Below are 230686 nucleotides of genomic sequence, written 5' to 3'. Positions count from 1 at the left end.
ACATGCATTTAGCATAAGTACAAAATAAAGTAATGGAAGACGTAAATATAAAAATCACAGATAGAGACGGAGTAACTCACGATATAGTTGCCCCAACCGATATGGCCATGAATCTTATGGAGGTTGTAAGGTCTTACGAGCTTGCTCCCGAAGGCACCATTGGTGTTTGCGGTGGTATGGCTATGTGCGCGTCTTGTCAATGCTACGTGTTAAGCGATACCGAATTACCAGAAATGGGCGACGATGAAGAGGCCATGTTATCGGAAGCCTTCGATGTTAAGGATAACAGTCGTTTAGGCTGCCAAATCCAAATTACTCCAGAAATGGAAGGTTTAGAGGTCGAGTTGGCACCAGAAAGCTAAAATTCCTGCGTAGGCAGGAATCTTATAATGTAATTTCTAGCGTTAATTTTTTTGGCGTTACCACAAGGGTCGGGCTTTCCCCTATATCTTTTTTTGCCATTTATGGCAGCAAAAAAAGGATGCCGCTGCAATCCCTAACGCGGGCGTATTTGCTAAAGTTATACCTTTAAGTAAAGTCAATAATCACCACCAAACCAAAAACAGTTTTTTCAGTTCACCTGTTTTAAACTTTACCCAGCACAACGTAGAAAATTGCTCGTCAAAATAATTTTTAGTATTTATTTTAAAAGTATCAAAACTTAACCAATTTACATAAGTGTGTGGTTCAAGCAACCAATCTTTTTTATTAGGAATAAAGAATTTGCAATCTTCAAACCGCTCCAAATCATTTTGGTTAATGTAAAAGCCAACAACACAATTTGGGTTCAAGGTTTTTAACGCTGTATCTTGTTTAGCAAAAGGTACAAATAACTGCGCCTTAAAATACACTTCTTGGGTAATATCTTTAGCCTTTAAATCAAATTTATCTAAATATGGTTTGCAAGCATCAGTATAAAGTAAAGGAAGTTGTTTCTCTCGTAATTTTGTAAGCTTTTCAATTAAAGAATCCTTTCTGTTCGGGCCAATAAAATGTTCAATTTCCGTATCGCCAACAGATTTGTCGTATAAATAGAACTTGTAAATAACCTCCAAATGGATAGGCTTTCCATTTCTTTTAAGTAAACAATCTATTTCACCTAAAGTAGTTTTGCCATCTTGTATCTGTATGTTTTCAGCTAAAACAGAAATATCTGGCTGTTGCTCAATTTCAAACGACACAAAGCGCTCAACATATTTTCCAAGACGTAAATTGTCGTCAATTTCAACATCAATTTGCTCAGATATATAATCAATTTTAAATTGTTGTAAACCATAAACATCATCTTCCTTCCATAAACAAGGTGTTTTTAAAAAGCCTTCATATCTTTTTTGGAGCATTTAGTTTTTTGCTGTTTTATAATCCGCCAATTTCCTTGGGCCTTCAAGCAAAACTCTAACAATTTGCAGGACGCCATCATCGTTAGTATCTATTTGCCATTTAATAAGTGATATTTTGCCGTTTTCAATTTCAATACCCGTTATGCTTCTTGGGTGCACACAACTACCATCATTAAAAAAGGCAATGTCTCCAGGCTCCGGAAAGCGAGGTCTGTGTGTATGCCCAACAATAGTCATTACATTATTGTTTTCGGTAATCCAGCGCTTCGTGCGGCGCTCAACCTTTATTAGTTCGGTGTAGTTTTTTGCAGGACTTGTTGGGTCTGCAATACCCATTACATTTAGTGGTTTCCAAAGTACTCGAACCATAAAACGGCTCCATTTCCAAAATAAGAAATTCCACCAATCGGCTTGGTGACCATGGGTTAAAAACAATTCTTGTCCAGTCATGCAATGCTTTAAAACTATACCTTCGTGGTACTTTAAATTTTTAAAAAGCTCCACATCTTCGCCTACTTTTGGGTCAAAATAGGTGGATAGGTGTTTTTCAACATATTTAGGGTCTCTATACACCATATCATGATTGCCCCATATCATGTGTAAACGCTCTTTTTTATGAAATTCTTTCATAAGCATATACACGTTTTTGTGCGCATTAAGTATGGCACTAAACGATAGGTTTTCCCAAAGCTCATCGCCATCTCCAAGTTCGCAATATTGAAACCCTTCGGTATAATAATGCTTTAAGGCATGAAAGTATATGTTTCGGTTATTGGCAAAATCGTCGGCAAAACTATTATCGCCTCGGTGACAATCACTAAACAGAATAAACTTGCTATCATCATCAAAATCGATGATTTTAGCATTCTTATAGGCATTATCTAATCTTTTCTTGGATGAAAACATACAGTAAATGTAAACAAAATGCCTTTCTATTGAAACTGTTTTTTAGAGATTATTCCAATTTTAATTTTTCGATGGCAACAGGAAGTAATCGCTCTACAAACATGGAATAGGCGAGTTCCGATGGGTGTAAACCATCGTTAGCCACTAAATTTGGATTTTCCAACCCTTGTCTAGTTATATCTGTAATGTTAACATAGCTAATGTTGTTGCTGTCGCAATAATTTTTAGCAAATGTATTGTACCGGTCTAAGCTAGCAGATATGTTGGTGTTGCCTCGTCCAAAAGGCGTGTAAGCGTAGTCTGGGATGGATATTACAATAACATGCTCTTTATTGCCTTTAGCTTTGGCAATGGCAGTATTTACTAATTTTGGAAATTCCGACTCATAAACACTAAAAGCCATATTTTGATACTGGTTATTTACCCCAATTAAAAGGCTAACCACATCGAAGTCTGTTTTTGGATTTTGGTTTGCAATGGCGTTTATTAGGTTATTGGTTGTCCATCCTGTGGTTGCAATAACAGATAACTCGAAGGTAGAAACAGAATCGAGATTTTTTAAAATTTCACGTTTTAAAATCTCAGGATACCTACAAGTTTCGCAAACACTTTGGCCTATGGTATAGCTATCTCCTAAAGCTAAATATTTTATAGTTTCTGGTCCTACAGGATTGTTTGTTTCTTCAACTTCTGTGGTTTCTACAGGCGTTAAAACTTTTGGTGGTGTTTGTTCTTGCGAATTTACAGGTTCGCTAGAGCAGCTTAAACAAGTGGTAATTAAAAAGGTTAGAAAATATACTTGAAGTTTCATAGTCGCTTTTTTACTAAATATACGAAACTATGTTTTACTTGGTTTTATCTCATGGTTGCTGTGAATGAATTACTACTTTCTATTTAAAGGCATTTAATCCAGTTACATCAAGTCCAGTAATTAGCAAATGAATATCGTGAGTACCCTCGTAAGTTACTACGCTTTCTAGATTCATCATATGTCGCATAATAGAATATTCGCCACTAATACCCATGCCACCAAGCATTTGTCTGGCATCGCGAGCAATTTTTAAAGCCATATCCACATTATTGCGTTTCGCCATAGATATTTGTGCCGAGGTTGCTGTACCATTTTCGCGCATTACACCAAGTCTCCAAGCTAAGAGTTGGGCTTTGGTAATTTCGGTAATCATTTCGGCTAGCTTTTTTTGTTGCAATTGAAATTGACCAATAGGTTTACCAAACTGCATACGCTCTTTGCTGTAACGCAAAGCAGTGTCATAGCAATCCATAGCCGCACCAATAGCGCCCCAGGCGATACCAAAACGTGCGGAATCTAGACAACCAAGCGGTGCGCCTAAACCAGATTTGTTAGGTAATACATTCGCTTTAGGTACTTTTACATTATCAAAAATAAGCTCGCCAGTAGACGATGCTCGTAGCGACCATTTGTTGTGTGTTTCTGGCGTTGTAAAACCTTCCATTCCACGTTCTACAATAAGACCATGAATGCGTCCGCTTTCGTCTTTAGCCCATACCACAGCAACTTGTGCAAATGGCGCATTGCTAATCCACATTTTGGCACCATTAAGCAAGTAGTGGTCGCCTTTATCTTTAAAATTGGTAACCATACCTCCAGGGTTACTGCCGTGATCTGGTTCGGTTAACCCAAAACAACCCATCCATTCGCCACTAGCTAATTTTGGTAAATATTTACTGCGTTGTGCTTCGTTACCATATTTCCAAATAGGATACATAGCTAACGATGATTGTACCGATGCTGTAGAGCGCACCCCAGAATCGCCACGCTCAATTTCTTGCATAATTAAACCATAACTAATTTGGTCTAAACCTGCACCACCATATTCCATTGGTATGTAAGGTCCAAAAGCACCAATATTTGCTAAACCTTCTATAATTTGCTTAGGGAACTCTGCCTTTTGGGCATAGTCTTCAATAATGGGTGAGACGTCGCGTTTTACCCATTCGCGGGCGGCGTCTCTAACCAACTTATGTTCTTCGGTTAATAATTCATCTAAATTATAATAATCAGGAGCTTCAAATAAGTCGGGTTTCATTATGCTAGAGTGTTTAAATGAGAATTATTAGTAAACAGGTTTTATTTTTATCAATAAATCAATATAACAACTCAAATTTAAAGAATCTTTCTAGATGTTGTTACATTTTTAGGTAGAAATCTTTAGTTAAATTGATATAAGCTTCGGTGTATTGGTGTCGGTCGGTTTCAATAATTAAGGACTCTATAGTGGTTTCGCTACTGCGGAACGAAAATTCTATTAAAGCACGTTTAATTTCAGAGGTAGGGTTTCCTTTTACGTGTAAAATTCTATTTGGAAACAAGTTGAACTCTGAAGCTAATTGGATAAAACTTGAGGACTCTTTAAAAGGTATTACAACTGAAAACACACCAATTTCTGAGAGTAATTTTGAGGCGCTCTCCAGTAAGTGATTAAACGGCATAGCATCTTGAAACCTGGCTAAATCTCTTTGGTTATTATCGGTTTTGTAATCTTCAGAATAGAAAGGCGGGTTGCATATAATAATATCGTATTTGTCTTCTTCGGTTTCGAGTTCTTCAGTAAAATCGGCTAATGAGGCATGGTAACAAAATAGGCGGTCGCCCCAAGGCGATTGCTCAAAATTGTCAACACATTGCTCAAAGGCACTATCGTCAATTTCAATAGCATCAATAATTTCGGCATCACTACGTTGGGCAAGCATTAAAGCTAATACGCCAGTTCCAGCTCCAATATCTAAAACTGAAAACGGCCGGTTGTTAAGCGAAGTCCATGCTCCTAATAAAACACCATCGGTACCAATTTTCATGGCACATTGGTCATGATTTACTTGAAATTCCTTAAAAACAAAAGGTTTTAACATGATTGGTTCTTTAAAAATTTTAGGCAATAGTATGAAATAATGTGTTAAAGTGTTATAAATTTTATTAAACTATGTTAAATAAAATACGATTATTGGTTCTTTTAGAGTTAGAGGTAAAAACCTTTATTTAGAAGTTATGATGTACTCAGAAAAATTATTAAAAGGATTAAACGATTTGTTAACCTTAAATTATGAGGTTGAAAAAATTTATACAGAAGCACTAAACGCTGTTACCGATACCGAATTAAAAACCTTTTTTAAAGAACGTGGGCTTGAGCGTAATGAATTTGGCAAAGATTTAATAGTAGAAATTGAAAATATTAATGCCAACATGGAACTTAAGTTTGATGGGAAATTAGAAAACGGGTTTTATGTTACGTGGATGAATTTTAGACGGTTGTTCCTGTTTGAAGATAAAGTTAATTTGTATGTAGAAATATGCAAGTTAAAAGAATTGACAATAGGGAAGTATGATGATTTGTTAGGTATAATGGACTTACCACATTCTACTAGAGTAATATTGGAGGGTCAAAAAGCACAAATTCAAAATGCTTTAAATGCAATTATTGTAGAAAAAAATCTTGTTGCATAGTATTAAGTTTCTATATAATTGATATAAAAAAAAGCAACCCAAAGGGTTGCTTTTTTGCATGTTAAGGGGTGTTTATAAATATAAGTCTATAAGGCCTTCTGGTGTTTCAACTAAAATGGTTTTAGTGTCTCGATCTACTTTAATTATAAACTCATCGTTCATGGGTATTAAAATTTCTGTACCATCACTGTCAATTTCAAAAAGCGATTGTGCCGTAGAGTCGTTAATAGCTTTTATAATTCCTACATCACCAAAGTTTTTATCTGTTACAGTAAAACCAATAACCTCATGGAAATAAAATTTATTTCCTTCAAGTTTTGGAAGTAAATCTAATGGTAGGTATAAACCACTTTTCATAATAGAATCGGCATCTGCTTCGGTATCGACATCTTCAAATTTTATACGCAGTAATTCCGATTTATGTAATTGAGAACTTTCAATAAAAAATGGAACAAGATTATTTCTTAACTCCAAAAATATAGCGTCTAGATTTTCATAAATATCAGGTTGGTCGGTATCTAACTTAGCTAATACTTCGCCTTTAAAACTGTACTTTTTTACAATTTTACCCAAATAAAAACAATCTTCTTTTTTCATAGAAAGTGATTTATTTCATTTCCGCGAGTGCAGAAATGGTTTCAAATTTAATTCTAAAGTTAATGAGATTCCCGCTGTTGCGAGTACTATTTAACAAAAAAAACTCCGATATTGCTATCGGAGTTTAAAAGTATAAAAAATGATTTTTTATTCTTCTTCGTTTGAAGCTTCAGCCTCAGCAGCAGGAGCGTCTTCAGTTGCTTCTTCCTCAACAGGAGCAGGAGCAGCTGCAGCAATTCTTGCTTCGTTAACAGCTTTCTCAGCTGCAAGAGCATCAGCTTTCGCTTTTGCTTCTACATCAGATAAACCGTCAGCTTTCGCTTGAATTTTAGCTTCTTTTTCTTCTAACCAAGCAGTAAATTTAGCTTCTGCTTGCTCTTCAGTTAAAGCGCCTTTTCTAACACCACCAGCTAGGTGATTTTTTAGCATTGCACCTTTGTAAGACAATAAAGTCTTAGCGGTATTAGTTGGTTGTGCACCATTCTGTAACCACGTTACAGCGCCATCAACGTTTAATTCAACAGTTGCTGGGTTTGTGTTTGGATTGTAGATACCTAATTTCTCTAAGTATTTACCGTCTCTTTTTGAACGTGCATCAGCTGCTACGATCCAGTAAAAAGGTTTCCCTTTTTTACCATGTCTTTGTAATCTAATTTTTACTGGCATAATAATTAATTATTTGAGGTTCTCGACCTCGGTTATTAATAAGGGCGCAAAGATAATATAAATATTTAATTACTCGTATTTTATTTTTAATGAATTTTAAAACAATAAGCATACAGGTTCTGGAGCCTTAAAGTCCTGGTTAAATGATAGTTTACCTGTTGTAGGATCTATATTAAAAACAGCAATATTACTGCTTTTTTTGTTAGCTACAAGTAGAAATTTCCCTGTTGGATCTATAGTGAAATTACGCGGCCAATCGCCATGTACGCTACAATTTTGAATTTTGGTTATGGTGCCAGTATTTACATTGCGTTTAAAAACGGCTATCGAGTTTTCGCCACGATTAGAGCCATATAAAAAACGTTCGTCTTTTGATAAATGAATATCGGCGCATTTGTTTGGCCCTTTATAATTTTCATCTAGAGTAGAATCGTGGTCTATCTGCTCGAAACCGCCATCTGTTTTTTTAACCGAAGTTATAGAGCCGCCATACTCGTTTATAATGTATATAAAATTGCCGTCTTTGGTAATAGAAAAATGCCTTGGTCCTGGGTTGCCTTCCATTTTAACTATAGATTCAGACTTTAATGTATAGGTGTTATTGCTTAGTTTGTAATGATACAATCTGTTTCTTCCTAAATCGGAAACAAATAAATCATCATTTCTAAATTGTGCCGAGTGTGCATGAGCTGGTTTTTGGCCCGCTTCATTATGATTAAAAACTTGAGGTGCTTTTTCTATACCACCGTTTTCATTTAAAGAATGAATGGAAACGGTACCACCAACATAATTTGAAACTACAGCTTTATTGCCAGATTCATTAACGTTTACATGGCATGGGCCTTTGCCCTGGCTGTTTTCAGAATTGATAAATGTTAAACTGCCATCGTCATTACGTTTAAAAGCTGTAATAGCACTCGACTGTCCTTCGCCAACTGCATAAATAATTTTTTTATTGGGCGAATATGTAATAAATGATGGGTTTTCTACAGCGACTGCTAATTGCCTATTAGATAGTTTGCCAGTTTCTGTATTAAAATCAAATTTGTAAATCCCTTCGCTGTCACCCGAGGTATAGGTGCCAACATACAGCGGAATGGTGTCTGCTTTACAGTTTAATAAAATGAAGGGGAGTAATAGTAAAACCAAATGTTTAAAGTGCATAGTGTTAAAATTTATGGTTCTAAATTATAATAAATTATGTTAATTCCGGCGGTTTATTGTTAATGATTCTTAAATCCATCACAAAGCCTGTTAAATCGCTTGACATAAGGCGTGTTTAGACGTATATTTGAGTAAACGATGTCACTAATATGCATCTTTAAACAAGGTATTAAATGGTTAATGAAATTATTTATTTGTGTTTAATAATTTTATTAATAACCAAGGAATTTAAGAGTTCTTTGAGAACACTAAAATAAAGCACATGAAATTTAAAATGAAAACGATATTATGAAGTACACAGAAGAAATTTCAAGTAAATTAAATGAATTATTAGTAAAAAATTATGATGCCGAAAAAGGGTATCTAAACGCTGCTGAAAATGTAGAAAGTCCAACTTTAAAAATATTTTTTAAACGTAGGGCTAGCGAGCGAAGCGAATTTGCTAAAAATTTAAGAACCGAAATTCTTAGATACGGTCAAATTCCAGAAGATTCAGGTAGTTTTAAAGGTGCTATGCACAGAAACTGGATGAGTTTAAAATCGCTATTTTCTTCTAACGATGAAGAAGCTATTTTACAAGAAGCCATTAGAGGTGAGGAAGCAAGTTTGGAGGAATACAACGAGATTTTAAAAGAAAAAACATTGCCACCAACCATTGATTCTATGTTGCTAAAACAACGCAACGAAATTCAAGCAGCAATAAATTTAGAAAAAGTACATGAAGAGTTAGTATCATAAAATGATAGTTAGTTTGGTTAGTTAAGAGCGGAATCCATTGGGTTCCGTTTTTTTTGTTTACAACTCTTTATAAAATCACTTTAAGGAAGTTTAAATTCTATGTATTTTTATACACTTCGTTTTTTTGCTCTAAACGAATAGTTACATCAATAAATAAACATGTTTTTATGTATTTAATTTTCGATACCGAAACTACCGGATTACCAAAACGTTGGGATGCACCAATTACAGATACCGATAATTGGCCTAGGTGTATTCAAATTGCATGGCAACTGCACGATGGTATGGGTAACTGTATTGAGAGTCAGGATTATTTAGTAAAGCCAGAAGGTTTTAATATTCCGTATGATGCAGAAAAAATTCATGGTATTTCTACAGAGTTGGCACAAGAGCAAGGGGTTTCTTTAGCAGAGGTTTTAGAGAAATTTAATATCGCTTTAGGAAAAACAAAATTTGTAGTAGGGCAAAATGTAAAGTTCGATTTAAATATTATGGGTGCCGAATTTGTTCGTGGTGCTGTTGATAATCCTTTACAAGAATTACCTGTTTTAGATACCTGTACCGAGCATACAGCCAATTTATGTGAAATTCCTGGTGGACGCTACGGAAAATTTAAACTCCCTACCTTAACAGAGTTGCACGAGTTTTTATTTAACGTACCTTTTTCTGAAGCGCATAACGCCACTGCCGATGTAGAAGCTACAACCCGTTGTTTTTTAGAGTTAATTCGTTTAGGCGAATACACCAAAGAACAGCTAGATGTGGAACCTGAATATTTTGAGGATTTCAAAAAAGAAAATCCCGATACTATTCAGCTTATTGGTTTAAAGCATATCAATCTTAAAAAGGAAAGTGCAAAAATTAATGCACGTTTAAAAAAGGCGCAAGAGGTAGATATATCTTCGGAAGAAATTAGCCAAAATGTTTCCGATTTAGCCGATGTAGATTTTGTGCATTTACACAATCATTCACAGTTTTCGGTATTACAATCTACTATGGGAGTTGCCGATATTGTTGCGGCGGCAGCCAAGTATAACATGCCAGCGGTAGCTTTAACCGATCATGCTAATATGATGGGAGCTTTTCACTTTATAAACGCTGTAAATAAGCATAATAAAGTAGCTGAAGCTAAAATTGCCGAAGCAGAGGAAAATGGTGAGTCTACCCAAGTAAAAACTATAAAGCCAATTATAGGTTGCGAGTTTTTTGTTTGCGAAAATCACTTAGATAAATCTAGAAAAGATAACGGCTATCAAATTGTACTGCTAGCCAAAAATAAAAATGGGTATCATAACCTAGCAAAACTATCGTCGCATGCCTTTGTAGATGGGTTTTACTATTTGCCAAGAATTGATAAAAAGTTGATTCAGCAGTATAAAGAAGACATTATAGTATTAACAGGAAACCTTTACGGCGAGGTACCTAGTAAAGTTTTAAACGTTGGTGAAAACCAAGCGGAAGAGGCGCTTATTTGGTGGAAAGAAGAATTTGGCGATGATTTATACGTGGAGCTTATGCGCCATAATCAAGATGATGAAGATCGTGTAAACCCAACCTTAATAAAACTGGCTAAAAAACATGATGTTAAACTTATAGCATCCAATAATACCTATTACCAAAACCAAGAAGATGCCAATGCTCACGATATTTTATTGTGTGTTAAGGATGGTGAAAAACAGGCCACTCCAATTGGACGCGGACGCGGATATCGCTACGGGTTACCAAACCAAGAGTATTATTTTAAATCGGCCGATGCCATGAAGGAACTGTTTAAGGATGTTCCTGAGGCCATTATAAATGTGCAAGAGGTGGTCGATAAAATTGAGGGCTACCAATTGGCTCGTGATGTTTTATTACCGGCATTTGATATTCCAGAAGAATTTAAACATAAAGAAGATGAGGTAGACGGTGGCAAACGAGGAGAAAATGCCTATTTAAAGCATTTAGTGTACGAAGGCGCTAAAAAACGGTATGGAGAACCTTTATCGGAGGAAGTTACCGAGCGTTTAGATTTCGAGTTAAGTGTTATTGAAAATACAGGATATCCAGGGTATTTCTTAATTGTTGAAGATTTTATTCGGGAAGCCAGAAAAATGGATGTTTCGGTGGGGCCAGGGCGTGGTTCGGCGGCAGGATCGGTAGCTGCTTATTGTTTATGGATTACCAATATAGATCCCTTAAAGTACGATTTGCTTTTTGAGCGTTTCCTAAATCCGGATCGTGTAAGTATGCCCGATATTGATATTGATTTTGATGATGAAGGCCGAAGTCGTGTTATGGATTACGTTATTGATAAGTACGGTAGCAATCAAGTAGCACAGATTATTACTTACGGTACCATGGCGGCAAAATCGTCTATTCGTGATACCGCACGTGTGTTGGATTTGCCTTTGTTTGATGCCGATAGGATTGCAAAATTAATACCGAATATGTCTAAGCTCGGTAAGATTTTTGGGCTTTCGGAAAAGGAATTAGGAAGTAAATTTAGAGCTGAAGATTTAGAGAAAATCAACGAACTATTAAATATTGCCGATGGTAGCGATTTGCAAGCCGAAACTTTAAATCTTGCAAGAACACTAGAAGGCTCGGTAAGAAATACCGGAATTCATGCCTGTGGTGTTATTATAACCCCAGACGATATTACCAAATTCGTTCCGGTGTCTTTAGCTAAAGATTCCGATTTGTATGTTACCCAGTTTGACAACTCGGTAGTGGAAGATGCGGGGTTGCTTAAAATGGATTTCTTAGGGTTAAAAACGCTAACCTTAATTAAAGATACTGTTAAAATTGTAAAAGCGAAGCACGATATTTTACTCGACCCGGAAACCTTTCCGTTGGACGATGAAAAGACGTATGAGCTGTTCCAGAGAGGGGAAACCGTTGGTGTGTTCCAGTATGAATCTCCTGGGATGCAGAAACACCTTCGCGATTTAAAACCTACCGTTTTTGAAGATTTAATTGCCATGAATGCCTTGTATAGACCAGGGCCAATGGAGTATATACCGAGTTTTGTTAGAAGAAAACATGGGGATGAAGATATAGAATACGATTTACCAGCCATGGAGGAATACCTAAAGGAAACTTACGGTATTACGGTTTACCAAGAGCAGGTAATGTTACTGTCGCAAAGTTTAGCAGATTTTACAAAAGGTGAAGCCGATGTACTGCGTAAGGCGATGGGTAAAAAGCAAATTGCCGTACTTGATAAAATGAAACCTAAATTTATCGAGCAGGCTAGTGCCAAAGGTCACGATGCTAAAATTCTGGAGAAAGTTTGGAAAGATTGGGAAGCCTTTGCTAGTTACGCCTTTAATAAATCGCACTCCACATGTTATGCGTGGATTGCTTACCAAACGGCTTATTTAAAAGCGCACTATCCTGCCGAATATATGGCGGCTGTATTATCGAATAACATGAACGATATTAAGCAGGTTACATTTTTTATGGAAGAATGTAAACGTATGAAGCTTGATGTTTTGGGACCAGATGTAAACGAATCGTTTTACAAGTTTTCGGTAAATAAAGATAATGCGGTACGCTTTGGTATGGGTGCTATAAAAGGTGTTGGTCATGGTGCGGTTATAACTATTGTAGAAAATAGAGAAGAGGGCGGACCTTATAAATCTATTTTTGATTTTGCAAAACGAATAGATTTAAGAGCAGCCAATAAAAGAGCTTTTGAAAATTTGGCTTTAGCTGGTGGTTTTGATGGTTTAAGCGATGTGCATCGGGCGCAGTATTTTCATGATGATGGCGATGGTATTACCTTTTTAGAAAAGGCTATAAAATTTGCTCAAAAGTATAAAGAGAACGAGAATTCGGCACAGATAGATATGTTTGGTGAGCAAAGTAATGTGCAATTTGCAGAGCCCGAAGTGCCGCCTTGCGAGGAGTGGGGAACCATGGAGAAACTTAGTAAAGAGCGCGAGGTTGTTGGGGTTTATATTTCTGGACATCCGTTGGACGATTTTAAAACCGAAATGAAAACCTTTTGTAATGCTACCGTAGGTATGTTTAATACGTTAGAGCCTTACGTAAATAGAGAGTTGGTTTTTGGCGGGGTTGTTACCGATGTGCAACACCGTGTAAGTAAACAAGGTAAAGGATGGGCAATGTTTACTATTGAAGATTATACCGATAGCTTTGAGTTTAGAGTGTTTGGTGAGGAGTATTTAAAATTTAGACACTTTTTGTTACAAAACAGTTTTGTATTTGTAAAAGCTTTTATTCGAGAGGGTTGGGTTAATAAAGATACAGGAAAGAAAAGCGACCCCAGGTTGCAGTTTAATAGTTTCCAGTTGCTGCATGATGTTATGGAGAATTATGCCAAAAAGTTATCGATACAGCTGAATATTAAAGATATAGATGAGCAAAAAATAACGGCCTTAAAAGAATTAATAAACATGCACCCAGGTAACCAAGCCTTAAATTTTTTGGTGTATGATATGCGAGAAAAAATAAAGCTTAATATGTCTAGCAGGCGACAAAAAGTAAAGGTTTGCCAGGAACTTATAAGCGAGTTAGAGGCTCAAGATGTGAAGTTTAAGTTAAATTAATGGTTTTTATTAAGTTTTTAAAAACTTCATTTTTATATTACACTAAAATTGTAATTTAAAGCTTTGCACCCGCGCAAGGGATTGAACGGCATGTTTGAGCGCCCGACGTAGGAGGTGCGAGTAGTGAAAGCCCGACCCTTGGGATGCGCCCAATAAAATTAAATAAAGCTAGCCAATAGCGTTATAGGTAAAACAAATTGGTGGTTTGTAAGCTTTCGGTTTTTTTTTGACTAAATTTGTGTTATTAAAACGAATTAAAAACTTATTAAAATATAAATATTATGGCATTAGAAATAACAGATGCGACATTTGAAGAAGAAGTATTAAAGAGTGACAAGCCAGTTTTGGTTGATTTTTGGGCTGCATGGTGTGGACCTTGTAGAATGGTTGGACCTATTATTGAGCAAATTAGCGAGGAATATGAAGGTAAAGCTGTTGTTGGTAAGGTAGATGTTGATGCTAACCAAGAGTTTGCTGCTAAATATGGTGTGCGTAACATACCTACAGTTTTAGTGTTTCAAAACGGTGAGGTTGTTGGTCGTCAAGTTGGTGTTGCTCCTAAAAAAGCCTATACAGATGCCATTGAAGGTCTTTTGTAGTAGATAAATAAAAAGAAACTTAAAAAGGTTTGCCGTAATGGTGAACCTTTTTTTTATTTTAGATGCAAATTAAATAAGAATTATGAGTAAAACGATAAAAGTACAAGATGCTATTGATAGCAAATTGATTGAGGAACGCAAAGTGTTTTTGTGGGGTCAGGTGGACGATAAATCTGCTAAACATGTAATTGATAGGTTGCTTTATTTGGATGCCTTAGAGACTAAGGATATCCAGTTGTACATTAATAGCCCAGGTGGTTATGTAACTTCGGGTTTTGCCATGTACGATTGCATAAAATCTTTAAATAGCGATGTGTCTACAATTTGTACTGGGTTGGCAGCTTCTATGGGGTCTATTTTATTATCGGTTGGTGCTAAAGGAAAACGTTTTATACAGCCGCATGCGCGTGTTATGATTCATCAACCTAGTGGTGGTGCTCGTGGGCAAGCTAGTGATATTGAAATTACGGCTCAAGAAATTATAAAAACTAAAGAATTAAGTGCTAAGATTTTGGCCGAAAATTGCGGACAAGATTACGATAAGGTAATTAAAGATTTTAACCGCGACCATTGGATGGGTGCAGAGGAATCTGTGGCTTACGGTATTGTTGATGGGGTGATATAAGCCCCTAGCCCCCAGATGGGGGAACCCTTACTCTTATGAAAATGAGAGTAATTAATAGATTTTATAATAATAATTTTCCTCATGAGTGTTCCTCCCCGTTTGGGGAGGCTAGGTGGGGCTTCCATATGAACTTACAAAACGAACTTAATAAAGCAGAAGGTTTTAGAAATCTTGAGCTACTTGCAAAACAGGTGGTTGAAGGTTTTATTTCTGGTATGCATAAAAGTCCGTTTCATGGGTTTTCGGCGGAGTTTGCAGAGCATAAAATTTATAATCAAGGTGAAAGTACGCGTCATATAGACTGGAAGTTATTTGCTAAAACAGATAAGTTGTACACGAAACGCTATGATGATGAAACCAATTTACGGTGCCACATTATACTAGATAATAGCAGCTCGATGCATTACCCGAAGTTGGATACGTTTTCTATTAATAGTTTAAACAAGATTAGTTTTTCGGCTTTGGCAGCGGCCTCTTTAATGCAAATTTTAAAAAGGCAACGCGATGCTGTTGGTTTGAGTATTTATAGTGATAAATATGACTATTATGCGCCAGAAAAGGGCAGTGAACGCCACCACCAAATGCTTTTGAGTCATTTAAGTGAGGCAGTAGTGTCTAAGCCGTTAAATAAACAAACCGAAACCTATAAGTATTTGCATGAAATTGCAGAAAAGATGCATAGGCGCTCTTTGGTGTTTTTGTTTACCGATATGTTTCAAACTACCGAAGATGATGCACGATTATTTGAAGCATTAAGGCACTTAAAGTACAATAAGCACGAAGTGGTGCTTTTCCATGTGTTTGATAAGAAAAACGAGCTTAATTTTGATTTCGACAATAAGCCTAAGCGTTTTATAGATGTTGAAACCGGAGCGTATATAAATTTGTATGCCGATTCTATAAAAGAAAGTTATACCAAAGCAGTAAGCGCTTATTTTGAAGCTTTAAAATTAAAATGCGCGCAATACAAAATAAAGTATGTTGAGGCCGATATTAATGAAAATTTTAATAACATCCTCACAACGTACATGGTAGAGCGCCAAAAATTTCGATAACCTATATTTTTAAAAAGGAGAAACTATTTTTTTTAAAATTTTTTTAAAATTTTTTTAAAAAAAGTTTAAAAAAGGTTTGGGGAATTGAAAAAGGCGGTTATCTTTGCACTCGCAATAATGCAACGGTCTGGTAGTTCAGTTGGTTAGAATGTCGCCCTGTCACGGCGAAGGTCGCGGGTTCGAGTCCCGTCCAGACCGCAAAAATTGCAAAAAGAAAGCTCTGAGAAATTAGGGCTTTTTTTGGTAATTATAACGACGTTGTGTTGATCACGCCAAAAGCGTGATGTAGTTATACCAAAGTAATTTGGTATTCCAATGGAAAGCTTTCCTTTTTTCTGTGAAGAAGATGGGGATGCTTTTTTGTTTTAGGAAAGTTTTTAAACCTAAAACATTCTTTCTAGAAGATTAATAATCAATCCGATAAACTAAATGTATTAGCGAAGATATTTTTATTTGAAGATGTGACTTTATAAAAACAGTAGTGTCTAATAAGTGCTATTAATCAAGAAAAAAAAGAGGGTCTTATAAGTATTTAAGGCTCTTTTTTTTGTTTTATACGAGTTTCTACTTACTAAAATTCGCGCTTACCAAATTCACTATCTATAAATTTTGATTTATTTTTTACGGTATTAAATGTGTACGATAGATTTAAAGTAATCATATCAACTTCGTAAACATAATTGGTAGTTGTGTAAAATTGATTAGACCTAGAGGTGGTTATGCGTTGTTCGTTAGTGTTAAGCAATCCCATGTCTATATTTTGCCATTGCAAGGTAGCCGATAAACGGTTGTCCATAAACGTTTTTTTGAACGTTAGGTTGGGTGAGTAAAACCTTGAGTCTTCGCCCATTGCCGTGTTTCTGTCGGATAGATAATTGAAGGTAAACTGTACCGAAGCATTATCCCAAAACGAATAGGTAGAGTTTAAATTAAGAGAGTAAATAGTCGATTTGCTATCTATATTGTAAGTTCTTTCAACGCCATCTCTGTGGTTAAAATTCAAGACTCCATCAATAGCATAATTATAAATGTTTGCACCTATATTATTGGTCCAGTTTTTTGTTGGTTTAAGTGTTGCTCCAAACTCTAATCCAATAGCGTTACTTTTACCTACGTTAGAATATACACGGTTTATAATACTATCAATAACTTCTCCCGAAGCTTCGTAAGCCAAAGTATTTACACGATTTATTACGTTATCAACGTGTCTAAAATAAGCGGTAGCATAAATGGAGTTACCTCCTTTTATTTTTTTAGTAATACCAACTTCGGCTAAATCTATAAATTCTGGTAATAAGGTGTTATCGCCTTGCTCGAAAACTTCGGAGTGTTCGCGCTCTGCGAAGCTATTCATTTTTAATGTGGTTGTGCGCTCTACTCGTTTACTGTAGGCAGCTTTAAGTTTTGTTTTGTCGTTTACAGTATATTGTAAGGAGGCAGAAGGAAATAATTTTACAAAGTCGTATTTGTAAACATTGGGTGTTGTTTCGCTTTTTAAGGCTTCGGTATACGTTCTGTCCATAGACTCTACGCGTACACCAGCGGCATAATCCCATTTGTCTTTTTTAGCGGTTAGTTGTGCATAACCCGAATGTATTTTTCTTTTTAATTCTATATCGCTAGAAAATTCTGGTACTAAAATGCCATCGCGCTCATACACAAACTCACCTGTATGGTCTATATCGCGGTATTGGTAGCCTGTTTCAAGAGTTCCAAAAGTAAAAGGTTTCCATTGGTAATCAAGATTAAAACGTGTGCCATATAACGGATTATCGTTTGTGTTATATTCTTGTTGATATATAATACTGTTATCAGGATGTCCTAAGTTATCATTTTCTGTTGGTCCTCCTAAAAAGGTATATTCATATAAAAAGGACGTTGATAATTTAGAGTCGTTGGTAAATGTATGGGCATAGTCTATACTACCTAAGGCAAAATCACCTTTTCTAACTCTTAAGTTGTGGTTGTAATATTCAAAAGTGTAAAGTCTGTTGTTACTTCCAATAGGTGAAACAGCGTGATTGTCGTAGTATACAATATCGGCAAGACGCTCTTTGGTGTGTTTACCGGCAAATAGGCCAAATGAAAATTCATTGTTTTCGTTAGGCGTAAAATCTAAGTTTAAACGCCCGTTATAGCTAATATCATCAAAACTACGTTCGCCATCCGATGGTAAAAAAGTAGTTTTATTTTCGGGTTGGTTAATAATAAACATTTCGCCTTCTCGACGTCCTGTTTTGTCGTTTCGTTGGTAACTTGCTCCTAAAGAAAAGTTCCATTTGTCTGTACGTTTATTTATGGTAGCATCTATTCCATAACGTTGGGCAGGAACTTTTGTATCATAGTCTTCAATTGAAGGTAAGCCTCCGCGCAGGTTTACTTGGGCAAAAGTACCATTAATGGCGCCTTTTTTTGTTTTTATATTTAAAATACCACCTTTACCTTCTGGATCATATTTGGCAGAAGGTGCCGTAATAAGTTCTATAGTTTCAAGCGCATTTGCTGGTAATTGTGCTAAAATGGCACTGGCATCGCCTTGGGTTGGTTTTCCGTTAACCAATACTGTAAACCCTTTGCTGCCACGAACACTTATTTCGCCTTGGCCATCAACAGTTACCGATGGAAGGTTTTTTATAACATCAACGGCGTTGCCACCTTCGCTATTTTGATAGGTTTTAGTATTGAAAACTTGGCGGTCAATTTTATGCACCACAGCAGATCGTTCGGCTTTTATAAGAACTTCGTTTAATTGACTGCCTAAAGTTAATTTTAGAGTACCTAAATTTATAGTTTCTCCTTTTTTGTTAACCTTTATAGCATCCGTTTTTAATGAGGTATATCCCATAAAAGATGCGTTAATAGTATAAGTTCCAGCTTTTATGTTCTCGAGGTTAAAAATGCCTTCAGTGTTTGTTATTACACCAGTAATTAAATTTCCTTCGGTGTTATATAGTGCTGCCGTGGCATATTCTAAAGGTTCGTTGCTGTCGGCATCGATAATTTTTCCTGTAATTTGAGCTTGTATTAATTGGGTTGTAAAAAAGAAAATTAATAGCAGAGTAAAAATTCTTGTTTGCATCAAGTTTTTGAAATTAATTTAGTGAAATTTGGTTTTGTTTATGTTTGTAATACTTTTGCAAAATTAAGCTAATAATTAGATTTTTAATACAGATATTGAAAAATGTATAGTGCATTATGTGGGTTGTGTTTTAAAAATGAATATATTTAAAACTTATTTTTACTTGAACGGTTTACAAGTACTAATTTTGTAAATTGCTATTTTATCTTAATAAATTATATGGTTACACTAAAACAGCTGGCAAAAGAATTAAATGTATCTATATCAACGGTTTCTAAGGCTTTGAATAATAGCGAGGAAATTGGTGAAGAAACAGTAAGACGCGTTAAGGAATTAGCCAACTTGTATAACTACAGACCAAATAAAGTTGCTTTAAGTTTAAAAAATAATAAAACTAAAACCATTGGTGTTATAATTCCTAATATACTTAATCGTTTTTTGGCCAAAGTGCTTTTTGGTATTGAAAGAGAAGCTTCAAAACACGGTTATAATATTATTACATGCATATCTAACGAGTCGTTAGCCAAAGAAAAAGAAAGTCTGCAGTTTTTGGCTAATGGTAGTGTTGATGGTTTTATATTATCTGTGTCGCAAGAGTCGCAAATGAATAATGAGGTAGAGCATTTTAAAAACACTATTAAACAGGGCTTACCTATTGTTATGTTCGATAGAGTTGCCCATGATGTTATGTGCGATAAAGTAATAGTGGACGATTTTGACGCCACGTACAACGCTACCAAAAGCTTAATAGCAGAGGGTAGAAACAAAATTGTTTTTATAAGCAATATTAATGATATTAGTGTTGGTAAATTAAGAGAACGAGGTTACAATAAGGCTATTTTGGAGACCGGAGTTCTAGAGCCTTTGGTTTTAAAAATTAAGAAAAAAGACGAAACTGCTAAAAAAATAAAATCCTTTTATAAGAAAAATAAAAATATTGAAGGCGTTATAGCTGCCGAGAGTTCTTCTGGAATTATAGCGCTTAATACAGCAGTTAATCTGGGTTTAAAGGTGCCTAAAGATATTTCTGTAATAGCTTTTGCGAGTAAGTCGGATTCTAATCATACAATTCCTCGATTAACGACTATTAGGCAGCATGCAAAAGTGATAGGCGCACAAGCTGCCGAACTCCTTATTAATCGAATGCAAAACAAGGGGTTAGAAGTCGATGTAAAGACAAAAATCATTAAAACTAGCTTAATAAAAAACAGTTCCACGCTGTAAGTAAATACCCATACATCGGATTTTTATGCATTTCGTCGATAAAATTTAATGCATTTCATCGAATATTTCATTTTTTTTCAATAAAAATTAGGCTTAAATGTACTTCATAGCATATTTTCGTCTTCCTTGATAGAGCGACCTAATTTCCCTAAGTTCAATTAAGTAGAATTAATCCATATAGACTTTTTAAGTCAGTTCCCTCAATAAATTTATTTTCAGAATCGTAGTACATCGGTCGTGTTCGGGTGTATTTTAATAAAATTTAGTAAGAATTTTATTATTAACTACTGTTTTTTTAATAAATATCATCTTATAACCTTAAAATTTGAATATATGAAAACCCTAAAAATTACTTTAATTACAGCACTTTTTTTTACATTTTTATCTTCTTGTACTAAACAAGATTTAACAGAAGATGATTTACAAGTTGGTGACAATACAGAACAACCAGTACCTTATACAGGAGGTCAAGGTCAAGATTAAGGCAAGATCAAAATGCATTATCAGCCTCAAATATAATATTTGGGGCTTTTTTATACTTTAATCCTAGTAGTTGAAAATTGAAAAATTATAAATACATTTGAAAATAGACTTAATGAAACTACTTTTAGTTGAAAAATTTAATGCGATATTGCTTGCTACTATGGTGTTTTTTTGGAATACAAGCTCAAACCGTACTTGTAACAAAAAAAATCGATTCTATAAAAAAAATACTATCAGATAATAAATTAACAGATTCTATTTTTGCGGCCAGACAGCATTACAAAATCGGTGAGCTTTACCGAAAGTATTTGTTAAGTGATAGTGCTTATTTTTATTTCTATAAATCCGAACAGATATTTAGAAATTACAATTTTAAATATGAAACAGCAGCAACGCTTCATGGCATTGCAGTATGCCAAACTTATGATAAGGACTATACAGGTAGTGAGTCGACTTCCATTGAGGCCTTAACAATACTAGAAAGTTTAAATGAAACTAATGATGTAAAAAGATATAAGGCATATATTAATAATAATTTAGGTATTGTTTTTAATGAACTCGGACTGTATGAAGAGTCTATAAAATATCATAAAAGGGCCCTAGAATTAAAACGGGATTTAGAAGGCGATTTTGAAAGGAGTATAGGGCTTTCAGAAAATAATATTGCATTTACCTATAAAAATGCAAAGCAATACAAACTAGCGCTAAAGGGCTATCAGAAAATTTTATCGAATAGTAAATTACTAAATAAGCATCCAGATGTACACATTTTAGCTTTAGGAAACTATGCAAATACACTCTACCTGTCTAAAGATTTAAAACAACTTCCGGGATTATATCTAAAAGCTTTAAAGATTTGCGATAGTACTAACGATACTTATAACTCTATAATTATTCTTCAACATTTAGCAGAGTATTACAATGACTTTAATAAAAAAGATTCAGCTAAACATTATGCTTATAGAGCAAAAGGTATTGCCGAGGCCTACAATAACGACGATTTATTAAAGTCTCTTTTATTAATATCAGAAATAGAAACAGGTAATAGATCCATTAAATTCTTAAAAGATTATATAAAACTTAGTGATAGTTTAGCTTTAAGCGAAAGACTAAAACGCGATAAATTTGCCAGGATTAAATACGAAACAAATAAAATAGAACAACAAAATATTCAGATTGCTAAAGAACGGATGTGGCTTTTAATCATATCTATAGTTGTTGTTTTAGCTTCCGTCTTACTTTACATTGCTATAGGTCAAAGAAATAGGAATAGGGAGTTACAGTTTAAACAAAAGCAGCAGGAATCAAATGAGGAAATTTATAATCTTATGCTATCTCAAAATGAAAGTGTAGAGGAAGCTAGAGATTTAGAAAAGAAAAAAATCTCTCAAGAACTTCATGACGGTATTTTAGGACGTTTATTTGGTACTCGTTTAAGTTTAGATAGCCTAAATATGAATACTAGCAAAGAAGCTATGAAAACTAGAGAGGAATATATTAAAGAATTAAAAATAATTGAAGATGATATTAGAAAAGTGTCACATGAATTAAGTACCGATTTTGTGTCTGGCTCTGGTTTTTCAGATATTATTAGGACCTTAGTAGAAACTCAAACTTTAACCTATAATTTGGACTATAAATTAATACTTGATGACGATATTTCATGGGATTTTGTGGGGAATAAAATGAAAATTCATATGTATAGAATAATACAAGAAACACTTCACAATATCTACAAACACGCGAAAGCAAGTGTAGTAATAATTAGCTTTAAATTAAAAAATAATGTAATTTGCTTAACGATTAAGGATAATGGATCTGGTTTTGATATTAACCGCGCAAAATCAGGTATTGGCTTAAAAAACATGAATTCTAGAATTAAAGAATTGAATGGAACTATAAACATAACATCTACAAAAAACACGGGAACTCAAGTAGTTATTGAGGCTCCGATACTCCAAACCTAACTATGACCGAAAAAATTAAAATTTTAATGATTGATGATCACCCGATGATTATCGAAGGGTATCAAAACACATTGCAATTTACTAAAAAAAGCAAACAAGAGTTAACCATTGATATTGCAAATAATTGTGATGAAGCGGTTAAACTTATGGATAAATCTATAAGTTTGCAGCTACCATATAACGTTTTATTTGTTGATATTAGTTTACCTCCCTCTACCGATGGTTCTATGAGCTCTGGTGAGGACTTAGCTGAATATGCTAGAAAGGTGTTGCCTAATGCAAAAATTATTGTTCTAACCATGTTTAATGAGTCTTTTAGGATTCATAATATTATTAAAACAATAGATCCAGAAGGGTTTTTAATTAAAAGCGATTTAACTTCTAGAGAGTTAGCTAGTGCTTTTCAGGCCGTTTTATATAACCCGCCTTTTTATAGCGGCACGGTAAATAGCCATTTAAGAAAAACAATTGCTACAGATATAATAATAGACGATAAGAATCGTAAAATTCTACATTTGCTCTCACAAGGTATAAAAACTAAAAATTTAGTATCTCATTTAGATATTTCTTTGAGCGCCATAGAAAAAAGGAAAAAGCATCTTAGAGAAATTTTTGAAGTTCGAGATGGTCAAGATGAAACCTTGATAGACGAAGCTAGAAAAAAGGGGTTTATTTAACAGTTATTTTAAAGGGAATAAAAAAAAATAAAAAAAAGCAATTTTTTTTTACTCTCGAAACCATTGATATTACTAGGGATTACTAGATGTCCGTAAAATAGTTGCGGGTTTCCCGTAATCCAAACACGATAGTTCTGAGTATATTTGTATATCAACACTTCATAAAATTATATTATACCCTCAATTTTTTGTTGATAATAGCAATTTACATAAACCCTGTGGAGGTGAGAGACCCACAGGGTTTCTTCTTTTTAGACCTGAAATAAGGCATAACGGTAATCCCAAAGAACGCCAATAAATAACCCAAGGTAAATTATAGCCACTACAAACTTTATAAAGGTTGAAGTTAAAAAGCCTATAAAAGATCCAAAGGCTGCTTTTGTTGCTGTTTTACCATCACTTTTATTAATAAGCTCTCCTAGTAGTGCACCTAAAAAAGGACCAATTATAATTCCTCCAGGAATAGGAGCTATTAAGCCAACAATTAAACCAATTGTAGTGCCTATCATACCATATTTAGTACCACCAAAGCGTTTTGTGCCAATAGCAGGAATAATATAATCTAAAATCCAAATAAATACAGCTATGGCAAAGGTTATAATTAAAAAGGTTTTGTCTAGAGGAATAGCCTCGGTAAAGTAAAGTACCAAAAGTCCAATCCAACTAGTTAATGGTCCTGGTAAAATAGGTAAAAAGCTGCCAATAATGCCTAAAAACATAAGTAGCGCAGCAATAATGATTAAAATAATATCCATAAAATGTTTAAGTTATATATTGTTTAGATTAAAAATCGTGCCAAATGTTACATTTTTTAACTAAAAAATTAGTTTGAACTAAATTTTTAGTTAAATTTGTAGAACTAAGAATTTAGTTGAATAAATAAATTAGTACTAATTATGAAACAACTTACTAAGGCAGAAGAGGATATTATGCAAATACTTTGGCAATTAAAAAAGGCCAATGTAAAAGCTATAATAGAAGAATTTCCGGAGCCTAAACCTGCATATAACACAGTATCTACAATAGTTAGAATTCTTGAGAGTAAGGGTTTTGTCGATTATGAAAAAGAAGGGAAAGGCCATGTGTATTTTCCATTGTTGGAGAAGCAAGAGTATAGTAATCAATCTATAAATAAATTGGTTGATAATTATTTTCAAGGTTCTTTTAAAAGTATGGTGTCGTTTTTTGTAAAGAAAAATGATATGAATATTAAAGACTTAGAGTCTGTGCTTAAAGAGATTAATAAAAACGAATCTTAGTTATGTTACACTACATTATACAGGTTGTTGCTTTTCAGTTGTTCTTTTTAATTATTTACGATTTGTTTTTAAAAAAGGAAACCTTTTTTAATTGGAATAGAGCGTATTTGTTAATTACAGCTATAATGCCCTTAATACTTCCGTTTATTAAGGTGCCTAGTTTTAAGAACATCCTTTCTCAAGATTACATCATTAATTTACCAGAAATTTTTATTGGGAGCGCATCGCAACACCCTGTAAATCCAATTCCTTTGGAAGGCATAATATTAAAACAGCAATCGTTTTGGAGTTGGGAACTTCTGTTTTATTTAGGCACAGGAATAGCAACATGTATTTTTATTTTTAAATTAATAAAACTACTAAAATTACTTTTTAAAAACCCTAAGTGTAAATACGGTAATGTGTTTATTGTTAGTGTGTTAAAAAGCGATATGGCCTTTTCTTTTTTTAATTATATTTTTTTAGGAGCACTGCTTAACAAAACTAATAGAGATACGGTTTTAAAGCATGAAATGGTTCATGTAAAACAAAAACATACTCTAGATTTATTGTTTTTTGAGCTGCTACGCATTGCATTTTGGTTTAATCCTTTAACCTATATCTATCAAAATAGAATAATGTCCTTGCATGAATATATTGCCGATGCACAAGTAGTTAAGAATCAAAATAAAAATCAATATTATCAAAATTTATTGTCTCAAGTTTTCGATACCAAAAATATTTCATTCATCAATCCATTTTTTAAACAATCATTAATCAAAAAACGAATCATTATGTTACAAAAATCGAAATCAAAACAGGTCAAGTTATTTAAGTATGCCTTGTTAATACCTATGCTAATAGCCATGTTGGTTTATACGTCGTGTATGGAAACTAATCCCGCTACCACAATAGGTAATACCAGCAATGAGGAGATCCAGCAGAAAACACCATTAATTACTAAAGTAAAAGCCTTAAAGCATCAAATTGAAATACAAGGAGATGTAAACGAAGCAGAAGAAAGAGGACTTAAACTGCTTTTAGATGCAGTTAAAGGCGAAGGCTTTAATCAAGCTTTGGTAAAAGACATTCAAGATTACACCACTAAAGGCTCGCAAACTGATTTAACTAAAAAAATAGCTGAGGTTTTTAAGCAAATTCAAGTACAAGGTGATATCAATGAAAACGAAGACCTAGAAATAAAAAAGTTACTTGTTTTTACAAGTGATAACGGATTTGAAGATCCGTTTTTTGCCGATATTATAAAACATTTAGATGTTCCTTTTGGTATTATAGACCAAGTTCCTGTTTTTCCAGGTTGCGAAGATTTAACAGTAGAGGAACAAAAAAAATGTATGTCGAAAAACATTGCAATGCATATTAATAAAAACTTTAATACTAAGCTAGCCGATAGTCTTAATTTAAAAGGGAAACAGCGTATTAATGTTATTTTTAAAATAAGTGTTGATGGAGATGTTGTTGGTGTGCGTTCTAGATCGGAACATCCCGAGCTAGAAAAAGAAGCTATACGCGTTGTTAAAACGCTACCTAGATTTAAACCAGGTGAACATAAAGGGAAGCAGGTTAATGTGCCTTATTCCTTACCTATTATTTTTCAAGGTAGCGATGTGCAAAACAAAAAAGAAGATACGGTACTACTCAATGAAGTCCCATTAAATAAGGATGTAGCTATAGCACATCTAGATGAAGTGCCAAATTTTGAATCTTGTGATAATGCTTTAAGTAACGAAGAGAAAAAAGCGTGCTTAGATAAGGGTATAACAACGCATGTCTCTAAACATTTTAATACAAAATTAGCACATAAATTAGGGTTAAATGGAAAACAACGTATTCACGTTATTTTTAAAATTGATGAACATGGTCGTGTTATAGATATTCGCTCTAGAGCAGCACATCCAGAGCTAGAGGCAGAGGCTATAAGAGTTGTAAAGTTATTACCTAAAATGATACCAGGAAAGGTTGATGGCAAACAGGTTGTAGTTCCGTATTCGCTTCCTATTATTTTTCAAGTTTAAGGATAAATAATTCGAATTTCAATTATATTTCAAGTAATACTGTTTAAAACCGAAGTTAAGGCTTCGGTTTTTCTTTTTTAGATTACAAAAAACCTAAAAAAATTGTATTTTTCGGTTTCAGATAAAATACATGAGGAAATTATTGGTTTTAATAGTCATTTTATCACTCACATCATGCGAGTATTTTAATGTGAAGAAAACATCTTCTGAAGCGATTCTTAAAGAGGAATTAGAAACGTTTAATTGGAAAGATGTTGATGAATACCCAAGTTTTTCGGTATGCGATTCGTCTAGCTCTAAGGCAGAAAGAACCTTGTGTTTTCAAACAACAATTACACAGCATATTACTAACTACTTGCAAGAGGAGCGTATTGTGGTGACTCAAGATATTAATGATACGCTAATGTTGAATTTTCAGGTGTCTAATACTGGCAATTTAAGCTTGTTAGAGGCTAAAATTGATTCGCTTACTTATTATGAAATTCCGAATATAAAAGAACTATTAAACCAAAGTCTTGATGTTTTGCCTAAAATATTTCCGGCTATTAAACGCGGACAACAGGTTACTACAGAATTTAAATTGCCTATAGTTATACATGTAAATTAGGTTTTGCAACGGCTTTTTTAATTATCACTAATTTTTTGATTTAAAATGGCCTTGGCGGATTGCTGCGTTAGGGATTGAAATGGAAAGCCCACAGCCTGACGGAGGAAGTGCGAGGACTTGCAGTGGAAAGCCCGACCGCTTGCCCTGAGCGCAGACGAAGGGTGTGGTAACGCCCAAATTAAAACTTAATGGCTAGTTTACGCATGAGTCTTAATACTTCCAGATACAGCCAAACTAAGGTTACAAGTAGGCCCCAAGTGGCTAGCCACTCCTTGTATTTTGGCGATCTGTTTTTGTGGCGTTCTATATAATCGAAATCGAGAAGGAGCGAAAGGGACGCGAAAACGGCTGCTAGAATATTGAAAATTATGGCTGGCCAAGAAATGCCCCAAATAAATACTTTAATACCAAAAAAGCCTAATATCCAGGATATTAGATAAATTATAAAAATGCTGGTTACGGCTGTAATAATAACGCTTCGTAGTTTTTTTGTTACTACAATAATGCGGGTTTGATAAAGCAGTAGCATAACGATAAATGTTACCACGGTTATGCCTATGGCTTGGTATGGTAAATTTGGAAATTGTGCATGTGCGTATACCGTTGCGGCACCTAAAAAAAAGCCTTTGGCTATGGCGTAAAGGGGAACTAAAACGTGTGCCCAATGTTGGCGTACCGAAATAACAATGCTTATTACAATGGCTGCAAGCATGCCGCCAATGGAGTACCACTTAATGGATTGACCGTTGCTGTGAAGCTTCCACATACCAATGGAAATAATAACAATTATTGCAATGGATAGCATGGATTTAATAAAAATACCACTAACCGACATGGTTTTGCCAGATGTGTTTTTGGTGCCAAAAAAGTAATTGGTAAATGCCGGATTGGAGGTTTTATTAAAGATGTTCATAGAAACTAAAGCTACTAAATTTATTTTTTAAATTGTCTGCCTTTCCATGTATAGCCAGAAAACATGGAGATACAAGCCACATAAACGCTAAAAAAGGGATAGACTAAAAACCCTAATATATAACTTTTTAAAATAGCTTTTTGCTTGTAAAACGAAGCGGTTATATACAGTAAATAAAAATCGATATTAAACTTAATAAACCCCATGTAAAACAAAGTTTTAAAGTTTATTATAGCTATAATGGCGAGTATTAAGCCCATAAGTATTAAGGCATTTGTTAGTAAAACAACTAAGCCTGTTAGTTTCCCAAACACATTACTATAAGCACTTGTTTTTGCAGCCCAACGCATACGTTGTGCTATTAAAAGTGTCCAGTTGGGTTGTGCATGTGTTTTTACAATGGCCTTTTGGCATTTTAGGTAATGTACTAGGTTGGGCTGTGCTTTTGCTATTTTTTCTAGCAGGAAAATATCGTCGCCACTGGCTATTTTAGTATTGCCATTAAAACCATTTACGGCGTTGAACGTTGCTTTTTTATAAGCAAAATTAGCGCCATTACACATAAACCGTTTTTTTAAGCCAAAACCACCAATGGTAGCGCCTTGTAAACTTAAAATATCTAGCGTTTGGAAGTGGTTTAAAAAGGTACTAGTGCTTGTATATGTTACTGGTGCAGCAATGCAAACTGGGTTATGTTTTAGGATATACGCATTGAAACTATCTAGCCAAAATTTAGGCAGTTGGCAGTCGGCATCGGTGGTAATAATCCAAGGGTGTTTGGCTGTTTTTATGGCTGAAGTAATAGCTGTTTTTTTAGGGGAATTCGATTTTTTAGGATTAGAAATGAGTTGGAAGTGAATCTTAGAGTTTATGGGTGTTTGTTCTGAATTTAGGGTGTTTTGAATGATGGTAACCGAATTGTCGTTAGAGTCGTCATCAACAAAAATAATTTCGAAAAGATGTTTTGGGTAGTGTAATGCGAGTACAGATTGTAATAATTGGGGTAAATGTTCTGCCTCATTTCTAAACGGAATAACTATCGAGAATTTAGTTTTAGCAGGCACGTCCTCTAAAATAAACGTAGATACTTTATTAAACCCAATAATAAAACTACCTATTAAAATCAGGTAACTTAGGGTTACAAAAAGTAGTATTAAAATCATGATTGTACGTTATTTTTAGGAAGGCTAAAACTAAGCACATAGTAACTACCAAACAAACTTGGTATTGCAAAATTTAGCAACCACATGATGGTAATTATGCATAAAACTATCAATTCGTTAACGCCAGCAAACGCAAACAAATAAACCGCAATACTGCCCTTTACTACCACATCGAATATAAATATAGATGGAATACTAGAGGCTATTAAGTACATAGAACTAATAATAATCATGGCATTTAAATAGCTGAGTTCTGTTTTAAAAATATGTAATAAGAAATAGAATTGGAACGAAAAAATAGCATAACGTAGTAGAGATAAAAGTAGACCTACAGCTAATTTGCTTTTAGGAAATTCTAAAATAAACTGCTTAAGCTTTTTTACCGAAAAGCCTTTAATTTTAAACCTACTTTTGGAAATCCCAAAACCTAATAAAATAAGGCTAGACAGTACAATGATTATAAATTTACTCAGTTTAACATAGTTTATATCTGGATTATATTGTAAAATAAACAGGCTAAATCCAATAGCACCAATTAAGGTGGTTGCACACATTTGTAACACATTACTAAAAAGGTTAACCATCATAACACGTTTTCTAAAATGTGCACTGTAATACATGGCTTTTGCGCCGTATTCTCCAATTCTGTTAGGTGTAAGTAAAGATGCTGTTAAAGATCCTAAACTTTGTTTTAGGGCTGTTTTAAAACTGATTTTTTTTATAAAAGTTACTAATGTTTGCCATTTTAAAATTTCGAAAAACCAGTTAAATATGCTTAAAAGAAGTAAAAAAATGATGTTTTTTAAGGAAAACACCTCGTTTTTTGTTGAAAAATCGATAAATTCAGAAAAACTTAATGCCGTATTATGGGTTAGTTTATTGTAAATAAAATAAAAAGTACCAACTACAATGCTTATTTTAATAAGCACAAAAAAGAATTGTTTAGTTTTGTATGGTAACGTACGGATCATTAGCGATGCAAATTAAATTAATATTACCACATGACCTCAAGTTTTAAATTGAATACTAATTTTTGGTTGGCTATAGCATTTTTAATCTACAGCTTTTCTGGCTTTTCACAAGGCGATACAAGTACTTTTAAAGCGCAATTTGCTTTGGGTGTAAATAGTCCGTCTTCAAGTGGGTTTGTAGAAGATTTTGAAAGTAATTCTATAAATTTCCCAACCATTAATTTAGGGCTGCAATACATGTTTAAGCAACGTTTAGGTGTTAAATTAGATTTAGGCTATAATCGCTTTGCAAATGCCGATAATACTCCAGAATTTAAAGTAAACTATACCAGGATTAATGCGCAAGCGGTATACGATGCCTCGGTAATTACCAGTTTTGTAGATAACCTGGGCGCTTTTGTTCATGCCGGACCTGGGTTTACCATGATAAAACCTTTAGGCGATTATGGCAATAATAAAACATCGTATTTAAATGCTATGGCAGGAATCGAGTTGCATTATGGTGTTTCCGATAAGCTGTCAATTTATGTGGATGCCTCATATGTTAAAGGTTTTTCAAAGGATTTTAGTCCTGTTACTAGCGGATTCGGATCGTTTAATGGCGATATTTTAACCCTAACTTTTGGCGCGTCTATTTCGCTAAGTGGTTGTTATTACTGTGGAGATTAATGAAAGAAAGAATTATTTTGGGTATTGACCCTGGCACAACCATTATGGGTTTTGGCATTATAAAGGTAGTGGGTAAAACCATGCATTTTGTGCAGTTAAATGAATTGGATTTAAAAAAATATAGCGATCATTATTTAAAATTAAAACTCATTTTTGAGCGTACTATCGAACTTATTGATACGCATAATCCAGACGAAATAGCTATTGAAGCCCCCTTTTTTGGTAAAAACGTACAGAGTATGTTAAAATTGGGTAGAGCGCAAGGTGTTGCTATGGCTGCCGGTTTAAGTAGAGAAATCCCTATTACCGAATACTTGCCTAAAAAAATTAAAATGGCTATTACCGGAAACGGAAATGCTAGTAAAGAGCAAGTTGCCAAAATGCTTCAAAGTATGTTGGGGTTAAAAACCTTACCCAAAAACTTAGATTCAACTGATGGATTAGCGGCAGCTGTTTGTCATTTTTATAACTCTGGACGAATTGAGTTAGGTAAGAGTTATACGGGTTGGGACGCTTTTGTGAAGCAGAATAGTAAAGGCCCTCAAACCTCCAAAGGAGGAAGAAAAAACAATCCTATTGTCGATCTTCGGAAGAAGACTAAATAGCCATCGTTTCTGCAAGGGAAGCTGTTTGTTTAAAAGAAAATTCAATCCTAATTTCAATACATTTTAATTGGTGAAAAATAAACTTAAAGGTACGAGTACGAATTCCGCCCCTTCGGGGAGGTTAGGAGGGGCTTCGGCTTCAATATACATACACATACCATTTTGCAAGCAAGCTTGTCACTACTGCGATTTTCATTTTTCAACCTCTTTAAAAAAGAAAGAAGCATTAATTCAGTGTTTGGTACAAGAATTAAAGCTTAGAAAAAACGAGCTAGAAAACCAAAACATAGAAACCATTTACTTTGGAGGCGGAACACCAAGTTTATTATCTTGCAATGAATTGGATTTTATAATAGATGCCGCTTACAAATATTATAACATTGTTGAACATCCAGAAATTACTTTGGAAGCCAATCCAGACGATTTATCTGATAGCGTAATACAAGAATTGGCAAAAAGTAGGATAAACCGATTAAGCATTGGTATTCAGTCGTTTTACGAAAGCGATTTAAAACTCATGAACCGCGCGCACAACGTTAAAGAGGCGCTTAAATGTTTAGATGAAGCCACGAAACATTTCGATAATATTTCTGTCGATTTAATTTATGGTATTCCAGGATTAACCAACGCAGCCTGGATTAAAAATATAGAAACCGCATTAGCTTTTAATGTGCCACATATTTCTTGTTATGCCTTAACTGTAGAACCTAAAACAGCCCTAGAAACCTTTATTAAAAAAGGTGTTATTGCAAATGTAGACGATGATTTGGCACAAGAGCAATTTAATATCCTTGTAGATACTTTAGAAGCAGAAGGGTTTGTAAATTACGAGTTGTCTAACTTTGGTAAACCCGAGTATTTTAGTAAAAATAATTCGGCCTATTGGCTTGGTAAACCCTATTTGGGTATTGGTCCTTCGGCGCACTCCTTTAATGGTGACCAGCGTAGTTGGAATGTGTCTAACAATACAAAGTATATAAAATCTATTCAAAACAATACACTACCTAACGAAATAGAAACCCTATCTAAAACCGATAAATTCAACGAATATATCATGACGGGTTTAAGAACCGTTTGGGGTGTTTCATTAGAAAAAATTGAGAATGATTTTGGCGAAACTTATAAAAACTATTTATTAAAACAATCAGAAATTTATATTCAAGAACATTTATTGTATATTGATGGTAATAAATTATTAACCACAAAAAAAGGTAAATTTCTTAGCGATGGTATCGCCTCTAGCCTTTTTAAAATAAACTTATCTTGATTGCAACGATTCAATACAACTCTAGAAAACTTCAAATCGATTTTTCAAAACCTTTGGATATTTCTATACCACTTATTTCATCAGAAAAAAATGTGAATGCATGGTATGTGGACGCGCCAAAAATTGAACCCGTACAAGATGGCGAGTGGACAGCAGCTGTAAGTGAAGGTGCAGATATTAATTTCAATAATATTCAGTTTAACCCACATGCACATGGCACTCATACCGAGTGTGCTGGACATATTACAGAAAAAGTGCACTCTATAAATCAAAATTTAAAAACCTTCTTTTTTCTTGCTGAAGTTGTTACGGTGGCACCCGAAAACGATGGGGAAGATAAAATTATATCAAAAAAGCAATTGCAGTTTGCTCTAGGAAATAAAAAAAGAGATGCTATTGTAATACGAACCATACCAAATACGCGCGAGAAACACTCTAGGCAATACTCCAATACAAATTGGCCGTATCTTGAAGCTGATGCTGTAAAGTTTCTTGTAGAAAAGGGTATAAAGCACTTGCTAATAGATTTACCCAGTATTGATAAAGAAAAAGACGGTGGCGAACTTTTAGGACACCGAGAATTCTGGAATACTAAAGGGAAATTAAGATTAGATGCTACCATTACCGAATTTATTTATGTGTCCAATAAAATAGAAGACGGTGAGTATTTTTTAAATTTGCAAATAGCGCCGTTCGAGAATGACGCTACGCCAAGTAAACCCATATTATACAAAGTTATTAGTTAAATGGAAATTTTTTTAGCCGTTATTATTGCAGTTTTGGTAACACTAGGCGTAGTTACCGTTTTAAAATCTATTAAGAAAAAACAGCTTGTTAATTCGCAATCTACTATCCTTTTAGATAAGATAAAAAAGGTGTGTAAGTTTATAACCGTTGAAGGCGATTTTGCAGAAATTTATCACTACGAAGATGTTAAAGAACGCTTTTTAAAACTCATTACAAGTCGTAAAAAAGCATTAGTAGTAATTAACGCTAAAGCCCATATTGGTTACGATTTATCAAAAATAGATTTACAGGCCGATACCGATAAAAAGAAAATAATACTAAAACATTTTCCGCAGCCAGAAATTCTATCCATAGAAACTAATTTAAATTATTATGATAAGTCCGACGGCTATTTTAATAGGTTTGAGGCAAACGATTTAACCGGATTGCACAACGAGGCCAAACTACATATAAAAGATAAAATTCCAGAAAGCGGACTTATTCAAGCAGCACAAAAAGAAGCCTTAGAAACCATTTTACTAATAGAAACTATTGTTGAAACTATTGGTTGGAAATTAGATTATTCTGCCCTAGAAATTGGAACAGAAGAGACTAAAAAGCTTAAATAAATGAATATCGAACAAATTCGAGATTACTGTTTAGCTAAAAAAGGCACCATCGAAGATTTTCCTTTTGATGAGGACACACTCGTATTTAAGGTGTTAGGAAAAATGTTTGCTTTAGTAAGTTTAAAAAAATGGGAGGCCGGCGAAACCACCATAAATTTAAAGGCAGATCCAGAATATTCGGAAGAATTACGTGCCGATTATAATAGTATTCGCCCGGGGTTTCACATGAGTAAAAAACACTGGAACACCCTGTATCTTCACGAAGGCGAATTGCAACCTAAACTTATTTTAGAGTTAATAGACCATTCCTATGCCATGGTTATAAAAGGCATGACCAAAAAAATGCGCGAAACTTTTCTTAGTTAAATTCTTGATAATCAATAGTTTTTTGCATATATTTACCATCTCTCAATTACATAAGTATTTATTTTTAGCATAATCGCACTCCCAAGAATATTAAAGCGTATTTAATTTCAACAAATTATTAACTTTAATTTTTACAGATTATGAAAAAAGCCAACCCATTATTCTCAGCATTAATTGTTCTTACACTATTACTCGGTCAACTTGTAGTTTCCGCGCAAGACGATACGGAAAAAGAACAAGAGTACATGACGGTAACAATGAACCATTGGAACCCCAATAAAAAAGATTTTAAAATATCCGAATGGAAAGCCTTAGAAAAAGAGTATTTCGAAAAGGTAATCATGAAAAATGAATATATCATGGGGCATTCTGTGTATATGCATAACATGAGCGAAGATAACACCGAGGTAGTGGTGGTAAATAATTTTGCATCATGGAATGATATAGGGAAGTTTGCAAAACGAAGTGCCGAGTTAGAAAAAGAAGCATGGCCAGATGAAGACGAAAGAAAAGCATTTTTTAAAAAAATAAGCTCTTATTACACTAACGAGCATTCCGATGAAATTTATGCGCCAATTTCGGGAGTTAAATACATGACTGAAAAACCAACCAAAGATATGCTGTGTTATGTTAGAAAAAGCCATTTTGCTTTTCCTGAAGAAGGCTCTATGGAGGAGTTTGAAAAGTTAAGGAAAGAAGGCCATGAAAAACTTACCATGAAAAACGAATACATAAAAGCCTATTATCCTAATGTGCATGCTTGGGGCTCAGACAAAACCGAGTTTATGGAAGCCTATTTTCTAGATTCTTTAGCCGATTTGGATAAAATGTTTGATAGAGACGATGAACTTATGGAGGCTGCATTTCCAGATAACGAAGACAATAAAGCAAAAATAAAAGCGTGGCAAAGTTATTTTACGGGTGTTCATGGCGATTATTTATATACCTGGATACACGATATGTCGAAATAATAATTTCTTATACCATTTTAAACCTAATAAAAAGGACGCCTAAGGTGTCCTTTTTTTATTTATAATAATTTGAAGACCACCTTAATATTAGGACTTTAAAAATGTACTAAACTCAAACTTGTACAAGCTACTATTAAGCTGTATTATTGCACTACAAATTTAACATTATGAGTTTAGAAAGAGCATTGTATAAAAGAGCAGATAACAAATGCGAATTGTGCGGAAACGTAGAGCATTTACAAATTCATACATTATTACCACAAAAGGACGAGGCACTAAACAAATCGTTAGTAGCCTGTAAAACCTGTGTCGATCAAATTGAAAATCCAGACACCACCGATGCTAACCATTGGCGTTGTTTAAACGATAGTATGTGGAGCGAGCACGAAGCAGTAAAAGTAGCCGCATGGAGAATGTTATCGCGTTTAAGACTAGAAGGTTGGCCACAAGACCTACTAGATATGATGTATTTGGAAGACGAGGTATTAGAGTTTGCTAAAGCAACAGGCGAGGGCGCACCAGATCCAGAACAGCTTGTTCATAGAGATGTAAACGGTGTAGTATTGCAACACGGCGACTCGGTAGTGCTTATAAAAGATTTAAAAGTTAAAGGGTCTAGCATGGTAGCAAAACAAGGCACGGCCGTACGAAATATTCGTTTAGATCGCGAAAACGAAAAATATATAGAAGGTAAAGTAGGCCCAACACTTACCGTAATAATTACAGATTTTGTAAAGAAATTGTAGTATTTGAAGGCCTGCTTATACGCAGGTCTTTATTTTTTTGTTGTATCTAATCAGGAATGCACTTATAATGTCGATTTATTGATACAAAACATATCTTGGTGGTTTTATTCCCTTTAGTCTCATATAAACAAGCATTTGCCCTCGGTGATGTGTTATATGGTCGGCAAGTAATAACAAAATTTGTCTTTTAGTTCTATCTGCACCAAAATAGTCTATAGGCTAGAACTAGCAATATGTTATATAAGTTGTTGGCGTTAGTTATTATATTTTCTTACCGTTTCGATATTCCATTTTTCTTTCAGTTCCGTCGGCTTTCAGACAATATTCGGTTCCGTTTTTCTTTCCATTAATATACTCACAACGAAAAGTCATTTTTTCTCCTCCATCTTTGTAACCCAATTCAATTCCGTGTTTTTTCTTCCCTAAATATTGGCAACTATAAGACACTTTACCATTTGTAAATTGTTCTCGAAGTATTTTTATTCCGTCATCGTTATAGGTGTGAATTTCAAAAATCTCTTTTTGAAGGTCGTACATAAATTCTTTTAAAAGAACATTCGGTTTTTTTTGGTTGTATATAGTTTTTGTCGAAAGTCTTTTTTCTTTTCCGTTGAAATATAAATAGCTAAATAAAATAACGCCATTTTTAAATTCCTCTTCATAAACTAGATGTCCGTTTTTCCGTTTAACTTGAGCAATTCCAGTAAAAAGTCCGTCATCACTAATTTTATACACTAAATTATTCTCTTCATAAACTTCTTTCATTCCGATTATTTCTTGCGAAATCAGTTCGTTGAAAGAGAATAACATTAATAAAATTAGCAAGTTCTTCATTGGGTTTTAGTTAGTTCCATCGGTTACGTATAATCTTTAGATACTGGTTAATATGGGTTAATTTTCGGTTTAGCACAGTCGTTAGCAATTCCGAGTGGATTCGGACGTAGTCGAATCTGCCTTAATTGCGCTTATACAATGTTGTGCTTTCGTGTTTTTTAACTATTCAATTGGAAATCCTTCATTTTTCAATTCTTTTAACTCTTCTTTGTTAAACTTGTCAATCACTAAATCCATTTTACTTTTATTCTTTCTTTTACCCCAAACCCATTCATAAATATTTCCCATGTATGGTTTTGGCTTAAACCATTTTCCTTCTGGATTAATAGATTTATTATTTCTAAATTTTTTCCATTCTTCTGTATAATCTTTAACTCTTGACTTTTTTATCCAACTTCTATCTTCTTTAAATTTCTGTTTCCACAATTTATTTATTTCATTGATTAAATAATCTGGTATTTTATCTTTTCTATGAATTATTCTTGAATTAAATAAAGTTTGATATTTTGATTTTTTTGGATTTAAATCTTCTTCAAGGTTTGATAGAAATCTTATGGCTGAATTTTTAGGACTTCTACTTTTTTTATTATAGTCAAAACCTGCTTTTTCAATTAAAGCTCTTGTTTCTATATCTTTTTTAGATTCTTGAAGCCAAGTTCCTAAATTTTCTCCTTCAAAAATATAGCTATGAATTTGTGAAATTTCTTCTCCTTGTCTCAATGCTTTTTCCAATAATTTCAGCCATCTTTTTCTTATAAAATCAGTTCTTTCATCTTTTCCGTCTCCAAAATGAAAATCAATTGATTCTAACTTTTCTAAATGTTCTTTTGGCATCTCAAGTTCTGGGTCATTATAAATCAGTTTTTGTTTATAATACCAACCTATTAATGTTTGGTCAGCATGATTTTTACTTACTGTTGTGCGACCAAATTCCTCTTTGTAGGCTTTCATGCGTTTAAACATTCCGTCCCATTTTTCTAAATATTCTTCTGTTATTTTAAATTTATATTTTTTGATTGACGAGCACTTTCAGTTATTTCTATTTTTCCAAGTGTTCCTATTTTTGGATTTTTAAAACGTTTTTTCGTGTTATCATGAGTTTTTAAAAAAGAGTCATCATCTGATTCATATTTCTCAATTGAAATTAGAGATTCTTCAACTAAATAATTAATATATTCTTTGGTTACCTTTTCAAGGTTATCACTTGTAAATTCTAATAAAGGTGAAAAATAGTCTTTAAGTTGATTTAAAACTTTATTTCCGCCTTTATCTTCATTTGTAAAGTCAAGTAATATTGAAGATTCTATATTATAAAATAATCCTGATTTAGTAAGGTTTGATGAGCCAGTAATAATTCGACTTCTAATTTCTCCTTCAAACACATAAACTTTAGGGTGGTAAATAAATTGTTTGGAAGAATAGACATAACTATCAATTCCTAAATCTAAAAGCATTTCGAGAGCCTCTTTTGATGTTATTTTTTCATCTATACCAATAAAGAATGTAAAGTTAGCTCCGTTTTTCTGTGCTTTTTTTATAAAAGGTTTTAATTCTTTAAGTCCTTTTGAACGTAAAAAAGCATTAAAAAATGTTATCTGTTTAAATGTTAAGTTATTTAAAGTTGAGCATACGTGATTTCCGATACTTTCCTCTGTATCGTCAAATAATCCTTGTCCTATAAATTCTGCAATCATTCGTTTAGTTTATGGGTTTTTTGGACATGAAGCACAACCAACGGTCTTGTATATGAAAAGTAGCGGATTTTATACACTAACTTTTCGGATTATAACTGACCTTTAATTTATTCATTTTGTTTTGATTAAGCGATTAAATCGCTATTTTTTATATACGTCTTAAGTTTGTAAATCACTAAATTTAATTAATAATCAGAAAGAACAAAAGAGAGAATTAAGGTTACTATATACGGTGAAGCGTTAGACTTCGACAACATTGATAATCCTCTCTCTTTTACTACTTAAACTTCGTTCAGTTCCCTGCCTGCCGGCAGGTAGGTGTGAGACCTAGATCTCGTTTTCAAGTTGTTGAAATATGAGTAGCGTTGTTCTTTCCAAATTTCAAGTTGTTATGACTAAAGATAGAAAAATTTATGGTATTGACATTAGTAAATCTGTGTTTGATATTTATAATCAAGACACAGGACATGATCAATTAAAGAATGATGAACAGGGTTTTAAAAAACTACTAAAAAGTCTATCAAAAGATGCTTTGGTAGTCATGGAAGCTACAGGGTATTATCATTACAGATTAGCGCAGTTTTTATATAAAAATGGCGTATTAGTATCTGTTGTAAATCCATTGTCAGTAAAGCGTTTTATTCAAATGAAACTAGCAAAAGTAAAGACCGATAAGAGTGATGCTAAATCTATTTGTGAGTATGGTCTTTTTAATGATGTTCCATTATATAATGCTCTAACAGATGTACAGGCAGAATGCTTACAGCTCTTTAGGTTATTGGATAGTTACGTAAAAAAGAGTACAGCTACAAAAAACAAACTTCATGGAGAAGACACCTTAGGAATCCCATCAAAAACGGTTTATCGCTCTTTAAAACGAGACTTAAACCATTTAAAGAACGAGATTTTAATATTAGAGAAACGCTTATTAGAATTAGTAAAACAAGACCAGCAAGAACAACTAACTTTATTGCAAACCATACCAGGAATAGGTTTAAAAACAGCCTTGTTTTTAATCGTTGTTAAAGATGGTTTTAAAAAGTTTGAAAGTGCAGCACAGCTTTGTAGTTATGTTGGAATTACACCAACGATTCGAGAATCTGGAAGCAGTGTAAGAGGGCGGAGTAGAATTAGTAAAGTAGGAAATAAGAAATTAAGAAATCTTGTGTTTTTAGCAGCCTTTTCTGCGTATAAATATAACCGAGCATGCAAAGCCTTATTTGATAGAATTGTAGCTAAAGGAAAGAGTGCTAAGTTAGCATTAATAGCAGTAGCGAATAAGTTGCTTAAACAGGCTTTTGCCATTGCAAAAAGCGGATTGCCTTATGATGAAAACTTTGTTTCAAAATTAGCTTAAAGTTACTTGTTTTTTAACTCAGTTCTTTGTTGGCAGCTGCCTTTATTCTTTTTCTACTACTTCTGGTGTTATAACTTCTTTACTATCTTCTTTAAAAAATTCTGATTCTTGTTTGAAATTCTTGTACTCTTCAGTCTCTCTGAATTCTCTTAAGATGGGAAATTCTTCTATTCTCTCAATATTGGTCTGATTTGTTTCAAGTACTATTGGCAAAATTTTTAAGATTTTATCAGTTTCACCACGCAATGCATATAATCCTAATTGAAAGATTTCTTTTTTATCTGAAAAGTCAGCTTTATTAATTTCTTTTTCGATTGATTTATAATCTCCTATTTCTTTTTTACACAACCAATAGTTAATTTGGGCGATTACTTTGTCAACTGGGTGAGTTTGCACATCTTTAAGTGAAAAATAACATAATCCTTCACAAATGTCCCATCTTGAGTGTCGTAGATTCTCATATACGATATCGCCAAGAATTTCACCTCTAGATTCATCTTCAGGACTTAATTTTTTCCATAGTTCTGCTCCAATTAGAATAAATGCTTTTTGAAGTTTGCAAATGGCATTGTCTAAGTATTCTTTGTTAACGGATAGTTTGTCGTTCAATGAAATCCCTTTTCTTTGGGTCTCATGAACTTTTGAAAGATATATGGAATTTACAGTACCACCATTATGTACAAATAAATTTCTTCTTTGGTAAACTTCAATTAATTCATCCATTATTTCATTGAGATAACCAAGTCCTAGAGATAATTCAGACTTTAATAAACTAACCCAACTTTCAAAGTTTCCTCTTAAAATTTCATCGATTTTAACATCAATTAAATACTTTTCTGCATCTTCAATACTACCAAAATTTTTCAAATCAGCTAGAGTCATTGTTCTTTTTTGAACACCAGCAGATTCGGGATGTTTATCGTAAAAAAAATGAAGTAGTTGAGAGAAAAACCATTCTACTGAACTTAGTGAGGATATCAAAGAGTTTGTGTAAAGTAACTCAATGTGACTTCTGTTTTTAGCAACATTGTCCATATGTTTTGAAACTTCACTATTTGTGTTTGCAATTTTTATAGCATATTTTTTATGCTCACCATCTTCTTCTTTATCAATTTTTACCTCAGGAATTTCAGAATATTTAGCTTCAAGGTCTTTTGTTAATTTTTCTTGAAATTCGGTATATTTTTCCTTATCCTCAGGTTCTATGTCATTGTCGTCATTTAAAAGCTCTTTAATCATTGCAGACATTATTAATGGCTGAAGATGTTGGTCATGTTCTTCAAGCTTTTCATTCAGAAAAGGGTCAATTAATTCAACAAAATCCCTAAGTCCAATAAGGTTTTCGTTAAAATCTATAATATGTTTATTTATCATTCAGTCTTTTTTTTTCAGGTTGCTGCCAACTCGTTATATCATAACTTTTATTATCGATACCCCGTAAATAATTCAGAATATCCCAACTTTTTTGTTATCGTTATCCTGTAAATATAAACTTTTTGAGAGAAATATAGCACTAAATAATTGTCTACCTATAAGTCTTTTTTAAACGTCTCTGCTTTGTTTTTTAAGGTATTTATAAAAGTAGAAACCCGCAAACAGTAGCCCATAACAGTTTCCCTCCTAAAAAGGAGGGATTAAGGGAGGTGTTTCACACACCAATAAAAAGAACAAATAAAAAAATAACCCCTGCACAAATACAAGGGTTAAAGTATAATATAAAAAGCGGTCTAGGTTTTAATTTGTCGCTACTATTTTTTGTAATCAAAAAAAAGCGTGAGCTATTACGTTGAGGTATCGGCTATTATTTTCCATTCGCCATTAATCTTTTTAAAGACTAGCATAAATATACCATCGGCATTACCCATGTCTCGTTTAATGTGGTATTCGCCTAAAACGTAATAAGCACCTTCGCTTATTTTGGTAACGTCGTTAATTTTAAAACTAAGTTTTCCGGTATGCTCTTTTGTTGGGTAAGCTTTTTCATAACGATCAAAAGTGTTTTCCCAACCATAGGTAACACCATTTTTACTATAAAACTTTAATAACTCACTATCCCAATAGCCTGCCATGTAACCTTCTAAATCGTGGTTAGACCATGCTATTCTTTGTTTTTTTAAAACTTTGTTTATTGCCTTAACATCATCTTCATCATTGGTTTGCGAGTAACTATTGCAGAAACATAATATACATAGCAGTACAATAAGTTTTTTCATGGGTTTAAATTTTATTTATAATTAGCGTTTTATGTATTAAGTGTACTTCAATAAATATACCAATATTTTAAAGCATTGGTAAATGTAATAAAATCTTAATTGTGGTTTTAGTTTTTTTTACCAAGATGAAAATCAGGTTGTTCACCGATAAAATTTACAGAAAGTTTTTTTTCATCTAAAGTAAAAAAGGGTTGGTCGAAAAAATTGTGAGAATACTTGTCGTATTATGTACTTTTAAACTGTAATTAAAATTAAGACTCTCCCTCAAGTTTATTTTAACCCTTAAAAATCAATAGATTATGGATTTTAAAATTTCAAACTGCAACAATTTCTTTAAAGTAAAAGGTGTGTTAAACAAACAAAGTTTAAATGTATTTAATGCTACTTTTAAAAACATTTTTGAAAAGGCAAATCATATCACTATTAGCATTCAGGATGTGGAAAGTATGGATAGATATGGTGTAGGTGCTATTTCAAAATTACACGAAGAAGCATTGGCTAAAAACAAACGACTGTCTATAGTTGGTTTTGGATGTAAAGAGCTTTACGATCACTTTAAATCTGAAATAGCCGCATAATTACAATATATTTTTCTGTTTTTTATAGAAGGAATCTGCCTGCAATTGCATTAGCTCTCTCAATTTGTTGCGCTTGTAGGTATAGAGTTCCTCTTCGTTTTCAAGGTCGCTATAAATACGATCGTTAATGGCGTAATCTGTTTTTAACAAAGCATCGCGTTGGTTTTTATTTTGCAACACATGTGTTTTTAATGCGGTTTCCTCGTCCTCTAATTTTAGATCGTATGCGCCCTTAGGAGACAATAACTTTGCTAGTATTGGCGATGTTTCTATGGCTAAAAAAAGCAAGAATATAAAAAATGATGGAAGCCGTGGTAACTTTCCCAGGGCTTCAACGCGTGCCATTAAGCCATCAAAATTATCGATAATAGTTTGAGATGTTGCTACTTGCAAATTGTATTGGCTTTTTAGATTAGCAATGTCGTTTTCAATGCCTATAATTTTAGCTTTATTTTCTGCTTTTAATAGTTGTAATTCGGCTAATAAGGCGTCGTGTTTTTCGCGTTTTTCTTTATAAACAGGGCCTTTTCCTAAAAGGTTAGTGCCTGCTGTTCCTTCGGCTTCGCCAATGTAGGTGTTGTAAAGCGCGTTAACTTCTGCCTCTTTGATACTTACCGTATTGTTTAAATTTTCTATATCGTTTTGTAGTGTTGTAATAGTAGGCAAGAATTGCTCAGCTAGTTGCCTTTTGTTAGCTAAAGTCATTTGGTTTTTCTGTTCTAGTAAAACCTGATTTATCTCTTTTTCGAAAATTTTAAGCTCTAAGGGTTTAGAAATAACAATGGCTATAATTACGGCAAGCACTATTCTGGGCGATGCCTGAATAATTTCCTTAAATAAAGAATCTGTTTTTTTTATAGTTGAAACAATATAGCGGTCTAAATTAAAAATGAGTAAACCCCAAATAAGTCCGAAGAAAATGGAGGTGTACGGATTGTCGAAAACCGTGTAAAGGGCATAACTACCGGCAATAAAAGCCATAATTGCAGTAAATAAAACGGTAGCGCCAATGCCTGCATATTTATTTTGCTCGCCAACCGAACAGGTTTTTAAAATATCTGTGTCTGCCCCAGAGCAGATAATAAAAAATTGCTTTAACATAACTTGATTGATTTTTTGATTGATGATTGTCTATTAGAACGTTAAAGCTGGTGATTTGTTACAAAATTTGATATAAAAATGATGTTGGAAGTGTTATTTCCTAGACCTAACACTCTCAATTACAACCGTACCAATAATTAAAGCGCCTCCAAAAAACGTATTTAAGTTAGGAATTTCATTTAAGAATAGAAATGCCATGATTATACCAAAAATGGGTTGAGCACTTCCAATAATACTGGCGGTGCTCACGGAGAAATACTTGAGACTACTTATAAATAGCGAATGTCCAATGGCTGTGGTAACTAAACCTAATATGAGCAGGTACGGTACTTGAGTTTGGATATTGCTAATATCCATTTTGAACATTATTGGTAATAACAATATACTTACGATTGAAACTTGTTGCATCATGAGTACGGTACCGTCATATTTGTGCACATGCTTCTTTAAAATTAAGTTTCTTATTGAGTAACACACAGCCGAAAAAACACCCATTAGAATGCCTTTTAAGTGCGTGTTTTCAAAATTAAGTTCTGGTGCGAGAATAAATATGCCAATTATTACCATGAGTCCCATTAAAATATGTACTGTGTTTAATTTAGATTTTGTAAAAAGAGGTTCTAAAAAAGCTGTAATTACAGGGAATGTAAACATGGCTAGCATACCTATGGCAACGTTTGATAATTTTAATGCGTAAAAATAAGTTACCCAATGTATGCCTAATAATACAGCGCCCAAAAGAATAGTTGGGACATCTTTTTTTGATTGAATCTTTAGATTTAACTTTTTGTAGCGACAAAAGATAAACAGGAAAAGCGCTCCTAATGCACTTCTGCACCAAATAATAACGGGAGTTGGTAAGTCTATGTGTTTTCCAAGAACACCAGAGGTACTAACCAGTAGGGTGGCGATAACGAGTAATAAAAGGTGATTGTTATGTTGGTTTTTCATGATGTGTTGCTAACTTGTGTTAGGGATTGAAGGATTTGTTGGAGCTCCCCGACGTAGGAGGGAGCGACTCCTGAAAGCCCGACTTTTTGCTTAAACCTACAAGGTTTAAGCAAAAAGTAACGCCATGAAACTTATCTTGATAATTCGGTAAAGTATTTATAAAATAACGGAATGGTTTCTATGCCTTTTAAGTAATTCCAGACGCCAAAATGTTCGTTTGGCGAATGGATAGCGTCGCTGTCTAGACCAAAGCCCATTAAAATAGTTTTACTTTTTAACTCTTGCTCGAATAGGGCAACAATGGGTATACTGCCGCCGCTACGTTGTGGTATTGGGGTTTTCCCGAAGGTGTCTTGGTAGGCTTTACTTGCGGCTTTGTAGCCCACACTATCAATAGGTGTTACGTAGCCTTGGCCGCCGTGGTGCGGAGTTACTTTTACGGTTACGCCTTGTGGGGCGATGTTTTCGAAATGGGTTTTAAATAATTTTGTTATGTTTTGCCAGTCTTGGTTTGGGACTAAACGCATAGAAATTTTGGCGTAGGCTTTACTTGCAATAACAGTTTTGGCGCCTTCGCCGGTGTAACCACCCCAAATACCATTAACGTCTAGTGTTGGGCGTATGGAATTGCGCTCGTTGGTGGTGTATCCGGTTTCCCCGTAAACCGCGTTAATATCTAAGGCTTTTTTATAAGCATCTAAATTGAATGGTGCTTTAGCCATTTCTGCACGTTCTTGTTGTGATAATTCTTCAACGTTATCGTAAAATCCAGGAATGGTTATATGATTGTTTTCGTCGTGAAGCGATGCAATCATTTTGGTTAAAATATTTATTGGATTTGCTACTGCGCCGCCATAGAGACCCGAGTGCAAATCGCGATTTGGACCTGTTACTTCTACCTCGACATAGCTTAAGCCACGTAAACCTGTTGTTATGGATGGGACGTTGTTTGCAATCATTCCGGTGTCAGAAATTAAAATAACGTCGTTTTTAAGTTTTTCGGTGTTGTTTTTTACAAAGGTTGCTAGGTTGGCGCTTCCTACTTCTTCTTCGCCCTCAATCATAAATTTAACGTTGCAAGGCAGCTGGTTGGTAGCCGTCATGAACTCCATAGCTTTTACATGCATGTACATTTGCCCTTTGTCATCGCAGGCACCACGTGCAAAAATAGCGCCATCGGGATGTTTATCTGTTTTTTTAATTACGGGCTCGAAAGGTGGCGAGTCCCATAAATTTATAGGATCTGGCGGTTGTACATCGTAATGGCCATAAACCAAAATAGTGGGTAGGTTTTTATCAATTATTTTTTGGGCATATACAATAGGGTAGCCGTCTGTTTTGCAAATTTCGACAGTATCGCAGCCTACTTTTTCTAGGCTATACTTAATAGTATCGGCCGTTTTTAGAACATCTTTTTTATAAGCTTTATCTGCACTTATTGATGGAATTTTTAGTATATCGATTAATTCTGTTAAGAATCTTTCTTTATGTTCAGCTATGTAAGATTTGATTTGATTCATTGAAAATTTTATGTGGATATAATCAAAAGTATAAAAAAGAAAGTTTTTTGGCCCTATAAAGTTTGCAATTTAAAAATGTTGTTTATATTTGCAGTCCTTTTGCGGGCGTGGTGGAATTGGTAGACACGCTAGACTTAGGATCTAGTGCAGCAATGTGTGGGAGTTCGAGTCTCCCCGCCCGCACAAAAGTCGAAGATTTATCTTCGACTTTTTTCGTTTATAACAGTCCCTTTATTATTGATGCAGATTTTTTATCTATCTTATTTTAGGTGTGTATTTATGCTTTGGGTATTATTTAGTTAACCAAACACCTAAAACCTAAACATACAAGTAAATACACTTTTTACAAACACTTTTTTGTTAATTTAGATGCATTCTTTAAATTTAGCATATATTTGTGTAATCGATTGCATAAATACGTATATTACTAATGCTTTAAGAATTACGATATGATTAAAAATTTTATACACGATAATTTTCTTTTAGAAAATAAGTATGCTAAAGAGCTATATCATAATTACTCAAAACAACAGCCTATTATAGACTACCATAATCATTTATCACCTAAAGCTATACTTGATGATAAAATTTTTAATAATTTAACTCAAGTCTGGATTAACGGAGATCACTATAAATGGAGGGCAATGCGAACTATAGGTGTTAAAGAAAAATATATTACCGGTAATGCTACAGATAAAGAAAAGTTTATGCATTGGGCTAAAACGGTACCTTATACTATGCGTAACCCTTTGTACCATTGGACTCACTTGGAATTAGCACGTTATTTTAATGTCAATGATTTATTGGATAGAAAGTCTGGCGAAAAGATTTATGAAAGTACTGCAGAGCAATTAACTAATTCTACCTATAGTTGTAGAAATCTATTGCGTAAAGTTAATACAGAATTGGTTTGTACAACAGAAGATCCAATAGATAGTTTGGAGTATCACAAAAAATTAGCTAAAAGTAATTTTGAAATAAAAGTAAGTACGGCCTTTAGGCCAGATAAAGTTATTTTAATTGCTAATGATGGTTATAATGACTATTTAAATAAACTTGGAGAATCTGCAGGTATAAACATAAGTACCTATCAAAAATTAAAAGATGCTTTAAGAAGTAGAATTGAGTATTTCAATGCAAATGGCTGTGGAATTTGCGATCATGGTTTAAATCAACTTTCTTTTGTGCCTTTTACGGATAGCGAAATTGATGTAATTTTTAAAAAGAAAAGGCGTGGAGAACGACTTTTAAAAGCGGAGGTTTTAAAATTTGAATCGGCAATTCTTTTGTTTCTCTCAGAAACTTACCATGAATTTGGTTGGGTACAACAATTTCATCTAGGAGCATTGCGTAATAACAACACACGTATGCTTAGTGTTTTAGGTCCGGATACAGGTTGGGACTCTATTGGAGATTACTCTCAAGCCGAAAAATTATCGGCATTTCTAAATACACTAGATAGTAAAAATAAATTGACTAAAACTATTTTGTATAATTTAAACCCGGCAGATAATGAAGTTATGGCAACCATGATTGGAAATTTTAATGATGGAAGCATAAAAGGAAAGGTTCAATTTGGTTCAGGTTGGTGGTTTCTTGATCAAAAAGATGGCATGACAAAGCAGTTAAATGCGATTTCCAATATGGGATTAATAAGTTGTTTTATAGGTATGTTAACAGATTCGCGTAGCTTTTTGTCTTTTCCTAGACATGAGTATTTTAGGCGCATACTCTGTAACCTTTTAGGAGATGAAATTAAAAGAGGTGAGCTACCAAACGATATGGAATGGATAGGGAAAATGGTAGCCGATATAAGTTATAATAACGCAAAAGAGTATTTTAATTTTTAAGATAAAAGCCAAAAAACTACCTAGTTTATAAAAGAGTACAAGGTACAATGAAATTGCTAATTGCAATATTCTCGACAGCATAGTATAGCCGTTGGTTAAATAAATTGTTTGACTTATAATTTAAAGAGTATGCCAAATTTAAAAGAAAATAAAAAGATACTAAATAGAGAAGTTTTAGATTTTAATTATCGAGACCCAATTAAAATTGTTCAGTTCGGAGAGGGCAATTTTCTTAGGGCTTTTGTTGGCTATGCATTTCAAGAATTAAATAAAGTTGTAGGCTTTAAAGCAGGAATAGCAGTAGTGCAACCTATAAATAATGGGTTAGTGAAAATGCTAAATAATCAAGATGGGTTGTATACACTTTTTATGAAAGGTGTTAATAAAGGTAAAGAAATTCAAGACATTGAGCTTATTTCAAATATTGTGAAGGGCGTAGACCCATATGCTAATTTTAGTGAATACTTAAGTTTAGCGCAAGAGGAAAGTTTGGAGTTTGTAATATCCAATACTACCGAGGCAGGTATTGCTTATGTTGAAACTGATACAGCAAATATGCAGCCACCAAATTCTTTTCCTGCTAAACTAACCGTTTTTTTATATGAGCGCTATAGGTTTTTTAAAGGTGACACAACTAAAGGATTAACAATAATACCTTGTGAACTTATAAATTATAATTCTGATAGTTTAAAAGACATTATTTTAAAATATATTTCTAAGTGGAATTTAGGAGATGATTTTAAAACTTGGTTACTACAAAATAGTACGTTCCATAATACATTAGTGGATAGAATTGTTCCAGGATATCCAAAAGTAGAAATAGAAACCTACAATTCGCAACTAGCATATATAGATAACTTAATTGTTACATCTGAAGCGTTTTTTCTTTGGGTAATTGAAGGAGATAACCATTTAAAAGCTAAACTGCCGTTTGATAAAACAAATCTAGACGTAAAGATTGTTAATAATATGCAACCATATCGTACTCGTAAAGTACGTATATTAAATGGTGCACATACAGCAATGGTGCCATTTTCTATTTTATTTGGTAATAATACTGTTAAAGAATCTGTAGATAATTCGTTTACAGGTAGTTTTATAAAAAATACTGTTTTTAACGAAATTATAGAGACACTAAATATGGACAAGCAGGAGTTAAATAGTTTTGCTAACCAAGTTTTTGATAGATTTAAAAACCCATTTATAATACACAATTTATCTAGTATAGCTTTAAATTCTATTTCTAAATTTACGGTAAGAGTACTACCAAGTTTACTAGAATATGTTAAACTTCAAAACAAAGTTCCTACAAATTTAACTTTTGCTTTTGCTTGTTTAATTAGGTTTTATAAAGGCTCGTTTAAGGGTAAAACATTACCTGTACAAGATAGTGAGCAAATTGTTAGTACTCTTGCAAAAATATGGAAATCTAAAGATTTTTATGAGGTGGCATATAGGGTACTAAGTATAGAAGCATATTGGGGTCAAGATTTAACTAAAGTCGATAATCTTACAAAAGCTATAGCTTTAGCTTTAAAAGAAATTGAAAGTAATGGCGTTGAGATAGGTTTTAAAAATTATAGTAAAAACTACTAAAACGTAAGGAAGAGTTATTATGCAAAAGAGAATTATAAAAGTAAATAGAACCGATAATGTCGCCGTGGCGTTAGTAAACTTAAAAGCAGGCGAGGTTGTTTTATTTGAAGGGCAAGACATAAAAATTGTATCTAATACAAAATTAAAACATAAGATAGCTTTACAGCAATTTGAGACTGGAGATAGAATTATTATGTACGGTGTTCTTGTGGGGGTAGCACAAAGTACAATACATAAAGGAGATGTTTTAACTACAGAAAATGTTAAGCATCAAAGCGAAAAAGTTTTTGGTAAAACAGATTCTTACTTATGGTCTGCGCCAAATATTAAAAAATGGAAAGATCGAACTTTTTTAGGTTACCATAGAGAAGATGGGCAAGTAGGAACAGAAAATATTTGGTTGTTTTTTCCTTTGGTGTTTTGTGAAAATAGAAATATTGAAACCCTAAAAGAGGTTTTTGAAAAGGAACTTTTAAAGCAAAAGCAGAACCCGCACCAAATACTGTTAAGATCATTGGTTAGAGGCGTAGAAGAAACCGAAGTTGCCAATAATTCGAGCAATGTATTTAGTAATATTGATGTTAAGTTTGTAACGCATTCAGGAGGTTGTGGAGGAATAAGGCAAGATTCTGAAAGTTTAGCAAAATTATTGGCTGGTTATGTAAATAACCCTAATGTAGCTGGCGCCACGGTACTAAGTTTAGGTTGCCAAAACCTTCAAATAAGTCTTTTTAAAGATGCTCTACATGCTGTTAATCCTAATTTAAATAAACCTGTTTTAATTTACGAACAGCAACAAATGGGAACTGTTGATAATATGTTGTCTGCCATAATTAAAGATTCGTTTGAATCTATTAAAAAAGCTAACAATTTAGAGCGTAAACCAGCACCGTTATCTAAATTAACTATAGGTTTAGAGTGTGGTGGTTCAGATGGCTTTTCAGGTATTACTGCAAATCCAACTTTAGGTGTGGTTTCAGATTTAATAGTGGCCTTAAAAGGTTCTGCTATATTATCAGAATTCCCTGAACTATGTGGAGTAGAACAGGAATTGGTTAACAGGTGTGTTGATGATAAGAACGGAAAAAAGTTTTTAGCCTTAATGAAAGCTTTTGAAAAATCGGTAATAGACGCTGGTTCAGGGTTTGACATGAACCCATCTCCAGGTAATATAAAAGATGGTTTAATTACAGATGCTATGAAGTCTGCTGGGGCAGCAAAAAAAGGTGGAACCTCTCCAATACAAGATGTTTTAGATTATGGAGAGTATATCTCAAAACCAGGATTAAACTTACTTTGTACGCCTGGTAATGATGTTGAAAGTACAACAGGTTTAGTTGGTTCTGGTGCAAACATAGTGTTGTTTACAACGGGTTTAGGAACACCTACAGGTAACCCTATTACTCCCGTTATAAAAGTGTCTTCCAATACAGAAATGGCAGTTAAAATGCCAGATATAATAGATATTGAAACAGGTGCTGTAATTCGAGGTGAAAAAACCATTGATGAAATGGCTCATGATATGCTAGAATTTATTATTAAAGTTGCTAGTGGTAAGGTTCAAACAAAAGCAAAATTACTCAATCAAAACGATTTTATTCCTTGGCGCCGAGGCGTATCACTTTAGTATTTTACTAAAATGCTTAAAGCGTAATCTTGGTGTTTTTTATTACTCATTAGGATGCTTTAAGGACGACTTTCTTATTATTAGTTTAGGAGCTAAAACAACATTTTTCTCAATTTTAGTGTTTTCCGAATTATTTGATTGCTGTAAAAATACGTTTGCAGCTATTTTTCCCATTTCAACAGGAGACTGATCGATTGTAGAAATGGAAAGCTCCATAAATTTTGTAAAAGGTTCGTTGGCAAACCCAACCACTTTAATATCACCAGGGATTTTTATGCCGTTCGCTTTAATTTCTTGGATAGCGCCTAAAGCAGCGTAGTCACTAGATGAGAAAATGCCGTTAGGAGGGTTTCGTAATTTTAATAGTTGTTTAGCTGCATTTTGACCATCTTTAACCGTGCTTCTAATTTTTAAAACGTATGCTTTATTAAACTCAATACCTTCTTCCTCTAAGGCTTTTTTATAGCCTAAAAAGCGATTGTTAAAAATGTCTAATAGAATATTACCAGATAAATGAGCAATTTTTTTACACCCTTGGTTTATTAAGTGTTTTGTTGCCATGTAGCCCGCTTCAAAATCATTAATGGTTACAGAGCTAACATCTTTAATGTTAGCTTTTCTGTCAAAAAATATTAATGGAATTTGCTTTTGTAAAATTCTATTAAAACTGTTTTTAGTATCTAAATTTATACTAGATATAGACATTAGAATACCGTCTACTTGAGCTTTTAATAGCGTGTTAATAATTTCTACTTCAATATTCTGGTTATTTTGGGTTTGACAAATTATAACTCGATATCCATGAGCATACAAGTTTTCTTCAATTCCTTTAATTATAGAAGCGAAAAAGTTGCTGTCTATACGTGGCACTATAACCCCTACGTTATTACTTTTACCACTTTTAAGTGCTAAAGCTAACTTGTTTTGTTGATAATTCATTTTGTTAGCCGTTTCTAAAACAAGGTCTTTTGTTTTTTTACTAATCTTCGGACTGTTGTTTAGCGCTCTTGAAACTGTAGAGGCTGTAGTATTTAGCCTTTTTGCTATGTCGTAGATAGTGGTTTTTTTACCCATTATTAATGCTATAGTACGTATTGTTGGTAAAAGTAAAAGTAAGGCTTTATAAATTAAACCAATAATAATGTGGATAGCAATGGTGTTGGTGGCCGATATAAGATACCTTAGTTGTGCAAGTGATAATACTACTTTATTGGTTTTACTTTTATATTACGTAAACAGATAAATAGGTTTTAAAAATGTTTGCAAGATAAATAGCCACGATGCTAAACCTGTAATGTAACCTATTAAATGAGTAGAATAGAGACAAAGTTTAAAGTTTTAGCTCATAGTGTCTTAATTGTAAACGTAGTTTTTAGTGTTGATGCTTGCAGTTCTATACCAGATATCTCTAACATAGGTTGGTCATAGTTGTTTGCCTGGTTAAGCTAAAATATTATTGCTTATTGCTAATTAAAATAAAGTATTGTTTTTGTTTGTTTTATCGGCTGCTTTCTTTTTAGTTTGTTTATTTTTTTTTATCTAACCAAATTTAAAAACTATTAAAACATAAATATTTAGTAATATATGTAAGTTAATTACTATTTTTATTAATAGTAAGGAGGTTTTGTTTATATCTTCTAAAATAAAATAGCATGAATATTTTTGTAACAATACTTGTTGAGTTTTTTCTTATATCGTCAAGTGTTCTTTTGTTATTTAAGCTTAGATCCAGAATTGGTTTGGCGCCATTATATCTGCTTTTAGGAGCTGTCCAATATTTACAGGCGGACGCAGGAACTTCATTTAGTTTAAATTTATTTGAAGGTTATGTAATATATCCCGGTTCTATAATCCTTTTTAGTCTGTTGTTATTTTCTGTTTTATTAATTTATATAAAAGAAGGGGTTGCAAGTACAAGAGCGCTTATTTTCGGGATTATCGTTTCCAATATTATCATGGCTTTTGTGTTTCAAATTACTTATGTGCAACAATTACTAGGTAGCCAGATAAACAATGGGTCTGTAAATCCTAATTCTGTTTTTATTATAGATTTTAAGTATTTTTCTAGGGGAACAACTATAATGTTTTTAGATTTTATTTTACTTATAATTCTATATCAGTTCTTAATTTCAAGATTTAAAAAACTGCCCTACTTTTTTACGCTTTTTAGTGCACTATTTTTAATTTTAATGTTCGATGCTATAGTTTATAACTTAGCTATGCATTATGGTACAGTCTTGTTTAAGCCTTCGTTGGTATGTCATTTAATTGGTAAGGCTATATCGGCAGTAGTATTTTCAATATTGCTGTATACTTATTTAGAGTTTATTGATAAAGAAGCGGGGAAGGCTTCCTTTATAGCTCATCAAGAACGAGATATCTTTGAGATAATTAATTACAGGAAAAAATACAAAGATCTTATTCTAGAAAAACAAAAGGTAGAGCAAGAGTTGTCGTCTCAATTAGAGGTGACTTTAAATAGTATTTCAGATGGTTTTATTTCTATTAATACAAATTGGTGTTATACGTATGTTAATAAAAAAGCAGGAGAACTTTTGTCTAGAAACCCAAGTGATTTATTAGGGAAGCATATTTGGACAGAGTTCCCGGGTGGAGATGGTTTACCTTTTTATAAAGCCTATAATAAAGCAGTAGAAACGCAACAAGCGCAAATATTTCAAGACTATTATGAACCGTTAGATAAGTGGTTTGAGAGCAAAGTTTATCCTTCACAAGAAGGTATTACTGTTTACTTTACAGATATTACAGAACGTAAGAAATCTGAAGAGTTATTAGAAGAAAGCGAGCGTAATCTAGATAATATTATAAATAATATTGGCGACCCGTTATTTGTTAAAGATGAGCAAAGCCGAATGCTTATTGTAAATGATGCCTTTTGTAAAATGTTTAATGTGTCTAGAAATGAGGTGCTTGGTAAAACAATGGCCGAAGATTTAACACCTAGCGAGAGTGAAAGCTTTTTAAGTATTGATAGAAAAGTTGTTGAATCTGGAGAGGAAAATATAACCGAAGAAAGTTTTACCATAAACGGAAGGGAAAAACAAGTCATATCTACTAAAAAAACTAGATATATAGATGGTAATGGAAAGAAGTTTTTAATAGGAACCATACGTGATATAACCGCAAGTAAAATAGCAGAAGAAAACAATAAAATGTTACTTACTTTAGTAGAAACTAGCGATGAGTTTATTGGATTAGCGACTTTACAAGGTGTTCCTATATACTTAAATAAAATGGGAAGGCAAATGGTGCAATTGGGTGCCAATGAAGCCTTGCCAAGGCATATTACAGATTTTTATCCAGAGCATTTACACGATGCTATTAAAAATGAGCACATGGTAAGTGTTTATAAAACAGATAAGTGGAAAGGTGAATCTGAATTTGTAAATTTTAAAACAGGCAAGTTAATACCCATTGAAATGTCTGGTTTTATAATTAAAGATAGGAACTCTAAGCCAATAGCTTTAGGTATAGTAGCATCTAATATTACAGTTCGAAAAAAGGCAGAGGCCGAGTTAAATAGGCACAAGAATAATTTAGAAGAATTAGTAGCTTCAAGAACTTCAGAATTAGAGAAAGAAAAAATAAAAGCCCAATCTGCAGATTTAATGAAATCTGCATTTTTAGCAACCATGTCGCACGAGTTGCGTACACCCATGAACTCCATTATAGGATTTACAGGTATTTTATTAAAACAAATAGCGGGACCATTAAACCCCGAGCAAATTAAGCAGTTAAAAATGGTTAAAAATAGTGGCGAGCATTTGTTAGGTTTAATTAATGATGTACTCGACATTTCAAAAATAGAAGCCGGTAAGCTAAATGTGTCTTTTTCTCCTTTCGATTATTTAAACATTCTAGAGAGTACCATCGAGTTTGTATCGCCACAAGTTTCTGCTAAAGGTCTTAAAATAATAACCGAGATAACCGAAATGGAAATAACCCTTGTTAGCGACCAAGGACGAGTAGAGCAAATATTGTTAAATTTATTTTCTAACGCTATTAAATTTTCAGAAAAAGGAACCATAGAAATAAAGGTTGATGTTATTGGTGATCATGTGGTTACCCAGGTTATAGATCAAGGAGTTGGAATAGGCGAAAAGGATGTTTTAAAATTGTTTATACCTTTTACGCAACTAAAAGATGATTTAAGTAGAAATCATGAAGGTACTGGTTTAGGCCTATCCATTAGTAAAAGCTTAATTGAAATGCTAGGAGGTACCATTCAAGTGCAAAGCGAAATAGGAAAAGGCAGTAACTTTACTTTTAAGTTACCTTTAAATAATAGAGATGCCGAATAATAATATTAACTTTAAGCATACCGTAAAATATGGTTACTGTTTTAATAATAGAAGATAACGAGCAAAATATGTATATGTTAGCATATTTGCTAGAAAACAGTGGTTATAAAGTTGTTAAAGCATATGATGGTGTAACGGGTTTAAAATTAGCTTATAATAATCAACCAGATATTATTTTAATAGATATTCAATTACCGGATATGGATGGTTACGAAATTTGTGTTAAATTAAGGAATACCGGCTTGCCAACACACACAACCATAATAGCTGTGTCGTCTTATGCCATGGATGCAGATAAAGAAAAAGCTATTGAGGTTGGAGTTGATGCCTACATAGAAAAGCCTATTAACCCAGATACTTTTGTTACGCAAATGAATAGTATCTATAATGCAAAAAACCAAAGTTAATAAGTATGAAAACGATATTGATAGTAGATGATATTTATGAAAACCTTTACTTGTTAAGAGTGATATTAGAAGGAGCAGGTTATCATATTGTTGAGGCCAATGACGGTAAAGAAGCGTTAGAAAAACTACCAGAACAAACTGTACACCTAATTATATCAGATATTTTTATGCCTGTTATGGATGGCTATATGTTTTGTCAAGCTTGTAAAACAGATGAGTATTATAAGCATATTCCTTTTGTTTTTTACACCTCAACGTATACTAAAAAACGTGATGAAGATTTTGCATTAAAATTAGGGGCAGACTATTTTTTAAGAAAACCAACAGATTCTGAAAAAATACTTCAATTGGTTCACGATATTCTTTCAAAAGACAGCAGTCAAAAACAGCCCGAAAAAAAAGAACAGTATACCGATCAAGAAGTTTTAAAACTTTATAGTAAACGTTTAATTAGTAAGTTAGAACAGAAAAATTCAACCTTAGAAAAAGAAATACTTCAGCGCCAAAAAATTGAGCAAAAATTAATCAATGAAAATGCAGTACTAGATTTAATAGCTAATAATATCCCTATTAAAGAGGTGTTTAATCATATAATAGGTAATTACGAATTACTGCATCCAGGATTTTTTGTTTCTATTAGCATGTTGGATGAAGACGGTATTCATTTAAAACTTATTTCGTCGCCAAAAATTCCTCAAGAATACAATAATGCTATTAGGTGGGTAGCTATTGGTAATAAGGTAGGGTCTTGTGGTACAGCTGCTTTTACCAAAAAACCTGTAATTGTTTCAGATATAAGTACAAATAAACTTTGGGAAGATTATAGAGACATAGCTTTAAAACATAGTTTAAAATCGTGTTGGTCCATTCCAATACTTTCTGAAAACAAAACGGTGTTAGGAACGTTTGCAATTTATAGTAATGCCATAAAAACACCCTCTTTAGACGATATTATAGAATTAAACTCTGCTGTTAATTTAGCAAAAATAGCCATTGTAAAATATAATATATTAGAAGAAGTTAAAAAAAGAGATGCCTCGTATAAGTTACTAATTAATCAAGCTAGTGATGCTATACTTACATTTTCATTTGATGGTACAATATATGATTTTAATAAAGCCACACATAATATTTTAGGGTATACCAAAAGCGAATTTTCAAAGTTAAAACTCCAAGATATTTTGGTTGGCGAAATAATTGAAAATCCAGAAAAGTATAATCAAATACTAAACGGCGAGTCTGCCATTTTTGATAAACAATTTATATCTAAAAATGGCGATTTTATAGACGCTGAGATTTCTACAAAATTGCAAGAAGATGGTAAAATACTTGCAATTGCCCGAGATATTACCGAGCGTAAAAAGGCAGAATTAAAACTGCAGGAAAGCGAATACAATTTAAGGCAGTCGCAAATAGTAGCAAACATAGGGTCCTATTCTTTAGATATAAACTCTGGGATATGGAAAAGCTCATTAGTTTTAGATAATATTTTTGGTATAAATGAATCATTTGTAAGAAATGTAGAAAACTGGTTAGATTTAATTCATCCAGATGATAGAGCAGGTATGCAGAATCATTTAGAAACCGATGTTATTAAAAACCATAAGAAATTTAATAGAGAATATAGGCTTATAAAGGGAGATAGTAAAGAAGAAGTGTGGGTGCACGGATTTGGTGAGTTGGTTTTTGGTGATGATGGTAGTCCCTTAAAAATGATTGGTACCATACAGGATATTACAGAGCGTAAAAAAGCCGAAGTAAAAATTTTAGAAAGTGAGTATAATTTAAGATTATCTCAAAAAGTAGCAAATATTGGTACTTATGCTTTAGATCTAAAAACCCAAACCTGGGAAAGCTCTGAAATTTTAAATGACATTCTAGGTATAAGTAAATCTTACGAGAAAACTATTGAGAGCTGGAATCAATTAATCCATCCAGACGATAGAGAGAAAATTATCTCCTATTTCCAAGACGTAGTTTTAAAAGAAGAAAAGTTTACTATTGAGCATAGGTTTGTAAAACACGATAATAAAAAAACAATTTGGATTCATGTAAGAGGCGAGCTTATTCGCGATAAGGATGGTAACCCTATAAAGGTTATTGGTACTAATCAAGATATTACCGAGCGCAAGGCGGCAGAAGCAATGCTTTTAGAAAGTGAATATAATTTGCGCCAATCGCAAATAGTTGGTGATATAGGAACCTTTGCTGTAGACCTTACCAATAATACCTGGAAAAGCTCTGAGGTACTAGATAAAATGTTGGGTGTAAAAAAATCATTTGTTAAAACGATTGATTCATGGGTAGACCTAATATACCCAGACGAAAAAGAAGGAGTGTTAAGTTATTTTGAAGATTGTATAAAAAACAACAAAAAATTTAACAGAGAATATCGCATTTGTAAGTTAAACAATAAAAAAGAAATTTGGACACATGGCGTAGGTGAGGTTATTTTGGATAGCGATGGAAATCCTATTAAAATGATTGGTACCATGCAAGATGTTACCAAGCGTAAGGAAACGGAGTTGAAAATTCAAGAAAGTGAAAAATCATTATTAGAAGCGCAAAAAACGGCTAAAATTGGTAGTTTTAATCTAGACTTAAAAACAGAAATAGCAGAAGCCTCAATTGTTTTTAAAGAAATAATAGGGGTAAGTCAAAAAAGCCAAATAACTTTAGATTTTTGGAATACAAAAATACTACACCCAGAAGATAGATTTGCGTTTACCGAGGCTATGAATAATAGTATTAAAACAGGCAAAAAGCTTGATTTTGAGTATCGCATAATTACGTATAACAAAAAACAAACAAGATGGTTTCATATACTTGGAGATACCATTTTTAATCAGGGAGAGCCAACAAACTTTTTTGGAACCATACAAGATGTTAACGAGCGCAAAGAGGCAGAAATAAAAATAAAGGAAAGTAAAAAATCACTTTTAGAAGCCCAAAAAATCGCCAAATTAGGTAGTTTTAATTTAAATATACAAGAGTTAAAGGCCGAAACCTCAGAAACATTTAATGAAATTCTTGAGGTTGAGCCAGGTGTTAATATCGCATTAGATTTGTGGAAAACAATCGTACACCCCGAGGATAAGTCTTTTTTAAAGGAAAGGGGTTTGCAATATCAAAAAAAGGGAGGAACACTCGATATAGAATATAGAATAATAACAAAAAAGACTAAAGAGGTAAAATGGATTCATAGCTTAGGCGAGTTTGTTGCGGCCAAAGGTGTTTACACACACTTTCAAGGTACAATTCAGGACATTACAGACAGAAAAAAGGCAGAGCTAGAGCTAAAGGCAGCCAAAGCCTTTTCAGATAAGCTTATTATGTCCATGCAAGAAGGATTGTTAATTGTAAATCTCGAAGGTCAAATCATATTGGTTAACGATGCCCTATGTAAGATTTTAGGATATTCTGAAGAGGAGCTTATAGGTTTAAATTTACCATATCCATTTGCAAAAACAGAAGATTTAGAGTTGATGTTAGCAACTAAAGATGAAGTTGCTAAAGGTATGGCGAAGTCTTTCCATCTTGAGTTTGTTAGAAAAAACGGCGAAAAATATTTAGTCTCATTTTTATCTGGTAATATTAAAAATGATGAAGGCGAAGTTATCGCTTTATTTGCAACTTTAAAAGACGTTTCAGAGGAAGAAAAGGCCAAAAGAATATTAGAGGATGTAGCCCGAAAATCTATTCAGAAGAAAAAGATAATAATGGAATTAACTTCACTTGTGGGGTCCGATTTTACAGGTTCTCTAAAAAAAATTATTTCTCTATCTGCAGGGGCATTAAACGTGGCACGTGTAGGTGTATGGAAGTTTAACGAAGATAAAACAATACTTGTTTGCGAGAAATTGTACAATTTAGAAACGGGAACATTTCAAGAAGGGGTAAACTTAACTTATAAAGATAATTCGGGCTATTTTGAAGCTTTAAATGGTAATAGTTTATTAAATATAGAAGATGCTTTTAGTAACAAGATAACACAAGGATTTGCAGGGCATTATTTGATGCCTTTAGGAATAACTTCCATTTTAGATGTTTTTATACAGGGAAATCATGGTATGTATGGAGTTATTTGTTTCGAGCATATAGGAGAAAAAAGAAGGTGGACCCTAGAAGAAGAAGAGTTTGCAACATCCATAGCAAGTATTGTGTCTTTAATGGTAGAAAGTTCAGAACGTAAAATAGCAGAAAAAAACCTTGTACAGGCTAATACAGAACTTTCTAGTGCCAACAAAGAGTTAAATCAATTAAGGGAGCAATTAGAACAGGAAAATGTATATCTAAGAAATGAGTTAGCTTTAGTGTTTAACTATGAAGAAATGGTGTATGGTAGCGAGGCGTTTAGTAAAGTATTAACACAGGTTGAAAAAGTGGCGCCAACCAGTGCTTCTGTGTTATTATTGGGTGAATCAGGAACAGGAAAAGAGCTGCTAGCTAGAGCAATACATAATATAAGTATACGTAATAAAAAGCCTTTAATTAAAATTAATTGTTCTGCTATACCAAGAGAACTTATTGAAAGTGAATTGTTTGGTCATAAAAAAGGATCCTTTACGGGAGCTTTTAGTGATAAAACTGGAAAATTTGAATTAGCAGATGGTGGTACTTTGTTTTTAGACGAAATAGGAGAACTTCCTTTAGATATGCAACCAAAAATCTTAAGATTTTTACAAGAAGGAGAAATTGAGGTTGTAGGAGGTACAGGCTCCAAAAAATTAGATGTAAGGGTTATTGCGGCAACTAATCGTGACCTTAAAGAGGAAATTGAAAAAAAACAATTTAGAGAAGATTTATATTTTAGGCTAAATGTGTTCCCCATTAAAGTACCTCCGTTAAAAGATAGACTAGACGATGTGCCATTACTTGTAGAGCATTTTGTAGATAAATTTAATAAAGCTTACGATAAACATATAAAATATATACCTAGTGATGCTATGGATGATCTTATGTCACATAACTGGCCCGGTAATATAAGAGAGTTAGAGAATTTAGTAGAACGCGCTGTAATCTTATCAGATTCCGAAACCTTAATGTTGTCGCCTGTTAATGAAACTACAGTTTTAAAAGAGCTATCTAAAACCTATTGCAATTTAACGCTAGATGAAGTTCAGCGCAATCATATTGTAAAAACATTAGAAAAGTGCGATTGGAAAATTCATGGCGATGATGGTGCATCAAAACTATTGGATATTAAACCTAGTACCTTAAGAGATAGAATGAAAAAACTAGGTGTTAAAAAACCTTCTAAAAAATAACGGATTACCGCTATTCTTAATTTAGCGATGTTAAAATAACGGTATACCGTGGGATTTGTTTTAGGTGTGCTTTTTGAAATGTTATTTGTAAAGTATTGTAAATCAGCATAATAAAATTTGTTTATTACTCTTTTTCTTGCTTTGGCATGCCAATTGTTATTCTATTTTTAATAGAATAGAGATTAATGGAAAATAATAAAAAATGTAACAAGGCGAAGTTTTGGTTAGATCAAGATATTCTTTTTTGCAAATTTAAAAAAGGACAGTGTACCAAAAAGTTTAGAGAAGAATTTTCGGAAGATTATGTAAAAACTATTTCGTCTCTTTCTGGTGATAGTTATTTTCCTTTACTTGTGGATCTTAGAGCGTTAAAAGCAAAGCAAGCCTTTGCTGTAATTCAAGTTATAGCCAATAATTCAGAGTTAAGGTCGGTAATACTATGTAAATCATTTGTAGTTCGTTCTCTTTATATTAGGTTTGTGCTACTTGCCCTTGGAGGAATATACGACCCTATAATTCCAAATAAAATTTATAAAAATTATAACAAAGCAATTTCATATTCTTTAGAAACTAATCAATTTTTTAATGCTCTCTCTTAATGAACCCTGTTAAAAAAGAAGTTAAACTTAACAAAGCAAAATTTTGGATAGGTACTCAAGGAATTCTTTTTTGCGAATTTTATAACATAGAAACCTATCTCACTCTAGAGCAAGATACTTTAAAAAAGTACGAAGTTGCAGTTTTAGAATTGTTGCAAGGTAGGTCTGCTCCGTTTATAATTGATGTTAGAGATAATCAAGGTAATCTAAGTACATCTGCAGCTAAATTTTTTGCAAATAGTTTAATTTTTAAAAAGGCAAGAATTTATGAGGCATTTGTTGTCAATTCTTTAAAAACAAAATTATTAATTAACTCATATAAAAGAATATACGAGCCCCGTATACCTTATAAAATCTTTAATGATTTCGATGAGGCATTGGCTCATTCTATTAATGCTAAACAAATATACGATGCAAGCAATTAAACATTATATGTGGCGTACAAATCCAGAAATTGCTATTTCTGAATTTATAAAAAGTAATGTAGCCGTTTCGGTATGTGATAATCTAGGAAGAATAGTTTATGCAAACGATCGTTTTTGTGCTATTACAGAAAGTAAAGAAAATGAGCTTTTAGGAGTAGTAAATAGGTTGTTTGTTTCTGATATCCGAAGGGATCCCTTTTATAAAAATTTATGGAAAACTATTGAGAATGGACAAGTTTGGAAAGGAGTTTTGTCCAGCAAAACCAAAACAGGAAAACGGTTTGAATTGGAATCTACAATTGTGCCAACAAAGGATAATGAGGGGAATGTAGAAAGTTTTGTCTCAATGTATGTAGATATTACAAATAAAGCTCCAAACGCGTAATTTACATTGCAAATTAAATGTCTAGTTAAAATAATAACTAATTAGGTAAAAGAGAGTTTTAAGCTAATTTGACGTTTTGCAAAATGGCAAGAATTAAATTTTAAACAAGATTATTTGGTCTTTGATTAATTAATAAATCAAAAAAAAGTGTAATGAAATTAATGAAACAAGAAGTGTGGCGGGATAATCCAGATAGTGTTTTAGAATCGTTTTTAGATAATGATACAAGTATTTCTATTATAGATATTATAGGAAGAATAGTGTATGCCAATCATAAGTTTTCGAAGTTAATTGAAATTCCACCCAATAAAATAGTGGGCGAATTAAATACAATTTTAAAATCTGGAAGACATGCTAATCCAATTTATAAAGATATATGGTCGGAGATTAAAAATGGTAGAATATGGAAAGGAATACTTACAGATTATTCGAGTTCTGGTAAATTATATAGGTTAGATACCATGATAATACCCGGAAGAAACGAAGCGGGAAAAATAGATAAGTTTGTGGCTTTCCATTTTGACGATCAGGTAAATCATGATGCTAAATTAAAAGTTATAAGCAGTGAAATGCCTAATAAAACGTATTATAATTGTATTTCAAACTCGGTACTTTCAATAAATGCCTTTGCCGAAATTATAAATTCTAACCAAGGCTTTGGGAAATTGTGTGAGAAGGAAGTTTTGGGGTGTAATTTATATAGTTTTATAAACCCCATTTTTCATAATAAGGTTAAGCAAATTATTAGAAACGTTTTTGATAATGCTAAGCCAGGTCAATTTCAAACTTATGGTGTTAATTCAGAAGGTGAAGATGTTGTTTTTATCTCGCAAATTGGTCCTGTAATAAATGTTAGAGGTGTTGTGGTTTCTGCTACTATATCTACACAAGAGTTTAGTAAGCTTAGTAAATAACTCACTTCAAGTATAAATTAAAATACTATAGAGTATGAAACCAATAAGGAACATGGTGTTAGTTGATGATAGTCAGAGAGATTTGTTTATAACTAAGCATGTTGTAAAAAAGTTTGACAAAAATATTAGGGTTGTAGATTTTAGTAGCCCAATAACCGCGCTCGAATATTTAAAAATCTCATTGCATAAAAATAATCTTAATTATTTAACACGGCCCAATGTGTTGATTGTAGATTATGATATGCCACAATGTAATGGTTTTGAGTTTTTAGATAAATTAAGAGCGTTGGAGTTTTTAAATATTAAGGATTTAAAAATATATATGCTTACCTCTGCCCTTAATTTGATAGGTATAAATAGGGCAAAAGCAAACTTTTGTTTCTTAGATTATATAAGTAAACCACTAAGTCTAGAGGATCTCCATAGTATTTCTATGGACTATCAAATAGCACTAAAAACAGCTAATTAGTAATAGTGTTAGGTTGTTTTAAATGTTCTTGTAATGGAAATGTAGACAACCTGTATTATATTTTATAACTTCAAATATTCATTAGTTTTTTTAATAGCACGAGGCTTACAAAATATTGTAAGTCCCGTGTTATTTAATTTTTTAAGATTTTATGTTTTAAGATAGATTTATACAATATTTACTACTAAAGTTGCCATGTTTTTTATGTAAATTCACTTTTTAAAAAAAAAGACGAAAAAGTAGAGTAATATGTGCGAATTAGATAAAAAACGTTTTATGCAAGAGGCTGTTAACGCAGCTATTTCTGGAATGAATAATAACGAAGGTGGTCCTTTTGGTTGTATCGTAGTTAAAGACGGTAAAATAGTTGGTCGTGGTAATAATAAAGTAACATCAACAAACGACCCTACGGCACATGCCGAGGTTACTGCAATACGAGATGCTTGTAAAAACTTAAATTCATTTCAATTAGAAGGCTGTGAGATTTATACCTCATGCGAGCCATGTCCTATGTGTTTAGGCGCTATTTATTGGGCAAGACCAGATAAAGTATACTATGGTAGCAACCAAATAGATGCTGCAAATATAGGTTTTGATGATGCCTTTATTTATAAAGAAATCCCTTTGCCTTACGAAAAAAGAAGTATTCCTTTTAAACAACTAGGAAGAGATATTGCTATTGAAGCATTTAAGAAATGGGAAACTAAAATGGATAAAACAGAGTATTAAAAACAATAGGCTGCAAATCAATTTTTAAAGGCGTTAGTAATTAAAAAACATTCAATTTGTTTAGTAGAGAAACTTTAGTAAATCAATTAAAAGAAAATACAGATTGGGATGTAATTGTTATTGGTGGCGGAGCTACCGGTTTAGGTGTTGCTTTAGATAGTGCTTCGCGTGGTTTTAAAACTTTACTTCTAGAGCAAGTAGATTTTGCTAAAGGAACCTCTAGCCGAAGTACAAAATTAGTGCATGGTGGTGTGCGCTATTTAGCACAAGGAAATATCGATTTGGTAAAAGAAGCCCTGTACGAACGCGGATTAATGTTAAAAAATGCCCCGCATTTGGTAGGCGATCAATCATTTATTATTCCTAATTATAGTTGGTGGGATAGTTTCTTTTACACCATAGGCCTTAAAGTGTACGATTTTTTGTCTGGTAAATTAAGTTTTGGGAAATCATCTAGAATTTCAAAAGATGAAACAGAAGCACGTTTAATAACTCTAAAACAGAAGCAGTTAAAAGGCGGTGTCGTTTATCACGACGGACAGTTTGATGATTCTAGACTTGCCATAAATTTGGCGCAAACTTGTATTGAACATGGGGCAACGGTACTTAATCATTTTAAAGTAACCAATTTACTAAAAAATGATGCCGGTAAAATATGTGGTGTTCAGGCCTTAGATTCCGAAACTAAAACCACTTATACCTTAAATAGTCGAGCAGTAATAAATGCTACAGGTGTTTTTACAGACGATGTTTTAAAAATGGACAATGCCCAAACTAAAAATAAAATTCGTCCTAGCCAAGGTGTGCATGTGGTTCTCGATAAATCCTATTTACCCGGAAACGATGCCATCATGATTCCTAAAACTAAAGATGGCAGAGTGTTGTTTTTAGTACCATGGCACAATAGGGTTGTTGTAGGAACTACAGATACGCTTATGGAAAATCATAGTTTGGAGCCAAAAGCACTAAACGAAGAAGTTGAATTTATTCTAGAAACAGCAAATGCATATTTAACTAAACCTGTTGGCAAACAAGATGTGTTGAGCATATTTGCAGGCTTGCGCCCTTTGGCGGCACCAAAAGATAATTCAGAAAAAACTAAAGAAATTTCAAGAAGCCATAAAATTATTAAGTCTAAATCTGGCTTAATTACAATTACGGGAGGGAAATGGACAACCTATCGCCGTATGGCACAGGACACCATAAATAAAGTAATTAAACTAGGTAAATTACCAAACGCCAAGTGTATAACTAAAACCTTATTAATTCATGGGGCAGATGGTGCTTTAGATAAATCGGAACATTTGTATGTTTACGGAAGCGATAAAAAACATATTATCGCGCTTATTAAAAAATCTCCAGAATTAGGCGAGAAATTACACGAACGTTTAGAGTTTACAAAGGCCCAAGTAGTTTGGGCCATCCGAAATGAAATGGCAAGAACTCTAGACGATGTTTTAGCAAGACGTGTAAGAATATTGTTTTTAGATGCTAAAGCAGCCATTGAAGTTGCGCCACTTGTTGCATCAATTTTAGCTACCGAGTTAGGAAAAAACGAAACTTGGGAAAAAGAGCAAATAGCCAGTTTTATAAATATAGCCCGTTATTATATGCCATAAGTAGATTTTTAACAAATTCGTTAATATCCTAAACAACTAACGGTTTTCCAGTCGCTATTTTTAAGTATTCGTATTATCTATGGGCTATTTTAAAGATGTTAACACTTGTTATTAAAAAAATTTACTATTTATTTACCCCTAACGATTTAAAGATTATATATTTGCAATAACCGTGTGTTTTGGTAGCTATTTAGCTTTACAAGCGCCCTGTTTTTAAGCAATTAAATATTAATCATAATTAAAAAAATGAACAAAGACATTAATTTACAAGCAGCAGATAATATAAGAGCATTATGTGTAGCTATGGTAGAAAAGGCAAATTCAGGTCACCCGGGTGGCCCAATGGGAGGGGCAGATTTTATGCATATCCTTTATTCAGAATTTTTTAATTATGATCCATCAGATATGACATGGCCATTTAGAGATCGTTTCTTTATGGATGCAGGTCATTTATCTACGTTAATGTATGCACAGTACTATTTACTAGGAAATTATGCTAAAGACGATGTGGCAAACTTCCGTCAATGGGGTTCTATTACTCCAGGCCATCCAGAAGTAGATGTAGCAAGAGGTATTGAAAACACATCTGGTCCATTAGGGCAAGGTCATACTATGGGTGTGGGAGCTGCTATTGCTGCTAAATTTTTAGAAGCCCGTTTTGGAGATTGGATGAATCATAAAGTATATGGTTTTATTTCAGATGGAGGTATTCAAGAGGAAATATCTCAAGGTGCTGGTAGAATTGCAGGTCATTTAGGATTAAGCAATTTTATTATGTTTTTCGATTCTAACGACATTCAATTATCTACATCTACAGACGAGGTAACTAGTGAAGATACAGCTGCTAAATATGAAGCGTGGGGGTGGAAAGTAGTTACTATTGATGCTCATAATCACGACGAAATTAGAAAGGCATTAACCGATGCCAACAACGAAACCGAAAAACCAACCTTAATTATTGGAAAAACAATAATGGGTAAAGGTTGTGTGGCTGCCGATGGTAGTATGTTTGAAGGGCACTGTGAATTACACGGTCAGCCAATTGGTCATACCGGTGCAGATTACGAAAAAACCTTATTAAATTTAGGGGCTAGTGTTGACAGTCCTTTTGATATATACGAGAACGTAAGTGCGTTATACAAGAATATCATTGAAGAAAAAACAGCACAAGCAGCCAAAAAGAAAGCTGTTATAAATGCTTGGAGAAAAGATAATGATGCTTTAGCTAATAAATTAGATTTCTTCTTATCAGGGAAACTTCCAGAATTAGATTTCGAATCTATTGAGCATAAAGCTGGTTTAGCATCTAGAGCAGCCTCTTCAAATGTGTTAGCGTATTTAGCCGAAAACGTAGAAAACATGATTGTGTCTTCTGCCGATTTATCTAACAGTGATAAAACTGATGGATTCTTAAAAAAATCATCAGCATTACAAAAAGGTGATTTTAGCGGGTCGTTTTTACAAGCAGGTGTTGCCGAATTAACTATGGCTTGTATTGCAAATGGTATTGCATTACACGGTGGAATTATTCCTGTAGTAGCAACATTCTTTGTGTTTTCAGACTACATGAAACCTGCCATCCGTTTAAGTGGTATTCAAGAATTAGGTGTAAAATATGTTTGGACACACGATGCTTTTAGAGTAGGTGAAGATGGACCAACTCACCAACCAGTAGAGCAAGAAGCTCAAATACGTTTATTAGAAAAGCTTAAAAACCATAGTGGTAAAAACAGTTTCTTAGCGATGCGTCCGGCAGATTCAGCTGAAACTAGCGTAGCCTGGAAAATGGCTTTAGAAAACACAGACTCACCATCTGGTTTAATATTATCAAGACAAGGTATTAAAGATCTTCCTGCTAAAGGCGCATCAAGATATCAAGATGCTTTAGCAGCTCAAAAGGGTGGTTATTTGGTAAAAGAAGTTGAAAACCCGGATGTGGTTTTAGTGGCTAACGGATCAGAAGTTGCGACTTTATTTGAAGCGGCTCAAATTCTTGAGGAAAAAGAAAATTTAAAAGTGAGTATTGCTTCTATAATTTCAGAAGGTGTATTCAGAAATCAATCTAAAGCATACCAAACTAGCGTGATTCCTAATAACACACCGTTGTTTGGATTAACTGCGGGATTACCTGTTAATCTAGAAGGTCTTGTTGGTGATAACGGTAAAGTGTTTGGTTTAACGCACTTTGGTTATTCTGCACCAGCAACCGTTCTAGACGATAAGTTTGGGTTTACAGGCGAGAAAGTAAGCAAACAAGTATTAGACTATTTAAACGAAACAGTTTTAACAAAATAAACTAAATAATATGAAATTTTTTATAGATACAGCAAACCTAGATGACATTGCAGAAGCACAAGCATTAGGTGTGTTAGATGGTGTTACAACCAACCCATCTTTAATGGCCAAAGAAGGTATTACAGGTGCCGATAATATTATAGGACATTACAAAAAAATATGTGATATCGTTGAAGGTGATGTAAGTGCCGAAGTGATCTCAACAGATTTTGAAGGCATGGTTAAAGAAGGCGAAGCTCTAGCGGCTTTAAACCCTCAAATCGTAGTTAAATTACCTTTAATTGCTGATGGCATTAAAGCTTGTAAATACTTTTCTGATAAAGGTATTAAAACTAATGTAACTTTGGTGTTTTCTGCGGGTCAAGCACTTTTAGCAGCTAAAGCGGGAGCAACTTATGTGTCTCCTTTTATTGGTAGATTAGATGATATTTCTACAGATGGTTTAAACCTTATTGCAGAAATTAGACAAATTTATGATAACTACGGTTTCGAAACTCAAATCTTAGCAGCATCTGTGCGTCACACAATGCACGTTATTGATTGTGCTAAATTAGGAAGTGATGTAATGACGGGGCCACTATCTTCTATTAAAGGTTTATTAAAACACCCTTTAACAGATATTGGTTTAGCTAAATTTTTAGAAGACTATAAAAAAGGAAATAGCTAGAAATTACTAGTTTGTAAAATTAATATAAAGCTTCTCATGTTCTTAACGGAATGGAGAAGCTTTTTTTATTAAAACAAGCGTATCTTGTAATGTGGTAAAACAAAATTAAATAATTTGTATATGAAAAAATTAGATGTTTTACGTGTAGAACCACCAAACTGGTGGGTTGGTTTTAAAGAAACTTCGTTGCAGCTCTTAGTGCACTATCAAGATATTTCAGAACGAAAACTAGATGTCTTTTATCCAGGAGTTACTATTAAAAATATTCATTATGCAGATAGTCCTAACTATTTGTTTATAGATTTGCACATTTCAAAATCGACTAAAGCAGGTCACTTTAATCTTGTTTTTAAAAAAGAACATACACCAGATTTAGTTTTTAATTACACATTAAAATCAAGGATAACACATTCCAAAGACTATATTGGTTTCAATAGTACTGATGCCATTTATTTAATAACTCCTGATAGATTTTCTAACGGCAATCCTAGTATTGATATTAACGAAGCGCTTAATGAAAAAAATGTAGATCGCAATGATAATTACGCTAGACATGGTGGCGATATTAAAGGTATAATTAATCAATTAGATTATATTAATAATTTGGGGTTTACGGCAATTTGGCTTACGCCGTTACTAACAAATAATATGTACCATGGATCTTATCATGGGTACGCTATAACAGATTTTTATCAAATCGATCCTAGGTTTGGTACCCTTAATGACTACTTAATGTTGTCAATAGAAACTACAAAAAGAGGAATGAAACTTATTATGGATCAAGTAGCTAATCATTGTGGTTTAGAGCACTGGTGGTTAAAAGATTTTCCTTTTAAAAACTGGATAAATCATCAAGACAACTATGTCCGAAATAGAACCAATTGGAATGAAACTAAGAGTATAACTACAACACATAGACGAACTACAAACCAAGATGACTACGCCTCAAATTTCGATAAAAAAGGAATGAGCGAAGGTTGGTTTGTATCTGTAATGCCAGATTTAAATCATCGTAACCCATTTATGGCAAAGTATACTATACAAAATAGTATTTGGTGGATCGAAACAGCCAATTTAAGAGGTATTCGGCAAGATACATATTCCTATCCAGATAAAGGTTTTATGAGTTTATGGGCTGGTGCTATAATGAATGAGTACCCCAACTTTAGTATAGTTGGCGAAGAGTGGACTAATAACCCTTTGTTAATAGCATATTGGCAGCACGGAAACCCTAATAAGGATGGCTATCTTTCTAATTTAAAATCGCCAATGGATTTTGCTATGCAAGAAACTGTTGTAAACAGCTTAAATAATCAAGAAGGATACGATTCGGGATTAATAGAGCTGTATGAGGCCTTGGCTAACGATTTTGCTTATACAAAACCTAGTGATATTATGGTTTTTCCAGACAATCATGATATGAGTAGGATTTTTACTAGGCTTAACGGAGATATAGCTTTTACTAAAATGGCAGTTAGCTTTTTGGCTCTCATACCTCGAGTTTTACAAATATTTTATGGCACGGAAATTTTAATGCAAGATTTTGAAAACCCTGGAGACCATGGCTTAGTACGTTCAGATTTTCCAGGAGGTTGGAAGGGGGATCAAGTAAATGCTTTTACAGGGAAAGGATTAAATGAAAACCAAGTAAACATGCAAGGTTTTGTAAAGAAACTACTAAACTTTAGAAAACATAGTAAGGCCATACATTATGGAAAAACAGTCCATTTTGTTCCAGAAAATGGTGTTTACGTACTGTTTAGAATTTTAGATAATGAAACTGTTATTCATATTATGAATAAAAATCAGGGAGAAACTAAATTGTACTTGGCTAAGTTTAATGAAATAGGATTACAAGGAAGAGCAGTTAAAAATATTATTACAAGTTACACGTTTTTTTGGGGCGATAATATCACTTTACAAGAAAAAGGTTGTTTTATTTTTAGTACAAAATTGTAATTTAATAATAACTAAGAAAGTTAGGTAGAGCTAAAGTTAGCGACTAAACTCAATATTTGTAACTTTGCAAATTAAGTATATTAACAATATGGATATTAACGATAATATCGAATCACCTTTATACCTTCAAGTAAGTTTTAATAAATATTTGAAGCATTACGAAGCATTAGCTAAAAGTAACAATGAGTTGGTTGTAACTAAAGCAAACCAAATTTTAAAGGTGGCATCACGTTACCCAGAATTAAAAGAAGGTTTTAGTGACACTTCTATTTTAAAAACTAGAGCAAAAGAAATACAATTAATTCTACAAGATGCTTTTAGTCCATTATTAACAAACAATGAAATTAAAACGGCTTCAGTACCGTTTCATAATTTAATATTTAATTCTTCAGAGCGGTTTCAAAAAATTATAGAAACAGCTGGAAAAGATTTTACCCTTCAAATAAAAAATATACCAGAAAACGATACCTATATTTTGGCCTGTACTATAATTTTAAATTTTTGTTATGGCTATAACTTAAACTTTAAAAGACCTTTTTATTACGAAATACCAGATGCTCAAGGTATTTTACATTATTATAAAATACTTTATAATGCAGATTTTTGTGAAATTATTCCAAAGAAGCATACCAAACTTATTACCGAGGCAGATTATAAAGAACTATTAGACAATTTTGAAAATATAGACCTTTGGAAAGAAAAGTTTCCTGTAAATAGTTATAGTTTTAAAGGTTTTGTAGTATCTAATATTTTTGATGTTACAGACGATCAGTCTATATCCAATATAAAGTCCAATTTAATAGGTGACGAAAAGAGAAAGAATGAAAGTTTTATGGAGGGTTTTCATGAAATTTTTAGATCACTTTTAAGATTAAAGGATATAAAGGTTGGTTTTTCTACTTATAATAAAGAAGATCAAGTTTTTGAGCGCGTTTATGGTGCTGGAGTAAAAAGTTACTTATTAGGTGATAGAGATAACGAAAAATGTATAGATGCTCTATGTAGTAGATCTTACAATAGATTGTTACTTGAAAATAAGTTTTTCTCCATATCGAACGTTGATAAAATGTTCGAAAAAGAAAAAGGACATGTTCCTCATATTTTAAATTTACATGAACAAGGTATAAAGAGTGCTATTTTTGCACCCATAGCAAATAAAAATGGCCTATTAGGTATTATTGAAATAGTGTCTTTTAAACCAGAGGTTTTAAATAGTATAAATGCTAATAAGTTAGCAGATGTTATGCCTTTTATTATAACCGCCGTAGAGCGTACACAAAACGAAGAAGAAAATTTAATAGAAGCCATTATTCAAAAAGAATGTACTTCAATTCACTCTAGTGTGCATTGGCGATTTAAAAAAGAAGCAAAAAACTTTATAAATGCCGAATTAAAGGGAGAAGAAGCTAGTTTTAAAAAAATAGCATTTACTAATGTGTATCCGCTTTATGGTCAAATCGATATAAAAGGATCTTCGGAAGCTAGAAATACTGCTACTAGTCTAGATTTATCGCTTCAGTTAAATGCGGTTAAAAATATTTTTGTAAGAATTTACAAAACGCAACTATTACCCATTTACCAGCAATTTATTTTTCAGATAGATGAGTATTTAAAGGGTTTAGAAACACATTTTCAGGTAGATAGCGAACAACAAATCTCCGAGTTTTTTAAACAAGATATAGAGCCCTTGTTAAAACATATTTACACTAATGATGACTTTAAGGACGAGATAGATGCGTACTTTAATAGCATTGACGACAAGGTAAACGTGTTGTATAAACATAGAAAAGATTACGATAAAACCATTTCTAAAATTAATAAAGAAATGGCCTCGTTATTAGATAAAAAACAAGTAGAAGCACAACTTATGTATCCGCACTATTTTGAGCGTTTTAAAACGGATGGTGTAGAGCATAACATGTATATAGGCGAGTCTATTACTAAAGAGGATTCATTCAATCATATATACCTTTACAATTTGCGTTTATGGCAATTACAGGTTATGTGCGAAATGGAAAATGCCTACTACCAAATGCAATCTAAATTTCCTGTAGCTTTAGATGTAGCATCAATGATTTTGGTATTTAATCAACCATTATCTATAAGTTTTAGAATGGATGAAAAACAGTTTGATGTAGATGGTACCTATAATGCACGATACGAAATTGTAAAAAAGCGCGTTGATAAGGCGTATATAAAAGGAACCACAGAGCGTGTTACTCAAAAGGGAAAAATAAGCATTGTGTATTCTCAAAAACAAGATGAAATAGAATATTTAAGATATATAAAATTCCTCCAGTCTAAGCATTATTTAGATACGGATATTGAAATAGTAGAACTTGAAGATTTGCAAGCTGTAACAGGCTTAAAAGCCATTCGAGTTAGTGTGCTTTATCATAAAAATGAAGCCGATAAATCATTTTATTCCTATGATGATTTAATGAAAGAAATTAAAGCTTAGTTTTTAAAACTAAGCTTTCCTAATTTAAACAGAAGTTTTAAAGTAAAACAAGCTTTACAAAACAACTCCCGAGTACTTAAATGCTATAGCAAATGCAAGGACACTTACTATAATTCCAATCATAAAAACGGTATAAGTAAGTCTAAGTATTTTGTATTTTTTATCTAAAACTAAGCCTAAAAAATATAAATCTTTTTTCATTGAAGAGTAGAGGTAATCGCGATCTTCCATCATTTCTCCCATGGCCCATTCAAAATCTTGTAAAGACATTTTATGAAAGTTCCCAAAAAATAAAAGGTTTACTTTTTTATTAGCGACATCCTCTTTTGTGAATTGGCCTCGCGTTACGTTTGGGCGTGTTGCTAAAATGGATAAAACCATAGAGATAACAGTAAAAAATACAAAGATTACTGTGGGGATAATTAGGTAATGGTTGGAAATGTTATCCAGTTTAGAAACTAGATTCGACAATACCATCGATATAATAATGGCATTTACAGACAGTAAAATATTAGCCTTAGTATCGGCAATGTTACTTAAAGTAATATGGTTTTTTAGTGTTACTCTAAACATGGTTTCAATACCACGTTCTGGCAATTCAATTTTATTTTTTTTAAACTTTAATTCCTTTTTTTTCTGTGTTAGTTTCTTTTCCTCGTTTACTAATTTTTTTCTTGTATTTATTAGTTTTGCTAGGTTTTTCCCTTTTCGCTTATCCCAAATGCTTGCCGCTTCGGGCGAGTGAAAACGGTGTTTGGTAGATAGAAAATCAATGTTTTCATCTAGCCATTTAATATCGTCAAAGGTCTTGTTGAATAATAATTCCCATTCTTTTCTAAGTAATTCAGAAATATCCATGTAGCTTTTGCTTCCAACGTGAGAGCAATCGGCATCTCTTAATATGCCTTCTAAAACATTATTGGGCGCCACAGTCATTTTAGTAGCCAATATTAAATCGCAAATAACTGTTATGTCTTTTTCTGGGCATTTTTCGCCTTCTAAAAACGCTCTAGCAATTTTAATGCTCTCGTCTTCATGGTTGGTAACGCCTTTTATGTAACCCGTATCATGTAACCAAGCAGCAATTAAGAGCAGGTTTGTATTATCCTCATCAACATTGCAAAGTTCGGCTAGTGTTTTAACATCCTCAACAACGCGTTGTGTATGTGTAATATTATGGTAAGTAAAAGAAGTAGCTAACTTTTCGTTTAAAAGGTTAATTACAAATTTTTCAGTTGCTGTTATTAGCATATTGGAGGATATAAATGTTTATCAAGTAAAAATACTAAACTTTAAGGGAAAGTACAGTAACGTTTTATTTGGTCGTATTATTTTTAAATAGTTTTCAAAAACTATAAATTTTACGGTTATCCAATTACTTTAAATTATCTTTACCTATAAAAAACATATTATTTGCAAAAAAGAAAGATTGTATTATGTTAACTTGGAAAAAAATCATCAATTTCTCTATAAAAGGAAACCCCATACCCGATAAACGTGTAGAAAAAACAGTGGCCGAATGGAAGGCACAACTAACACCAGAACAATTTAGAATTACTAGATTAAAAGGTACGGAGCGTCCGCATAGTGGTGCCCTTTGTAGCATTCATGAAGCAGGTAAATACAACTGCGTGTGTTGCAATACACCATTATTCGATTCTACAATTAAATTTGAGTCTGGTACAGGATGGCCAAGTTTTACACAGCCCATTACAGAAAACGCCATTAAGTACGAGCGCGATACGGCATTTGGGATGGTGCGCGTAGAGGTTATGTGTAATACCTGCGATGCCCATTTAGGACACGTGTTTCCAGATGGTCCAGAACCTAGCGGTTTGCGCTATTGTATAAACTCAGAATCGATGCAATTAGAAAAGGTATTGTAGCCAACAATTTAAGCTTGATATTGCTTTAATGCGCTTTTTACGGCTTAGCCTAATTAGTTATTATGCCAGAGATTAAACTATATGGCGCTAATAGATGCCATAAAACGCAATATTACAAAAGGTATTTAAAGGGCTTAAATGTAAACTATTCGTTTTTGGATGTGGAGTTAAATAACGCTTTCGCGGAAGAATTACTAGCCCTGTATACAAACAGAAAGCTTAATTTTCCAACATTAGGTATTGGACAAAAAAGGTTAAAAAAAACATCTGATACTGAATTAAAAAAGGGGATAAATAAGTTGTAAATCATAATAAATGAAGCTGAATATAAAAGATACATTCAATACAAAATTACCTGGGGATCCTGTGCTGGAAAATACAAGGAGGCAGGTAACTAAAGCGTGTTTTTCTTATGTAACGCCAAAACAAACTGCAGCACCAGAATTGTTGCACGCATCTCCAGAAATGCTTAAAAATTTAGGGTTGTCTGAAGCCGATTCTAAAGGTGAAGCCTTTTTAAAGGTTTTTACCGGAAATAAAGTGTTGCCAAATACTAAACCTTATGCCATGTGTTATGGCGGCTATCAATTTGGTAATTGGGCAGGACAATTAGGCGATGGTCGTGCTATAAATTTATTTGAAGTACAACATAATAACCAAAATTGGCAAGTCCAATTAAAAGGTGCCGGTGAAACACCATATTCTAGAACAGCCGATGGTTTAGCTGTGTTACGCTCTTCGGTTAGAGAGTATTTATGTAGTGAAGCTATGTTCCATTTAGGCGTGCCAACAACTCGAGCCTTGTCCTTGTCCTTATCTGGCGATCAAGTATTACGCGACGTGTTGTATAATGGTAATTCGGCCTACGAGAAAGGCGCCATTGTTTGCAGAACAGCAGAAACTTTTTTGCGTTTTGGAAGCTATCAAATTTTTGCAGCTAGACAAGACAACAAGACGCTTAAAACCTTGGTAGATTATACTGTAAAACAGCATTTTTCACATTTAGGTACACCATCAAAAGACACCTATTTAGCCTTTTTTCAAGAAGTTTCAGAGCGCACTTTAGATATGATTATTCATTGGCAACGCGTTGGTTTTGTTCATGGTGTTATGAATACCGATAATATGTCTATACTTGGTTTAACCATCGATTACGGACCATATGGCTGGTTAGAAGGTTATGATTATGGTTGGACACCCAACACTACCGATAGGCAACATAAGCGTTATCGTTTTGGTAATCAAGCTAATATTGGTTTGTGGAATTTAATTCAGCTGGCAAACGCTATATATCCTTTAATTGATGAAGCCGAACCTTTAGAAGCTATTTTAAATCAGTACAAAATAGATTTTGAAGTGAAGCTGCTTAATATGATGCGCACTAAATTAGGTCTGCAAAAAGAAGATGAAAACGACCAAAAATTAATTTTGGAATTGGAAGATATCTTGCATCAAACAGAAACCGATATGACGATTTTCTTCAGAAATTTAAGTAATTTTAAAAAGGAAAATCCTTTGGAAGGTATTCAAGTTATTACCGAAGCATTTTATAAGCCTGAAGCGATTGAAGGCGATTTAAAAAGCCGATGGCTTAAATGGTTTGAAAGTTATGCAAAACGGTTAGGTCTAGAAACGTTTTCCGACGAAGACAGAAGTAAAAAAATGAACAACGTTAACCCAAAATACGTTTTAAGAAATTATATGGCGCAGTTAGCTATTGATGATGCCGATAAGGGCGATTATACATTAATAGATCAATTGTTTAATATGCTAAAAGAGCCCTATAGTGAGCAGCCAGAATATCAACAATGGTTTGCTAAACGTCCGGAATGGGCACGACATAAAGTAGGCTGTTCCATGTTATCTTGTAGTTCATAATACATTAAAATAAAATAAAAAGTAATGAGTAGTTATAAAAAAGCATACATAGCAGGTGGCTGTTTTTGGGGAATGGAAGATTTATTTAGAACACGCCCAGGAATAAAAGATACCGAAGTTGGATATATTGGTGGAGAAAATGATAATCCTACCTATAAATACCATCCGGGTCATGCCGAAGGTATTGAGTTAACTTACAATCCTAACGAAACCTCTTTTAAAGCAATTTTAGATTATTTTTTTAGAATTCACAATCCTACAACTATCGACAGACAAGGAAATGATAAAGGATCTAGTTACAGGTCGGCCATCTTTTTTCAAAATGAAGAGGAAAAAAAGGAAGCCGAAGAGATGATAAGCATTGTTAATGCGTCTGGTAAATGGGAAGATGATGTGGTTACAACTTTAGAGCCGTATTCAACCTTTTGGCAAGCAGAACCAGAACATCAAGATTATTTGGTTAGAATACCAAATGGCTATACCTGTCATTTTGAAAGGTTTCAGGAGTCTTTTATATAACCAATTTAGTAGGCCTGCGGTATAAATTATTAGTTTGGAAACCTTACAACAAATAGCTTTAGGAGGCGGATGCCATTGGTGTACCGAGGCGGTGTTTCAGTCGTTAAGTGGTGTGTTAAAAGTAGAACAAGGTTTTGTGGCTTCAACAGGAAACAATAATACGTTTTCCGAAGCTGTAATCGTTCATTTTAATCCGGAAATAATTCCGCTTAAAAGTTTAATTGAAATTCATTTGCATACGCACAAAAGTACCTCTAGTCACTCAATGCGAAATAAATACCGTTCGGCAATTTATGTGTTTTCAGAAGAACAAAAAGAAGCGTCGAAACTAATAATAAAAGGGTTTCAAAGTCAATTTGAAAATCAATTAATAACGGAGGTTTTACCTTTTGCATCGTTTAAAGCATCAAGAGCGCAAATTCTAAACTACTATTACAGTAATCCAGAAAAGCCATTTTGTGAAACCTTTATTAATCCGAAGTTAAAAATGCTTTTAAGTAAGTTTTCAAAATACACAAATCAAGAACGATTAAAACATATAAAAAATGAGTAGTAAAAAGCTGAATATAACAAATAAAAAAGGGTATAAGTTACAGGCATTTTTAGAGTTACCTGCCAACCAAAAGCCGCAGCATTACGCTATTTTTGCACATTGTTTTACATGTAGCAGTACACTAAGTGCGGTTAGGAATATAAGTAGGTCGTTAACCGGTCATGGTTTTGGTGTATTGCGTTTCGATTTTACCGGATTAGGCAGAAGTGAAGGCGAATTTGCCGAGAGTCATTTTTCTGCAAATGTAGACGACTTATTAGCGGTTAACGCGTATTTAAAAACAAACTACCAAGCGCCAAGTCTTTTAGTTGGGCATTCTTTAGGAGGTGCAGCAGTAATAGTGGCGGCTTCAAAACTAGACAATATAAAAGCGGTAGCAACTGTTGGTGCGCCAGCAACGGCTAGCCATGTTACCCATTTGTTTTCTCATGATATTGATGAGGTAAAAGAAAAGGGAGAAGTTGAGGTAAATATTGGAGGACGACCATTTAAAATTAACGAAGCCTTTGTAAACGATTTTAGTAAAATTGATTTACCCGAAATAACAAAAAACTTGCGTAAACCAATATTAATCATGCATGCTCCATTTGATAGTATTGTGGGGATTGATAATGCACATAAATTATATCATGATGCCCACCATCCAAAAAGTTTTGTGAGTTTAGATGGCGCAGATCATTTATTATCCAACGCTAAGGATAGTAGGTATGTAGGTAACATAATTGGTACCTGGGTGCAACGCTATTTTGTGCAAGAAGATCATAGTATGTTAGATACCAAAGGCGAGCAATTAGTGGCGCATTTAAACCTAGTTGAGGATAACTTTACAACGTCTATACAAACTAAAAAGCATAGTTTTATTGCCGATGAGCCCGAGCATGTTGGTGGTGACGATTTTGGACCATCGCCTTACGAGTTTTTAAGTGCAGGATTAGCAGCCTGTACCGTAATGACGCTAAAAATGTATGCGCAGCGTAAAAAATGGGATTTGCAGGAGGTGTATGTGTATATTACTTATTCTAAAAAACATAGCGACGATTTAATGCTGGACCTAGATAAGCCAAAACAAATAGATCATTTACAAAAAAGATTAAAATTTGTTGGTAATTTAGACGAAAAACAAAAGGCACGTTTAAAAGAAATAGCGGCAAAATGTCCTGTTCATAAAACATTAACTAGCGATACCGTGATTGAAACCGAAGTTATAGCGTAATGGAACACAGTTTAAAAACAAAAATAGGTTTAGGTTTAGCAGCGTTGGGCAGACCCGAGTATATTAATATTAGGCCAACACGTTTAAACGATAAAACACAAGAAACCTTTAAAAATAATGCCCTTTCGGTTTTAGATGAAGCGTATCATTTAGGTGTGCGTTATTTTGATACGGCACCTTCTTATGGCAACGGCGAAGCTTTTTTAAAGGAATGGGACGCTAATAAAAAGTACCCGGATGCTATTTTAGGAACAAAATGGGGATATACTTATGTGGCTAATTGGGAACTTGGTTACAATGGTAAGCATGAAATTAAAGAACACTCGCTAGAAAAATTAGTGGAGCAATGGCAAGTTTCAAAACACATGATGCCTAATTTAAAATACTATCAAATACATTCGGCAACGTTTGATAGTGGCGTTCTAGAAAATCAAGCTGTTTTAAATAAGTTACATCAAATACAAAAGGAAACAGGCTTAAAAATAGGCATAACAACCAGTGGCGCAAACCAAAAAGAGGTTATTGAGGCGGCTTTAAAAGTTAAGATTAACGATAATTGTTTGTTTGATAGTTTTCAAGTTACTTATAATGTGTTTGAGCAGTCTACGTTTTCAGTTTTAAAAACGGTTTTAAATTTAGATAAAACGGTTATTATAAAGGAGGCTTTAGCAAATGGACGGGTTTTTAAGAATGAAGCATTTCAGCATTATACAACCGCCTATACTATTTTAGAAGCCTTATCTTTAAAATATAACGTAGGGGTTGATGCTATTGCATTGCGTTTTGTTATGGATAATTTACAACCTACTTATGTGTTAAGTGGTGCCTCTAATAAAACGCAGCTAACACAAAATTTAAAAGCTTTAGATTTTAGTTTTACTAAAGCAGAATTGCAAGAACTTCAAGGTTTAACAGGATCTTCTAACAACTATTGGGACGAACGAAGTGCATTGCTTTGGAACTAAATAAAATTATTAAATGAATTTAACTAAAATGAAATTTTCAAAAATAGCTTTACTATTTGTTATCATTACCTTTTTAAATGCGTGTGCTACTTATAAAACCCAGTATAACAATTTGGATACTAGTTTTAGTTTTCCGGACAAGGAAATAGCGCATTCCTTTTATTTAATTGGCGATGGTGGTAATTCGCCAATTGGTTCTGTATCTCAAGGTGTGCAGGCCTTTAAAGCCGAATTGGACAAAGCACATAAAAATAGTACAGCTATTTTTTTAGGTGATAATATCTATCCTAAAGGGCTTCCAGACGAAAAGGATAAGAGACGCGCATTTGCAGAATATCAATTAAAAGTTCAAACCGAGGCTGTAAAAGATTTTAAAGGCGAAACTATTTTTATACCTGGTAATCACGATTGGTATAGCCAAGGTCTTATAGGGTTAAAACGACAAGAAAAATATATTGAAGACGCTTTAGGAAAAAACACATTTTTACCCGAAGATGGTTGCCCTTTAGAAAAAGTTGAAATCTCTGAAGATATTGTTATGATTATTGTTGATACCGAATGGTATTTAACCAATTGGGATAAACACCCAACTATAAATGATGACTGCGAAATTAAATCGCGATTTAAGTTTTTTGAAGAGTTTGAAAGCCTAGTTAAAAAAGCACGAGGTAAAACCACAATTATCGCCATGCATCACCCTATGTTTACAAATGGACCGCATGGTGGTAAGTACGATTTTAATTCGCATTTAAAACCTTTTCCTATTTTAGGGTCGCTTAAAAATTTAATACGAAAAACGAGTGGGTTATCTCCGGCCGATGTGCAATATAAAAATTATAATGCCTTTAAAAAACGTATTGTAACCCTTGCGCAAGAAAACGATAAAACCGTTTTTGTGTCTGGGCACGAGCATAGTTTACAATATTTAGTACACGATAATTTACCTCAAATTATTAGTGGTGCAGGATCTAAATCTACAGCAACTCGAAATGTAGTTGATGCGTTTTCTTCAAGCGATCCCGGTTATGCACGTTTTGATGTTTTTACCGATGGGTCATCAGCTGTTAGATTTTACTCAGCTAAAAGCGACAAGGTTCTTTTTCAAACTAAAGTATTTTCAGAAGATAAAAAAGAATATAATCATGATTTTAAGCCTTTTCCTAACGAGATGGTAGCATCTGTGTATTCTGAAGAGGAGGTCGCTAAAACAGGTTTTCATAAATACATTTGGGGCGATCGTTACAGGTCGTATTATGGTACAAAAGTAAAAGTGCCAACTGTAAATCTAGATACTATATTTGGTGGTTTAGAGCCTTATAGAAAAGGTGGTGGACATCAATCAAAATCATTGCAATTAATAAATAAAGAAGACAAGCGCTATGTTATGCGTGCCATAAGAAAAAGTGCCACGGTATATTTACAAGCTATGGCGTTTAAGGATCAATATATTGAAGGGCAGTTTGAAGGTACAATTACCGAAGATTTATTATTAGATTTTTATACAGGTTCCCATCCTTACGCACCATTTGTAACAGGAGGTTTGTCTGATGCTGTTAATCTTTATCATACTAATCCTGTGTTATACTATGTGCCAAAACAAAAAGCTTTAGAGGGTTTTAATGAAGATTTTGGAGACGAATTATATATGATAGAAGAACATGTTTCCGATGGACATGGCGATATTAAAAGCTTTGGAAATGCTAATAAGATTGAGAGTACCGACGATCTAATTAAAAACCTAAGAAAGGATGAGAAATACGTCGTAGATCAAACGATGTTTTTAAGAGCCCGTTTATTCGATATGGTTATTGGCGATTGGGATAGACATGTCGATCAATGGAGATGGGCAGAGTTTGAGGAAGATGATAAAGTGGTTTATAGACCCATTCCTAGAGATAGAGATCAAGCCTTTTCTGTAATGGGCGATGGCGCTTTAATGAATGTAGCCACCAGAATTATCCCAACTTTAAAGTTAATGGAAGGGTTTAACTATGATATTAGAAATGTAAAAGGCTTTAACTCCAGTCCTTTTTCTTTAGATATGATGTTGCTAAATGAAACCACACGAAAAGATTGGGAAGAGCAGGTAGCCTATTTGCAAAAAAGTTTAACGGACAATGTTTTGGATAACGCGTTTAAAGCCTTTCCTAAAGAGGTTCAAGACGAAACAGTGGATAACATAAAAGAGGTTATAAAAGCACGACTTGAAAACCTTCCAGAATCTGCAGATGCCTATTACAATGCGTTAATTAAAATACCTTTAATACGAGGAACCGATAAAGATGATTTTTTTGAAATTGAACGCTTTCCAAACGGAAATACCAAAGTAACCGTAAGCCGTATTAAGGATGGCGAAAAGGGAATTGTAATACATGAGCAAACGTATAACAAAACGCATACAAAGGAGATTTGGCTGTATGGTTTGGATGATGACGATGTGTTTAGAGTTTCCGGTAAAGGCGATAAGCTTATTAAGTTAAGACTAGTTGGAAATCAAAATAACGATACGTATACCATCGAAAATGGTAAAAAAGTTATGATGTACGATTTTAAATCAAAGAAAAATCAATTTACAACCAATAAAGGAAGCAAACGTTTAGTAGATGATTATGATACTAATGTTTATAATTACACCACCGCTAAGTTTAGTACCAATCAATTTACACCGGTATTAGGAGCAAATCCGGATGATGGTTTTAAACTCGGTTTTTTAAACGTGCTAACTAATTATGGTTTTGAGCGTAATCCTTTTAGCTCGCAACATAGCTTTTCGGGTGCTTATTATTTTGCTACTAGTGGATTTGATTTTGAGTATAATGGCGAATTTGCCAATATAGTAGGGCAATGGAATTTAGGCTTAAATGCTAAATTTACGAGCCCTAACTACGCCATAAATTTCTTTGGTTATGGTAATAGTACACCTAATTTAAATGTAGACGACGAGGATAATTTTAATTTAGATTACAATCGTGTAAAGTTAAGTACAATAAAATTTGCGCCTAGTTTAAACTGGCGTGGAAAATTTGGAGCCCATATTAAGTTAGGTGTTAGTTACGAATCTATAGAGGTAGAAGAAACTAACAATAGATTTATTAATGATTTTTACGTTGCAAACGGTGAAGAAAACCAAAAGGATTTTGTTGGTGTTGATGCGACATATAGTTTCCGAAATAAAGATAGCGAAGCATTTCCTACTTCGGGTATTCAAACCCAACTACAATTAGGGTACACCACTAATTTAGAAGATTCAAAAGGTTTTACGTATTTAATTCCAGAGCTAGGATTCGATTATAAAATATCTGCTAGTGGTCACTTAGTATTGGCAACGTTGGCAAAAGCCCATTTAATTTTTGGGGATAATTTCGAGTTTTATCAAGCGGCTAGTTTAGGAGCCAATAATGGACTTCGTGGTTTTAGAAACGAACGTTTTTCTGGTAAAAGATCATTTTATCAAAGTACAGATTTACGTTTAAATTTAAAAAAGTTTAAAACAGGATTACTGCCTTTAAATGTTGGTGTGTATACGGGTTTTGATTATGGTAGAGTTTGGGTAGATAACAATCTTGTTTTTAATAATACGTTTAACGCAAACAGATGGAATACCTCAATAGGTGGTGGGGTTTTTGCAAATGCCGCCGATGTAGTTACATTTAACTTATCTGCTTTTAATAGCGATGATGGTTTACGTTTTGCGTTTAAAGTTGGTTTTGGTTTTTAAGCTGAAAATGGTGTAATTTTATAAGGATAATTTCGACTAAAATATCAAGAAATTGTAATTTATGAAAAGTAGTTTTAAAGATATAATAACTTCGGAAGACGTTGTTTTAGTAGATTTTTTTGGAACATGGTGTGGGCCTTGTCAAGCGCTTATGCCTATTTTAAAAGATGTTAAGGCGCAGTTAGGCGACGCTGTAAAAATAGTAAAAGTGGATATTGATAAAAATCAAGAATTGGCTACAAAATACCAAGTGCGTAGCGTACCAACCATGATTTTGTTTAAAGGTGGTGTTCCTAAATGGAGGCAATCTGGTGTGTTACAAAAAAGTGACATTGTAAATGTAATAGAGACCCATAGCTAATTAAACTTTTAAGCTTAATTTAAGCTAAAGCTATATAAGTTTCCGCCGGCACCATGGGCTTTTTCATCGGTTATTAAAAGCGTATTGTTGTCGGTAAAACAAACACCTTCCTTTTGCGAGTCGAAAGTAAAATCATAGCGCTTAACGTCTCCTGTAAAAAAATCATCTGAGGTAAAATTAGAAAAAACAATAGCCGCCATTGGAGAAAGTAGCACCACGTGTTTACCATCATCACTAATATCTGCCGAGGTAATCCAACAACCAGAATCGTCGCAAGAGTTAAATGAATTGATGTATTCTGCAACATGGTGTCCTGGAGTTGCTGGTATTTTGTATAAATCTGTTTTTCCAAAATTACCACGAACCCTGCTCTTGGTAAACAGGTATAAGCTGTTGTTGTAGTAAAAAAACGATTCGCAATCAAAAAACATCTGTTTCTTTTTGGGCGGGAATTTATCTTGTTTTGGGTATTTAAACGATATGCGTTCTATATCAATTTTACCGTCCTTATCTAAATCTTCGCCATTAACTTTCAATATTGTAAGATTTGTTCTTTTGTTTTGATTATTTCCAAAATCTCCAATGTAAATGTTTCCTACATGATCTGATGCTAAATCTTCCCAATCGTGGTTTTTAGCATTAATTTTTAATTCTTTTTCAATTTTTCCTTTTTTATTTATGCCGTAAATTCTAGCTTTGTTGCCACTATCATTTAACATCCAGATTAAATTGGTCTGTTGGGTAGTTTCGGTTCCGGAAACCTCGTTTAGGGTTTTAGGAAGATCTGTGATAATATTTAGTTTACCGGTATCACAGCTAGAAATAATCAGGAAAAATAGAATTAGAAGTTTATTCATTTTAGGTAGTCAAAATTTATAGTGGTAAATTTACACACATATTTTTGATATTATAAGGTATTGATTAATTTAAAGTAAGATATGACCACAGTTAACGACTTATTAAAACTTTTAGTATTAGAGAAAATAGGCGATAACGAATTTAACGGGGTTAGCAAAACTATTGGAAGTCCAATTGTATTTGGTGGGCAGGTTTTGGCTCAAGCTATAAATGCGGCAAGTCGTACTATTACAAATCAAAGAGTTTTACATTCTATGCATGCTTATTTTTTAGAGGCAGGCGATTTAGAACTCCCAATAACCTATAATGTAAGTATTGTTAGAGACGGCGGAAGTTTTTCGGTAAGACGTGTAACGGCACATCAAAAGGATACAACTATTTTTATTTTATCGGCATCTTTTCATAAAAAAGAGGCAGGGTATAATCATCAAATTGAATTAAAACCCAACATAAAACAACCAGAAGAGTTATTAAGTTGGACGGATATGTATGAGAAATATGGCGAAAATTTACCTAAAGGCATACAATCTTTTTTGTCAATTAAACGCCCTATTGAATTTAAACCAACGACCTTTGTAAACCCATTAGATCAAAAGGATTTACCACCAAATTACGATGTGTGGTTTAAATTAAAAGGAGATGTTAAGGGGCTTGATTTGGCAACAAAACAGCAAATTTTAACGTATATATCAGATTACAATATTTTAACAGCAACATTAAACCCGCATGCTAGTAAAGCGCATTGGGGTAATACAATAACTGCCAGCTTAGATCACTCCATGTGGTTTTTTAGAGAATTCGATTTTTCAGACTGGATGCTTTATACTATGGAATCTCCAAGTGCCTCGAGCGCAAGGGGATTTGCAAGAGGAAATATTTTTACTAGAGATGGTAAATTAATAGCCACAGTGGCTCAAGAAGGATTAATAAGACCTATTAAAAATGACAAGTAATATTTTAAAAATCGGACATAGAGGGGCCAAAGGGCATTTAACCGAAAACACTTTAGAATCTATTAAAAAAGGCTTAAGCTTAAAGGTTGATGGCATTGAAATAGATGTACATCGTTGTGCTTCCGGACAGTTGGTTGTTTTTCATGATTTTACTGTCGATAGAATTACCGATGGTACGGGAGAGGTCGCTAAACATTCGCTTAACGCTTTAAAAAAACTTAAAACTAAGGGGACTTATCAAATTCCATCTTTAGCAGAAGTTTTAGCGTTTGTAGATAATAAGTGCTTGTTAAATATAGAGCTTAAAGGTCAAGATACAGCCAAGGAAGCGGCCAGAATTATTACCTTTTATGTAGATAAAAAAGGTTGGGATTATAGTAATATTTTAGTGTCTAGTTTTCAAGAAGATTTACTAAAAGAGGTTTACGATATAAACGATAAAATTCCTTTAGGTGTGCTTACAGATAGAAACCTAAATAGAGCTGTTACTTTTGCTAAAACCATAAAGGCAGTTAGTATTCATGCCGATTATACTATGTTAACAGAAGAGATTGTTGCAGAATTAAAAGAAGAATTTAAAGTATTTGCGTTTACGGTAAATAACTTAAAACCTTTAGAGCGTATAAAATCTTATGGGGTTGATGGTATAATTTCTGATTATCCAGATAGAATATGACGTTTAAAGACGTTATTGTAGTAGGTGGTGGCGCTGCAGGTTTTTTTGCAGCCATTAATATTGCAGAACAAAATCCAAATTTAAAAGTTGCCATTTTAGAGCGTAGTAAAGAGGGTTTAGCAAAAGTTAAAGTTTCTGGTGGTGGACGCTGTAATGTAACACATGCCGAATTTATTCCTAAAGAATTAACTCAAAACTATCCGCGAGGCGAAAAAGAACTTTTAGGGCCGTTTCACCAGTTTATGACGGGCGATACTATCGAGTGGTTTGAAAAACGTGGTGTCGAACTTAAAATAGAGGATGATGGTAGAATGTTTCCGGTATCCAATTCATCGCAAACCATTATCGATTGTTTTTTACATGAAGCCGAAAAGCATCGGGTTGAGGTATTATACAGTCATATTGTAAAAGCTATTAATCCGCAAGACCAACAATTTAAAATTCAAACCTCTCAAGGCGATTTTATAACCAATATGGTGTTAATAGCTACTGGTAGTAATCCTAAAATTTGGAATCTTTTAGAGTCTTTAGGGCATACCATTTCGCAACCAGTACCTTCATTATTTACATTTAATATAAAGGATGAGCGTATACAGGATATTCCGGGTGTGGTGGCTCAAGATGTTGAGGTAAAGGTTTTAGATACTAATTTGTGGAGCGAAGGCCCTTTGTTAATTACGCATTGGGGTATGAGCGCGCCTTCTATTTTAAAACTATCGGCATTTGGAGCTTTAGAATTAGCAAAACGAGATTATAAATTTCAAATAGAAATTAATTTTATAAGGCAAACGTTTAATGACTGTTTAGAGGTTTTAAAAACGCTTAAGCAAGATTTAGCAAAAAAAACGGTGTTTAAGTCTACACAATTTGATATTCCTAAGCGACTATGGCATAAGTTGGTATTGGCTTCGGGTATGGACATAGAAACCCGTTGGGCCGATTTAAATAAAGCAAAATTAGAGAATTTAGCAGGTCAGTTAACCCAAGCTGTTTTTATGGTAGATGGAAAAAGCACTTTTAAAGAAGAGTTTGTTACCGCAGGAGGTGTTAATCTTAAAGAAATTGATTTTAAAACCTTTGAAAGCAAACGTGTTAAAAACTTATATTTTGCAGGCGAGGTTATAAATGTAGACGCTATTACTGGCGGTTTTAATTTTCAAAATGCATGGACAGGTGCTTACATTGCTGCAAAAAGTATTGCACAATAGGTGTTCTAGTTTCACTATTCTTATTAAACCAAAATAATGAATACATACATCGCGCTTTTAAGAGGTATAAACGTTAGTGGGAAGCATAAAATCCCAATGGCAGAACTAAGAGGTTTACTGCTAAAAGAAGGCTTGGTAAATGTGCAAACTTATATACAAACTGGCAATGTGATTTTTCAATCTTCAGAAGGAGAAGAAGCAAGTTTAGAAACCACAATTTATAATGCTATTAAATCTCATTTTGGGTTTGAAGTGCCGATTTTAGTGCTAACTCCAAAAGAATTGCAATACGTTTTTGATAGTTGCCCGTTTTTAGAAGAGCAGAAAGAAAAAAGTTATTTCATGTTGCTGTATAGTAAGCCCGATGCAAAACTAGTAGAGGATGTTTCAAAATTATCGTTTCCAAATGAAACTTTTTATATAATTAATAAGGTTGTCTATTTGTACAGTTCTGTGGGTTATGGGAAGGCTAAATGCAGTAATAATTTTTTCGAACGAAAATTAAAAATTACAGCTACAGCAAGAAATTATAAAACTATGGTAAAGTTATTATCTTTGTCAGCTGATAATTAATTTATGGTAGAAGAACATTTCATTCCAAAAAAATATACAAATTCAATTGACAACGGAAGTTTTACCTGGTCGTCACCAAGTAATATCGCGTTAGTTAAATACTGGGGTAAAAAGGAACATCAAATTCCAGAAAACCCTTCTATAAGTTTTACCCTAAACCATTGTAAAACCACAACAAAAGTTAGCTTTTCTAAAAAAGAGGATGCTAGTGGTTTTTCGTTTGATGTGTTTTTAGATAATGAGAAAAAGGACGATTTTAAACCAAAAATTGAAACCTTTTTTAAACGTATAGACGTTTATTTACCATTTTTAAAAGATTATCATTTTAAAATAGAAACCACAAATACGTTTCCGCATAGTTCTGGTATAGCGTCTTCGGCATCGGGCATGAGCGCTTTGGCCTTGTGTTTAATGAGTATTGAAGAGGAATTAAGTCTAGATATTTCAAAAGAAGATTTTACTAAAAAAGCATCGTTTTTAGCACGTTTAGGTTCAGGAAGCGCATGCAGAAGTTTGGAAGGCGATTTGGTTGTTTGGGGAAAGCATGATGCTATTACAGGAAGTTCAAATCTATATGGTGTAAAATATCCGTATCAAGTCCATTCAAAATTTAAAAACTATCAAGACACTATTTTGTTGGTCGATAAAGGCGAAAAGCAGGTAAGCAGTACTATTGGTCATAATTTAATGCATGGTCACCCGTTTGCTCAAGAGCGTTTTAAACAGGCTCATACTAACCTTTCGTATATGATTTCTATTTTAAAGGAAGGCGATCTAGATGCATTTATAGCGCTTGTAGAAAGCGAAGCATTAACGCTTCATGCTATGATGATGACAAGTATGCCGTACTTTATTTTGATGAAACCCAATACCTTAGAAATTATTAATAAAATTTGGGAATATAGAAAGAGCACAGGATCAAAAATATGTTTTACTTTAGATGCTGGAGCAAATGTACATGTGCTGTACCCAGAGAATGAGGCTACTTCGGTGTTAGAATTCATTCAGAATGAATTAGTTGCATATTGTCAAAATGGACAGTATATTTGCGACGTTATTGGTTTGGGGGCTAGTAAAGTATAAAATGTAAAAATTTTTTTGTTTAAAAAAAACGTATATTTGTTAAACGCGTTACCCAAGCAAAGTATCTTTTATGAAAGGACCTCTATTTTATTCAAAAATTTTACTCTTCGGAGAGTACGGGATTATTAAGGATTCCAAAGGTTTATCTATTCCATATAGCTTCTATAATGGTGCTTTAAAGAAAGATGAAAATCCTTCTGAAACAGCTATCAAATCAAACGAAAGTTTAAAACGTTTTGCGGCTCACCTACAAGGTATAGATACTAGTATTGTACGTTTTGATAACGAGCGTTTACAAGCCGATGTAAATTCGGGTATGTATTTCGACTCTTCAATTCCGCAGGGTTACGGCGTTGGTAGTAGTGGTGCTTTAGTTGCTGCGCTTTACGACCAATATGCATTCGATAAAATTACAGTTCTAGAAAATTTAACTAGAGAGAAACTCTTAAAGTTAAAAACCATTTTTGCTTCTATGGAATCTTTTTTCCACGGAAAATCTTCTGGTTTAGATCCTTTAAATAGCTATTTAAGCATTCCAATTCTTATCAATTCTAAAGATAATATTGAAGCTACAGGCATTCCAGCACAACAAAGTTCTGGTAAAGGCGCTGTGTTTTTAATAGACAGCGGAATAATAGGAGAAACGGCACCAATGGTAAGCTTGTTTATGGAAAGCATGAAACAAGAAGGGTTCAGAAAAATGCTTAAAAATCAGTTTATAAAACATACCGATGCCTGCGTAGAAGACTTCTTAAAGGGCGATGTAAAATCCTTATTTTCTAACACTAAGCAATTATCAAAAGTAGTTTTAAGTCATTTTAAACCAATGATTCCAAAGCAATTTCATGAGTTATGGAAAAAAGGATTGGAAACTAACGACTATTACTTAAAACTATGTGGTTCTGGTGGTGGCGGCTACATCTTAGGTTTTACCGAAGATTTTCAAAAGGCAAAACAAGCCCTGTCAGACTATAAATTGGAAGTCGTTTATAACTTCTAGGCAATTTAAATTGTTATCCTGAGTTTGTTTATCAGGATGTTTTCATTTACGTTTTAATATGCTATCAAGAAGACAGAAACATATACTCGTTAAATTTTTCAGTTTGTTTTCTGTGGTTCGCGGCTACAATATTCTTATTGTTGTAATTGCTCAATACCTAACCGCCGTTTATATTTTGGCTCACGATATTCCGGTTAAGCAGGTTGTGCTAGATTTAAATTTACTCGTGTTAGTATTGGCATCGGCAGCAACTGTTGCTGGAGGTTACATTATTAACAGTTTTTACGACTCCGAGAAAGATTTAATAAACCGCCCCATAAAATCTAGGTTGGATAGGTTGGTAAGTCAAAATACCAAACTCTCATTTTATTTTGTGCTAAATTTTATTGCGGTAATCATGGCAAGTTACGTATCGTTTAAAGCCGTAATGTTTTTCTCAATTTACATTTTTGGTATTTGGTTTTATTCGCACAAGCTTAAAAAAATGCCATTTATAGGTAATTTAACCTCGGCAGTATTAACTATTACGCCTTTTTTCGCCATTTTTATGTATTACAAAAATTTCGAAACCGTAATTTTTGTGCACGCTATTTTCTTGTTTTTAATGATTTCTATGCGCGAACTCACTAAAGATTTAGAAAACATAACAGGCGATATAGCTCAAGGATATGTAACCATTCCAGTAGCATACGGCGAGAAAACCTCTAAAACACTACTAACTATCTTAGCAACCCTAACCCTAGTGCCAACCTATTTACTATTATACCGCTTCAAGGTAGGCCATATGTATTATTTCTTTTATTTAAGCTTTATACTACTGCTTATATTTTTATTTATGCTATGGAAATCTAGAACCAAAATACAGTATTTGATATTGCATAATATATTAAAATTCATAATTTTGGCAGGCGTATTTAGTATCCTGTTAATCGATGTAAGTGTTATATTAAATCGTATTTAAATTATTTGGGGGCCTGCCTGCCGGCAGGCAGGTTACCACAAGGGTCAGGCTTTTCGCTGCAAGTCCTCGCACCTCCTGTCGTCGGGCTGTGGGCTATCCGCTTCAATCCTTAACGCTTTAGCAACAATTCGTTAATTAAAAACCGTTAATCGTAAATTATTAGATATATCTTTGCACAAAATAATAAGTCATGAAAAGACAACAAGGTAGTAAAGGAAAAGGAAAACCATCAGGACGCGGTAGTGGAAACACACGCTCTACAAGTTATGCAAGAGGAAATGCTCCTATAAAGAAAACAAACACAGCACCTAAAAAGGCGAGTAACCCAGACGAGATTAGGCTAAATAAATTTATAGCCAATTCTGGTATTTGTTCGCGTCGTGAAGCCGACGAGCATATTGCTATTGGTTTGGTAACTGTAAACGGTAAAGTTATTACCGAAATGGGATATAAAGTAAAACTAACAGACGAGGTACGTTACGATGGTGCAAGCATAAGGCCAGAAAAGAAAGCCTATGTGCTTCTTAACAAGCCAAAGGGCTTCGCTACAACTACAAGCGAAGGTAAAGGCCGCACGGTAATGGATTTAGTGGCAAACGCAACATCATCGCGTATTAAACCTATTGGGCGCTTAGGACGCAACTCTAAAGGTTTAATATTGTTTACTAACGATGATACTGTGGCTAGTAAATTTACCAACTCTAAAAATGGTGTGCCACGTTTATTTCATATCGAGTTAGATAAAAATCTAAAATTAGAAGATTTAAAAAAGATTCAAGCCGGATTTAAGGTAGAAGGAAAACTAATTGAAGTAGAAGAAATTAGTTATATAGACGGCGCATCGAAAAAAGAAATTGGTTTAAAAATTAAAAATACAGGAAACACCATAATACGTACCATTTTTGATTATTTACAATACAATATTATTAGTTTAGATTGTGTGGCTATTGGTCATTTAACCAAAAAGGATATTCCGCGTGGGCACTGGAAACATTTAACCGAACAAGAGTTGAATACCTTAAAAATGCTTTAAAAGCATAACTTTAGTGTTTAATTTAAATATAATAGTCTCTTTAAGTTGTAAAACCTAAAGGGACTTTTTTTTGTTTAATAGTTAACCACCATAAAACCTAGTTAGTATTATAATTAGTATACGTGTTTTGCGTTAGGGACAGTAGTGTAAAGCCCACAGGAAACCCTATTTTATAATAGGGTTTTCGAGGACTTGAAACGTATAGCCCGACCTAAGCGAACCTGTAAGGCGCAGTACCAAATTTATTTTGGTATCTAAACCTTGCAGGAATGAGCGTGGTAACGCCCTAACAATGAAAGGTATAGTGCGCATTAAAAAAATAATAAAAAAAGTAAAAAAAAGTTTGGCGTATTAAAAAATAAATTACATTTGCCCTGTTTTTTAAGCACTAAAACTTAAAAAGTAGCTGAACACTTTGAAACCTGTTTCTATGTTCGGGCTTTTGAAAATTAGGAAGTCATACTCAAAAGCAGCTTACAGATTAAGCGACCGAATTTTAAAGCTAACTTCCGTTTCTCCTATACATGCTATACAGCATGAATATGCTTTTGTGCCTACAACCCAAAAGGAATTTCGTATTTGATATTGTTAATTTTTTATTGGCTTAACGTGTAGTTAATACACCAATCACATCTTTAACATTTATTAAAACAAAACATTGAATACAAAATATATTGATTTAATCAATCAGACTTTTGATTTTCCTCAGGACGAATTTAAAGTTGATAAAGGACAGTTGCATTTTCATGATATTGACTTAATGCAATTAACAAAACAGTATGGCGCACCGCTAAAATTCACGTATTTACCGCAAATATCTAACAATATTATGCGTGCTAAAAAGTGGTTTGCAGATGCCATAGAGAAACACGACTATAAAGGCAAATACAATTATTGTTATTGTACTAAAAGTAGCCATTTTAAGCATATTTTAAACGAAGCTTTAAAAAATGAAATCCATATTGAAACCTCGTCGGCTTTTGATATTGATATTGTTGAGCGCTTAAAAGAGGAAGGTAAAATTACCAACGATACTTTTGTTATAAGTAACGGGTTTAAACGTGCGCAGTATGTTACTAACATTGCGCGTTTAATTAATAGTGGGCATAAAAACGCCATTCCTATTATTGATAATTACGAGGAAATCGATTTACTATCGCAAGAAATTGATGGTAAATTTAATGTTGGTATCCGTATCGCATCAGAAGAGGAGCCTAAATTTGAGTTTTATACCTCGCGTTTAGGTATTGGATATAAAAATATTGTGCCTTTTTATAAAAGCCAGATTGCTAATAATAAAAAAGTAGAGCTTAAAATGTTACACTTTTTTATTAATACAGGAATTCGTGATAATGCGTATTACTGGAACGAACTTTTAAAATGTTTAAAGGTTTATACTAGCTTGAAAAAGATTTGCCCAACATTGGATAGTTTAAATATTGGTGGCGGTTTCCCTATTAAAAGCTCCTTAGCTTTCGATTTTGATTACGAGTATATGGTTGATGAGATTATTAATCAAATCAAATTAACTTGTGAGGAAGAAGGCGTAGATGTACCAAACATTTTTACAGAGTTTGGAAGCTTTACAGTAGGCGAAAGTGGTGGTGCTATTTACGAGGTGTTGTACCAAAAACAACAAAACGATCGCGAAAAATGGAACATGATAAACTCATCTTTTATTACAACATTACCAGATACTTGGGCTATTAACAAACGTTTTATATTATTAGCAGTAAACCGTTGGCAAGATAGTTACGAGCGTGTTTTACTAGGTGGTTTAACTTGCGATAGCGACGATTATTACAATAGCGAGCAGCACATGAATGCCATTTATATGCCAAAATATAATAAAGATAAGCCATTGTATATCGGGTTTTTTAACACAGGTGCTTACCAAGAAACTATAGGTGGTTTTGGCGGTTTGCAGCACTGTTTAATTCCGTCGCCAAAGCATATTTTAATTGATAGAGATGCCGATGGAAATCTTACTACCGAGTTATTTGCAGAACAACAAAAAAGTGAAGACTTACTAAATATACTAGGTTACGGTATAGAGAAAAAAGACACTAGAACCAAGACCGCTTCGCTTTCAGAAAATGTAACGTAACTGGGGTTTAAAAAAGTATTATTGAAAGCGTAATGCTTTGTCAACCTATAAATTATTTTACGTAAAAAATGAATTGAAACGTAGGGTTAAGCAAAAATCGTCGCATTACTAATGTTACTTGATAGATGAATTTTAATTGCGAAAAAAGATTATTCCTATGAAAAAAGCAACTTTATTTTTGTGCCGAAGTGGAAGAAATTTTTAGTAAAATAATTTTCAGTTTTGATTTTTTTGCTTCGTTTTTTTATCAAGAAAAAAATGATGATTTAATTTAAAAAATATAGATTTTATACAAATCATGAATATAAATACATACGCAGGAATTCCTGAAGAATTAGCAAAATTAGAGCAAGCAAAAATTGTTTTAATTCCTGTGCCTTACGATGGTACAAGTACATGGCAAAAAGGTGCCGATAAAGGCCCAAAGGCTTTTTTAGATGCTTCGGAAAACATGGAGCTTTATGATATTGAAACCGGAACAGAAGTTTATAAACAAGGTGTGTTTTTAGCTGATGCGGTTACAGAAGATGCTTCGCCAGAAGCCATGGTTGAGGCGGTGCATCAAGCGACTAAAAAGTATATTAAAAAAAATAAATTCGTTACTATTTTTGGAGGCGAGCACTCAATTTCTATTGGTACTATTCGTGCCTTTAATGAGATGTATCCTAGTTTAACCGTATTGCATATTGATGCGCATGCCGATTTAAGAAAGGAGTACGATGGTTCTACTTGCAATCATGCTTGTGCGGTTTACGAAGCGAGCCAGAATACAAACCTTATTCAGGTAGGAATTCGCTCTATGGATGTTATCGAAAAAACGGTAATGGACGAGGAGAAAACCTATTTTGCACATGATATGGCAATAGATGATACTTGGATGGATTCGGCTATCGATCAAATGACAGAAAATGTGTTTGTTACTTTCGATTTAGATGCTTTCGATCCTTCAATTTTACCAAGTACAGGAACTCCAGAACCAGGTGGATTATTATGGTATGAAACCCTAGAATTCTTAAAACAAGTTTTTGAAGAGAAAAACGTGGTAGGATTTGATATTGTTGAATTATGCCCGAATAAAAAAGAAAAATCATCAGACTTTTTAGCTGCTAAACTTTACTATAAAATGTTAAGCTATAAGTTTGTAAATGAAGCTGTAGAAGCCGAATACGATAACAATTACGAAAACCCAAAACAAAAAACGAATACTTTAAAATTTACTGACGATGACAACTACTAAAGGACCAATTTCTCAATTTATTGAAACGCATTATTTGCATTTTAATGCAGCTGCTTTAGTAGATGCTGCCAAAGGCTATGAAGCACAATTGGAGTCTGGTGCTAAAATGTTAGTATCGCTTGCTGGTGCCATGAGTACTGCCGAATTAGGTAAAAGTTTTGCCGAAATGATTCGTCAGGATAAAGTACATATCATTTCTTGTACAGGAGCAAACTTAGAAGAGGATATCATGAATTTGGTAGCGCATTCACATTATAAACGTGTACCAAATTATCGCGATTTAACACCTCAAGATGAGTGGGATTTGTTAGAAAAAGGATTAAACCGTGTAACCGATACCTGTATTCCAGAGCACGAAGCATTCCGTCGTTTACAAGAGCATATCTATAAAATATGGAAAGATGCCGAAGCTAATGGCGAACGCTATTTACCACATGAGTATATGTACAAAATGTTATTGTCTGGAGTGTTAGAGCAATACTACGAAATCGATTTAAAAGATTCTTGGATGTATGCTGCGGCCGAAAAAAACTTACCAATAGTATGCCCAGGTTGGGAAGATAGTACTATGGGAAATATTTTTGCTAGCTATGTTTTAAAAGGCGATTTAAAGGCAAGTACCATGAAATCGGGTATAGAGTACATGACGTTTTTAGCAGATTGGTATACTAACAACTCATCAAAAGGTATTGGGTTTTTCCAAATTGGCGGTGGTATTGCTGGCGATTTTCCAATTTGTGTTGTGCCAATGTTATATCAAGATATGGAGCGCACAGACACACCGTTTTGGAGCTATTTTTGTCAAATTTCAGATTCTACAACAAGTTATGGTTCGTATTCTGGAGCTGTACCAAACGAAAAAATTACTTGGGGTAAATTAGATATAAATACACCAAAATTTATTGTGGAGAGTGATGCTACTATTGTTGCGCCTTTAATTTTTGCTTACCTTTTGGGTCAGTAATCATGGACGCAAAAAAAATAGAAAATATCGAGCTTAAGTATTTAACTGTTGATGATTATCAAGAGTTAAAAGAAGCCACATTAGAGTCTTATGCAGGAGTGCTAGATTCGTATTGGAAAAAAGATCATATTATTCAATTAACCTCCATGTTCCCAGAAGGGCAAGTGGTTATCAAAATTGATGGCGATATTGCAGGTTGTGCATTATCTCTTATTGTAGATTACGATAAGATTGATGATAACCATACCTACGCCGATATTATTGCAGGAGAATCTTTTAAAAATCACGATCCAGAAGGCGATGTGTTATATGGTATTGATGTTTTTATAAAACCAGAGTATAGAGGTTTGCGTTTAGGCAGACGCTTGTACGATTACAGAAAAGAAATCTGTGAAAACCTGAATTTAAAAAGCATCATTTTTGGTGGTAGAATGCCAAATTACCATAAACACAAGGAGTTTTCGCCTAAAGATTATATTGAAAAAGTAAAGCGCAAGGAAATTCATGATCCTGTTTTAAATTTTCAAATTTCTAACGATTTTCATCCGGTAAGAGTTTTAAAAGGCTATTTGGAAGGCGATACAGCATCAAATGAATATGCCGTATTAATGGAGTGGGATAATATTTACTATACCAAACCAACACGAAAAGCGGCTTCGGTAAAAACGGTAGTGCGCTTGGGCTTAATCCAATGGCAAATGCGACCATACAAAGCCTTGGAAGATTTAATGCAGCAGGTGGAATATTTTATTGATAGTGTAGCAGCCTACAGATCAGATTTTGCAGTATTTCCAGAGTTTTTTAATGCACCACTAATGGCAGAGTTTAACCATTTACACGAACCCGAAGCCATTAGAAAACTTGCAGAATTTACAGAGGTTATAGTTAATAAACTAAAGCAGCTATCTATATCGTATAACATTAATATTATTTCTGGAAGTATGCCAGAAGTTGTTGGCGATAAGCTATATAACGTAGGTTATTTGTGCAGACGAGATGGTAGTTTTGAGCGTTACGAAAAAATTCATGTTACGCCAGACGAGGCTAAAGTTTGGGGTATGCAACGTGGTAATTCATTAAAAACCTACGATACCGATTGTGGTAAAATAGGAATTTTAATTTGTTACGATTCTGAGTTTCCAGAACTATCGCGCTTACTTTCAGACGAAGGTATGGATATATTGTTTGTACCGTTTTTAACCGATACTCAAAACGGCTATTCTCGTGTGCGTTTATGCGCGCAAGCTAGAGCCGTAGAAAATGAATGTTATGTGGCTATTGCAGGAAGTGTAGGGAATTTACCAAATGTAAATAACATGGATATTCAATACGCGCAATCGGCCGTATTTACGCCATGCGACTTTTCGTTTCCAAGTAATGGTATAAAAGCAGAAGCCACACCAAATACAGAAATGATATTGGTTGCCGATGTAGATTTAAGCTTGCTTAGAGAGCTACATTCGTTTGGTGCCGTTAAAAATTTAAAAGACAGAAGAAAAGATTTTTATGATGTTATTCGTGTTAAATAATGATAAATAGTATATTTATAACATCAAGAAACCCCAACTTTAAGAAAAATGAAAAATAGAAATAGTAACTTAAAACGTGTTATAGTCGATTTTAAAAAATTGACTCCAGAAATTTTAGCTTTGCTCGTAGAGCGTTATCCCGATGGATATGATGACGATGATGTAATCTCGTTTAAAAACCAACATAACGAACTTGTTGAAGCAGTCGAGGTTATTACAGAAGATACTAAGTATTTGGTAAAAGTAAGTACCAAATTATCGGTAACTATGGAGAATTATGATGAGGATGATTATGAAGATTTTGATAATAACGATCCTGAAGCTGTACAACCTCCAGATTTAACAGACGAAGATACAGAAGACAACGATTAAATATAATTATTATGAGAACTGCCGCTTTTAAATCTTACAAAAACGGTTATTACAATTTTTGGTTTGAAAACGGTGAGGAGCTAGCCTTCGAAGAGGTGCACCCTCGCGTTTTAAAGCAATATGATTTACAAAATGACGAATCTTTAATTGATAAGGATTTTAGAATTACCTTTATAGAAGCAGGTGATGACGATAATCCTATTTACGTAGTTCAAAGTTTAAAACCCATTTAATACACATAGTTTATAGCATACAATGTATACCGTAGTTGCTTACCAAGTAGCTAGTGCTATCAATATAAAAACTAGTAAACACCAGTTGCCGTGGCAATTAGTGTTTCAAGATAGCGACGAACTTTATTATAAAAGTTCGGAAAATCAATTTGTTTACATTTTTCAGTATGGTATGGTTAGTTTTTTCAACATGACCGATGTTGAAATTGCTGGCGTATTACAAGAAATAAAACCTTTTTGCACTAATTATTTTACTGAAAAGTTATCAGATTCGGTTGAGATTCTTATTCAACCCAATACACAGCAAGTCCAATTTGATAGTGTTATATTACCAAGTATTGATGAAGAAATGATTCGTTTGGTATTATTAAACATTTCACAATCTGTAGCCTTAGATCGTTTTTCTGAAATTACGGAAGAATTACTTATTGAAACCAATAAGCACACCTTATTTCTTGAAGAAAACGGGAAACTGGATATTTCTGGTAATAAGTTAAAGCGTTTTATAGGTAAGATTCTCAACATAAAAAATAAAATTTTAGAGAACCTGTATATTTTCGATTCGCCCGAAATAACCTGGGAAAACGAGCAGCTTAACAAGCTTAATCAAGATTTAAAACGCACCTTCGATTTACAGGATAGATACCGCCTAATTCACGACCGTATAGAGATTATTAAAGAGAATCTAGAGCTCTTTAAAGATATTATGGATCATAAGGAAAGTAGTCGCTTAGAGTGGATTATTATTATCCTAATTGTTATTGAGGTTATAGATTTATTTATAGCAAAATTGTCCGGTTTATTTTAATCTAGTTATAAGAATAAATCGTATATTAAAGTACTGCAAGTCAGTGGTTTCTGGGGTGGGTTGTGTTAAGGTGTTTACGCTTTATTTGTGCCAGTTCCAGAAACAAATGTTAAGTTAAATTTTAAATTATAAAAAAGATGAAAACAAAAAAGTTAATCGTGTTTAGTGGTTTGTTATTGGTTTTTTTATCGCTGTCTAGCTTTAAAAGTGAGGCCTATTTACATGCCAATTTGGTAAGTGTTGCATATCAAGATGGTTTACTTGTGTATGCTACCTTCGATGGGAAAGAAGATTATGGCTATAACTTTATTACTAAAGATAAAGATGGCGAAGAAAAAACATTAACCTTTCAAAAAGTAGATGATAAGGTTTTAGAAGTCTTTAATTTAGCAGACGAAAAGTTAATTGGTACAAAGTTTAAAATCACCTTTAATCGTGTTATTACGTTTACAAAAGATGAAGATGGAATGGACGATCAAGATGAAACCAATACCATTACAAAGTTAGAAAAGCTATAGATTTGTTTATGTTTTAAATGGTGTTTAGCGCCATTAAATAATTTAGGCTTCCAGAAATCTGGGAGCCTTTTTTATAAAGACTTCCCAAATAAATACGCCGTAAACCACGAGATATTCTAAGCCAATTACCCATAGGTTTTCAGATTTATCCATAGAGTTTACATTTACATAAGCCAAATAGCTTAAAATAATAACAAAACTCCATACCAACGGAAATTTATACTTGGTAAATACCGATAAAATTAAAAGCATAGCAATATACCAAGGGTGCACTGTAGTGGCTGTAAAATAGTAAAACGAAAGTACCATTAACATAGCTGTGATTAACTGTGTCATGGTTTTGTTTTTTCTTAAAAAACTTAAGGTTATAACAAAACAAACCACAAGTATAGAGGCCGCTTTGCCAATAATTGCAATTTCATTATAGCCTCTAAATAAATAACCAATTTCTCTAGCTATATAATATAAACTCGCATTAAACTCGAAATTACCAAACCACAAAGCAACCGTTTTACTGTAATTATTTATAAATTCTGAAGAATAAAAAGGTGCAAAAAGTAGGACTGTAGTTAGTATAACTAAGGCGTAAAAAGCTATTAGTTTTGTAATGCCTTTCCAGTAATTATAACGAGGAGTTGGCAACAAATCTAACTTGTTTTTACTGTCCTCTTGAGGTGCTTTTTGGGATGTTTTTTTTATGATATTCCAATTGCCAAAAACAAACCACTGATAAAATAAGGGCAAGAACATTAGCGGAATAAGTTTAGTTGCCACAGAAAGCGCAAAAACAACCGCTGCAAGCACCCATTTGTTCGAGTAAAGTAAATATATGCTCCAAACTAGAAAGAACACCATAACACCCTCAAAATGCAAATTGCCTGTTAGTTCTATTATAATAAACGGGTTTAATATATACCAAAATATGTGGTGCACCGGAAGTTTAAGTTTTTCTAAAAGTTTAGAGCCGTAGTGAAGTGTTCCAAAATCGGCAGCAATAATAAGCAAGCGCATAACGATAACCGATCCTAAAATACTTTTACTAGCAAACAAGGCAGCAATAGTAAAACAAAGTTGGTTTATTGGCGGGTAGTTGGTAAAATGGCTGGCGTTTAAACTGCCCATACCTGCACGAAGTTCTAAAGCTTGCGCAACAGGGTATTTACCTGCGTTAATAAAAGATTCTACGGTGTGTAAGTAGGGGTTTATACCTTCTAAAATCGTGCGGCCATCCCAAATAAAACGGTAAAAATCTTGCGATAAATTGGGTATGGCAAGAATAAAAATAGCCCGAAACCCAAAGGCTAAATAGGTTAGCGCTTTGGTGTTGTGTTTTAACTGTTTAATAATATTATAGAATAAAATAAACACGGCTATGTAGAGCGTGACAAGTTTTATATAATCTGTTCTCACTATATTATATGCAAACGCCCAATAAAATAATAGGCTAGAAATAGCCAAGAGTAATGGCATTTTGTTTATTTTAATAAACGATGGGTTTAAAATCATGGACCAAATATAATACTATTTGTTTGTAGGATTTTGTGAAAAAAGCTTACTTGATATTGTAAAAACATCTGCTACCTTCGTGTAACGTGAAATATAAAACACCTGTGCTGGACTTGTTTCAGGACTAAAACGATTTCATATTTGGAGAATATTAAACGAACCTTTCCAAAACCCTTCCTGTTTTAATTAAAAAATAGAGCGAGTAAATAGGCCCGCGTTAGGGATTGAAGTGGATAGCCCACAGCCCGACGTAGGAGGTGCGAGGACTTGTAACCTTTCGACCTCGCTCAAGACAGGCTCCAAGCCCGACCCTTGTGGTGACGCCCAAAAATACAATCAGGATTATGAGATTCCCTTTTACAAGGGAATGAAAAGTATACGCTAAACTTTGGATGCTAACGATTTAAAAAATACATAGCCAAAGCCTACACATAGCATAAAGTGAAATGGGAAGAGTCCAAAATCGCCGCCTTGGTTGCCAACTATAAAGGCGCTATACATACCAAAACCAAAATAACACATAAGTAGCCCTTCGAAAATAACGTTTACAGATATGTTAGGTTTTATGTATTTGTTGTTTTTCCAGTTGTCTTTGTACTTACTTATATTGAATTTTGGTGTACGCACAAATTCTGATTTTTTACCAATATGCCCTTCTAAAACAGCAATGGAGTTATGTAACGAAAAGCCCATAGCTATTGAGAAAAACACAAAAAACATACCTATGTAGCGGATAAAATTTTTAAAGCCGCCGCCATATATGTTTTTGTACATAAACCAGTAACATACAAAAAAGATTATGGTGCTCATTACAAAGAAACTCATAACGTAAAAATACGGGCGTAAATGGGCATATTCGTTTTTTATATAAAGCATTGGGATGCTTAAAACACCAACTATAAGTACGTTTAAAAACATGGTGCTGTTTAATAAATGCAGCAAACCGTGTACTTTGGTTTTAGCTGAAATGTTTTTGCTTTTTACAACACGACCAAGCATTTTCTGGAAATTTTCTGCACCGCCTTTATTCCATCTGAATTGTTGTGAACGCGCTGCGCTAATTACTATTGGAAGTTCGGCAGGTGTTTCTACGTTTTCTAAATACTTGAATTTCCAGTTTTTAAGTTGTGCGCGGTAACTAAGGTCTAAATCTTCGGTTAGCGTATCGCCTTCCCAATTTCCGGCATCGATAATACAGGCTTTTCGCCAAAGTCCTGCGGTACCATTAAAATTTATAAAATGCCCTTTACTGTTTCGGCCAACTTGCTCTAGGGTAAAGTGGGCATCGAGCGCAAAGGCTTGAATTTTAGTTAGTATGGAGTAGTTGCGGTTTATATGGCCCCAACGGGTTTGCACAACACCAACGGCTTCGTCTTTAAAATAAGGTACGGTACGTTTTAACCAGTCTGCTTCGGGTAAAAAATCGGAATCGAAAATGGCAATAATTTCGCCTTTTGCGATTTTTAAACCTTCTTTTAAGGCTCCTGCTTTAAAACCTTTACGGTCTGTTCTTGTTATTTGTATTATATCTAAGCCTTGGGCTTGAAGTTTTTGAATTTGTTTTAGAGTAGATTCTACCGTTTCGTCTGTAGAGTCGTCTAAAACTTGAATTTCTAATTTGTTTTTTGGGTAGTCTATTTTTGCAATATTATCTAGCAGACGTTCCATAACATACATTTCGTTATATACTGGAAGTTGTATGGTTATATATGGTATTTCGGTTGGATTGGATAAATTGAATTTTGGAGAATTGTCTTTGGTTTTCTTTGATGATAGGTAGTTAAAAAGTAAATTTAGTTGTGCTAGTGCATACATAAAAATGAGCAAAAGCGAAATACTGTATAAAATTATTATAGTGGTTTCTAATATCATTATTTAAAACTGTATTTAAAAATCCAACCTAAGATTTTTATGCCTGCAAATATAGCACCTTTTACCGTACCTGAAACTTTTGAGACACCTATTCTGTTACGATAGTTTACTGGTATTTCTGTATATGTGAGTTTTTGTTTTAGTGCTTTCAGTTGCATTTCTACGGTCCAACCGTAGGTTTTATCTTCCATTTTTAGTGCGAGTAACTTACTGTATTTTATTGCTCTAAAGGGGCCTAAATCGGAAAATTTGGCACCAAAAAAAAGTTTCATTAGGTTGGTTGCTAGCCAATTGCCAAATATCTGTGGTCCTGTCATGGACCCTTTTTCTCTAAGTTGTTTTGTTCGGGCACCAATTACAAAATCGATATTGTTGTTTATTATTGGAGCTACTATTTTTGTAAGTTCTTCTGGGTAGTCGCTATAATCGCCATCTAAAAAAACTACTATATCTGGTTTTTGTTCTTGATTGGCAATATACTGCATGCCTTTTAAGCAGGCATAACCATACCCTCTATTGGGTTCTGATAAAACAGTAGCACCTGTTTTTTTTGCATTAGTTTCGGTATTATCAGTAGAGTTATTACTTACTACAATAATTTCATTTACTGTTTTAGGGACATCTTTAATTACGTGTGCTATAGAGTCTGCTTCGTTGTAAGCAGGAATTATCACTTTTATATGTGTCATTTAAGATCGCTAAGGTTATTGTCTTTTTTAAAAGAAGCAAAGGTAGTCCATTCTTTTATTTTTTGTCCTGCTTTATATTTTGCAGCCGAAATTAGTTTCTCGTTTTTGTACATAAGGCAAAATCCATTTTTTTGATTGTCTTGTAATTGGCACTTATGTTGTATTTTTTCTTGTGCGTCATAAAACAACCACCAACTGTTTTTTTTACCATTTTTAAAGTGTCCTTCTTTTTCAATTGTACCATGTTTGGTGTAAAACTTCCAGTATTTAACTTCTTTGTTTTGTAAAAAGTGTCCTTCTTTTTGTATAGCACCGTTTTCGAAATAAAATTTCCAGAAGGCTGTTTTTTTATTGTTTTCTATCCAGCCTTCTGATTTTATTGCACCGTCATCATAATAATTGCGTTGGTATTTTTTTTCAGCGAAAGCGTTACAACTAATTAATATTAGTAGTGCTAAAATTAACTTCTTCATGGCTTGCATATATTTATTTAATTATAATATGTAGCGTATTTCACCGAAGTGCTTTATTTTTTGTTTACCAAATCCATTAAATCTACATCGTTTCCTAGTAGTATTTCTGTAGGGTTAATTCTTCCATCCATACTGTCGTTTTCAAGTTTTAAAACGCCTCGAGGACAAACAGCAGAACAAACACCACAACCAACGCAACTAGAGCGTACAATGTTTTCTCCTTTTTGAGCATAATGGCGAACATCAATTCCCATTTCACAGCTATTAGAACAGTTTCCACATGATATGCATTGTCCACCATTGGTTGTAATTCTAAATTTAGAGAATAAACGTTGTTGGAAACCTAAAATGGCAGCCATTGGGCATCCAAAACGGCACCAAGAACGGCTACCTAAAATTGGGTAGAAACCTGTACCAATAACACCAGAAAATATTGAGCCTATGTAAAGTCCGTAAGCAGATCTAAGCGTTGCTCCTTTTATAAAGAAAACATTGTCGGTTGTGCCTGTAAAATGCATGATAAGTAGTAACGCAATAACTATAAAAAAACCTATGGCTCCATATTTTGCATCTTTTCCTAACTCTTTAGCTTTAAATACCATTACACCGGTAAAAACAAGCGATAGAAATCCAATTACAAAAGCTATGAATAGGCCTCTTGTTAACCAAAAATTATTTTTGTCGTAGCCTAAGTATGTGTATACCATAGCAACCGTCATGACCACTGAAAATACTAAAACCGTATGTATTAACCAGCGCTCTAGTTTCCAAGCAGACATTTTTTTAGAGGATAATTGTCTAAAGGAATCACCAGCAGTTTCTGCTAATCCACCACATCCACATACCCAAGAGCAATACCATCGTTTTCCATATTTATACGTTAATATAGGTGTGATTACAAATGTAGAAAGAATTCCAAATATTATTAAGGCTAAACCAATATTACCATTGGAAAGAAATCCGTTTACAGACCATTCATCAAATATATAATAGTTAAGTGGCCATACGCTTTTAAGGTCGTAATATGGTAAATCGTTGTTCATAACATACATGAATTCTGGTATAAGAAATGCAAAACCTAATTGGAAAAACATAACAGATCCAGTACGTATTTGTTGGTAGCGGTTGTGGCGGTATTTAAGTATAAATTTGTAACCAAAAGCTAAAATTGCAATAGTATATAGCGATCCATAAACAAACCATTGGCTTGCTGGTCTTCCACTTAGGAGCTTACTTAGTGGGTCGAATAGTTGTATTAATCCAGTGTTAGCTGCACCATCTTTACCTAATCCTAAATATTGCGGGAAGAAATATAGTACAATGTAAAAGGTAGTAAGAATAACACCTAAAATCCAACCCCAAGTACCTTTTGATGATATGGATTTAAACCAAACACCATCGTTTTTTATTCCTTCTAGTTTGGTTAAGTAGGCCTCTCTAGAATACATGATAATTCCTAAAGAAATCATACCTAAAGAAATGGTGAGAAATAGACCTTCATTAGGGAAATTAGTGTTAAAAAGTGCTAAAGCTAAAATAAATAGACCTATAAAGCCTATGGCTAATGCTATTTTTTGTTTTGTTGTTATGTCTAACGCATCTGGTTTAGCTAAAGACATACTGTGATTTATTTTATTACTCATGGTTAGGCTATTTTAAGTTGTTTGTTGTAGGTTGCAATAATGTCGGTTTCATAATGGCTGTAAAATTCAGGGTCGAAGTTGGCTTCAGAAAGATGGTTTATAACATAGTCTACATCTCGTTTTTCTGTTAACCATTTATTAAAGGTTTCATGGCGCATTCTAATTCCAAATGTGTTAATGCCTAAAAACGCTCTTGTATCTTTATTGTAGGCTACGGTAATACACTTAGTATCGTCTTCGTGTTTCCAATGAAAGTGTTTTTCATAATCAGGACAACTACGTTCGCTAAAAACCCAACCATAAGTTTGGTATTCAATATCTAGAAATTTAGCAGAATTAAACCAATGTCCAGGGTTGTATTTTATTCTGTTTCCACAAATGGTTTGAGCTAATGTTTCTCCCATCATTCGTCCAGTATACCATACGGCTTCAATTGGTCTTCTACCATTTATACCTTCATGTTGTTCGGCACAATCACCAATGGCGTAAACATCTTGTATGTTGGTTTCTAGGTAAGGATTTACTTTTATACCTCTACCAAGTTCTATATTAGACTCTTTTAAAAAGTTAATATTTGGCGTTACACCAGCTGTTAAACCTACCACATCGCATTCAATCTCTTCTTCGGTTTCTTGAATAACGATAGATTTTACCTTACCGTTTTTATCTGCCTTGATTTCTTTTAAATTATTTGCAAGGCGTAAATCGATATGATGGTTTTTAATATGTCTGTTAATCATTTGGCTTTCGCCAATAGGTAAAACACCATTCCAGAAGCTATCTTCTCTTACTAAAAAGGTTACAGGTATATTTCTAGAATTAAGCATTTCTGCAAGTTCAATACCTATTAATCCGCCACCTACTATTACAGCTCTTTTACAAACTTTGTTGTTAGGTGCATATTTCTCAAGGTTTTCCAAATCTTGTTTATGGTACATGCCCATAACACCATCTAGGTCTTGACCAGGCCATCCAAATTTATTTGGCTTACTTCCTGAAGCAATAATAAGCTTGTCGTAAGTTAAAGGTTCGCCTTCTGCAAAATGAAGCGTTTTTGCACTTGTGTCTACGTTTTTAACATAACCTTTTTTTAATTCAATTCTATTTTTTTTCCAAAACCAATTCTCATAAGGTTGCGTATGCTCAAACTTCATATGCCCCATATAAATGTACATTAATGCGGTTCTAGAAAAGAAATATTCGGTTTCTGCAGATATTATAGTAATTCGTTTGTCCGATAGTTTTCTAATGTGTCTGGCAGCAGTAACTCCAGAAATTCCATTTCCTATTATAACAATATGTTCTTCCATGTTTAAGTTGTTAGGTTGATTTGTTTCGATGACCTATTAATAGGTTTCTAAATAAAAACTAATATATTATGCTGTGCAAATTAAAGTTTTAATGAGGTTTTTGTCGAATATAAAAGTAATAACTTAACACGATTACTTTATTTATAATAAGTTTAAATTGCTAATAATTTGTAAGGTTTAAACGCGATTTTAGACGCTATTTTTTTTTCGTTTTTATGTAATTATCTCATTTTTAGTGCGACCCAATGGCAGTTACTTTTAAAAAAATTAAAAACCGTAAAAATGAAAAAACAAATAATTTTAACACTTCTAGTTTTAGTATCTCTTAAAGGGTTCTCTCAAGATTTAAATTCTTTTTTTAATAAATCAGATGCTTTTTTAAAGCAATATGTATCTCAAGGAAGAGTAGCATATTCAAAAATTCATGCCAACCAAAAAGAACTTAATGATATTTTAAAAATTGCTGAAGGCATATCTGTCTCTAAAACCGATGCTAATAGCTACCAAGCCTTTTGGATTAATGCTTATAACTTAACTGTAATTAAGGGTATTGTAGATAACTATCCAACAAACTCGCCTTTGGATGTTAAAGGCTTTTTTGATGCCAAAACTTATAGTTTAGGAGGAAAGCAAATTACTTTAAATGATATTGAGCATAAGCTTTTACGTGGCAACTTTAAAGACGCGCGCTTTCATTTTGTGCTGGTTTGTGGGGCTGTAGGATGTCCTCCTATAATTAATAAAGCTTATTTGCCAAATACATTAAACTCTCAATTGGATAAGCAAACAAAAATAGCGTTAAATGGAACTTTTTTAAAGGTCAATGCTAAAAAAAATAAAGTTGAAGCATCGCAAATAATGGAATGGTATAAAGAAGATTTTATCATGAATGGTAAGAGCGAAATAGATTTTATAAATGCATATAGAAACGAAAAATTAGATAGTAAATCTAAACTTAGCTACTTCCCTTACAACTGGAATGTAAATAAACAATAAAAATAACTAACCGGAAAAATTAATTTTCCAATTTTCTAAACTTAAAAAAAATAATTATGAAAAAAACATTAGTAATATTAGCTTTAATAACAGGTATTTTTACAGGATATGCTCAAGAGGATGAAACCGTAAAAAGAAGTAATGTACAAGAATTTACACCTTCAAAACTATTAAAAAAAGGACAATGGGATATTAAATTTTTTAATAGCTTGTATACCCAAACAAAACAAACTGGTGGAGGTACTGGAGAATCTTTTGATATTGATAGACAAAACTTTTTTACTAACACTACAGAAATTTATACAGGTGTAAGTAATAATTCTAGAATTAATATAGGTTTTGTTTTTCAAGTAAGAGCAAACAACTATGGAGGCCAAAATGCGCTTAGTGTGTTTAATTTTGAGAACAATGGAGTTGATTCTAGAAGCGGTTTAACAACCATTGCACCATCTATTAGAGTACAACCATTTGCAAGCATACCTAATTTTTCCTTTACAAGTTCACTTTATTTACCTGTTTTTAAAGACGAAGCTGTACCAGCTTACTTAGATAAGCGAAGCACGTTTTGGGAAACTAAATTTTTCTATGATAAAACTTTTGGTGGTGGTGATTGGCAAATTTTTACCGAAGCCGATTTTGGATTTAACTTTGGAGAAAGTCAAGCAGATGCAGATCCTTTAACGGAAAATAGTGGAGAACGTTTTGCTAATAACAGTCTGTTTTTACCATTAAGTGCGTTTTTAAGTTATTTTCCATCTAGTAAATCAACAATATTTGTAAATGCTCAACAAGCCTTTTTAGTAGATTTAGGGAACAACTTTGAGCAAAATTATACACAATTAGGATTTGGAGGAAAATATCAACTAACAAATGTATTAAATGTTGAAGCCTCTTACGGAAAATTTATTCGAGGGAATAATTTTCAAGGTTTAGGTCAAACTTTTAGTATTGGTTTAAGAGCATTATTATAATATTAATATTAAATTAGAAGTTTAAAATATCTTATGGCGCCATTTAAACTTTTATTTCTTTTATCAATTTTAGCTATACAATCTTGCAAAACTCATACCAATAAAATTAATGGTGTGAGTTTTGTTGCTTCTCGACAGCCTATAGATCAAACCCATACGAGGCCTGTTGTTAATTTAGGCGCCAATTATGTTGCTGTAATGCCTTTTGGTTTTATTAAAGACTTAAGTTTACCAAATGTTAAGTATAATATGGAAAACCAATGGTATGGAGAAAAAGGAGAAGGGGTGGTACAGTACATTACAGAATTAAATAAACAACAACTAAACATCATGCTAAAACCTCAATTATGGGTTGGGCATGGTCAGTTTACTGGCTATATAAAAATGGCTAACGAGGCCAATTGGAAAATATTTGAAGAGTCTTACTCTAAATTTATCTTAGAATACGCCCGTTTAGCATCAAAAATGAATGTTAAAGTTTTCTGTATAGGTACAGAATTAGAAGATTTTATAAACAATAGACCAGATTATTGGTTTAAACTTATAAAAGAAATTAAGGGAATTTATAAAGGTAAATTAACCTATGCTGCAAATTGGGATGAGTTTAATAGAACACCATTTTGGAGCGAACTAGATTTTATTGGTATAGATGCCTATTTTCCTGTTAGCTCAAGTAAAACACCAACTGTTGCAGAATGTATATTGGGGTGGGAAAAGCATAAGCGGTATATTTTAAAGGTACAGAAAGCTAATAAAAAGCCAGTACTGTTTACGGAGTATGGATATAGAAGTGTAGATTATACAGGAAGGGAGCCTTGGTTAAGTGATAGAAGCCTGAATCAAGTTAACTTTGAAGCTCAAACTAACGCCACTAAAGCTTTATTTAGTGTCTTTTGGCATGAAAATTGGTTTGCTGGTGGTTTTATATGGAAATGGTTTCATAACCACGACACATCTGGAGGCGACAACGATTCTCGATTTACACCTCAAAACAAACCCGTAGAAGCAATAATACGTAAACATTATAGAGTCTATGAATAAAATAAAATATATTGTAATTTATGTTATGTTTTTGGTTTCCTGTACTAAAGATACCGATAAAGCTTTATCTACCTTAGCAACATATATACAAGGTAGAGTTATTGAACAAGGAGCTGTTATTGCCTGTGCTGCTAGTGATAAGGACACTGGAAATATTCTAGCTTTTTATTATGCAAAACAAGGCGCTACAAATGTAGGGTTTTACCAAACTTTAAATTCTGCAGTTAATCAAAATGATTTTGGTAATTACACAAAAATAGAAATAGATGACGAACCTGTGTTTAATGGTTATTTAAAACGTTTTGTTCAAAATTCTGCTACAGAAAAATTTATAATTATAACTTTTGAGCTAGATAACGAAATAAAATTATCTAATCCAATTCGTACTAAACAAATATCTAAACCCACAGTATGGAATGACAATGTTATGATAAATCAAAACAATTCTGGAATGCCTAGTTTTAGTTGGGATGATAATCCAGAAGGAGAAAATGCCATATATTTTCAAGTGATTTCTACAGTTAATAACGATTTATTATCTGGAACATATACCTACGAGAATCACTTTCAATACTATGATACCAGTAATGTTGTTTTAAATATAACTACAACAACGCCAACAAATTTAAATGTAAATGAAAATTATAATTTCACTTTAATGGACGTAAGTCTAGATAATTGGGTAAATTGGGTCGCTCAAAAACCTTTTATTGCTAAATGATAAAAAAGCTGTTTTTATTTGTGTTATTGTGGTGTGTTGCATTAAATACTTGCGCACAAGAGCTTTTGGTTCGAGATTTAAAGGTGCAAGGTAATAAAAGACTAAAAACATCCTTTGTAAAACATATTTCTTCAATTAAGCCAGGCGTTGCTTTAGATTCTGCAGTTATTAAAAACGATATTATTCGTTTAAAGAGATTACCTGTTGTATCTCATGTTTATTTTCAAGTCTTTCTTGCCGAAGACAATCATTATAATGTGTTTTATAATATTGAAGAAAATTTTACGCTAATTCCATCAGCCAATATTTATACAACTAGCGATAATGAGTTTGCCTATAGACTAGGATTATATGAATTTAATTTATTAGGACAAGCTATGACTTTTGGAGGGTTTTATCAAAATGATATATATGAGAGTTATGCTATAAACTTTAGAGCGCCTTTTTTGTTTTCTAATAAAATGGGTTTTGCAATAAATCTGCAGGATTTAACTACCCAAGAGCCGGTGTTTTTTGAAGATGAAACCGCTAATTATAAATACAATAATAAATCTATAGAAGCCTTAGGTTTATACCAGTTTAATTTTACAAATAGATTAGAATTTGGTTTAAATTATTTTGTTGAAGACTATAGGTTTAAAGGAGATAATATAAATGATAGGCCCGAATTAAACGTAAATAAGTGGCTTTTTAAAGGTATCTATGAGTACAATAAATTAGACTACTGTTATCAATACATTTCAGGTTTTAAAAGTCAGTTTAACTTTCAATATGTTACATCAACTAACGATATTTTAACCGAATTTTTTATAGGTTGGAACGATTTCTTTTGGTTTAAACGATTAGGTGAAAAAGGGAATTGGGCAAATAGATTACGTATGGGCTTAGCTACAAATAACGACACCCCCTTTGCTCCCTTTTCTGTAGATAATAATTTAAATGTTAGAGGAGTTGGTAATACCATAGATAGAGGTACCGGTGTAATAGTATTAAATACAGAATATAGACAGACACTTATTGAAAAAGGATGGTTTGTTTTACAAGGAAATGCCTTTGTAGATGCTGGCACATGGAGAAACCCTGGTAGCAATGTTAGTGATTTTGCTAGTTCCGAAAATGTAAAGGTCTATCCTGGTTTAGGATTTCGTTTTATACATAAAAAGATATATAATGCTATTTTTAGAATTGATTATGGGTATGGAGTTTCTAAAAACGCAACAAACGGTTTAGTTTTTGGTATAGGTCAATACTTTTAAACATTGCAAAAATATAATATTTTGAAAATTATTTTAAAATAAAACTAAAAGTTAAAACCTTAGGAGCTGTGAGTTGATTTACTTATTAACTCCATGTAATGTTTTTTGTTTTAATTAATATAGAAAGAAATAACTTTAATCTTACATTAGCTTAATCTGTAACTCTATTAAAAGTAATATCTTAAATTTTTAAATAAAATAATATACTTATGCGAACATTTGCAATTGGAGACATTCATGGCGGGTTAAAAGCTTTAATTCAAGTATTAAATAAAATTGAGGTTAAGGATGAGGATACTTTAATCTTTGTTGGCGATTATGTAGATGGATGGAGTGAATCCGCCCAAGTTATCCAGTTTTTAATAGAGCTTTCGCAAAAAATAAATTGCATTTTTATAAAAGGAAATCATGATGTTTGGTGTGAAGCGTGGTTGCGAAGCGGTGAGGTAAATCAAACCTGGTATATTCATGGCGGAAAAGAAACTATGGATAGTTACGAGGGGTTTTCTGATGCAGAGAAGAAAACACATTTAGAGTTGTTTGAAAGTATGCCGTTGTATTACTTAGATGAGGAAAATAGATTATTTTTACACGCTGGATTTACGTCCATGCATGGCGTTACGAAAGAAGTGTTTAAAAGCACTCTGTACTTTGATAGAACCTTATGGGAAATGGTGCTAACCTTAGATAAAAGTATTGATAAAGATTCTAAAATTTATCCAAATAGATTAAAACACTATAAAGAAATTTTTATTGGCCATACACCCACCACTAATTTTGATTGTGATGTGCCTATGAACGCTGCAAACGTATGGAATATAGATACCGGTGCAGCTTTTAAAGGAAAAATAGCTGCCGTTAATATAGATACTAAAGAAGTCTTTCAGAGTGATAATTTACCAGGATTATATCCAAATGAAACGGGTAGAAATAAGTAAAAACTAGCCAACGTTTTTCTTATAATAACTATAAATATCATTGGCACTGGCACCAAGCCACTTTTTTAAATAGATGTTCCAATAGAAATATTGCAGTTTCCAAACGCCGTGTTTTCTATACATTCTGGCCGAGGATTTAAGTTTTTTATTTATCACCACAAATTGTTTTCTAGCGTATAATTCATTTATTAAAATATTATCTTCGTAAACACTGTAGCTCTCATTAAATTGTCCAATGGAGTTAAAAAGCTCTTTTGTTATAAATTGACTTTGGTCCCCACCTCTGCAAACGCGCCAGTTAAATTTAGTAAACCAACTAGCTAAACGTAACCACCAGTGTGAGCTATCGAATTGCATCCTAAAACAGCCTGCTTCATTACCTTTTTTTACCTGACTTAAAATGTGTTGGTCGAATTTTTTAGGAGGAAACGAATCGGCATGTAAAAAGTACAGAATATCTCCCGATGCCATTTTTGCTCCTAAATTCATTTGTTTTGCTCTGCCTTTTTCAGAATTTAAAAGTAAGATGGCCGTTTCTGTTTTTTCGTCGGTAGAGGCATTTTTATCTATAACCGAGTTGTCAATATAATTAAAGGCCTTTTTGTTTGTGGTATTGGTGAAATTTGAGAAATCTTGAACAATACGTTTTGTATTATCTTGACTACCACCATCAACAATAATAATTTCTCTGGTTATTTTAACCAATGAATTTGCTAGTAAATGCTCTAGTAATTTGCCAATTTGGGCTTCTTCGTTTAAGGTTGGAATAATAATGCTTATCATGGTAATGCTTACGAAAAAATACTAGATTCAGTTTTATTCATTTAAATCCCAATTATAATCTTTATAACTTTTTTTCGCTTTCGCGGAAATGGTAATAGCAGAATACTTGTTTAGAAAATCTATTAAACTACCATGTTGTTTAAAATCCTTTGAAAACCACTGAAAAATCTTTGATATGTTAATGCTGTTTTCTGAAATCTCATTACGAGCAGGATCACTTAAAAACGCTTTAGTAGCCGCATTTAATTGACTGTTTATGGTTTGAGTTGTAAAGGCTTCGTTTTGTAATTTAGGGCACGAATAAGAAGCACATACAATGGCGAAATGAATTCTAGGATCGTCCATTTTTCTTAAAATATCATGTTCAATTTCATTAAGATTATACCATTTATTACCTAGTTTCCAGAACCGTTGGTCCCACGGATCTTTTATGTCTTTTATGCTTTTTATTGGGTAATGACGCAGAATTAAATCGACCGTTAAGGCATTATACGCATTAATCCAATAGGCTAGTTTATCTTCTTTTAACCAAGTGTTATCTGGTACATGGTTACCTAATTTTATAATATATGCTGTAAGGGCTTTTCTGTTTGTTTTTAAGGCTTTATAATTTACGTTTCCTTGATCTGAAACATGTTTTTGTAGTAATCTATCCCAATCGTTATGATTAAAGGTGCTTACTTCTACTTCAGTCGTTTCTTGTTCTATGTTTTTTGTAGGTTCTGGTACTTTGGTTACAGGTGTTTTTTGGGTAGTTTCAGTAGGTATGGTTTGCTTTATAACCACCTGTTCTGTTTTTTCTATGGGTTGGGGTTCTGCTGTTGGTTGCTCGGGGATGTTTTTTGTTCCAGCGCAAGCGGCTAATAGCAGAACTAGTGTAATAGCAAATAGGTGTTTCATATCGAGTGTTTTAACGATTGGAATCAGATTCCGATTTTTTTGAGAACATGGGGTAAAGTTCTTGTTTTATAAAGTCCTTTGGGAAATATTCGTCGCCCGGAAACCCAAGTTCAATATCTTTTCCATTGTGCGGGATGTAATTTGTTTTAAATAAATAATCCCAAATGCTTAAGGTTAGTCCGTAATTAACACCAAACCTAACATGGTTGGGTAAGGTTTTTACATGGTGCCAAATATGCATTTTCGGGTTATTAAAAATGTATTTAAAAATGCCGTAATCCCAACCTAAATTGGCGTGGTTTAAATGCCCAATGGTAATGGCAAAAAAGTAAACGATTGCCACATCGTTAGCATTGTAATTACCAATAATAGCAATAGGAATGTAAAGCAGGGATTTATAAACTACAGGTTCCATCCAGTGGTACCTTAAGTGAGCGGCAAACCCCATTTCTTTAACAGAGTGGTGTACTTTATGGAAATTCCATAAAAAAGTGAATCTATGTAAAAGTCTATGCGTATTCCATTGTACAAAATCTGAAACTACAAAGAATACCAGTAAACCGAGCCATTTAGGTAAATTATTAACATCGAAAAGCTGAAAGCTTTCTAGCGACAATCCTATATTTTGTAATAACGAATTAAAAAAATGAGCAACGGTGTTAGATAGTGCAATTAATATAATAAGGTTTAAAAGAAAGAAGTTGAAAAACATGTAAAAGGTGTCTAACCAAAAGTCTTTCCTGAATATAGATTGGTTTTTTCGCCAGGGGAAAATAATTTCTAGTAACCATACGGCAATGGATATAACAATTAGTCCATAAAAATAATTATCCCAATGGTTAAGGTCTAATAATTCGTATTTTAGGTAGTTCCAATACCCAGAATAGGATTTTTTTATGAGTTCTATATAGGTTTCCATGGGTTTGGAGTTTTAACCCATCAGGTTTTGTAAACCTAAAGGGCTTTATTTGAGTACTAATTATATTTACTAGTTCTACGTTGCGTTAGCGATTGTAGTGGCATCCTTTTTTTGCTTTTATAAGTGGCAAAAAAAGATATAATGGAAAGCGCGACCCTTGTGGTAACGCCCAAATGTTATAAGCTAAGTATCAATTCTTTAAAAAGTGTAACCATATTGGGTTCTGCTTTTTCGGCCATTGCTATAATTTCGGCAATATCTACGGGGGCTAGGTTATCTGGATCGCACTCGTCTGTTAGTACAGAAACCGCGGCTGCTTTTAAATTTAAATGATTGGCAACTATAATTTCTGGAACTGTGCTCATGCCAACAGCATCTGCTCCTATAATTTTTAACATGCGATATTCGGCTCTGGTTTCTAATTGAGGCCCAACAACGCTAGCGTATACGCCTTCGTGCAATGTTATATCATGTTGCGCTGCTATGGATTTAAATTTAGTATTTATAGCGGCATTGTAAGGCGCGCTCATATCTGCGAAGCGCTCACCTAAAAGTTCCACACCTTTAAAGGCAAGTGGCGAGCTACCTTGAAGATTTATATGATCTTCAATAAGCATTAGTTCGCCTTTTTTAAAGTTAGGGTTTATGGCGCCAGATGCATTAGAAACTAATAAGGTGTGAATACCTAGTTTTTCCATAACGCGAACAGGGTAGGTGACATCTTGCAGGGAATAGCCTTCGTAAAGGTGAAAACGCCCTTGCATAACTATTACTTTTTTACCGCCCATAATACCGTAAATAAGTTTTCCTTTGTGGAACTCGACTGTGGCTGTTGGGAAATTTGGAATGTGATTATAACTTGCCTCCCTAATTATTTCTACATCTTCAATTAATTGCCCTAAACCGGTGCCTAAAATAATACCTATTTCTGGTTTATCGAATCCTTTATTTATTAAGTAGTCTACTGTTTCTTCTATAAATTGCATCATGTTTATTTTTTTAAATAGAATGTTTAAAAACCTATATTTTAGCTAGGTTTTCTTAATTTGAAAGCATTTATTTAACCTTGTAATTGTTTGATTTTTTTTTGTAATTCTATGTTAGTTTTATAAAATTCTGAAGCTATTAAATCTTCAAAATTATCAATGTCGTTTAAAGTATCTAAGGTAGTAAATGTTACTTGTTTTTCCTTTATTTCGTTTAAGGTTTCTTGCAGTAAATGTGTTTGGCTCCACGGTTTATTATTAAAAATAAAATTGTGTGCTTTTGATAAGCCAACTAGATAATAGCCACCATCTTCGGCTGGTCCAAAAACAATGTCGTGTTGTGTTAAGGCTTCGAGTCCTTTGTTAATATGGTTTGCTGTAATGTCTGGTAAATCTGAACCAATTAAAACAATACGATTGTAGCCGTCTTTAAAGCCTTTTATAAACGCGTTTTTCATGCGTTCGCCTAAATCTGCGCCTTCTTGAACAAATTTTTGATGGGAATTCCATTGGTTTTCTACAATAGATTCGGAAAAATAAATGCGTTTATTGGCCTTTAGTTTTTGTGTTGCTTTTTCGGTTACGCCGACTAACTCTGTATAAACATCGAAAGCGCCTTGGTTGCCAATAGTTTTGGCAAGCCTTGTTTTTACCTTGCCTAATTTTATGTTTTTTACAAAAACAATTACTAATTCTTTATTCATAAACTTTTATGCCTTTTTTTAGCCATTTACTCCATACTTTATTAAAGGTATGAATGCTGTCTGTTTCTTTTTCAATGGCGTTATAAACAGGAAAGTTGTTGCTTTTCCACTCGAAAATACCACCATAAAGATTTTTTACGTTAGAATATCCAGCTTTTTTAAGGCTATCTCCAATAGATTCTGATCGAATACCAACTGAGCAATACACCACTATTTCTGCGTTTTTATCTGGTATTAGTGTTTCAACTTTATGTATTTTAAAGTGATCGTACCCTACATGAATGGCGTTTTTTAAATGACTGGTTTTATATTCTTTTAATTCTCTAGAATCCAATAATACCAAGTCTGTTTTAGGTATTGCTAGTTCTTGAGGTGTAATATAGGGCACGCTATTATCATTATGTTTTGCTAGTAGCTTATCAATTGATTTTTGCGCAAATAATAGACTGCTACATAGTAATACTAAAAATAAAAGGGTGTTTTTCATTTGTTTTTTAGTCTTAATAGATTTAATAAAATTACAGATTTATTCCGAATCCTTGCAATCCACTTTCTACGGCTGGTAAAATTTCGGTATTATCCCAAATGCCTGTAACTATGGTTCTAGCATATTCTTCAGGAAGCAAGCCGTTTTGCATTAATGTATTAGTTAATCTGTAATTGTAGTTTAACGAGTGGTGTTTATATTCTAGTTTACCATTTAAATCGTTTAAAATAGCATACCAAACGGTTTGGTTACCATCGTTTGCAGGCATGCCAATTACGCCGGGATTTAACCATAGTTTGTTGTTTTGTGCATCGTTAAATGGTAATCCGCAATGGCCAGCTATAATAACATCGCTTTGGTCTACCTTAAAATTTATAGCCTTGGTTTCCCAGGGTGTGGATTTAAAAATAAACTCGGAGGTGTTAAAATACGAACCATGAACAACCATTACTTTTTTGTCTGCGTAATTAAAGGTATAGTGGTCTGGTAATTGTTTTATAAAAGCTAAAGAATCTTGGGATAGTAGGCTTTGAGCGTAGGGGTACCATTGTTGTGAAAACCCGTCGCATCTAGAGCCTTTTTTAAAATCGCAGCCGCAATCTTGGGCACCTTCGCTTAATTGAATTTCTACGTTACCAGCTATACTTCTAGGGTTCCAAATTTTAAATAATTGCACGGTTTCTTCTGGTTGGGCGCAGTAACCAACAATATCGCCCGTGCAAATACAATTTTCTGGACTAATATTTTCGGCTTCGGCCACTTGCTTTAAAGCTTCTAAGGCTTGCAAGTTGCTATAAACGCCACCAAATAGCAACGTTTTGCCAGATAGCTGTCCTAGATGTTCTATTTTTTTATCCATTTGGGTGCTAAATATAAAATGATACAACTTAAAATACCCCAAACATTTACCCATAGTAAATCGGCATATTTTCCTTTTGTGAAAATGAGTGCTTCTGGAAATAGTTTAAACACTAAAACAAAACCAAAAATTATTCCACAAATGATACTTAAATAAAAACTGATTTTTGGAACCTTAATATTCCAAAACATAAAAACGGGAGTTAAACCAATAACCATTGTTCCTGAAATTGTTGTGGCCGATAATATTTCGGCGTTTAAAAAAACAGGAAGCGTACCTAATATGGCAATGGCAACCATTGAGGCTCTGCCAAAAGTTAAATTTTTTCCTAGGTTTAAATCGACAGATAATAATTTTGAAAATGACGAAAAGGTAGAGTCTAAGGTTGATGCTGCCGAGGTTATCATAATAAAATTAATAGCTAGTAAAATAACCACACCAAACGCTTTTCCTACCTCTACAGCAGCTTGTCCTTTTAAACCTTGCGTTTGGGCGTATATACCAATAATTGAAAATAGAATGATACAAATAGCACCTAATACACTAGCAAGAAGAAAACTTTTTCGGGTTATTTTGGGTGTGCTAATAAATGCTCTATCGGTTAGAACTGGGTCGTGAAATGGGTAGCTAAACGATTGAATTATGGCAGCAAAAAATAAGTTTAAACCAAGCTCAAAGCTCCATGTTCCTGAGGATATAACTTCTTGAGTTCTGAAATTATCTACTGAAAAAACAGTACTTAAAATAATAATTAATAGTACTGAAAATAACCCCATTTGAATAATGTCGGTAAAAATAGAACTGCTTAATCCGCCTTTAATAGCGTAAGCTAAAGTTAAGATTGTGAATAAAATAATAGACCAATAATAGGGTGTGCTACCAGTTTCTCCAAAGTAACTGCCTATAACCATGGTATTACTCCAAACCTCGTTGAATAAGCGAATGGCTATTAATATGGAAAATAAGGCCATGGCGCCTTTTCCAAACTTAGTAGTTAAGAACTCGTGGATACTTGTAAAACCGCCTTTGGTGCGTAATTTATAAATTATTAAACCTGCCACAGCAAAAGATAAGTAGTAACCAGCATAGGCTACGCCGCCAACAATACCATAGTCTAGCCCAAGGTTTGCGGCATTGGTAATGCTTTTGGCAAAAATCCAAGAAATTATAAGACTCCCTGTTAACACGAGTGTGTTTGGAGACTTTTTAACTTTAGTTGCTCTAAAAAACTGGTTTGTAGATTTTGCAAATGGCGAAATAATAAATAATATTAAACTAGATATAATAATTAATAACCACTGAATTTTAATTGTTTCCATAGTTATTTCATTTATTCCACCATACGGGACTATTTATGCTGTTGTTATTTGTCGCGCTTGCTGCTTCATTATAATTTTCGGCGTTTAATGTGGCTTCTTCTTCGGGGTATGGCATTCTTACCGGAATTAAGTTGTTGTTTAAACTTGCAGCAATTGGTTTTAGAGCAGGGAATCCAGTGCGTCTGTATTCCGTCCAACCTTCATAGCCGTTAATTATATTTGCAATCCATTTTTGTGTTATTATTTGTTCTAGTGGCGTTGTGTTTGGTGCATTTAAAGCGGCGTTACCTGTTAAATAGTTGCTAGGTAATGTTGTATTCCAATACTCAAAAGCTAAAGCTACACCTTTATTGTAAAGTTGCTCTGGGTCTGCGATAATTAAATTCTTTTCGGCGGCTTCGGCTAAGGCAAAATGGACCTCCCAAGCGGTTATAAAATTCGCGTCTAATGTTGAGGTGTCTTCTCTAAACATGCTGCCTGCCAATGAATAATCAGCTAATGTAACAGATGTTGATGTGGCATCAATACCATTTAGTAAGCCATTAAATGCATTGGATGTGGCATTAGAAAAAGGTTTGAAAAAGGTGCTTATTCTAGGGTCATCTAAGTTAACAAGAATGTCTTCCATAGTTTCAGAAAGCACGAAATTGTTAAAGTCGCCAATTCGTAATTGCGCTAATCTAAAACTATTTGGGTCTGAATTTGTAAAGTCGAAAACGGCATTTTGAGCGTTTGTTTTTATGTAATTGTCTGCATCAAAAAGTGCTTGTAAATCTTCTGAAACATCTATTTTATTAGAAATTCTAAGCAAACTTTTAATTTTTACTGCATTTGCAAAACGAATCCATGCTTGTAAATCGCCATTAAATAAAATGTCGCCTTCCAAGGCAATGGCATCATTATAATTTTCAATAGCTAAAATACCTTTGTCTAGATTATCTAAAATGCCACCTTGGTTAAGGTATATGGATTCTTGCGAATCGTATTTAGGAGTTACTGTACCACTTACACCATTAAAGGCTTCAAAATAAGGGACGTCTCCATACAAATCGGTTAAGTTAGCTGTTAGGTAAGCTTTTAAAATTAAAGCAGGACCTTCATATACTTTAAAAGCTTCGGTAGTTTGCGATTGCTTTAAAATAATGTCGTTATCGCGCAAGTTGGTATAAAATATAGGCCATGGATTTCCACCCAGTTGTGGTGATTTTAAAGCATGCCTATCAAATAAATTAAAATCTAAAGCCGTTCGATGTTGTGCTAGTAAATCGCCGGCTACAAAGCCTTCATAACTCATTTCTTCGCCAAAATTATAAATAACTTGCCTTAATAACAGGCTTGGTTGCACGGTTACTGGTGCATTAGGGTTTGTATTTATAGATTCAAAGTCTTTTGTACAGCTAAATGCAGTAAAAAGTGTTAAGGTTGTTAGGATATATATAAGTTTTTTCATGTTTTATTTTTTAAAAATTAATAGCAGCCTTAAACCCAAAACTTCGGGAAGTTGCGTAACTTAAGTCTTCGACACCGCTTACAAAATTGTTACCTTGTACAGCAATTTGTTCGGGGTCAAAATGTGGGTTTTCGGTTATTGCAAACAAATTGTTTCCTGTAATAGAGATGCTTAAATCGGCTCCGTTCTGTATTCCTAAAAATCCATCGTTTAACTTGAAGTTATATCCAATTGCAAATTGGCGGAGCTTTAAAAAGGAAGCGTCGTAAACATTGTTTTCTTCGTGATTTCTGTCGTAAAACTGGCGGTAGTAACTCTCTGCGGTTACAGCAATAGTATTAGGTAGTCCAGAAGTTTGGTTAACACCTTGCGCAATAATACCTTCTTCTGGTCTATATGCCGTTTCAGCCAATTGGCCACCAACGTTTCCTAATGCACGCGTTCTGGATACTATTTCGCCGCCTTGTCGCCAGTCAAATAAAAAGTTTAAATTCCAGTTTTTGTAACTAAAATTATTGTTCCATCCCAAGGTGAAATCTGGGTTGTAATTCCCTATTTTTTTTAGAGTATTGTCTGCTATGAACCTGCCATTATCATCAATAATAAATTCGTTGTTTTCGTTTTTTAAATATCCAGTACCATATAGGTCTCCAATACGTCCACCTTCTTCGACTTGAAACCATACTGTTTGGTTTGCGCTATCGTAAATTCGGCTAAAGGCTAAAGTAAGTCGGCCGTTGTTTTGTGGCAAATTGGTAATGGTGGATCTATTACTTGCAAAATTAAAAGTAGTGTTCCATTTTAGATTACTGTTTTTTATTGGTGTTATACCTAGTACCAGTTCGACTCCTTTTGTGTTTACCTCACCGCCATTAATAACTTGTTGGTTATAGCCTGATGATATGGCTACTGGTAGCGAAATAATTTGGTCTTTTGTTTTTGAATTATAGTAGGTAAAATCAAAATTTAAGCGGTCTTTAAAAAAACGTAAGTCGGCACCAAACTCGTAACTTGTAGTTTGTTCTGGTTTTAAGTTTGTGTTTGGAATAAAGTTTTGGTCGCTAAAAGTGGGTTCTCCATTAAAGGTGGTTTGCGAAACAAAAGCTCCGGAAGTTTGGTAGGCACTTGTGTCGTTTCCAACTTGCGCTATTCCGGCACGCAGTTTTGCAAATGAAAACGCACTTGGTAAGTTGGCGCTATTTGATAATATAAAACTGGTCGAAATAGATGGGTAAAAAAACGAGGTTTCACCTACCGAAAAGGGTGTTGCTAGGGCGCTAGACCAGTCGTTTCGTCCTGTAATGTCTAAATATAAATAGTTTTTATATCCTAGTTTAGCTATACCGTAAAGTGAGTTGATTTGTTTTTCACTTTCAAATTGAAATACTTCAATAGGGGATGCCGCATTGTTTAAACTAAAAATACCAGGTTGTGCTAAATTTACAGTTTGAGATTGTTTTGTGGATGCTGTTTGGTTAAAACGATTACCACCTGCCGAAATATCCAATGAAAAATCTTTAAACGTGTTTTGGTAATTAACTAAAAAATCTGTGTTAATTTCTCTATATAAAACATCATGTTCGGCATATGCGCCATTTTGAAAACGGTTACTACTATAATTTCGTTGTAATTTGCGCGTTTCTGTGCTGTAATCCATTCCTGTTCTTAAGGATATACTTAAGTGTTGGGTGATGTTTTGTTTAAATGAGATGTTTCCAAATATTCTGTCTCGATTAAATGCGTTTCTGTTTTCTAAAAGAATAAAATATGGGTTATCAAAAAACGTATAATTGAACGAATATTGCTGTATTCCCTCTAAACCTGGTTGCCAATAATTTTTTAAATTATTAATGTTTAAAGAACGCGGTCCCCAAGCCACTAGCGAGTAATTAACATTTTCGCTACCATAACCGTTTGATGGCCTGTTGTCGCTACTGGAGTTTACGTAATTAAACGATGTATTTATTTCTGTTTTACTTGAAGGTTTAAAATTAAGTTTAGCTGCAACCGTTTGCCTGTTTAAATTTACGCCTGGTATAATGGATTCACTTCTTAAATCGGTGAAGGATAGTCTGTAGTTTCCGGAATCAAAACCATTGGAGATTGCTATGTTGTTTGTTGTGGTAACTCCTGTTCTGTAAAAGTCTTTTAAGTTGTTAGGGTTAGAGTTAAAAGGAGTAGCTAATATTGGTAAATTGTTGTATAATGCAGTATCTGCACCTCTAACAAACGATCCATCGGCTAATTGAACCGGACTGTCAAACTGCGGAATTAAATTGCCAACATCTAAGCGTGGACCCCAAGAATAGGTAATATTATCACTAGTTCCTCCTCCTAAACCGTCAACATACTCAAACTGTCCAGATTGCCCTTGTCCGTACGTATTCTGAAAATCTGGTAGTTTAAATGCAGAATCCACAGTTATAGCTGTACTAAGACTAACACTAAACCCTTTTTTATTACTACCATCTTTGGTTTTTATTACTATGACTCCATTTGATGCTCGTGTGCCATAAAGCGCTGCTGCATTAGCTCCTTTTAATACGGTTACAGATTCTATGTCGTCTGGATTAACTTCCATAGCACCGTTACCAAAATCTATTTCTTGAAAACCAGCTGCGGCCTCATTAGTAAAGTTAAAAACGGTTTCGTTATTAATTGGTATGCCATCTACTACAAATAGAGGGTTATTATTAGAAAAGGACGACTCACCTCTAATGGTTATTTTTGACGAAGATCCAACGCCAGTTGCTCCTTGAGTTACTGTAACACCAGCTAATTTACCTTGAAGGTTGTCTAGAAAATTAACAGTTTTTACCTGGTTTAAGCTTTTGGAGTTTATTGCTTGTACTGCATAACCTAATTCTTTAGTGTCTCTACTTAAACCTAAAGCTGTTATTACTATTTCTCCTAACTTTGATGCATCTTCGCTTAAAGCAACATTTATAATAGGTTGATTTCCTATGGTTATTATTTGTGTTTTATAACCTAAGTAAGAAAATGTTAATTTATTAGTGTTTTGCGTTATGTTTATTTGGTATGTGCCATCTTCGCTGGTAATAGTGCCATTGTTACCGTTTTGGATGTTTACAAAGGCTATCGGGCTATTAGTTATTGCATCTGTAACGCGACCCGAAATGGTTTTTTGTGCATGTGTACTACCAATTAAGGCTAGTAACATACAAAGTTGTATGATTTGCTTCATTTTAATTGTTTTGTAAAATGTATGTTGTTAATTATTAAGACAGTTAGGTCTTAAGAAAAATTGGTGTTACTAAAAGTGAAGCAATGCAGGTGATCCTTTATTAAAGAATAGCTGTAGTATATGATTTATGAACGTTATATTTTGAAAAGTAGAAATACCTTGTTTTATATATAACGATTGTATTAGAAAGGATTTTATTGTTTTTGATATAGCTTTAAAGTTGTTTAAAACTATTGATATATCTGATACAGTATCGATATCTGTTAAAACCTCTAAATAGTAAATTTTAATTTGTTTTGAAGCCGATATTTTTGAAATGCTTCTATTTAGACTTGAAGTTTGCCAGGGTAATTTTAAAAAGGTGTTTTTATGAAAAAGAGTTTTTTTAAGCCCCATTAAGTAAAAGCCTCCATCGGTTGACGGCCCTAAAACTATAGCGCTTGTTTCTAGTTTTTTTGCTGTTTTTAATAAGTGCTTGGTTGTTAAGTGGGGGGTGTCATTACCTATTGTGATTATTTGGTCGAAGCCTTTATTGTAAACCGATTGAATAGCATTTGTAAAGCGCTCTCCAAATGAAAACCCAACTTGCTCATGTTCTGAGTATACAAAATATGGCAGGCCTGTTTTTTTTGCAATTTTTATGGTTTGAGCGTTTAAAGTCTCAAACAATTGTTTTGCCAAAAAAGATTTTGAAATAATTTCTTTTTCGGCAGAATTAGCAAAAATTAATATGGCTGTTTTGTTTCTCAATCCTTAGTAGGGTTATTATTTTAAGTTATGCCACTACACCTTGGCAACTACTACCCGCACCAGCGGTACAGCCGTAGCAGTGTTGCGAAATTACAATGTTTCGACCTTCGAGTAGCTCTGCGTTATATTTTGAAATGTGTTTGGCTTTACTATTTACTGGTAAGCCTAACATTTGATTAAAATCGCAATCAAATAAATAACCATCCCAGCTTACAGATAGTGTGTTGGTACACATAACATTTTTTACGGCCATTGGGTTGTAGGCTTCTACTAGAGCATACATATAATCTTCGTAGTTTTCTGAGGCTATTAGATAGTCTAAAAACCGAGCTATTGGTAAATTTGTTATGGCAAAAAGGTTATGAAATTTAATATCAAAATCTTCTAATAAAGCCTTTTTAAAATCTTTTTCCATGGCAGCTTGGTCGCCCGGTAAAAAGGCACCCGAAGGGTTATACACTAAATCGAGTTTGAGTTTGCTATCTGGCATACCATAACCAATGGCATTTAAATCTTGTAAGGCTCGTATAGATTTATCGAAAACACCGTCACCACGTTGTTTATCGGTTTTTCCGCGAGTCCAGTGTGGCATAGAACTAACTACATGTACATTGTGCTTTTTAAAAAACTCTGGTAAATCGTAATATTTTTTGTTTGCACGAATTATTGTTAGGTTGGATCGTACAATAAAATCTGTTATACCTGCTTTGGCGGCTTCCTCGACAAACCAACGGAAATCTGGATTCATTTCTGGGGCGCCACCTGTTAAATCTAAGGTGTGTGCACCTGTGTTTTTTATAACCTCTAAACATTGGCGCATGGTATCGCGAGTCATGATTTCTTTACGGTCTGGACCTGCATCGACATGGCAGTGATCGCAAACTTGATTACACATGTAGCCTACATTTATTTGCAGAATTTCTAGTTTTTTCGCTTTAAGCGGAAATTGGCTAGTCTCGGAAATTTTATCTTTAAAGGTTGGTAATTCGCCGTTTTTAAATATACCGTTAGATAGAATATCTAGCTGCCTGTTGCTATTTGCTAAGTCGCTTTCGCGTTTTTTTAGGGACTTTGTTGCCATTAATACGTTTTTATTAATTAAGATACTGTTTCCTTTTTGAAAATAGCACTTGTTTGATAGTTGCGCTAGGGATTGAACGGTTTGTTTGAGCTCCCCGACCAACGGAAGGGAGCGAGTAGTGAAAGCCCGACCCTTGTGGTAGCGCCAAAATACTTTACCCGTCTAATTTGTTTACCTTATTCATCATTTGAACGCCGTGAACTAAGGTTGCGCCACTTTTTATGGCTGCGCCTACGTGTATGGCTTCCATCATTTCTTCTTTGGTAACACCACGCTGCAGGCCGTCTTTGGTGTACGCGTCTATGCAATACGGACATTGCTCGGTGTGGGCTACGGCTAATGCAATTAGGGATTTTTCGCGAGCGGTAAGAGCACCGTCTTCAAAAACTTTACCATAATACTCGAAAAATTTATTTCCTAGTTCTTCATTCCATTCGGTGATTTTTCCAAATTTCCTAAGGTCTGCGGGATCGTAATATGTTTTACTCATATAATATTTTTGCCTAAAGATAGAAATCTAATTTATTAAGTCGGAAGATTTGGGCTAACTTAACAAAAAAAACGCCAAAAATATAAATCATACTTTTTGGCGCTTTTAATAGATTTGGTTTGTTTTGGTATTTATGCTTTTATTAGGCTTCTGGAAATTACTATTTTTTGAATTTCTGATGTGCCCTCGTATATCTGTGTAATTTTTGCATCGCGCATAAGGCGTTCTACATGGTATTCTTTTACAAACCCGTTACCACCGTGTATTTGTACGGCTTCTACGGTGTGTTCCATAGCGACTTTAGAGGCGTAAAGTTTTGCCATGGCGCTAGATTTGTCGTAGTTTTTGCCTTGGTCTTTTTCCCAAGCGGCTTTCATTACTAACATGCGAGCGGCTTCAATATCGGTATACATGTCTGCTAATTTAAAGGCTATGGCTTGGTGGTTGCAAATTTCGGTACCAAAGGCTTTTCGCTCTTTAGAGTATTTTAGTGCTAGCTCGTAGGCGCCAGAAGCAATGCCTAAGGCTTGTGCGGCTATACCAATGCGGCCACCAGAAAGTGTTTTCATGGCGAAACGGAACCCTGAACCATTGGTACCTATTCTATTTTCTTTAGGAACTTTTACATCGTTAAATTGAAGGGTGTGGGTGTCGCTACCGCGAATGCCTAACTTGTCTTCCTTAGGGCCAATATCGAACCCTTTTGTGCCTTTTTCGACTATAAAAGCGTTTATACCATGAGAGCCTTTATCTCTATCGGTTTGTGCAATAACCAAGTAAACATCGGCACGACCACCGTTTGTTATCCAGTTTTTTGTACCGTTTATTATATAGTGGTCACCTTTATCTATGGCTGTTGTGCGTTGCGAGGTGGCATCGCTTCCTGCTTCGGGTTCGCTTAGGCAAAAGGCGCCTACAGATTCTCCTGTTGCCAATTTTGTTAGGTATTTTTGTTTTTGCTCTTCGGTGCCGTAAGCTTCTAGTCCGTAGCAAACTAAGGAATTGTTTACCGAAACAATAACAGAGGCTGATGCATCTACTTTCGATAATTCTTCCATAATAAGTACGTAAGAAATTGCATCCATCCCGCTGCCTCCATATTTAGGATCTACCATAATGCCTAGAAAACCCAAGTCGCCCATTTTTTTTACGAGTTCTTGCGGGAATTCCTGTTTGTTATCGCGTTCAATAACTCCTGGTAATAATTCTGTTTTTGCAAAATCGCGAGCTGCATCGCGAATCATTATATGTTCTTCTGAAAGACTAAAATTCATATTTCGTAATTATAGTGTTGTTTTTGTAAAAATTGTTTGTAAATATAGTGTTTTTATTATCGATACTTAAAAATTATTAGTTCAATTTCGATGGTTTAATCTTTTATATATTTATTTAAGATGATTATTTTTACCTACTATGATAAAGGATGAATATTATGTAATTGGGGTAATGTCTGGCACATCGTTAGATGGTATAGACCTGGTTTATGCTGCTTTTAGTTATAACAATGGTTGGGGTTTTAAAGTGTTGAAGGCTGAAACGGTAGCGTATACATCGTATTGGTATACTGTATTAAAAGATTTAATTAATAAGTCTTTAGACGAATTAAAAAATATTGATGTTGATTATACTGCGTATTTAGGCGAGGTGATACAAAACTTTATAACCAAACACCAAATAAGTACTATTGATGCTGTTTGTTCGCACGGGCATACAGCCTTACATCAGCCAGAACATAAATTGACCTATCAAATTGGTAATCTGCCTATTCTAGCAGATATATTAAAGGAAACGGTAGTTTGCGATTTTAGAGTGCAAGACGTCGCTTTAGGGGGGCAAGGTGCTCCGTTGGTGCCTATTGGCGATCAATTATTATTCTCTAAATACGACTACTGTTTAAACTTAGGAGGTTTTGCCAATATATCGATGGCATTGGAAGGCGCGCGTATTGCTTACGATATTTGCCCTGTTAATATTGTGCTTAATAAATATGCCAAACAATTGGGTTTCGATTATGATGATGGTGGGCAAATAGCAGACTCTGGAACCGAATCGGTAGCCTTAAGCAACCTATTAAATGCTTTAGAATTTTACACAGCAAAATCGCCAAAGTCCTTGGGCTTAGAGTGGGTAAACAAAACTATTTTTCCGCTTTTGGATGCTGTAAAGCTAGAGGAAAAGGATGTTTTAAAAACATTTTCCAATCATATTGCACATCAAATTGCTCGGGTGTTAAAAAAAGATTCCAAAGTTTTGGTTACGGGAGGCGGCGCTTATAATGATTACATTATTTCTAAAATAAAATCGATTAAACACATTGATATTATTATTCCAGAACCAGAATTAATAGAGTTTAAAGAGGCGCTTATTTTTGCATTTTTAGGCATACTAAAACTTAGAAATGAAGTAAATTGTTTAAGCAGCGTTACTGGCGCTATAAAAGACCATAGTTCGGGCAAAATATTTCTATCTTAAAAATAATATAAAATTAATCTTAAAGGATTTTTAGTTTTTTATATTTGTTACATTATTTTTTTAACCAATTTTTTTATGAATCAATTATAGCTACGCTAATACACCTTACTATTTAAGCAAGACATCTGTATTAATGAATATGCTAAAAAACTAAATGAAAAAATTACTAAAAAAATACGAAAATAAATCTCCAGAAATAATCTTTAACTGGAAAGACTCTGAAACCGAAGCAGAAGGCTGGGTAGTTATTAACTCACTACGAGGCGGAGCGGCAGGCGGTGGTACACGAATGCGCAAAGGCCTAGATATGAACGAAGTTTTATCTTTAGCAAAAACAATGGAAATTAAATTTACGGTTTCTGGTCCTGCTATTGGTGGCGCAAAATCGGGAATAAATTTTGATCCTAACGACGCTAGAAAAAAAGGCGTTTTAGAGCGTTGGTATGCCGTTGTATCGCCATTACTTAAAAGTTATTACGGTACTGGTGGCGATTTAAATGTAGATGAAATCCACGAAGTAATTCCTATTACCGAAGAAAGTGGTGTATGGCATCCGCAAGAAGGTGTTTTTAACGGACATTTTAAACCAACCGAAGCCGATAAAATAAATAGAATAGGACAATTGCGCCAAGGTGTAATAAAAGTTATTGAAAACCCAGAATACTCTCCAAGCGTAGCTAGAAAATATACTGTTGCCGATATGATAACGGGCTTTGGAGTGGCCGAGGCTGTAAAACAATACTACAACATTTACGGTGGGTCGGTTAAAGGAAAACGGGCCGTAATTCAAGGTTTTGGTAATGTTGGAGCAGCAGCCGCATTTTATTTGTCGCAAATGGGTGCAAAAATTGTTGGAATTATAGATATTGCAGGCGGATTAATAAATGAAGAAGGGTTTACTTTCGAAGAAATAACCGAATTGTTTTTAGCAAAAAAAGGAAACACTTTGGTAGCCAGTAATTTAATTCCTTTTGAGGAAATTAATAAAGAAATATGGTCGTTAAAAACCGAAATATTTGCACCTTGTGCAGCGTCAAGACTTATTACTATACATCAAATAGATGAAATGATAGATAGTGGATTAGAAGTTATATCTTGTGGCGCAAATGTGCCTTTTGCAGATAAAGAGATTTTCTTTGGTCCTATTATGGAACACACCGATTATAAAGTGAGTTTAATTCCAGATTTTATTTCAAACTGTGGTATGGCCAGGGTTTTTGCTTATTTTATGGAGCGTAAAGTACAAATGACAGACGAAGCTATTTTTAATGATACATCAAACAGAATAAAAGAAGCCATTCAAAAAGTTTATAACAGTAATACATCAAAAACGGAAATTAGTGCTACCGCATTCGAAATTGCACTTAAACAACTAATATAAAATTATTAACTATGTTGAAATATTTTTTAGGTAATAGTCCAAAATGGTTTAAGTTAACCATGATAGGTTTTTTAATTTTTAATGTTTTTTCCTACTACGTTTTAGGAGCAACTGTAACATCGTGGCTATTTATAGCTGAGTTTATCTTCACTTTAGCCATGGCATTAAAGTGTTATCCTTTACAATCTGGAGGGCTATTAGCTATTCAAGTTGTGGTTTTAGGATTAACCACGGCAAAAAATGCATACCATGAAGTAGATCAAAACCTAGAGGTTGTTTTACTTTTAGTATTTATGGTTGCTGGTATTTATTTTATGAAACCATTATTGATGTTTATTTTTAGTAAAGTTTTTACTAAAATAAGGTCTAAAGTTGTCCTGTCTTTATTATTTGTGGTTTTAGCAGCGGTATTATCTGCGTTTTTAGATGCGTTAACGGTAACCGCAGTATTAATTAGTGTAGCTGTTGGTTTTTATGGGGTTTACCATAAAATTCATTCAGGAGAGTCTGATTATGATGATAGTGGTGTAAAGGATAGAAAAGAATTAAGCGGAGAAACCTTAGAGCAATTCCGTAGTTTTTTAAGAAGTTTAATTATGCACGGTGTAGTAGGTACTGCATTAGGTGGTGTTTGTACACTTGTAGGTGAGCCACAAAACTTATTGATTGGAGAACGTTTAGGGTGGGATTTTATTCAATTTTTCTTAAAAATGGCACCAATAACAATTCCTGTTTTAATTGCTGGTATGGTTACTACAGTAGTGTTGGAGTTAACAGGTACTTTTGGTTTTGGAGCTAAATTACCAGATTCTGTTGCAGAGATTATAGCGAGCTATACCGAAGAGCAGGATAATAATAGAACTGATAAAGAAAAATATGCGCTTATTGTTCAGGGTGTTGCAGCAATACTTTTAATAATTAGTTTGGCGCTACACTTAGCTCCGGTAGGATTTATAGGTTTAGCATTAATTATTGTGCAAACTGCTTTTATTGGTATAATTGATGAGCATCAACTAGGGCATGCCTTTGAGGAAGCTTTACCATTTACAGGGTTGTTAGTTGTGTTTTTTGTAATTGTAGCTATGATTCACGATCAGCATTTATTTAGTCCAATAATTCATTGGGCACTAGAGCAAGATCCAGCATCTCAACCAGGATTATTTTATATTGCAAATGGAGCACTATCTGCTATTAGTGATAATGTGTTCGTGGCAACGGTTTATATTGGAGAAATTCAAGCCGCATTCCAAAGTGGAGCTATTGATAGAGAACATTTCGAGAAATTAGCCATTGCCGTTAATACCGGAACTAACTTACCAAGTGTAGCAACTCCAAATGGTCAAGCAGCATTCTTGTTCTTGTTAACATCTGCCTTAGCGCCATTAATTAATTTATCGTACGGTAAAATGGTAAAGATGGCTTTTCCATATACAATTGTATTAGGAGGTTTAGGTTATATTATGGTAAAAATGGTTTTATCATAATTTAATTCATAATTTTCCGTTACCTAATTAAGTAAAATTAACTTTATGTTGTATCAAGACATTGAAAATAGTGCAGAAGCGCTAGCAGATGGTGAATCTGTGGAAAAAACACTTTCAATAATAGAATTAATAAGTAGTGGTGGTGTTGCCGGACAACTTATAATTGCCATTTTATTTCTGTTGCTTATAGCGGCCATTTATATATACTTCGAACGTATTTTTGCTATAAAAGCGGCGTCTCAAGTCGATTCTAATTTCATGAATCAAATTAAAGACCACGTTAGCAATGGTAAAATAGATTCGGCACAAATGCTATGTGCGCAACAAAACACGCCAGTATCTAGATTAATTGGTAAAGGTATTACTAGAATAGGAAAACCATTAGCCGATATTAATACAGCGCTAGAAAACGCAGGCCGATTAGAAATTTACGGTCTAGAAAAGAACGTTAGTGTGTTAGCAACTATTTCTGGAGCCGCTCCAATGATTGGATTTCTTGGTACCGTAGTTGGAATGATATTAGCCATATTCGAATTAGCCAATGCAGGAGGCACTATTCAAATGGACGTCCTTGCAAGTGGATTATATACCGCAATGACCACAACTGTTGCTGGTTTAATAGTAGGTATTGTGGCATATATGGCATATAATCATCTCGTAGTGAAAACAGATAAAGTGGTATATCAAATGGAAGCCAATTCATTAGAGTTTTTAGATCACTTAAACGAACCTACTTAGTATGAACTTTAGAGGAAGAAATAAGGTTACACCCGAATTCAATATGTCGTCTATGACGGATATTGTCTTTCTATTGCTTATCTTTTTTATGATTGCTTCAACTTTAGTTACCACAAATGCTATCGATATTTTATTACCAAAAGCAAGTGGTAAAACAGAAAATAAAAAATCTGTTGCAGTGAGTATAAAAAAAGATTTAACCTATTATATAGACCAAAAACGTGTTGGCGAAAGTGTTTTAGAGAACGAGTTACTAGCAGCTTTATCAGCTCAAGACCAACCAACAATTGTGCTTAGGGCAGAGGAATCTGTGCCGGTAAAAAATGTGGTTAAAGTCATGGATATTGCCAATAGAAATAAGTTTAAAGTTGTATTGGCCGTAAAACCATAAATTAAATAGAATGCTTAAAACCAAACATGAAAAAAATTCAGCCAAATTAACCGCTTTAATAGCGATTATAATTGTGTTGTTACTTTTTGTGGTTGGTACAAAATATATGGATCCGCCAGAAGAGTACGGTGTAGCTGTTAATTTTGGTTATTCCAATACAGGTATGGGCAATGTACAGCCTTTAAAACCTGTAAAATCCGAGCCTCTAGATATTCCAGAGCCGCCACAACCGGATGTTTCTAAGGCAGAACCAGAACCTGCAGCTCCGGCAAAAACATCTGAAGTTAAAGAAGAAGTGCTTACCCAAGAAAATGCAGAGGATATTGCTATTAAAAAGCAAAAAGAAGCCGATGCAAAGGCTAAAGCTATTGAAGATGCTAAAGCTAAGGCCGAAGCAAAAGCAAAAGCGGTTGCAGATGCTAAGGCAAAAGCTGAAGCTGATAGAATAGCAAAGGAAAAGCGCGAACAAGAAGAGAAAAAGAAAAAGTTAGATGCTTTAATAGGAGGTGTTAGTAAATCTGAAGGTTCCGAAAGTGGAAGTGAAGGAAATGATAATAAACCAGGAGATAAAGGTCAATTAGATGGTGATCCTTATGCGCCAAGTTATTTTGGTGGTCAAGGTACAGGCAGTGGAGGCGTAGGTTACGGATTAAATGGTAGAGGTAAAGCATCTTTTAAAAGATTACAACAAGATTGTAATGAGTCTGGGATGGTAATCGTTAAAATTATTGTAAATCAAAGTGGAAATGTGGTTTCTGCCGAACCAGGGCAACGAGGTACAACAAATACTGCACCATGTTTATTAGAGCCAGCAAAAAAAATAGCCATGTCTCATAAATGGCCCTCAGATCCTAAAGCGCCAACGCGTCAGTATGGTTTTGTTAGTGTTAATTTCAAATTAAGTCAATAGTACATGACATATCAAGATACACTTAATTGGATGTTTTCTCAACTTCCAATGTATCAACGCCAGGGAGCCTCTGCTTATAAAGTAGATTTATCCAACACGGTTTTGCTAATAAATCATTTAAATAATCCGCACCATAATTTTAAGTCCGTTCACGTAGCCGGAACTAACGGAAAAGGTTCTACTAGTCACATGTTAGCGTCTGTTCTTCAAGAATCGGGTTATAAGGTTGGTTTGTACACCTCTCCGCATTTAAAGGATTTTAGAGAGCGTATTAAAATAAATGGGGAGGAAGTTAGCGAGGAATTTGTTGTCGATTTTATAAAACAAAATAAAGGGTTTTTCGAGGTTAATAGCTTATCTTTTTTTGAAATGACAGTGGGTATGGCATTCCAATATTTTTCGCAAGAACATGTGGATATTGCTGTTATTGAGGTTGGTTTAGGAGGTCGATTAGATTCCACTAATATCATAACTCCTGAAGTTTCTGTAATTACAAACATAGGTTTAGATCATACTCAGTTTTTAGGAAATACCTTAGAAGCCATCGCTTTTGAAAAAGGTGGTATTATTAAAAAACATGTTCCGGTGGTTATTGGCGAAACACAACAAGAAACAGAGCAGGTTTTTAAAGATTTGGCGCAAAAAAATCAATCTAAAATTGTATTCGCAGATCAGGTAGAAGTAGAGGTGTTACCATCCGATTTAATAGGAATTTATCAAGCAAAGAATATAAAAACGGTTATCCAAACGGTAAACGAGCTTAAAAGTATTGGGTATGGTATAACAAATAAATATTTAAAAGAAGGTTTACTTCGCGTTGTTAGTAATACAGGGTTGCTTGGGCGTTGGCAAATTTTAAGTACAAGTCCCAAGGTAGTTTGCGATACTGGTCATAATAAAGAAGGTTTAACTTATGTTATGAATCAGCTTAAAAATGAAGTTTTCAATACTCTGCATATTGTTTTTGGAGTAGTAAATGATAAAGATTTAAGTTCAATTGTAGATTTATTACCAAAAAATTCAAGATATTACTTTTGTAAACCAAATATTTCTCGCGGATTAAGTGCGGAGGTTTTAAAGCAGAGAATGGCGGAGTATGGTTTGGATGGCGACGCTTATGGTTCTGTTAATGAAGCTTATAAGTTTGCCTTAAAAGCTGCGAAAAAAGAAGATTTTATTTTTATAGGTGGTAGTACTTTTGTTGTTGCAGAAATAATTTAAAAATTTTTTAAAAAAAGTTTTTGCAATGTTAAAAACTAGTTTATATTTGCACACCGATAACAAAGCCACATAGCTTTTTATAATCGGGCGCGTAGCTCAGTTGGTTCAGAGCACTTGGTTTACACCCAAGGGGTCAGGGGTTCGAATCCCTTCGCGCCCACATAAAAATCCTGATAAGAAATTATCAGGATTTCTTATTTTATTACTTTCCTAATGAAATTCTAGATATATTTTGTTACAAAGTTCTAATGGTTTAATGCTTATTAAATCAATAGGATTTAATTGTATGGTCTTTATCATTTTTAATAATATTACTGGTTTATTGTGATACTGTTTTTTTATCTCGAATTACTAATCAATAATATACAATCTTTAAAATTAATATCGTTTTATAGGGGATATCTAAAGGGGGTTTCAAGTTTTTTTTTACTTTTAAGGAAATCTCTCGGCTTATGGATACACTAAATATTAAACATGCATATAAGGAAATATTTAAATCGCACGATAATCCAACCCTAGAAAAGCATATTGAAAAAATAATTGAACTAGATGTTTACCTGCCGTATAGCTCAACGTTTTTCTGTATAACTAATACTCAAAACCTATCTTTCGAGTATATTAGTAAAAATATGAAAGCCTGTTTGGGTATCGATAGTAATGATCTTAAATCGTTAGGTATGCGCTATTTTTGGAGTAGAATTCACCCAGATGATTTAGAAATATGGCTTAATGCTTTAAATGCTTTAATGACGTTTACTCTAAAAGAAATTTCTAATGAAGAGCGAACGAGAGCTAGTTATACATGGAATTATCGATTTAAGGATGCTAATGATAATTATGTAAACATTATTCAAAATACCACGCCACTAGAATTTGATAGCGAGAATAAGCCTATTATAGGATTAGCGCATTATACCGTGTTGTCGCATCAAATTGAAATGCAGGTTTGTGCTTCGGCTAAATTATTAAATGCTAATAACGAATATGAAACTATTTATTTTAATAATTTTTCTCAAAAATTATTATCAGATAATATAAGTAATAGAGAGCGGGATATTATAAGGCTTTTAATATTAAATTATTCTAGTAAAGCAATAGGGGAAAGTCTCGGTATTACTGCTAATACGGTGGATACACACCGAAGAAATATTTTAAGAAAATTAAATATAGCATCAACCGGAGAGCTTATTGGTATGCTTAAAATGAATAAAAATCTTATTTAATACTTGGACTACTCAAATTGAGTATTGTGCAGTAGTGTTTTAATATGCATCTTTACAGTGCTATTAATTAGTTCTTAGGGAGAATTATATTAAATAAAGTGTCAGTTTGGAATTTTCAAACTGGCACTTTTACTTTATGGTAATAATTTTAATGTGCGTTCTAAAGCCATGCCTCTAGAGCCTTTTATTAAAATAGTGGCGTGTTCTACAGTCTTTATATCAAACCCTTCTGTAAAGGCGTTAAATGATTTAAATTGTACAGTTTTTGGCGTGTTTATCGTTGTACGATTAAAGTTTTCTCCAATAAGTATAATTTGATCTATATGTAACGATTGCGCTAAATTTGCTATACTTTGATGTTCTTCGCTAGCAGAGTCTCCAAGTTCAAACATATCTCCAAGAATAGCTATTTTTTGTCCATTTTGCTTTTCAAAATTTAATAGAGCGGCGTGCATGCTTGTAGGATTAGCATTGTAAGCATCTAAAATAATTTTGTTTGTAGCTTGTTGTATTATTTGAGATCGGTTGTTTGTAGGTATATAATTTTCAATAGCATCTTTAATATCTAAGGCGTCAACTTTAAAAAATTGGCCTATAGTTATAGCTGCTGCTATATTATTAAAATTGTAGTCGCCAATAAGCTGACTTTTAATTTCCAAGGCGTTATATTGGCAGGTTACAAAGGGTTGGGCGTCTATAAAACGTATAGAAACATCTGTGTTATCTGTTGTATTTCCGAAGGTAAACCTATTAGTTTCTTTAGTTTTTTTGTTCTGGATATTATCATTAAGGTTAACAAATATTGTTTTGTTATGCGTAGTTAAATAATTATACATTTCACTTTTACCTTTTATAACACCTTCTACTCCTCCAAAGCCCTCTAAATGCGCCTTTCCAAAATTTGTAATGTAACCATAATCTGGTTGGGCTATAGTGCATAAAAACTCAATTTCTTTTAAGTGATTAGCGCCCATCTCTACAATACCTATTTCCGTTTCTTCTGTCATGGATAAGAGTGTAAGCGGCACTCCAATGTGGTTGTTTAGGTTGCCAATAGTAGCTGTTGTTTTATATTTTTTAGATAGTACGGTGTTAATTAATTCCTTGGTAGTCGTTTTTCCGTTGCTACCTGTTAAAGCTACAATAGGAGTTTTTAAATAGTTTCTATGAAAAGCAGCTAGCTCTTGCAATGTTTTTAATACGTTGTTTACTAAAATTGTTTGGCTAGAGGTGTTGTATTGCTCCTCGTCAATTATAGCATATTTGGCGCCACTTTTAATAGCAGCATCGGCATAACTATTACCGTTAAAATTATCGCCTTTTAAAGCAAAAAATAAATCATTCAACTTAATTTTTCTAGTATCTGTGCAAACGGCATTGCATTCTAAAAATAGGGTGTGTAAATCTGCTAGTTTCAAAAAAAGGTGTTTTTAATATTCTAAATAAATTTAAATAAAAAAGTCCTAACTCGCGCTAGGACTTTTTTGTTATTTTATAAAACTAAAATTTAGTTTTTCTTTTTTTGTTTTCCTTTACTTTTAGATCCAACTCTAGACATAGCACATCTAAAACCAATGTAATCTGTAGCCATATCTTGTGGAAAGTAACGACGTTGAGCAGGGTCTAACCAGTACTCTCGGTCTTTCCAAGAACCACCTTTATAAACTCTTACTTCATCGTTTATTAAAGATGTTCTGTTGTTTCCTTTATCGTATTCTCTAACAATGTTACCTAAAGAATCTCTTGTTATGGTATGTTTAGGCGAGTTATACATTTGTCTTGTTGTAGAAACTTCTTCACCATCAACACCCTCATCATCATTAAAACTTTCGTAGTTTCTAGATGAGCGCCTGTCACCATCTCTAAAGTTTATTTCGTTACTTTTATCAAAATTAGTTCTCAAATAGGTTTCGTTCTCATCAACAGGGACTTGTAGAATTTCACCAGGTAAATTACGAGCAATTACTTTTCCATTAGATAAGGTGTCATAAACGATATCGTCAGATGTTACAATTTTTACAGTGCCATCTTCGTTTAAAGCGTTTTTGGTGTATACGTTTCCACGATAGTAGTTAAAGTCATTAAATTCATCGTCTACTATTGGTCTGTAAACATCTGCAACCCATTCAGCAACATTACCAGCCATATCGTACAAGCCAAAGTCATTTGGGTCGTAGGACTTAACTTCATTGGTAATATCCGCACCATCATCAGACCATCCTGCAATTCCTCCGTAATCACCTTTACCTTGCTTAAAGTTTGCCATTTGGTCTCCTCTAATTTTTCGTTTTCCAGAACGGGTATATTGTCCGTCCCATGGGTATTTTTTGCGGCCACGGTATAAGTTATAACTTCTAATTTCACTTAAACCTAATGCAGCGTATTCCCATTCTGTTTCGGTAGGTAGTCTGTATTTTGGAGAAATAATTCCAGTTTCACGTGTGGCATAAATACCAGTTTCATTACCATCGGCATCAGTTCTTGTATTTCTTTTACTTCTACCATCTCCATTTATAATTTCTTCATTACCACCATAGGTAAGTGTTGGTGCATTAATATAGGTGTCTGTGCTAAAAGTTTGCTCAGAATCCACGTCGGTTATTTTAGCGCCTCGTTTAATGTATCCTGCTTTTTCTAAATTGTACTCATTAACACGGTCTGAACGCCAATTAGCAAATTCAACTGCTTGAATCCAGCTTACACCAACAACAGGATATTCTCCATATCCAGGGTGACGCAAATAGTTGTCGGTCATAACTTCGTTAAAACCTAAACGATTTCTCCATACTAATGTATCAGGTAAAGCACCATGATAAATGGCTCTAAAATTTTCGTCAGATGGAGGATAAACACGTTTAATCCAATCTAAGTATTCCATATACATAGCATTGGTAACTTCGGTCTCATCCATATAAAATGATTGAACATGCTGTTGATTAGGGCTATTGTTCCAATCATGCATAACATCATCCTGCACACGACCTTTAGTAAATGTACCGCCTTCTACAAACACTAAACCTGGGGAGGTTTCCTGTTCTTTAAAGTCTGTATTGTATTGGAAACCACCGTCTCTGTCGTTGATATTCCATCCAGTAGCTCTGGAGCTATTTTTTGAACTCGAAGATTTTTTGCAACTTGTTGAAGCTACTGCTAGTGCTAAAACTAACAAAACCTTGAATGCTACTACTTTTTTCATATTCATACCTTTAAGTAAGCTAATAATAATTTTGGTGCTGCAATATAAGAATTTAACCTAATATCGCAAGCTGTTTTTTGCATTTTAACCAAAAAAGCAGGTATTTCGTCCTGTTTTTTATGTATTATAACGATGATTTAATAAATGTTAACCATAGTTTTCTGTTTAATTAACGCGTGATTTACTAATTTATTATTGTATTTTTGAATTCGTTTTTAAAATTGTTGTTTTTTTAAATAATAACAAATGCCTAACTACGTTATTCTAACAATGAAAAAGTCTATTTTATTTTTGCTATTTGTTTTTTCAGCAGTAACATTTGCACAACAAAAAAAATATAGTATTACTTGGGAAGGCTCTCAAGTTTTATCCGTAGCCGATTTTACTATTGAAGTGCCTGCGTTTAATAAGGAATACTTTAATTATGATTTTGATAAAGGTCTGTTATTTAATCACCAGTGGAAAACCAACGTCGAAATTAATGAAGCTTCCGCTAGTATTAGCAATATTGTTTATGAAACAGTATCTAAAACAGAATTAATAGATTTAGATAGTTCTAAAATTCCTTCAGAATTAAATTTTACTTTAAAAAATTCTACAGCTAGAAACGATAAATATATTGCATTTGAGTGTTCACCAATTATAAGGGATGGTAATGGAATGTATAAAAAAATTATTTCCTTTCAATTAAGTTATAAGGAGGGAAATAATTTAAATAAAAAGTTATCAAGGAAGTATAAAGCAACAAAAGCTGTTTCTAATTCCGTTTTAAGCTCTGGTGAATGGTATCGATTTTATATTGATACCACGGGGGTATTTAAGTTAACTAAAGGCTTTTTGAAATCCTTGGGGGTTAATGTTAATACTGTTGACCCCAGAACTATCAAAGTGTTTGGACATGGTGGTAAAATGATTCCTTATCAAAACTCGGTAGATTACCCTTTTGATGTTCCTGAGAATGCTATACAATTTATTGGAGAAGATGATGGTGTTCTAAATGACAATGATTATATTTTATTTTACGGGCAAGGGCCGGCAGGCTATGAGTATTTTAGCGAGAAAAGCCATATTAATTGCTATACCGATAAAACGTATTATTATATTAATGTAAGTTCGGGTATTGGTAAGCGTATTCAACCTTTTAATGAACCTGTTGGTAGTGTTGACATGGTTATCGACACTTATGATGATTATCAATATCATGAGGTTGACGATTATAACCTTATTTCCTTAGGCCGCCGTTGGTTTGGTGATAAATTTGATATTGAAAATAGTAAGGAATTTGTATTTGATTTTAAAGGTCTGATAACTTCAGAACCGGTTAATTTAGAGGTGGTTGTGGCAACGGCTTCAATGAGTCCTGCCCAAATGAAAGTAAGTGTAAATGATAATGAGGTGTCAAGCCTTGATATTTCAGGAGTAAGATCGCCTTCATTAGCAAATGGAGATAATTATTCTGGTCGTATAAATGTAGATTCGCCTTCCATAAAAGTAAGTTTAGATTTTAATAATTTGGGGAATCCTAGCGTAGTAGGTTATTTAGATTATATTTCTGTAGAAGCTAAGCGCGCCTTAAATTTTGATGGTAGTCAATTTTTATTTAAAAATAATTTAGTTTCTACATTGTCAGGCATAGGGCAGTACAATATAACAAATGCATCAAATTTACTACAAGTGTGGGATGTTACAGATATTTACAATGTGTCAAGCGTTGCTAACAGTAATAAGAACACTACATTTAGCTTTACTTCAATATTAGGGAGTCTAAAATCATACGTAGCCGTTGCTTCTAATTATTTAGACCCCAAAATAGACTCAAAAACCACAATAGTAAATCAGAATATTAAAGGTACTATTTTTGAAAATAGTCAAGGAGTGTTTCAAGATGTGGATTATATCATTATAGCACCTAGTAATATGTTTGTTCAGGCTGAACGTTTAGCGCAAATAAATAGAGAACAATATGGGTTAAATGTTAAAGTGCTCAAACTAGAGGAGATTTATAATGAGTTTAGTTCGGGAAATCAAGATATTGGTGCGATAAGAAATATGGTAAAGTATGTTTATGACAATGCTAGTACGCCAGAAAACAGAATTAAGTATTTGTGTTTGTTTGGAGATGGTTCATACGATTATAAAGATAGGGTTTCGGGTAACACCAATATTGTTCCGTCGTGGTATTCATACAATAGTTTTAGCTTAGCAACTTCTTTTGTGTCTGATGATTTTTATGGTATGATGGATGATAATGAAGGTAACATGAGTGCTAACGATAAGTTAGATATTGCTGTTGGTAGAATTTTAGCAGATACACCACAACGCGCATTAGAATTGGTTAATAAAATTGAATCCTATTACTCCAAACAAACTTTTGGGAGCTGGAGAAATAATTTTGTAGTAATATCAGACGATAATGATTCAGATTTAAAAGGAACTTTACAGGCTACTACAGATGAAATAGGAGACTTAGTAGCAGAAGAAAAGCCTTTTGTTAATGTTGTTAAAATTCACGCCGATGCTTATAATCAAGAATCGTCGGCAGGAGGAGACAGGTATCCTGTGGTTACTTCAGAAATAGTTAGTGCTATGGATAATGGTGCCTTGGTGGTAAACTATTTTGGTCATGGAGGCGAAGATGGTTTGGCAGAAGAACGATTTTTTTTAAAAAACGACATAACAGATCTACGCAATGTGTTTAAATTAAATTGTTTTGTAACAGTAACTTGTGAATTTACACGTTTTGATAATCCGTTTAGGGAAACCGCAGGGGAATTTACCTTTTGGAATAAGGAAACCGGAGCTATTGGTTTAATAACTACCACGCGTCAAGTTTTTGTTAATTTTGGAATTAGATTTAACAGAGAGTTAGGTCAATACCTATATTCTTATAGTGATACGGACATTTACGAAGACTATGAATATCCATCCATGGCCGAAGCTTTAAGGTTAACCAAAAATGATCCAGCTGTTACTAGTAATGGTCAAAAAAGTTTAGTGTTTTTTATTGGAGATCCGGCAATGAAATTGGCTTTCCCGAAACCAAATATCAGGCTTACTAAAATTAACGATGTGCCTATTGCAACAGCTACCGATACACTTAAAGGTTTAAGCTATGTTAAATTAGCAGGTGAGGTAACAGATGTGGCAGGAAATTTATTAACCGCATATAATGGTACTTTGTCCACAACTATTTACGATAAAGAAGTGAACAGGAAAACCTTAGGTAACGATGGCATTTCCGATAGTAATGGAGTTATAATAATGGATTTTAAAACCCTAGGCGAAATTATTTTTAGGGGGCAAGCATCGGTTACTAACGGGTTGTTTGAATTCGATTTTGTGGTACCTAAAGATATTGGAATCCCTGTAGGCTTTGGTAAAGCGAGTTTTTATGTAAAAAATGAAGCCCTAACCGAAGATAAAACAGGTGCAAGCGTTAATACAATAAGAATAGGTGGTTTAAACGAAGATGCGCCCGAAGATAATACCGGTCCTGTAGTAACACTATACATGAACGACGAAAATTTTGTTACCGGCGGAATTACAAACGAGTCGCCTACATTACTAGCTAAATTAGAAGATGCTAACGGAATTAATACAGCCAGTGGTATTGGGCATGATATTGTAGGTGTTTTAGATGGCGATGAAACAAATCCTGTAATTTTAAACGATTATTATCAAACCGAAGTAGATGATTATACCAAAGGTACCGTAAGTTTCCCGTTTAAAGATTTAGAACCAGGTTTACATACCTTAACTGTAAAAGCTTGGGATGTTTATAATAACTCTTCAATATCCGAAATTCAGTTTATCGTGTTTGATAAAGACGAAGGTTTGGTAATTAATAACGTTCTTAATTACCCAAATCCGTTTGTAAATTACACAGAATTTTGGTTCAATCACAATAGTTCGGAACCTTTAGACGTTTCTATACAGATATTCACCGTTTCCGGGAAAATTATTAGGACCCTTAACGGTCAAACAACTGGAGGAATAAACGCAACAAGTTCGTTATCTCGAGATATAGTTTGGGATGGAAGAGACGATTTTGGTGATAAAATAGGTAAAGGCGTTTATATTTATAAACTAAAAGTACATTCTAATTTATTGAACAAAACGGTCGAAAAAATTGAAAAACTAGTCATATTATAAAAAAAATTATATTTGCTAAACTAAATAAGATTTCATGAAAAATAGATTATTGCTATTAATAGCCTTTATTTTTGTTTTTAAAGGCTATACACAAGATACAACAGTTATTATACCAGACGAAAGTTCAAGGGTGATTACTACAGGAATTCCATTTTTACTTATTGCATCAGATGCTCGTGCTGCAGGTATGGGAGATATGGGGGTGGCAACCTCTGTTGATGCTTTTTCACAACAATGGAATGCATCAAAATACGCATTTTCAGAAGCTAAATCTGGTGTAGGTGTTAGTTATACGCCATATTTAAGTAAATTGGTTAACGATATCTTTTTAGGAAATTTTACATACTTTAACCGTTTAGACGATCGTAGTGCTTTTGCAGCAAGTTTAAGGTACTTCTCTTTAGGTTCTATTGAGTTTGTTGACGGGCCAGATGATACACCAAGAGAGCAAAAACCAAATGAATTTTCATTGGATGCATCATATGCTTTACGTTTATCCGATCAGTTTTCAATGTCGGTACTTATGCGTTATTTACGTTCAGATTTAAGAATTCAAGGCGTTGGAGGAGATATTACACCTGCAAGTACATTTGGTGTCGATCTTTCAGGGTATTACCAAAGTGAAGAAGAAGCGTATTCCGATTTTAATGGACGTTGGAGAGCAGGTTTTGCGATTCAAAATATTGGCCCTAAGTTTAAATATGATGAAGGAGGCGAAGAAAATTTTCAGCCAACTAATTTACGTTTAGGAGCAGGTTTCGATTTTATTTTCGACGATTACAATAAAATATCTGTAACAGCAGAAGTTGCTAAGTTATTGGTGCCAACGCCTCCTGCTTTAGGAAATGAGTTTAATTATACCGATAATAATGGAAATGGTATATATGATCCTGAAAATGGTACAGATGAAGACGATACAGACGAATTAGGGTCTATAGTTCGGGAAGATGTAATTATAGGAGGTAAAGACCCCGATGTTAACTTTTTATCAGGAATATTTCAATCTTTTGGCGATGCACCTGGCGGGTTTAGCGAAGAGTTAAAGGAGTTTACTTGGGCTTTAGGAGCAGAATATGTATATCAAGATTCATTTGCGTTTAGAACAGGTTATTTTAATGAAAGTGAAGAAAAAGGAGCTAGAAAATTTTTGGCTTTAGGTGCTGGATTTAAAGCAAACGTGGTTAATATAGATTTATCATACTTATTCTCGGCATCAAAAGTGCAAAGTCCACTAGAAAACACCTTGCGTTTCTCTTTAACCTTTAACTTTGGCGCAGGAGAATACGTAGAGTATTAGTACCATTAAAAACAAAATAAAATTTAAAAAACTATTGCTTAAAGGCAATAGTTTTTTGTTTCTAAAAGCAAGTCTTAAATTACAGTTGATTATGAAGGAAATAAAAATAGAGTCTACGTTATTCGTTTTTAAAAACGTGCAAGAGCTTCCTCAAGAGGCAGTGGCACTAATGGAGAAGGCTGTTCAAGCAAGAGAAAAAGCCTATGCACCATATTCCAACTTTAATGTAGGTGCGGCTATACTTTTAGATAATAACGAGATTGTATTAGGAAGTAATCAAGAAAATGCATCTTATCCCTCGGGCTTATGTGCAGAGCGTACAGCAATATATTATGCAGGGTCACAGTTTCCAGAAGCTAAAATAGTTCGCATGGCAATTACTGCCGGATCTAAACTTAACAAAACTACAAAGCCCATTCCGCCTTGTGGCGCATGTAGGCAAGCTATAGCCGAATACGAAATAAAACAAGATATGCCAATAGAAATCTATTTTATGGGCGAAACCGGTGCTATAGCTAAATCAAACTCGCTAGCAAATTTACTGCCTTTAATGTTTGATAAATCAGTGTTATAACTGTTTTTAATTTAAGATATTTTAGTTTTTATCCATAAATTATAATAATTAGTGAAACTAAATTAGCTTACAATCCCATTTTTTCATTTTTTTTGTATTTTAGTCATATTGTGTTTTTGCAATACAGCACAAAGTGTTACTTTTGTGTTCCGCTAATTATAATAATAGTACTCAAAAAGTATTCAATGAAAAAAATCACAAAAGAGGTTTACCTAAAATGGTACGAAGAGATGTTATTCTGGAGAAAGTTTGAAGATAAACTTGCCGCAGTATACATTCAACAAAAAGTAAGAGGATTTCTTCATTTGTATAATGGTCAAGAAGCTGTTTTAGCTGGTGCTTTACATGCTATGGACTTGACAAAAGATAAAATGATTACCGCTTATCGTAACCACGTACAACCAATAGGTATGGGAGTTGATCCTAAACGTGTTATGGCAGAGTTATTTGGAAAAGTAACTGGAACATCCAAAGGTATGGGTGGTTCTATGCATATTTTCTCAAAAGAATTTAGATTTTATGGTGGGCATGGTATTGTTGGAGGCCAAATTCCTTTGGGTGCTGGTATTGCTTTTGGAGACAAATATCATGGTGTAGACGGTGTAACCATTTGTTGTTTTGGTGATGGCGCTGCGCGTCAAGGGTCACTTCACGAAACGTTTAACTTAGCTATGTTATGGAATTTACCTGTAGTATTTGTTTGTGAAAACAATGGATACGCTATGGGAACTTCGGTAGAAAGAACAGCAAACCATACCGAAATATGGAAATTAGGTTTAGGCTACGATATGCCTTGTGGACCTGTTGATGGAATGAACCCAATTAAAGTTGCCGAAGCTTTCGATGAGGCTATAACAAGAGCACGTAAAGGTGGCGGACCAACATTTTTAGAGTTAAAAACATACCGTTATAGAGGACACTCTATGTCCGATGCACAGCATTATAGAACCAAAGATGAGGTTGAAGAGTACAAGAAAATAGATCCAATTACGCAAGTTAAGGATGTTATTCTTGAAAAGAAATATGCTACAGAAGACGATATTAAAGTAATTGATAAGCGCGTAAAAGAACGTGTTGCAGAATGTGAGAAATTCGCTGAAGAATCGCCTTTCCCAGAAAAGCAACAACTATACGATATGGTTTACGAGCAAGAGGATTATCCATTTATTCAACACAAAATATAAGATATGGCAATAGTTGTTAATATGCCCCGTTTAAGCGATACCATGGAAGAAGGTACCGTGGCTACATGGTTAAAAAAAGTAGGAGATAAGATAGAAGAAGGAGATATTTTAGCTGAAATCGAAACCGATAAAGCGACCATGGAATTCGAATCTTTTAACGAAGGTACACTACTTCATATTGGTGTTCAAGAGGGTGAAACTACAAAGGTAGATGAGCTTTTAGCTATAATTGGTAACGAAGGTGAAGATATATCTGGCCTTTTAAATGGTGGTGGTAACGCTTCCACGGAAGCAAAAGAAGAAACAGCAGAAGCTGAATCTACTCAAGAAGCTCCTGCCGAAACAGCTGTGGCTCCTGCTGCAAGTGCCGCATTACCTGAAGGTGTTATAGTTGTAACTATGCCACGTTTAAGTGATACTATGGAAGAAGGAACTGTGGCAACATGGTTAAAGAAAGTGGGAGACACTGTTGAAGAAGGCGATATTTTAGCCGAAATTGAAACAGATAAAGCAACCATGGAATTTGAATCTTTCCAATCTGGTACGTTATTAGAAATAGGATTACAAGAAGGAGAATCTGCAAAAGTAGATGCTTTATTAGCAATTATAGGTCCTGCTGGAACAGATGTTTCTGGAGTGGCTTCTAGTTTTTCAGCATCGGCAGCTCCTGCAAAAGAAGCTCCAAAAGCCGAAGCTAAAAAGGAAGCTCCAAAAGCAGCGCCTGCTGCAGCATCGGCTCCTAAAAAAGCAAGTGCTCCGGCACCAACACCGGTTACAGAAAATGGACGTGTGTTTGTGTCTCCTTTAGCTAAGAAATTAGCAGAAGATAAAGGAATCAACTTAACTAAAGTTCAAGGCTCAGGAGAAAATGGACGTATCGTTAAACGCGATATCGAAAATTACGAACCTGCTGCCGCAGCACCAGCTGGTTCTGCTGCTGTTACAAATTTTGCTGTAGCAGGAGAAGAGAGCACAGAAGAAGTTAAAAATTCTTCAATGCGTAAAGCTATTGCAAAAGCTTTAGGAACCTCTAAGTTTACGGCACCGCATTTCTATCTAAATATCGAAGTCGATATGGATAATGCTATGGCTTCTCGTAAAATAATAAATGCCATTCCAGATACAAAAGTGTCATTTAATGATATGGTGGTTAAAGCTTGTGCTATGGCTTTATTAAAACACCCTCAAGTTAATACAACTTGGAGTGATAATGTAACTAAAATACACAGCCACATTCACGTAGGTGTAGCAGTAGCTGTAGATGATGGTTTAGTTGTGCCAGTAATTAAGCATACCAATGCGTTAAGTTTAACACAAATTGGATCGTCGGTAAGAGATTTAGCCGGTAAAGCTAGAAACAAAAAAATTAAGCCAGATGAAATGTCTGGAAGTACATTTACGGTTTCTAACTTAGGAATGTTTGGTATTCAGAGTTTCACATCAATTATTAACCAACCAAATTCTGCAATTTTATCGGTAGGAGCTATTGTGCAAAAGCCTGTAGTTAAAGATGGTCAAATAGTTGTTGGTAATACTATGATGCTTACATTGGCATGCGATCACAGAACAGTAGATGGAGCTGTGGGAGCACAATTTTTACAAACATTAAAAACGTATATTGAAAACCCTGTAACTATGATAGCATAGATATTAAGTTTTTAATTTAAAGATAAAAAAAACCTGTATCATTAGTTTGATACAGGTTTTTTTTATCTTTAAATTTTAATAAACACACCATGAAAAAAATAGTTAGTCTTTTAGTACTAGTGCTTATTTTAAGTTGCGGCGGACAAAAAAAAATTATCGAAACCAATCCTGATGCTAATAAACCAGTAGCTCAAACTACAGAGGAATCTATAAGTAAATCCGTTTTATACTCTGGTAGTGCGGTTTCTAAGGCTATTTCTTTAGAAGCTATAAAGTCGAGTCTAGAGTATTTAGCTTCAGATGAATTAGAAGGAAGAAATACAGGCTCTAAAGGCATTGAAAAAGCAGCTGTTTTTATTGAAAATCATTTCAAAGCAAATCATATTAAACCTTATTTTGAAACCTATCGCGATAGTTTTAATATTGAAACAATAATAGGATATAACGTAGTTGGGTATTTAGAAGGTAACGACCCAAAACTTAAAAATGAGTTTGTAATTCTTGGTGCGCATTACGATCATATTGGAACAGCAAAAGCGGTAAATGGCGATGTTATTGCCAATGGCGCTAACGATGATGCCTCCGGAACAGTTGCCGTTTTAGAATGGGCAAAATACTTTGCAAAAACCAAAAGTAATAAACGTAGTGTTTTATTCACGTTGTATGCCGCCGAAGAAATGGGGCTTAAAGGGTCAGAGCATTTAGCAGAACGTTTAAAAGAAAAGCAAATGGACCTATATACCATGATTAATTTCGAAATGATAGGCGTACCAAGAGCAACAACCGAAATTATGGCATATATGTCTGGGTACGAAAAATCTAATTTAGCAGAACAACTTAATGTTTATGGCGGGTCTGAATTGATAGGGTTCTTTCCAAAAGCTAAAGAATTTAATTTATTTCAACGCTCGGATAACTACCCGTTTTATAACGCTTTTAAAGTACCTGCACACGCTATTTCTACCTTCGATTTTACTAATTTTGAATACTACCATCATGTAGATGATGAAGCTGATAAAATGGATTTTAATCACATGACAAATTTTATAAATAAAATGGTTCCGGCCTTAGAAGGCATGATAAATGCACCAACCAAAGTAATAAAAATGAATAATGAGTAAGCATATAATTATAACAGGAACAAGCCGCGGTATTGGTTTCGAGCTAGTGCAACTCTTTGCAAAAGCAGGACATAAAGTTTTAGCGCTTTCGCGGAATGAGAAGCCGGTTCAAAGCTTGAAATTAGATAATGTTACTGCATTTTCGTTCAACTTGAATGATGCTAAGGCTTATAGTCATGTTGAAGATTTTATAGCCAAAGAATGGAAGCATGTAGATGTATTAATAAATAACGCCGGTACATTATTGAATAAGCCGTTTGCAGAAATTACTATGGATGAGTTTGAGGCTGTTTATAAAACCAATGTTTTTGGAGTAGCAGAATTAACACGAAAAGTAATTCCGTTTATGGTTAATAATAGTCATGTTGTTACCATTAGCTCAATGGGCGGTGTACAAGGTAGTATGAAGTTTCCAGGGTTAGCGGCCTATAGTTCTAGTAAAGCTGCGGTAATTACTTTAACCGAGTTACTAGCCGAAGAGTATAAAGAATCTGGAATAGCATTTAATGTTTTAGCCTTAGGTGCTGTACAAACCGAAATGTTAGAAGAAGCTTTTCCAGGCTATCAAGCACCTACAACAGCTTTAGAAATGGCTGAATATATTCTTGATTTTTCATTAACCGGGAATAAATATTATAATGGTAAACTGTTGCAGGTTTCTAATTCTACGCCTTAATTTATGAGTAAATATAAATGTGTAATTTTCGATTGCGATGGCGTTTTAATAGATAGTGAGCCTATTGCTATAGGTGTTTTGGTTGAAATGGCTAATTATTTAGGAGCTAACATGGAGCTTGATGCTGCTATGATGGCATTAAAAGGGAAATCTTTTAAATACTGTACTAATTATATTTCGCAACGTATTGAAAAACCATTACCTATTCATTTTGAACAAGATTATCGTATTAATACGTTTGAAGCCTTCCGGAAAAATATTCAACCAATAAAAGGTATAAAAGCAGTTCTCGAAAACATAAACGTCCCGTTTTGTGTAGCATCAAGTGGACCCGAAAATAAAATTCGGTTAAACTTAGAGCTTACGGGGCTACTTCCTTTTTTTGAAGGGCATATCTTTAGTTGTTATGCGATACAAAAATGGAAACCAGAGCCCGATGTTTTTCTATGGGCAGCAGAAACTATGGGGTTTAAACCAGAAGACTGTTTGGTGGTTGAGGATAGTCTGTCGGGAGTTAGAGCAGCTAATACAGGCGGTTTTGATGTTTTTGGTTATACAGAGCACGACTATAGTAATGCGCTAAGTAAAGAAGCTACAAAGACATTTAATAGCATGGATAAGTTTTTAAAAATGTTATAATTCGCTACTGTTAGTTAAAGCCTATTTGTTTTCCAACTGTTTGTGGGAACCATCGCAATTTGGTTTTCGTTTTGATAGTCCGCAAGTACAATCATTAAAACCAAATCCCTTTAAAATTCGCGATTCACATTTAAGTATTCTTGTAGTTCGTGTTTTCGATTGTTTGGCACTGGTAAAATGCAAAATATAACCACGTTGCCTACCCGTAGTTAGTTTTTTAAAAGCAGTTTCAAATTCCGGCTTTTCTAAAAATACAGCTCTTAATTCTTCGGGATAGTTTAACTCATCGGTTTTATCAATTTTAACCTGTATTTCTGATGCTTCAATGGCGATAGCTTCGTAAATATAACGTTTCAATATAGGTTCTAAAGCTAAAATTGCTTTTGTGCTTGTTAACGGAATAAGCTTTGTTGATCTTGAATTTGGACCTGGTTTCTTTAGGACACCTTCTGGGTCTTTTAGTAAAGCGCCTTTAAAAAAACTTAATGAGCAAAAGGCTTTAAAACCTCCAATTATTACAATGTTTTTACCTTTAAAAGAATAACACGGGTTTCGCCATTTAAATTCTTCGGTAAGTCCGCAACTTGTTATAATACCTCTTAAAAGTTCTAATTCTGGTTTCCAAAGTTTTACCTGCTCTAAATATTTGTCAACTTTTGGGTTCATATTTTAAGGTATCTGTAATTGCAAAAGAGTTAAAAGCAATTAATTACTAAATTATAATTTTTTACATAAAAGTCTATCCTGCCAAGTGGTTCTTTTCAGGAATTCTTTTATTTTAGCTATAATGCAAAGTGAGCTCCAAAAATATATACCTACAAATGCTGTTACTCCAGTTTTAAAGCTTTTAAAACGCGACGATTTGTTGGTAAAAGTTAAAAACGAGCGTAAAACAAGGCATGGTGATTATAGAAAATTACCAAGCGGGAAGCATCAAATTACAATAAACTCAAATTTAAACACTTATCGTTTTTTAATAACGCTTGTTCATGAAATTGCTCATTTGGAGGCCTATAAAGCTTATGGGGCCTTTATAAAACCGCATGGTTTGGAGTGGAAACAAACATTTCAGCATTTAATGCTACCGTTTTTAAACCCAGAGATATTTCCAGATGCCTTACTGCCTTTATTGGCAAAACATTTTAAAAACCCTAAAGCGTCTAGCGATACAGATGCGCCATTGGCCTTAGCTTTAAAGCAATTTGACGAACCTAATAATAAAACCTTTATTTTTGAAGTACCTTTGGGTGTAAGTTTTAAACTTTATAATGGTAAGGTTTTTAAAATGGGTAAAAAGCGTGTTAAACGTTATGAGTGCATTGAAATTAAAACAGGACGTTTATACCTTTTTAATCCAAATGCAGAAGTAGAATTAATAAAATAAAATATGAATAAAAACTATTACGCCATATTAATGGCCGGAGGAGTAGGATCAAGATTTTGGCCAATAAGCACACAGGATTTTCCAAAGCAGTTTCATGATATGTTAGGAACGGGCGATACGCTAATACAAAAAACATTTCATCGTTTGGCAGATTTAATTCCGAAGGAAAATATTTTTATTTTAACAAACGAACGATATAACGATTTAGTTTTAGAGCAATTACCGGAAGTTGAGCAGCGTCAAGTGGTATTAGAACCTGCAATGCGTAACACAGCACCTTGTATTTTATACGCCTCCTTAAAAATTCAGAAAGAAAACCCAGATGCGGTTATGATTGTGGCACCAAGTGACCATTGGATTGAGGACGAAAAAACATTTGCCAGCAATGTGAAACAAGCCTTCGAGTATTGTTCTGAAAATGATGCATTAATGACTCTAGGAATTCAACCTACTTTTCCTAATACAGGTTACGGTTATATTGAGTTTGATAAGTCTTCCGCGAAAGCGATAAAATCGGTTAATCAATTTAGAGAAAAACCAGATTACGAAACAGCAAAAGACTTTATTTCTCAAGGTAATTTTTTATGGAATGCAGGTATTTTTATGTGGAGCGCAAAGAGTGTAGTTAAAGCATTTAAAAGCAATCAGCCAGAATTGTTTGAGTTATTCGAAAAAGGCATATCGGTGTATAATACCGAATTTGAAGACGACTTTATTCGTGATAATTATCCTAAAGCAGAAAATATATCGGTGGATTATGCTATTATGGAAAAATCTACCAATGTTCATGTTATTGCGGCAGAATTTGATTGGAACGATTTAGGAACTTGGGGAAGTTTATACGACAAGTTGGATAAGGACGAGGCTAACAATGCTGTGGTAAATGCTAGGACTTTGGCCGAAGATGCTTCGGGAAATATGATAAGAACAAAAAAAGATAAAATTGTTGTTATTGATGGCCTACAAGATTATATTGTTGTGGATAAAGAAGAAGTTTTGCTTATCTTTCCTAAGTCTAAAGAACAAGATATAAAGAAAACACTCCAACAAGTAAAAGATAAATTTGGAGAGCAATACGGTTAATTATGAGTGAAGAGAGTAAGTTTAATTTCTCTGAAGAAGAGGAAAAGGCAGAAGCTTTAAAAAAGGAACAGAGCGTTGAGCAGTCTAAAGAAAATGTAAAAAAGGATGCTCAAGGTCTTTTTACCAGTATCTCAAAATTTTTAAGCGAGCTTTTAGATTTTAGAGATGACACCGACAGAGACGCTACAATTCAAGCAATAAAAGGCGATATTCCTTTTAAAGGCGCTACAGCTTGGATTTTAATTTGTTCCATATTTGTAGCCTCTATTGGTTTAAACGCAAACTCTACAGCTGTGGTAATTGGTGCCATGTTAATTTCGCCATTAATGGGGCCTATTTTGGGTATTGGCTTATCTATTGCTATAAACGATATCGATACACTTAAAAAATCGCTTATAAACTTAGTAACAATGATTGTTTTAAGTTTAATGACAGCCTTTTTGTTTTTTAAATTTTTTCCAACTGCAGATATTATGACGACCGAGCTTTTTGGTCGTACCAAACCCGATTTACGAGATGTTTTAATTGCCTTTTTTGGTGGTGCAGCCTTAATTATTGCACGAACTAAAAAAGGAACGATTGCCTCGGTAATTTTTGGTGTGGCTATTGCAACAGCATTAATGCCACCATTATGTACTGCCGGTTATGGATTAGCGCACAATTGGGACTACTTTATTGGTGCCATGTATTTGTTTACCATAAATACCATTTTTATTGCTCTAGCAACCTTTTTAGTGCTAAAAATATTAAGGTTCCCAATGTTAAGGTATGCGAATTCTAAAAAAAGAAAAAGAATTGCACAGTTGGCTTCTTTAATTGCTATTTTGGTTATGGCACCTGCAATTTGGACCTTTGTTAACTTTATAACGCAATCTGGTTTAGAGGGCGATTATAATAATTTTATGGAAACCGAGGTTAAATCTAACCACGAGTTATGGTTGCAAAAGGGAGTACCAAACTGGGAAGAAAAAACAATTACCCTTTATTTTAATGGTGAAGTTCCAGATGCTACCATAGCAGATTTGGAAAATGAAATTAAAACTTACGAAAAAATAAAAGATTACAGTTTAGTAATTCAGGGGAATAAAAATAGAAGTATCGATAAAATTTCTGATGCTTACGATAGAGCCATACGCGATTTAGACCAAAAGGATATAATTATTACTGGATTACAGAATCAAATTGAAGGTTTACAGGTAAATATTACCAATTTAAATAAACAATTAGAGTCGAAAACTATATCTAATACCATTCCGTTTTCTAGTTTATCTCGCGATGCCAAGGTAAGGTTTAAAGATTTGGAATACTTTGGGTATTCTAATATGTTAGAGTCTAAAGATTTTATTAATATCGATACGGTTTCGGTAGTGCGTTTAAAGTGGAACACGAATTTACCAGACAGCATTCAAGTTAAAAAGGAAGAAGAATTAAAAACTTGGATAAGCACACAATTAAACAAATCCAATGTTCTAATTTTAAAATAAATTTAGAATAGAGATATAAATTTTAATGAATAAAACCTTATTTAAAAATTAGGTTTTATTCATTTTCTTCTATGTACATTTTACGTACTTTTTTAAATAGGTTTGAAGAGTAAACAAAATCGGTAACCACTTCGTTATCTGTTTTAAAAATGGTTTTGTTAGATCCTTCCCATGCTTTTAGTCCATTTCTTAGGAAAACAATCTTTTCTCCAATTTCCATAACCGAGTTCATATCATGCGAATTTATTACTGTGGTAATTTGATATTCGTCTGTAATTTCTTGAATAAGGTTGTCAATTACTATGGCTGTTTTTGGATCTAAACCCGAGTTAGGTTCATCGCAAAATAAATATTTAGGATTATTTACTATTGCACGAGCAATAGCAACACGTTTTTGCATACCTCCAGAAGCTTCGCTAGGCATTTTATTATGCGCAGTTTCAAGGTTAACGCGTTTTAATACAAAGTTCACACGGTCTTCCATTTCGCTTTTACTTTGTTTGGTAAACATTTTAAGCGGAAACATAACGTTTTCGGCAATAGTCATGGAATCAAATAAGGCGCTACCTTGAAATACCATACCTATTTCAGCACGTATATTTCGCTTTTCGTCTTCCGTAAGTTTTGCAAAAATTTTACCATCATAAGCTATGGAACCTTTCTCGTAGTTAAATAAGCCTAATAAGCATTTTAAAAATACAGTTTTACCCGAACCACTTTGTCCAATAATGAGGTTTGTTTTGCCTTTTTCAAAAGTAGTGCTAATGCCTTTTAAAACTTCAACGTCTCCAAACGACTTATGTAAATTAGAAACTTCTATCATTAGCTTAGTAACATTTGGGTTAGGAAATAATTTAAAATAATGATTACAACACTAGTCCATACAAACGATGTGGTACTTGCTTTTCCTACCTCTAGCGCGCCACCTTTCATAAAATAACCATGAAATGACGGGACGGTAGCCAATATAAAAGCAAATACAAATGTTTTTATAAACGCATAAATAACGTGGAAAGTTTCAAAATCTGTTTGGATACCTACTATATAATCTTCTAAAGAGCTAAAGCCGCCATAAACACAAGCTGCCATACCTCCTAAAATACCTAAAAACATAGCTATTGATATAATAAAAGGATATAAAAGCAAGGCAATAAATTTAGGAAAAACTAAATAGTTTAGCGAGTTAATACCCATAACCTCCAAGGCGTCAATTTGTTCTGTAACGCGCATGGTACCTATGCTAGAAGTAATAAACGAACCTACTTTTCCTGCCATAATTATAGACATAAATGTGGGTGCAAATTCTAATATAATGGATTGCCTCGTTGCAAAACCAACCAGGTATTTAGGTATTAATGGGCTATCAATATTAAGCGCTGTTTGTATAGTTACAACACCTCCAACAAAAAAGGAAATAAAAGCAGCAATTCCTAAAGAACCAATAATTAAATCGTCTATATCCTTAAGAATAAGTTGTTTCATTACCGTCCATTTTGTCGGTTTTCGAAACATTTCTACTATCATTAAAAAATAAGCACCTATGTTATGCAGATAAGTCATATACAAATTTGTAAATGCTAAAGTAAAAAAAACTTGTTGGTATTTAACTTTAATTTAAAATAATGATGGATTAATTATATGTATTTTTGGCTTTATAAATTTAATTATAGAATGAAATATTTATTTTTCTTAATGTTTGTTTTAACATTAAGCTTCCCCACGATAGCACAAAACGATAATCCTAAATTGGTTGTTGGTATTGTTGTAGACCAAATGCGTTACGATTATTTAACCCGATTTTATAACAAATATGGTGATGGAGGTTTTAAACGTATGATGGACGAAGGGTTTAATTGTAAAAACAATCATTATAATTACGTACCAACTTACACGGCTCCGGGGCATGCTTCTATTTATTCCGGAACCACGCCAAAATATCATGGTATAATTGGTAATAATTTTTACGATAGAGAGATAAAAAAAACAGTGTATTGTGCTGGAGATGAAAATGTAGAACCTGTGGGAACCAAACATAAGGCAGGTAAAATGTCGCCTCACCGCATGAAAACCACAACGTTTGCCGATGAAAATAGATTGTTTACACAAATGCGAGGAAAAACAATAGGTATTTCAATAAAAGACAGAGGTGCTATTTTACCAGCTGGTCATACCGCTAATGCAGCATATTGGTTTCATGGCAGTGATGAAGGCTCCTTTATTAGTAGCTCTTTTTATATGAATACCTTACCTAAGTGGGTTAAGAAATTTAACGATTCTAATGTTGCCGAATCGTATTTAAAACCATGGAATACTTTATATAATATTTCAACTTATACCGAAAGTGGCTCTGATTTAAATGATTTTGAAGGCACTTTTAAAGGAAAGGAAACAGCAACATTTCCTTATGATTTAGGTGTTTTAAAAGATAAAAATGGAAATTTTGATATTATTAAAGGAACGCCTTACGGGAATAGTATTGTTGCAGATTTTGCCATAGCAGCCATAAAAGGCGAAGCTTTAGGTGAAGATGAGATTACCGATGTTTTAACGGTTAGCTTTTCAAGTACCGATTATGTTGGTCATAAATTTGGAGTAAACTCAAAAGAGGTTGAGGATACTTATATTCGTTTAGATAAGGATTTAGAGCGGTTATTCCAAGCACTAGATACAGAGGTTGGTAAAGGTGAATACACTGTTTTCTTAACAGCAGATCATGCAGCTATTGATGTACCATCTTATTTGCAATCTGTAAAAATTCCTGCAGGATACGTAAATAACGATGAACGTAAAAAGCAGTTTAATGCGTTTTTAATTGAGACTTACGGTACAACAGAGATTTTAGAAAACATAAGCAATGACCAAATTTTCTTAAATAGAGAAAAAATTAAAGCCTTAAATTTAAATTTGCAGGATGTACAAGAAGCTATAGTAAACGAGCAAATAACTTACAAAAATATATATAAAGCCTATACTGCAACAAGCATGGGTTCTGTAAATTTTGTTGAAGGTATTGAAGCGCTTATGCAAAAAGGATTTAACCAAAAGGCATCTGGCGATGTCTTGTTATTAAACGATCCGGCATATATTTCTTATAGTAAAGTGGGTTCAACTCATGGTAGTGGTTTAAATTATGATACCCACGTGCCTTTATTGTTTTTCGGAAAAGGAATTAAGAAAGGAGACACTTTAAAAAAGACCGAAATAACAGATATTGCACCAACCATGTCTGCACTTTTAGGAACTAGTTTTCCAAACTTTTCAATAGGTCAACCTTTAGAATTTGTTTTAAATTAATGAGCAAACGTACACTGTCCTCCATAGTTGTTTTGGTTATTGTTTTAGCGGTTTATGGCTATGAGTATTTTTTAGGTGAAAAAGAAAAAGCCGAAATTATTACTGAAGGTCAAACAACTAAAAGTGATACCAATGAGTATTTTTTACCAACTTCGTCAACAGGACAAATAGTACATCATAATGGTTATTCATTATCGTATAACGAGAAACATGAACAAGCGGAATGGGTAGCATACGAATTAAAAAAAGCGCATTTATCTAATACAAATCATAAACGGCCTTATTTTGAAATTGATAAAGCTGTAAAAACGGGTGCGGCAAGCTGGAGAAACTATAAAAACTCGGGTTTCGATCGCGGACATCTTTGTCCTGCTGGAGACAGACGTTATACTAAAGCGGCACACGACGAAACTTTTTTAACAAGTAATATTAGTCCGCAAGAACATCAATTTAATGCCGGAATTTGGAATAGTTTGGAGCAAAAAGTGAGGTATTGGGCAAGTAAGTACAACGGTGTTTTTGTTGTTACCGGAGGTGTTTTAAACGGTAATATGAAGTCTATAGGCACAGAGCATGTTTCTGTTCCAAATCAGTTTTACAAGGTGTTAATTGATACCAATTCTGGAACCACTAAAATGATTGCGTTTTTAATGCCACACGAGGCTTCTAACAAGCCTTTGTACGATTTTGTAGTGTCTGTTGATGAGGTTGAAGCATTAACAGGAATAGATTTTTTTCCTGAACTAGAAGATTCCATAGAGAATAAACTAGAAGCTTCAAGTAGTTATAAAGGTTGGAGTTTTAAATAATATATTCCATCTAAAGAGGGAATCTTATTTTTTATTGTCTGGATGCTTTGCAAGCTCAATCAAGTAATAGGCGCGTCCTCTAATATAGGAACCATTATGGTGCCTCTTAGCAATACTATCTGGTGCGTTACAATTTTTATTGGCCAATGTACTTTCAACATATTTAATATCCGGTTTAGCTTTTACTTTAGTTAAAAAGAATAAGCCAATACCTATGCATACTATTAGAGCAACAATTTTCATTTTGTTATTTAAATTTATTTAGCATGCCTTTCCATCGTAAATTTCTAATAAATACACCTTCTTGCTGGTTTACTAAGTAGGCTGTTTTTTGGTTTTTAGCTTTAAAATATCCACTCATATAATCTTTAAATAGTGAAAAGCTTCCTTTTTTGTAAGCTAGTTTCAAGGCGGAAATTAATGTTATTATAAAGCCATAGCGCATTTTATACATAGCTTCCCCTTGCAAATACTTTGATGCTTTATTATAACTAACGCCAGTGGGCTTTAAATGTTTTACATGTAAAGCATCATCAGTTAAAATGTCCCAGCCGTAATATTTAGCTAGCAACTCATCAACGGTATCCCAACCCATAGACCGTTTAAGTTTTCCTATGTCTAGAAAACATTCTTTCCTGTAGGCCTTTAAAGCACCACGAATATGGTCTTTGTTAGTTAGGTTTTCTAAAATCCATTGGTTGTTTTTTTCAATGTAACAAAACCCCGAAGCCATTCCTAATTTAGGATTCTTTTTAAAATGAATTGCTAATTTTTCGAGGTAGTTTTCAGGAAAAATTAAGTCGGCATCAAATTTACATAGTATATCGTAAGCGCTATTTAAGGTTTCGTAACCTTTGTAAAATGCATTTATAATTTTGGAACCCGGTAAATGTTGGTTAGACGATTTATTGTTTACTATGGAAATAAAGGTATAGGTTTTAATATAATCATCAATAATTGACTCTGTAGCATCGGTAGAGTTATCATTAACCACAACAATTTGCTTTGGTTTTAAAGTTTGATTAACCAAAGATTGAAGCGTAAGACCTATGGAATCGGCTTCGTTGTGAGCAGGAATGATGATGTAGAAATTCAAAGTAAATTAATTAACTATAAATGATGATATTAAATTTAGTTTAGATTTTGGTACAAAAAAGCAATTCCTAATTCCATTGTCTTTACCTCTTTTAATTGTTTTAACCTCAATTAAACCTTGATAGGTGTGGTTGAAAAATATATAATCTAATTTTTTGAAAAAATCTTCAAGTTCAACTTCAATAGTGTTAAATAATGTTTCACAAATTACAATTGGTTGATGTACTCTTATAACTTCAATTCCATAATTCAGAATATCTATTTCTGTTCCTTCTGTGTCAATCTTTATTAAATCAATTTTATCTAATTTTTTAAGTTTCACAAAATCTTTTAGAGTTGTTGCCGAAACTGTGTTTTTTATGAAATTCCTAGAAGTTTTTTTAGTGCCAGCATTCCCCTCTCCAGCCAGATTATATTTTAGTTTTTTATATTTTAAACTTTCGACTTCATAAAAATCTATTTTTCCTATTTGATTACTTAATGCTAAATCAATAGGTTTTATATTGTCTTCAAAATTATTTAAAGAAATGTTTTGTTGTAAAAAATATTTGGGCCCTATTGCGGGTTCAAATGCGTAAACACTAATATTTGGATTAGCTTTAACAGCTAAAAGTGAATAGTAACCAATATTTGAGCCTATATCCAAAAAAACATTTATATCTTTCGTTAGAATCTCAAAAATTTTAGAATATTCAAATTGTTCGTATCCATTCCAAAAAAGTAGTTGAGTAAGATAACTAGTTTGATTTGTTTTAATCTTGATTATGCCAGAATTTGTTTTTAGTTGTAAAATTCCAGAGGGAGGGATTCTTAGTTTTTTTAAAAACTTTCCAATGGGATAGGAAATATTCCTTAAAGCATAGTTTAATTTTTTTTGATAGATTATTTTATAGAATAGCTGCGAAAATTCCATGCTTTTGTTTGAATATAGTTAGTAAAGATATAGTTATATTTTTTTGTACTGCAAAAGTGTAAATAATTAGTTTACGTTAAATGCTAAACCTGTAAAAAAAAATAGTTCTTTAGCTTACTGTTTATATACAATAGCATTGATATTCATTCCGGCACCTACACTTGCAAAAAGAATAATATCACCTTCGTTAATTTCTTGGTTTTCTAAGTTTCCTTTTAGGATAATATCGTAAAGTGTAGGTACGGTTGCTACGCTAGAATTACCTAACTTTCCAATACTCATAGGCATTATGCCTTCCGGCATTTCCATATTATAAAGTTCGTAAAAGCGCTTAACTATGGCTTCGTCCATTTTTTCGTTAGCCTGGTGAATCAATATTTTTTTAACTTGAGTAATATCAACGCCGCTTTTATCTAAACAAGATTTCATGGCAACCGGTACGTTTGTTAATGCGAACTCGTAAATTTTACGACCATACATTTTTATATAACGACGGTTATCGGTAGTATTTTGATTATTAGTTTCGCCAAAGTAAATATAGTGCGCCTCGTCTAAAGAAAAGGTGGCAGAGTCGAAAGCAATAATACCGCCCTCGTTGTTTGTGTTTTCTATAACCACAGCTCCAGCACCATCGCTATAAATCATGGAATCTCTATCATGTGGGTCTAAAATTCGGGACAACGTTTCGGCTCCAATTACTAAGCATTTATTAGCAATACCTGCTTTAATAAACGCATGCGCTTGAATGACACCTTGTACCCAGCCTGGGCATCCGAAAAGCAAATCGTAAGCAACACATTTAGGGTTTTTAATTTGCAATAAATGTTTTACTCTAGAAGCAATACTTGGTACGGTATCGCTTTGAATGCTATCGTGCCTTACATCTCCATAATTATGAGCAACTATTATATAATCTAGGTCCTCTCTATTGATATTAGCGCTTTCAATGGCTTTTTCGGCAGCAAAAGAAGCAAGGTCCGAGGTGTTTAAATGGTGCTTAGCGTAACGGCGTTCATCTATTCCTGTTATGGCTTTAAATTTTTTAACAATAACCTCATTTGGCGCCTTTATGGAACTACCATCGGTGTTTAAAAATTCATGATTATGAAAGTTTTCATTGGTTGCAATTTTGGAAGGAATATAGCTTCCTGTACCAGTTATTTTAATATTCATAAAATAGAAATTTACTATATGTGTTATGCGTGCATACTAAATTACGCGGTTCTTAGTTAATAGCTATTCAATATTGATTAAAATTACGATGTTCAACATGTTATTTTAGGCTTCTGCGTAGGTTTCAATTGGAGCGCAAGAACAAATTAAGTTTCTATCTCCGTAAGCATCGTCCACACGTCTTACACTTGGCCAAAACTTATTATCTCTTACGTACTCTAGTGGGAAGGCTGCTGCTTCGCGAGAATACGGAAAGTTCCAATCGTTGGCCGTAATCATATGTAGCGTATGCGGTGCATTTTTTAGCAGGTTATTTGCATCCTCTTTAGTTACGTTGTCTATTTCTTTTTTTATTGAAATCATAGCGTCACAAAAGCGATCTATTTCTGCTTTACTTTCACTTTCGGTAGGTTCAATCATTAAAGTTCCTGCTACCGGAAAAGATACTGTTGGGGCATGAAAACCATAATCCATTAAGCGTTTTGCGATATCTGTAACTTCAATACCGTTTGCTTTAAACGGACGGCAATCTACAATCATTTCGTGAGCTGCACGACCGCGTTCGCCTGAATATAAGGTGTCAAAATTACCTTGTAAGCGTTGCTTAATATAGTTAGCATTTAAAATGGCAATTTTTGTAGATTCTGTTAAGCCTTGTGCTCCAAGCATTTTTATGTATCCATAGGATATTAAACAGGCTAGCGCAGAACCAAAAGGCGCCGCCGAAATAGCGGTTATAGCCTGTTTACCTCCAACTTTTACTAATGGGCTACCAGGTAAAAAAGGTACCAATTGTTTAGCAACGCAAATAGGACCTACTCCAGGACCGCCACCACCATGAGGTATAGCAAAGGTTTTGTGTAAGTTTAGGTGGCATACATCGGCACCAATATTTCCAGGATTGGTTAAACCAACTTGTGCATTCATATTTGCACCATCCATGTATACTTGTCCGCCGTTATCATGTATTATTTTAGTAATTTCTTTAATAGCCGATTCGTAAACACCATGTGTAGATGGATAGGTCACCATTAAAGCAGAAAGGTTATCCTTATGAAGTTCTGCCTTTTCACGTAAATCGTCAACATCAATATTGCCTTCGGCAGTCGATTTTGTTACAACAACTTTCATGCCTGCCATAACCGCACTTGCAGGGTTTGTACCATGTGCAGACGATGGGATTAAGCATATGTTTCTGTGGTGATCGTTACGCGATTCGTGATACGCTTTAATAACCATTAAACCCGCAAATTCGCCCTGTGCACCAGAGTTTGGTTGTAACGATGTTGCTGCAAAACCGGTAATTTCTGTTAACTGGTCTTCAAGTTCTTTTAAAATAGTTAAATAGCCTTTGGCTTGTTTTAAAGGCGCAAAAGGATGAATATTACCCCATTTAAACCAACTTAAAGGAAGCATTTCTGAAGCCGCATTAAGTTTCATAGTACAGGATCCTAATGAAATCATAGAGTGGTTTAATGCTAAATCTTTACGTTCTAAAGATTTTATGTAACGCATTAATTCTGTTTCGGAATGATGGGTGTTAAAAACAGCATCGGTTAAAAAATCAGATTGTCTTTGTACGGTTTCTAAAATGTTGTTAGCTTGTTCAATTTTAGAAATTGTAATAGTTTCCTTGTTAGCAGCTTCGGCAAATATGGCAATCAAATAATTAATATCCCGAATAGAGGTGGTTTCGTTAATTGAAAATGTAACGGTTTTTGAATCCGGATAAAATAAATTAACTTTCTTTTTAGTAGCTACCTTTTTTACTTTTTTAGCTTTCGTTTTTATTTGAAGCGTATCAAAGTACGATGTGTTTAATTGTTTATATCCTAACTTCTCTAAGGCCCTTGCTAAAGTAGCTGTTTTATTATGAATTTTATTGGCGATAAATTTTAAGCCTTTAGGACCATGATAAACGCCATACATACTTGCCATAACAGCTAATAAAACTTGAGCTGTGCAAATGTTTGAAGTTGCCTTATCTCGCTTTATATGTTGCTCTCTAGTTTGTAGTGCCATACGTAAAGCGCGGTTGCCATTGGCATCTTTGGTTACACCAATAATACGCCCTGGTAAATCTCGTTTATAAGCTTCTTTGGTTGCAAAATAAGCGGCGTGCGGACCACCATATCCCATCGGGATTCCGAAACGTTGTGTGGTGCCAATTACAACATCTGCTCCAAATTGCCCTGGCGCTTCTAGTTTTACTAAACTTAAAAAATCGGCAGCAACAGCAACTTTAATTCGAGCATCACTAGCTTGACTTATAAAAGATTTTATATCGGTAATTTGACCGTCTTTTCCTGGGTATTGTAAAATGGCTCCAAAAAATGCTTCCGAAAAATCGAAAGCTTCTTCCTTACCAATTACAAGCTCTATTCCAATAGGATTAGCTCTAGTTTGTAATAAGGATAAGGTTTGTGGTAATATGTTTTCAGAAACAAAAAACTTATTGATTCCTGCTTTTTTCTGGTCGCGTTCGCGAACGGCAAAAAGTAAACTCATGGCTTCTGCAGCTGCTGTACTTTCATCAAGTAAAGAGGCATTTGCAATTTCCATTCCCGTAAGGTCTATAACCATGGTTTGGAAATTTAATAAGGCTTCTAGTCTTCCTTGAGCAATTTCGGCTTGGTAAGGCGTGTATGCCGTATACCAACCAGGGTTTTCTAGAATGTTTCTTTGAATTACAGCAGGTAAAATAGTAGGGTGGTAGCCTAAGCCTATATATGTCTTATATGCTTTATTTTTTTTAGATAAATCATGAATATGAAGTAAATACTCATGCTCGGTCATTGGTTCATCTAAATTCAACTCTTTTTTTAAACGAATATCGTCTGGTATAGTTTCGTAAATTAATTCATCTAACGTTTCTAAACCAATAGTATTTAACATTTGTTTTTGGTCATCTTCCCTAGGACCGATATGACGCAAAGCGAAAGCGTTTGTATTCATTAAGCAAAAATCTTTTATATATTTCGCAAAAATACATAATATTAGATGTGTTTTATGGAGCGTTTTGGAAAGTTTTTAACTATTACTAAACGTTATCAACACTTTAGTTAAATTTGCTGTATGCAGGTATTAAAAAATCTTTTTAATTTTTATATTAGTAGTAGTATTCATGTGGCTATATCGGTAGTCTCTCTAACTTTTATTACGTTTTTTACTACAGGGGTTTCCAGTAATAATGATGTTTTGTGTTTTGTATTTTTTTCTGCTATTTCGGGCTATAATTTTGTAAAGTACTTTGGGGTTTCAAAACTTTATTATAAACGGTTATCTAACTGGCTTAGATGGATACAGATGTTGTCTTTTATTTCTTTTTTATTGACGTGTTTTTATGCAATTAAGCTAGAGGTTAGGACTTTTGGTTTTCTTTTTTGTTTAGCTGTACTTACTGTGTTTTACGCGATTCCTGTTTTTTCATCGCAAAAAAGTAATTTAAGAAGCGTAAGAGGTATAAAAGTATACTTAATAGCTTTTGTTTGGGCAGGAGTAACTGTTTTGGTGCCCCTAATAAATGTAGGTTATCTTATAGGTAGAGACATTATTTTTTTAACTATACAGAGGTTTTTGTACGTATTAGTACTCATGATTCCTTTTGAGTTAAGAGATTTAAAGTATGATGCACCAAGTCTCTCTACAATACCTCAAAAATTAGGTGTTAATAAAACTAAATGCCTTGGTGTTTTACTTTTAGTTGTTTTTTTGGTGTTAGATTTTTTTAAAAATTCAATTGATAGCCGAATTATTATTACGCGCGCTATCGTTGCCGTTATTACAGGAGTTTTAGTACTTTTAAGTAAAACCAACCAAAAGAAATATTATAGTTCTTTTTGTGTAGAGGGACTACCCATATTATGGGTAGTTTTAATCCTAATACTAACTAGAAATTTCTTTTAGGGCTTGGTTGAAGTCTTCTCTCATAGCTTCTTTGCTTTTTTGATCTAAGCACTCAACTTCAGCTTTTTTAATAGTTTTTGTAAGTTTTGAGTTGTTAGATGAATATTTTCTACAGGCTCTACAAAAAATTAAATGCAAATTAAGCGCTATTTTTTCTCTTATGCTGGCATTTTTGTATTGTGATTTATCACAAACATGATTTGCTTCTTCGCAAGGAATTATAAATTTTATTTTACTCATAATTAAAACCAATTATCTTTAAGGCAATCTGCCATAGCTGTTCTAGCTCTGTGGATGATAACCCATAAGTTAGACGCAGTAATATTTAATTCATTACAAATAACTTCTGTTTCGTATCCAAGTATGGTTTTCATTTTAAAAATTTCAGATTGTTTTTTAGGTAATTTCCCTAGACATTTGTGTATGGCATCACCCAATTCATTATTTTGTAAATGATCTTCGGCCGTTTTATCAAAGGGGTCTGCCACTCGTTCTTCTAGCCAATCTCCTTCGCTTTCAGCGTCATTGTAATTAATTCTTACTTCAGCTTTTCCTTTGTTAGAGTTAATTTTTCGGTAATGATCTATAATTTTTCGCTTTAATATAGAAACCAACCACGTGCGTTCGCTCGCTTCGCCTTTAAAGTTTTTCATAGATTTTAAACCGGCCAAAAAGGTGTCTTGTACCAAGTCTTGAGCCTTTTCTCGATCGCTTACCCGTGTAATTGTATAGTTAAACAGGTAATCTGAGTACAGATCAATCCATTTATTAGGGTCAATTTGATGGTGGGACATTTTATTTTGTATTTCTTATAAGATATCAAAAATAGCTAAAAAAATGGAATTTAATACTAGATCTTAATAAATAAGCGATTATAGTGCCTATAATTATGGTGCTACCCCTGCCCCCGCCAAAAGAAAGGAAGCAAGCTATACGCTACAAGTGCTCTCACCTCCTTCGTCGGGTTGTGGGTTATCCGCTACTATCCATGGCGCGGGTAAGTTTGCCGTTGGAAGTAGTTAATTATCCAACTGCATTCTCCTTTTTTAAGGTTTCCTAATTAGGTAGCCAAATGGGATAATGCATGTTCAATACGTGTAAAGCTAAATTTAAAATTATTATTTAAAAGACGTTCAGGAATAACATTTCTACTTTTCAATACCAATTCAGTTTCAGTGCCAATAAGTTTTGCGCCAAGTTTAAGTACAGGGATGGGGTGACGAATTCCAAACGGGATTTTTAATATACGTCTAAGCGATTTCATTAATGTTTTGTTATTCGTTGGTTTTGGTACACATAAATTAAAAATACCATCAAGATTTTTATGCTTAATTAAAAAGTTTATGGCTCTACAAAAATCCAACTCATGTATCCAACTTACTCTCTGTTTTCCAGAGCCTTGTTTTCCTCCTAGGCCAAGGATTGTTAACCTTTTAAGTGGTATTAAAGCACCTCCGTTTTTACCTAAAACAATCGATGTGCGTAATGTTATTTTTCTGGTTTTAGGTGTGTTAATTTGGTTAAACGCTGCTTCCCAAGATTTGGCAACATTCATCGAAAAGTCGTCTCCAATTTCGCCGTATGCTTCGGTCATTTCTTTAGTATAAGAATCTTTGTAAATTGTAGCGGTTGAAGAATTTATCCAAATTTTTGGAGGGTTTTTGCATGCTCTAATGGCCAAATCAAGAAGCTTGGTAGTCTTAATTCTAGAGTCTAGAATTAATTTTTTGTTTTTATTGGTGTATCTACAATCCACAGATTTTCCTGTAAGGTTAATTAAAATTTCTGCGCTCTCAAGGTGCTTAGTCCATGCATCCAAATGTTTAGCTGTCCAAAAAATATCATTTTCTTTTTTAGGGTTTCTTGTTAATGTTTTTACCAAATAATTCTTTTTGGTAAAATAGTTTTCTAGAACCTGACCAAGAAATCCGCTTCCTCCGGCAATTATTATAGTTCTCATTGTTTACGTATTAAGTGGGTTATGTATAAAAAGTAGCTTGCAATACCCATTGGGAGAATAAAAACAAATAGAACTAGTATAATTTCATTGGTGTTTGAATTTGCTTGAGTAAAAAGAAATATTAGTAGTAAGATTCCTAGGGTTAGTATCCAATAATTTTTTAGGTGTTTTTTAATTTCTCTATTTAGTTTTTTACCAAAAAATAATAAAACTAAAGCCATTATTATTTGTGTAACACCAAGTATTAATTGGGCGTACATGCCGTATATAAAATAGTATATAGTTATGTATGGTATTAGGGTTAAGCTATAAAAGAAACAATTTGTATAATGTAAATTTCTCATAATTTCTTAAAATTTTATTATTATTGAACTTTCAATAATTACTGAAAGTTTGTTTTAAATTTTTTTATTTTATCAATTTCATTAAAGATTTAGTAATCCAAGTTTGTTCTTGATTAACAATTTTGTTCATCATAGCATCTGCTGTTTCGGCCAAATCGTGTAAAGCTTTTGTTTGCTTAATAAGTTCCTTGGTTTTTTCGGTGCCATCATCTTTTATGGACGATACATCTTTTAAAATTTTAATTACCGGTTTAATTTCTCGTCTGCTACGTTCTTTTGCAATATGTCTTGCAAGTTCTTGAACATCTTTTTCTGTGGTAAAATACTCTTTGCGCTCACCAGGAATTAACGCTTTAGTTACAATACCCCAATCCATTAATTGGCGTAAATTCATGCTTGTGTTTCCTCTAGAAATTTTTAACTCTTCCATGATTTCTTCCATGGATAGCGCTTTTGTAGAAATAAAAAGCAACGATTGAATTTGAGCCATAGCCTTGTTTATGCCCCATAGTGTGCCTAAACTTCCCCATGTGCTAATAAATTTTTCTTTTGCTTCTTGATATTCCATGTCCAAATATAGTAAAACTTTTTAAACTTTCAGTAATTATTGAAAGTTTATTCTAAAAAGAAAGCTGATCATTAAGATTCAGCTTTTCTTTGTAATAATTTATATTAATCCTGCGCGTCTTAATAACGCTTCAGGTTTTGGCTCTTGGCCTCTAAAACGTTTGTAAAGCGTCATTGGGTTTTCGGTTCCGCCTTGGCTTAATACGTTGTCTTTAAATTTTGTAGCAACTGTTTTATTGAAAATGCCTTCTTCCTTAAAATACTCAAAAGCATCAGCATCTAAAACTTCCGCCCATTTGTAGCTGTAATAGCCCGAGGAATATCCACCTTGAAAAATATGAGAAAATGCAGTACTCATACAGGTTTCTTTAGTTGTAGGATATAACGATGTGTTTTTGAATACTTCGGTCTCAAAAGCTTTTACATCTGTAATTTGGGTTGGGTCTTGACCATGCCAACTCATATCTAATAAACCAAAACTTAATTGACGCAAGGTTTGCATACCTTCATGAAACGTAGCCGATTCTTTTATTTTTTCTACCAATTCCATTGGGATAACTTCTCCGGTTTCGTAATGCGTAGCAAAAAGCTCTAGGGCTTCTTTCTCGAAACACCAATTTTCCATAACCTGGCTTGGTAACTCTACAAAATCCCAAAATACACTTGTACCAGAAAGACTAGGGTAGGTGGTGTTAGCCAACATGCCATGTAATGCATGTCCGAATTCGTGAAACAAAGTTGTAACCTCATTAAAAGTTAATAATGAAGGTTTGCTTTTAGTTGGTTTTGTAAAGTTGCAAACAATAGAAACGTGCGGTCTGCTGTTTTCACCATTTAAGATGTATTGTGGTTTGTATGAGGTCATCCACGCGCCATTTCGTTTTCCTGGTCTAGGGAAGAAATCGGCATAAAAAACAGAAATAAAGTTGCCATTAGTGTCTGTAACTTTATATGTTAAAACATCGTCATGGTATTTATCTATAGTATCAATTTCTTCAAATTTTAAATCGAATAATTTATTAGCTATTGTAAACGCACCATTAATAACGTTTTCTAATTTAAAGTACGGTTTAAGTTTTTCGTCATCTAAACTGTAAAGTTTCTGCTTTAGCTTTTCGGAATAATATGAGCCATCCCATTTTTCTAAGCAATCAATATTATCGAGTTCTTTAGCAAAATTTTCAAGGTTTTTAAATTCTCGATCTGCTGCTGGTTTTGCTTTTTCAAGCAATTCATTCGAAAAATTAAGAACTGTTTCAGGCGTTTGGGCCATACGCTCTTCTAAAACAAAGTGTGCGTAGGTTTTGTAACCCAATAAATTAGCACGCTCGTGCCTAAGTTTTGTAATTTGTAATACGTTATCTTGATTATCTAATGCATCGTTTTTAAACGCTTTACTACCTGCTGCTAAGGTTATTTTTTTTCTTAGTTCTCTATTATCTGCGTAGGTTACAAATGGTATGTAACTCGGATAGTCTAAAGTAAATAGCCAACCTTCTTTATCTTTAGATTCTGCTAACTGTTTTGCAGCTTCTATAGTGCCTTCTGGTAGTCCAGATAAATCGGCTTCGTTTGTAATAAGCATTTCAAACTTGTTGGTTTCAGCTAAAACATTTTCGCCAAATTTTAAACTTAACTGACTTAGTTTTTTATCAATGTCCCTAAGTTTATCTTTTTTGTCTTCTGGTAAGTTGGCTCCGTTTCTAGAGAAACCTTTATATTTTTTATCTAGAAGTGTGGTTTGCTCAACCGTTAATTCTAACTCTGATTTAGCATCATAAACCGCCTTAACACGCTTAAATAAATCTTCATTTAAAGTAATGTCGTTACTGAATTCTGATAGTAAAGGCGATACTTCTTGAGCTATTTTTTGAATGTCTTCATTTGTTTCGGCCGAATTTAAATTAAAGAAAATACTAGAAATTCTATCCAACTGCTCACCAGAAAAATCTAAGGCTACAATAGTGTTCTCGAAGGTTGGACTTTCAGGATTGTTTACAATGGCATCAATTTCATTTTTAGCCATTTTTATAGCCTCTTTTATTGTTGGTAGGTAATCAGAAGTTTCAATTATTCTGAAAGGAGGCGTATTATATTTAGTTTTAAACGGTGTAAGTAGAGTTTTTTTTATCATTTCTTTAATGAATGTGTTAAAAATAATATTTACTATGTACGCATAGTAAATATTGTATATTTTTGCAGCCAATAATACGAAGAGTGACTAACTCATGAGAATTATTTGTTAATAGCTGAAAAGCCCTGAATAACTTCAGGGCTTTTTTTTATTGTAAATCTTTAGCAGATTCGTTTACTTTAATTTTTAGCCCTTCCTTGTAAGCAATTATTTTATCTAGCACACATTTGTCGCTACTTCCAATAATTTGAGCTGCCAGAATTCCGGCATTTTTCGCGCCGTTTAAAGCTACTGTAGCTACAGGCACACCACCTGGCATTTGTAAAATAGAAAGTACAGAGTCCCAACCATCTATAGAATTGCTGCTTTTTACAGGCACACCTATTACAGGTAATGGTGATAAAGAAGCAATCATACCAGGCAAGTGCGCAGCACCACCAGCACCAGCAATTACAACAGCAAAACCTCTCGTGTGTGCATGTTTACCGTAATCGAATAGTTTTTCGGGTGTACGGTGTGCCGAAACGATATCTACTTCAACTTCAATATCAAAACCATTTAAGATGTCTATGGCTTCTTGCATAACAGGAAGATCACTTTTACTTCCCATAATAACTCCTACTTTCATATAAATTACAATTTTTTAAATTTCAAAAACCTAAAGTTCACTAATCAGGATTTTGTTTTTATTGATGTTTATTCGCTTATAACTTTTATACTTTTCTTTACTAATTCTGCAACCCGTCTTGCCTCATTTAAATCTTCATTTACAATAGTTACATGTCCCATTTTTCTAAATGGTCGTGTTTCTTTTTTACCGTAAATATGTGGGGTTACACCATCTAGCTTCATGATGTTTTCAATGTTTTGATAAACCACGTTACCTGTATAACCTTCTGCGCCAACTAGGTTTACCATAACTCCGCCAACTTTACTATCGGTTCTTCCTAAAGGTAAATCTAAAATAGCTCTAATATGCTGTTCAAACTGCGACGTATAACTTGCTTCTATAGTTTGGTGCCCAGAATTATGAGGTCTGGGTGCTACTTCATTAACTAAAATATCGTCGTTTTCTGTTTGAAACATTTCAACGGCTAATAAGCCAACATGATTAAATGCTTTTGATGTTTTTAAGGCTACTTCTTCAGCTTTTTTAGCTACACTATCAGGAATTCTAGCCGGACAAATTACATACTCAACTTGATTGGCTTCTGGATGAAATTCCATTTCAACAACCGGGTAGGTTTTTATTTCGCCCGATGCACTTCTTGCGACAATAACGGCTAATTCATTTTTAAAAGGGATTAGTTCTTCGGCAATACATTCGCCTTTTGGTAACCTTTTAAGGTCTTCTAATGTTCTAACCACTTTTACACCATTACCATCGTAACCAAATTGAGCAGCCTTCCAAACAAAAGGAAAGTGTAAACCGCCATTTATAATAGCATCTTCTATTTCCGATAGGTAAGCAAACCTTGTGAAATCCGATGTTGGAATGTTTTGATCGCGATAAAATAATTTTTGTTTCGCCTTATTTTGAATTTGACGTAATGTTTTTGATGCTGGATACACTTTTACACCCTCTTTCTCTAGAGTTTCAAGGGCGTCAACATTTACGTTTTCAATTTCGATAGTTAAAATATCTACTTGTTTACCAAAATTATAAACAGCATCATAATCCATTAAATCTCCCAGCTGAAATTCGTTACAGGCCATCTTAGAAGGCGCTTCGTTGCTAGAATCTAGAACGGCCGTGAAAATGTCAAACTTTCTAGTGTTGTAAAGTAGCATTTTACCTAATTGACCACCACCAAGAATACCAAGTTTAAAATTTGAAGAAAAATAATTTGTCATGATTTTTACTGCTAATACGCTATTAAAGTTACGCAAAAATACACTTAAATCTTAAATTAGTCGAGAAATCATAAATCAAAAAAATAGGATTGCTAAATTTAGGAGGAATACACCTATTTTATTCTTTTTATGGGTCAATTTTGCTTAAAAACTAGATGTATTAAGTATATTGATTATCTTTGCGACTTTAAAAATTATTTCCCTTGATAAAGCTACACGATAAATATTTTAAACCCTTTGTTTCTGCCAAAGAGATAGATGCTGCTTTAGAACGTATGGCTATTGAAATTGCTGAAGATGTAGGCGACGAAATACCAATGTTTATTGGTGTTTTAAATGGCTCGTTTATGGTAGTTAGCGACTTTGTTAAAAAGTATCCTAAACCTTGCGAAGTTACATTTATCAAATTAGCCTCTTATGAGGGCGTTAAATCTAGCGAGGACATACAAAGGCTAATTGGTTTAACACAAGATTTAACAGGGCGAACCGTAATTATTTTGGAAGATATTATAGATACGGGAAAAACACTGGCTGAAATTCACAGAATTTTTAAAAACGAAAACGTAAAGGCGTTAAAAATAGCAACCCTATTTTACAAGCCCGAAGCGTATAAAAAAGATTTTAAATTACATTATATAGGTATTGAAATTCCTAATAAATTTATTGTAGGCTACGGCTTAGATTATGATGGTTTAGGAAGAGATTTACCAGAAGTCTATCAAATTAAACAAACTCAACACATGACTAACTTAGTATTATTTGGCCCTCCAGGAGCAGGTAAAGGAACACAAGCAGAATTTTTAAAAGAGAAATATAATTTAGTGCATATTTCTACAGGTGATGTATTTAGATACAACATGAAAAATGATACTGCTTTGGGTATGCTGGCCAAATCTTTTATTGAGAAAGGACAGTTGGTGCCAGATCAAGTTACCATAGATATGTTAAATGCAGAGGTAGAAAAAAATGCCGATGCAAAAGGTTTTATTTTTGATGGTTTTCCGCGCACTAACGCTCAAGCAGAAGCTTTAGATAAGTTAATGGATAGCAAAGATTCTCAAATTAATGCTATGATAGCCTTAGAGGTTGATGATGAAGTTTTAGTAAAACGTTTACTAGAAAGAGGAAAAACTAGCGGAAGAAAAGATGATGCCGATGAAACTGTTATTAGAAACAGAATTAAAGTGTATTACGATGAAACCGCTATTTTAAAAGATTATTATGCAGCACAAAATAAATATTTTGGTGTTGATGGTATTGGTGGTATCGAAGAAATTACAGAACGTTTAAGTACGGTAATAAATAAATTATAAATTTCTGTAAAAGCAGAAATCTTAATATTAAAAACTATAACTTTTAAAATAGAAGTTATAGTTTTTGTATTTTTAAAATAAACTTAAATCATTACAGAAGGTTTAAAATTAATTGGAGCTATAGCACGAGTTGTGGCATACTTTAATTTTTTATTTTCAATTTAAATAAAGGACTATGACAGAAGGGAATTTTGTAGACTACGTAAAAATGTTTGTGTCTTCCGGAAACGGAGGTAAAGGCTCTGCACATTTACATCGCGAAAAATATATTACAAAAGGTGGTCCAGATGGAGGCGATGGTGGTCGTGGAGGTCATGTTATTGTTCGTGGTAAATCAAATTTATGGACTTTATTACACCTAAAGTTTAAAAAACATAGTAGAGCAGGACACGGAGAGCATGGTAGTAGTGGTCGTAGTTTTGGAGCCGATGGCGAAGATGTTTATATCGATGTACCATTAGGAACAGTAATTCGAGATACAGAAACTAATAATATTCTTTTCGAAATTACTTTCGATGGCGAGGAAGTTATATTAGCCCAAGGCGGTAAAGGAGGTCTAGGAAACTGGCATTTTAAAAGTTCTACAAACCAAACACCGCGTTACGCACAACCAGGTATGCCCATGGAAGAAAAGTACGTAACCATGGAGTTAAAAGTACTTGCCGATGTTGGTCTTGTAGGGTTTCCAAATGCAGGAAAATCAACCTTACTATCTGTAGTTACATCTGCAAAACCTAAAATTGCCGATTACGAGTTTACAACGCTAAAACCCAATTTAGGTATTGTAAAATATCGCGATTTCCAAACCTTTGTTATGGCAGATATTCCTGGAATTATCGAGGGCGCAGCCGAAGGTAAAGGTCTAGGACATTATTTTTTACGCCATATAGAACGTAATTCTATATTGTTGTTTATGATTCCTGCTGATGCCGATGATATTAGAAAACAATACGATATTCTGTTAGATGAGCTTCGTCGTTACAATCCAGAAATGCTGGATAAAGAGCGTATTATCGCCATATCAAAATGCGATATGCTAGACGATGAATTACAAGCAGAAATGAAAATAGAACTCGATAACGAACTTCCAATTCCATACATGTTTATATCTTCTGTGGCCCAAAAAGGCATTACCGAACTTAAAGATGTTTTATGGAAAATGTTGAACGATTAAAATAATTTGGGTGTTTGCCTGCCGGCAGTCAGGTTACCCTAAGGGTCGGGCTTGGAGCTTGTCTTGAGTTAAGTCGAAAGGTTTCAAGTCCTCGCACTTCCTTCGTCAGACTTTGGGCTTTCCTCTGCAATCCCTGACGCGAGTATTTTAGATAATATTCAACATTGGAATAATTTTTGATTGATTCTATAAAAAAAAAGAACCTGTTATGAAATTTCTAAACTTTGCTATTCTAGCTATCTTAATGGTGTCTTGTGCACCAATACGTGTAAATTACGATTACGATAAAACAACGAGTTTTAACAACTATAAAACCTATCAGTTTTATGCCGATATGGAAACCGGTTTAAGCGAACTAGATACCAAACGCTTGTTAAACGCTATCGATTCAAAAATGCAATCCAAAGGCTTTAGTTTTTCTGAAACTCCAGATTTTTTTATAGATATTAAAAGTCAAGAATATCAAGAGCCACAACGTCAAACAGTAGGTGTAGGCGTAGGTGGCGGTGGCGGAAATGTTGGTGGTGGCATTTCAATAGGCTTACCAATTGGTCAAGCCAATGTAAACCGACAAATTACTATCGATTTTGTAGACGAAAATAAAAAGCAACTCTTTTGGCAAGCCGTTAGCGAATCTAGTTTTAACCCAAAATCCACACCCGAAAAACGTGAAGCACGCTTAAATGCCATTGCAGAAAAGGTGCTTAATAGTTATCCTCCAGAAAAGTAATCTAGTTTTTTGTCAACCTTTTGCTAGCAATACGCATATTTTTAGAATAAAAGTTGGCAATATAAACGCCTTGACTTAGAGGGCTAATATCAATTTGGTTGTTTTGGTCACCCGAAAGTGTTTCGGTTTTAACTAGTTTTCCATCAATACTAATAATTTCAACTTTTATATTAGTATCAGAATGACTTTCAATCTCTAAATTTAAAATGTTTTCAGTTGGATTTGGATACATTGATATGTTATACGTATTAATTTCAGTTTCAATATCATCAATACCTAATGTAGAGTAATTAATAGTCCAAGAAATGGTATGTATATTTAAGGTTTCATGATTATCTATTTTTAGCATAGCTGTATTATCTATTACAGAAACACTTAAAATATTTTCTCCTGTTTGCAAATCGGTATCAGAAATTGAAACATCGTCTACATCATTAGCAAAATTAACAGTATTGAGTGTCCAAGTGCTATTTAGCGTATTTGGGATGGGTTTAACTAAATTCAATTCAAAATTTAATGGTAAACTAGGGTCGTTTACCGTAGTATCAGTAGGTGTATAAGAGTCAATAGGAGAAACAAGATCATATATTTTTTCAATCATACCTTCCTTACAAACAGAATTGAAAGATTTGTCTATAAATTCCATAATAGAATTTTCATGCGGTTTATACCAATTTGTATATTCATTTGTTTCACAACCATCGCATGTATATTGGTATACGCCAACATTGTTAGTGTCTATCCAGTTTTTCCATTTCACTAAATTTGAGTTAGTTTCTTGAGTCATATTTATAGCCTCTCCGGCAAGTAAATCGCCAGGGTAATATTCATCTTTTAAATCAAATAAAGAATGTCCTAATTCGTGCATAATTATTTTAGAGGCCCAATAACCATTGTAAGCCATAGGAAATTTGCCGCCGCTACCACCATATTTAGAGGAATTTACTAGAATTAATGTATTGTCGTAATTTGGAAAATTATCAGCTAAAACTGATAGTATTTTGGCTTCGGTGTTATTAGCGTTATTACCATCTATTTCATAGTAAAGAAGGAAAGGATTACCAAATGCGTTATGCGTTGCATTAAAGTATGTATCTACAAATGTATTTGTTTCTGGGTCGTCGGCACCACTTTCGTTTGATGGTACTTTTACGGCATAGATATTAAAATAGTTTTCGTATTCTTTAAAAGGCGATTCTTTAAACATTTCATTCGAAAAGTTTGTTGCATCTGTAATAAAATCTGTTAATTCACTAGCTTGATACCCTTCACTTAAAATTACTAAGTTTATACGTTTATCATCAGCTCCAGAGATTTTTATAGGCTCAACATCAAACACCTGAGCGGATAAGCTGTAGGTATTAAAAATGAAAAGTATAGCCACTAAAAAAGATTTCATGCTAATTAATTTGGGTTTTTATGAGGGTGTTATTTGTAGCAAAGTTACTAATTGTTATTAATTTAGTCTCATTTTTAAGTTGTAACCTTATAGAGAACTGCGTTTTATCGAGTTTAACAACTTGAGTTTGGAATTTTTTTGACTCATTAACAAACTCAATGTTTTTAATTAAAGGGTTTTTTATTAGCATTTGATTAATGATTTTAGATTTGGAATTTAGCTCAGTAAAAATCAAATCGCCTTCAACACCGTTTTCTAGAAGCTCTAAGTCATTACGTTTTATTTTTCCATTTACTATTTTTTTATTATTAAATTGAATAGTTCTAGCTCCGTTTGAACTTTCAATAATACTATAGTTTAGAAATAGAATTTTTGGTGTATTGTCTATCGAATTATAAGTCGAATTTTTATGACTTTTGCAAGACACAAATAAAAAAACGAGAATGAATGATAAAAGTAAATACTTTGGTTTAATCATATTATTTACTGTTTACTGAAATCCTAACGCCTTCACTATGGCTACTAAACTCTGGTGCATACATACTTTGAATGGTAGTAATGCCATTACTCATGTTACCAGCATTATTTACGCGTAAATCATATTCAAAAACATAAACACCTTTAGGTAAATAGTCAAAAAAGAAGTTTGTTGATGCATCTTTTGTGCTTTCGTAGTAGCCCAAACCATCTTGCCATTTGTATTTTGAGATAACATTTACTGGCTCTAATCCAGAAGCGCGCATATCTTTCATGTGTAAAAACTCCATATTTCTATCGCTACGTAACTCTATGCGAACACGAACCAAGTCGCCCACTTTTAAATCAGTTTCAGAATTAATTTCTGAAATTTCTTCACCAGTATCTGTATTACTTTTTAAGAATAACTTTTTGCTAAGTTTAAGTGGTGTTTCAGCCGTGGTTATTTTATCTAAATCTTCAAAATATTGCCAGTATAAACTTCCCCAAGCAATGCCTTTACCTTTTTTAGAGATTTTTACTTCGCCCATTTCGGGTTTTATTTCGGCAGTATTCCAAGCTGTTTTATAGTAACCCGTTCCTGCCTCAATTTTTACACTTTCTAATTTTGAAGGCGTTATGGCTTGTCCACCTATAACCACATCTACCATATCGGTAACAGATAACCAATCGCTTCCTTGAAGCAGTAATGCGTATACGGCTTCGGTAGTTGCTTTTGTGGTTTTCCAACGGTTAGTTTGCTTGTTTTTTAGTAACCATATCTTTAGGTTATCAATAGTTTCGGTATCGTTTTCAATGTCGCCAAAGGCTTCAATTAATAAGGCTTGAGTTTCAATTGGTGCTTGATACCAATACCATGAATTGGTGTTGGATTTCCAATACATACCCAGTTCTTCTGAAGTAATACTAGTTTCTTTTAGCGATTTTAAAATTTTTAAAGCCGTTTTACTATCGCTATTTCTATGCGATACTAAGGCCATTAATCCCTTAGAATATAACGAACGGTTTAACCAATATTTGCCAATTTGCGTTTGGTAGTAATCGATTATAGTTTCTACTTCTTTCGATTTTTTAACCTCGCTAAAAAAGCTTCGCATGTATAAATAGTGCAATTGTGTGTAACTTAAATGGTCTTTACTTAAATCGACGTTTTTGTTATATTTTTTAAGGTCTTTATACTCTTTTACAAATTCTTTATCCAAATATGAAATGGCATTTTCTATCATGTTTGAATGGGCACTTGTTTTAACATTAAGTTTGTTTAAATGCCCAAAACCAGTAATAATATGCTGTGTAATGTATCTATTCTCATAACCACCATTAAACCAAGCCCAAGCACCAGAAGACAATTGATTGCTTTCTAGTTTTTGGATAGCCGATTGCAATTCATTATTCATTTTGTTTAAATCGAATAATAAAGCAATGCGTTTTTTCTGTTCTGTTTCGCTTTGCGCATCGCGTAACCAAGGCGTTTCTTGAATTAGAATAGATTTTAATTCTTCATTCTTTTCTAGGTTAGAAAGTAATGCATCTGTATTTTTCCATTGGTTGAAGACTTCTTGAATTCTCGGGTTTGAATTTGCAATGTGGCTTGCCAACGCATTTGCATAGTATCTTGAGAATGTTTGCTCGTTGCACTCATAAGGATATTCCATTAAATAGGGTAAAGCCTGTACAGCATACCATGCCGGATTGGAAGTCATCTCTAGAGTTAACTTATGGTTTGTAAGCGATGTTGAGGTATTAGACATTAACTTATCTAATGTAAAGCTTTTGGTTTGATGGCTTCTAACCCACATTGGTAATGTTTCGGTAACCAACATACGGTTGCTTAAAACGGGTAACGCATTTTGCTCACCATCACTAAAAGTATCCGATTTTGCAATAATTTTATATTGTACAGCCTGTATACCTTCAGGAATATTTAACGCCCATGATACTTGGGTGTTACCTTTGGCATCAACGGTAAATACTTTGTTGTTTTCTGAATTACCAAGATTAGAATCAATAGTTTTTCCAGAAACAGCATCGGTTAATATTAACACGGCTTGTCCAGTTAATTGGTTTTCGGTAAGATTAGCAATTTTTGTACTAATGGTAATTTTATCGCCTTCGCGTAAAAAACGAGGTGCATTAGGAATAACCATCAATTCTTTTTGGGTTACTGTACTAAATGATTGTGTTGCGCTTTCTAAAGTTTTTGTATGCGCTAAAAGTTGCAATTTCCATTGGGTTAAAGCCTCGGGTGTTGTAAAGCTGAAACTTACATGGCCTTTATCATCTGTTTTTAATTGCGGAAAGAAGAAGGCTGTTTCCTGTAAGTTTTTACGAATTTGGATATTATCGAAATCTGTTTTTTCTTCTTTTAGATTAACGTCTTCATCCAATTGTTGCATTGGTGCTGCTGCTACCTCTTGTTTATTGGAGCTATATCCAATTACTACAGAATCCTCTAGTGCGCTTTCCTCTAGTTCCATCTCATCAGCCACAATTTGAACTCCCGCAACCTGACCACTTAATTTCTTAGACATACTAGCACTTCTTCGATATCTTAATGCATAGTTATTCCCAAAATTAAAGCCAAACCAATTCCATTGGTCAAAATGTTGTTGTGGGTAGCTATATCCTGAATTAATATTGTACACTCTAAAATTTTCAATACCAAAACTTTGGTATGCTCTACGATAGCTATACGCGCTGTATATTCTGTTTTGAATCGGGTTAAAGTTCCAGTTGTGTGGTTTAAATTGGTCTAAGGATGCATCGTACATACTTGCCAATAATTCAGAACTTACTTTTTCGCCATCGGGTCCTTTAACTTTAAACTGCCAAGTTTCATCGGTTCCGGGTTGTAGCTTATCTCTAAAGGTTAAGGTTTCAATGGCTAAATTACTATTTGGATAGGGCACCGAAATAGCTTGAGAACCCGATAGGAAACTATTAAAAGCAGCAAAACTGTAATGTACAACAAAACCACCTAAATCGGCTTTTGTAACAGGAACAGAAATGGTTTTTTTATTAGCATTTAGTTGTATAATTTCTGTACTAATAATGTTTTTGTTTTTCTCGACAGAAACGGTAACCAAAATATTTTCGGCAGCCGAACCTATGGTAATATTAGCGGTGTCTCCAACGCTGTATTCTTTTTTATCTGTTGCAATGGTTAATAGCTTATTATCGGCTGGAACCTTATCGGCGGCACTAAACAAGGTGGTTTTTACTTCGTCTTTTACCAATTGTCCAAATTTATCTTTGCTTTCTAATGTGATAATATATTCACCAGATTGCCATTTTTTAATTTTACCTAGAGCGATGGTTTTAGTATTTTTTGTGTTAAATGGTTTTTCTAAAACTAACTCGCCTTTATTCCAATTACTAGAGTTGTGCTCATTGTTGTAAGCCTCGTGTGGAAACAGATCTTTAAACACAGTTTTGGAAATTTCTTGGTAGTCTGGAGCACTCCATGGTCGCTCTCTTAAAACCGTGTTTGGCGCTTGTAGTTTGTAGATTTTTACAGTACCTGTAGCAGGAACAAATTCACCATTTAAGTTTTTAGTATCGATAGTAAGGTTATGAGAGTTTTTGCTTTTATCCAGTAAACTATCAATGCTTAAATTAGCAAGTAAAGCATGGTAACCCACGTTTACAACCGTTGTTGCGCTTCTTGTTTCGCCGTTTAAATCGGTAACATCGGCAGTAATTTCATAATTAAAAACAGGTAGACTATTTTTATCTACACTTTGGTCTGGAATGGCTTTAAAAATAATTTCAAATTCACCATTAGCATCGGTTACTGTTTCGCCATGAGTAATTTCTTGAGGCTCGCTGTTTATGTATGGTCTGTACCAAAAGTACCAGCGTGGGTATTGCACTTTACGGTGCACGCGATACACGACTTTGGCATCGGTAATGTTACTTCCGGCATAAGCTAAGGCAGTTCCTTTAACGGTAATAGCGTCGTTAATTTTAAAAGTTTCGGTTACAGGAGTAAATTTAGTTTCAAACTTCGGGCGCTTGTATTCTTCAACCGAAAAGCTAGCATTGCTTCTTAAATATTTATTAGATTCTGTGTTAAACTCAATGCGGTACACACCAGTTAAACCGCTGCTTGGTAAAATAAATTCGCCTGCAACAGAGCCAAATTCGTTGGTTTTAAATGTTAATGTTTTAAGTGCTTCGTTGTTTACATTATACAATTTGGCATACACCATTTCATTGGCTAAAACTTCAGACTTACCATTAAAAGTTTCCATGGCAATGGCTTTAAAATATACGGTTTGCCCTGGGCGGTAAATACTGCGGTCTGTAAATAAAAAGGATTTATAAGATACTTTCTCTTCTGGCTGTTTGTAGGTTTGGTTAATATAAAAGTCGCCAAAGTAGGCAACATCGTTACCTTGCTGTACTTTTAAATTAACGTTGCGGTACCAGCTGTTATCCTTGTTAATTTTAATTTCGCCTAAGTTATTTGTGGTATAAGTTTTAGTAACTACCTTATTAACTCTAGAAGCGTACGATACCTCTACTTTAGTATTGGTAATAGGTGCTCCGTTATTTCGGTTAATAATTTGAAATATTTTGTGCTCTAAAGCCTCAGTTTCAACATAAGCCATATTGGTAACTTGCAGAGTAGCAAAAGCAAAAGCATCTTCATTCTCTTCAATAAACCCAACAACTAAATATCTGCCAGCATCAAGATTAGGCATAAAAACTTCGGTAGTATGTCTTTGGTAATCGGCTTCGTTTTTTAAGTTACTCTTCCAAATTTTATTGGCATACAAGTTTTTAATAAATTCTCGTTGCTCATCTTCTCTATATATGTTTGAAAAGGTTTTATATTGTTTTTCCGTAACCTTATACGCATTAAACTTAATGGCGTTTAAATTTTTATAACTTAGTAGTAATCTGGCATTTTGTTGGATTGGTAAAAAGTTTTCGGTTGTAATTTGAAACGAAAACTGCTCAATTTGAGATTTCAAAATAGCACAGTTTTCGGCACCTTTACTTTCAGGGAATTTTGAAATAACCTGCTCACAAATCTCTAAAGCGTCTTTGGCTTTCCAACGCTGTTTCTCGTTAGTTTTTGGCTGGTAAGTTTGACTTTGCTGATAGTAAATAGAAGCGGTTTCAAAATCATATAAACCAGACACTTCATTATTTTTTAAACGGTCGCCTTCAATTTTAAAAGCCTTTAATAAAAGAGCTTCACTATCTTGAAAAGTAGCATGTGCCTTTACAAATTTTAAGCGTTCAATATTTACATAGGCTAAAGCTAGTGGCAATTCATCTTTTAAATGAAACCGAATTAAATCTTGGTATATTTTTAAAGCGTTAAGCTGTAAGGATGTGGTATCTTTAGACTCTATTTGTAATGCAGAAAACGTTTTGGCATCGGCTAAAAAATCAACATTATCAATTTCAAATTTGTAGGCAGGTTTGGTAATTTGCGTTTCATTAGTTTTGTAAAATTCTAAGGCATTATGGCTCAAAAAATCAAACAAGGTAGGTCGGTATATTTTAGAATCTTTCTGCTCATGCAATAAAACACTGTAGTTTTCTAGAGCTTCCTGTTGTAACATAAGTCCGTTTGCAAGGGACGCCTTTAAATGTAAATGGATTTCGTTAAAAAGTGTTTGTAAATCCCAAGTTCTAAAATCTATAGCATCCACTTTTTTATCCGTTTTTGTACGGTTATAAAACTGCCACCTGTATTGGTTAAAATACTGCCAATATAAATTAGCCAGTAAGTTTTCCAGTATGTTTTTAACAGGAAAATTGCTAGTTGCAATTTGGCTTTTAAAATCGTTAATAATACTTAATTGAGCATCCTCCTCTAAACTTAAGGCGTATTTACTTTTAAAAATTAACGTTTTTACTAATTGCGGGTGGTTATTATCTTTTGTGGCTTGTTTTTCAATATCGTCAATAACTTTTAAGGCAGATTGTGGTAAACCTTCGGCCTCAAACTTGTCAATTTTAGCCCATAAATCCTTATAGTTTGGAGATTGTGCTTGAGATAAAGTTGAAAAAAGTAGGATCATAAATAGAAATAGTGAACGCTTCATGTGTATAAATTTGTCTCTAATATATATTCAAATTCCGTTCCAAAACATACTAAATGAGTTATTGGATACGTTGAGTGAGTGAAGTTAATCATTTTGTAGGTAAAACAGTCATGGTGCGTTTTACAAATCCAATAAAAGTTTAAGATTATCATAAACCTGTGCATACAAAAACTAGAAAGCTTATTTTTGTGTTTCTATTAAAATTATTATGAGAAAATTTCTGTTTCTTTTAGTGCTTCCTATGGTGTGTTTCTCTCAAGGTAAACTTGAAGAAATCTCCAGTTTTATCCAGGAAAAGCAGTTCGAAAAAGCAGAATATCAACTTATAGCGTACCTTAAAACCCACCCTGGTAATTTAAAAGCCACAGAGCTTTTGGGCGATGCCTATGGCCATCAAAAAAAGTGGGATCAAGCCATAGTCGAATACAAAAAACTGGTAGAACTTAAACCCAAAACAGCCAATTATCATTACAAATACGGTGGTGTTTTAGGTATGAAAGCCTTACAGAATAAGCTAAAAGCCATTGGTTTAATTGGCGATATAAAAAGCGCATTTACCACGGCGGCCGAATTAGATAAAAACCACATAGAAACCCGTTGGGCCTTAGTCGAGCTGTATATACAGCTACCCGGAATTTTTGGCGGCAGCAAGAGCAAATCCTTACACTATGCCCAAGAACTAGAAAATCTATCGAAGGTAGATGGTTACTTGGCAAAAGGCTATGTTTACGAGTATGATAACGAACCAGATTTAGCCGAAAAATATTATAAAATGGCCATTCAAACAGGAGGTTCGCTAACCTGTTTTAACAAGTTAACTACGCTTTACGAAAAGGAAAAACAACCCGAAAAAGCCATAAAAACCATAGAGGAAGCGCAGCAAAAACACCAGCGTAATGCCTTGCATTATCAAATAGGTAAGGTGGCTGCCGAGTATAATATCGAGCTTCAAAAAGGCGAGCAATGTTTACAAACCTATATCAAGAATTATTCAGAGTCCGATGGCGTTCCAAAAGCTTGGGCGCACTACCGTTTGGCACAAATAAACGTGCATAAAAACAACAAAGAAACGGCCTTAAAACACATCGATATGGCTCTAGCGCAACTGCCAAAAATTAAACCTTTTAAGGACGAAAAACAGAAAATTTTAAATTTGTAATATTTGGGCGCTACCCCAAGGGTCGGGCTTTTCGCTACAAGTCCTCGCCCCTCCTTTGTCGGGCTGTGGGCTATCCGCTGCAATCCCTAGCGCGGGCATACCTGCTAATTTAGGTTTATCAATAAAAAATCTTTACATTTTTACACGTTTACGGTACAATTTTTTAACACCAATCAACTAATCCATAAATAATTTGGAAATTGATTTTTCTAGTTTGATATTTGTTTCATGAACGTACATTTTATAGCCATTGGCGGAGCAGCAATGCATAATTTAGCACTTGCTTTACATAATAAAGGATATCAAGTAACCGGAAGTGACGACACTATATTCGACCCTTCTAAATCAAGGTTACAAGCCAAAGGCTTATTGCCCGAAACATTTGGTTGGTTTCCAGAAAAAATAACAGCCAATTTAGACGCTATAGTTTTAGGTATGCACGCAAAAGCCGATAATCCTGAGTTGCTAAAAGCTCAAGAATTAGGACTAAAAATTTACAGTTACCCAGAGTTTTTGTACGAGCAATCCAAACATAAAACCCGTGTTGTTATTGGCGGAAGTCATGGTAAAACAACCATAACATCAATGATTTTGCATGTTATGCATTATCATGATAAAGAAGTCGATTATATGGTTGGCGCGCAATTAGAAGGTTTCGATGTTATGGTAAAACTTACCGAACACAACGATTTTATAGTACTAGAAGGCGACGAGTATTTAAGCTCGCCTATAGACCGCCGACCAAAATTTCATTTATACAAACCCAATATAGCCTTGTTAAGCGGTATTGCTTGGGATCATATTAATGTATTTCCAACTTACCAAAACTACGTAGAGCAGTTTAGCATTTTTGTAGATTCTATTGTAAGCGGCGGAAGCATTAATTACAACGAAGAAGATCCAAAAGTAAAACGCGTTGTAGAAGCTAGCGAAAACACCATAAGAAAAATAGCCTACCAAACTCCCGAATATACTGTTAATAACGGACAAACACTTCTAGAAACTCCCGAAGGCGAATTGCCAATAGAAGTTTTTGGTAAACACAATTTAAACAACCTTGCAGGTGCCAAATGGATTTGCCAGCACATGGGAATAGACGAGGACGATTTTTACGAAGCCATTTCCACATTTAAAGGCGCAAGTAAACGTCTAGAAAAAATTGCAGAAAGTAAAACCAGTGTAGCCTTTAAAGATTTTGCGCACTCACCAAGTAAGGTAGAAGCTACTACAAACGCAGTAAAAGAACAGTATAATAACCGCACCCTTGTGGCCTGTTTAGAATTACATACTTATAGCAGTTTAAATGCCGAGTTTTTAAAAGAGTATAAAGGCGCACTTAATGCTGCAGATGTTGCGGTGGTATTCTATTCGCCACATGCCGTAGAAATTAAAAAGCTCGAAGCGGTAACGCACCAGCAAATAGCAAATGCATTTCAGCGCGACGATTTAATTATTTATACCAATCCAGACGATTTTAAAGACTTTTTATTCAAACAAAACTTTGATAATAAGGCGTTATTGTTAATGAGTTCTGGTAATTATGGTGGATTGGATTTTGATGCTGTTAAGGGGTTGGTTGGGTAAAGCTTATTTGGGTTTCACTAACTTTTCATGAGCCTAGTTTTTGACCAAACATTGTTTTTTCCATATTCTCCCAAACTGTAGTAGTATTTGCCTTTAGGGTTTATAATAATATAATATCCATATGTCGTTTCATGAGGAAAAAAAAGCCTTTTTATAAAATTATCCTCATCCTTCTTCCAGTCCACTTTTTCACTATGGAAATATTTTAACTTTTCTTTTTCCAATGAAGAAATCCAAAAATGAGAAATATCAGTTATTTTATTTAGTTTTTTTAAATAGTCCCTGTGAAAAATATCCCAACTACTTTTGTCTTTTTTACTTAGTTCATTTATTGGAATTCCGGTAAGAAAATTAATAACTATTATATCCTTAGGATTAATCTTAGATGGGTAAAAGGTATTTAAGTAATTTTTTAAAGATTGAAAAGTAGAGTCTTTTAAAACCCCATATTTTTCTCTATCGAACAAAACCCCAAACTTTATTGAATCATTTTCAAAGTACATAGGATAGGTTTCATAATGGTCTCTTTTCTCATAAAATTCCTTTCTAGTTATTTGAGCACCTTCATCATTGTAAAAATTGAAAAGGGTGTTTTGAGAAAATATATTTGTTGAATAACTTATTAAAAAGATATAAAATAGCATTTTCATTTTTTCTTTCTTTTTGTTTTGTATGGTAAGGTTAAATTACTAACTCAATTAAATGTTTAACGAATTTAGTTGTAAATTTTTACAAAAACAAGTTCTCAAACCTCAAAACACTTCGCCAAAAAAGCCTCAACACTTTCCTTATTAGCTCTTACCAATTCCGCTTTAGCGTTATCAATATCTTCAGGCTTTTTATCTTGCGAGAGTTTAAATTTACCTTCCCAAGAATCAATAGAAATTTCAAACATTTTAATATAATTAAGATAGGCATTCATGCTTTTATTATCGGGCTCTAAAACGTATTTATGCTCTGGTGCTTCAAGAAATTCGGTCATTGTAATTAACGACTGCTTTAAAGCCTCTTTGCTTTCAATAGCTTTTACTTTGCCTTTTAAATGTACCTTAATGTAATTCTAGGTTGGTAATTGTTTGGTGGTATAAATACTTGGCGAGATATAGCATTGCGGACCAGAAAAAATAATAGTAATGTCGTTATTGTTTTTTAAAAGTTCCGCTTGCGGGTTGTTACTATCAATATGGCCAATAAGTTTACCGCTTTTATTGTAAATTAAAGGCAAGTGTGTAATATATGGCACGTTATCTTTAACCGAAATTAAGGTGGCTAAGGGGTAGGTTTTAATCACTTCAATAAGGTGGGTAATAGTATTATCTTGATGATGTTTAGGAGGATAGCTCAATGCTTTTGTTGTTTTGTTAGGCCTTAAAAGAAAGGAATCTCATTATTTTTGTTAATAATTCTATTGCTTCTGAAATTTACAATATTTATCTTTAACGAATGCAAGAAAAACCATCGTCATTTTCTATAAAAAACTGGAGTCAGGACGATCAGCCGCGTGAAAAGTTATTATACAAAGGAAAGGCGGCTTTAAGTGATGCCGAACTTGTAGCCATTTTGATTGGTTCTGGTAACCGACAAGAAAGTGCTGTCGATTTATGTAAACGCATCCTTGCAAGCACCGATAATAATTTAAGTGCCTTAGGAAAACTATCTATTAAACAACTTACCGAATTTAAAGGAATAGGTGAAGCCAAAGCCATAACTATAATTGCTGCTTTAGAGTTAGGTCGCCGTCGTAGAGGTGAAGAAGCCTTAGAAAAAAAGAAAATTACATCCAGCTCTTCGGTTTTTGAATTGATGCAACCTGTTATTGGCGAGCTTCAGCATGAAGAGTTCTGGATAATCTATTTAAACAATTCTAATAAAGTAATTCGTAAAAACCAACTTAGTAAAGGCGGTATAACAGGCACTTTAGTAGATGTGCGCTTGGTGTTAAAAAATGCGCTAGAGGTAGGAGCGGTAGGCTTAATTTTAGCACACAACCATCCATCGGGCGGCCTAAAACCTAGTGAGGCCGATAAACAAATTACCAATAAGTTAAAAACAGCTGCACAAAGTTTAGATATTAAAGTTCTAGACCACCTAATTATAACAGAAAAAGCATACTTTAGTTTCGCCGATGAATCACTGCTATGAACAAAGACAGAAGACCGATGACAGCAGACCGCTTACTGAACACTGAATACTGCAAACTGAAATTATGTTATTAGTTTATACCCATAAAATATCGCCGCGACTTAAATATGTTTTTAAGCATATTTGTACGCGAGTTTTAGGTATTGAAGTTAGTTTTACAACTAAAATTGAAACGTTTATTGCCCACGATAGCTTGAAAATGTCGTATACGAAACAGCAATTGGGTAACGAGTTTTATATTAAAAGTCACGATATTTTATTCGAGCAAGGGTTAAATGATATTGATATCCATATCCATACCTGGGAGCATACAAAATGTTTTTTCTACTTAGGCGAAAAGAGCAGTATTCCTTTTGATGTGTTTTCGGCTTCTTTTTATTTATTATCTAGATACGAAGAGTATTTACCGCATGTAAAAGATGAATACGGACGTTTTACAGCCACCGAAAGTTTAGCGTTTCAAGAAGGTTTTTTGCATCAACCAGTAGTCGATATTTGGGCCTATAAATTTAGAGATGCTTTAAAAAAGCAATTTCCAGATTTCGAATTTCCAAGCAGGAGCTATCAAATAAAACCCGTTATAGATGTGCCCTCGGCGTACACGTACAAGTTAAAGGGTATTATGAGAACATTGGGTGGCTCTCTTAAAGATTTAGCTAGGTTAAGGCTTAAAAGCTTGTACACTAGGTTTGCTGTAATTATGGGTTTTAAGCACGATCCTTTTGATACGTTTAAGTACTTAATAAACCGGCAAAAAAGCTCTTCGTTTTCCTTTCTTTTCTTTTTCTTGTTAGGCGATTACTCTACTTACGACAAAGGGATTAACCCAAACAAAAAACAATTTATATCGCTTATTAAGCACGTTGGCGATTATTGCGATGTAGGACTAAAAATTTCATATTTCGCTCTAGATGATGAAAGCCTTTTAAAGAAAGAAAAACTTAAAATGGAAGATATTTTAAACAGAAATTTAAAAGCATCTAGACAATCTTTTTCAAAACTTAATTTACCTGAAACTTATAGAAATCTTATAGCTTTAGAAATTAAGGAAGATTACACCATGGGTTATGTAAATCATTTAGGGTTTAGAGCCGGCTCTTGTACACCATTTTTGTTTTACGATTTAGATTACGAAGTACAAACACCTTTAAAAATTGTACCTTATCAACTTATGGATTTTACGTTGCTAAAGCAAAAATCTTTATTAGATAAAAAGAAGGTTTTAAACGAGCTTATTTATCAAATAAAACAAGTAGACGGTCAATTTGTACCCATTTTTCATAATTATACGTTTAGCGATTATAAGCGGTGGGACGGGTTTAAAGAATTGTTTAATTTAATTTTAGATTCACCAAATGAAGCTTAAAGGAATAACAGATGTGTTTTTTGATTTGGACCATACACTTTGGGATTTTGACAAAAATTCGGCATTAACATTCGATAAAATTTTTAAAATCAATAATGTAAATATAGCGGTTGAAGATTTTTTGGAACATTACGAACCCATTAATTTAAACTATTGGAAACTGTACAGAGAAGAGAAAATACAAAAGGATACTTTACGTTACGGGAGGTTAAACGACACCTTTGAGGCTGTTGGGTTTAAGGTTGATACTGGATTAATAAATAAATTATCAGACGATTATATAACGCATTTATCAAGCTTTAATCATTTATTTGAAAACACCTTCGAGATCCTAGATTATTTAAGTTTAAATTATACGTTACATATTATAACTAATGGTTTCGATGAGGTTCAATATAAAAAAATGAGCCATTCCAAAATAAATCATTATTTTAAAACTATTACCAATTCGGAAATTGCCGGTGTAAAAAAACCTAACCCTAAAATATTTGATTATGCATTAAATTTAGCAAATACCAATGCTAGTAAAAGTGTGATGATAGGCGACAGTTATGAGGCCGATATTATGGGCGCAAAAAATATAGGGATGGATGTTGTGTTTTTTGATGTTAATAATTTGAAGCTAGATAATAACATTAAGCAAATAGATAATTTAATACAATTAAAAAAATATCTATAATAGATTAAGTATTAGTTCGTTTTATAAAAAGATGGAGGGAAGAATATATAAAATATATGGTTTAGTACTTAGTTTAGCAATGTGTTTCTGGTCGTGCACAGAAGAAATCGATTTAAACCAAGCTGAAGACTTAGAGTTATCGCCAGTTATTGAAAATAGCTTGCTTTTTTTTGATGCCCCTGCAACTAATTTTTTTGCTGGAGCTAATGAGTCGAGTGAGTTTTCAGACTTTATTGAATTAGATCTGTTTAATAATAGTTTTACTAGAAATAACATTGTTAAAGTAGAATTTGTATTTGATGTTTTAAACTCGATTAAAAGGAGTTTCGAGTTGCAGGTAGACCTTCTAGACGATTTAGATCAAACCGTACATACTTTTTCTTTTGAGGCTTTGGCATCCCCGGACGCTTCTCAAGTTTATACAAAATATACAGAAGTATTTGAAGGTAATAGATTAAGGGTCTTAATGAATGCAAATAAATTGAGTTTTACTTTAATTGTGCAAGAAGGGGAAGCTATTAATGAAAATACACTTGGTCAAATAAATATGAAGTCTAAAAGTGTTTTTTATTTTAATATTAACGACTAATTATGAAAGCAATTAGTCTATTATTAATACTTATAAGCTTTGTGTGTTTTAGCCAAAATAAGCAACTATTGTATGGGTTTTCAGAGATTCCACAATCTCTTCTTACTAACCCTGGCGGAAGGGTAACTAATAGGGCCTATTTTGGAATTCCGTTTTTATCGCATTTTCATGCCAATGGAGGTTCGTCTGGAGCAACCATTTACGATTTATTTGCTGCCGATGGTGTAGATTTTAGCACAAAATTTAGGCGGGTTGTTTATGATGCCAAACCAGGTGATTTTTTTACCGCCAATCAACAACTAGAAATAGTTTCTGGTGGTTTTGCCATTGGGCCTAGTTACAATAAAAACCAATACTTAAGTTTTGGAGTGTATCAAGAATTCGATTTTTTAACCTATTTCCCTAAAGACATTGCGGTTTTAGCCTTAGAAGGTAATCAAAATAATATTGGCCAACGGTTCGATGTTAGCACTGTTAGTGCCATGGCTGAGGTAATCGCCGTGTGGCATGTAGGCTACAATAAAAAAGTAAATGAGAAGTTCACCTATGGTGCAAGAGGTAAAATTTATTCCAGCTTAATTAACGCTACCTCAAATAAAAACGAAGGCTATTTTACCACGGTAGAAGGAGAAAATAATTTTTTTCGGCATATTTTTAATTTAGATACGGCGTTAAGAACCTCTGGATATGCCTTAAATGGTGAAGACAATGCTTTTGAACCAAAGGATGTTGTAACACGAACATTATTAGGAGGGAATTTAGGACTTGGTTTCGACATGGGGGTTACCTATAATTTTGATAAGCAATGGACTTTCGATGCGAGTTTGCAAGATGTTGGTTTTATAAGACATAGCAAAGAAGTGGAAAATTACGAAGTTAAAGGCGAGTTGATTTTTGAAGGTGTAGATCCTATTTTTTTTGATACAAATGAAGGAGATACTGCCGATGAGTTTTATAGTGCCATTGAAGACGAGTTTGAAGATTTATTTGATACCAACGAGAATGCTGATGCGTACACGACTTGGAGACCAATTAAATTTAATGCTTCCTTAAATTATGCCTTTGGTAAAAAAAGGTTAAAGTTGTGTAATTGTTTGGCAGACGAACAACCTTATATGAACAGGGTAGGCGCGCAGTTGTATGCTATAAAACGACCTAAAAGCCCTCAGTTAGCATTAACAGCATATTATTACCGAAGACTTTTTAAAGGCTTAAGAATGAAGGCTACGTATACTATAGATTCATATACATTCAATAATATAGGTTTAGGAGTATCTGCTCATATAGGAGGTGCTAATTTTTATGTGTTAGCCGATAATTTTTTGCAATATCAAAATATTTACGATGCACAAAGTGTATCTTTACAATTAGGTTTTAACTATATATTTAATAATAAATGAAAATTAAATTTTTAACTTTAGGGATTATAACATGTCTTTTCGCTAATGCCTTATTTGCACAGGCTAATATTAATAGTTATAAATATGTAATTGTATCAAATAAATATGATTTTTTAAAAGAAAGTGATCAATATCAACTTAATTCTCTTACTAAGTTTTTGTTTGAAAAATACGGTTTTAAGGCAATTATGGAAGGGGCTGATTATCCAGATGAACTTAATATAAACAGATGTCTTGCTTTGTTTTGTGATGTTGTAAAGGAATCAAGTATGTTTAAAACTAGGCTTGCTGTAACGCTTAAGGATTGTAAGGATAAACTAATTTATACATCCAAAATGGGAGAAAGTAGAGAAAAAGAATATAGGACAGCCTATAATTTAGCTTTACGTGATGCTTTTAAATCTATAGAAGCCTTAAATTATAAGTATCAGCCCAATGAAACTTTATTAAATATAGTAACACAGCCTCAAGTAAAACCAGAAAATACCGAGCAAATACAGCATTTAAAAAAGGAAATAGAATTATTAAAGCAAGAAAAAGAGGAAAAAGTGGTAGCAGTAAGTGCTCCTAAAGCACCTGCTAAACCTAAGGCCGTGGCGCAAAAAGTTGTTGAAGATGTTGCTGTAATACAAGGCACATCAAACGTATTGTATGCGCAGGTTATTGATAATGGTTTTCAGTTGGTTGATAGTTCTCCAAAAGTAGTATACCGTATAAAAAACACGAATTTAAAAGATGTGTATTTGGTTGTGGGTAGCAGCGCTATAGTGTATAAAAAAGGTAACGATTGGGTTATTGAGTACTATGCTGGTGGTAATTTAGAGCAAGAAACTCTCAATATAAAGTTTTAAAGTTTATTTTGAATAACGCGGTTTGCGTTAGGGATTGAACGGTTTGTTTAAGCTCCCCGACCTAAGGAGGGAGCGAGTAGTGAAAGCCCGACCTTTTGCGATCCTGCAAGGTTTTTTTACCTGGCAGGTATGAGAAAAAGGTAACGCCCTAAATATTTTAATAGTTGTATTTGTCTTTCCAGCGTTGTTTTAAAAACTCTCTGTGTGCGTTTTCGCGAGCATTATTTCCGGGGTCGTAAAGTTTTTGGTTTTTAATTTCGTCTGGTAGAAATTCTTGTGGGGCAAAATTATTTTCGTAATTGTGTGCGTATTTGTAATTGTCGCCATACCCGAGCTCTTTCATTAGTTTAGTGGGAGCGTTTCTAATTTCTATAGGCACGCTTAAATCGCCGGTTTGTTTAACTAATTGCTGTGCCATACCAATGGCCATGTATGAGGCGTTACTTTTTGGCGAACATGCCAAATAAGTGGCGCACTGGCTTAAAATAATGCGGGCTTCTGGGTAGCCAATGGTAGTAACGGCCTGAAATGCGTTATTGGCAATTACAAGTGCCGTTGGGTTGGCGTTACCAATATCTTCGCTTGCCGAAATGAGTAAACGTCTTGCAATAAATTTTACATCTTCGCCACCTTCAATCATTCGAGCTAACCAATATACGGCGCCATTTGGGTCGCTACCACGAATGGATTTTATAAACGCCGAAATAATATCGTAATGCTGTTCGCCCGTTTTGTCGTAACGTACGGTGTTGTTTTGTATGTTTTCTAAAACAGCTTCGTCGGTTATAACAATATTGTTGGTGCTAAAGGAATTTACTAAAAGCTCGAAAATGTTTAGTAATTTTCTAGCATCGCCACCCGATAGCCTTAATAGGGCATTGGTTTCCTTAAGGGTTATATTTTTTTTAGAAATATGCACATCGGTTTCGATAGCGCGTTTTAAAAGGGTTTCTAAATCGGTTTTATCGAAAGCATTTAAAATATAAACCTGACAGCGCGATAGTAGTGCGGGTATAACCTCGAAACTTGGGTTCTCGGTAGTGGCACCAATTAGTGTAATCCATCCTTTTTCTACGGCTTGTAATAGCGAGTCTTGTTGTGATTTACTAAACCTATGGATCTCGTCAATAAACAAAATTGGGTTTTTTGTGGTAAATAAACCACCACTTTGTTTGGCTTTATCAATAACCTCTCGAATATCTTTAACCCCAGAATTTATGGCACTAAGTGTGTAAAATGGTCTGCCAGATTCGGTAGCAATAATGTTGGCTAAAGTTGTTTTTCCGGTTCCTGGAGGTCCCCAAAATATTATCGACGGAATTAAACCCTGTTTTATATGTTGCGATAATGCACCACCTTCGCCCACCAAATGGGCTTGACTTACGTAGTCTTTTAAGGTTTTTGGCCGCAAGCGTTCGGCTAAAGGAGCATTGTCGTTCATGGTTACAAAATTAAAGTAAAATTTTCGTTTTATGCATTTACATAGCAATGGAAATGGTTTTCTTTTTAGTTTGGGCGTGTCCCCCGAAGAGAAATCAGGGGGCGGGCTTGAGTTTATCCTGAGCGGAGTTGAAGGGTTATAAGTCCTCGTACTTCCTTCGTCGTGCTGTGGGCTTTCCTCAGCAATGCCTCAGCGGGTGTTTAACTGCCAATTTAGCACGAAACTTAAAGTTGGATAACTATTTGCTAAATTTATAACAATGAAAAATAAAGAACATTTTCAATTCTCTACGGGCGTAATTGCGTATCCTGTTTTTTTTGTACTTGCCATTTGGCTTATATTTTGGTTTGAAGTGCGGTTTGGTTATAATTTTAGTAAATATGGGGTGTATCCGCAAACTTTAAAAGGGTTACGAGGCGTTTTACTGAGTCCTTTTATTCATGGCGACATCAAACACATATATCATAATACGGTGCCTTTATTTGTTTTATCTACAGCTTTGTTTTATTTCTATAGGCATATTGCTTGGAAAGTCCTGTTTTGGGGAATTTTGTTATCTGGCTTTATTACTTGGTGCATAGGTAGGCCATCGTACCATATAGGTGCTAGCGGACTTATTTATGTATTGGTAAGTTTTACGTTTTTTAAAGGTGTATTTGCTAAACATTACCGTTTAATAGCCTTGTCGTTACTTGTTATATTTTTATACGGAAGTATGATTTGGTATACCTTACCTATAGAGCAAGGTATATCTTGGGAAGGGCATATGGCAGGTTTAATTACGGGCTTGTTATTTGCTTTTATTTTTAGAAAAGAAATAGCAAAACCTAAAAAGTATATTTGGGAACAAGAACATTATAAAGAAGAAGACGATCCTTTTTTACAGCATTTCGATGAAAACGGCAATTTTATAGAATCTGTTGAGCCGGAAATTGAAGTAGAAGAGGAGGAACCTTTGCAATTTAAGTATCACTTTAAGAAGGCTAGCGATAAGAATATTGATTAGTTTATCTACAGCTTACAGTCTACAGTCGCTGTCTTACCACTTCGTATAAAAAAGCACCACAGGCTACAGACACGTTTAAAGATTCAATGTCTCCTAGTAAAGGTAGTTTTGCCTTGGTATCTACAACTTTTAAGGTAGAAGGGTTTATTCCTCTGCCTTCCGATCCCATAATTATAGCACAAGGCTCAACAAAGGATACATCGTATAATGTATTGTTAGTTTTCTCGGTAGCAGCTATAACTTTTACGCCAGATGCTTGCATGTAAAAAACAGCATCCTTAATATGGTCTACTTTACAGATAGGAATTTTAAATACAGCGCCAGCACTTGTTTTTATTGTATCTCCATTAACTGGAGCGCTACCATTTTTTTGAATTATAATACCGTTAACACCTGTACATTCTGCCGTTCTAATAATGGCGCCAAAATTACGCACATCACTTAGTTGGTCTAATAATAAAAACAGGGGTGTTTTACCAGATTCTATAACACTTGTAACTAAGGTTTCCATGTCGTGAAACTCAATAGGCGATATTTGCGCAACGGCACCCTGGTGGTTGTTTTTGGTTAACCTATTCAGTTTTTCAACAGGAACATACGATTTGTTTATGGACTTTTTATTCAATAAAGATTCTAGCTCACCAAATAGCTCGCCTCTTTCTCCTTTTTGAAGAAATACTTTATCGATAGTTTCACCTGCATTTACGGCTTCTATTATAGCGCGTATCCCGAATATTTGTGTTTGGTTTTCCATTGGGGTAAAGGTATAAAAAAACCACTTCGTTAGAAGTGGTTTTTTATAATTTTAAGAATTATTATTCGTAATGTGGGTTATCATCACCTACGAAACCTGTTCTTTTATGGCCTTTAAAAATATAAACCGTACCAGGATCCCAACTAAATTCAGCTTCAAAATAGATAGCATCTACTACGGTGTTACTAGCTGTTGTAAAACTGTCTTTAGTTATTTGTCCGTTACTAATAGTTACAGTTTCACCTGTGTATAACTCAGCTGTATTAGCTTCGCTAGAAAAGGTTAAAGACGATAAATCTACTGTTCCTTTAGATTTTAATTGGAAAAATGTGTTATGATCATCAATCCAAAAATCGAAATTGTTTTCAGATGAGTTATAGATGTCATAAAGTACGTAATCACCAGCAAAAGCAGGAGTTTCACCATCAGTTTCTAATCCTATTATGTACCAAGATCCTGTAACTTCTTCAATTACAATATCGCTTGCGTCTGGTTCAGATTCTACACCTTCACAAGCTGTAAAAGAAGCCATCATTACTATGCTAAAAAATAAATAGCTTAATTTTTTTAATATTATATTATGTTTCATGTTTTTATCTTTTTATTAATAGTAAATTTCAGTTTGAGTAAATACTGTCTCAAATGAGAAACCAAAGCTCCAATCAACAACAAGAACAAGAGTCTTATCATCTGGGTTTACTTTTAAACTTACAAATGTATTTACACCTCCAAATGTATTAGTGGTAACTGTACCTTCTGCAGTAAAATCGTTAGCAGAAATATCATTAGCTTTTAGTATTAATCCTGGAGTACCATATGAAGGTCCTAAACCTCTTCCAAATTCGTACCAACCACCTTGAGCATCAGAAAACGCATATCTGTCATCACCTAAATCTTTAATAATAAAAGGGCCATTATCTTGATAGCCATCTGGCGAACTTCCATCTCTAGCTACAGATGCTGTATAAACTCCTGCTATACTGGTAACCAAATCTCCATTACATTCAGGCCATAACACCTCTCTAAATGCTGTTGCTGGAATGTCGTCGACATTAAAAGCGCTATAGGCTACTGAATAGACATCAGGACCTTCAATTGATGTTCCGCCAAAGTAAGTTCCAGTGATTTTGGTATTTAACTCTATTTCTTCTCCGGCAACTGAGGCAACAGCTCCTGGGTCAGAATAAGAAGTTGCATCACAATCTAGAACAACATCTGCTCCCTCAAGTTCAATTAGAGGAAGGAAAGTTACCTCTGAACTATCATCTGCACCAGGTGATTCTACACTAGGATCACAACTGGTTAATATCAACCCTAAGATTGAAAACGTACATAATATTAATTTATATTTTTTCATTTTTTTTTTTTTTTTAATTATCCCAAAATATGGCATCAGTAATTTGTCTTTGTGGTAAAGCATTTGGATTTAAACTTCTTTCAGACTCTGGGTATAGCCATGTTGAAGGAAATGTTCCACTTGATAATACAGAAGCTGGAGGTGTTTGAAAAATTCCATCAGAAAATACTCTACTTGCTGGTCTATCAAATCTTCTAGTTTCAATCCAACCTTCGTCTTCTTGTGTACCATTTAAAGATATCCATTTTTGTACAGCTATCATGTCTATTCTGTCATCTAAAGGAGCAGAAACTGAGTATCCTAGCGTACCAATGTAGCTAGCAGAATCGGTTAGTTCCATATAGCTAAAATTCAAATCAATTGCTGTTTCAAACGCCATAACTTCGTCGTCTGCAGTTCCATAACGTGCAGCTGCTTCAGCTCTTAAAAACCAAACCTCCCACGGACTCATTAAAATAGCTGGTTTGTCAGCTCCATAAGCATAGTCAGATGCCAAACTATAATCACTAGCTGGAGCTGTAAAAGGCTCATCATCAATGGTGCCTTGGTCAATACCTCGTAAGGATCCTTCAGCGGTTCCAGAAGTGGCTTTTGCGTATAATACTTGAGCTCTAGGATCGTTAAGTGATTCAAGTAAATTTATAGAAGCATTACTAGCAAAATAAAACATACCTACACCAAACTCAGCTCTAGCATACATCGGGTTTTGATCTCCAGATTTTCCAGAAAATGGTATAAACGGCATATCATCAATGGTCTCAACAAAAGTACCACTGTTTATTAATGCTTGAATTGCCGCACCTTGAGGATTAGATTCTGAAGTTCTCATTAAAACTCTTAATTTTAATGAATTAGCAAACTTAATCCATTTAGAAATATCACTAGTTTTTAAAACGTCGTCATCATAAAAGATAAAATCGTCGGTACCTGTTCTACTTATTTCATCGTTATCAGCTGAACTTAAATCTTCTAAAGCTTCATTCAATATGTTAACCAATTCAGGGTAAATAACTGTTTCAGCAGAGTCATAACTTGGTGTTAAATTAGATCCGTCTTCAATTGCTCCAGAAAGTGCCTCAGTAAATGGTACATCTCCAAAATGATCAACTAAACCTTGAAATAAATAAGCTTTCAATACATTAGCCATACCTTTATAGGCCTTGTTGGTACTATTTTTAGTTATATAATTCAAGTCTACAAGTGAGTTGGCATAAGCACGTTGCCAGTAACCATTAAAATCACCACCTGCAGATACATAACGCTCTTCATTTCCAATGGAAACACCAATACCCCATGTGTAGTACTGACTCCAAAGAAAGGATTCGCTGTAATTTAAATCTGTTTCAACAATATATCCCATAAAGCCAATAGCTGAGCTTAAAACTTGTGCGTCTCCAGCTGATGGGAAAGTGTTAGGGTCTATATTAACTTCTTCTAAGCTATCATTACATGAAAAGCTTAGTGTTAATAATAGAATAAGAAATATGTTTATTTTGTTCTTCATCGTATTATTATTTTTTTAATTAAAATGACAATTGTAAGTTCAGACCTAAACTACTTGAAGCAGGTGTCTGCGTTGTTTCAATACCTTGCCCATTACCTGTTGTACTCACACTACCACTAGAACTGGTGCTTATCCCATTAACTTCTGGATCAGCATATTTGTTTTCATCTGGTAACCAAAATTTAAGATTTTTACCAAATAATGATATTCTAGCATTTGTAAAGAATGTATTCTTTAAAAGATCTTTAGAAAATGTATAACTAAATTCTACTTCTCTTAATTTTAAGAAACTAGCATCAATCAGTTGCGTTGAAACTGGTGCATCATAATCAGTAAAATATGCTTGTTCGGTAATTTGAGTTGTGTTTTCAGAGAATGTACCATCTCCGTTATCTACTACAGAATTTGGAAAGATGAAAGGTTCTCTATTATAAACCGTGGTATTAACATTCGTACCATTAAAATTAGTGTTGTATTTGGTTTGTGAAGCAAATAGTCCACCTTCTTTCTTGTCAAATAAAATTCTAAATCCAAATCCTTTATAGCTTATGTTAGCACCAAAATTAAGTAAATAATCAGCTTGGTTATTACCTAAATAAACATCATCAGCAGGGTATTCTGGAAATCCATCAGCATTAACAATTACTTGACCTTGATCATTATATTTAAAATCATTACCCTTGAACGTACCAAATGGTAATCCTTCTTTGGCAACTATAGAAACCGTAGTTCCTGCAGCGAATCCAAAAGTTCCAATATTTAATTCATCTATATCATCTGTAATTCTAATAACCTCATTTTCATTTTTAGAATATGTTCCAAAGAACTCAACATCTAAACCGTCAACCAAACCTTTAATAGGTTTTAAAGTTAAAGATAATTCATGCCCTTTATTCTCCATTCTACCTATGTTACTAACGGTCTGCGTATAACCTGTAGATCGAGGAAGACTTATAGTTACCAATTGGTCATCATGAATCGAATGGTAATATGTATAACCTACACTAATTTTGTTTTTAAAGAAACCAAGATCGGTACCAACTTCGTAAGTAGTTGTTAATTCGGGTTTTAAGCCAGGGTTTCCAATTCTATTACCAATTGTAAAACCAGGAACACCATCTTTTGGAAAGTTAAGTGCAAAATCACCTAAATCTATAATTGAAGGGTTACCAACAAAATAAGAGTTAAGTAAATATAAATCAGCATCTTTACCAGATGTACCATAACTACCTCTTAATTTGGCATAATTTAAAACGTCATTCTTAATATCAAATAAATCTGTTAATATTACAGAAGCACCAACAGCACCGTATAAAAAAGAATTATTTTCTGTTGGAAGCGTAGAAGACCAGTCATTTCTTGCTGAAAATTCTAAAAATGCAGCATCTTTATATCCAATTGTTGCATTCGCTAAAACACCATAAATTCTGTATTTGTCTCTATACATGCTTGAGTTAGCTTGTTGTGTACTATTAGCTAAATTGTAAACATCTGGAACTACTAAACCACCTACAGTACTTCCTGTTAAACGTTGGCTTTTTCTTTGGAAGAAGTTGTAACCTGCAGCAGCTGTTAATGTAAGGTTATCACTAAATTCTGTATTGTAGTTAAACATTACAGTGGCATCAAGATTTTCTACTTTACGATTTGTATTTATATATTCTCCTAATGAACTGTGTTTAGTATCTCGGGCTGCTTGTTCTAAATTGTCTGTCCAAACTATTTGTTCAGCTGGTGAGAATGTTGGAGTCCATATATCTGTTTGAGTATTTACGATATTACCACCAAAACGTCCAGTAACTGATAAATTATCTAAAAAACTATAAGTTAAAGAGGCGTTAGCTAATACGTTATCGATATCGGCCTCATTTCCATATTCATTTAGGATATAGTATGGGTTTACTGAAGAGTAAGATCCCCAATATCCATTAATATCATGAAATGGACTTTTATAATCTCTTAACTCACTTAGTGGTATATTTACAGGCGATTGAACTGCCATTGCATAGGCGTTATTTCCTTCGAAGGCGCGAGATCCTTCTTGTGCAGTATTCTGTTTTACATTAGCATAACTTACTTTAAAATCAGATTTTAATCTATCGCTTAATTTTGCCGAAGCGTTAAAAGTTATGTTGTTTCTGTTATAAGACGTATTATCTAGCGTTCCTGTTTGGTCTGTATTACCATACGAAGCGTAGTAAGTAAAACCTTCTGTAGATCCAGAAAGATTTATATTATTAGTAATGGTATATCCAGTGTTGAAAAAATCTTGTAATTGATCTTGCACAGCGCTATATGGTCTTATTAAGGCTTCCAATGCTCCGTCTCCATCAGAATCAATTGGTGAAGTCCATGGTCTTACTACACCATCTAAAGCAGGACCCCAAGACCAGTTTTCACCAGAATCTAAGTGAAGGTTATCATAACCTTGTCCAAATTTACTTTGACGTTGTAAACTAACAATTGCTGTTTCCATTGATGTTGAACCATTATAGTTCACCTGCATTTTCTTTCCTTTACCAGTTTTTGTTGTAATAAGCACAACACCCGAAGCACCACGTGATCCGTATAGTGAGGTTGCAGATGGACCTTTTAAAATGGTTACAGATTCTATATCGTCTGGATTAACGTCATTGAATCTATTACCAAAATCAGAATATCCAGTAGTAGATGATCCAGCACCTCCAGAAGTGGAAGTATTATCGATTGCAACACCATCAATAACAATTAAAGCATTGTTATTACCAGTAAGGGATCCTGCACCTCTCAATACTATTCTTGTAGATGAACCAACTGATCCAGAGGCTGTTGATAGATTTACACCAGCCGTTTTACCTCTTAATGCTTCTAATGCGTTTTTGCTAGGCACTGAAAGTAAATCATCTGATTTAACCGTTTGATTGGCATAAACCGTTTCTTTTGCATTCCTATCACTACCAAAAGCAGTTACGACTACTTCCTCTAAAGACTCAGCGTCTTCTTGAAGAGTAACATTAACTGTATTGGAAGCTCCAATAGCAACTTCTTTAGTTGTATATCCAACAAAACTAAATACCAAGGTGCTTCCTTGACGGGCAGTTATTGAATAGTTACCATCGAAATCTGATGATGTACCTGATGAAGTACCTTTTACTAAGACAGTAGCTCCAGGTAGTGGGAGCCCTGAGGCATCCGATACTGTTCCTGAAATTGTCTTTTCTTGTGCGAACGTTAGTTGCACGACAAACGCTAGTAATAGCGTTAGAATTCCACTAAACTTTGTTTTCATTTTGTAATTATTTGAATTAGTCAATGCCAAAAATCATAAATTAAAGTTAATAAAACAATAAATTATGGTTAAAATTTGGTGAATCACTAATATTTTTGAGAATTTAATAATTGTGTACTAGAAATTAGCGATCAAACTGATGTGTACTTTAGAATTGGCTAATTTAAATGGTTTATTCTCATTTTTGCTATTAGCGTAGTTTAGCTTTAAAACACCTGATTTTGTAAGAATAGCTAAGCCTATGCCGTAGCTAAAAAGTGTATTCCTGTTGTTTTGAATGTTGTTTTCTAGGTAGCCAGAATCTAAGATACTGTGAATGTAAGTTGTGTTGTTTAGTTGGTATCTGTATTCGGTATTTAAAACAGCAAAAAAAGTGGCATTTAAACTGTTTTCTTCAAAACCTCTTAGTGAGTTTATACCGCCAAACCTTAGCAACTCGTTGTCAAAATAGTTGTCGGATATTAATGCTTTTCCTGTTGTTTTTAAAAAAAGACTGTTTTTGGTGTTAAAGTTTACAATTTTCATTAGGTCAAATAAAAATTGTGATTGTTTCTTTTTGTCGGTATCGCTAATTCTGCTTCCTAATCCCGTTTCAAAATAAATACGTGATTGTATAGGAAATAATAGGTTATTATATTGTGGTTTTATGAATTGGTATGCAAGGTTGTATTGTGTGGTAGTGTAATCATTTATAGTTAAACTGTTGTTATTTGCAAGTGTGTTGTTTGATTCAGTTGTAGTAACTCCTATAAATATTTTGTTGCTAGAGTTTAATTGGTAATGAAACTTAGCATTTTGGTTAACTGTAGTAAAAGAGCTGTCTTTTCTGAAGATTCTAAGCGAGAGGTTTACACCAATAGGCGAATTAAATAAATAGGGAAGCTCAGTGTTAACTTCAAATGTTTTTTGATCGTTTTCATCACTCTTATAAAGTAGGCTGAAAGTTTCTCCGAAATTTAAATTATTATTTAGGTTTAGGTTTAAATAACCATCGAATTCTAATTTATTGGTTTCCTCGTTTGTTCCAAACCCTAAAAAGCCATCAAAATTATTGCTTTTGGATTTTTCAAGGTATAAATACAAAGTTGTTGAATCTTTTAAGAATAAAACTTCAGGTGGTTTTACTTCTTTTGCAAATCTTAAATTGGATAATTGTTCTGTTTTAGTTCTTATGGTATTGATATCAAAGTCTTGATTTCGTCTTATTTTTAAGTAATGATGTGTGAAAGATTTTGGAAATTTTTCATATCCTTTACTTACAATCTTATTTATTCGTCGCTTTTCAATTAAGTTACCTGTGGTTAAATGGGCGTGTAATGTGGTTTTGTTTTTTATTTCAAGGTTTGAAAGTTTTACTTTTGAAAACGGGAAGCCTTTTTTTGATAATTCTGTGTTTAAGGTATATAATGCCTGTTCGATATTTTGAAATTTAAGTACAAAGTAATTAGTGTTTACTTGGTTAGAGATTAAGTTTAGCGTAGAGCTATCTATTTTTTTGTTATCATAAAAAATGTATAGGGAGTCAAATTTCTTTTTTAAGTGTATGGTAGATTGAAATGTACTATCGTTTGTCTTTTTTAACTCCCATATTTTATTTTCAATGTAACCTAGTTTTGCTAAGTTTTTTTTTGTTAAGCTGTTTTCGTTTTTTAGTGATTCTAAGTCTTTGTGAGTTTTAAGGTAACCAATAGAGTCTATTATCCTTGTTTCTGTTTCGTTTTCGCCTTTAATAGATAGTATTAAATTTTGGCTTACACTCTCTAAATAAAAAAGTGTATATATAATAAGGAATAAGTACCAAGTTTTTTGCACTTTTTTGAACGGCTTTTTTTATGTAAATCTAACGTAAAATATAAGTTTATAATATAGCGAATGTTATTATTTTTGAAAACTCTTAAAAATTAACCGATTAGGATTTGAATTCTAAAAATTAATTTCTACATTTGCACCCCTCTTAAAAGAGGATAATAAAATTTATATATAATATATATGCCAACAATTTCGCAATTAGTAAGAAAAGGAAGAGCCAAAATAACCAAGAAGAGTAAATCGGCTGCTTTAGATTCTTGTCCGCAAAGACGTGGTGTGTGTACTCGTGTTTACACAACAACTCCTAAAAAACCAAACTCAGCAATGCGTAAGGTAGCAAGGGTTCGTTTAACAAACGGTAACGAGGTTAACGCATACATCGGTGGTGAAGGACACAATCTACAAGAGCACTCGATAGTATTGGTTAGAGGTGGAAGGGTAAAAGATTTACCAGGAGTTAGATATCACATTGTACGTGGTGCTTTAGACACAGCAGGTGTTTCAGGTAGAACGCAACGTAGATCTAAGTATGGTGCAAAACGCCCTAAAAAGTAATTAAAACTTTAAGAAGAAGACATGAGAAAAAGAGCAGCAAAAAAGAGACCGCTTTTACCAGACCCAAAATTTAACGATCAGTTAGTAACTCGTTTCGTTAACATGATGATGTGGGACGGAAAAAAGTCTGTCGCTTTTAAAGTATTCTACGATGCAATTGATATTGTAGACTCGAAAAAAACTGACGAAGAAAAAACAGGATTAGAAATCTGGAAAGATGCCTTATCTAACGTTATGCCTCACGTAGAAGTACGTAGTCGTCGTGTTGGTGGTGCAACATTCCAAATTCCAATGCAAATTCGTCCAGATCGTAAAGTTTCTACAGCAATGAAATGGTTAATTAGCTATGCTCGTAAAAGAAACGAAAAATCGATGGCGTTACGTTTAGCATCTGAGGTTTTAGCAGCAGCTAAAGAAGAAGGAGCGGCGGTAAAGAAAAGAGTTGATACTCACAAAATGGCAGAGGCTAACAAAGCATTCTCTCACTTTAGATTCTAAGACATGGCAAGAGATTTAAAATTCACTAGAAATATAGGTATTGCTGCACATATTGATGCAGGAAAAACTACTACAACAGAGCGTATACTTTATTATACAGGTGTTTCTCACAAAATTGGTGAGGTGCATGATGGTGCCGCTACAATGGACTGGATGGAGCAAGAGCAAGAGAGAGGTATTACAATTACTTCTGCTGCTACTACTTGTACTTGGAAGTTCCCAATTGAAAACGGAGAGCCAACACCTGAAACTAAAGGATATCACTTTAATATAATTGATACTCCGGGTCACGTAGATTTTACTGTAGAGGTAAATCGTTCTTTACGTGTACTGGATGGGTTAGTATTCTTGTTTAGTGCGGTTGATGGTGTTGAGCCTCAATCTGAAACTAACTGGAGACTTGCTGATAACTATAAAGTGCCTAGAATTGGTTTCGTTAATAAAATGGACCGTCAAGGATCAGACTTTTTAGGAGTTTGTCAACAAGTAAAAGATATGTTAAAATCAAATGCGGTGCCAATCGTTTTAAACATTGGTGACGAGGATGAGTTTAAAGGTATCATAGATTTAGTAAAAAACAGAGCTATTGTTTGGCATGATGAAACTCAAGGGGCAACTTTTGATGTTATTGAGATTCCAGACGATTTAAAAGAAGAAGCTCGTAAGTACCGTGCATTACTTATTGAAGAAGTAGCTGGTTACGACGAGAATCTTTTAGAAAAATTCATGGAAGATGAAGATTCTATTACAGAAGAAGAAGTGCACGCTGCACTTAGAGCTGCTGTAATGGATATGGCTATTATTCCAATGATTTGTGGTTCTGCATTTAAAAATAAAGGTGTTCAGTTCTTATTAGATGCTGTATGTCGTTATTTACCTTCTCCAACAGATAAAGAAGGTATTGTGGGTGTTAATCCAACTACAGAAAAAGAAGAAATACGTAAGCCAAGTGTTAAGGAGCCATTTGCAGCTTTAGCATTTAAGATTGCTACAGATCCTTTTGTAGGCCGTTTAGCATTCTTTAGAGCGTATTCTGGTCGTTTAGATGCTGGTTCTTACGTTTTAAATAACCGTTCTGGTAAAAAAGAACGTATCTCTCGTATCTATCAAATGCACGCTAACAAGCAAAATGCAATTGATTTTATTGAAGCTGGAGATATTGGAGCTGCTGTAGGATTTAAATCTATCAAAACAGGAGATACACTTTCAGATGAAAAGCACCCTATAGTATTAGAGTCTATGGACTTCCCAGATCCAGTAATTGGTATCGCGGTTGAGCCTAAAACTAAGGCTGATGTTGATAAATTAGGGATGGGCTTAGCTAAATTAGCTGAGGAAGATCCAACTTTTACTGTACGTTCAGACGAAGCTTCAGGACAGACTATTATTTCTGGAATGGGTGAGTTACACTTAGATGTAATTGTAGATCGTTTAAAACGTGAATTTAAAGTAGAGGTTAATCAAGGTCAACCTCAAGTTGAATACAAAGAGGCTATTACCGCTTCTGCTGATCATAGAGAAGTTTACAAGAAACAATCTGGTGGTCGTGGTAAATTCGCAGATATCGTATTTACTGTAGAGCCAGCTGATGAAGGTCAAGTAGGTCTTCAATTTGAATCTGTAATTAAAGGTGGTAACGTTCCTAAAGAATTTATCCCTTCTATTGAAAAAGGATTCAAACAAGCAATGGTTAACGGACCTTTAGCAGGTTACGAAATCGATGCTATGAAAGTTACTTTAAAGGATGGGTCTTACCACGATGTGGATTCGGATCAATTGTCTTTCGAATTAGCAGCAAAATTAGGTTTCAAAAACGTTGCAAAAGCAGCTAAGGCTGTTATTATGGAGCCTATTATGAAACTTGAAGTTATCACTCCAGAAGAAAACATGGGTGATATTGTAGGTGATTTAAATAGAAGAAGAGGTCAAGTAAGTGATATGGGAGATAGAGCTGGTGCAAAAACTGTAAAAGCTACTGTTCCATTATCTGAAATGTTTGGTTATGTTACAACTTTAAGAACTTTATCTTCTGGTCGTGCAACATCAACAATGGAATTTTCTCACTATGCTGAAACGCCTTCTAACATATCTGAAGAAGTAATTAAGGCAGCTAAAGGAGTTGAATCGTAAATCTTAAGAAAATGAGTCAAAAAATCAGAATAAAATTAAAATCTTACGATCACAACTTAGTAGATAAGTCTGCTGATAAGATTGTAAAAACAGTAAAGAGTACTGGTGCTGTTGTAACTGGACCAATTCCATTACCAACGCACAAGAAAATTTTCACTGTATTACGTTCTCCACACGTAAACAAGAAATCAAGAGAGCAATTTCAATTATCATCTTACAAGAGATTATTGGATATCTACTCTTCGTCATCAAAAACAATTGATGCGTTAATGAAGCTTGAGTTACCAAGTGGTGTTGAAGTAGAGATAAAAGTTTAATAATTAAACTTACATGTCCTGAGCTGCGTGCGAGGGAAAAACGGTAAAAATACAATTCAAGGCTGAAACGTATTTTCAGCCTTGAATTTTAATAACAAATAGTAATAAATTAAATAAATAATTATGTCTGGGTTAATTGGAAAAAAAATCGGTATGACCAGCATCTTTGATGAAAACGGGAAAAACATTCCTTGTACAGTAATCGAAGCTGGACCATGTATCGTTACCCAAGTCAGAACTGAAGAGGTTGACGGCTATTCTGCTGTTCAATTAGGTTTCGATGACGCGACAGAAAAAAGCGCTACTAAAGCAGACTTAGGTCATGCTAAAAAAGCGGGTACTTCTGTAAAACGCAAAGTTGTTGAATTCAAAGGTTTTGATGCGGAGTACAAATTAGGTGATGCTATAACTGTAGAACATTTCGCTGAAGGTGAATTTGTTGATATCGCAGGAACATCAAAAGGTAAAGGATTTCAAGGTGTTGTAAAACGTCATGGTTTCGGTGGTGTAGGTCAAGCTACTCACGGTCAACATAACCGTTTAAGAGCGCCAGGATCTATTGGAGCTGCATCTTACCCTGCTCGTGTTTTTAAAGGCATGAAAATGGCAGGAAGAATGGGTGGAGACACAGTTAAAGTTCAAAATTTAAGAGTTTTAAAAGTAGTTACTGAAAAGAATCTACTTGTGGTTAAAGGATGTGTTCCTGGTCACAAAAACGCTTATGTAATTATTAGAAAATAATGAAAGTAGCAGTTTTAGATATAAACGGAAAAGACACAGGTAGAAAGGCAGACCTTTCTAAAGATGTGTTTGCTATTGAGCCTAATAATCATGCAGTATATTTGGATGTTAAACAATATTTAGCAAACCAACGTCAAGGAACTCACAAATCGAAAGAAAGAGCTGAGATTTCTGGATCTACACGTAAGATTAAAAAGCAAAAAGGAACTGGTACAGCAAGAGCAGGTAGTATTAAGTCTGGTGTATTTAAAGGTGGTGGTCGTATGTTCGGTCCAAGACCAAGAAATTACAGCTTCAAACTTAATAAAAACTTAAAGCGTTTAGCACGTAAGTCTGCCTTAAGTATCAAAGCAGGAGAAAAGTCAATTACAGTATTAGAAGATTTTAATTTCGATAATGTAAAGACTAAAAACTTTACTGCAGTTTTAAAGGCTTTAGAGTTAGAAAACAAAAAAACACTGTTTGTGTTGGGTGGGTCAAATAATAACGTATATTTGTCATCGCGTAATTTAAAAAGCACAGAAGTTATAACTTCTTCAGAATTAAGTACTTATAAAATACTTAATGCAGGACAAGTAGTATTGTTAGAAGGAGCTTTAGCAGGAATTGAAACAAATTTAAGTAAATAGAAACAATGAGTATCTTAATTAAACCTATAATCACAGAAAAAGCGACAGCTAATAGCGAGTTGAGAAACTGCTACACTTTCGCAGTGAAAACTAAGGCGAACAAGGTAGAAATCAAAAAAGCGGTTGAGGCTGCTTATGGTGTTTCTGTTGAAAAAGTTCGTACTATAAATGTCCGTCCAGATCGTAGTACCAAGTTTACTAAAACTGGTATTCAACATGGTAAAACAAATGCTGTTAAAAAGGCAATTGTACAACTGGCGGAAGGTGAAATGATTGATTTATACAGTAACATGTAATTAAAGACAAATGTCAGTAAGAAAATTAAAACCAATCACACCAGGACAGCGATTTAGAGTAGTAAATGGTTATGACGCCATTACTACTGATAAGCCGGAAAAGAGTTTACTCGTTCCGAATAAAAGGTCTGGTGGTAGAAACAGTCAAGGAAAAATGACCATGCGCTATATAGGTGGTGGTCATAAAAGAAAGTATCGTATTATCGATTTTAAAAGAGACAAAGCAGGTATACCTGGTGAAGTAGCTTCAATCCAATACGATCCAAACAGAACAGCTTTTATTGCTTTATTGAATTATCAAGATGGCGAAAAAAGATATATTATTGCTCAAAATGGACTTCAAGTTGGGCAAAATGTAGTATCTGGTAAAGAAGGTGTTGCTCCAGAAATTGGAAATGCAATGCCATTAAGTGAAATTCCATTAGGAACTATTATTTCTTGTATAGAGTTACGTCCTGGTCAAGGAGCTATTATGGCTCGTAGTGCAGGTGCTTTTGCTCAATTAATGGCAAGAGATGGTAAGTTTGCTACAGTTAAGTTACCTTCAGGTGAAACAAGATTAATTCTTGCAGGATGTATGGCTACAATAGGTGTTGTATCTAACTCAGATCACCAATTATTAGTAGGTGGTAAAGCAGGTAGAACAAGATGGTTAGGAAGAAGACCACGTACTAGACCAGTAGTAATGAATCCAGTTGATCACCCAATGGGTGGTGGTGAAGGTAAGTCTTCAGGTGGACATCCTCGTTCTAGAAATGGTATTCCAGCTAAAGGTTACAGAACCCGTTCTAAAACTAAGGCAAGTAATAAGTATATTGTAGAACGTAGAAAGAAATAAGACATGGCAAGATCATTAAAAAAAGGACCTTACGTTCATTATAAATTAGAAAAGAAAGTAGCTGTTAATGTTGAGAATAACAAAAAGACAGTAATCAAAACTTGGTCTCGTGCTAGTATGATTACTCCAGATTTTGTTGGACAAACAATAGCAGTACATAATGGCCGTCAATTTGTACCAGTATATGTAACTGAAAACATGGTAGGTCATAAATTAGGAGAATTTTCACCAACACGTTCATTCCGTGGGCATGCAGGTGCTAAAAATAAAGGTAAAAAGTAGTAAGCTATGGGAAGTCGTAAAAAACAAATGGCAGACGCTATTAAGGAAGCAAAAAAACACGTTGCTTTTGCTAAGCTTAATAACTGTCCTACATCACCGAGAAAAATGCGTTTAGTAGCCGATTTAGTAAGAGGTGAAAAAGTAGAACATGCACTTAATATATTAAAATTCAACCAAAAGGAAGCTTCTGGTCGTTTAGAGAAATTGTTATTGTCTGCAATTGCAAACTGGCAAGCTAAAAACGAAGAGGCTAGTATTGAAGAGGCTGAATTGATTGTTAAAGAGATTAGAGTAGATGGCGGATCTATGTTAAAAAGATTACGTCCAGCACCTCAAGGTCGTGCACACAGAATTAGAAAACGTTCTAACCATGTAACAATAGTGGTAGGAGCTAATAATAACACACAAGCTTAATAAAGAGTATGGGACAAAAGACAAATCCAATCGGAAATCGCTTAGGAATTATCAGAGGATGGGAATCTAACTGGTACGGAGGAAACGATTATGGTGATAAACTTGCCGAAGACGATAAGATTAGAAAATACGTTCACGCGCGTTTATCTAAAGCTAGTGTTAGTAGAGTAATTATCGAAAGAACTTTAAAACTTGTAACCGTTACTATCACTACTGCTAGACCTGGTATTATTATCGGAAAAGGTGGTCAAGAGGTAGACAAGTTAAAAGAAGAGCTTAAGAAAATTACTGGAAAGGAAGTTCAGATTAATATCTTTGAAATTAAAAGACCTGAACTTGATGCGTTTTTAGTAGGATCTAGCATCGCTCGTCAAATTGAAAATAGAATATCATACAGACGTGCAATTAAGATGGCTATTGCTGCAACAATGCGTATGAATGCTGAAGGAATTAAAATCCAAATTAGTGGTCGTTTAAATGGAGCTGAAATGGCACGTTCAGAACACTACAAAGAAGGACGTATTCCTTTATCAACTTTTAGAGCCGATATTGATTATGCTTTAGTTGAGGCACATACTACTTATGGTAGATTAGGTGTTAAAGTATGGATCATGAAAGGTGAAGTATATGGTAAAAGAGAACTTTCTCCGCTTGTTGGATTATCTAAGAAGCAAGGAAAAGGTGGAGCCGGAAGAGGAGGAAACAAAGGACCTCGTCGTAGAAAGTAATTTTTTATAAATTAAAGAAAAATGTTACAGCCTAAAAGAACAAAATTTCGTAAACAACAAAAAGGACGTATGAAAGGACTCTCTGGTAGAGGTCATCAACTTTCAAACGGTACTTTTGGAATAAAAGCAATGGACGCTACGTTTATTACTGCTCGTCAAATCGAAGCAGCTCGTATTGCCGCCACTCGTTACATGAAAAGAGAAGGTCAACTTTGGATAAAAATATTTCCAGACAAGCCTATTACAAAAAAGCCTCTTGAAGTACGTATGGGTAAAGGTAAAGGTGCTGTCGAATTATGGGTAGCAGTATGTAGACCAGGTCGTGTTTTATTTGAAATTGGTGGTGTGCCATTAGACGTTGCAAAAGAAGCATTACGTTTAGCTGCACAAAAATTACCAGTAAAAACTAAGTTTTTAATCGCTCGCGATTACGAAGCATAATAATTTAAGATGATGAAACAATCAGAAATTAAAGAATTATCGGTAGCTGAGTTACAAGAGAAACTTGGTGAAACAAAAAAGAGTTATTCAGACCTAAAATTGGCTCATGCAATATCTCCTTTAGAAAATCCAATTCAATTACGTTCTTTAAGAAGAACAGTAGCTAGAATTGCGACTGAATTAACTAAAAGAGAATTACAATAATTCTGCTGAAAGATGGAAACAAGAAATTTAAGAAAAGAACGTATAGGAGTTGTTACTAGTAACAAAATGCAAAAATCAATAGTTGTTGCAGAGGTTAAAAAAGTTAAGCACCCTATGTATGGTAAGTTCGTGTTAAAAACAAAAAAATATGTTGCACACGACGAGACAAACGATTGTAATATTGGAGATACAGTAAAGATCATGGAAACAAGACCTTTAAGTAAATCTAAATGTTGGAGATTAGTAGAAATCCTAGAAAGAGCTAAATAATTATGTTACAGCAAGAATCAAGAATAAAAGTAGCAGACAATACTGGAGCAAAAGAAGTTTTAGTGATCCGTGTTTTAGGAGGTACTAAAAGAAGATATGCTTCTGTAGGAGACAAAATAGTTGTTTCTGTTAAGGATGCAACTCCTAATGGAAACATTAAGAAAAAAGCAGTTTCTACAGCAGTTGTTGTGCGTACCAAGAAAGAAGTAAGAAGACCAGACGGATCTTATATAAGATTTGATGACAATGCTTGTGTATTATTAAACCCAACGGGTGAAATGAGAGGAACACGTGTATTTGGTCCTGTTGCTAGAGAGCTTCGTGATAAACAATTCATGAAGATTGTATCATTAGCACCAGAGGTGCTTTAATACATTATAAGTAAGATGACAAAGCTTAAAATAAAAACTGGAGATACTGTAAGAGTTATTGCTGGAGATCATAAAGGATCTGAAGGTAAAGTTCAAAAAGTATTAATAGAAAAGAACAAAGCGATTGTTGAGGGTGTAAACATGGTAAAGAAACATACTAAACCAAGTGCACAAAACCCTCAAGGAGGAATCGTAGAGAAAGAAGCAGCTATTCATATTTCTAACTTATCATTGTTAACTTCAAAAGGAGAAACAACTAGAGTTGGTTATAAAGTAGAAGGCGATAAAAAAGTAAGATTTTCAACAAAATCTAATGAAGTAATATAGTTATGGCATATTCACCAAGACTTAAAGAAGAGTATAATAGCAAAATAATTGCTGCTCTTACAGACGAATTTGGATATAAAAATGTAATGCAAGTTCCTAAACTTACCAAGATAGTAATATCTAAAGGTGTTGGAGCTGCAGTTGCAGACAAAAAGTTAATCGACTACGCGTTAGAAGAGGTAACTGCTATATCTGGACAAAAAGCAATCGCTACATTATCTAAAAAGGATGTTGCAACATTTAAATTACGTAAAGGAATGCCAATTGGTGTTAAAGTAACTTTACGTGGTGAAAAAATGTATGAATTTTTAGACCGTTTAGTAACTTCTGCACTTCCACGTGTTAGAGATTTTAACGGTATAAAAGCTACAGGATTTGATGGTAGAGGTAATTACAACTTAGGAATTACTGAGCAAATTATATTCCCAGAAATTAATATTGATAAAGTTAATAAAATTTCAGGTATGGATATTACATTTGTAACTACTGCTGATACTGATAAAGAAGCAAAATCATTATTAACTGAATTAGGATTACCTTTTCAAAAAAACTAAGACATGGCTAAAGAATCAATGAAAGCCCGCGAGGTGAAAAGAGCTAAAACAGTAGCTAAATATGCTGAGAAACGTAAAGCTTTAAAAGAAGCTGGAGATTACGAAGCATTACAAAAGTTACCTAAAAATGCATCTCCTATTCGTCAGCATAATAGATGTAAATTAACAGGAAGACCAAAAGGATATATGAGAACCTTTGGTATTTCTCGTGTAACGTTCAGAGAAATGGCCAATCAAGGTCTTATTCCTGGAGTAAGAAAAGCTAGTTGGTAATATTATTTAAATAATCGGGTTTAAGGTTCGAAATAGTTCGAAAACCAAGACCACAAAATCAATTCATTATGTACTCAGATCCAATTGCGGATTATTTGACAAGAATTAGAAACGCAGTGCGTGCTAACCACAGAGTGGTAGAGATCCCTGCTTCTAATCTTAAAAAAGACATCACTAAAATATTATTCGAACAAGGATATATTTTAAGTTACAAATTTGATGATTCTTCTGTGCAAGGAACTATTAAAATAGCTCTTAAGTACAACAAAGAAACAAAGGAACCAGTAATTAAAAAACTTCAAAGAATCAGTACTCCAGGTTTACGTAAGTATGCAGGAGCTAATGATTTGCCACGTATCTTAAATGGTTTAGGTATTGCTATTGTTTCAACTTCTCACGGAGTTATGACAGGTAAACAAGCCAAAAGAGATAACGTAGGAGGAGAAATTTTATGTTACGTACACTAATTTAAAGCCAGAAAGAAATGTCAAGAATAGGAAATAATCCAATAGCCATTCCAGAAGGTGTAACAGTTGACGTTAAGGATAACGTGGTAACTGTAAAAGGAAAATTAGGAGAGTTAACTCAAAATTACGATTCTATAGAAATTAAAGTAGAAGAAGCAAATGTGTTAGTTACACGCTCTTCTGATACTAAAGACCAAAAAGCAAAACATGGTTTATACAGATCATTAATGCATAATATGGTCGAAGGTGTATCTAAAGGATGGACTAAAGAATTAGAATTGGTAGGTGTAGGTTATAGAGCATCAAACCAAGGACAAAAATTAGATTTAGCCTTAGGGTTTTCTCATAACATTATTTTAGATGTTGCTCCAGAAGTAAAGGTGGAAACTATATCTGAAAAAGGGAAAAATCCAATTATAAAATTAACATCATTCGATAAACAACTTGTTGGTCAAGTAGCTGCGAAGATCCGTGGATTTAGAAAGCCTGAACCTTATAAAGGAAAAGGTGTTAAGTTTGTTGGTGAAGAAATAAGAAGAAAAGCAGGTAAATCAGCTTAATAATTAAGTTATGGCATTGACAAAGAACGAAAGAAGACTAAGAATAAAAAACAGAATCCGTAAGGTTGTTTCTGGTACAGAAGCAAGACCAAGATTAGCTGTTTATAGAAGCAATAAAGAAATTTATGCTCAGATAGTTGATGATGTTACTGGTAATACAATCAGTTCAGCATCTTCAAGAGATAAAGACATTAGTGCTGCGAAAGCAACCAAAACCGAAGTAGCAAAATTAGTAGGTAAAGCAATTGCCGAAAAAGCTATGAAGGCTGGTATAGAAACTATTGCTTTTGATAGAGGTGGATATTTATACCACGGTAGAGTAAAATCATTAGCAGAAGGCGCTAGAGAAGCAGGACTTAAATTCTAAGAAATTATGTTTAAAAAATATAAAAGTGCAGAATTAGTAAAACCAGGTGGATTAGATCTTAAAGATCGTTTAGTTGGTGTACAGAGAGTTACTAAGGTAACTAAAGGTGGTAGAGCATTTGGTTTTTCAGCAATCGTTGTGGTTGGTGACGAAGCAGGTGTTGTAGGACAAGGTTTAGGAAAATCTAAAGACGTTGCTAGTGCAATTGCAAAAGCGGTTGAAGATGCTAAGAAAAACCTAGTGAGAATTCCTATTATTAAAGGAACGTTACCACATGAGCAAAAAGGTAAATATGGCGGAGCTAGAGTAAATATTATTCCTGCTGCCCCTGGTACAGGAGTAATTGCTGGTGGTGCTGTAAGAACAGTTCTTGAGGCAGTTGGTGTACATGATGTATTATCAAAATCTCAAGGATCTTCAAACCCTCATAACGTAGTAAAAGCAACTTTTGATGCTTTATTACAATTAAGAGATGCGAATGCTATTGCTAGAGATAGAGGTATTACACTTGAACAAGTTTTTAACGCTTAATAAAGACAGAGATGGCAAAAATTAAAGTAAAAAAAGTTAAAAGCGCAATCAATCGTACGCAAAGACAAAAAAGAACTTTAGAAGCTCTTGGTCTTAAAAAGATTGGTCAAGTAAAAGAGCATGAAGCTACACCAAATATTCTTGGTATGGTTGCTAAAGTTTCACATTTAGTTTCTGTTGAAGAAGCTTAAAAATATAAACTGAAAAATGGATTTAAGTAATTTAAAACCTGCAGAAGGTTCAGTAAAAAACCAAGGTAAAAGGATAGGTAGAGGACAAGGCTCAGGAAAAGGTGGTACGGCAACTCGTGGTCACAAAGGAGCTAAATCTCGTTCTGGTTATTCTAAGAAACTAGGATTTGAAGGTGGTCAAATGCCGCTTCAAAGACGTGTTCCTAAGTTTGGTTTTACTAACATTAACCGTATTGAACACCAAGGGATCAATTTAGATACTTTGCAACAATTGGTTGATGATAAGAAAATTAAAGATACAGTTGATTTTGAAACATTATTCACAAACCGTTTAGTAAACAAAAATGATTTAGTAAAAATCATGGGACGTGGAGAATTAAAAGCAAAATTAAAAGTAACTGCTCACAAGTTTACTGCTTCAGCAAAAGCTGCTATTGAAGCTGCTGGAGGAGAAGCTGTAACTATATAAGACTTTTTATAAGTATGAAATTTATAGAATCAATTAAGAATGTTTGGAAAATAGAGGAACTAAGAAACAGAATCATTGTAACTTTGAGTCTGTTATTAGTTTATCGTTTTGGTGCTCAAGTAGTATTACCAGGTATCGATGCTTCTCAATTAGGTGGTCTAGCCGAAAAAACAGACGGAGGTTTGTTAGGTTTGCTTAACGCTTTTACAGGAGGTGCATTTGCTAATGCTTCGGTTTTCGCTTTGGGTATCATGCCATACATCTCTGCTTCTATTGTTGTACAGTTAATGGGAATAGCGATCCCTTATTTGCAAAAATTGCAAAAAGAGGGTGCTAGTGGTCAGAAAAAAATAAATCAAATTACGCGTTGGTTAACCATTGCTATTTGTTTATTACAAGCCCCAGGATATTTGGCAAGTTTACCAGCATTAGGAATTCCACAAAGTGCATTTCTTTTAGGTACTGGACCATTATTCTATTTCTCATCGGTTACTATTTTAGTAACAGGCTGTATATTTGCAATGTGGTTAGGTGAAAAAATAACCGATAAAGGTATTGGTAATGGTATTTCATTATTAATTATGGTAGGTATTATTGCTACATTACCACAATCATTTTTACAAAATGCAGCTACTAGATTAGAAGGTGGTGGAAACGGTGGTTTAATGATGGTATTAATTGAGTTTGTTATTTGGTTTGTTATTATCTTAGCGTCTATTATGTTAGTAATGGGTGTTAGAAAGATAGCAGTACAATACGCAAGAAGAACCGCTTCTGGTGGTTACGAGAAAAGCGCCATGGCAGGATCAAGACAATACATTCCTTTAAAGCTTAATGCTTCGGGTGTAATGCCAATTATTTTTGCTCAAGCTATTATGTTTGTGCCAAGCTTAATTGGAGGATCATCTTTCTTAAAAGAAACGGCAGCAGGTGCATGGATGCAAACCAATTATTCTGATATGTTTGGTTTTTGGTATAACCTTACCTTTGCTTTATTAATTATAGTTTTTACTTATTTTTATACAGCAATAACAGTGCCTACCAATAAAATGGCAGACGATTTAAAGCGTAGTGGTGGGTTTATTCCAGGTATACGTCCAGGATCTGAAACCTCTGAGTATTTAGATAAAATAATGTCTCAAATAACCTTACCTGGTTCTATATTTTTAGCACTTATCGCTATATTTCCAGCGTTTATTGTTAAACTTATGGGAGTTCAACAAGGATGGGCTTTATTTTTTGGAGGAACATCGTTATTAATTATGGTAGGAGTTGCAATTGACACTATGCAACAAATAAATTCTTATTTGTTAAATAGACACTATGATGGTTTGATGAAAACAGGTAAAAATAGAAAAGCAGTAGCTTAATTTTATACTATGGCAAAACAAGCAGCAATAGAACAAGACGGAACAATTATAGAGGCATTATCTAATGCTATGTTTCGTGTTGAATTAGAAAATGGTCACATTGTGACAGCACATATTTCTGGTAAAATGCGTATGCATTACATTAAATTGTTACCCGGAGATAAAGTAAAATTAGAAATGAGTCCTTATGATTTAACTAAGGCTCGAATAACTTATAGATACTAATACGATGAAAGTAAGAGCATCAATTAAAAAAAGAAGCGCAGATTGTAAAATTGTGCGTAGAAAAGGAAGACTTTACGTAATTAACAAAAAGAATCCTAGATTTAAACAAAGACAAGGGTAATTATGGCAAGAATTGCAGGTGTAGACATACCAAAAAACAAAAGGGGAGTTATCTCTTTAACTTATATCTATGGAATAGGTAGAAGTAGAGCAAAAGAAATTTTAGCTGAGGCTAAAGTTGATGAAAGTACAAAAGTTCAAGACTGGACGGACGATCAGATTTCTGGAATTCGTGACGCTGTTGGAACTTTTACTATCGAAGGTGAATTACGTTCTGAAACGCAATTAAACATTAAGCGATTAATGGATATTGGATGTTATAGAGGTATTCGTCATAGATCGGGTCTTCCATTAAGAGGACAACGTACTAAAAACAACTCTAGAACCAGAAAAGGTAGAAGAAAAACTGTTGCTAACAAAAAGAAAGCAACTAAATAATAATTAGTCTTTAGGTATTTAGACGTTGGAAGGAATCTGTTTGAAATTATAATAGTTTAGGATTCTAGCGACTATCACTAAAACTAAAAGCTAAAAATAAAATGGCAAAAACAAGTACAAAAAAACGTAAAGTTATTGTTGATGCGGTTGGTGAAGCGCACGTAACGGCTTCATTCAATAACATCATTATTTCACTTACCAACAAAAAAGGAGATGTAATTTCATGGTCTTCTGCTGGTAAAATGGGATTTAGAGGTTCTAAGAAAAACACACCATATGCTGCTCAATTAGCGGCTGAAGATGCTGCAGCAGTAGCAACAGAAGCAGGATTGAAAAAAGTAAAGGTGTATGTTAAAGGACCAGGAAATGGTAGAGAATCTGCTATTCGTTCTATTCATAACGCAGGAATTGAAGTAACAGAAATTATCGATGTTACTCCATTACCACATAATGGATGTCGTCCTCCTAAAAGAAGAAGAGTTTAATTTAGTTAGTTAACTAAAATTAAATAAAGCAAATAGAAAAATTAATATCATCTGTATTTCAGATGATATTAATTTTTTGTGTAAATTTGCAAACTGAAAAAAATAATTAACAAGTATTAACGAGAGATCAACGATTTTCGAAGGATAAGATTAAGACCTTAATTCATAATCACTCTCAAAACAAATTTAAAATGGCAAGATATACTGGTCCTAAAACTAAAATAGCTCGTAAATTTGGCGAAGCTATATTCGGAGATGACAAATCATTCGAAAAAAGAAATTACCCTCCTGGGCAACACGGTAACGCGCGTCGTCGTGGAAAAAAATCTGAATATGCAATCCAGTTAATGGAGAAGCAAAAAGCAAAATATACTTACGGTATATTAGAGCGTCAATTTAGAGGTCTATTTAAAAAGGCTAGAGCTGCACAAGGTATTACTGGTGAGGTTCTTTTACAACTTTGTGAGTCTAGATTGGATAACGTTGTGTTTAGAATGGGTATTGCTCCAACAAGAAGTGGTGCAAGACAATTAGTTTCTCACAGACATATTACAGTAAATGGCGAGTTGGTAAATATTCCTTCTTACCAATTAAAAGCTGGTGATGTTGTTGCTGTAAGAGAAAAATCAAAATCACTTGAAACTATTGAAAGATCTCTTTCTAATTCAAGTAACGTTTATGAGTGGATCACTTGGAATTCTGATACGAAACAAGGAACTTATGTTTCTGTTCCGGCAAGAATTCAAATTCCAGAAAACATAAACGAGCAATTCATAGTAGAATTATACTCTAAATAATAAATTAATAATATTGGTATTTAGCCAAAGGGTTTATAAGTATTTCTTCAAACTTTTAAACCGCGCAACTAAATAACAATTAAAACGAAGAAAAAAAATGGCAGTATTTAATTTTCAAAAACCAGATAAGGTAATCATGATTGATTCTACTGATTTCGAAGGTAAATTCGAATTCAGACCTTTAGAGCCTGGTTATGGTTTAACAGTAGGAAATGCTTTAAGAAGAGTACTATTATCTTCTCTTGAAGGTTTTGCTATTACATCTGTAAGAATAGAAGGTGTTGATCATGAGTTTTCAGCAATTTCTGGTGTAGTGGAAGATGTAACAGAAATCATCTTAAACTTAAAGCAAGTTCGATTTAAAAGACAAATTGAGGATATTGATAATGAATCTATTTCAATTTCAATTTCTGGTCAAGATAGAATTACAGCTGGTGATTTTCAAAAATTCATTTCTGGTTTCCAGGTTTTAAATACAGAATTAGTAATCTGTAACCTAGATCCTAAGGTGAATTTTAATATGGAAATTACTATTGAAAAAGGTAGAGGTTATGTTCCGGCAGAAGAAAATAAGAAAGCTTCAGCACCAATAGGTACAATCTTTACAGATTCAATTTACACACCAATAAAAAATGTTAAATATAGTATTGAAAACTATCGTGTAGAACAAAAAACTGATTATGAAAAATTAGTTTTTGAAATTATTACAGATGGTTCAATCACGCCACAAGATGCTTTAACAGAAGGAGCTAAAACATTAATTCACCACTTTATGTTATTCTCAGATGAGCGTATCACTTTAGAGGCTGATGAAATTGCTCAAACTGAAACTTATGATGAGGAATCTCTTCATATGCGTCAGTTACTTAAAACTAAGTTAATCGATATGGATTTATCTGTACGTGCACTTAACTGTTTAAAAGCTGCAGAGGTTGATACTCTAGGAGACTTAGTATCTTTCAATAAAAATGATTTAATGAAATTCAGAAACTTCGGTAAGAAGTCTTTAACAGAGCTTGAAGAGCTTGTAAATGTTAAAGGATTAAATTTCGGAATGGACTTAAGTAAATATAAATTAGATAAAGATTAATTAATCATATTTTGCTCCTCGATTTACGAGTTTAGTAGCAAGATGATAAAACAAAGGTCATGAGACACGGAAAAAAAGTAAACCACTTAGGAAGACAAACAGCACATAGAAAAGCTATGTTAGCTAATATGGCTTGTTCTTTAATAGAGCACAAACGTATTAATACAACTGTAGCTAAAGCTAAAGCTTTAAAGCAATTTGTTGAGCCAATGATTACAAAATCAAAGGTTGATACAACACATAACAGACGTATTGTTATGGCTAAACTTAGACAAAAAGATGCCGTTGCTGAATTGTTTAGAGATGTTGCTGCAAAAATAGCAGATCGTCCAGGAGGTTATACTAGAATTATTAAGTTAGGAAATCGTTTAGGTGATAATGCTGATATGGCTATGATAGAGCTTGTTGATTACAACGAAATCTATAATGCTGGAAAAGAGAAAAAGAAAACAACTAGAAGAAGTAGAAGAGGTGGTTCTAAACCTGCAGCGGCTCCTGTTGAGAATAAAGTATCTAACGAAGAAGAATAGATGTTAATAAGCATTTAATATAAAAAAGGGTAAACTATTTTAGTTTATCCTTTTTTTTGTGCAATTTTGCGAAACTTTTCAAAAGAATTATGAAATATCAAAAAAGACAAAAAGCCATCGTTCTTCTAGCAGATGGTACTATTTTTTACGGAAAAGCAGTTGGTAATAAGCAAGGTACGTCATTTGGCGAAGTTTGTTTTAATACGGGAATGACTGGTTATCAAGAAATTTTTACAGACCCTTCTTATTATGGTCAGTTAATGGTCGCTACTAATGCACATATTGGTAATTATGGTGTTAATGATGAAGAAGTGGAATCAGATTCTATTAAAATAGCTGGACTCATTGTTAAAAACTTTAGTTATGTGTATTCACGAGAGGCAGCCAATGATTCGTTAGAATCTTTTTTAGATAAGAATAACTTATTAGCTATCTCAGATGTTGATACTCGTGCTTTAGTAAGTTATATTAGGGATCATGGAGCAATGAATGCTGTTATTTCAACCGATGTAGATAATATTGAAGGTTTAAAAAAGCAGTTGGCAGAAGTTCCTAATATGGAAGGATTAGAGTTAGCTTCTAAAGTGTCTACTAAAGAACCTTATTATTTTGGTGATGAGAACGCAACTTACAAAGTAGCAGCCTTAGATATTGGTATTAAAAAGAACATTCTTAGAAATATAGCTAGTAGAGACGCATACATTAAAGTTTTTCCATATAACGCTAAGTTTGAGGAATTAGAAGCTTTTAAGCCAGATGGATACTTTTTATCTAATGGACCTGGAGATCCGGAGCCATTAGTGGAAGCACAAGAAGTAGCTAAAGAAATTATAAAAAGAGACTTGCCATTATTTGGTATTTGTTTAGGACACCAAGTTATAGCGCTTGCAAATGGTATATCAACATACAAAATGCACAATGGGCATAGAGGAATAAACCACCCTGTAAAAAACTTAATTACAGGAAAAGGTGAAATTACATCCCAAAATCATGGTTTTGCTGTAAACAGGGAAGATGCCGAGGCAAATACAGATTTAGAAATTACCCACTTACACTTAAATGATGATACGGTGGCAGGTTTAGCCATGAAAAACAAAAAAGTGTTTTCGGTACAGTACCACCCTGAAGCTAGTCCAGGACCACATGATTCGTCTTATCTTTTCGATCAATTTATCGAAAATTTAAAGAACTAATATTAAAAAAACCTCAAAACCAGATGCCTGGTTTTTGAGGTTTTTTTTTACTAAAACGTTATAGATGTAATTTTACCAATTTATTTAAAAACATCTAAAAATTAACCGGATTAAAACGTAAATTTGAACTAATTAAAAGATTTTAAAATAAAGCAATTATGAGTATAATAATTAATGTCCACGCAAGACAAATACTAGATTCAAGAGGTAACCCTACCGTTGAAGTAGATGTAGTAACTGAAAATCAAATATTAGGTAGAGCTGCTGTGCCATCTGGTGCATCAACAGGAGAACATGAGGCTGTTGAGTTACGCGATGGCGGAGATACTTATATGGGTAAAGGTGTTTTAAAAGCAGTTGATAACGTAAACTCAATTATTGCAGAGGAGTTATTAGGTGTTTCAGTGTTTGAACAAAACCTTATTGATAAAATAATGATCGATTTAGATGGTACGCCAAATAAATCAAAATTAGGAGCGAACGCTATTTTAGGTGTATCTTTAGCCGTAGCCAAAGCTGCAGCTAATGAGTTAAATATGCCATTATACCGTTACGTAGGTGGTGTTTCTGCGAATACGCTTCCTTTACCAATGATGAATATTATTAATGGTGGATCTCATAGTGATGCGCCAATTGCATTCCAGGAGTTTATGATTATGCCAGTTAAGGCCAAAAACTTTACGCATGCTATGCAAATGGGAACTGAAATTTTCCATAACCTTAAAAAAGTATTGCACGACAGAAACTTAAGTACAGCTGTAGGTGATGAAGGTGGTTTTGCTCCAAATTTAGAAGGAGGAACTGAAGATGCATTAGACACTATTGCAAAAGCAGTGGCAAATGCAGGTTACAAATTTGGTGACGAAGTTAAAATAGCTTTAGATTGTGCATCGGCAGAATTTTTTGTTGATGGTAAATATGATTACAAGAAATTTGAAGGTGATTCAGGTGTTGTAAGAACAAGTAAAGAACAAGCTGAATATTTAGCTGAATTAGCATCTAAGTATCCTATTGTATCAATTGAAGACGGTATGGATGAAAATGACTGGGAAGGTTGGAAATACTTAACTGAATTAATTGGAGATAAAGTACAATTAGTTGGTGATGATTTATTTGTAACTAATGTAGAGCGTTTATCAAGAGGTATTAAAGAAGGAATTGCAAATTCTATTTTAATTAAAGTAAACCAAATTGGAACTTTAACCGAAACTATTGCTGCTGTAAACATGGCACATAATGCTGGATATACTTCTGTAATGTCTCACCGTTCTGGTGAAACTGAAGATAATACTATTGCCGATTTAGCAGTAGCATTAAATACAGGTCAAATTAAAACAGGATCTGCTTCTCGTAGTGATCGTATGGCAAAATACAACCAATTACTTCGTATTGAAGAAGAACTTGGAGAGGTTGCTTATTTTCCACAAGAAAATGCATTCAAAATAAAATAAAAAGAATTTATTTTATTTAGTTGAAAAGCGATTATTTTTTAATAATCGCTTTTTTTATTCCATCAATTTTAATATTTCTTAAAATCACGAAATCGTTTTAGATATATTAAAAAAATAAATAGATATTTCGTAGATTAGCGTTCCGCATAACTAAACAAAAAATTATTTAGAAAAAACATGTCAGATAAAGCTATTCTAGAAATAAACGGTGAAAAACATGAATTTCCATTAATCACTGGAACAGAAAACGAAGTTGCTATAGATATTACAAAACTTAGAGCCAGCTCTGGAGGAGTAATAACAATTGATCCGGGATATAAAAATACAGGGTCATGCGAAAGTGCAATTACCTTTTTAAATGGGGAAAAAGGTGTTTTAAGATACCGAGGATATTCTATTGAAGAATTAGCAGAAAAGGCTGATTTTTTAGAAGTTGCTTACCTTTTAATTTTTGGAGAACTTCCAACTAAAGAACAAAACGAAAAATTTCATGACGACATAAAAGCTGAAGCTGTTGTTGATGAAGACGTTAAAAAAATAATAGATGCTTTTCCTAAAGCAGCACATCCAATGGGTGTTATTTCTTCTTTAACAAGCGCATTAACTGCATTTAATCCATCAACCGTTGATGTGGATTCGGAAGAAGATATGTACAACTCAGTAGTACGTTTATTAGGTAAATTCCCTGTGCTAGTAGCATGGACATTCAGAAAAAAATCTGGATTACCGTTAAACTATGGAGATAATACTATTGGCTATGTAGAAAACATCTTAAAAATGATGTTTAAAAAGCCAAATGGCGAGTATGAACAAAACAAAATTTTAGTAGATGCTTTAGATAAGTTATTAATCCTTCATGCAGATCACGAACAAAATTGTTCTACATCGACTGTAAGAATAGCAGGTTCTTCTCATGTTGGTTTATTTGCTTCTATTTCTGCTGGTATTTCTGCACTTTGGGGACCGCTTCACGGTGGTGCTAATCAAGCTGTATTAGAAATGCTTGAAGCTATAAAAACAGATGGTGGTGATACTAAAAAGTACATGGCTAAAGCAAAGGACAAATCTGATCCATTCCGTTTAATGGGATTCGGTCACCGTGTTTATAAAAACTTCGATCCTCGTGCAAAAATTATTAAAGTTGCTGCCGATGAAGTTCTAGAAGATTTAGGTGTTAAAGATCCTATTTTAAATATCGCTAAAGGTTTAGAAAAAGAAGCTTTAGAAGATCCTTACTTTGTAGACCGTAAGTTATATCCTAATGTCGATTTTTATTCTGGTATTATTTACAGAGCAATGGGTATCCCAACAGATATGTTTACCGTAATGTTTGCTTTAGGTCGTTTACCAGGTTGGATTGCACAATGGAGAGAAATGCGTTTACGTAAAGAGCCGATTGGAAGACCAAGACAAATTTATATTGGTGCAACCGAAAGAAAGTTTGTTCCTATTGACGAAAGATAATATTTAATATATTTTATATTATTATTAAGCTTCATGATTTTTTCGTGAAGCTTTTCTTTTTTCAGGCCTTTTTTTTTAGAATAACTCAATTTTTCTTTTATTATTATTAGGTTTACTATAAATTTGATTTTGTAAGTTAATAAAAAGGCATGATAGAATTAAATATTCAAAATGAGACTTCAAGATTACGTGCCGTTGTTTTAGGTATAGCCAATAGTAATGGTCCAATACCTAAAGTAGAAGACTGTTACGACCCAAAAAGTATAGAACATATATTAGCGGGAACTTACCCTACCGAGGCAGCTATGATCATGGAACTTAATGCTGTAGCTAAAGTGTTTGAAAAATATAATGTTAAAGTGTACAGGCCAGAAGTTATTAAAGATTGCAATCAAATTTTTGCTAGAGATATAGCTTTTGTGATTGATGATATTTTAATAGAAGCAAATATCTTACCACATAGAGAGAAAGAAGTGCAAGCCATTGATTATATATGGAATAAAGTGGCCGATAATAAGCGTGTTATATTGCCAGAAGAATGCCATGTAGAAGGAGGCGATGTTATGCCTTGGAATGATTATATTTTTATTGGTACGTATTCGGGTGAGGATTACCCCGAGATAATTACAGCACGTACTAATGCCGATGCCGTAATTGCTATTCAAGAATTGTTTCCAAATAAAACGGTAAAATCTTTCGAGCTTAGAAAGTCTAATACCAATGCAAAAGAAAATGCGTTGCACTTAGACTGCTGCTTTAATCCTTTAGGAAAAGGAAAGGCTATAATCCATAAAAATGGCTTTCTAATTGAGAGGGAATACGAGTGGTTAGTTAATTTTTTTGGAAAAGAAAATGTTTTCGAAATTACTAAAGACGAGATGTACCAAATGTGTAGTAACGTATTTTCAATTTCCGAAGATGTTATTATTTCAGAACAGAACTTTACAAGGTTAAATAAGTGGTTAAGAGAGCAAGGATTTACTGTTGAAGAGGTACCGTATGCCGAAATTGGTAAACAAGAAGGCTTATTGAGATGTACAACTATGCCTTTAATTAGAGATTAAACAAAAAAAATGCAACAAACAACAAACACTATTTTAATGATTAGGCCCGTAAATTTTAGAATGAACGAGCAAACTGCGGTTAATAATTATTATCAAGAAGCTATTACTGGTGTATTACCAGAAACCATTAATACAAAAGCGACAAAGGAATTTGACGCATATGTAGAGAAGTTGAGAGCAATTGGTGTTCATGTTATTGTGGTTAACGATAATTTAGAAAACGATACACCAGATTCTATTTTTCCTAATAATTGGGTGTCTTTTCACCAAAATGGCGATATAGGTTTGTATCCAATGTTTGCTGTAAACAGACGCTTAGAACGTCGTGAAGATATTCTAGAGAAACTGGAAGATGAAGGGTTTGTAATTAATAATATTGTAGACTATACCAGCGCAGAAGAGGAACATGTGTTTTTAGAAGGTACCGGAAGTATAATACTAGATCGCGTTAATAGAAAAGCCTATTGCGCTTTATCGCCACGTGCCGATGAGGATTTGTTTATTGAATTTTGTGAAGATTTCGAGTTTTCTCCTGTAGTTTTTACCGCTTACCAAAACGTTAAAGGGCAGCGTAAACCAATATATCATACAAATGTAATGATGTGTATAGGCGAAACTTTTGCTGTAATTTGCTTGAGTAGTATTGACGATAAGAAAGAGCGTAAACAAGTGGTTAAACACCTTAAAGAAGATGGTAAAACTATAATTGATATATCAGAAAAACAAGTAAGTCAATTTGCAGGAAATATGTTGCAGGTAAAAGCAGCAAATAACGAACCGTATTTAATAATGAGTCAGTCGGCTTATAAGAGTCTTAGCAAAGCACAAATGCAAAAATTAGAAGAGCACACTAAAATATTATCTAGTTCGTTGGAAACTATTGAAACCTGTGGAGGTGGAAGTGCACGTTGCATGATGGCCGAGGTTTTTTTACCTAGGCACTAAGGTTTAAAACAAATCTGTAAAGTTGCCAAAATTAGATTAGTAAATTGACTTTAAAGTTTAGGTTAGCGTTTAGCTTTAGGTAATTGTACATAAAATGTACTGCCTTCTCCCAAGGTACTATCTACCCATATTTTACCATGGTTTAACTCTACAAGCTCTTTACAAATAGAAAGCCCTAAGCCCGTACCTTTTTCGTTTGCAGTGCCGTTAGTGGTAAATGTGTTGCTTTTAAATAGTTTGGTTTGATCTTCTTTAGAAATACCAATTCCTGTATCCGATATACTTAT

At 33.8% G+C, this 230686-nt stretch carries 216 protein-coding genes, 3 tRNA genes and 2 pseudogenes (1 of these 221 only partly in view); 146 read left to right on the top strand and 75 right to left on the bottom strand.

The window, feature by feature from the left end:
- Positions 1–32: 32 nt before the first annotated feature.
- Positions 33–362 carry a 2Fe-2S iron-sulfur cluster-binding family protein gene (locus BMY96_RS01595; RefSeq protein ID WP_092848192.1) on the top strand — a complete coding sequence of 110 codons (330 nt, stop codon included), beginning with the start codon at positions 33–35 and terminating at the stop codon, positions 360–362.
- A 183-nt stretch (positions 363–545) separates the two neighbouring features.
- Here BMY96_RS01595 and BMY96_RS01590 read toward each other — a convergent pair whose 3' ends face one another.
- The 5 genes from BMY96_RS01590 to BMY96_RS01570 all read right to left on the bottom strand — a co-directional run bounded on the left by BMY96_RS01590 (position 546) and on the right by BMY96_RS01570 (position 5138).
- Positions 546–1340 carry a DUF1853 family protein gene (locus BMY96_RS01590; RefSeq protein WP_092848189.1) on the bottom strand — a complete coding sequence of 265 codons (795 nt, stop codon included), beginning with the start codon at positions 1338–1340 and terminating at the stop codon, positions 546–548.
- A complete protein-coding gene (locus BMY96_RS01585) occupies positions 1341–2246 on the bottom strand; it encodes a metallophosphoesterase family protein (RefSeq protein WP_092848186.1) in 906 nt (301 codons plus the stop codon).
- Between the two features lie 49 nt (positions 2247–2295).
- The gene (locus tag BMY96_RS01580; protein ID WP_092848183.1) at positions 2296–3057 is read right to left on the bottom strand and encodes an SGNH/GDSL hydrolase family protein; all 762 of its coding nucleotides are present in this window, start codon (positions 3055–3057) and stop codon (positions 2296–2298) included.
- Positions 3058–3136: 79 nt separating this feature from the next.
- Entirely contained in the window at positions 3137–4315 is a 1179-nt protein-coding gene (locus tag BMY96_RS01575; protein ID WP_092848181.1) for an acyl-CoA dehydrogenase family protein, read from the bottom strand.
- 100 nt (positions 4316–4415) lie between these two features.
- Positions 4416–5138, bottom strand: a complete 723-nt coding sequence (locus BMY96_RS01570) for a tRNA1(Val) (adenine(37)-N6)-methyltransferase (protein ID WP_092848769.1) — start codon at positions 5136–5138, stop codon at positions 4416–4418.
- A gap of 136 nt (positions 5139–5274) precedes the next feature.
- On the opposite strand from BMY96_RS01570, the gene BMY96_RS01565 reads away from it, so the two are divergent.
- Positions 5275–5730, top strand: a complete 456-nt coding sequence (locus BMY96_RS01565) for a DUF2383 domain-containing protein (RefSeq protein WP_092848178.1) — start codon at positions 5275–5277, stop codon at positions 5728–5730.
- A gap of 72 nt (positions 5731–5802) precedes the next feature.
- On the opposite strand, the gene rimM is transcribed toward BMY96_RS01565, so the two are convergent.
- The 3 genes from rimM to BMY96_RS01550 all read right to left on the bottom strand — a co-directional run bounded on the left by rimM (position 5803) and on the right by BMY96_RS01550 (position 8157).
- Positions 5803–6327, bottom strand: a complete 525-nt coding sequence (gene rimM, locus BMY96_RS01560; protein WP_092848176.1) for a ribosome maturation factor RimM — start codon at positions 6325–6327, stop codon at positions 5803–5805.
- Positions 6328–6474: 147 nt separating this feature from the next.
- A complete protein-coding gene (locus BMY96_RS01555) occupies positions 6475–6993 on the bottom strand; it encodes a 30S ribosomal protein S16 (RefSeq protein WP_092848174.1) in 519 nt (172 codons plus the stop codon).
- Positions 6994–7089: 96 nt separating this feature from the next.
- Positions 7090–8157: a lactonase family protein gene (locus BMY96_RS01550; protein ID WP_092848172.1), complete on the bottom strand. Its 1068-nt coding sequence runs from the start codon at positions 8155–8157 to the stop codon at positions 7090–7092.
- A gap of 288 nt (positions 8158–8445) precedes the next feature.
- Between BMY96_RS01550 and BMY96_RS01545 the strand changes: the two genes are divergently transcribed.
- From BMY96_RS01545 to BMY96_RS01520, 6 genes are all read left to right on the top strand, one after another.
- Positions 8446–8895 (top strand): ferritin-like domain-containing protein, encoded by a 450-nt coding sequence (locus tag BMY96_RS01545; RefSeq protein WP_092848170.1) that lies wholly within the window; start codon positions 8446–8448, stop codon positions 8893–8895.
- Between the two features lie 167 nt (positions 8896–9062).
- Positions 9063–13451 (top strand): DNA polymerase III subunit alpha, encoded by a 4389-nt coding sequence (gene dnaE / locus BMY96_RS01540; protein ID WP_092848167.1) that lies wholly within the window; start codon positions 9063–9065, stop codon positions 13449–13451.
- Between the two features lie 281 nt (positions 13452–13732).
- Entirely contained in the window at positions 13733–14050 is a 318-nt protein-coding gene (trxA, locus tag BMY96_RS01535) for a thioredoxin (protein WP_092848165.1), read from the top strand.
- Positions 14051–14132: 82 nt separating this feature from the next.
- Positions 14133–14675, top strand: a complete 543-nt coding sequence (locus BMY96_RS01530; protein WP_175473489.1) for a ClpP family protease — start codon at positions 14133–14135, stop codon at positions 14673–14675.
- A gap of 125 nt (positions 14676–14800) precedes the next feature.
- A complete protein-coding gene (locus BMY96_RS01525) occupies positions 14801–15730 on the top strand; it encodes a DUF58 domain-containing protein (protein ID WP_092848160.1) in 930 nt (309 codons plus the stop codon).
- Between the two features lie 124 nt (positions 15731–15854).
- Positions 15855–15928 (top strand) — tRNA-Asp (locus BMY96_RS01520).
- 373 nt (positions 15929–16301) lie between these two features.
- On the opposite strand, the gene BMY96_RS01515 is transcribed toward BMY96_RS01520, so the two are convergent.
- Positions 16302–18809, bottom strand: coding sequence for a TonB-dependent receptor (locus tag BMY96_RS01515; RefSeq protein WP_092848157.1), 2508 nt, complete (start codon positions 18807–18809; stop codon positions 16302–16304).
- 219 nt (positions 18810–19028) lie between these two features.
- On the opposite strand from BMY96_RS01515, the gene BMY96_RS01510 reads away from it, so the two are divergent.
- The 4 genes from BMY96_RS01510 (at position 19029) to BMY96_RS01500 (ending at position 23160) form a co-directional block, all read left to right on the top strand.
- On the top strand, positions 19029–20033 hold the full coding sequence (locus BMY96_RS01510; RefSeq protein ID WP_092848155.1) for a LacI family DNA-binding transcriptional regulator: 1005 nt from the start codon (positions 19029–19031) through the stop codon (positions 20031–20033).
- A gap of 333 nt (positions 20034–20366) precedes the next feature.
- Positions 20367–20516: a hypothetical protein gene (locus BMY96_RS15910; RefSeq protein ID WP_175473488.1), complete on the top strand. Its 150-nt coding sequence runs from the start codon at positions 20367–20369 to the stop codon at positions 20514–20516.
- Positions 20517–20644: 128 nt separating this feature from the next.
- Entirely contained in the window at positions 20645–22483 is a 1839-nt protein-coding gene (locus BMY96_RS01505) for a tetratricopeptide repeat-containing sensor histidine kinase (RefSeq protein WP_092848153.1), read from the top strand.
- A 2-nt stretch (positions 22484–22485) separates the two neighbouring features.
- Entirely contained in the window at positions 22486–23160 is a 675-nt protein-coding gene (locus BMY96_RS01500) for a response regulator (protein ID WP_092848151.1), read from the top strand.
- A 251-nt stretch (positions 23161–23411) separates the two neighbouring features.
- Here BMY96_RS01500 and BMY96_RS01495 read toward each other — a convergent pair whose 3' ends face one another.
- Positions 23412–23915, bottom strand: coding sequence for a DUF456 domain-containing protein (locus tag BMY96_RS01495; protein WP_092848149.1), 504 nt, complete (start codon positions 23913–23915; stop codon positions 23412–23414).
- 141 nt (positions 23916–24056) lie between these two features.
- Between BMY96_RS01495 and BMY96_RS01490 the strand changes: the two genes are divergently transcribed.
- The 3 genes from BMY96_RS01490 to BMY96_RS01480 all read left to right on the top strand — a co-directional run bounded on the left by BMY96_RS01490 (position 24057) and on the right by BMY96_RS01480 (position 27041).
- On the top strand, positions 24057–24419 hold the full coding sequence (locus tag BMY96_RS01490; protein WP_092848147.1) for a BlaI/MecI/CopY family transcriptional regulator: 363 nt from the start codon (positions 24057–24059) through the stop codon (positions 24417–24419).
- A 2-nt stretch (positions 24420–24421) separates the two neighbouring features.
- Entirely contained in the window at positions 24422–26434 is a 2013-nt protein-coding gene (locus BMY96_RS01485; protein WP_092848144.1) for a M56 family metallopeptidase, read from the top strand.
- A gap of 130 nt (positions 26435–26564) precedes the next feature.
- On the top strand, positions 26565–27041 hold the full coding sequence (locus tag BMY96_RS01480; protein ID WP_092848141.1) for a hypothetical protein: 477 nt from the start codon (positions 26565–26567) through the stop codon (positions 27039–27041).
- A 178-nt stretch (positions 27042–27219) separates the two neighbouring features.
- On the opposite strand, the gene BMY96_RS01475 is transcribed toward BMY96_RS01480, so the two are convergent.
- The 3 genes from BMY96_RS01475 to BMY96_RS01465 are packed head-to-tail and all read right to left on the bottom strand — an operon-like array spanning position 27220 to position 30088.
- A complete protein-coding gene (locus BMY96_RS01475) occupies positions 27220–27954 on the bottom strand; it encodes a Bax inhibitor-1/YccA family protein (protein ID WP_092848138.1) in 735 nt (244 codons plus the stop codon).
- A gap of 20 nt (positions 27955–27974) precedes the next feature.
- Complete coding sequence (locus BMY96_RS01470; RefSeq protein ID WP_092848136.1) at positions 27975–29117, bottom strand: glycosyltransferase family 2 protein; 1143 nt, start codon at positions 29115–29117, stop codon at positions 27975–27977.
- The gene (locus tag BMY96_RS01465) at positions 29114–30088 is read right to left on the bottom strand and encodes a lysylphosphatidylglycerol synthase domain-containing protein (RefSeq protein ID WP_092848134.1); all 975 of its coding nucleotides are present in this window, start codon (positions 30086–30088) and stop codon (positions 29114–29116) included. Before BMY96_RS01465 ends, BMY96_RS01470 begins: the two co-directional genes overlap by 4 nt.
- Before the next feature lie 30 nt (positions 30089–30118).
- Between BMY96_RS01465 and BMY96_RS01460 the strand changes: the two genes are divergently transcribed.
- The 8 genes from BMY96_RS01460 to BMY96_RS01425 all read left to right on the top strand — a co-directional run bounded on the left by BMY96_RS01460 (position 30119) and on the right by BMY96_RS01425 (position 36067).
- Positions 30119–30757, top strand: a complete 639-nt coding sequence (locus BMY96_RS01460; RefSeq protein WP_092848131.1) for an outer membrane beta-barrel protein — start codon at positions 30119–30121, stop codon at positions 30755–30757.
- Complete coding sequence (ruvC, locus tag BMY96_RS01455; RefSeq protein WP_241678324.1) at positions 30757–31362, top strand: crossover junction endodeoxyribonuclease RuvC; 606 nt, start codon at positions 30757–30759, stop codon at positions 31360–31362. The genes BMY96_RS01460 and ruvC overlap by 1 nt, the downstream gene beginning before the upstream one ends.
- A 142-nt stretch (positions 31363–31504) precedes the next feature.
- Positions 31505–32629, top strand: a complete 1125-nt coding sequence (gene hemW, locus BMY96_RS01450; protein WP_245750523.1) for a radical SAM family heme chaperone HemW — start codon at positions 31505–31507, stop codon at positions 32627–32629.
- Positions 32626–33375, top strand: a complete 750-nt coding sequence (locus tag BMY96_RS01445; RefSeq protein WP_092848128.1) for a cyclase family protein — start codon at positions 32626–32628, stop codon at positions 33373–33375. The genes hemW and BMY96_RS01445 overlap by 4 nt, the downstream gene beginning before the upstream one ends.
- Positions 33376–33984 (top strand): DUF4230 domain-containing protein, encoded by a 609-nt coding sequence (locus BMY96_RS01440; protein ID WP_092848124.1) that lies wholly within the window; start codon positions 33376–33378, stop codon positions 33982–33984.
- Positions 33985–34350 carry an MmcQ/YjbR family DNA-binding protein gene (locus tag BMY96_RS01435; protein WP_092848122.1) on the top strand — a complete coding sequence of 122 codons (366 nt, stop codon included), beginning with the start codon at positions 33985–33987 and terminating at the stop codon, positions 34348–34350.
- Positions 34351–34490: 140 nt separating this feature from the next.
- Complete coding sequence (locus BMY96_RS01430) at positions 34491–35321, top strand: hypothetical protein (RefSeq protein WP_092848120.1); 831 nt, start codon at positions 34491–34493, stop codon at positions 35319–35321.
- A gap of 167 nt (positions 35322–35488) precedes the next feature.
- Positions 35489–36067 carry a PhnA domain-containing protein gene (locus BMY96_RS01425; protein ID WP_092848117.1) on the top strand — a complete coding sequence of 193 codons (579 nt, stop codon included), beginning with the start codon at positions 35489–35491 and terminating at the stop codon, positions 36065–36067.
- A 75-nt stretch (positions 36068–36142) separates the two neighbouring features.
- Here BMY96_RS01425 and BMY96_RS01420 read toward each other — a convergent pair.
- The 4 genes and pseudogenes from BMY96_RS01420 to BMY96_RS01405 form a co-directional block, all read right to left on the bottom strand.
- A pseudogene (locus BMY96_RS01420) lies at positions 36143–36283 on the bottom strand (DinB family protein); the annotation flags it as partial.
- 45 nt (positions 36284–36328) lie between these two features.
- On the bottom strand, positions 36329–36832 hold the full coding sequence (locus BMY96_RS01415; protein ID WP_139205199.1) for a hypothetical protein: 504 nt from the start codon (positions 36830–36832) through the stop codon (positions 36329–36331).
- Positions 36833–37063: 231 nt separating this feature from the next.
- Positions 37064–37897 carry a helicase associated domain-containing protein gene (locus BMY96_RS01410; protein ID WP_262481136.1) on the bottom strand — a complete coding sequence of 278 codons (834 nt, stop codon included), beginning with the start codon at positions 37895–37897 and terminating at the stop codon, positions 37064–37066.
- Positions 37894–38595: a phospholipase D-like domain-containing protein gene (locus BMY96_RS01405; RefSeq protein ID WP_092848109.1), complete on the bottom strand. Its 702-nt coding sequence runs from the start codon at positions 38593–38595 to the stop codon at positions 37894–37896. The genes BMY96_RS01410 and BMY96_RS01405 overlap by 4 nt, the downstream gene beginning before the upstream one ends.
- A 391-nt stretch (positions 38596–38986) precedes the next feature.
- Between BMY96_RS01405 and BMY96_RS01400 the strand changes: the two genes are divergently transcribed.
- Positions 38987–39952: an IS110 family RNA-guided transposase gene (locus tag BMY96_RS01400; RefSeq protein WP_092848761.1), complete on the top strand. Its 966-nt coding sequence runs from the start codon at positions 38987–38989 to the stop codon at positions 39950–39952.
- A 42-nt stretch (positions 39953–39994) separates the two neighbouring features.
- Here BMY96_RS01400 and BMY96_RS01395 read toward each other — a convergent pair whose 3' ends face one another.
- Positions 39995–41326, bottom strand: coding sequence for a hypothetical protein (locus BMY96_RS01395; protein WP_092848106.1), 1332 nt, complete (start codon positions 41324–41326; stop codon positions 39995–39997).
- Positions 41327–41733: 407 nt separating this feature from the next.
- Positions 41734–42165 (bottom strand): YybH family protein, encoded by a 432-nt coding sequence (locus BMY96_RS01390; protein ID WP_092848103.1) that lies wholly within the window; start codon positions 42163–42165, stop codon positions 41734–41736.
- Positions 42166–42464: 299 nt separating this feature from the next.
- Between BMY96_RS01390 and BMY96_RS01385 the strand changes: the two genes are divergently transcribed.
- Entirely contained in the window at positions 42465–42743 is a 279-nt protein-coding gene (locus BMY96_RS01385; RefSeq protein ID WP_092848100.1) for an STAS domain-containing protein, read from the top strand.
- Here the strand turns inward: BMY96_RS01385 and BMY96_RS01380 are convergent, their stop codons facing one another.
- The 3 genes from BMY96_RS01380 to BMY96_RS01370 all read right to left on the bottom strand — a co-directional run bounded on the left by BMY96_RS01380 (position 42744) and on the right by BMY96_RS01370 (position 46315).
- Positions 42744–43844 carry a DUF4407 domain-containing protein gene (locus tag BMY96_RS01380; RefSeq protein ID WP_092848097.1) on the bottom strand — a complete coding sequence of 367 codons (1101 nt, stop codon included), beginning with the start codon at positions 43842–43844 and terminating at the stop codon, positions 42744–42746. It abuts the gene before it with no gap.
- Between the two features lie 93 nt (positions 43845–43937).
- Positions 43938–44795: a DMT family transporter gene (locus BMY96_RS01375; protein WP_092848094.1), complete on the bottom strand. Its 858-nt coding sequence runs from the start codon at positions 44793–44795 to the stop codon at positions 43938–43940.
- A gap of 131 nt (positions 44796–44926) precedes the next feature.
- Complete coding sequence (locus tag BMY96_RS01370; protein WP_092848091.1) at positions 44927–46315, bottom strand: dipeptidase; 1389 nt, start codon at positions 46313–46315, stop codon at positions 44927–44929.
- A gap of 101 nt (positions 46316–46416) precedes the next feature.
- On the opposite strand from BMY96_RS01370, the gene BMY96_RS01365 reads away from it, so the two are divergent.
- From BMY96_RS01365 to BMY96_RS01350, 4 genes are all read left to right on the top strand, one after another.
- Positions 46417–46498 (top strand) — tRNA-Leu (locus tag BMY96_RS01365).
- Between the two features lie 266 nt (positions 46499–46764).
- On the top strand, positions 46765–48165 hold the full coding sequence (gene uxaC, locus BMY96_RS01360) for a glucuronate isomerase (protein WP_092848088.1): 1401 nt from the start codon (positions 46765–46767) through the stop codon (positions 48163–48165).
- Positions 48166–48294: 129 nt separating this feature from the next.
- Positions 48295–49761, top strand: a complete 1467-nt coding sequence (locus tag BMY96_RS01355; RefSeq protein ID WP_092848086.1) for a tagaturonate reductase — start codon at positions 48295–48297, stop codon at positions 49759–49761.
- Between the two features lie 19 nt (positions 49762–49780).
- On the top strand, positions 49781–51388 hold the full coding sequence (locus BMY96_RS01350) for a UxaA family hydrolase (protein ID WP_092848083.1): 1608 nt from the start codon (positions 49781–49783) through the stop codon (positions 51386–51388).
- A gap of 42 nt (positions 51389–51430) precedes the next feature.
- On the opposite strand, the gene BMY96_RS01345 is transcribed toward BMY96_RS01350, so the two are convergent.
- The gene (locus tag BMY96_RS01345) at positions 51431–52462 is read right to left on the bottom strand and encodes a LacI family DNA-binding transcriptional regulator (protein WP_092848081.1); all 1032 of its coding nucleotides are present in this window, start codon (positions 52460–52462) and stop codon (positions 51431–51433) included.
- Between the two features lie 578 nt (positions 52463–53040).
- On the opposite strand from BMY96_RS01345, the gene BMY96_RS01340 reads away from it, so the two are divergent.
- The 14 genes from BMY96_RS01340 (at position 53041) to BMY96_RS01250 (ending at position 73906) form a co-directional block, all read left to right on the top strand.
- A complete protein-coding gene (locus BMY96_RS01340; protein WP_092848078.1) occupies positions 53041–55710 on the top strand; it encodes a PAS domain-containing sensor histidine kinase in 2670 nt (889 codons plus the stop codon).
- A 29-nt stretch (positions 55711–55739) separates the two neighbouring features.
- Positions 55740–56117 carry a response regulator gene (locus tag BMY96_RS01335; RefSeq protein WP_092848075.1) on the top strand — a complete coding sequence of 126 codons (378 nt, stop codon included), beginning with the start codon at positions 55740–55742 and terminating at the stop codon, positions 56115–56117.
- A 5-nt stretch (positions 56118–56122) separates the two neighbouring features.
- Positions 56123–61384, top strand: a complete 5262-nt coding sequence (locus BMY96_RS16095) for a PAS domain-containing protein (RefSeq protein WP_245750515.1) — start codon at positions 56123–56125, stop codon at positions 61382–61384.
- A 185-nt stretch (positions 61385–61569) separates the two neighbouring features.
- Positions 61570–61983, top strand: a complete 414-nt coding sequence (locus BMY96_RS01300) for a DUF7793 family protein (RefSeq protein WP_092848072.1) — start codon at positions 61570–61572, stop codon at positions 61981–61983.
- On the top strand, positions 61983–62408 hold the full coding sequence (locus tag BMY96_RS01295; protein ID WP_092848069.1) for a DUF7793 family protein: 426 nt from the start codon (positions 61983–61985) through the stop codon (positions 62406–62408). The genes BMY96_RS01300 and BMY96_RS01295 overlap by 1 nt, the downstream gene beginning before the upstream one ends.
- On the top strand, positions 62395–62793 hold the full coding sequence (locus BMY96_RS01290) for a PAS domain-containing protein (RefSeq protein ID WP_175473486.1): 399 nt from the start codon (positions 62395–62397) through the stop codon (positions 62791–62793). The genes BMY96_RS01295 and BMY96_RS01290 overlap by 14 nt, the downstream gene beginning before the upstream one ends.
- Before the next feature lie 152 nt (positions 62794–62945).
- On the top strand, positions 62946–63707 hold the full coding sequence (locus BMY96_RS01285) for a PAS domain-containing protein (RefSeq protein ID WP_092848064.1): 762 nt from the start codon (positions 62946–62948) through the stop codon (positions 63705–63707).
- Between the two features lie 34 nt (positions 63708–63741).
- On the top strand, positions 63742–64176 hold the full coding sequence (locus tag BMY96_RS01280; RefSeq protein ID WP_092848062.1) for a response regulator: 435 nt from the start codon (positions 63742–63744) through the stop codon (positions 64174–64176).
- Positions 64177–64425: 249 nt separating this feature from the next.
- Positions 64426–64905 carry a nucleoside deaminase gene (locus BMY96_RS01275; RefSeq protein ID WP_092848059.1) on the top strand — a complete coding sequence of 160 codons (480 nt, stop codon included), beginning with the start codon at positions 64426–64428 and terminating at the stop codon, positions 64903–64905.
- 56 nt (positions 64906–64961) lie between these two features.
- Positions 64962–66524, top strand: coding sequence for a glycerol-3-phosphate dehydrogenase/oxidase (locus tag BMY96_RS01270; RefSeq protein WP_092848057.1), 1563 nt, complete (start codon positions 64962–64964; stop codon positions 66522–66524).
- Between the two features lie 246 nt (positions 66525–66770).
- On the top strand, positions 66771–68819 hold the full coding sequence (locus BMY96_RS01265) for a transketolase family protein (RefSeq protein ID WP_092848054.1): 2049 nt from the start codon (positions 66771–66773) through the stop codon (positions 68817–68819).
- Between the two features lie 10 nt (positions 68820–68829).
- Positions 68830–69486 (top strand): fructose-6-phosphate aldolase, encoded by a 657-nt coding sequence (gene fsa, locus BMY96_RS01260; protein WP_092848052.1) that lies wholly within the window; start codon positions 68830–68832, stop codon positions 69484–69486.
- Between the two features lie 120 nt (positions 69487–69606).
- Entirely contained in the window at positions 69607–71445 is a 1839-nt protein-coding gene (locus BMY96_RS01255) for a glycoside hydrolase family 13 protein (RefSeq protein ID WP_092848050.1), read from the top strand.
- A gap of 88 nt (positions 71446–71533) precedes the next feature.
- Positions 71534–73906: a GAF domain-containing protein gene (locus BMY96_RS01250; protein ID WP_092848047.1), complete on the top strand. Its 2373-nt coding sequence runs from the start codon at positions 71534–71536 to the stop codon at positions 73904–73906.
- Between the two features lie 54 nt (positions 73907–73960).
- Here BMY96_RS01250 and BMY96_RS01245 read toward each other — a convergent pair whose 3' ends face one another.
- The gene (locus BMY96_RS01245; protein ID WP_092848045.1) at positions 73961–75157 is read right to left on the bottom strand and encodes a Pycsar system effector family protein; all 1197 of its coding nucleotides are present in this window, start codon (positions 75155–75157) and stop codon (positions 73961–73963) included.
- 185 nt (positions 75158–75342) lie between these two features.
- Between BMY96_RS01245 and msrB the strand changes: the two genes are divergently transcribed.
- From msrB to trxA (BMY96_RS01200), 9 genes are all read left to right on the top strand, one after another.
- The gene (msrB, locus tag BMY96_RS01240; protein WP_092848042.1) at positions 75343–75792 is read left to right on the top strand and encodes a peptide-methionine (R)-S-oxide reductase MsrB; all 450 of its coding nucleotides are present in this window, start codon (positions 75343–75345) and stop codon (positions 75790–75792) included.
- A gap of 62 nt (positions 75793–75854) precedes the next feature.
- Complete coding sequence (locus tag BMY96_RS01235; protein ID WP_092848039.1) at positions 75855–76097, top strand: glutaredoxin family protein; 243 nt, start codon at positions 75855–75857, stop codon at positions 76095–76097.
- Positions 76098–76107: 10 nt separating this feature from the next.
- Entirely contained in the window at positions 76108–77670 is a 1563-nt protein-coding gene (locus BMY96_RS01230) for a protein adenylyltransferase SelO (protein ID WP_092848037.1), read from the top strand.
- A 24-nt stretch (positions 77671–77694) separates the two neighbouring features.
- The gene (msrA, locus tag BMY96_RS01225) at positions 77695–78189 is read left to right on the top strand and encodes a peptide-methionine (S)-S-oxide reductase MsrA (RefSeq protein ID WP_092848035.1); all 495 of its coding nucleotides are present in this window, start codon (positions 77695–77697) and stop codon (positions 78187–78189) included.
- 34 nt (positions 78190–78223) lie between these two features.
- Positions 78224–78742, top strand: a complete 519-nt coding sequence (locus BMY96_RS01220) for a peptide-methionine (S)-S-oxide reductase (protein ID WP_092848033.1) — start codon at positions 78224–78226, stop codon at positions 78740–78742.
- Positions 78735–79955: a bifunctional alpha/beta hydrolase/OsmC family protein gene (locus BMY96_RS01215; protein ID WP_092848030.1), complete on the top strand. Its 1221-nt coding sequence runs from the start codon at positions 78735–78737 to the stop codon at positions 79953–79955. Before BMY96_RS01220 ends, BMY96_RS01215 begins: the two co-directional genes overlap by 8 nt.
- A complete protein-coding gene (locus tag BMY96_RS01210; protein ID WP_092848028.1) occupies positions 79955–80920 on the top strand; it encodes an aldo/keto reductase in 966 nt (321 codons plus the stop codon). The genes BMY96_RS01215 and BMY96_RS01210 overlap by 1 nt, the downstream gene beginning before the upstream one ends.
- A gap of 13 nt (positions 80921–80933) precedes the next feature.
- A complete protein-coding gene (locus BMY96_RS01205) occupies positions 80934–84638 on the top strand; it encodes a metallophosphoesterase (protein WP_245750514.1) in 3705 nt (1234 codons plus the stop codon).
- A gap of 61 nt (positions 84639–84699) precedes the next feature.
- Complete coding sequence (trxA, locus tag BMY96_RS01200; protein WP_092848026.1) at positions 84700–84999, top strand: thioredoxin; 300 nt, start codon at positions 84700–84702, stop codon at positions 84997–84999.
- A 14-nt stretch (positions 85000–85013) separates the two neighbouring features.
- Here the strand turns inward: trxA (BMY96_RS01200) and BMY96_RS01195 are convergent, their stop codons facing one another.
- Positions 85014–85856 (bottom strand): hypothetical protein, encoded by an 843-nt coding sequence (locus tag BMY96_RS01195; protein WP_245750513.1) that lies wholly within the window; start codon positions 85854–85856, stop codon positions 85014–85016.
- Positions 85857–85937: 81 nt separating this feature from the next.
- On the opposite strand from BMY96_RS01195, the gene BMY96_RS01190 reads away from it, so the two are divergent.
- From BMY96_RS01190 to BMY96_RS01115, 16 genes are all read left to right on the top strand, one after another.
- Positions 85938–86810 (top strand): acyl-CoA thioesterase, encoded by an 873-nt coding sequence (locus BMY96_RS01190; protein WP_092848023.1) that lies wholly within the window; start codon positions 85938–85940, stop codon positions 86808–86810.
- The gene (locus BMY96_RS01185) at positions 86800–87486 is read left to right on the top strand and encodes a glycerophosphodiester phosphodiesterase (RefSeq protein ID WP_175473485.1); all 687 of its coding nucleotides are present in this window, start codon (positions 86800–86802) and stop codon (positions 87484–87486) included. The genes BMY96_RS01190 and BMY96_RS01185 overlap by 11 nt, the downstream gene beginning before the upstream one ends.
- Positions 87483–88694, top strand: coding sequence for a BaiN/RdsA family NAD(P)/FAD-dependent oxidoreductase (locus BMY96_RS01180; protein ID WP_092848021.1), 1212 nt, complete (start codon positions 87483–87485; stop codon positions 88692–88694). Before BMY96_RS01185 ends, BMY96_RS01180 begins: the two co-directional genes overlap by 4 nt.
- A gap of 36 nt (positions 88695–88730) precedes the next feature.
- Positions 88731–89267: a DUF1697 domain-containing protein gene (locus tag BMY96_RS01175; RefSeq protein ID WP_092848018.1), complete on the top strand. Its 537-nt coding sequence runs from the start codon at positions 88731–88733 to the stop codon at positions 89265–89267.
- A gap of 3 nt (positions 89268–89270) precedes the next feature.
- Positions 89271–90350, top strand: coding sequence for a diphosphomevalonate decarboxylase (gene mvaD / locus BMY96_RS01170; RefSeq protein WP_092848016.1), 1080 nt, complete (start codon positions 89271–89273; stop codon positions 90348–90350).
- Between the two features lie 70 nt (positions 90351–90420).
- Positions 90421–91350 (top strand): mevalonate kinase family protein, encoded by a 930-nt coding sequence (locus BMY96_RS01165; RefSeq protein WP_092848012.1) that lies wholly within the window; start codon positions 90421–90423, stop codon positions 91348–91350.
- A 58-nt stretch (positions 91351–91408) separates the two neighbouring features.
- Complete coding sequence (locus tag BMY96_RS01160) at positions 91409–92311, top strand: geranylgeranylglycerol-phosphate geranylgeranyltransferase (RefSeq protein ID WP_092848009.1); 903 nt, start codon at positions 91409–91411, stop codon at positions 92309–92311.
- A gap of 190 nt (positions 92312–92501) precedes the next feature.
- On the top strand, positions 92502–93344 hold the full coding sequence (locus BMY96_RS01155; RefSeq protein WP_092848007.1) for a pseudouridine synthase: 843 nt from the start codon (positions 92502–92504) through the stop codon (positions 93342–93344).
- Between the two features lie 658 nt (positions 93345–94002).
- Complete coding sequence (locus BMY96_RS01150) at positions 94003–95451, top strand: type III PLP-dependent enzyme domain-containing protein (RefSeq protein WP_092848004.1); 1449 nt, start codon at positions 94003–94005, stop codon at positions 95449–95451.
- A gap of 298 nt (positions 95452–95749) precedes the next feature.
- Positions 95750–96688 (top strand): agmatinase, encoded by a 939-nt coding sequence (speB, locus tag BMY96_RS01145; protein ID WP_092848002.1) that lies wholly within the window; start codon positions 95750–95752, stop codon positions 96686–96688.
- The gene (locus BMY96_RS01140) at positions 96675–97652 is read left to right on the top strand and encodes a deoxyhypusine synthase family protein (RefSeq protein ID WP_092848000.1); all 978 of its coding nucleotides are present in this window, start codon (positions 96675–96677) and stop codon (positions 97650–97652) included. The genes speB and BMY96_RS01140 overlap by 14 nt, the downstream gene beginning before the upstream one ends.
- Positions 97653–97654: 2 nt before the next feature.
- On the top strand, positions 97655–99181 hold the full coding sequence (locus BMY96_RS01135) for a bifunctional GNAT family N-acetyltransferase/carbon-nitrogen hydrolase family protein (protein WP_092847997.1): 1527 nt from the start codon (positions 97655–97657) through the stop codon (positions 99179–99181).
- Between the two features lie 48 nt (positions 99182–99229).
- A complete protein-coding gene (locus tag BMY96_RS01130; RefSeq protein ID WP_092847995.1) occupies positions 99230–99553 on the top strand; it encodes a hypothetical protein in 324 nt (107 codons plus the stop codon).
- A gap of 11 nt (positions 99554–99564) precedes the next feature.
- Complete coding sequence (locus tag BMY96_RS01125; RefSeq protein WP_092847992.1) at positions 99565–99786, top strand: hypothetical protein; 222 nt, start codon at positions 99565–99567, stop codon at positions 99784–99786.
- Positions 99787–99808: 22 nt separating this feature from the next.
- The gene (locus BMY96_RS01120; RefSeq protein ID WP_092847989.1) at positions 99809–100594 is read left to right on the top strand and encodes an RMD1 family protein; all 786 of its coding nucleotides are present in this window, start codon (positions 99809–99811) and stop codon (positions 100592–100594) included.
- Positions 100595–100731: 137 nt separating this feature from the next.
- Complete coding sequence (locus BMY96_RS01115; RefSeq protein WP_092847986.1) at positions 100732–101112, top strand: hypothetical protein; 381 nt, start codon at positions 100732–100734, stop codon at positions 101110–101112.
- Between the two features lie 42 nt (positions 101113–101154).
- On the opposite strand, the gene BMY96_RS01110 is transcribed toward BMY96_RS01115, so the two are convergent.
- From BMY96_RS01110 to BMY96_RS01085, 6 genes are all read right to left on the bottom strand, one after another.
- On the bottom strand, positions 101155–102582 hold the full coding sequence (locus tag BMY96_RS01110; protein ID WP_245750512.1) for an MptA/MptB family glycosyltransferase: 1428 nt from the start codon (positions 102580–102582) through the stop codon (positions 101155–101157).
- Positions 102583–102999: 417 nt separating this feature from the next.
- A complete protein-coding gene (locus BMY96_RS01105; protein ID WP_092847980.1) occupies positions 103000–104490 on the bottom strand; it encodes a cellulose synthase family protein in 1491 nt (496 codons plus the stop codon).
- Positions 104490–105179: a glycosyltransferase family 2 protein gene (locus tag BMY96_RS01100; protein WP_092847977.1), complete on the bottom strand. Its 690-nt coding sequence runs from the start codon at positions 105177–105179 to the stop codon at positions 104490–104492. The genes BMY96_RS01105 and BMY96_RS01100 overlap by 1 nt, the downstream gene beginning before the upstream one ends.
- The gene (locus BMY96_RS01095) at positions 105176–105652 is read right to left on the bottom strand and encodes a toxin-antitoxin system YwqK family antitoxin (RefSeq protein WP_092848750.1); all 477 of its coding nucleotides are present in this window, start codon (positions 105650–105652) and stop codon (positions 105176–105178) included. The genes BMY96_RS01100 and BMY96_RS01095 overlap by 4 nt, the downstream gene beginning before the upstream one ends.
- A 53-nt stretch (positions 105653–105705) precedes the next feature.
- Positions 105706–107295: a 4Fe-4S binding protein gene (locus BMY96_RS01090; RefSeq protein ID WP_092847974.1), complete on the bottom strand. Its 1590-nt coding sequence runs from the start codon at positions 107293–107295 to the stop codon at positions 105706–105708.
- A gap of 2 nt (positions 107296–107297) precedes the next feature.
- Positions 107298–108605 carry an NAD(P)/FAD-dependent oxidoreductase gene (locus BMY96_RS01085; RefSeq protein WP_092847972.1) on the bottom strand — a complete coding sequence of 436 codons (1308 nt, stop codon included), beginning with the start codon at positions 108603–108605 and terminating at the stop codon, positions 107298–107300.
- Positions 108606–108887: 282 nt separating this feature from the next.
- Here BMY96_RS01085 and BMY96_RS01080 point away from each other — a divergent pair, with 282 nt between their 5' ends.
- The 6 genes from BMY96_RS01080 to BMY96_RS01055 all read left to right on the top strand — a co-directional run bounded on the left by BMY96_RS01080 (position 108888) and on the right by BMY96_RS01055 (position 114528).
- Positions 108888–109601: a DUF547 domain-containing protein gene (locus tag BMY96_RS01080; RefSeq protein WP_092847969.1), complete on the top strand. Its 714-nt coding sequence runs from the start codon at positions 108888–108890 to the stop codon at positions 109599–109601.
- 56 nt (positions 109602–109657) lie between these two features.
- The gene (locus BMY96_RS01075) at positions 109658–110572 is read left to right on the top strand and encodes a hypothetical protein (RefSeq protein WP_092847966.1); all 915 of its coding nucleotides are present in this window, start codon (positions 109658–109660) and stop codon (positions 110570–110572) included.
- Positions 110573–110605: 33 nt separating this feature from the next.
- Positions 110606–111613, top strand: a complete 1008-nt coding sequence (locus tag BMY96_RS01070; RefSeq protein WP_092847964.1) for a glycoside hydrolase family 113 — start codon at positions 110606–110608, stop codon at positions 111611–111613.
- Positions 111606–112334 (top strand): hypothetical protein, encoded by a 729-nt coding sequence (locus BMY96_RS01065; protein WP_092847963.1) that lies wholly within the window; start codon positions 111606–111608, stop codon positions 112332–112334. The genes BMY96_RS01070 and BMY96_RS01065 overlap by 8 nt, the downstream gene beginning before the upstream one ends.
- On the top strand, positions 112331–113590 hold the full coding sequence (locus tag BMY96_RS01060) for a POTRA domain-containing protein (protein ID WP_092847961.1): 1260 nt from the start codon (positions 112331–112333) through the stop codon (positions 113588–113590). Before BMY96_RS01065 ends, BMY96_RS01060 begins: the two co-directional genes overlap by 4 nt.
- 209 nt (positions 113591–113799) lie before the next feature.
- Positions 113800–114528, top strand: a complete 729-nt coding sequence (locus BMY96_RS01055) for a metallophosphoesterase family protein (protein ID WP_092847958.1) — start codon at positions 113800–113802, stop codon at positions 114526–114528.
- A 3-nt stretch (positions 114529–114531) separates the two neighbouring features.
- Here the strand turns inward: BMY96_RS01055 and BMY96_RS01050 are convergent, their stop codons facing one another.
- From BMY96_RS01050 to BMY96_RS00985, 14 genes are all read right to left on the bottom strand, one after another.
- Entirely contained in the window at positions 114532–115311 is a 780-nt protein-coding gene (locus tag BMY96_RS01050) for a TIGR04283 family arsenosugar biosynthesis glycosyltransferase (protein WP_092847956.1), read from the bottom strand.
- Positions 115312–115344: 33 nt separating this feature from the next.
- A complete protein-coding gene (locus BMY96_RS01045) occupies positions 115345–116211 on the bottom strand; it encodes a DUF547 domain-containing protein (protein ID WP_092847954.1) in 867 nt (288 codons plus the stop codon).
- Between the two features lie 10 nt (positions 116212–116221).
- Positions 116222–117130 (bottom strand): sterol desaturase family protein, encoded by a 909-nt coding sequence (locus BMY96_RS01040; protein WP_092847952.1) that lies wholly within the window; start codon positions 117128–117130, stop codon positions 116222–116224.
- A gap of 176 nt (positions 117131–117306) precedes the next feature.
- Entirely contained in the window at positions 117307–118119 is an 813-nt protein-coding gene (locus BMY96_RS01035) for a purine-nucleoside phosphorylase (protein ID WP_092847949.1), read from the bottom strand.
- Positions 118120–118190: 71 nt separating this feature from the next.
- Complete coding sequence (locus BMY96_RS01030; protein ID WP_092847946.1) at positions 118191–118820, bottom strand: TIGR04282 family arsenosugar biosynthesis glycosyltransferase; 630 nt, start codon at positions 118818–118820, stop codon at positions 118191–118193.
- Positions 118813–119307 carry a rhodanese-like domain-containing protein gene (locus tag BMY96_RS01025; protein WP_092847943.1) on the bottom strand — a complete coding sequence of 165 codons (495 nt, stop codon included), beginning with the start codon at positions 119305–119307 and terminating at the stop codon, positions 118813–118815. The genes BMY96_RS01030 and BMY96_RS01025 overlap by 8 nt, the downstream gene beginning before the upstream one ends.
- A gap of 31 nt (positions 119308–119338) precedes the next feature.
- Complete coding sequence (locus BMY96_RS01020; RefSeq protein ID WP_092847941.1) at positions 119339–120166, bottom strand: metallophosphoesterase family protein; 828 nt, start codon at positions 120164–120166, stop codon at positions 119339–119341.
- The gene (locus BMY96_RS01015) at positions 120151–121485 is read right to left on the bottom strand and encodes a sodium:solute symporter family transporter (protein ID WP_092847939.1); all 1335 of its coding nucleotides are present in this window, start codon (positions 121483–121485) and stop codon (positions 120151–120153) included. Before BMY96_RS01015 ends, BMY96_RS01020 begins: the two co-directional genes overlap by 16 nt.
- 7 nt (positions 121486–121492) lie before the next feature.
- Positions 121493–122935: a SusD/RagB family nutrient-binding outer membrane lipoprotein gene (locus BMY96_RS01010; protein WP_092847937.1), complete on the bottom strand. Its 1443-nt coding sequence runs from the start codon at positions 122933–122935 to the stop codon at positions 121493–121495.
- Positions 122936–122945: 10 nt separating this feature from the next.
- Positions 122946–126140, bottom strand: coding sequence for a SusC/RagA family TonB-linked outer membrane protein (locus tag BMY96_RS01005; protein WP_092847934.1), 3195 nt, complete (start codon positions 126138–126140; stop codon positions 122946–122948).
- A gap of 69 nt (positions 126141–126209) precedes the next feature.
- Positions 126210–126890 carry a DUF2064 domain-containing protein gene (locus tag BMY96_RS01000; RefSeq protein ID WP_092847932.1) on the bottom strand — a complete coding sequence of 227 codons (681 nt, stop codon included), beginning with the start codon at positions 126888–126890 and terminating at the stop codon, positions 126210–126212.
- 25 nt (positions 126891–126915) lie between these two features.
- Positions 126916–127971, bottom strand: coding sequence for an arsenosugar biosynthesis radical SAM (seleno)protein ArsS (gene arsS, locus BMY96_RS00995; protein ID WP_092847929.1), 1056 nt, complete (start codon positions 127969–127971; stop codon positions 126916–126918).
- 154 nt (positions 127972–128125) lie between these two features.
- Positions 128126–128461 carry an arsenosugar biosynthesis-associated peroxidase-like protein gene (locus tag BMY96_RS00990; RefSeq protein ID WP_092847926.1) on the bottom strand — a complete coding sequence of 112 codons (336 nt, stop codon included), beginning with the start codon at positions 128459–128461 and terminating at the stop codon, positions 128126–128128.
- 131 nt (positions 128462–128592) lie between these two features.
- Entirely contained in the window at positions 128593–129735 is a 1143-nt protein-coding gene (locus BMY96_RS00985; protein ID WP_092847923.1) for an acyl-CoA dehydrogenase, read from the bottom strand.
- Between the two features lie 139 nt (positions 129736–129874).
- Here BMY96_RS00985 and BMY96_RS00980 point away from each other — a divergent pair, with 139 nt between their 5' ends.
- The 9 genes from BMY96_RS00980 (at position 129875) to BMY96_RS00940 (ending at position 138281) form a co-directional block, all read left to right on the top strand.
- Positions 129875–130933, top strand: a complete 1059-nt coding sequence (locus BMY96_RS00980; RefSeq protein WP_092847920.1) for an anhydro-N-acetylmuramic acid kinase — start codon at positions 129875–129877, stop codon at positions 130931–130933.
- 154 nt (positions 130934–131087) lie between these two features.
- Entirely contained in the window at positions 131088–132314 is a 1227-nt protein-coding gene (locus BMY96_RS00975) for a Glu/Leu/Phe/Val dehydrogenase dimerization domain-containing protein (RefSeq protein ID WP_092847917.1), read from the top strand.
- A gap of 11 nt (positions 132315–132325) precedes the next feature.
- Positions 132326–133798 (top strand): sodium/proton antiporter NhaB, encoded by a 1473-nt coding sequence (gene nhaB, locus BMY96_RS00970; RefSeq protein WP_092847915.1) that lies wholly within the window; start codon positions 132326–132328, stop codon positions 133796–133798.
- Between the two features lie 45 nt (positions 133799–133843).
- The gene (locus BMY96_RS00965) at positions 133844–134536 is read left to right on the top strand and encodes a MotA/TolQ/ExbB proton channel family protein (RefSeq protein ID WP_092847913.1); all 693 of its coding nucleotides are present in this window, start codon (positions 133844–133846) and stop codon (positions 134534–134536) included.
- A 1-nt stretch (position 134537) separates the two neighbouring features.
- Positions 134538–134927, top strand: a complete 390-nt coding sequence (locus BMY96_RS00960) for an ExbD/TolR family protein (RefSeq protein WP_092847911.1) — start codon at positions 134538–134540, stop codon at positions 134925–134927.
- 10 nt (positions 134928–134937) lie between these two features.
- Complete coding sequence (locus tag BMY96_RS00955; protein WP_092847908.1) at positions 134938–135837, top strand: energy transducer TonB; 900 nt, start codon at positions 134938–134940, stop codon at positions 135835–135837.
- Positions 135838–135840: 3 nt separating this feature from the next.
- Positions 135841–137058 carry a bifunctional folylpolyglutamate synthase/dihydrofolate synthase gene (locus tag BMY96_RS00950; RefSeq protein ID WP_092847906.1) on the top strand — a complete coding sequence of 406 codons (1218 nt, stop codon included), beginning with the start codon at positions 135841–135843 and terminating at the stop codon, positions 137056–137058.
- An 85-nt stretch (positions 137059–137143) separates the two neighbouring features.
- A tRNA-Val gene (locus BMY96_RS00945) sits at positions 137144–137218 on the top strand.
- 292 nt (positions 137219–137510) lie between these two features.
- The gene (locus BMY96_RS00940; RefSeq protein ID WP_092847903.1) at positions 137511–138281 is read left to right on the top strand and encodes a LuxR C-terminal-related transcriptional regulator; all 771 of its coding nucleotides are present in this window, start codon (positions 137511–137513) and stop codon (positions 138279–138281) included.
- Between the two features lie 134 nt (positions 138282–138415).
- Here the strand turns inward: BMY96_RS00940 and BMY96_RS00935 are convergent, their stop codons facing one another.
- Complete coding sequence (locus tag BMY96_RS00935) at positions 138416–139699, bottom strand: UDP-N-acetylmuramoyl-tripeptide--D-alanyl-D-alanine ligase (RefSeq protein WP_092847900.1); 1284 nt, start codon at positions 139697–139699, stop codon at positions 138416–138418.
- A gap of 89 nt (positions 139700–139788) precedes the next feature.
- Positions 139789–141483: a gliding motility lipoprotein GldJ gene (gene gldJ, locus BMY96_RS00930; protein ID WP_175473484.1), complete on the bottom strand. Its 1695-nt coding sequence runs from the start codon at positions 141481–141483 to the stop codon at positions 139789–139791.
- Between the two features lie 264 nt (positions 141484–141747).
- Between gldJ and porU the strand changes: the two genes are divergently transcribed.
- From porU to BMY96_RS00890, 8 genes are all read left to right on the top strand, one after another.
- Complete coding sequence (porU, locus tag BMY96_RS00925) at positions 141748–145629, top strand: type IX secretion system sortase PorU (RefSeq protein WP_092847897.1); 3882 nt, start codon at positions 141748–141750, stop codon at positions 145627–145629.
- Between the two features lie 34 nt (positions 145630–145663).
- Positions 145664–146926 carry a type IX secretion system outer membrane channel protein PorV gene (gene porV, locus BMY96_RS00920; protein ID WP_092847895.1) on the top strand — a complete coding sequence of 421 codons (1263 nt, stop codon included), beginning with the start codon at positions 145664–145666 and terminating at the stop codon, positions 146924–146926.
- 91 nt (positions 146927–147017) lie between these two features.
- Complete coding sequence (gene cdd / locus BMY96_RS00915) at positions 147018–147500, top strand: cytidine deaminase (protein WP_092847892.1); 483 nt, start codon at positions 147018–147020, stop codon at positions 147498–147500.
- A 185-nt stretch (positions 147501–147685) separates the two neighbouring features.
- Positions 147686–148684 carry a pyruvate dehydrogenase (acetyl-transferring) E1 component subunit alpha gene (gene pdhA, locus BMY96_RS00910; RefSeq protein ID WP_092847890.1) on the top strand — a complete coding sequence of 333 codons (999 nt, stop codon included), beginning with the start codon at positions 147686–147688 and terminating at the stop codon, positions 148682–148684.
- 3 nt (positions 148685–148687) lie between these two features.
- The gene (locus BMY96_RS00905) at positions 148688–150331 is read left to right on the top strand and encodes a dihydrolipoyl dehydrogenase family protein (protein WP_092847888.1); all 1644 of its coding nucleotides are present in this window, start codon (positions 148688–148690) and stop codon (positions 150329–150331) included.
- Positions 150332–150420: 89 nt separating this feature from the next.
- Entirely contained in the window at positions 150421–151452 is a 1032-nt protein-coding gene (locus tag BMY96_RS00900) for a M20/M25/M40 family metallo-hydrolase (protein WP_092847886.1), read from the top strand.
- Positions 151445–152128: an SDR family NAD(P)-dependent oxidoreductase gene (locus BMY96_RS00895; protein ID WP_092847884.1), complete on the top strand. Its 684-nt coding sequence runs from the start codon at positions 151445–151447 to the stop codon at positions 152126–152128. Before BMY96_RS00900 ends, BMY96_RS00895 begins: the two co-directional genes overlap by 8 nt.
- A 3-nt stretch (positions 152129–152131) precedes the next feature.
- On the top strand, positions 152132–152767 hold the full coding sequence (locus tag BMY96_RS00890) for an HAD family hydrolase (RefSeq protein ID WP_092847881.1): 636 nt from the start codon (positions 152132–152134) through the stop codon (positions 152765–152767).
- Between the two features lie 21 nt (positions 152768–152788).
- Here BMY96_RS00890 and BMY96_RS00885 read toward each other — a convergent pair whose 3' ends face one another.
- A complete protein-coding gene (locus BMY96_RS00885) occupies positions 152789–153433 on the bottom strand; it encodes a DUF1801 domain-containing protein (protein WP_092847879.1) in 645 nt (214 codons plus the stop codon).
- Positions 153434–153554: 121 nt separating this feature from the next.
- Here BMY96_RS00885 and BMY96_RS00880 point away from each other — a divergent pair, with 121 nt between their 5' ends.
- The 3 genes from BMY96_RS00880 to BMY96_RS00870 are packed head-to-tail and all read left to right on the top strand — an operon-like array spanning position 153555 to position 156718.
- Positions 153555–154151 (top strand): SprT-like domain-containing protein, encoded by a 597-nt coding sequence (locus BMY96_RS00880; protein WP_092847877.1) that lies wholly within the window; start codon positions 153555–153557, stop codon positions 154149–154151.
- A gap of 3 nt (positions 154152–154154) precedes the next feature.
- A complete protein-coding gene (locus BMY96_RS00875) occupies positions 154155–155234 on the top strand; it encodes a mannose-1-phosphate guanylyltransferase (RefSeq protein WP_092847876.1) in 1080 nt (359 codons plus the stop codon).
- 2 nt (positions 155235–155236) lie between these two features.
- Positions 155237–156718 (top strand): DUF389 domain-containing protein, encoded by a 1482-nt coding sequence (locus tag BMY96_RS00870; protein ID WP_092847873.1) that lies wholly within the window; start codon positions 155237–155239, stop codon positions 156716–156718.
- Positions 156719–156773: 55 nt separating this feature from the next.
- Here BMY96_RS00870 and BMY96_RS00865 read toward each other — a convergent pair whose 3' ends face one another.
- Both BMY96_RS00865 and BMY96_RS00860 read right to left on the bottom strand, forming a co-directional pair.
- Positions 156774–157541 carry an ABC transporter ATP-binding protein gene (locus BMY96_RS00865; protein ID WP_092847870.1) on the bottom strand — a complete coding sequence of 256 codons (768 nt, stop codon included), beginning with the start codon at positions 157539–157541 and terminating at the stop codon, positions 156774–156776.
- Positions 157541–158278, bottom strand: a complete 738-nt coding sequence (locus tag BMY96_RS00860; RefSeq protein ID WP_092847868.1) for an MlaE family ABC transporter permease — start codon at positions 158276–158278, stop codon at positions 157541–157543. The genes BMY96_RS00865 and BMY96_RS00860 overlap by 1 nt, the downstream gene beginning before the upstream one ends.
- 111 nt (positions 158279–158389) lie before the next feature.
- On the opposite strand from BMY96_RS00860, the gene pafA reads away from it, so the two are divergent.
- Positions 158390–160012: an alkaline phosphatase PafA gene (gene pafA, locus BMY96_RS00855; RefSeq protein ID WP_092847866.1), complete on the top strand. Its 1623-nt coding sequence runs from the start codon at positions 158390–158392 to the stop codon at positions 160010–160012.
- Positions 160012–160821, top strand: coding sequence for a DNA/RNA non-specific endonuclease (locus BMY96_RS00850; RefSeq protein WP_092847863.1), 810 nt, complete (start codon positions 160012–160014; stop codon positions 160819–160821). Before pafA ends, BMY96_RS00850 begins: the two co-directional genes overlap by 1 nt.
- 24 nt (positions 160822–160845) lie before the next feature.
- On the opposite strand, the gene BMY96_RS00845 is transcribed toward BMY96_RS00850, so the two are convergent.
- From BMY96_RS00845 to gcvP, 5 genes are all read right to left on the bottom strand, one after another.
- On the bottom strand, positions 160846–161064 hold the full coding sequence (locus BMY96_RS00845) for a hypothetical protein (protein ID WP_092847862.1): 219 nt from the start codon (positions 161062–161064) through the stop codon (positions 160846–160848).
- A gap of 4 nt (positions 161065–161068) precedes the next feature.
- The gene (locus tag BMY96_RS00840; RefSeq protein ID WP_092847860.1) at positions 161069–161917 is read right to left on the bottom strand and encodes a glycosyltransferase family 2 protein; all 849 of its coding nucleotides are present in this window, start codon (positions 161915–161917) and stop codon (positions 161069–161071) included.
- A gap of 6 nt (positions 161918–161923) precedes the next feature.
- Positions 161924–162829 (bottom strand): FkbM family methyltransferase, encoded by a 906-nt coding sequence (locus BMY96_RS00835; RefSeq protein ID WP_092847857.1) that lies wholly within the window; start codon positions 162827–162829, stop codon positions 161924–161926.
- Positions 162830–162943: 114 nt separating this feature from the next.
- Positions 162944–164002 carry a 3-oxoacyl-ACP synthase III family protein gene (locus BMY96_RS00830; RefSeq protein ID WP_092847855.1) on the bottom strand — a complete coding sequence of 353 codons (1059 nt, stop codon included), beginning with the start codon at positions 164000–164002 and terminating at the stop codon, positions 162944–162946.
- 105 nt (positions 164003–164107) lie between these two features.
- Positions 164108–166957, bottom strand: a complete 2850-nt coding sequence (gcvP, locus tag BMY96_RS00825; protein WP_092847852.1) for an aminomethyl-transferring glycine dehydrogenase — start codon at positions 166955–166957, stop codon at positions 164108–164110.
- 120 nt (positions 166958–167077) lie between these two features.
- Here gcvP and BMY96_RS00820 point away from each other — a divergent pair, with 120 nt between their 5' ends.
- Positions 167078–167908: a UbiA prenyltransferase family protein gene (locus BMY96_RS00820; protein ID WP_245750511.1), complete on the top strand. Its 831-nt coding sequence runs from the start codon at positions 167078–167080 to the stop codon at positions 167906–167908.
- Here BMY96_RS00820 and BMY96_RS00815 read toward each other — a convergent pair.
- The 7 genes from BMY96_RS00815 to BMY96_RS00780 form a co-directional block, all read right to left on the bottom strand.
- A complete protein-coding gene (locus tag BMY96_RS00815) occupies positions 167888–168148 on the bottom strand; it encodes a hypothetical protein (RefSeq protein ID WP_092847850.1) in 261 nt (86 codons plus the stop codon). The genes BMY96_RS00820 and BMY96_RS00815 overlap by 21 nt on opposite strands.
- A 2-nt stretch (positions 168149–168150) precedes the next feature.
- Positions 168151–168702, bottom strand: coding sequence for a sigma-70 family RNA polymerase sigma factor (locus BMY96_RS00810; RefSeq protein WP_092847847.1), 552 nt, complete (start codon positions 168700–168702; stop codon positions 168151–168153).
- A gap of 266 nt (positions 168703–168968) precedes the next feature.
- Positions 168969–169868: a TIGR01777 family oxidoreductase gene (locus BMY96_RS00805; RefSeq protein ID WP_092847845.1), complete on the bottom strand. Its 900-nt coding sequence runs from the start codon at positions 169866–169868 to the stop codon at positions 168969–168971.
- A gap of 408 nt (positions 169869–170276) precedes the next feature.
- A complete protein-coding gene (locus BMY96_RS00795; RefSeq protein ID WP_092847841.1) occupies positions 170277–170780 on the bottom strand; it encodes a GbsR/MarR family transcriptional regulator in 504 nt (167 codons plus the stop codon).
- Between the two features lie 99 nt (positions 170781–170879).
- Positions 170880–172913 carry a M3 family metallopeptidase gene (locus tag BMY96_RS00790; RefSeq protein WP_092847838.1) on the bottom strand — a complete coding sequence of 678 codons (2034 nt, stop codon included), beginning with the start codon at positions 172911–172913 and terminating at the stop codon, positions 170880–170882.
- Between the two features lie 148 nt (positions 172914–173061).
- Complete coding sequence (purE, locus tag BMY96_RS00785) at positions 173062–173541, bottom strand: 5-(carboxyamino)imidazole ribonucleotide mutase (RefSeq protein WP_092847836.1); 480 nt, start codon at positions 173539–173541, stop codon at positions 173062–173064.
- 68 nt (positions 173542–173609) lie between these two features.
- Positions 173610–174767, bottom strand: coding sequence for a 5-(carboxyamino)imidazole ribonucleotide synthase (locus tag BMY96_RS00780; protein WP_092847834.1), 1158 nt, complete (start codon positions 174765–174767; stop codon positions 173610–173612).
- Positions 174768–174970: 203 nt separating this feature from the next.
- On the opposite strand from BMY96_RS00780, the gene BMY96_RS00775 reads away from it, so the two are divergent.
- The 3 genes from BMY96_RS00775 (at position 174971) to BMY96_RS00765 (ending at position 177984) form a co-directional block, all read left to right on the top strand.
- Complete coding sequence (locus BMY96_RS00775; protein WP_092847831.1) at positions 174971–176080, top strand: adenylate kinase; 1110 nt, start codon at positions 174971–174973, stop codon at positions 176078–176080.
- Between the two features lie 175 nt (positions 176081–176255).
- Positions 176256–177254, top strand: coding sequence for a GTPase ObgE (obgE, locus tag BMY96_RS00770; protein ID WP_092847828.1), 999 nt, complete (start codon positions 176256–176258; stop codon positions 177252–177254).
- 208 nt (positions 177255–177462) lie between these two features.
- Entirely contained in the window at positions 177463–177984 is a 522-nt protein-coding gene (locus tag BMY96_RS00765) for a DUF4136 domain-containing protein (RefSeq protein WP_092847825.1), read from the top strand.
- 1 nt (position 177985) lies between these two features.
- Here the strand turns inward: BMY96_RS00765 and BMY96_RS00760 are convergent, their stop codons facing one another.
- From BMY96_RS00760 to BMY96_RS00750, 3 genes are read right to left on the bottom strand one after another with little or no spacing between them, the layout of a single operon-like run.
- Positions 177986–179383, bottom strand: coding sequence for a T9SS type A sorting domain-containing protein (locus BMY96_RS00760; protein WP_092847822.1), 1398 nt, complete (start codon positions 179381–179383; stop codon positions 177986–177988).
- 1 nt (position 179384) lies between these two features.
- Positions 179385–179861 carry a hypothetical protein gene (locus BMY96_RS00755; protein ID WP_092847819.1) on the bottom strand — a complete coding sequence of 159 codons (477 nt, stop codon included), beginning with the start codon at positions 179859–179861 and terminating at the stop codon, positions 179385–179387.
- A gap of 1 nt (position 179862) precedes the next feature.
- Positions 179863–185925, bottom strand: a complete 6063-nt coding sequence (locus BMY96_RS00750; protein ID WP_092847816.1) for an alpha-2-macroglobulin family protein — start codon at positions 185923–185925, stop codon at positions 179863–179865.
- Positions 185926–186133: 208 nt separating this feature from the next.
- On the opposite strand from BMY96_RS00750, the gene BMY96_RS00745 reads away from it, so the two are divergent.
- Together BMY96_RS00745 and BMY96_RS00740 are read left to right on the top strand one after the other, a co-directional pair.
- Entirely contained in the window at positions 186134–187084 is a 951-nt protein-coding gene (locus BMY96_RS00745; protein ID WP_092847813.1) for a tetratricopeptide repeat protein, read from the top strand.
- Between the two features lie 228 nt (positions 187085–187312).
- Positions 187313–188668: a UDP-N-acetylmuramate--L-alanine ligase gene (locus tag BMY96_RS00740; protein ID WP_092847810.1), complete on the top strand. Its 1356-nt coding sequence runs from the start codon at positions 187313–187315 to the stop codon at positions 188666–188668.
- 17 nt (positions 188669–188685) lie between these two features.
- Here the strand turns inward: BMY96_RS00740 and BMY96_RS00735 are convergent, their stop codons facing one another.
- Together BMY96_RS00735 and BMY96_RS00730 are read right to left on the bottom strand one after the other, a co-directional pair.
- Complete coding sequence (locus tag BMY96_RS00735; protein ID WP_092847807.1) at positions 188686–189318, bottom strand: hypothetical protein; 633 nt, start codon at positions 189316–189318, stop codon at positions 188686–188688.
- Positions 189319–189413: 95 nt separating this feature from the next.
- Positions 189414–190013, bottom strand: a pseudogene (locus BMY96_RS00730) (FMN-binding negative transcriptional regulator).
- A 98-nt stretch (positions 190014–190111) separates the two neighbouring features.
- Here BMY96_RS00730 and radC point away from each other — a divergent pair.
- From radC to BMY96_RS00700, 6 genes are all read left to right on the top strand, one after another.
- Positions 190112–190810 (top strand): RadC family protein, encoded by a 699-nt coding sequence (gene radC, locus BMY96_RS00725; RefSeq protein WP_092847804.1) that lies wholly within the window; start codon positions 190112–190114, stop codon positions 190808–190810.
- Positions 190811–190874: 64 nt separating this feature from the next.
- A complete protein-coding gene (locus BMY96_RS00720; RefSeq protein ID WP_092847801.1) occupies positions 190875–192176 on the top strand; it encodes a polysaccharide deacetylase family protein in 1302 nt (433 codons plus the stop codon).
- The gene (locus tag BMY96_RS00715) at positions 192166–192855 is read left to right on the top strand and encodes a YjjG family noncanonical pyrimidine nucleotidase (protein ID WP_092847798.1); all 690 of its coding nucleotides are present in this window, start codon (positions 192166–192168) and stop codon (positions 192853–192855) included. Before BMY96_RS00720 ends, BMY96_RS00715 begins: the two co-directional genes overlap by 11 nt.
- A gap of 31 nt (positions 192856–192886) precedes the next feature.
- Entirely contained in the window at positions 192887–193444 is a 558-nt protein-coding gene (locus BMY96_RS00710) for a hypothetical protein (RefSeq protein WP_092847796.1), read from the top strand.
- A gap of 2 nt (positions 193445–193446) precedes the next feature.
- Positions 193447–194844, top strand: coding sequence for a DUF5723 family protein (locus tag BMY96_RS00705; RefSeq protein ID WP_092847793.1), 1398 nt, complete (start codon positions 193447–193449; stop codon positions 194842–194844).
- Positions 194841–195695 (top strand): hypothetical protein, encoded by an 855-nt coding sequence (locus BMY96_RS00700; RefSeq protein WP_092847788.1) that lies wholly within the window; start codon positions 194841–194843, stop codon positions 195693–195695. Before BMY96_RS00705 ends, BMY96_RS00700 begins: the two co-directional genes overlap by 4 nt.
- 157 nt (positions 195696–195852) lie before the next feature.
- Here the strand turns inward: BMY96_RS00700 and BMY96_RS00695 are convergent, their stop codons facing one another.
- Positions 195853–197136 (bottom strand): replication-associated recombination protein A, encoded by a 1284-nt coding sequence (locus BMY96_RS00695; RefSeq protein ID WP_092847786.1) that lies wholly within the window; start codon positions 197134–197136, stop codon positions 195853–195855.
- Positions 197137–197395: 259 nt separating this feature from the next.
- Between BMY96_RS00695 and BMY96_RS00690 the strand changes: the two genes are divergently transcribed.
- Positions 197396–198142, top strand: coding sequence for a rhomboid family intramembrane serine protease (locus BMY96_RS00690; RefSeq protein WP_092847783.1), 747 nt, complete (start codon positions 197396–197398; stop codon positions 198140–198142).
- Between the two features lie 19 nt (positions 198143–198161).
- Here the strand turns inward: BMY96_RS00690 and rlmB are convergent, their stop codons facing one another.
- The 6 genes from rlmB to BMY96_RS00660 all read right to left on the bottom strand — a co-directional run bounded on the left by rlmB (position 198162) and on the right by BMY96_RS00660 (position 206837).
- Positions 198162–198896: a 23S rRNA (guanosine(2251)-2'-O)-methyltransferase RlmB gene (rlmB, locus tag BMY96_RS00685; protein ID WP_092847781.1), complete on the bottom strand. Its 735-nt coding sequence runs from the start codon at positions 198894–198896 to the stop codon at positions 198162–198164.
- 61 nt (positions 198897–198957) lie between these two features.
- Positions 198958–199485, bottom strand: coding sequence for a lipid-binding protein (locus BMY96_RS00680; protein ID WP_092847779.1), 528 nt, complete (start codon positions 199483–199485; stop codon positions 198958–198960).
- A gap of 15 nt (positions 199486–199500) precedes the next feature.
- Positions 199501–200253, bottom strand: coding sequence for a BT_2262 family domain-containing protein (locus BMY96_RS00675; protein ID WP_139205198.1), 753 nt, complete (start codon positions 200251–200253; stop codon positions 199501–199503).
- 13 nt (positions 200254–200266) lie between these two features.
- Positions 200267–201757 carry a SusD/RagB family nutrient-binding outer membrane lipoprotein gene (locus BMY96_RS00670; RefSeq protein ID WP_092847774.1) on the bottom strand — a complete coding sequence of 497 codons (1491 nt, stop codon included), beginning with the start codon at positions 201755–201757 and terminating at the stop codon, positions 200267–200269.
- 19 nt (positions 201758–201776) lie between these two features.
- A complete protein-coding gene (locus BMY96_RS00665) occupies positions 201777–205025 on the bottom strand; it encodes a SusC/RagA family TonB-linked outer membrane protein (RefSeq protein WP_092847771.1) in 3249 nt (1082 codons plus the stop codon).
- 117 nt (positions 205026–205142) lie between these two features.
- Positions 205143–206837, bottom strand: a complete 1695-nt coding sequence (locus tag BMY96_RS00660; RefSeq protein WP_092847768.1) for a BamA/TamA family outer membrane protein — start codon at positions 206835–206837, stop codon at positions 205143–205145.
- Between the two features lie 177 nt (positions 206838–207014).
- Between BMY96_RS00660 and rpsL the strand changes: the two genes are divergently transcribed.
- The 37 genes from rpsL (at position 207015) to ctlX (ending at position 230399) form a co-directional block, all read left to right on the top strand.
- A complete protein-coding gene (rpsL, locus tag BMY96_RS00655; RefSeq protein ID WP_019386263.1) occupies positions 207015–207389 on the top strand; it encodes a 30S ribosomal protein S12 in 375 nt (124 codons plus the stop codon).
- Positions 207390–207410: 21 nt separating this feature from the next.
- Positions 207411–207887: a 30S ribosomal protein S7 gene (rpsG, locus tag BMY96_RS00650; protein ID WP_092847766.1), complete on the top strand. Its 477-nt coding sequence runs from the start codon at positions 207411–207413 to the stop codon at positions 207885–207887.
- Between the two features lie 3 nt (positions 207888–207890).
- The gene (gene fusA / locus BMY96_RS00645) at positions 207891–210017 is read left to right on the top strand and encodes an elongation factor G (RefSeq protein WP_092847763.1); all 2127 of its coding nucleotides are present in this window, start codon (positions 207891–207893) and stop codon (positions 210015–210017) included.
- Between the two features lie 11 nt (positions 210018–210028).
- Positions 210029–210334 carry a 30S ribosomal protein S10 gene (rpsJ, locus tag BMY96_RS00640; RefSeq protein WP_007650482.1) on the top strand — a complete coding sequence of 102 codons (306 nt, stop codon included), beginning with the start codon at positions 210029–210031 and terminating at the stop codon, positions 210332–210334.
- A 123-nt stretch (positions 210335–210457) separates the two neighbouring features.
- Positions 210458–211075, top strand: a complete 618-nt coding sequence (gene rplC, locus BMY96_RS00635) for a 50S ribosomal protein L3 (RefSeq protein WP_092847761.1) — start codon at positions 210458–210460, stop codon at positions 211073–211075.
- Positions 211075–211704 (top strand): 50S ribosomal protein L4, encoded by a 630-nt coding sequence (gene rplD / locus BMY96_RS00630; RefSeq protein ID WP_092847758.1) that lies wholly within the window; start codon positions 211075–211077, stop codon positions 211702–211704. The genes rplC and rplD overlap by 1 nt, the downstream gene beginning before the upstream one ends.
- 5 nt (positions 211705–211709) lie before the next feature.
- A complete protein-coding gene (gene rplW / locus BMY96_RS00625; RefSeq protein WP_072399589.1) occupies positions 211710–212000 on the top strand; it encodes a 50S ribosomal protein L23 in 291 nt (96 codons plus the stop codon).
- A gap of 10 nt (positions 212001–212010) precedes the next feature.
- Positions 212011–212838 (top strand): 50S ribosomal protein L2, encoded by an 828-nt coding sequence (rplB, locus tag BMY96_RS00620; RefSeq protein ID WP_092847755.1) that lies wholly within the window; start codon positions 212011–212013, stop codon positions 212836–212838.
- A 3-nt stretch (positions 212839–212841) separates the two neighbouring features.
- Positions 212842–213120, top strand: coding sequence for a 30S ribosomal protein S19 (rpsS, locus tag BMY96_RS00615; RefSeq protein ID WP_034043300.1), 279 nt, complete (start codon positions 212842–212844; stop codon positions 213118–213120).
- 6 nt (positions 213121–213126) lie between these two features.
- On the top strand, positions 213127–213534 hold the full coding sequence (rplV, locus tag BMY96_RS00610) for a 50S ribosomal protein L22 (RefSeq protein WP_092847751.1): 408 nt from the start codon (positions 213127–213129) through the stop codon (positions 213532–213534).
- A gap of 8 nt (positions 213535–213542) precedes the next feature.
- Entirely contained in the window at positions 213543–214262 is a 720-nt protein-coding gene (rpsC, locus tag BMY96_RS00605) for a 30S ribosomal protein S3 (RefSeq protein WP_092847748.1), read from the top strand.
- Positions 214263–214283: 21 nt separating this feature from the next.
- Positions 214284–214703, top strand: a complete 420-nt coding sequence (gene rplP / locus BMY96_RS00600) for a 50S ribosomal protein L16 (protein WP_092847745.1) — start codon at positions 214284–214286, stop codon at positions 214701–214703.
- Positions 214704–214715: 12 nt separating this feature from the next.
- The gene (gene rpmC / locus BMY96_RS00595) at positions 214716–214907 is read left to right on the top strand and encodes a 50S ribosomal protein L29 (RefSeq protein WP_092848742.1); all 192 of its coding nucleotides are present in this window, start codon (positions 214716–214718) and stop codon (positions 214905–214907) included.
- A gap of 12 nt (positions 214908–214919) precedes the next feature.
- Entirely contained in the window at positions 214920–215177 is a 258-nt protein-coding gene (rpsQ, locus tag BMY96_RS00590) for a 30S ribosomal protein S17 (protein WP_019386276.1), read from the top strand.
- A gap of 2 nt (positions 215178–215179) precedes the next feature.
- Positions 215180–215548 (top strand): 50S ribosomal protein L14, encoded by a 369-nt coding sequence (gene rplN / locus BMY96_RS00585; RefSeq protein ID WP_069831953.1) that lies wholly within the window; start codon positions 215180–215182, stop codon positions 215546–215548.
- Between the two features lie 15 nt (positions 215549–215563).
- Positions 215564–215875 carry a 50S ribosomal protein L24 gene (rplX, locus tag BMY96_RS00580; RefSeq protein ID WP_092847742.1) on the top strand — a complete coding sequence of 104 codons (312 nt, stop codon included), beginning with the start codon at positions 215564–215566 and terminating at the stop codon, positions 215873–215875.
- Between the two features lie 2 nt (positions 215876–215877).
- The gene (rplE, locus tag BMY96_RS00575) at positions 215878–216429 is read left to right on the top strand and encodes a 50S ribosomal protein L5 (RefSeq protein WP_092847740.1); all 552 of its coding nucleotides are present in this window, start codon (positions 215878–215880) and stop codon (positions 216427–216429) included.
- 3 nt (positions 216430–216432) lie between these two features.
- Positions 216433–216702: a 30S ribosomal protein S14 gene (gene rpsN, locus BMY96_RS00570; protein WP_040278732.1), complete on the top strand. Its 270-nt coding sequence runs from the start codon at positions 216433–216435 to the stop codon at positions 216700–216702.
- Between the two features lie 68 nt (positions 216703–216770).
- A complete protein-coding gene (rpsH, locus tag BMY96_RS00565) occupies positions 216771–217169 on the top strand; it encodes a 30S ribosomal protein S8 (RefSeq protein ID WP_092847737.1) in 399 nt (132 codons plus the stop codon).
- A gap of 17 nt (positions 217170–217186) precedes the next feature.
- Positions 217187–217729, top strand: a complete 543-nt coding sequence (gene rplF, locus BMY96_RS00560; protein WP_092847735.1) for a 50S ribosomal protein L6 — start codon at positions 217187–217189, stop codon at positions 217727–217729.
- A 10-nt stretch (positions 217730–217739) separates the two neighbouring features.
- Positions 217740–218096 carry a 50S ribosomal protein L18 gene (gene rplR, locus BMY96_RS00555; protein ID WP_092847732.1) on the top strand — a complete coding sequence of 119 codons (357 nt, stop codon included), beginning with the start codon at positions 217740–217742 and terminating at the stop codon, positions 218094–218096.
- A gap of 6 nt (positions 218097–218102) precedes the next feature.
- Complete coding sequence (gene rpsE, locus BMY96_RS00550) at positions 218103–218627, top strand: 30S ribosomal protein S5 (protein ID WP_092847729.1); 525 nt, start codon at positions 218103–218105, stop codon at positions 218625–218627.
- Positions 218628–218638: 11 nt separating this feature from the next.
- Positions 218639–218818 (top strand): 50S ribosomal protein L30, encoded by a 180-nt coding sequence (gene rpmD / locus BMY96_RS00545; RefSeq protein WP_019386285.1) that lies wholly within the window; start codon positions 218639–218641, stop codon positions 218816–218818.
- 16 nt (positions 218819–218834) lie between these two features.
- Positions 218835–219287, top strand: a complete 453-nt coding sequence (rplO, locus tag BMY96_RS00540; protein WP_092847725.1) for a 50S ribosomal protein L15 — start codon at positions 218835–218837, stop codon at positions 219285–219287.
- A gap of 14 nt (positions 219288–219301) precedes the next feature.
- Positions 219302–220657: a preprotein translocase subunit SecY gene (gene secY, locus BMY96_RS00535; RefSeq protein WP_092847722.1), complete on the top strand. Its 1356-nt coding sequence runs from the start codon at positions 219302–219304 to the stop codon at positions 220655–220657.
- Positions 220658–220666: 9 nt separating this feature from the next.
- A complete protein-coding gene (gene infA, locus BMY96_RS00530; protein ID WP_007094967.1) occupies positions 220667–220882 on the top strand; it encodes a translation initiation factor IF-1 in 216 nt (71 codons plus the stop codon).
- A 4-nt stretch (positions 220883–220886) separates the two neighbouring features.
- Complete coding sequence (gene ykgO, locus BMY96_RS00525; protein ID WP_010519235.1) at positions 220887–221003, top strand: type B 50S ribosomal protein L36; 117 nt, start codon at positions 220887–220889, stop codon at positions 221001–221003.
- A gap of 2 nt (positions 221004–221005) precedes the next feature.
- The gene (gene rpsM, locus BMY96_RS00520; protein WP_092847720.1) at positions 221006–221380 is read left to right on the top strand and encodes a 30S ribosomal protein S13; all 375 of its coding nucleotides are present in this window, start codon (positions 221006–221008) and stop codon (positions 221378–221380) included.
- A gap of 101 nt (positions 221381–221481) precedes the next feature.
- The gene (gene rpsK, locus BMY96_RS00515) at positions 221482–221865 is read left to right on the top strand and encodes a 30S ribosomal protein S11 (protein WP_092847718.1); all 384 of its coding nucleotides are present in this window, start codon (positions 221482–221484) and stop codon (positions 221863–221865) included.
- Positions 221866–222056: 191 nt separating this feature from the next.
- Positions 222057–222662: a 30S ribosomal protein S4 gene (gene rpsD, locus BMY96_RS00510; protein ID WP_092847715.1), complete on the top strand. Its 606-nt coding sequence runs from the start codon at positions 222057–222059 to the stop codon at positions 222660–222662.
- Positions 222663–222759: 97 nt separating this feature from the next.
- The gene (locus tag BMY96_RS00505) at positions 222760–223752 is read left to right on the top strand and encodes a DNA-directed RNA polymerase subunit alpha (protein WP_092847713.1); all 993 of its coding nucleotides are present in this window, start codon (positions 222760–222762) and stop codon (positions 223750–223752) included.
- A gap of 59 nt (positions 223753–223811) precedes the next feature.
- The gene (gene rplQ / locus BMY96_RS00500) at positions 223812–224282 is read left to right on the top strand and encodes a 50S ribosomal protein L17 (protein ID WP_092847711.1); all 471 of its coding nucleotides are present in this window, start codon (positions 223812–223814) and stop codon (positions 224280–224282) included.
- A gap of 89 nt (positions 224283–224371) precedes the next feature.
- A complete protein-coding gene (gene carA / locus BMY96_RS00495) occupies positions 224372–225475 on the top strand; it encodes a glutamine-hydrolyzing carbamoyl-phosphate synthase small subunit (RefSeq protein ID WP_092847709.1) in 1104 nt (367 codons plus the stop codon).
- A gap of 158 nt (positions 225476–225633) precedes the next feature.
- Entirely contained in the window at positions 225634–226926 is a 1293-nt protein-coding gene (gene eno, locus BMY96_RS00490; RefSeq protein ID WP_092847707.1) for a phosphopyruvate hydratase, read from the top strand.
- Positions 226927–227103: 177 nt separating this feature from the next.
- A complete protein-coding gene (locus tag BMY96_RS00485; protein ID WP_092847704.1) occupies positions 227104–228390 on the top strand; it encodes a citrate synthase in 1287 nt (428 codons plus the stop codon).
- Between the two features lie 149 nt (positions 228391–228539).
- Complete coding sequence (locus BMY96_RS00480) at positions 228540–229454, top strand: dimethylarginine dimethylaminohydrolase family protein (protein WP_092847701.1); 915 nt, start codon at positions 228540–228542, stop codon at positions 229452–229454.
- 9 nt (positions 229455–229463) lie between these two features.
- Positions 229464–230399 (top strand): citrulline utilization hydrolase CtlX, encoded by a 936-nt coding sequence (gene ctlX / locus BMY96_RS00475; RefSeq protein WP_092847699.1) that lies wholly within the window; start codon positions 229464–229466, stop codon positions 230397–230399.
- A 62-nt stretch (positions 230400–230461) separates the two neighbouring features.
- Here the strand turns inward: ctlX and BMY96_RS00470 are convergent, their stop codons facing one another.
- On the bottom strand, positions 230462–230686 hold the 3' end of the coding sequence (locus tag BMY96_RS00470) for a tetratricopeptide repeat-containing sensor histidine kinase (RefSeq protein WP_092848740.1). The gene runs 1824 nt beyond the window's last position; the window shows 225 of its 2049 coding nt (coding positions 1825–2049); its start codon lies beyond the right edge, outside the window — the gene reads right to left on this strand; it ends in the stop codon at positions 230462–230464.

It is taken from the genome of Algibacter pectinivorans (genome assembly GCF_900112595.1).
In the GTDB taxonomy this organism is placed as follows: domain Bacteria; phylum Bacteroidota; class Bacteroidia; order Flavobacteriales; family Flavobacteriaceae; genus Algibacter_B; species Algibacter_B pectinivorans.
This window is presented reverse-complemented; position numbering and strand designations above follow the sequence as displayed.

What these genes read in the sequence shown, in the direction of transcription:
- BMY96_RS01595 (WP_092848192.1), top strand. Translation starts at nt 33, where the DNA reads ATGGAAGACGTAAATATAAAAATCACAGATAGAGACGGAGTAACTCAC.
- BMY96_RS01590 (WP_092848189.1), bottom strand. Translation starts at nt 1,340, where the DNA reads ATGCTCCAAAAAAGATATGAAGGCTTTTTAAAAACACCTTGTTTATGG.
- BMY96_RS01585 (WP_092848186.1), bottom strand. Translation starts at nt 2,246, where the DNA reads ATGTTTTCATCCAAGAAAAGATTAGATAATGCCTATAAGAATGCTAAA.
- BMY96_RS01580 (WP_092848183.1), bottom strand. Translation starts at nt 3,057, where the DNA reads ATGAAACTTCAAGTATATTTTCTAACCTTTTTAATTACCACTTGTTTA.
- BMY96_RS01575 (WP_092848181.1), bottom strand. Translation starts at nt 4,315, where the DNA reads ATGAAACCCGACTTATTTGAAGCTCCTGATTATTATAATTTAGATGAA.
- BMY96_RS01570 (WP_092848769.1), bottom strand. Translation starts at nt 5,138, where the DNA reads ATGTTAAAACCTTTTGTTTTTAAGGAATTTCAAGTAAATCATGACCAA.
- BMY96_RS01565 (WP_092848178.1), top strand. Translation starts at nt 5,275, where the DNA reads ATGATGTACTCAGAAAAATTATTAAAAGGATTAAACGATTTGTTAACC.
- rimM (WP_092848176.1), bottom strand. Translation starts at nt 6,327, where the DNA reads ATGAAAAAAGAAGATTGTTTTTATTTGGGTAAAATTGTAAAAAAGTAC.
- BMY96_RS01555 (WP_092848174.1), bottom strand. Translation starts at nt 6,993, where the DNA reads ATGCCAGTAAAAATTAGATTACAAAGACATGGTAAAAAAGGGAAACCT.
- BMY96_RS01550 (WP_092848172.1), bottom strand. Translation starts at nt 8,157, where the DNA reads ATGCACTTTAAACATTTGGTTTTACTATTACTCCCCTTCATTTTATTA.
- BMY96_RS01545 (WP_092848170.1), top strand. Translation starts at nt 8,446, where the DNA reads ATGAAGTACACAGAAGAAATTTCAAGTAAATTAAATGAATTATTAGTA.
- dnaE (WP_092848167.1), top strand. Translation starts at nt 9,063, where the DNA reads ATGTATTTAATTTTCGATACCGAAACTACCGGATTACCAAAACGTTGG.
- trxA (WP_092848165.1), top strand. Translation starts at nt 13,733, where the DNA reads ATGGCATTAGAAATAACAGATGCGACATTTGAAGAAGAAGTATTAAAG.
- BMY96_RS01530 (WP_175473489.1), top strand. Translation starts at nt 14,133, where the DNA reads ATGAGTAAAACGATAAAAGTACAAGATGCTATTGATAGCAAATTGATT.
- BMY96_RS01525 (WP_092848160.1), top strand. Translation starts at nt 14,801, where the DNA reads ATGAACTTACAAAACGAACTTAATAAAGCAGAAGGTTTTAGAAATCTT.
- BMY96_RS01515 (WP_092848157.1), bottom strand. Translation starts at nt 18,809, where the DNA reads ATGCAAACAAGAATTTTTACTCTGCTATTAATTTTCTTTTTTACAACC.
- BMY96_RS01510 (WP_092848155.1), top strand. Translation starts at nt 19,029, where the DNA reads ATGGTTACACTAAAACAGCTGGCAAAAGAATTAAATGTATCTATATCA.
- BMY96_RS15910 (WP_175473488.1), top strand. Translation starts at nt 20,367, where the DNA reads ATGAAAACCCTAAAAATTACTTTAATTACAGCACTTTTTTTTACATTT.
- BMY96_RS01500 (WP_092848151.1), top strand. Translation starts at nt 22,486, where the DNA reads ATGACCGAAAAAATTAAAATTTTAATGATTGATGATCACCCGATGATT.
- BMY96_RS01495 (WP_092848149.1), bottom strand. Translation starts at nt 23,915, where the DNA reads ATGGATATTATTTTAATCATTATTGCTGCGCTACTTATGTTTTTAGGC.
- BMY96_RS01490 (WP_092848147.1), top strand. Translation starts at nt 24,057, where the DNA reads ATGAAACAACTTACTAAGGCAGAAGAGGATATTATGCAAATACTTTGG.
- BMY96_RS01485 (WP_092848144.1), top strand. Translation starts at nt 24,422, where the DNA reads ATGTTACACTACATTATACAGGTTGTTGCTTTTCAGTTGTTCTTTTTA.
- BMY96_RS01480 (WP_092848141.1), top strand. Translation starts at nt 26,565, where the DNA reads ATGAGGAAATTATTGGTTTTAATAGTCATTTTATCACTCACATCATGC.
- BMY96_RS01475 (WP_092848138.1), bottom strand. Translation starts at nt 27,954, where the DNA reads ATGAACATCTTTAATAAAACCTCCAATCCGGCATTTACCAATTACTTT.
- BMY96_RS01470 (WP_092848136.1), bottom strand. Translation starts at nt 29,117, where the DNA reads ATGATTTTAATACTACTTTTTGTAACCCTAAGTTACCTGATTTTAATA.
- BMY96_RS01465 (WP_092848134.1), bottom strand. Translation starts at nt 30,088, where the DNA reads ATGATCCGTACGTTACCATACAAAACTAAACAATTCTTTTTTGTGCTT.
- BMY96_RS01460 (WP_092848131.1), top strand. Translation starts at nt 30,119, where the DNA reads ATGACCTCAAGTTTTAAATTGAATACTAATTTTTGGTTGGCTATAGCA.
- ruvC (WP_241678324.1), top strand. Translation starts at nt 30,757, where the DNA reads ATGAAAGAAAGAATTATTTTGGGTATTGACCCTGGCACAACCATTATG.
- BMY96_RS01440 (WP_092848124.1), top strand. Translation starts at nt 33,376, where the DNA reads ATGGAAATTTTTTTAGCCGTTATTATTGCAGTTTTGGTAACACTAGGC.
- BMY96_RS01435 (WP_092848122.1), top strand. Translation starts at nt 33,985, where the DNA reads ATGAATATCGAACAAATTCGAGATTACTGTTTAGCTAAAAAAGGCACC.
- BMY96_RS01430 (WP_092848120.1), top strand. Translation starts at nt 34,491, where the DNA reads ATGAAAAAAGCCAACCCATTATTCTCAGCATTAATTGTTCTTACACTA.
- BMY96_RS01425 (WP_092848117.1), top strand. Translation starts at nt 35,489, where the DNA reads ATGAGTTTAGAAAGAGCATTGTATAAAAGAGCAGATAACAAATGCGAA.
- BMY96_RS01415 (WP_139205199.1), bottom strand. Translation starts at nt 36,832, where the DNA reads ATGAAAGAAGTTTATGAAGAGAATAATTTAGTGTATAAAATTAGTGAT.
- BMY96_RS01405 (WP_092848109.1), bottom strand. Translation starts at nt 38,595, where the DNA reads ATGATTGCAGAATTTATAGGACAAGGATTATTTGACGATACAGAGGAA.
- BMY96_RS01400 (WP_092848761.1), top strand. Translation starts at nt 38,987, where the DNA reads ATGACTAAAGATAGAAAAATTTATGGTATTGACATTAGTAAATCTGTG.
- BMY96_RS01395 (WP_092848106.1), bottom strand. Translation starts at nt 41,326, where the DNA reads ATGATAAATAAACATATTATAGATTTTAACGAAAACCTTATTGGACTT.
- BMY96_RS01390 (WP_092848103.1), bottom strand. Translation starts at nt 42,165, where the DNA reads ATGAAAAAACTTATTGTACTGCTATGTATATTATGTTTCTGCAATAGT.
- BMY96_RS01385 (WP_092848100.1), top strand. Translation starts at nt 42,465, where the DNA reads ATGGATTTTAAAATTTCAAACTGCAACAATTTCTTTAAAGTAAAAGGT.
- BMY96_RS01380 (WP_092848097.1), bottom strand. Translation starts at nt 43,844, where the DNA reads ATGTTAAAGCAATTTTTTATTATCTGCTCTGGGGCAGACACAGATATT.
- BMY96_RS01375 (WP_092848094.1), bottom strand. Translation starts at nt 44,795, where the DNA reads ATGAAAAACCAACATAACAATCACCTTTTATTACTCGTTATCGCCACC.
- BMY96_RS01370 (WP_092848091.1), bottom strand. Translation starts at nt 46,315, where the DNA reads ATGAATCAAATCAAATCTTACATAGCTGAACATAAAGAAAGATTCTTA.
- uxaC (WP_092848088.1), top strand. Translation starts at nt 46,765, where the DNA reads ATGATTAAAAATTTTATACACGATAATTTTCTTTTAGAAAATAAGTAT.
- BMY96_RS01355 (WP_092848086.1), top strand. Translation starts at nt 48,295, where the DNA reads ATGCCAAATTTAAAAGAAAATAAAAAGATACTAAATAGAGAAGTTTTA.
- BMY96_RS01350 (WP_092848083.1), top strand. Translation starts at nt 49,781, where the DNA reads ATGCAAAAGAGAATTATAAAAGTAAATAGAACCGATAATGTCGCCGTG.
- BMY96_RS01345 (WP_092848081.1), bottom strand. Translation starts at nt 52,462, where the DNA reads ATGGGTAAAAAAACCACTATCTACGACATAGCAAAAAGGCTAAATACT.
- BMY96_RS01340 (WP_092848078.1), top strand. Translation starts at nt 53,041, where the DNA reads ATGAATATTTTTGTAACAATACTTGTTGAGTTTTTTCTTATATCGTCA.
- BMY96_RS01335 (WP_092848075.1), top strand. Translation starts at nt 55,740, where the DNA reads ATGGTTACTGTTTTAATAATAGAAGATAACGAGCAAAATATGTATATG.
- BMY96_RS16095 (WP_245750515.1), top strand. Translation starts at nt 56,123, where the DNA reads ATGAAAACGATATTGATAGTAGATGATATTTATGAAAACCTTTACTTG.
- BMY96_RS01300 (WP_092848072.1), top strand. Translation starts at nt 61,570, where the DNA reads ATGGAAAATAATAAAAAATGTAACAAGGCGAAGTTTTGGTTAGATCAA.
- BMY96_RS01295 (WP_092848069.1), top strand. Translation starts at nt 61,983, where the DNA reads ATGAACCCTGTTAAAAAAGAAGTTAAACTTAACAAAGCAAAATTTTGG.
- BMY96_RS01290 (WP_175473486.1), top strand. Translation starts at nt 62,395, where the DNA reads ATGCAAGCAATTAAACATTATATGTGGCGTACAAATCCAGAAATTGCT.
- BMY96_RS01285 (WP_092848064.1), top strand. Translation starts at nt 62,946, where the DNA reads ATGAAATTAATGAAACAAGAAGTGTGGCGGGATAATCCAGATAGTGTT.
- BMY96_RS01280 (WP_092848062.1), top strand. Translation starts at nt 63,742, where the DNA reads ATGAAACCAATAAGGAACATGGTGTTAGTTGATGATAGTCAGAGAGAT.
- BMY96_RS01275 (WP_092848059.1), top strand. Translation starts at nt 64,426, where the DNA reads ATGTGCGAATTAGATAAAAAACGTTTTATGCAAGAGGCTGTTAACGCA.
- BMY96_RS01265 (WP_092848054.1), top strand. Translation starts at nt 66,771, where the DNA reads ATGAACAAAGACATTAATTTACAAGCAGCAGATAATATAAGAGCATTA.
- fsa (WP_092848052.1), top strand. Translation starts at nt 68,830, where the DNA reads ATGAAATTTTTTATAGATACAGCAAACCTAGATGACATTGCAGAAGCA.
- BMY96_RS01255 (WP_092848050.1), top strand. Translation starts at nt 69,607, where the DNA reads ATGAAAAAATTAGATGTTTTACGTGTAGAACCACCAAACTGGTGGGTT.
- BMY96_RS01250 (WP_092848047.1), top strand. Translation starts at nt 71,534, where the DNA reads ATGGATATTAACGATAATATCGAATCACCTTTATACCTTCAAGTAAGT.
- BMY96_RS01245 (WP_092848045.1), bottom strand. Translation starts at nt 75,157, where the DNA reads ATGCTAATAACAGCAACTGAAAAATTTGTAATTAACCTTTTAAACGAA.
- msrB (WP_092848042.1), top strand. Translation starts at nt 75,343, where the DNA reads ATGTTAACTTGGAAAAAAATCATCAATTTCTCTATAAAAGGAAACCCC.
- BMY96_RS01235 (WP_092848039.1), top strand. Translation starts at nt 75,855, where the DNA reads ATGCCAGAGATTAAACTATATGGCGCTAATAGATGCCATAAAACGCAA.
- BMY96_RS01230 (WP_092848037.1), top strand. Translation starts at nt 76,108, where the DNA reads ATGAAGCTGAATATAAAAGATACATTCAATACAAAATTACCTGGGGAT.
- msrA (WP_092848035.1), top strand. Translation starts at nt 77,695, where the DNA reads ATGAGTAGTTATAAAAAAGCATACATAGCAGGTGGCTGTTTTTGGGGA.
- BMY96_RS01215 (WP_092848030.1), top strand. Translation starts at nt 78,735, where the DNA reads ATGAGTAGTAAAAAGCTGAATATAACAAATAAAAAAGGGTATAAGTTA.
- BMY96_RS01210 (WP_092848028.1), top strand. Translation starts at nt 79,955, where the DNA reads ATGGAACACAGTTTAAAAACAAAAATAGGTTTAGGTTTAGCAGCGTTG.
- BMY96_RS01205 (WP_245750514.1), top strand. Translation starts at nt 80,934, where the DNA reads ATGAATTTAACTAAAATGAAATTTTCAAAAATAGCTTTACTATTTGTT.
- trxA (WP_092848026.1), top strand. Translation starts at nt 84,700, where the DNA reads ATGAAAAGTAGTTTTAAAGATATAATAACTTCGGAAGACGTTGTTTTA.
- BMY96_RS01195 (WP_245750513.1), bottom strand. Translation starts at nt 85,856, where the DNA reads ATGAATAAACTTCTAATTCTATTTTTCCTGATTATTTCTAGCTGTGAT.
- BMY96_RS01190 (WP_092848023.1), top strand. Translation starts at nt 85,938, where the DNA reads ATGACCACAGTTAACGACTTATTAAAACTTTTAGTATTAGAGAAAATA.
- BMY96_RS01185 (WP_175473485.1), top strand. Translation starts at nt 86,800, where the DNA reads ATGACAAGTAATATTTTAAAAATCGGACATAGAGGGGCCAAAGGGCAT.
- BMY96_RS01180 (WP_092848021.1), top strand. Translation starts at nt 87,483, where the DNA reads ATGACGTTTAAAGACGTTATTGTAGTAGGTGGTGGCGCTGCAGGTTTT.
- BMY96_RS01175 (WP_092848018.1), top strand. Translation starts at nt 88,731, where the DNA reads ATGAATACATACATCGCGCTTTTAAGAGGTATAAACGTTAGTGGGAAG.
- mvaD (WP_092848016.1), top strand. Translation starts at nt 89,271, where the DNA reads ATGGTAGAAGAACATTTCATTCCAAAAAAATATACAAATTCAATTGAC.
- BMY96_RS01165 (WP_092848012.1), top strand. Translation starts at nt 90,421, where the DNA reads ATGAAAGGACCTCTATTTTATTCAAAAATTTTACTCTTCGGAGAGTAC.
- BMY96_RS01160 (WP_092848009.1), top strand. Translation starts at nt 91,409, where the DNA reads ATGCTATCAAGAAGACAGAAACATATACTCGTTAAATTTTTCAGTTTG.
- BMY96_RS01155 (WP_092848007.1), top strand. Translation starts at nt 92,502, where the DNA reads ATGAAAAGACAACAAGGTAGTAAAGGAAAAGGAAAACCATCAGGACGC.
- speB (WP_092848002.1), top strand. Translation starts at nt 95,750, where the DNA reads ATGAATATAAATACATACGCAGGAATTCCTGAAGAATTAGCAAAATTA.
- BMY96_RS01140 (WP_092848000.1), top strand. Translation starts at nt 96,675, where the DNA reads ATGACAACTACTAAAGGACCAATTTCTCAATTTATTGAAACGCATTAT.
- BMY96_RS01135 (WP_092847997.1), top strand. Translation starts at nt 97,655, where the DNA reads ATGGACGCAAAAAAAATAGAAAATATCGAGCTTAAGTATTTAACTGTT.
- BMY96_RS01130 (WP_092847995.1), top strand. Translation starts at nt 99,230, where the DNA reads ATGAAAAATAGAAATAGTAACTTAAAACGTGTTATAGTCGATTTTAAA.
- BMY96_RS01125 (WP_092847992.1), top strand. Translation starts at nt 99,565, where the DNA reads ATGAGAACTGCCGCTTTTAAATCTTACAAAAACGGTTATTACAATTTT.
- BMY96_RS01120 (WP_092847989.1), top strand. Translation starts at nt 99,809, where the DNA reads ATGTATACCGTAGTTGCTTACCAAGTAGCTAGTGCTATCAATATAAAA.
- BMY96_RS01115 (WP_092847986.1), top strand. Translation starts at nt 100,732, where the DNA reads ATGAAAACAAAAAAGTTAATCGTGTTTAGTGGTTTGTTATTGGTTTTT.
- BMY96_RS01110 (WP_245750512.1), bottom strand. Translation starts at nt 102,582, where the DNA reads ATGCCATTACTCTTGGCTATTTCTAGCCTATTATTTTATTGGGCGTTT.
- BMY96_RS01105 (WP_092847980.1), bottom strand. Translation starts at nt 104,490, where the DNA reads ATGATATTAGAAACCACTATAATAATTTTATACAGTATTTCGCTTTTG.
- BMY96_RS01100 (WP_092847977.1), bottom strand. Translation starts at nt 105,179, where the DNA reads ATGACACATATAAAAGTGATAATTCCTGCTTACAACGAAGCAGACTCT.
- BMY96_RS01095 (WP_092848750.1), bottom strand. Translation starts at nt 105,652, where the DNA reads ATGAAGAAGTTAATTTTAGCACTACTAATATTAATTAGTTGTAACGCT.
- BMY96_RS01090 (WP_092847974.1), bottom strand. Translation starts at nt 107,295, where the DNA reads ATGAGTAATAAAATAAATCACAGTATGTCTTTAGCTAAACCAGATGCG.
- BMY96_RS01085 (WP_092847972.1), bottom strand. Translation starts at nt 108,605, where the DNA reads ATGGAAGAACATATTGTTATAATAGGAAATGGAATTTCTGGAGTTACT.
- BMY96_RS01080 (WP_092847969.1), top strand. Translation starts at nt 108,888, where the DNA reads ATGAAAAAACAAATAATTTTAACACTTCTAGTTTTAGTATCTCTTAAA.
- BMY96_RS01075 (WP_092847966.1), top strand. Translation starts at nt 109,658, where the DNA reads ATGAAAAAAACATTAGTAATATTAGCTTTAATAACAGGTATTTTTACA.
- BMY96_RS01070 (WP_092847964.1), top strand. Translation starts at nt 110,606, where the DNA reads ATGGCGCCATTTAAACTTTTATTTCTTTTATCAATTTTAGCTATACAA.
- BMY96_RS01065 (WP_092847963.1), top strand. Translation starts at nt 111,606, where the DNA reads ATGAATAAAATAAAATATATTGTAATTTATGTTATGTTTTTGGTTTCC.
- BMY96_RS01060 (WP_092847961.1), top strand. Translation starts at nt 112,331, where the DNA reads ATGATAAAAAAGCTGTTTTTATTTGTGTTATTGTGGTGTGTTGCATTA.
- BMY96_RS01055 (WP_092847958.1), top strand. Translation starts at nt 113,800, where the DNA reads ATGCGAACATTTGCAATTGGAGACATTCATGGCGGGTTAAAAGCTTTA.
- BMY96_RS01050 (WP_092847956.1), bottom strand. Translation starts at nt 115,311, where the DNA reads ATGATAAGCATTATTATTCCAACCTTAAACGAAGAAGCCCAAATTGGC.
- BMY96_RS01045 (WP_092847954.1), bottom strand. Translation starts at nt 116,211, where the DNA reads ATGAAACACCTATTTGCTATTACACTAGTTCTGCTATTAGCCGCTTGC.
- BMY96_RS01040 (WP_092847952.1), bottom strand. Translation starts at nt 117,130, where the DNA reads ATGGAAACCTATATAGAACTCATAAAAAAATCCTATTCTGGGTATTGG.
- BMY96_RS01035 (WP_092847949.1), bottom strand. Translation starts at nt 118,119, where the DNA reads ATGATGCAATTTATAGAAGAAACAGTAGACTACTTAATAAATAAAGGA.
- BMY96_RS01030 (WP_092847946.1), bottom strand. Translation starts at nt 118,820, where the DNA reads ATGAATAAAGAATTAGTAATTGTTTTTGTAAAAAACATAAAATTAGGC.
- BMY96_RS01025 (WP_092847943.1), bottom strand. Translation starts at nt 119,307, where the DNA reads ATGAAAAACACCCTTTTATTTTTAGTATTACTATGTAGCAGTCTATTA.
- BMY96_RS01020 (WP_092847941.1), bottom strand. Translation starts at nt 120,166, where the DNA reads ATGGATAAAAAAATAGAACATCTAGGACAGCTATCTGGCAAAACGTTG.
- BMY96_RS01015 (WP_092847939.1), bottom strand. Translation starts at nt 121,485, where the DNA reads ATGGAAACAATTAAAATTCAGTGGTTATTAATTATTATATCTAGTTTA.
- BMY96_RS01010 (WP_092847937.1), bottom strand. Translation starts at nt 122,935, where the DNA reads ATGAAAAAACTTATATATATCCTAACAACCTTAACACTTTTTACTGCA.
- BMY96_RS01005 (WP_092847934.1), bottom strand. Translation starts at nt 126,140, where the DNA reads ATGAAGCAAATCATACAACTTTGTATGTTACTAGCCTTAATTGGTAGT.
- arsS (WP_092847929.1), bottom strand. Translation starts at nt 127,971, where the DNA reads ATGGCAACAAAGTCCCTAAAAAAACGCGAAAGCGACTTAGCAAATAGC.
- BMY96_RS00990 (WP_092847926.1), bottom strand. Translation starts at nt 128,461, where the DNA reads ATGAGTAAAACATATTACGATCCCGCAGACCTTAGGAAATTTGGAAAA.
- BMY96_RS00985 (WP_092847923.1), bottom strand. Translation starts at nt 129,735, where the DNA reads ATGAATTTTAGTCTTTCAGAAGAACATATAATGATTCGCGATGCAGCT.
- BMY96_RS00980 (WP_092847920.1), top strand. Translation starts at nt 129,875, where the DNA reads ATGATAAAGGATGAATATTATGTAATTGGGGTAATGTCTGGCACATCG.
- BMY96_RS00975 (WP_092847917.1), top strand. Translation starts at nt 131,088, where the DNA reads ATGAAAAAATTACTAAAAAAATACGAAAATAAATCTCCAGAAATAATC.
- nhaB (WP_092847915.1), top strand. Translation starts at nt 132,326, where the DNA reads ATGTTGAAATATTTTTTAGGTAATAGTCCAAAATGGTTTAAGTTAACC.
- BMY96_RS00965 (WP_092847913.1), top strand. Translation starts at nt 133,844, where the DNA reads ATGTTGTATCAAGACATTGAAAATAGTGCAGAAGCGCTAGCAGATGGT.
- BMY96_RS00960 (WP_092847911.1), top strand. Translation starts at nt 134,538, where the DNA reads ATGAACTTTAGAGGAAGAAATAAGGTTACACCCGAATTCAATATGTCG.
- BMY96_RS00955 (WP_092847908.1), top strand. Translation starts at nt 134,938, where the DNA reads ATGCTTAAAACCAAACATGAAAAAAATTCAGCCAAATTAACCGCTTTA.
- BMY96_RS00950 (WP_092847906.1), top strand. Translation starts at nt 135,841, where the DNA reads ATGACATATCAAGATACACTTAATTGGATGTTTTCTCAACTTCCAATG.
- BMY96_RS00940 (WP_092847903.1), top strand. Translation starts at nt 137,511, where the DNA reads ATGGATACACTAAATATTAAACATGCATATAAGGAAATATTTAAATCG.
- gldJ (WP_175473484.1), bottom strand. Translation starts at nt 141,483, where the DNA reads ATGAATATGAAAAAAGTAGTAGCATTCAAGGTTTTGTTAGTTTTAGCA.
- porU (WP_092847897.1), top strand. Translation starts at nt 141,748, where the DNA reads ATGAAAAAGTCTATTTTATTTTTGCTATTTGTTTTTTCAGCAGTAACA.
- porV (WP_092847895.1), top strand. Translation starts at nt 145,664, where the DNA reads ATGAAAAATAGATTATTGCTATTAATAGCCTTTATTTTTGTTTTTAAA.
- cdd (WP_092847892.1), top strand. Translation starts at nt 147,018, where the DNA reads ATGAAGGAAATAAAAATAGAGTCTACGTTATTCGTTTTTAAAAACGTG.
- pdhA (WP_092847890.1), top strand. Translation starts at nt 147,686, where the DNA reads ATGAAAAAAATCACAAAAGAGGTTTACCTAAAATGGTACGAAGAGATG.
- BMY96_RS00905 (WP_092847888.1), top strand. Translation starts at nt 148,688, where the DNA reads ATGGCAATAGTTGTTAATATGCCCCGTTTAAGCGATACCATGGAAGAA.
- BMY96_RS00900 (WP_092847886.1), top strand. Translation starts at nt 150,421, where the DNA reads ATGAAAAAAATAGTTAGTCTTTTAGTACTAGTGCTTATTTTAAGTTGC.
- BMY96_RS00895 (WP_092847884.1), top strand. Translation starts at nt 151,445, where the DNA reads ATGAGTAAGCATATAATTATAACAGGAACAAGCCGCGGTATTGGTTTC.
- BMY96_RS00890 (WP_092847881.1), top strand. Translation starts at nt 152,132, where the DNA reads ATGAGTAAATATAAATGTGTAATTTTCGATTGCGATGGCGTTTTAATA.
- BMY96_RS00885 (WP_092847879.1), bottom strand. Translation starts at nt 153,433, where the DNA reads ATGAACCCAAAAGTTGACAAATATTTAGAGCAGGTAAAACTTTGGAAA.
- BMY96_RS00880 (WP_092847877.1), top strand. Translation starts at nt 153,555, where the DNA reads ATGCAAAGTGAGCTCCAAAAATATATACCTACAAATGCTGTTACTCCA.
- BMY96_RS00875 (WP_092847876.1), top strand. Translation starts at nt 154,155, where the DNA reads ATGAATAAAAACTATTACGCCATATTAATGGCCGGAGGAGTAGGATCA.
- BMY96_RS00870 (WP_092847873.1), top strand. Translation starts at nt 155,237, where the DNA reads ATGAGTGAAGAGAGTAAGTTTAATTTCTCTGAAGAAGAGGAAAAGGCA.
- BMY96_RS00865 (WP_092847870.1), bottom strand. Translation starts at nt 157,541, where the DNA reads ATGATAGAAGTTTCTAATTTACATAAGTCGTTTGGAGACGTTGAAGTT.
- BMY96_RS00860 (WP_092847868.1), bottom strand. Translation starts at nt 158,278, where the DNA reads ATGACTTATCTGCATAACATAGGTGCTTATTTTTTAATGATAGTAGAA.
- pafA (WP_092847866.1), top strand. Translation starts at nt 158,390, where the DNA reads ATGAAATATTTATTTTTCTTAATGTTTGTTTTAACATTAAGCTTCCCC.
- BMY96_RS00850 (WP_092847863.1), top strand. Translation starts at nt 160,012, where the DNA reads ATGAGCAAACGTACACTGTCCTCCATAGTTGTTTTGGTTATTGTTTTA.
- BMY96_RS00845 (WP_092847862.1), bottom strand. Translation starts at nt 161,064, where the DNA reads ATGAAAATTGTTGCTCTAATAGTATGCATAGGTATTGGCTTATTCTTT.
- BMY96_RS00835 (WP_092847857.1), bottom strand. Translation starts at nt 162,829, where the DNA reads ATGGAATTTTCGCAGCTATTCTATAAAATAATCTATCAAAAAAAATTA.
- BMY96_RS00830 (WP_092847855.1), bottom strand. Translation starts at nt 164,002, where the DNA reads ATGAATATTAAAATAACTGGTACAGGAAGCTATATTCCTTCCAAAATT.
- gcvP (WP_092847852.1), bottom strand. Translation starts at nt 166,957, where the DNA reads ATGAATACAAACGCTTTCGCTTTGCGTCATATCGGTCCTAGGGAAGAT.
- BMY96_RS00820 (WP_245750511.1), top strand. Translation starts at nt 167,078, where the DNA reads ATGCAGGTATTAAAAAATCTTTTTAATTTTTATATTAGTAGTAGTATT.
- BMY96_RS00815 (WP_092847850.1), bottom strand. Translation starts at nt 168,148, where the DNA reads ATGAGTAAAATAAAATTTATAATTCCTTGCGAAGAAGCAAATCATGTT.
- BMY96_RS00810 (WP_092847847.1), bottom strand. Translation starts at nt 168,702, where the DNA reads ATGTCCCACCATCAAATTGACCCTAATAAATGGATTGATCTGTACTCA.
- BMY96_RS00805 (WP_092847845.1), bottom strand. Translation starts at nt 169,868, where the DNA reads ATGAGAACTATAATAATTGCCGGAGGAAGCGGATTTCTTGGTCAGGTT.
- BMY96_RS00795 (WP_092847841.1), bottom strand. Translation starts at nt 170,780, where the DNA reads ATGGAATATCAAGAAGCAAAAGAAAAATTTATTAGCACATGGGGAAGT.
- BMY96_RS00790 (WP_092847838.1), bottom strand. Translation starts at nt 172,913, where the DNA reads ATGATAAAAAAAACTCTACTTACACCGTTTAAAACTAAATATAATACG.
- purE (WP_092847836.1), bottom strand. Translation starts at nt 173,541, where the DNA reads ATGAAAGTAGGAGTTATTATGGGAAGTAAAAGTGATCTTCCTGTTATG.
- BMY96_RS00780 (WP_092847834.1), bottom strand. Translation starts at nt 174,767, where the DNA reads ATGACAAATTATTTTTCTTCAAATTTTAAACTTGGTATTCTTGGTGGT.
- obgE (WP_092847828.1), top strand. Translation starts at nt 176,256, where the DNA reads ATGACAGAAGGGAATTTTGTAGACTACGTAAAAATGTTTGTGTCTTCC.
- BMY96_RS00765 (WP_092847825.1), top strand. Translation starts at nt 177,463, where the DNA reads ATGAAATTTCTAAACTTTGCTATTCTAGCTATCTTAATGGTGTCTTGT.
- BMY96_RS00760 (WP_092847822.1), bottom strand. Translation starts at nt 179,383, where the DNA reads ATGAAATCTTTTTTAGTGGCTATACTTTTCATTTTTAATACCTACAGC.
- BMY96_RS00755 (WP_092847819.1), bottom strand. Translation starts at nt 179,861, where the DNA reads ATGATTAAACCAAAGTATTTACTTTTATCATTCATTCTCGTTTTTTTA.
- BMY96_RS00750 (WP_092847816.1), bottom strand. Translation starts at nt 185,925, where the DNA reads ATGAAGCGTTCACTATTTCTATTTATGATCCTACTTTTTTCAACTTTA.
- BMY96_RS00745 (WP_092847813.1), top strand. Translation starts at nt 186,134, where the DNA reads ATGAGAAAATTTCTGTTTCTTTTAGTGCTTCCTATGGTGTGTTTCTCT.
- BMY96_RS00740 (WP_092847810.1), top strand. Translation starts at nt 187,313, where the DNA reads ATGAACGTACATTTTATAGCCATTGGCGGAGCAGCAATGCATAATTTA.
- BMY96_RS00735 (WP_092847807.1), bottom strand. Translation starts at nt 189,318, where the DNA reads ATGAAAATGCTATTTTATATCTTTTTAATAAGTTATTCAACAAATATA.
- radC (WP_092847804.1), top strand. Translation starts at nt 190,112, where the DNA reads ATGCAAGAAAAACCATCGTCATTTTCTATAAAAAACTGGAGTCAGGAC.
- BMY96_RS00720 (WP_092847801.1), top strand. Translation starts at nt 190,875, where the DNA reads ATGTTATTAGTTTATACCCATAAAATATCGCCGCGACTTAAATATGTT.
- BMY96_RS00715 (WP_092847798.1), top strand. Translation starts at nt 192,166, where the DNA reads ATGAAGCTTAAAGGAATAACAGATGTGTTTTTTGATTTGGACCATACA.
- BMY96_RS00710 (WP_092847796.1), top strand. Translation starts at nt 192,887, where the DNA reads ATGGAGGGAAGAATATATAAAATATATGGTTTAGTACTTAGTTTAGCA.
- BMY96_RS00705 (WP_092847793.1), top strand. Translation starts at nt 193,447, where the DNA reads ATGAAAGCAATTAGTCTATTATTAATACTTATAAGCTTTGTGTGTTTT.
- BMY96_RS00700 (WP_092847788.1), top strand. Translation starts at nt 194,841, where the DNA reads ATGAAAATTAAATTTTTAACTTTAGGGATTATAACATGTCTTTTCGCT.
- BMY96_RS00695 (WP_092847786.1), bottom strand. Translation starts at nt 197,136, where the DNA reads ATGAACGACAATGCTCCTTTAGCCGAACGCTTGCGGCCAAAAACCTTA.
- BMY96_RS00690 (WP_092847783.1), top strand. Translation starts at nt 197,396, where the DNA reads ATGAAAAATAAAGAACATTTTCAATTCTCTACGGGCGTAATTGCGTAT.
- rlmB (WP_092847781.1), bottom strand. Translation starts at nt 198,896, where the DNA reads ATGGAAAACCAAACACAAATATTCGGGATACGCGCTATAATAGAAGCC.
- BMY96_RS00680 (WP_092847779.1), bottom strand. Translation starts at nt 199,485, where the DNA reads ATGAAACATAATATAATATTAAAAAAATTAAGCTATTTATTTTTTAGC.
- BMY96_RS00675 (WP_139205198.1), bottom strand. Translation starts at nt 200,253, where the DNA reads ATGAAAAAATATAAATTAATATTATGTACGTTTTCAATCTTAGGGTTG.
- BMY96_RS00670 (WP_092847774.1), bottom strand. Translation starts at nt 201,757, where the DNA reads ATGAAGAACAAAATAAACATATTTCTTATTCTATTATTAACACTAAGC.
- BMY96_RS00665 (WP_092847771.1), bottom strand. Translation starts at nt 205,025, where the DNA reads ATGAAAACAAAGTTTAGTGGAATTCTAACGCTATTACTAGCGTTTGTC.
- rpsL (WP_019386263.1), top strand. Translation starts at nt 207,015, where the DNA reads ATGCCAACAATTTCGCAATTAGTAAGAAAAGGAAGAGCCAAAATAACC.
- rpsG (WP_092847766.1), top strand. Translation starts at nt 207,411, where the DNA reads ATGAGAAAAAGAGCAGCAAAAAAGAGACCGCTTTTACCAGACCCAAAA.
- fusA (WP_092847763.1), top strand. Translation starts at nt 207,891, where the DNA reads ATGGCAAGAGATTTAAAATTCACTAGAAATATAGGTATTGCTGCACAT.
- rpsJ (WP_007650482.1), top strand. Translation starts at nt 210,029, where the DNA reads ATGAGTCAAAAAATCAGAATAAAATTAAAATCTTACGATCACAACTTA.
- rplC (WP_092847761.1), top strand. Translation starts at nt 210,458, where the DNA reads ATGTCTGGGTTAATTGGAAAAAAAATCGGTATGACCAGCATCTTTGAT.
- rplD (WP_092847758.1), top strand. Translation starts at nt 211,075, where the DNA reads ATGAAAGTAGCAGTTTTAGATATAAACGGAAAAGACACAGGTAGAAAG.
- rplW (WP_072399589.1), top strand. Translation starts at nt 211,710, where the DNA reads ATGAGTATCTTAATTAAACCTATAATCACAGAAAAAGCGACAGCTAAT.
- rplB (WP_092847755.1), top strand. Translation starts at nt 212,011, where the DNA reads ATGTCAGTAAGAAAATTAAAACCAATCACACCAGGACAGCGATTTAGA.
- rpsS (WP_034043300.1), top strand. Translation starts at nt 212,842, where the DNA reads ATGGCAAGATCATTAAAAAAAGGACCTTACGTTCATTATAAATTAGAA.
- rplV (WP_092847751.1), top strand. Translation starts at nt 213,127, where the DNA reads ATGGGAAGTCGTAAAAAACAAATGGCAGACGCTATTAAGGAAGCAAAA.
- rpsC (WP_092847748.1), top strand. Translation starts at nt 213,543, where the DNA reads ATGGGACAAAAGACAAATCCAATCGGAAATCGCTTAGGAATTATCAGA.
- rplP (WP_092847745.1), top strand. Translation starts at nt 214,284, where the DNA reads ATGTTACAGCCTAAAAGAACAAAATTTCGTAAACAACAAAAAGGACGT.
- rpmC (WP_092848742.1), top strand. Translation starts at nt 214,716, where the DNA reads ATGAAACAATCAGAAATTAAAGAATTATCGGTAGCTGAGTTACAAGAG.
- rpsQ (WP_019386276.1), top strand. Translation starts at nt 214,920, where the DNA reads ATGGAAACAAGAAATTTAAGAAAAGAACGTATAGGAGTTGTTACTAGT.
- rplN (WP_069831953.1), top strand. Translation starts at nt 215,180, where the DNA reads ATGTTACAGCAAGAATCAAGAATAAAAGTAGCAGACAATACTGGAGCA.
- rplX (WP_092847742.1), top strand. Translation starts at nt 215,564, where the DNA reads ATGACAAAGCTTAAAATAAAAACTGGAGATACTGTAAGAGTTATTGCT.
- rplE (WP_092847740.1), top strand. Translation starts at nt 215,878, where the DNA reads ATGGCATATTCACCAAGACTTAAAGAAGAGTATAATAGCAAAATAATT.
- rpsN (WP_040278732.1), top strand. Translation starts at nt 216,433, where the DNA reads ATGGCTAAAGAATCAATGAAAGCCCGCGAGGTGAAAAGAGCTAAAACA.
- rpsH (WP_092847737.1), top strand. Translation starts at nt 216,771, where the DNA reads ATGTACTCAGATCCAATTGCGGATTATTTGACAAGAATTAGAAACGCA.
- rplF (WP_092847735.1), top strand. Translation starts at nt 217,187, where the DNA reads ATGTCAAGAATAGGAAATAATCCAATAGCCATTCCAGAAGGTGTAACA.
- rplR (WP_092847732.1), top strand. Translation starts at nt 217,740, where the DNA reads ATGGCATTGACAAAGAACGAAAGAAGACTAAGAATAAAAAACAGAATC.
- rpsE (WP_092847729.1), top strand. Translation starts at nt 218,103, where the DNA reads ATGTTTAAAAAATATAAAAGTGCAGAATTAGTAAAACCAGGTGGATTA.
- rpmD (WP_019386285.1), top strand. Translation starts at nt 218,639, where the DNA reads ATGGCAAAAATTAAAGTAAAAAAAGTTAAAAGCGCAATCAATCGTACG.
- rplO (WP_092847725.1), top strand. Translation starts at nt 218,835, where the DNA reads ATGGATTTAAGTAATTTAAAACCTGCAGAAGGTTCAGTAAAAAACCAA.
- secY (WP_092847722.1), top strand. Translation starts at nt 219,302, where the DNA reads ATGAAATTTATAGAATCAATTAAGAATGTTTGGAAAATAGAGGAACTA.
- infA (WP_007094967.1), top strand. Translation starts at nt 220,667, where the DNA reads ATGGCAAAACAAGCAGCAATAGAACAAGACGGAACAATTATAGAGGCA.
- ykgO (WP_010519235.1), top strand. Translation starts at nt 220,887, where the DNA reads ATGAAAGTAAGAGCATCAATTAAAAAAAGAAGCGCAGATTGTAAAATT.
- rpsM (WP_092847720.1), top strand. Translation starts at nt 221,006, where the DNA reads ATGGCAAGAATTGCAGGTGTAGACATACCAAAAAACAAAAGGGGAGTT.
- rpsK (WP_092847718.1), top strand. Translation starts at nt 221,482, where the DNA reads ATGGCAAAAACAAGTACAAAAAAACGTAAAGTTATTGTTGATGCGGTT.
- rpsD (WP_092847715.1), top strand. Translation starts at nt 222,057, where the DNA reads ATGGCAAGATATACTGGTCCTAAAACTAAAATAGCTCGTAAATTTGGC.
- BMY96_RS00505 (WP_092847713.1), top strand. Translation starts at nt 222,760, where the DNA reads ATGGCAGTATTTAATTTTCAAAAACCAGATAAGGTAATCATGATTGAT.
- rplQ (WP_092847711.1), top strand. Translation starts at nt 223,812, where the DNA reads ATGAGACACGGAAAAAAAGTAAACCACTTAGGAAGACAAACAGCACAT.
- carA (WP_092847709.1), top strand. Translation starts at nt 224,372, where the DNA reads ATGAAATATCAAAAAAGACAAAAAGCCATCGTTCTTCTAGCAGATGGT.
- eno (WP_092847707.1), top strand. Translation starts at nt 225,634, where the DNA reads ATGAGTATAATAATTAATGTCCACGCAAGACAAATACTAGATTCAAGA.
- BMY96_RS00485 (WP_092847704.1), top strand. Translation starts at nt 227,104, where the DNA reads ATGTCAGATAAAGCTATTCTAGAAATAAACGGTGAAAAACATGAATTT.
- BMY96_RS00480 (WP_092847701.1), top strand. Translation starts at nt 228,540, where the DNA reads ATGATAGAATTAAATATTCAAAATGAGACTTCAAGATTACGTGCCGTT.
- ctlX (WP_092847699.1), top strand. Translation starts at nt 229,464, where the DNA reads ATGCAACAAACAACAAACACTATTTTAATGATTAGGCCCGTAAATTTT.